Annotated in this window: 164 protein-coding genes, 1 other RNA gene and 48 pseudogenes (2 of these 213 running past the window's edge); 93 read left to right on the top strand and 120 right to left on the bottom strand. The window is 56.7% G+C overall.

The window, feature by feature from the left end; translation table 11 throughout:
* The 3 genes and pseudogenes from JFV26_RS13760 to JFV26_RS13750 all read right to left on the bottom strand — a co-directional run.
* A pseudogene (locus tag JFV26_RS13760) lies at positions 1–325 on the bottom strand (IS110 family transposase); its annotated part reaches 79 nt to the left of the window's first position; the annotation flags it as partial.
* A gap of 359 nt (positions 326–684) precedes the next feature.
* Positions 685–1,434, bottom strand: a complete 750-nt coding sequence (locus JFV26_RS13755) for a 3-oxoacyl-ACP reductase family protein (RefSeq protein ID WP_201193128.1) — start codon at positions 1,432–1,434, stop codon at positions 685–687.
* 147 nt (positions 1,435–1,581) lie between these two features.
* Positions 1,582–2,502, bottom strand: a complete 921-nt coding sequence (locus JFV26_RS13750) for a LysR family transcriptional regulator (protein WP_201193126.1) — start codon at positions 2,500–2,502, stop codon at positions 1,582–1,584.
* Positions 2,503–2,698: 196 nt separating this feature from the next.
* On the opposite strand from JFV26_RS13750, the gene JFV26_RS13745 reads away from it, so the two are divergent.
* Together JFV26_RS13745 and JFV26_RS13740 are read left to right on the top strand one after the other, a co-directional pair.
* Positions 2,699–3,448, top strand: coding sequence for a 3-oxoacyl-ACP reductase family protein (locus JFV26_RS13745; protein WP_201193124.1), 750 nt, complete (start codon positions 2,699–2,701; stop codon positions 3,446–3,448).
* A gap of 92 nt (positions 3,449–3,540) precedes the next feature.
* On the top strand, positions 3,541–4,380 hold the full coding sequence (locus tag JFV26_RS13740) for an alpha/beta fold hydrolase (protein ID WP_274610345.1): 840 nt from the start codon (positions 3,541–3,543) through the stop codon (positions 4,378–4,380).
* Positions 4,381–5,019: 639 nt separating this feature from the next.
* Here the strand turns inward: JFV26_RS13740 and JFV26_RS13735 are convergent.
* The gene (locus tag JFV26_RS13735; RefSeq protein WP_008071379.1) at positions 5,020–6,558 is read right to left on the bottom strand and encodes an IS3 family transposase; all 1,539 of its coding nucleotides are present in this window, start codon (positions 6,556–6,558) and stop codon (positions 5,020–5,022) included.
* A gap of 280 nt (positions 6,559–6,838) precedes the next feature.
* On the opposite strand from JFV26_RS13735, the gene JFV26_RS13730 reads away from it, so the two are divergent.
* A protein-coding gene (locus JFV26_RS13730; protein WP_201191726.1) for an IS3 family transposase occupies positions 6,839–8,001 on the top strand; the annotation gives its coding sequence in 2 pieces (ribosomal slippage) (positions 6,839–7,094 and positions 7,094–8,001; 1,164 coding nt in all).
* On the opposite strand, the pseudogene JFV26_RS13725 reads toward JFV26_RS13730, so the two are convergent.
* Positions 7,929–8,638: pseudogene (locus JFV26_RS13725) on the bottom strand (IS630 family transposase); the annotation flags it as partial. The gene JFV26_RS13730 and the pseudogene JFV26_RS13725 overlap by 73 nt on opposite strands.
* Positions 8,639–8,762: 124 nt before the next feature.
* Positions 8,763–8,914: pseudogene (locus tag JFV26_RS13720) on the bottom strand (transposase domain-containing protein); the annotation flags it as partial.
* 176 nt (positions 8,915–9,090) lie between these two features.
* Here JFV26_RS13720 and JFV26_RS13715 point away from each other — a divergent pair.
* Positions 9,091–9,195 carry a winged helix-turn-helix domain-containing protein gene (locus JFV26_RS13715; RefSeq protein ID WP_446739922.1) on the top strand — a complete coding sequence of 35 codons (105 nt, stop codon included), beginning with the start codon at positions 9,091–9,093 and terminating at the stop codon, positions 9,193–9,195.
* A 106-nt stretch (positions 9,196–9,301) separates the two neighbouring features.
* On the opposite strand, the gene JFV26_RS13710 is transcribed toward JFV26_RS13715, so the two are convergent.
* The 3 genes from JFV26_RS13710 to dsbD form a co-directional block, all read right to left on the bottom strand.
* On the bottom strand, positions 9,302–10,624 hold the full coding sequence (locus JFV26_RS13710; RefSeq protein WP_201193122.1) for a TerC family protein: 1,323 nt from the start codon (positions 10,622–10,624) through the stop codon (positions 9,302–9,304).
* A 91-nt stretch (positions 10,625–10,715) separates the two neighbouring features.
* A complete protein-coding gene (locus tag JFV26_RS13705) occupies positions 10,716–11,522 on the bottom strand; it encodes a TlpA disulfide reductase family protein (RefSeq protein ID WP_201193120.1) in 807 nt (268 codons plus the stop codon).
* Positions 11,522–13,258 carry a protein-disulfide reductase DsbD gene (gene dsbD, locus JFV26_RS13700; protein ID WP_201193118.1) on the bottom strand — a complete coding sequence of 579 codons (1,737 nt, stop codon included), beginning with the start codon at positions 13,256–13,258 and terminating at the stop codon, positions 11,522–11,524. Before dsbD ends, JFV26_RS13705 begins: the two co-directional genes overlap by 1 nt.
* Before the next feature lie 510 nt (positions 13,259–13,768).
* Here dsbD and JFV26_RS13695 point away from each other — a divergent pair.
* The 4 genes and pseudogenes from JFV26_RS13695 (at position 13,769) to JFV26_RS13680 (ending at position 19,446) form a co-directional block, all read left to right on the top strand.
* Positions 13,769–15,073: an IS4 family transposase gene (locus JFV26_RS13695; RefSeq protein WP_201193116.1), complete on the top strand. Its 1,305-nt coding sequence runs from the start codon at positions 13,769–13,771 to the stop codon at positions 15,071–15,073.
* Between the two features lie 50 nt (positions 15,074–15,123).
* Positions 15,124–15,574, top strand: a pseudogene (locus JFV26_RS13690) (transposase); the annotation flags it as partial.
* A 253-nt stretch (positions 15,575–15,827) separates the two neighbouring features.
* Positions 15,828–18,398, top strand: coding sequence for a transporter substrate-binding domain-containing protein (locus JFV26_RS13685; RefSeq protein ID WP_201193114.1), 2,571 nt, complete (start codon positions 15,828–15,830; stop codon positions 18,396–18,398).
* On the top strand, positions 18,301–19,446 hold the full coding sequence (locus tag JFV26_RS13680) for an ATP-binding protein (RefSeq protein ID WP_201193112.1): 1,146 nt from the start codon (positions 18,301–18,303) through the stop codon (positions 19,444–19,446). Before JFV26_RS13685 ends, JFV26_RS13680 begins: the two co-directional genes overlap by 98 nt.
* Before the next feature lie 14 nt (positions 19,447–19,460).
* On the opposite strand, the pseudogene JFV26_RS13675 reads toward JFV26_RS13680, so the two are convergent.
* Together JFV26_RS13675 and JFV26_RS13670 are read right to left on the bottom strand one after the other, a co-directional pair.
* A pseudogene (locus JFV26_RS13675) lies at positions 19,461–20,278 on the bottom strand (IS3 family transposase); the annotation flags it as partial.
* A 170-nt stretch (positions 20,279–20,448) separates the two neighbouring features.
* Positions 20,449–20,709 (bottom strand): annotated as a pseudogene (locus JFV26_RS13670) (transposase); the annotation flags it as partial.
* A 119-nt stretch (positions 20,710–20,828) separates the two neighbouring features.
* Between JFV26_RS13670 and JFV26_RS13665 the strand changes: the two are divergent.
* From JFV26_RS13665 to JFV26_RS13650, 4 genes are all read left to right on the top strand, one after another.
* Positions 20,829–21,872 (top strand): IS110 family transposase, encoded by a 1,044-nt coding sequence (locus JFV26_RS13665; RefSeq protein WP_201193110.1) that lies wholly within the window; start codon positions 20,829–20,831, stop codon positions 21,870–21,872.
* Positions 21,873–22,517: 645 nt separating this feature from the next.
* On the top strand, positions 22,518–23,282 hold the full coding sequence (locus JFV26_RS13660; protein WP_201193108.1) for a hypothetical protein: 765 nt from the start codon (positions 22,518–22,520) through the stop codon (positions 23,280–23,282).
* 16 nt (positions 23,283–23,298) lie between these two features.
* A complete protein-coding gene (locus tag JFV26_RS13655) occupies positions 23,299–25,029 on the top strand; it encodes a hypothetical protein (protein ID WP_201193106.1) in 1,731 nt (576 codons plus the stop codon).
* A gap of 217 nt (positions 25,030–25,246) precedes the next feature.
* Positions 25,247–27,205: a ParB N-terminal domain-containing protein gene (locus JFV26_RS13650; RefSeq protein WP_201193104.1), complete on the top strand. Its 1,959-nt coding sequence runs from the start codon at positions 25,247–25,249 to the stop codon at positions 27,203–27,205.
* Here JFV26_RS13650 and JFV26_RS33515 read toward each other — a convergent pair.
* The 11 genes and pseudogenes from JFV26_RS33515 to JFV26_RS13595 all read right to left on the bottom strand — a co-directional run.
* A pseudogene (locus JFV26_RS33515) lies at positions 27,198–28,088 on the bottom strand (IS3 family transposase); the annotation flags it as partial. The gene JFV26_RS13650 and the pseudogene JFV26_RS33515 overlap by 8 nt on opposite strands.
* 83 nt (positions 28,089–28,171) lie before the next feature.
* Positions 28,172–29,224, bottom strand: a complete 1,053-nt coding sequence (locus JFV26_RS13635) for an EscU/YscU/HrcU family type III secretion system export apparatus switch protein (RefSeq protein ID WP_201193098.1) — start codon at positions 29,222–29,224, stop codon at positions 28,172–28,174.
* Complete coding sequence (gene sctT, locus JFV26_RS13630; RefSeq protein ID WP_201193096.1) at positions 29,221–30,009, bottom strand: type III secretion system export apparatus subunit SctT; 789 nt, start codon at positions 30,007–30,009, stop codon at positions 29,221–29,223. Before sctT ends, JFV26_RS13635 begins: the two co-directional genes overlap by 4 nt.
* A 2-nt stretch (positions 30,010–30,011) precedes the next feature.
* The gene (sctS, locus tag JFV26_RS13625) at positions 30,012–30,281 is read right to left on the bottom strand and encodes a type III secretion system export apparatus subunit SctS (protein WP_201193094.1); all 270 of its coding nucleotides are present in this window, start codon (positions 30,279–30,281) and stop codon (positions 30,012–30,014) included.
* Positions 30,282–30,292: 11 nt separating this feature from the next.
* Positions 30,293–30,943: a type III secretion system export apparatus subunit SctR gene (gene sctR, locus JFV26_RS13620; RefSeq protein WP_201193092.1), complete on the bottom strand. Its 651-nt coding sequence runs from the start codon at positions 30,941–30,943 to the stop codon at positions 30,293–30,295.
* An 85-nt stretch (positions 30,944–31,028) separates the two neighbouring features.
* Positions 31,029–31,988 (bottom strand): type III secretion system cytoplasmic ring protein SctQ, encoded by a 960-nt coding sequence (gene sctQ / locus JFV26_RS13615; protein ID WP_201193090.1) that lies wholly within the window; start codon positions 31,986–31,988, stop codon positions 31,029–31,031.
* Positions 31,989–32,435: 447 nt separating this feature from the next.
* Complete coding sequence (locus JFV26_RS13610; protein ID WP_201193088.1) at positions 32,436–32,819, bottom strand: hypothetical protein; 384 nt, start codon at positions 32,817–32,819, stop codon at positions 32,436–32,438.
* Positions 32,798–32,983 (bottom strand): hypothetical protein, encoded by a 186-nt coding sequence (locus JFV26_RS34150; RefSeq protein ID WP_274610348.1) that lies wholly within the window; start codon positions 32,981–32,983, stop codon positions 32,798–32,800. Before JFV26_RS34150 ends, JFV26_RS13610 begins: the two co-directional genes overlap by 22 nt.
* A 123-nt stretch (positions 32,984–33,106) precedes the next feature.
* A pseudogene (locus JFV26_RS13605) lies at positions 33,107–34,137 on the bottom strand (FliI/YscN family ATPase); the annotation flags it as partial.
* Position 34,138: 1 nt separating this feature from the next.
* Positions 34,139–36,060: pseudogene (sctV, locus tag JFV26_RS13600) on the bottom strand (type III secretion system export apparatus subunit SctV).
* A 116-nt stretch (positions 36,061–36,176) separates the two neighbouring features.
* A complete protein-coding gene (locus tag JFV26_RS13595) occupies positions 36,177–36,467 on the bottom strand; it encodes a hypothetical protein (RefSeq protein WP_201193086.1) in 291 nt (96 codons plus the stop codon).
* Between the two features lie 242 nt (positions 36,468–36,709).
* Between JFV26_RS13595 and JFV26_RS13590 the strand changes: the two genes are divergently transcribed.
* A complete protein-coding gene (locus tag JFV26_RS13590; protein ID WP_201193084.1) occupies positions 36,710–39,463 on the top strand; it encodes an ATP-binding protein in 2,754 nt (917 codons plus the stop codon).
* Between the two features lie 16 nt (positions 39,464–39,479).
* Here the strand turns inward: JFV26_RS13590 and JFV26_RS13585 are convergent, their stop codons facing one another.
* Positions 39,480–40,088 carry a two component system response regulator gene (locus JFV26_RS13585; RefSeq protein ID WP_207203937.1) on the bottom strand — a complete coding sequence of 203 codons (609 nt, stop codon included), beginning with the start codon at positions 40,086–40,088 and terminating at the stop codon, positions 39,480–39,482.
* A 162-nt stretch (positions 40,089–40,250) separates the two neighbouring features.
* On the opposite strand from JFV26_RS13585, the gene JFV26_RS13580 reads away from it, so the two are divergent.
* Genes JFV26_RS13580 through JFV26_RS13565 form a run of 4 tightly spaced genes read left to right on the top strand, consistent with a single transcriptional unit; the run spans position 40,251 to position 43,603 of the window.
* On the top strand, positions 40,251–40,646 hold the full coding sequence (locus tag JFV26_RS13580; RefSeq protein WP_201193080.1) for a hypothetical protein: 396 nt from the start codon (positions 40,251–40,253) through the stop codon (positions 40,644–40,646).
* Positions 40,647–40,666: 20 nt separating this feature from the next.
* Positions 40,667–42,133: an EscC/YscC/HrcC family type III secretion system outer membrane ring protein gene (locus JFV26_RS13575; RefSeq protein WP_201193078.1), complete on the top strand. Its 1,467-nt coding sequence runs from the start codon at positions 40,667–40,669 to the stop codon at positions 42,131–42,133.
* Complete coding sequence (sctD, locus tag JFV26_RS13570) at positions 42,133–43,356, top strand: type III secretion system inner membrane ring subunit SctD (protein ID WP_201193076.1); 1,224 nt, start codon at positions 42,133–42,135, stop codon at positions 43,354–43,356. The genes JFV26_RS13575 and sctD overlap by 1 nt, the downstream gene beginning before the upstream one ends.
* 10 nt (positions 43,357–43,366) lie before the next feature.
* Complete coding sequence (locus tag JFV26_RS13565; RefSeq protein WP_201193074.1) at positions 43,367–43,603, top strand: EscE/YscE/SsaE family type III secretion system needle protein co-chaperone; 237 nt, start codon at positions 43,367–43,369, stop codon at positions 43,601–43,603.
* A 184-nt stretch (positions 43,604–43,787) separates the two neighbouring features.
* Here JFV26_RS13565 and tnpC (JFV26_RS13560) read toward each other — a convergent pair.
* Positions 43,788–45,353: pseudogene (gene tnpC, locus JFV26_RS13560) on the bottom strand (IS66 family transposase).
* Positions 45,354–45,371: 18 nt separating this feature from the next.
* Positions 45,372–45,731 carry an IS66 family insertion sequence element accessory protein TnpB gene (gene tnpB / locus JFV26_RS13555; protein WP_242487816.1) on the bottom strand — a complete coding sequence of 120 codons (360 nt, stop codon included), beginning with the start codon at positions 45,729–45,731 and terminating at the stop codon, positions 45,372–45,374.
* Between the two features lie 227 nt (positions 45,732–45,958).
* On the opposite strand from tnpB (JFV26_RS13555), the pseudogene JFV26_RS13550 reads away from it, so the two are divergent.
* A pseudogene (locus JFV26_RS13550) lies at positions 45,959–46,873 on the top strand (IS110 family transposase); the annotation flags it as partial.
* 335 nt (positions 46,874–47,208) lie between these two features.
* Here JFV26_RS13550 and sctW read toward each other — a convergent pair.
* From sctW to JFV26_RS13515, 7 genes are read right to left on the bottom strand one after another with little or no spacing between them, the layout of a single operon-like run.
* The gene (sctW, locus tag JFV26_RS13545; RefSeq protein WP_201193072.1) at positions 47,209–48,963 is read right to left on the bottom strand and encodes a type III secretion system gatekeeper subunit SctW; all 1,755 of its coding nucleotides are present in this window, start codon (positions 48,961–48,963) and stop codon (positions 47,209–47,211) included.
* Positions 48,960–49,550 (bottom strand): type III secretion system domain-containing protein, encoded by a 591-nt coding sequence (locus JFV26_RS13540; RefSeq protein ID WP_274610344.1) that lies wholly within the window; start codon positions 49,548–49,550, stop codon positions 48,960–48,962. Before JFV26_RS13540 ends, sctW begins: the two co-directional genes overlap by 4 nt.
* On the bottom strand, positions 49,550–50,278 hold the full coding sequence (gene sctJ / locus JFV26_RS13535) for a type III secretion system inner membrane ring lipoprotein SctJ (protein WP_201193068.1): 729 nt from the start codon (positions 50,276–50,278) through the stop codon (positions 49,550–49,552). Before sctJ ends, JFV26_RS13540 begins: the two co-directional genes overlap by 1 nt.
* Positions 50,275–50,607, bottom strand: coding sequence for a type III secretion system inner rod subunit SctI (gene sctI / locus JFV26_RS13530; RefSeq protein ID WP_201193066.1), 333 nt, complete (start codon positions 50,605–50,607; stop codon positions 50,275–50,277). The genes sctJ and sctI overlap by 4 nt, the downstream gene beginning before the upstream one ends.
* Positions 50,608–50,615: 8 nt before the next feature.
* On the bottom strand, positions 50,616–50,927 hold the full coding sequence (locus tag JFV26_RS13525) for an EscG/YscG/SsaH family type III secretion system needle protein co-chaperone (RefSeq protein WP_201193064.1): 312 nt from the start codon (positions 50,925–50,927) through the stop codon (positions 50,616–50,618).
* Complete coding sequence (gene sctF / locus JFV26_RS13520; RefSeq protein ID WP_201193062.1) at positions 50,924–51,139, bottom strand: type III secretion system needle filament subunit SctF; 216 nt, start codon at positions 51,137–51,139, stop codon at positions 50,924–50,926. The genes JFV26_RS13525 and sctF overlap by 4 nt, the downstream gene beginning before the upstream one ends.
* A gap of 6 nt (positions 51,140–51,145) precedes the next feature.
* Positions 51,146–51,868: a helix-turn-helix transcriptional regulator gene (locus JFV26_RS13515; protein WP_201193060.1), complete on the bottom strand. Its 723-nt coding sequence runs from the start codon at positions 51,866–51,868 to the stop codon at positions 51,146–51,148.
* A 633-nt stretch (positions 51,869–52,501) separates the two neighbouring features.
* Here JFV26_RS13515 and JFV26_RS13510 point away from each other — a divergent pair.
* From JFV26_RS13510 to JFV26_RS13480, 7 genes are all read left to right on the top strand, one after another.
* Positions 52,502–52,858 (top strand): hypothetical protein, encoded by a 357-nt coding sequence (locus JFV26_RS13510; protein WP_201193058.1) that lies wholly within the window; start codon positions 52,502–52,504, stop codon positions 52,856–52,858.
* A gap of 19 nt (positions 52,859–52,877) precedes the next feature.
* Entirely contained in the window at positions 52,878–53,432 is a 555-nt protein-coding gene (locus JFV26_RS13505) for a hypothetical protein (protein WP_201193056.1), read from the top strand.
* 130 nt (positions 53,433–53,562) lie between these two features.
* The gene (locus JFV26_RS13500) at positions 53,563–54,048 is read left to right on the top strand and encodes a SycD/LcrH family type III secretion system chaperone (protein ID WP_201193054.1); all 486 of its coding nucleotides are present in this window, start codon (positions 53,563–53,565) and stop codon (positions 54,046–54,048) included.
* Positions 54,045–55,511, top strand: coding sequence for a type III secretion system translocon subunit SctE (sctE, locus tag JFV26_RS13495; RefSeq protein WP_201193052.1), 1,467 nt, complete (start codon positions 54,045–54,047; stop codon positions 55,509–55,511). Before JFV26_RS13500 ends, sctE begins: the two co-directional genes overlap by 4 nt.
* 149 nt (positions 55,512–55,660) lie before the next feature.
* Positions 55,661–55,927, top strand: a complete 267-nt coding sequence (locus JFV26_RS13490) for a hypothetical protein (RefSeq protein WP_201193050.1) — start codon at positions 55,661–55,663, stop codon at positions 55,925–55,927.
* Entirely contained in the window at positions 55,911–56,114 is a 204-nt protein-coding gene (locus JFV26_RS34850) for a hypothetical protein (RefSeq protein ID WP_446739921.1), read from the top strand. The genes JFV26_RS13490 and JFV26_RS34850 overlap by 17 nt, the downstream gene beginning before the upstream one ends.
* A 1-nt stretch (position 56,115) precedes the next feature.
* The gene (locus JFV26_RS13480; protein WP_201193048.1) at positions 56,116–56,544 is read left to right on the top strand and encodes a hypothetical protein; all 429 of its coding nucleotides are present in this window, start codon (positions 56,116–56,118) and stop codon (positions 56,542–56,544) included.
* Between the two features lie 129 nt (positions 56,545–56,673).
* Here JFV26_RS13480 and JFV26_RS13475 read toward each other — a convergent pair.
* Positions 56,674–57,012, bottom strand: a pseudogene (locus JFV26_RS13475) (transposase); the annotation flags it as partial.
* 554 nt (positions 57,013–57,566) lie between these two features.
* Here JFV26_RS13475 and JFV26_RS13470 point away from each other — a divergent pair.
* Complete coding sequence (locus tag JFV26_RS13470) at positions 57,567–61,004, top strand: lipopolysaccharide kinase InaA family protein (protein ID WP_201193046.1); 3,438 nt, start codon at positions 57,567–57,569, stop codon at positions 61,002–61,004.
* Between the two features lie 466 nt (positions 61,005–61,470).
* Here the strand turns inward: JFV26_RS13470 and JFV26_RS13465 are convergent, their stop codons facing one another.
* Positions 61,471–63,378 carry a restriction endonuclease gene (locus JFV26_RS13465; protein ID WP_201193044.1) on the bottom strand — a complete coding sequence of 636 codons (1,908 nt, stop codon included), beginning with the start codon at positions 63,376–63,378 and terminating at the stop codon, positions 61,471–61,473.
* Positions 63,379–63,861: 483 nt separating this feature from the next.
* The gene (locus JFV26_RS13460; RefSeq protein ID WP_201193042.1) at positions 63,862–64,080 is read right to left on the bottom strand and encodes a Tn3 family transposase; all 219 of its coding nucleotides are present in this window, start codon (positions 64,078–64,080) and stop codon (positions 63,862–63,864) included.
* 7 nt (positions 64,081–64,087) lie between these two features.
* Here JFV26_RS13460 and JFV26_RS13455 point away from each other — a divergent pair.
* Positions 64,088–64,237: pseudogene (locus JFV26_RS13455) on the top strand (Tn3 family transposase); the annotation flags it as partial.
* Here JFV26_RS13455 and JFV26_RS13450 read toward each other — a convergent pair.
* The 5 genes and pseudogenes from JFV26_RS13450 to JFV26_RS13425 form a co-directional block, all read right to left on the bottom strand.
* A complete protein-coding gene (locus tag JFV26_RS13450; protein WP_201193161.1) occupies positions 64,192–64,374 on the bottom strand; it encodes a Tn3 family transposase in 183 nt (60 codons plus the stop codon). The pseudogene JFV26_RS13455 and the gene JFV26_RS13450 sit on opposite strands and share 46 nt — an antisense overlap.
* Positions 64,366–64,779 (bottom strand): annotated as a pseudogene (locus JFV26_RS13445) (IS5 family transposase); the annotation flags it as partial. The gene JFV26_RS13450 and the pseudogene JFV26_RS13445, both read right to left, overlap by 9 nt.
* A 677-nt stretch (positions 64,780–65,456) precedes the next feature.
* A pseudogene (locus JFV26_RS34845) lies at positions 65,457–65,912 on the bottom strand (transposase).
* 37 nt (positions 65,913–65,949) lie between these two features.
* Positions 65,950–66,144 (bottom strand): annotated as a pseudogene (locus tag JFV26_RS13430) (transposase domain-containing protein); the annotation flags it as partial.
* 111 nt (positions 66,145–66,255) lie between these two features.
* Positions 66,256–66,906, bottom strand: a complete 651-nt coding sequence (locus tag JFV26_RS13425) for a tyrosine-type recombinase/integrase (protein WP_242487820.1) — start codon at positions 66,904–66,906, stop codon at positions 66,256–66,258.
* A gap of 6 nt (positions 66,907–66,912) precedes the next feature.
* Here JFV26_RS13425 and JFV26_RS13420 point away from each other — a divergent pair.
* Positions 66,913–67,410 (top strand): annotated as a pseudogene (locus JFV26_RS13420) (integrase core domain-containing protein); the annotation flags it as partial.
* Positions 67,411–67,766: 356 nt separating this feature from the next.
* Here the strand turns inward: JFV26_RS13420 and JFV26_RS13415 are convergent.
* On the bottom strand, positions 67,767–68,891 hold the full coding sequence (locus JFV26_RS13415) for an MFS transporter (protein WP_201193034.1): 1,125 nt from the start codon (positions 68,889–68,891) through the stop codon (positions 67,767–67,769).
* A gap of 99 nt (positions 68,892–68,990) precedes the next feature.
* On the opposite strand from JFV26_RS13415, the gene JFV26_RS13410 reads away from it, so the two are divergent.
* Entirely contained in the window at positions 68,991–69,755 is a 765-nt protein-coding gene (locus JFV26_RS13410) for an AraC family transcriptional regulator (protein WP_201193032.1), read from the top strand.
* Between the two features lie 425 nt (positions 69,756–70,180).
* On the opposite strand, the pseudogene JFV26_RS13405 reads toward JFV26_RS13410, so the two are convergent.
* A pseudogene (locus JFV26_RS13405) lies at positions 70,181–70,513 on the bottom strand (IS3 family transposase); the annotation flags it as partial.
* Between the two features lie 281 nt (positions 70,514–70,794).
* Here JFV26_RS13405 and JFV26_RS13400 point away from each other — a divergent pair.
* Both JFV26_RS13400 and JFV26_RS34145 read left to right on the top strand, forming a co-directional pair.
* Positions 70,795–71,016 (top strand): annotated as a pseudogene (locus tag JFV26_RS13400) (TcpQ domain-containing protein); the annotation flags it as partial.
* A 364-nt stretch (positions 71,017–71,380) separates the two neighbouring features.
* Entirely contained in the window at positions 71,381–71,509 is a 129-nt protein-coding gene (locus JFV26_RS34145) for a hypothetical protein (RefSeq protein ID WP_274610343.1), read from the top strand.
* 828 nt (positions 71,510–72,337) lie between these two features.
* Here the strand turns inward: JFV26_RS34145 and JFV26_RS13390 are convergent.
* From JFV26_RS13390 to JFV26_RS13380, 3 genes and pseudogenes are all read right to left on the bottom strand, one after another.
* A complete protein-coding gene (locus tag JFV26_RS13390; RefSeq protein ID WP_201193030.1) occupies positions 72,338–72,853 on the bottom strand; it encodes a hypothetical protein in 516 nt (171 codons plus the stop codon).
* A gap of 954 nt (positions 72,854–73,807) precedes the next feature.
* Positions 73,808–74,996, bottom strand: a pseudogene (locus JFV26_RS13385) (tyrosine-type recombinase/integrase).
* Positions 74,993–75,283 carry a hypothetical protein gene (locus JFV26_RS13380; RefSeq protein WP_201193028.1) on the bottom strand — a complete coding sequence of 97 codons (291 nt, stop codon included), beginning with the start codon at positions 75,281–75,283 and terminating at the stop codon, positions 74,993–74,995. The pseudogene JFV26_RS13385 and the gene JFV26_RS13380 overlap by 4 nt, the downstream one beginning before the upstream one ends.
* A 100-nt stretch (positions 75,284–75,383) precedes the next feature.
* On the opposite strand from JFV26_RS13380, the pseudogene JFV26_RS13375 reads away from it, so the two are divergent.
* Positions 75,384–76,141 (top strand): annotated as a pseudogene (locus JFV26_RS13375) (reverse transcriptase domain-containing protein); the annotation flags it as partial.
* 110 nt (positions 76,142–76,251) lie between these two features.
* On the opposite strand, the gene ompR reads toward JFV26_RS13375, so the two are convergent.
* Positions 76,252–76,992 (bottom strand): osmolarity response regulator transcription factor OmpR, encoded by a 741-nt coding sequence (ompR, locus tag JFV26_RS13370; protein WP_201193026.1) that lies wholly within the window; start codon positions 76,990–76,992, stop codon positions 76,252–76,254.
* Between the two features lie 195 nt (positions 76,993–77,187).
* On the opposite strand from ompR, the pseudogene JFV26_RS13365 reads away from it, so the two are divergent.
* Both JFV26_RS13365 and JFV26_RS13360 read left to right on the top strand, forming a co-directional pair.
* Positions 77,188–77,682 (top strand): annotated as a pseudogene (locus tag JFV26_RS13365) (IS110 family transposase); the annotation flags it as partial.
* A 125-nt stretch (positions 77,683–77,807) separates the two neighbouring features.
* Positions 77,808–78,743: pseudogene (locus JFV26_RS13360) on the top strand (IS256 family transposase).
* A gap of 31 nt (positions 78,744–78,774) precedes the next feature.
* Here the strand turns inward: JFV26_RS13360 and JFV26_RS13355 are convergent.
* The 8 genes and pseudogenes from JFV26_RS13355 to JFV26_RS13320 all read right to left on the bottom strand — a co-directional run bounded on the left by JFV26_RS13355 (position 78,775) and on the right by JFV26_RS13320 (position 83,405).
* Positions 78,775–78,948, bottom strand: a complete 174-nt coding sequence (locus JFV26_RS13355; protein WP_201193018.1) for a helix-turn-helix domain-containing protein — start codon at positions 78,946–78,948, stop codon at positions 78,775–78,777.
* A gap of 9 nt (positions 78,949–78,957) precedes the next feature.
* Positions 78,958–79,515, bottom strand: coding sequence for a DUF2975 domain-containing protein (locus JFV26_RS13350; RefSeq protein ID WP_201193016.1), 558 nt, complete (start codon positions 79,513–79,515; stop codon positions 78,958–78,960).
* Positions 79,516–79,942: 427 nt separating this feature from the next.
* A pseudogene (locus JFV26_RS13345) lies at positions 79,943–80,518 on the bottom strand (IS3 family transposase); the annotation flags it as partial.
* A gap of 389 nt (positions 80,519–80,907) precedes the next feature.
* On the bottom strand, positions 80,908–81,543 hold the full coding sequence (locus JFV26_RS13340) for a hypothetical protein (RefSeq protein ID WP_201193014.1): 636 nt from the start codon (positions 81,541–81,543) through the stop codon (positions 80,908–80,910).
* Positions 81,462–82,013 (bottom strand): anthrax toxin-like adenylyl cyclase domain-containing protein, encoded by a 552-nt coding sequence (locus JFV26_RS34840; protein WP_446739924.1) that lies wholly within the window; start codon positions 82,011–82,013, stop codon positions 81,462–81,464. Before JFV26_RS34840 ends, JFV26_RS13340 begins: the two co-directional genes overlap by 82 nt.
* 287 nt (positions 82,014–82,300) lie before the next feature.
* Positions 82,301–82,546, bottom strand: a pseudogene (locus tag JFV26_RS13330) (Tn3 family transposase); the annotation flags it as partial.
* Positions 82,547–82,609: 63 nt separating this feature from the next.
* The gene (locus tag JFV26_RS13325) at positions 82,610–82,837 is read right to left on the bottom strand and encodes a helix-turn-helix domain-containing protein (protein ID WP_201193010.1); all 228 of its coding nucleotides are present in this window, start codon (positions 82,835–82,837) and stop codon (positions 82,610–82,612) included.
* Positions 82,838–82,844: 7 nt separating this feature from the next.
* A complete protein-coding gene (locus JFV26_RS13320) occupies positions 82,845–83,405 on the bottom strand; it encodes a DUF2975 domain-containing protein (protein ID WP_201193008.1) in 561 nt (186 codons plus the stop codon).
* Between the two features lie 670 nt (positions 83,406–84,075).
* On the opposite strand from JFV26_RS13320, the gene JFV26_RS13315 reads away from it, so the two are divergent.
* From JFV26_RS13315 to JFV26_RS13305, 3 genes and pseudogenes are all read left to right on the top strand, one after another.
* Positions 84,076–84,486 (top strand): hypothetical protein, encoded by a 411-nt coding sequence (locus tag JFV26_RS13315; RefSeq protein ID WP_201193006.1) that lies wholly within the window; start codon positions 84,076–84,078, stop codon positions 84,484–84,486.
* A gap of 913 nt (positions 84,487–85,399) precedes the next feature.
* Positions 85,400–86,212 carry a hypothetical protein gene (locus tag JFV26_RS13310; RefSeq protein ID WP_201193004.1) on the top strand — a complete coding sequence of 271 codons (813 nt, stop codon included), beginning with the start codon at positions 85,400–85,402 and terminating at the stop codon, positions 86,210–86,212.
* A 180-nt stretch (positions 86,213–86,392) separates the two neighbouring features.
* Positions 86,393–86,566, top strand: a pseudogene (locus tag JFV26_RS13305) (transposase); the annotation flags it as partial.
* 549 nt (positions 86,567–87,115) lie between these two features.
* On the opposite strand, the pseudogene JFV26_RS13300 reads toward JFV26_RS13305, so the two are convergent.
* The 4 genes and pseudogenes from JFV26_RS13300 to JFV26_RS13285 form a co-directional block, all read right to left on the bottom strand.
* Positions 87,116–87,793, bottom strand: a pseudogene (locus JFV26_RS13300) (IS5 family transposase); the annotation flags it as partial.
* Between the two features lie 45 nt (positions 87,794–87,838).
* Positions 87,839–89,392, bottom strand: a pseudogene (gene tnpC, locus JFV26_RS13295) (IS66 family transposase).
* Between the two features lie 106 nt (positions 89,393–89,498).
* A complete protein-coding gene (tnpB, locus tag JFV26_RS13290) occupies positions 89,499–89,768 on the bottom strand; it encodes an IS66 family insertion sequence element accessory protein TnpB (RefSeq protein WP_242487814.1) in 270 nt (89 codons plus the stop codon).
* Positions 89,769–89,852: 84 nt separating this feature from the next.
* Positions 89,853–89,988 (bottom strand): annotated as a pseudogene (locus JFV26_RS13285) (transposase); the annotation flags it as partial.
* An 801-nt stretch (positions 89,989–90,789) separates the two neighbouring features.
* Between JFV26_RS13285 and JFV26_RS13280 the strand changes: the two are divergent.
* Positions 90,790–91,767: pseudogene (locus tag JFV26_RS13280) on the top strand (IS5 family transposase).
* 167 nt (positions 91,768–91,934) lie between these two features.
* On the opposite strand, the gene JFV26_RS13275 reads toward JFV26_RS13280, so the two are convergent.
* Together JFV26_RS13275 and JFV26_RS13270 are read right to left on the bottom strand one after the other, a co-directional pair.
* Positions 91,935–92,474 carry a DUF1523 family protein gene (locus JFV26_RS13275; protein ID WP_201193002.1) on the bottom strand — a complete coding sequence of 180 codons (540 nt, stop codon included), beginning with the start codon at positions 92,472–92,474 and terminating at the stop codon, positions 91,935–91,937.
* A gap of 1,058 nt (positions 92,475–93,532) precedes the next feature.
* Positions 93,533–94,069 (bottom strand): DUF1523 family protein, encoded by a 537-nt coding sequence (locus tag JFV26_RS13270; protein WP_201193000.1) that lies wholly within the window; start codon positions 94,067–94,069, stop codon positions 93,533–93,535.
* 174 nt (positions 94,070–94,243) lie between these two features.
* On the opposite strand from JFV26_RS13270, the gene JFV26_RS13265 reads away from it, so the two are divergent.
* The 6 genes and pseudogenes from JFV26_RS13265 (at position 94,244) to JFV26_RS34835 (ending at position 100,053) form a co-directional block, all read left to right on the top strand.
* Positions 94,244–95,371 (top strand): phosphoribosyltransferase domain-containing protein, encoded by a 1,128-nt coding sequence (locus JFV26_RS13265; protein WP_201192998.1) that lies wholly within the window; start codon positions 94,244–94,246, stop codon positions 95,369–95,371.
* Positions 95,361–96,117 (top strand): annotated as a pseudogene (locus tag JFV26_RS13260) (trehalose phosphatase). The gene JFV26_RS13265 and the pseudogene JFV26_RS13260 overlap by 11 nt, the downstream one beginning before the upstream one ends.
* Complete coding sequence (locus tag JFV26_RS13255; protein ID WP_201192996.1) at positions 96,110–97,204, top strand: cysteine protease StiP domain-containing protein; 1,095 nt, start codon at positions 96,110–96,112, stop codon at positions 97,202–97,204. The pseudogene JFV26_RS13260 and the gene JFV26_RS13255 overlap by 8 nt, the downstream one beginning before the upstream one ends.
* Entirely contained in the window at positions 97,204–98,136 is a 933-nt protein-coding gene (locus tag JFV26_RS13250) for an HpcH/HpaI aldolase/citrate lyase family protein (protein ID WP_201192994.1), read from the top strand. The genes JFV26_RS13255 and JFV26_RS13250 overlap by 1 nt, the downstream gene beginning before the upstream one ends.
* Positions 98,137–99,048: 912 nt before the next feature.
* Positions 99,049–99,414, top strand: coding sequence for a hypothetical protein (locus JFV26_RS13245; RefSeq protein WP_242487813.1), 366 nt, complete (start codon positions 99,049–99,051; stop codon positions 99,412–99,414).
* Between the two features lie 366 nt (positions 99,415–99,780).
* Entirely contained in the window at positions 99,781–100,053 is a 273-nt protein-coding gene (locus JFV26_RS34835) for an Hpt domain-containing protein (protein ID WP_201192992.1), read from the top strand.
* A 103-nt stretch (positions 100,054–100,156) separates the two neighbouring features.
* On the opposite strand, the gene JFV26_RS13235 is transcribed toward JFV26_RS34835, so the two are convergent.
* From JFV26_RS13235 to JFV26_RS13210, 6 genes and pseudogenes are all read right to left on the bottom strand, one after another.
* A complete protein-coding gene (locus JFV26_RS13235; protein WP_201192989.1) occupies positions 100,157–100,735 on the bottom strand; it encodes a TerD family protein in 579 nt (192 codons plus the stop codon).
* Positions 100,736–100,833: 98 nt separating this feature from the next.
* Positions 100,834–101,409 (bottom strand): TerD family protein, encoded by a 576-nt coding sequence (locus JFV26_RS13230; protein ID WP_201192978.1) that lies wholly within the window; start codon positions 101,407–101,409, stop codon positions 100,834–100,836.
* Between the two features lie 31 nt (positions 101,410–101,440).
* On the bottom strand, positions 101,441–102,475 hold the full coding sequence (locus JFV26_RS13225; RefSeq protein WP_201192976.1) for a TerC/Alx family metal homeostasis membrane protein: 1,035 nt from the start codon (positions 102,473–102,475) through the stop codon (positions 101,441–101,443).
* A gap of 11 nt (positions 102,476–102,486) precedes the next feature.
* Positions 102,487–102,936, bottom strand: a complete 450-nt coding sequence (locus JFV26_RS13220) for a tellurite resistance TerB family protein (protein WP_201192974.1) — start codon at positions 102,934–102,936, stop codon at positions 102,487–102,489.
* Positions 102,937–102,982: 46 nt separating this feature from the next.
* Positions 102,983–104,157, bottom strand: a pseudogene (locus tag JFV26_RS13215) (TerD family protein).
* Positions 104,157–104,741 carry a TerD family protein gene (locus JFV26_RS13210; RefSeq protein ID WP_201192972.1) on the bottom strand — a complete coding sequence of 195 codons (585 nt, stop codon included), beginning with the start codon at positions 104,739–104,741 and terminating at the stop codon, positions 104,157–104,159. The pseudogene JFV26_RS13215 and the gene JFV26_RS13210 overlap by 1 nt, the downstream one beginning before the upstream one ends.
* 280 nt (positions 104,742–105,021) lie before the next feature.
* On the opposite strand from JFV26_RS13210, the gene JFV26_RS13205 reads away from it, so the two are divergent.
* The gene (locus JFV26_RS13205; protein ID WP_342215450.1) at positions 105,022–105,585 is read left to right on the top strand and encodes a response regulator; all 564 of its coding nucleotides are present in this window, start codon (positions 105,022–105,024) and stop codon (positions 105,583–105,585) included.
* 198 nt (positions 105,586–105,783) lie between these two features.
* Here JFV26_RS13205 and JFV26_RS13200 read toward each other — a convergent pair whose 3' ends face one another.
* The 3 genes from JFV26_RS13200 to JFV26_RS13190 all read right to left on the bottom strand — a co-directional run bounded on the left by JFV26_RS13200 (position 105,784) and on the right by JFV26_RS13190 (position 109,181).
* Positions 105,784–106,335 (bottom strand): response regulator transcription factor, encoded by a 552-nt coding sequence (locus tag JFV26_RS13200; RefSeq protein WP_201193158.1) that lies wholly within the window; start codon positions 106,333–106,335, stop codon positions 105,784–105,786.
* Between the two features lie 795 nt (positions 106,336–107,130).
* Positions 107,131–108,339 carry a sodium/glutamate symporter gene (gltS, locus tag JFV26_RS13195; RefSeq protein ID WP_201192970.1) on the bottom strand — a complete coding sequence of 403 codons (1,209 nt, stop codon included), beginning with the start codon at positions 108,337–108,339 and terminating at the stop codon, positions 107,131–107,133.
* 257 nt (positions 108,340–108,596) lie between these two features.
* Positions 108,597–109,181 (bottom strand): SDR family NAD(P)-dependent oxidoreductase, encoded by a 585-nt coding sequence (locus JFV26_RS13190; protein ID WP_201192968.1) that lies wholly within the window; start codon positions 109,179–109,181, stop codon positions 108,597–108,599.
* A gap of 395 nt (positions 109,182–109,576) precedes the next feature.
* Here JFV26_RS13190 and JFV26_RS13185 point away from each other — a divergent pair, with 395 nt between their 5' ends.
* The 3 genes and pseudogenes from JFV26_RS13185 to JFV26_RS13175 form a co-directional block, all read left to right on the top strand.
* A complete protein-coding gene (locus tag JFV26_RS13185) occupies positions 109,577–110,848 on the top strand; it encodes an OmpP1/FadL family transporter (protein ID WP_201192967.1) in 1,272 nt (423 codons plus the stop codon).
* Positions 110,841–111,336, top strand: a pseudogene (locus JFV26_RS13180) (efflux RND transporter permease subunit); the annotation flags it as partial. The gene JFV26_RS13185 and the pseudogene JFV26_RS13180, both read left to right, overlap by 8 nt.
* A gap of 656 nt (positions 111,337–111,992) precedes the next feature.
* Positions 111,993–112,160, top strand: a pseudogene (locus JFV26_RS13175) (helix-turn-helix domain-containing protein); the annotation flags it as partial.
* Between the two features lie 621 nt (positions 112,161–112,781).
* On the opposite strand, the pseudogene JFV26_RS13170 reads toward JFV26_RS13175, so the two are convergent.
* Positions 112,782–113,321 (bottom strand): annotated as a pseudogene (locus JFV26_RS13170) (IS66 family transposase); the annotation flags it as partial.
* Positions 113,322–113,390: 69 nt separating this feature from the next.
* On the opposite strand from JFV26_RS13170, the gene JFV26_RS13165 reads away from it, so the two are divergent.
* Positions 113,391–114,928, top strand: a protein-coding gene (locus tag JFV26_RS13165) for an IS3 family transposase (protein WP_201192965.1) whose coding sequence is annotated in 2 segments (ribosomal slippage) — positions 113,391–114,027 and positions 114,027–114,928 — 1,539 coding nt in all. Because the reading frame shifts where the segments join, the coding sequence is not laid out codon by codon here.
* 57 nt (positions 114,929–114,985) lie between these two features.
* Here JFV26_RS13165 and tnpC (JFV26_RS13160) read toward each other — a convergent pair.
* A pseudogene (gene tnpC / locus JFV26_RS13160) lies at positions 114,986–115,962 on the bottom strand (IS66 family transposase); the annotation flags it as partial.
* Between the two features lie 18 nt (positions 115,963–115,980).
* On the bottom strand, positions 115,981–116,340 hold the full coding sequence (gene tnpB / locus JFV26_RS13155) for an IS66 family insertion sequence element accessory protein TnpB (RefSeq protein WP_024264917.1): 360 nt from the start codon (positions 116,338–116,340) through the stop codon (positions 115,981–115,983).
* A 178-nt stretch (positions 116,341–116,518) separates the two neighbouring features.
* Between tnpB (JFV26_RS13155) and JFV26_RS13150 the strand changes: the two are divergent.
* Positions 116,519–116,727, top strand: a pseudogene (locus JFV26_RS13150) (integrase core domain-containing protein); the annotation flags it as partial.
* A 444-nt stretch (positions 116,728–117,171) separates the two neighbouring features.
* Here the strand turns inward: JFV26_RS13150 and JFV26_RS13145 are convergent.
* The 5 genes from JFV26_RS13145 to JFV26_RS33485 all read right to left on the bottom strand — a co-directional run bounded on the left by JFV26_RS13145 (position 117,172) and on the right by JFV26_RS33485 (position 123,543).
* Positions 117,172–118,590: a tyrosine-type recombinase/integrase gene (locus JFV26_RS13145; protein ID WP_201192963.1), complete on the bottom strand. Its 1,419-nt coding sequence runs from the start codon at positions 118,588–118,590 to the stop codon at positions 117,172–117,174.
* 369 nt (positions 118,591–118,959) lie between these two features.
* On the bottom strand, positions 118,960–119,184 hold the full coding sequence (locus tag JFV26_RS33495; protein ID WP_242487812.1) for a hypothetical protein: 225 nt from the start codon (positions 119,182–119,184) through the stop codon (positions 118,960–118,962).
* Between the two features lie 7 nt (positions 119,185–119,191).
* The gene (locus JFV26_RS13135) at positions 119,192–121,258 is read right to left on the bottom strand and encodes an integrase (protein ID WP_201192961.1); all 2,067 of its coding nucleotides are present in this window, start codon (positions 121,256–121,258) and stop codon (positions 119,192–119,194) included.
* A complete protein-coding gene (locus JFV26_RS33490) occupies positions 121,236–122,588 on the bottom strand; it encodes a hypothetical protein (protein ID WP_242487811.1) in 1,353 nt (450 codons plus the stop codon). The genes JFV26_RS13135 and JFV26_RS33490 overlap by 23 nt, the downstream gene beginning before the upstream one ends.
* Complete coding sequence (locus tag JFV26_RS33485) at positions 122,560–123,543, bottom strand: hypothetical protein (protein ID WP_242487810.1); 984 nt, start codon at positions 123,541–123,543, stop codon at positions 122,560–122,562. Before JFV26_RS33485 ends, JFV26_RS33490 begins: the two co-directional genes overlap by 29 nt.
* 91 nt (positions 123,544–123,634) lie before the next feature.
* Between JFV26_RS33485 and JFV26_RS13125 the strand changes: the two genes are divergently transcribed.
* Positions 123,635–123,919, top strand: a complete 285-nt coding sequence (locus JFV26_RS13125; RefSeq protein ID WP_201193156.1) for a 50S ribosome-binding protein YggL — start codon at positions 123,635–123,637, stop codon at positions 123,917–123,919.
* A 166-nt stretch (positions 123,920–124,085) separates the two neighbouring features.
* Here the strand turns inward: JFV26_RS13125 and JFV26_RS13120 are convergent, their stop codons facing one another.
* Entirely contained in the window at positions 124,086–125,276 is a 1,191-nt protein-coding gene (locus JFV26_RS13120) for a benzoate/H(+) symporter BenE family transporter (protein ID WP_201192959.1), read from the bottom strand.
* Positions 125,277–125,628: 352 nt separating this feature from the next.
* Here JFV26_RS13120 and JFV26_RS13115 point away from each other — a divergent pair.
* A pseudogene (locus tag JFV26_RS13115) lies at positions 125,629–126,392 on the top strand (GntR family transcriptional regulator).
* A gap of 198 nt (positions 126,393–126,590) precedes the next feature.
* Here JFV26_RS13115 and guaD read toward each other — a convergent pair.
* The 4 genes and pseudogenes from guaD to xdhA all read right to left on the bottom strand — a co-directional run bounded on the left by guaD (position 126,591) and on the right by xdhA (position 132,715).
* Positions 126,591–127,895, bottom strand: a complete 1,305-nt coding sequence (guaD, locus tag JFV26_RS13110) for a guanine deaminase (RefSeq protein ID WP_201192958.1) — start codon at positions 127,893–127,895, stop codon at positions 126,591–126,593.
* 8 nt (positions 127,896–127,903) lie between these two features.
* Positions 127,904–128,749, bottom strand: coding sequence for a xanthine dehydrogenase accessory protein XdhC (gene xdhC / locus JFV26_RS13105; protein ID WP_201192956.1), 846 nt, complete (start codon positions 128,747–128,749; stop codon positions 127,904–127,906).
* Between the two features lie 117 nt (positions 128,750–128,866).
* Entirely contained in the window at positions 128,867–131,269 is a 2,403-nt protein-coding gene (gene xdhB, locus JFV26_RS13100; protein ID WP_201192954.1) for a xanthine dehydrogenase molybdopterin binding subunit, read from the bottom strand.
* Positions 131,262–132,715, bottom strand: a pseudogene (xdhA, locus tag JFV26_RS13095) (xanthine dehydrogenase small subunit). The gene xdhB and the pseudogene xdhA overlap by 8 nt, the downstream one beginning before the upstream one ends.
* Positions 132,716–132,984: 269 nt before the next feature.
* Between xdhA and JFV26_RS13090 the strand changes: the two are divergent.
* From JFV26_RS13090 to JFV26_RS13070, 5 genes and pseudogenes are all read left to right on the top strand, one after another.
* Positions 132,985–133,644 carry a GntR family transcriptional regulator gene (locus tag JFV26_RS13090; RefSeq protein ID WP_201192952.1) on the top strand — a complete coding sequence of 220 codons (660 nt, stop codon included), beginning with the start codon at positions 132,985–132,987 and terminating at the stop codon, positions 133,642–133,644.
* Between the two features lie 2 nt (positions 133,645–133,646).
* Positions 133,647–137,135, top strand: a complete 3,489-nt coding sequence (gene smc, locus JFV26_RS13085) for a chromosome segregation protein SMC (protein WP_201192949.1) — start codon at positions 133,647–133,649, stop codon at positions 137,133–137,135.
* A gap of 258 nt (positions 137,136–137,393) precedes the next feature.
* Positions 137,394–138,247, top strand: a pseudogene (gene zipA / locus JFV26_RS13080) (cell division protein ZipA).
* A gap of 152 nt (positions 138,248–138,399) precedes the next feature.
* Entirely contained in the window at positions 138,400–140,757 is a 2,358-nt protein-coding gene (gene ligA / locus JFV26_RS13075) for an NAD-dependent DNA ligase LigA (RefSeq protein WP_201192948.1), read from the top strand.
* A gap of 220 nt (positions 140,758–140,977) precedes the next feature.
* Positions 140,978–142,140: pseudogene (locus JFV26_RS13070) on the top strand (zinc-binding metallopeptidase family protein).
* Here the strand turns inward: JFV26_RS13070 and JFV26_RS13065 are convergent.
* On the bottom strand, positions 142,057–142,251 hold the full coding sequence (locus JFV26_RS13065) for a hypothetical protein (protein ID WP_201193171.1): 195 nt from the start codon (positions 142,249–142,251) through the stop codon (positions 142,057–142,059). The pseudogene JFV26_RS13070 and the gene JFV26_RS13065 sit on opposite strands and share 84 nt — an antisense overlap.
* A 90-nt stretch (positions 142,252–142,341) precedes the next feature.
* Between JFV26_RS13065 and ffs the strand changes: the two genes are divergently transcribed.
* Positions 142,342–142,438: signal recognition particle sRNA small type (gene ffs, locus JFV26_RS13060), an RNA gene on the top strand.
* A 184-nt stretch (positions 142,439–142,622) separates the two neighbouring features.
* Here ffs and JFV26_RS13055 read toward each other — a convergent pair.
* Both JFV26_RS13055 and JFV26_RS13050 read right to left on the bottom strand, forming a co-directional pair.
* The gene (locus JFV26_RS13055) at positions 142,623–143,531 is read right to left on the bottom strand and encodes a DUF2167 domain-containing protein (RefSeq protein WP_201192947.1); all 909 of its coding nucleotides are present in this window, start codon (positions 143,529–143,531) and stop codon (positions 142,623–142,625) included.
* A gap of 162 nt (positions 143,532–143,693) precedes the next feature.
* On the bottom strand, positions 143,694–144,008 hold the full coding sequence (locus JFV26_RS13050) for a helix-turn-helix domain-containing protein (protein ID WP_201192946.1): 315 nt from the start codon (positions 144,006–144,008) through the stop codon (positions 143,694–143,696).
* Positions 144,009–144,424: 416 nt separating this feature from the next.
* Here JFV26_RS13050 and JFV26_RS13045 point away from each other — a divergent pair, with 416 nt between their 5' ends.
* On the top strand, positions 144,425–146,125 hold the full coding sequence (locus tag JFV26_RS13045) for a putative bifunctional diguanylate cyclase/phosphodiesterase (RefSeq protein WP_201192945.1): 1,701 nt from the start codon (positions 144,425–144,427) through the stop codon (positions 146,123–146,125).
* 141 nt (positions 146,126–146,266) lie between these two features.
* Here JFV26_RS13045 and JFV26_RS13040 read toward each other — a convergent pair whose 3' ends face one another.
* Positions 146,267–147,016: a substrate-binding periplasmic protein gene (locus JFV26_RS13040; RefSeq protein ID WP_201192943.1), complete on the bottom strand. Its 750-nt coding sequence runs from the start codon at positions 147,014–147,016 to the stop codon at positions 146,267–146,269.
* 145 nt (positions 147,017–147,161) lie between these two features.
* Between JFV26_RS13040 and dnaX the strand changes: the two genes are divergently transcribed.
* The 5 genes from dnaX to JFV26_RS13015 all read left to right on the top strand — a co-directional run bounded on the left by dnaX (position 147,162) and on the right by JFV26_RS13015 (position 152,925).
* A complete protein-coding gene (gene dnaX / locus JFV26_RS13035) occupies positions 147,162–149,252 on the top strand; it encodes a DNA polymerase III subunit gamma/tau (RefSeq protein ID WP_201192941.1) in 2,091 nt (696 codons plus the stop codon).
* 66 nt (positions 149,253–149,318) lie between these two features.
* Entirely contained in the window at positions 149,319–149,657 is a 339-nt protein-coding gene (locus tag JFV26_RS13030; protein WP_123403312.1) for a YbaB/EbfC family nucleoid-associated protein, read from the top strand.
* A gap of 262 nt (positions 149,658–149,919) precedes the next feature.
* Positions 149,920–150,954, top strand: a complete 1,035-nt coding sequence (locus JFV26_RS13025) for an NADP-dependent oxidoreductase (protein ID WP_201192936.1) — start codon at positions 149,920–149,922, stop codon at positions 150,952–150,954.
* Between the two features lie 65 nt (positions 150,955–151,019).
* Complete coding sequence (recR, locus tag JFV26_RS13020) at positions 151,020–151,622, top strand: recombination mediator RecR (protein ID WP_201192932.1); 603 nt, start codon at positions 151,020–151,022, stop codon at positions 151,620–151,622.
* A 154-nt stretch (positions 151,623–151,776) separates the two neighbouring features.
* Positions 151,777–152,925, top strand: a complete 1,149-nt coding sequence (locus JFV26_RS13015; protein WP_201192929.1) for an acyl-CoA dehydrogenase family protein — start codon at positions 151,777–151,779, stop codon at positions 152,923–152,925.
* Positions 152,926–153,024: 99 nt separating this feature from the next.
* Here JFV26_RS13015 and JFV26_RS13010 read toward each other — a convergent pair whose 3' ends face one another.
* Both JFV26_RS13010 and fnr read right to left on the bottom strand, forming a co-directional pair.
* The gene (locus tag JFV26_RS13010; protein ID WP_201192927.1) at positions 153,025–153,573 is read right to left on the bottom strand and encodes an adenine phosphoribosyltransferase; all 549 of its coding nucleotides are present in this window, start codon (positions 153,571–153,573) and stop codon (positions 153,025–153,027) included.
* 79 nt (positions 153,574–153,652) lie between these two features.
* Positions 153,653–154,383 (bottom strand): annotated as a pseudogene (gene fnr / locus JFV26_RS13005) (fumarate/nitrate reduction transcriptional regulator Fnr).
* 155 nt (positions 154,384–154,538) lie between these two features.
* Here fnr and JFV26_RS13000 point away from each other — a divergent pair.
* Positions 154,539–155,021, top strand: coding sequence for a hypothetical protein (locus JFV26_RS13000; RefSeq protein WP_201192924.1), 483 nt, complete (start codon positions 154,539–154,541; stop codon positions 155,019–155,021).
* Here the strand turns inward: JFV26_RS13000 and hemN are convergent.
* From hemN to ccoN (JFV26_RS12930), 14 genes and pseudogenes are all read right to left on the bottom strand, one after another.
* Positions 155,018–156,400 (bottom strand): oxygen-independent coproporphyrinogen III oxidase, encoded by a 1,383-nt coding sequence (gene hemN / locus JFV26_RS12995; protein ID WP_201192921.1) that lies wholly within the window; start codon positions 156,398–156,400, stop codon positions 155,018–155,020. The genes JFV26_RS13000 and hemN overlap by 4 nt on opposite strands.
* A gap of 655 nt (positions 156,401–157,055) precedes the next feature.
* A complete protein-coding gene (locus tag JFV26_RS12990) occupies positions 157,056–157,739 on the bottom strand; it encodes a sulfite exporter TauE/SafE family protein (RefSeq protein WP_201192916.1) in 684 nt (227 codons plus the stop codon).
* Complete coding sequence (ccoS, locus tag JFV26_RS12985) at positions 157,732–157,950, bottom strand: cbb3-type cytochrome oxidase assembly protein CcoS (protein ID WP_201192913.1); 219 nt, start codon at positions 157,948–157,950, stop codon at positions 157,732–157,734. Before ccoS ends, JFV26_RS12990 begins: the two co-directional genes overlap by 8 nt.
* A 24-nt stretch (positions 157,951–157,974) precedes the next feature.
* Positions 157,975–160,425, bottom strand: a complete 2,451-nt coding sequence (locus tag JFV26_RS12980) for a heavy metal translocating P-type ATPase (protein ID WP_201192910.1) — start codon at positions 160,423–160,425, stop codon at positions 157,975–157,977.
* Between the two features lie 166 nt (positions 160,426–160,591).
* Complete coding sequence (locus JFV26_RS12975; RefSeq protein WP_201192908.1) at positions 160,592–161,125, bottom strand: FixH family protein; 534 nt, start codon at positions 161,123–161,125, stop codon at positions 160,592–160,594.
* Between the two features lie 11 nt (positions 161,126–161,136).
* Positions 161,137–162,550 (bottom strand): annotated as a pseudogene (gene ccoG, locus JFV26_RS12970) (cytochrome c oxidase accessory protein CcoG).
* A gap of 435 nt (positions 162,551–162,985) precedes the next feature.
* Positions 162,986–163,963, bottom strand: coding sequence for a cytochrome-c oxidase, cbb3-type subunit III (ccoP, locus tag JFV26_RS12965; RefSeq protein WP_201192904.1), 978 nt, complete (start codon positions 163,961–163,963; stop codon positions 162,986–162,988).
* Complete coding sequence (locus JFV26_RS12960; RefSeq protein WP_003175465.1) at positions 163,960–164,145, bottom strand: CcoQ/FixQ family Cbb3-type cytochrome c oxidase assembly chaperone; 186 nt, start codon at positions 164,143–164,145, stop codon at positions 163,960–163,962. Before JFV26_RS12960 ends, ccoP (JFV26_RS12965) begins: the two co-directional genes overlap by 4 nt.
* A 5-nt stretch (positions 164,146–164,150) precedes the next feature.
* Positions 164,151–164,759: a cytochrome-c oxidase, cbb3-type subunit II gene (gene ccoO / locus JFV26_RS12955; protein ID WP_054593209.1), complete on the bottom strand. Its 609-nt coding sequence runs from the start codon at positions 164,757–164,759 to the stop codon at positions 164,151–164,153.
* Positions 164,759–166,201, bottom strand: a complete 1,443-nt coding sequence (gene ccoN / locus JFV26_RS12950) for a cytochrome-c oxidase, cbb3-type subunit I (RefSeq protein WP_201192899.1) — start codon at positions 166,199–166,201, stop codon at positions 164,759–164,761. Before ccoN (JFV26_RS12950) ends, ccoO (JFV26_RS12955) begins: the two co-directional genes overlap by 1 nt.
* Before the next feature lie 482 nt (positions 166,202–166,683).
* On the bottom strand, positions 166,684–167,637 hold the full coding sequence (gene ccoP / locus JFV26_RS12945) for a cytochrome-c oxidase, cbb3-type subunit III (protein ID WP_201192896.1): 954 nt from the start codon (positions 167,635–167,637) through the stop codon (positions 166,684–166,686).
* A complete protein-coding gene (locus tag JFV26_RS12940; protein ID WP_201192892.1) occupies positions 167,634–167,837 on the bottom strand; it encodes a cbb3-type cytochrome oxidase subunit 3 in 204 nt (67 codons plus the stop codon). Before JFV26_RS12940 ends, ccoP (JFV26_RS12945) begins: the two co-directional genes overlap by 4 nt.
* Positions 167,838–167,840: 3 nt before the next feature.
* Positions 167,841–168,449, bottom strand: a complete 609-nt coding sequence (gene ccoO, locus JFV26_RS12935; RefSeq protein WP_201192889.1) for a cytochrome-c oxidase, cbb3-type subunit II — start codon at positions 168,447–168,449, stop codon at positions 167,841–167,843.
* Between the two features lie 10 nt (positions 168,450–168,459).
* Positions 168,460–169,884 carry a cytochrome-c oxidase, cbb3-type subunit I gene (gene ccoN / locus JFV26_RS12930; protein ID WP_201192887.1) on the bottom strand — a complete coding sequence of 475 codons (1,425 nt, stop codon included), beginning with the start codon at positions 169,882–169,884 and terminating at the stop codon, positions 168,460–168,462.
* Between the two features lie 111 nt (positions 169,885–169,995).
* Between ccoN (JFV26_RS12930) and JFV26_RS12925 the strand changes: the two genes are divergently transcribed.
* Positions 169,996–170,673, top strand: a complete 678-nt coding sequence (locus JFV26_RS12925) for an alpha/beta family hydrolase (RefSeq protein WP_201192884.1) — start codon at positions 169,996–169,998, stop codon at positions 170,671–170,673.
* 3 nt (positions 170,674–170,676) lie between these two features.
* On the opposite strand, the gene JFV26_RS12920 is transcribed toward JFV26_RS12925, so the two are convergent.
* On the bottom strand, positions 170,677–171,819 hold the full coding sequence (locus tag JFV26_RS12920) for a hypothetical protein (protein WP_201192881.1): 1,143 nt from the start codon (positions 171,817–171,819) through the stop codon (positions 170,677–170,679).
* Between the two features lie 332 nt (positions 171,820–172,151).
* Entirely contained in the window at positions 172,152–173,828 is a 1,677-nt protein-coding gene (locus JFV26_RS12915) for an NEL-type E3 ubiquitin ligase domain-containing protein (protein WP_201192878.1), read from the bottom strand.
* Positions 173,829–174,387: 559 nt separating this feature from the next.
* Here JFV26_RS12915 and JFV26_RS12910 point away from each other — a divergent pair.
* The 5 genes and pseudogenes from JFV26_RS12910 (at position 174,388) to JFV26_RS33475 (ending at position 180,531) form a co-directional block, all read left to right on the top strand.
* Positions 174,388–176,099, top strand: a pseudogene (locus JFV26_RS12910) (ShlB/FhaC/HecB family hemolysin secretion/activation protein).
* Between the two features lie 161 nt (positions 176,100–176,260).
* Positions 176,261–178,408 (top strand): annotated as a pseudogene (locus JFV26_RS33480) (DUF637 domain-containing protein); the annotation flags it as partial.
* An 18-nt stretch (positions 178,409–178,426) separates the two neighbouring features.
* Positions 178,427–178,858 carry a hypothetical protein gene (locus tag JFV26_RS12895; protein ID WP_201192877.1) on the top strand — a complete coding sequence of 144 codons (432 nt, stop codon included), beginning with the start codon at positions 178,427–178,429 and terminating at the stop codon, positions 178,856–178,858.
* 890 nt (positions 178,859–179,748) lie between these two features.
* Positions 179,749–180,141 carry a DUF2846 domain-containing protein gene (locus JFV26_RS12890; RefSeq protein WP_201193152.1) on the top strand — a complete coding sequence of 131 codons (393 nt, stop codon included), beginning with the start codon at positions 179,749–179,751 and terminating at the stop codon, positions 180,139–180,141.
* Positions 180,142–180,339: 198 nt separating this feature from the next.
* Positions 180,340–180,531, top strand: a complete 192-nt coding sequence (locus JFV26_RS33475; RefSeq protein WP_342215449.1) for an AAA family ATPase — start codon at positions 180,340–180,342, stop codon at positions 180,529–180,531.
* A gap of 128 nt (positions 180,532–180,659) precedes the next feature.
* On the opposite strand, the gene JFV26_RS12880 is transcribed toward JFV26_RS33475, so the two are convergent.
* The 4 genes from JFV26_RS12880 to acnA all read right to left on the bottom strand — a co-directional run bounded on the left by JFV26_RS12880 (position 180,660) and on the right by acnA (position 187,034).
* Positions 180,660–180,995: a hypothetical protein gene (locus tag JFV26_RS12880; RefSeq protein WP_201192873.1), complete on the bottom strand. Its 336-nt coding sequence runs from the start codon at positions 180,993–180,995 to the stop codon at positions 180,660–180,662.
* A gap of 601 nt (positions 180,996–181,596) precedes the next feature.
* Positions 181,597–183,162, bottom strand: a complete 1,566-nt coding sequence (locus tag JFV26_RS12875) for a methyl-accepting chemotaxis protein (RefSeq protein WP_201192869.1) — start codon at positions 183,160–183,162, stop codon at positions 181,597–181,599.
* 104 nt (positions 183,163–183,266) lie between these two features.
* Positions 183,267–184,058 (bottom strand): CPBP family intramembrane glutamic endopeptidase, encoded by a 792-nt coding sequence (locus tag JFV26_RS12870; RefSeq protein ID WP_201192866.1) that lies wholly within the window; start codon positions 184,056–184,058, stop codon positions 183,267–183,269.
* Positions 184,059–184,292: 234 nt separating this feature from the next.
* A complete protein-coding gene (acnA, locus tag JFV26_RS12865) occupies positions 184,293–187,034 on the bottom strand; it encodes an aconitate hydratase AcnA (protein WP_201192863.1) in 2,742 nt (913 codons plus the stop codon).
* A gap of 488 nt (positions 187,035–187,522) precedes the next feature.
* Between acnA and rlmM the strand changes: the two genes are divergently transcribed.
* Together rlmM and tusA are read left to right on the top strand one after the other, a co-directional pair.
* Positions 187,523–188,596 carry a 23S rRNA (cytidine(2498)-2'-O)-methyltransferase RlmM gene (gene rlmM / locus JFV26_RS12860; protein WP_201192860.1) on the top strand — a complete coding sequence of 358 codons (1,074 nt, stop codon included), beginning with the start codon at positions 187,523–187,525 and terminating at the stop codon, positions 188,594–188,596.
* 133 nt (positions 188,597–188,729) lie between these two features.
* Positions 188,730–188,981 carry a sulfurtransferase TusA gene (tusA, locus tag JFV26_RS12855; RefSeq protein ID WP_054054315.1) on the top strand — a complete coding sequence of 84 codons (252 nt, stop codon included), beginning with the start codon at positions 188,730–188,732 and terminating at the stop codon, positions 188,979–188,981.
* Here tusA and JFV26_RS12850 read toward each other — a convergent pair.
* Entirely contained in the window at positions 188,978–190,387 is a 1,410-nt protein-coding gene (locus JFV26_RS12850) for an MATE family efflux transporter (RefSeq protein ID WP_201192856.1), read from the bottom strand. The two genes, tusA and JFV26_RS12850, sit on opposite strands and share 4 nt — an antisense overlap.
* A 286-nt stretch (positions 190,388–190,673) precedes the next feature.
* Between JFV26_RS12850 and pdxB the strand changes: the two genes are divergently transcribed.
* On the top strand, positions 190,674–191,816 hold the full coding sequence (gene pdxB / locus JFV26_RS12845) for a 4-phosphoerythronate dehydrogenase PdxB (protein WP_201192852.1): 1,143 nt from the start codon (positions 190,674–190,676) through the stop codon (positions 191,814–191,816).
* A gap of 189 nt (positions 191,817–192,005) precedes the next feature.
* On the opposite strand, the gene JFV26_RS12840 is transcribed toward pdxB, so the two are convergent.
* The gene (locus JFV26_RS12840) at positions 192,006–192,185 is read right to left on the bottom strand and encodes a PA1571 family protein (protein ID WP_201192849.1); all 180 of its coding nucleotides are present in this window, start codon (positions 192,183–192,185) and stop codon (positions 192,006–192,008) included.
* 255 nt (positions 192,186–192,440) lie between these two features.
* Between JFV26_RS12840 and JFV26_RS12835 the strand changes: the two genes are divergently transcribed.
* A complete protein-coding gene (locus JFV26_RS12835) occupies positions 192,441–194,228 on the top strand; it encodes an ABC transporter transmembrane domain-containing protein (protein WP_201192846.1) in 1,788 nt (595 codons plus the stop codon).
* A gap of 141 nt (positions 194,229–194,369) precedes the next feature.
* On the top strand, positions 194,370–195,392 hold the full coding sequence (locus JFV26_RS12830; RefSeq protein ID WP_201192844.1) for a Fic family protein: 1,023 nt from the start codon (positions 194,370–194,372) through the stop codon (positions 195,390–195,392).
* A gap of 184 nt (positions 195,393–195,576) precedes the next feature.
* On the opposite strand, the gene JFV26_RS12825 is transcribed toward JFV26_RS12830, so the two are convergent.
* Positions 195,577–197,505, bottom strand: coding sequence for a transglycosylase SLT domain-containing protein (locus tag JFV26_RS12825; protein WP_201192841.1), 1,929 nt, complete (start codon positions 197,503–197,505; stop codon positions 195,577–195,579).
* 212 nt (positions 197,506–197,717) lie between these two features.
* On the opposite strand from JFV26_RS12825, the gene JFV26_RS12820 reads away from it, so the two are divergent.
* Positions 197,718–199,634, top strand: a complete 1,917-nt coding sequence (locus JFV26_RS12820) for an ATP-binding cassette domain-containing protein (protein WP_201192838.1) — start codon at positions 197,718–197,720, stop codon at positions 199,632–199,634.
* 113 nt (positions 199,635–199,747) lie between these two features.
* Here the strand turns inward: JFV26_RS12820 and JFV26_RS12815 are convergent, their stop codons facing one another.
* Positions 199,748–200,185 carry a universal stress protein gene (locus tag JFV26_RS12815; RefSeq protein ID WP_077748224.1) on the bottom strand — a complete coding sequence of 146 codons (438 nt, stop codon included), beginning with the start codon at positions 200,183–200,185 and terminating at the stop codon, positions 199,748–199,750.
* A gap of 104 nt (positions 200,186–200,289) precedes the next feature.
* Here JFV26_RS12815 and JFV26_RS12810 point away from each other — a divergent pair, with 104 nt between their 5' ends.
* The 7 genes from JFV26_RS12810 (at position 200,290) to JFV26_RS12780 (ending at position 208,828) form a co-directional block, all read left to right on the top strand.
* Positions 200,290–200,727: a hypothetical protein gene (locus JFV26_RS12810; protein WP_201192835.1), complete on the top strand. Its 438-nt coding sequence runs from the start codon at positions 200,290–200,292 to the stop codon at positions 200,725–200,727.
* Between the two features lie 616 nt (positions 200,728–201,343).
* The gene (gene fadB / locus JFV26_RS12805) at positions 201,344–203,491 is read left to right on the top strand and encodes a fatty acid oxidation complex subunit alpha FadB (protein WP_201192832.1); all 2,148 of its coding nucleotides are present in this window, start codon (positions 201,344–201,346) and stop codon (positions 203,489–203,491) included.
* A gap of 32 nt (positions 203,492–203,523) precedes the next feature.
* A complete protein-coding gene (gene fadA / locus JFV26_RS12800) occupies positions 203,524–204,699 on the top strand; it encodes an acetyl-CoA C-acyltransferase FadA (RefSeq protein ID WP_201192830.1) in 1,176 nt (391 codons plus the stop codon).
* Positions 204,700–204,798: 99 nt separating this feature from the next.
* Positions 204,799–205,035, top strand: a complete 237-nt coding sequence (locus JFV26_RS12795) for a DUF1653 domain-containing protein (RefSeq protein WP_046047845.1) — start codon at positions 204,799–204,801, stop codon at positions 205,033–205,035.
* 114 nt (positions 205,036–205,149) lie between these two features.
* A complete protein-coding gene (gene topA, locus JFV26_RS12790; RefSeq protein WP_123512252.1) occupies positions 205,150–207,777 on the top strand; it encodes a type I DNA topoisomerase in 2,628 nt (875 codons plus the stop codon).
* Between the two features lie 140 nt (positions 207,778–207,917).
* Positions 207,918–208,442, top strand: coding sequence for a DUF6586 family protein (locus JFV26_RS12785; protein ID WP_201192827.1), 525 nt, complete (start codon positions 207,918–207,920; stop codon positions 208,440–208,442).
* Positions 208,443–208,594: 152 nt separating this feature from the next.
* Complete coding sequence (locus JFV26_RS12780; protein ID WP_123403749.1) at positions 208,595–208,828, top strand: hypothetical protein; 234 nt, start codon at positions 208,595–208,597, stop codon at positions 208,826–208,828.
* Positions 208,829–208,921: 93 nt separating this feature from the next.
* On the opposite strand, the gene sulA is transcribed toward JFV26_RS12780, so the two are convergent.
* Both sulA and lexA read right to left on the bottom strand, forming a co-directional pair.
* A complete protein-coding gene (gene sulA, locus JFV26_RS12775) occupies positions 208,922–209,395 on the bottom strand; it encodes an SOS-induced cell division inhibitor SulA (RefSeq protein ID WP_201192824.1) in 474 nt (157 codons plus the stop codon).
* Between the two features lie 10 nt (positions 209,396–209,405).
* On the bottom strand, positions 209,406–210,014 hold the full coding sequence (lexA, locus tag JFV26_RS12770) for a transcriptional repressor LexA (protein WP_201192821.1): 609 nt from the start codon (positions 210,012–210,014) through the stop codon (positions 209,406–209,408).
* A gap of 229 nt (positions 210,015–210,243) precedes the next feature.
* Here lexA and JFV26_RS12765 point away from each other — a divergent pair, with 229 nt between their 5' ends.
* The 3 genes from JFV26_RS12765 to JFV26_RS12755 all read left to right on the top strand — a co-directional run bounded on the left by JFV26_RS12765 (position 210,244) and on the right by JFV26_RS12755 (position 212,870).
* A complete protein-coding gene (locus JFV26_RS12765; protein ID WP_201192818.1) occupies positions 210,244–210,951 on the top strand; it encodes a TetR/AcrR family transcriptional regulator in 708 nt (235 codons plus the stop codon).
* Between the two features lie 170 nt (positions 210,952–211,121).
* Positions 211,122–212,120: a beta-N-acetylhexosaminidase gene (gene nagZ, locus JFV26_RS12760; protein ID WP_201193150.1), complete on the top strand. Its 999-nt coding sequence runs from the start codon at positions 211,122–211,124 to the stop codon at positions 212,118–212,120.
* A 12-nt stretch (positions 212,121–212,132) separates the two neighbouring features.
* Positions 212,133–212,870: an S-methyl-5'-thioinosine phosphorylase gene (locus tag JFV26_RS12755; protein WP_201192815.1), complete on the top strand. Its 738-nt coding sequence runs from the start codon at positions 212,133–212,135 to the stop codon at positions 212,868–212,870.
* Positions 212,871–213,010: 140 nt separating this feature from the next.
* On the opposite strand, the gene JFV26_RS12750 is transcribed toward JFV26_RS12755, so the two are convergent.
* The 3 genes and pseudogenes from JFV26_RS12750 to mfd form a co-directional block, all read right to left on the bottom strand.
* Positions 213,011–215,704 carry a DEAD/DEAH box helicase gene (locus JFV26_RS12750; RefSeq protein ID WP_201192812.1) on the bottom strand — a complete coding sequence of 898 codons (2,694 nt, stop codon included), beginning with the start codon at positions 215,702–215,704 and terminating at the stop codon, positions 213,011–213,013.
* A gap of 11 nt (positions 215,705–215,715) precedes the next feature.
* Positions 215,716–216,293, bottom strand: a pseudogene (locus tag JFV26_RS12745) (CsiV family protein).
* Positions 216,294–216,303: 10 nt separating this feature from the next.
* Complete coding sequence (mfd, locus tag JFV26_RS12740; RefSeq protein ID WP_201192809.1) at positions 216,304–219,753, bottom strand: transcription-repair coupling factor; 3,450 nt, start codon at positions 219,751–219,753, stop codon at positions 216,304–216,306.
* A 363-nt stretch (positions 219,754–220,116) separates the two neighbouring features.
* Between mfd and JFV26_RS12735 the strand changes: the two genes are divergently transcribed.
* Positions 220,117–221,580: a glyceraldehyde-3-phosphate dehydrogenase gene (locus JFV26_RS12735; protein WP_201192806.1), complete on the top strand. Its 1,464-nt coding sequence runs from the start codon at positions 220,117–220,119 to the stop codon at positions 221,578–221,580.
* A 204-nt stretch (positions 221,581–221,784) separates the two neighbouring features.
* Here the strand turns inward: JFV26_RS12735 and tcuC are convergent, their stop codons facing one another.
* Positions 221,785–223,086 (bottom strand): MFS transporter, encoded by a 1,302-nt coding sequence (tcuC, locus tag JFV26_RS12730; protein ID WP_201192803.1) that lies wholly within the window; start codon positions 223,084–223,086, stop codon positions 221,785–221,787.
* A gap of 445 nt (positions 223,087–223,531) precedes the next feature.
* Here tcuC and JFV26_RS12725 point away from each other — a divergent pair.
* Both JFV26_RS12725 and sthA read left to right on the top strand, forming a co-directional pair.
* Positions 223,532–224,475: pseudogene (locus JFV26_RS12725) on the top strand (FAD:protein FMN transferase).
* Positions 224,476–224,682: 207 nt separating this feature from the next.
* Positions 224,683–226,098: a Si-specific NAD(P)(+) transhydrogenase gene (gene sthA / locus JFV26_RS12720; protein WP_201192801.1), complete on the top strand. Its 1,416-nt coding sequence runs from the start codon at positions 224,683–224,685 to the stop codon at positions 226,096–226,098.
* Between the two features lie 20 nt (positions 226,099–226,118).
* Here sthA and JFV26_RS12715 read toward each other — a convergent pair.
* Positions 226,119–226,840: pseudogene (locus tag JFV26_RS12715) on the bottom strand (glycerophosphodiester phosphodiesterase).
* A gap of 13 nt (positions 226,841–226,853) precedes the next feature.
* Positions 226,854–227,435, bottom strand: a complete 582-nt coding sequence (locus JFV26_RS12710) for a PilZ domain-containing protein (RefSeq protein ID WP_201192798.1) — start codon at positions 227,433–227,435, stop codon at positions 226,854–226,856.
* 94 nt (positions 227,436–227,529) lie between these two features.
* Between JFV26_RS12710 and JFV26_RS12705 the strand changes: the two genes are divergently transcribed.
* From JFV26_RS12705 to JFV26_RS12695, 3 genes are all read left to right on the top strand, one after another.
* Complete coding sequence (locus JFV26_RS12705; protein WP_201192795.1) at positions 227,530–228,780, top strand: lipoprotein-releasing ABC transporter permease subunit; 1,251 nt, start codon at positions 227,530–227,532, stop codon at positions 228,778–228,780.
* Between the two features lie 7 nt (positions 228,781–228,787).
* A complete protein-coding gene (gene lolD / locus JFV26_RS12700) occupies positions 228,788–229,471 on the top strand; it encodes a lipoprotein-releasing ABC transporter ATP-binding protein LolD (RefSeq protein ID WP_201192792.1) in 684 nt (227 codons plus the stop codon).
* 63 nt (positions 229,472–229,534) lie between these two features.
* Positions 229,535–230,686: the 5' portion of a lipoprotein-releasing ABC transporter permease subunit gene (locus JFV26_RS12695; RefSeq protein WP_201192789.1), read on the top strand. Its footprint extends 93 nt past the window's final position; 1,152 of the gene's 1,245 nt are visible here — the first part of the coding sequence; it begins with the start codon at positions 229,535–229,537; its stop codon lies off the right edge, out of view.

The following is a 230,686-nucleotide window of genomic DNA, read 5'->3' as shown; positions in this document are numbered from 1 at the left end:
GGGCGTGAGGCGGCTTCACAGATCGCCTCGGCGTCAACGAAATCATTTTTGTTACTTTTAACGAAAGGCCGAACAAACTGCGGGGATATCAGTTTGGCTACATGTCCCATGGTCGCCAGTTCGCGGGCAACGAAATGAGAACCAGCGCAGGCTTCCATCACGACAGTACAAGTGGGGCAGTTGCCGAAAAAACGCATCATCTGCACGCGCAAGAGCTTCTTGCGAAACATCTCTCGACCCGATACGTCCTGGCCGTGCAAGTGGAAAGTGGAAAGTGGAAAGTGTGTTTGCCGAGATCGATACCGACCAGTGCCAATTCGCTCATGATGATGGCCTCCAAAATAAAACACCCTGCGAAAGCGTAGCCCTCGTAGGGTGTGGGGGTGACCATGTCATTACCGGACACCCATTTAGGCGAGAATGCTCGCCAGATCGAGGTGTCAGATGACCAAACAACGCCGTACCTTTTCTACTGAATTCAAACGCGAGGTCGCCCCAGACAGGATAGTGCCTAAAGCATGTAATCCAGCCGTCTGTTCGGCAGGTCGTCTTTGAAGCGGTCGGGTTATCTTGTCGGGAAATTCGGGTCTGATTCAGACCATCTAAAAGTTTCTAATCCTCATACCTTGAGGGAAGATTTTGCGATAGCACAACTGGGTGTTGGCGCTCAGATGTATGCCCGGCTCAAGCTGAAAAACCACCGTCAATGGTCAAACTTGCTCCGGTAATGTACCCAGCTTCCGGCCCTGCAAGGTAAGCCACAAAGGCCGCGACTTCATCAGCTTTACCGTATCGATCAAGCGCCATCAGTGCTTTCAACTGATCGGCAAATTCGCCCTCAGCTGGGTTCATTTCGGTGTCGATAGGACCTGGTTGAACATTGTTGACCGTAATACAGCGTGGGCCGAGATCGCGGGCCATGCCTTTGACTAATCCAACCAACGCCGATTTGCTCATGGCGTACACCGCTCCGCCGGCAACAGGAACACGCTCTGCGTTGGTGCTGCCAATGTTGATGATGCGACCTCCATCATTCATATGGCGCGCTGCTTCCTGGGCAGCGACAAAGACGCCGCGAATATTGATTGCAAAGGTTCGCTCCAACTCATCCAGAGGAAATTCCTCGGTGGGTGCCCAGCTCAGCACGCCAGCATTGTTTACCAGGATATCTAGCGTGCCGAAATGCTCTGCTGCTTGGCGGACCGCCTGCTGCAGCGCAGCGACATCGGCGCTATCAGCGCAAATGGCAAGGGACTTACCACCGATTGCCGTAACTTCCGCAACCAGTGCATCAGCTCGAGCTGCAGATGAAGCGTATGTAAAGGCTACCGCTGCACCTTCATGGGCCAAGCGCCTGACAATGGCTGCGCCGATGCCACGGGAGCCGCCTTGTACAATTGCAACTTTTCCTTCAAGGCTCTTTACGAACGACATAGAGTTATCCTTACTTTTCATTATGGGATCGCCGCAGCGAAGAAGAATGTTTACTGACAAACCAAACTACATGGCCAGAAGTCTTATAGGCGCAGCGCGCCTGAGTATCAATGTGCAGATTGTCAATTTATCGGATAAATTTTTGAGCTAATCGGCTCGAAATCGACTGTCTGGTGTCTGCGCCAAAAGGAGTAACGCTTCAATGATCACGCGCATCTTCGGCTGAATGTAGGGGGTCTTGATCCAAATGGCGTGAATCGGCATATCGCCTCCTGCTTGATCGTCGAGCACAGAAACGAGCGTACCTGATCGCAGGTGTTCCTCCACCAGCCATGTAGGTACCTGGGCCAAACCGCAACCCGCCAGAGTTGCAGCCAGAATGGCTTCGCAATCCCCTATCTCATGGCGTACGGGGATGTCATACGCTTCAGTCATTCCCGCCTCGTTTTTGAGTAGCCAGGTGGGCCGTTGGCCTAAAGGCCATCCTAGGACACAGTCGTGTTGTGAGAGGTCCTTGGCTACCTGTGGCGTACCACGGCGCGCGAGATAAGATGGGGAGCCGCAGATAACTCGGCGCTGCTCGCCCAGTCGACGAGCGACTAAATCCACATTGTTATCCAGCGGCCCCACACGCACCGCCAAGTCAATCCCATCACCCATTAAATCAACGGGCCGATCATTGAAGGTTACCGACAGCTCCAGCTGTTCGTACCGCGTCGACAGTTCTATCAGGGTGGGTAAGATGTACCTGCGCCCAAATGCTGTGGGCAAGTCAATGCGTACCCGACCGGCAGGTAACTGCTGCTCACTGCCTAAGCGGTTTTCGGCTTCGTCTAGGATGGCCATGGCGTTCTGGCAATCGGTGAGGTAGGAATCACCATCATTGGTCAAGCTCACTCGCCTGGTGGTCCTGTTCAACAGTTTGGTTCCCAAGCGTGTCTCCAGTCGCATAATGCTTTTGCTCAACGCCGAACCGGTCATTCCCAAGGCCTGGGCAGCCGAGGTGAAGCTGCCTGCCTGGGCAACGGTGACGAAATTCCGAATCTCAACAAATTGGTTCTTAACCATGCCAATTGATTCCGCGCAGGACCTAGAGAAATGAATTTTAGGGACTTAATCGTATCCTGTGAATAGCATAGACTCATTCAACTGTATGGAGATGTGCTTTAAACATCGTTGAGTTGCGCTGAGCTTTTGCATTCTGAATTATTAAAAGCTGCTATGCGTAAGTTTATCTTGTAAACTTTACTGAGAATAAGCATAAATGAATAACGCGAAAAATTTCCAAGGAAAAGTTGCATTTGTACAAGGTGGTTCCCGAGGAATTGGGGCTGCGATTGTTAAACGTCTGGCTCGCGAAGGAGCAGCTGTTGCATTCACTTATCGTTCCTCGCCAGACGAAGCTAAAACACTAGTAAACGAGATCACCATCGCCGGAGGCAATGTTGTTGCCATCCGTGCTGACAGTGCTGATTCTGAAGCATTACAGAAAGCTGTACGCCAAGCAGTAGAGCATTTTGGCAGCCTGGATATCCTGATAAACAATGCAGGTGTACTTCCATGGGGTGCACTGGAAGACCTGACTTTGGCGGAAATTGACCTTGCATTGGCTGTCAACGTAAGAGGTGTGATTCTTGCCAGTCAAGAAGCTGTGCGTCACATGAGTATGGGTGGCCGGATTATTAATATTGGCAGTATCAATGCCGACCGAATTCCAATTGCCGGCGGTGCCGTGTATGCAATGACTAAAGCGTCGCTCGTTGGTTTTACCAAAGGTCTGGCGCGAGACTTGGGGCCACGTTCCATTACGGTCAACAACGTTCAGCCAGGACCGGTCGATACCGATATGAATCCAGCTGACGGTGAGGTCGCCAGCCAACTGAAACAGTTAATGGCGCTCGGCCGATACGGAAAAGATGAAGAAATTGCCAGCTTCGTTGCATACCTTGCTGGGCCGGAAGCCGGATTTATTACTGGCGCTAGCCTGAGCATTGATGGTGGGTTTGCCGCTTGACCGTCGAAAAGACTAAAGCCGCTAGACATTTATAAGTAGAGACGTGGAGAGCAAATCGTCCGTCTCTTTTGTATTTCGTAAAGGTGGGACTTATGAATAAATTTATAAAGAGTATTGTGATTGCAGCCTGTGGTGTGATGTGTTCTTTCACCGTGCTGGCGACTGAGGAGTTTCCTGTTCCTGCAGGATTCGAAAGAGGCTTTGAAGAAGTCAATGGCCTGAAAATGCACTATGTTGCGGGTGGGAACGGGCCTTTAATGCTGATGGTGCACGGCTTCGGTCAGTCATGGTATGAGTGGCATCAGCTCATGCCTGAATTGGCGAAAAAATACAGAGTCATCGCTGTGGATCTTCCTGGCCTGGGGTTGTCCGAGCCACTCAAGACCTCGTATTCCGGGCAAGAAGTGTCTCCTTATATATACGCTTTTGCCAAACGCTTTAGTCCTGATGCGCCGTTTAATTTAGTGGCGCACGATATTGGTGGTTGGGCAACGTATCCGATGCTGGTACAGCATCAAAAAGATATTGCCAAGGTCGCCTATCTTGAGACGGTCATTCCGGACGAACTGATATACACCTTTCCAGCGTTTACCCCGCAAGGTGAGTCAACCGCTTGGCACTTTAGCTTCTTTTCAGCAGATGGAGCATTACCCGAAACGTTAATTGCGGGAAAAGAAAAGGTCTTTTTCTCTCATTTCATCAAAAAACATGCTGAGAAGCAGGAGGTGTTTACTGAAGAATTGCTTGGACTTTACGCTAAATCGTATTCGAAGCCTCACACCCTGCATGCTGCATTCGAATACTATCGTGCGCTTCCGCAATCTGTGCTGCAGAACCAAGCACTGTTGGTTCAAAGCAAACTGACTATGCCGCTACTGGCGGTGGCGGGCGACGGGCGACGGGCGAGGCAGTCTTGGTCAGACTCAAATTGATCAGATGAATAAGTACGCGACGAACGTACAAGGTCATGTACTGCCTGGCTGTGGTCATTGGTTGATGGAGGAGTGCCCTACATTGGTCAAGCCACTACTCGTTGATTTCTTCGACGGTAAATGATCAGGGAGTTGTTTTACTGCACGCCGAATAAAGTTATTGACTTTTCTGGGTGTTTCAAGCTAAAGACTGTGCGTTAAAATTCCTAGTTATTAATCACGCTTGGTGGATTGGCCCCTATTAGAGCGGACGCCTATACTCCGTTAAATTGATGCCGCCGCCAAGCGCCTAAACTTCCGTGCTGATCGGTATTTCAGCGCGCTGTGCAGATGCTCCTTGTTATAATGCCGGCTTAGCTTTCGTTGCGGAACCATCAAAGCCTTCTATGCTGCAGCTTAACTTGGGGCCAGCGAGTCCAAAAATAAATGTGCGTAGACACGTAGACGACACCCCCGGACCTTTTTTCACGGCTAACAGGCGTAGAGGGGGGCGGTATCGTTGACGGGAAAGCCTGGAGAGGCGTCTGTACGGTTTTCGATCAATCACTGGAAAGCTTGCTTGAAACCAAATGTCGAGGGTTACTGTCAGTACCGAAGCAAAACTGACCCAGTGGGGATGCGGACAAAAACTTGGACTGGTTATGCCGCGAAGCCCAGGCTTTCACGATACTCAATGGGACTGAGCGCGCCGAGGGAAATCTTGATTCGTTTTTCGTTGTACCAGCGAATGTATGAATCCAAGGCCTGAATGAACTGCTCGATGCTCGTTGACTGCCAGTTGCGAGGATAGAACAGCTCCGTTTTCAGTCGGCCGAAGAAACCTTCACAAGCCGCGTTGTCAGGTGAGCAGCCTTTGCGCGACATCGAACGAATCAGCTTCGCATCAGCGATGCGCGATAGCCAGCCGGGCCAGCGGTAGTGAGCGCCACGATCGGAGTGAACAACAGGCCGTTTATCGTTGCTGGCCACCGTTTCGACAGCGGCATCCAGCATCGTGTTCACAAGCTCGGCGTCGGGACGCGTGCCGATCGACCAACTGATTACCTTCCCATCGAAGCAGTCGATCATGGGGGACAGGTACACCTTGCCGGCCGGGATCTGGAACTCCGAGATGTCGGTCAGCCATTTCTCATTCGGAGCTAGGGCCGTGAAGTCGCGGTTGAGGAGGTTTTCCGGCGCCGGACTGATCTCCCCGAGGTAGGAACCGTATCGACGCCGTTTCGGCTTGGCGACGACTAGGCACTCCTGCTTCATCAAGCGCTGCACCACCTTCTCTGAAAGGCGCACACGCTGCCTGCTCAACGAAGCTCGCATCCGACGGTAGCCATAGCAACGATGATTGCGCTCGAATATGTCCGCCATGGCACGACGCGCTTCGGTGTACTTTTCCGCGACCTGCATTCGGGCTCGATGATAGAAATAGGAGCTTCGGGCCAAGCCCAACGCGTCAAGCAGCTCTAGCAAGGAGTACCTCTGCCTTAGGGCATCAGCCAGCAATGTCTTCTCCCGATTGGTCAGGACTTGCCGGTTGATGCCCGTCTCTTTTTTTATGAGTTCATTCGCCCTCATCAACAGGTCATGTTCAAGCTGCAAACGGCGAACATCGAGCTGGAGAGATTCGAGTTGCCGCTGCAACTCCTCTCGTTCCGGTGACGATGAGGGTTCAAGCCGACACTTCATGGATGGGGATACCTCTGGGCCGAGTAGCTGGTTTTTCCAGTTGTACAAGGTCGGCCTGCACACGCCCAGTTTTTGAGCCAGGGCTTTCGCACTTTCTTTTCGCGTGCACAGCGCGATGACCGCTGCCTGCTTCACCGCTGGCGGCCGGGCTAACCCGTCTGATCGACCGACAATACGCGTATGCAACTCGGGGTGCATTTCGTAAATCCAGGCACGCAACGAATCCCGCGCGGGGTAGCCCAACGCCTTGATGGTAGCGGCGATGTTGCGACCGTATTCGAGATAGTGCCCGACAGCCTTTTCCCTTTGGGCCAGTGAGTACTTCGACTTCGAGTTCTCGTAGCCACGCGGCAGGTCGAGGCATCGCTCATACTCTGCGTGCCAGCTCTTCAAAGAGTTCTTCGTCGGGTAGCCCAACTGACGAATAGTTGCCCCGGTTCGCTTGCCCAGTTTGATGTAGAGCTTGACCGCTCGGATACGGTCTTCGTATGAGTACATGAACTACCTCCAGGTAGTCCAAGATTTCCGCCGCATCCCCAGTGGGGGGCGGACGGTGGGTCAGTTTTCAACCGGTGTTGACAGGTTACTCCATCGTTAGCCCCTCCAGTTAATTCGTCCGTCCTTTATTGGCTAGTGTCCTGAGCGGTTAATTCAATAACTTATTTTTTATCGCCCCCCCAGCTTTGCTTTATTTACAGAGCTGATAATTGATTCTGTAGTGGTCTAATGAAACCGGACACCCATTTAGGCGAGAATACTCGCCAGATCGAGGTGTCAGATGACCAAACAACGCCGCTCCTTTACTGCTGAATTCAAACGCGAGGCTGCTGACCTCGTGCTCAAGCAAAACTACAGCTACATCGAAGCCAGCCGCTCACTCGGCATTGGTGAGTCAGCGCTGCGCCGCTGGGTTGACCAGGTTCAGAAAGAGCACCAAGGCGTCACTCCGCAGAGCAAGGCGCTGACCCCAGAGCAGCAGAAAATTCAGGAACTGGAAGCCCGGATCGCTCGGCTTGAGCGAGAAAAATCCATACTAAAAAAGGCTACCGCGCTCTTGATGTCGGAAGATCACGAGCGTTTGCGCTGATTGATCAGTTGAGTGCCCATGAGCCGGTTGATTGGCTGTGTAAGGTGTTTGAAGTCACCCGCTCGTGCTACTACGCCCAGCGCCTGCGGCGCCGCACTCCCGATGTTGAACGGCTTCGGTTGCGTAGCCGGGTCAGTGAGCTGTTCTCGCAAAGTCGCAGCGCTGCGGGCAGTCGCAGCATCCTGTCACTGATGCGTGAAGATGGTGAGCAACTCGGTCGATTCAAAGTGCGCAGTTTGATGCGTGAGCTTGATTTAGTCAGTAAACAACCCGGCTCACATGCCTATAAACGAGCGACAGTAGAAAGACTTGATATCCCGAATACCTTGAACCGTGAGTTTGATGTGCCAGCCCCCAATCAGGTCTGGTGCGGTGACATCACCTATATTTGGGCACAAGGAAAGTGGCATTACTTGGCTGTCGTTCTGGATCTCTGCACGCGCCGGATAGTGGGCTGGGCACTGTCGGAAAACCCGGACGCCGAACTCGTGATCCGAGCCCTGGATATGGCCTACGAGCAGCGTGGCAGGCCTTCGGATCTGCTGTTCCACTCGGATCAAGGGTCCCAATATGCAAGCCGGTTGTTTCGCCAGCGGTTGTGGCGATACCGCATACGCCAGAGCATGAGTCGCCGGGGAAATTGCTGGGACAATGCACCGATGGAGCGAGTGTTCCGGAGTTTGAAAACTGAATGGATACCGACCTTAGGCTACAGAACTGCGCAGGAAGCACAGCGCGACATCAGCCATTTTTTGATGCATCGGTACAACCGGATTCGGCCTCACCAATTCAACGGTGGGCTGGCGCCAGCTCGGGCCGAGGAAAAACTTAACGTCGTGTCCGGGATTAGTTGACCACTACATTCAGCCGTCTTGTTCCACCGGAAGGGCTTCACCGAAGGTCATTGTGGGTCTCAATAAATTGACGAATAGCCGCTTTCAGTTCGGCCACGCTGGTGAAGACTCCACGATACAGCGCCCGCCTTTCCAACTGCGCGAACCAACCTTCCACAGAATTCAGCCACGAAGCACTGGTCTGCTTGAAGTGCAGCTTGAAACGCGGTTGTTTCTACAGCCATTGCTTGATGGTCGGGGTTTTGTGAGTCGAGCTGTTGTCCAGGATGACATGCAGGTCAAGCTCTGTGGGCGTAGCGCGGTCGATTTGTTGCAGAAAGAAGAAGCTTTTTAGTCTGGTGCGCTGGATTATCCGCCCGATGACCTTTCCCGTCAGAATGTCAAAAGCAGCATACAAACTGGCGATGCCATGGCGTTTGTAATCATGCGTACATCGCTCAATCTGACCGGAGCGTAGCGGCAATATCGGTTGTGTGCGATCCAAGGCCTGGATCTAGGTTTTCTTATCCACCGACAGAACGATGGCATTATCCGGCGGATTCAGATAAAGCCCGACGACATCGACGACCTTGTCGGCAAACTACGGATCATTACTGATCTTGAAGGTCTTCAAACGATGGAATTTAAGGTCGGAAGCCGGTACATGCTGAGACTTAATAGTTTCGGTGCCTTGCTAACTATTACTAATAATATTTAAAAGCAAATTCAGTCACTTAGTGTAAGTAACTATTGCATGCATCCGGGTATCCCGTCTTGCGCAACTAAGTCGGTTGCCACCTTTGCGGCAGCAGCTCCGCGATATCACTCGCCCGTTGCGTCGGCAGACGCGTGAGCACGTCCTTCAAATAAGCATACGGATCATGCCCGTTGAGGCTCATGCCGCTGTCCGTTTGCCGCTGCGTAGCGATCCAGCAAGTCGAGTCAGGCGAAGGGAATTTCACCCCTCAACTGCTTACAGAACTGTACGTGACAGTCTTGACCTGGCGCCGGTTGATTTGCGCCTGTTCAAGATCCTGAGCGACGCCCCAGGAGGGTACTTTCACGGGGTACAAACCGTACTTCGATCTCCCGATTGTCACCGGCCGCATCGTGGACAGCCACATCCGCAACCTGCGACGTAAACTGGACGATGCCAGCCCCAGTGATGATCCGATTCGCTCGATCTACGGCGTGGGCTACAAGCTGGAGCTGTGATGCGGATCATGTCTGGCGGTTATGAAAAAGGGCCCTTCTATCCAAGCAAGAACCCTTTTTGGGGCGTTTCTTTGTGGTGCGTCAAACGAGCGTAGCCAAGCGACGTTTACGCCAGTGCTACGGAAGCGGTCTCCAGCTCGCTGGCATCAGGCAGATCACCGGCGATGGACTCGAGAATGTCGGTCACGGTCAATAGCCCGACAAGCCCGTCACGCTCATTGACCACGAACGCAATGTGCGTGGACTCCCTGCGCATCTGCTCAAGTGCATTGAGGATCGTCAGGCTGCCAGCCAACCGGACTGCAGGGCGGATAAACTCTTCGAACTGCGGGGTCTGTCCGGCAAGCAGCGCTTTGAGCACATCCTTTTTATGAACGAAACCATCAGCCTCGCTCAGCCGGCCATTGCGGATCACAGGAAGCCGGGAATGAGGAGAGTTCATCAGGGCACTCTCCAGTTCCGCCTGAGACTGGCGCAAGTCGAAGCGATCAATTTCATCGCTTGGCGTCATGATGGTGCGAATAGTACGTTCTGCCAGCCTCAGCACTCCGCTGATCATGACGCGCTCGCGCCGGTCAAAAACAGGCGCCTGGCCATCGCTCCCGACCAGGTCAACGATTTCTTCACCCACTTCGTCCTGTTCCAGTTGCTTGCCGCCCAGCAAACGCAAAACGGCATGCGCTGTTCTGACTCGCATCGAGCGCTGGCCCTGCAAGGACTTCTTGCGCCGTGCGCGGGCAATCTGGTTGAACAGCTCGATGAGGATTGAGAAGCCAATGGCTGCGTAGAGGTAGCCCTTGGGAATGTGGAAGCCAAGCCCTTCAGCCGTAAGGCTGAACCCAATCATCATCAAAAACCCCAGACACAGCATGATGACAGTAGGGTGTGAATTGACGAAGTGGGTCAACGGTTTGCTGGCGACAATCATGATACCGATGGAGAAGATAACGGCGATCATCATGATCGAGAGCTCATCAACCATCCCCACCGCCGTGATCACGGCATCCAGCGAGAAGACGGCGTCCAGCACCACAATCTGCAGGACAATCGGCCAGAAAAGCGCGTAGCTGACGTTGCCCGAGCGTTGCGCCACATGCCCTTCGAGACGTTCATGCAGTTCCATCGTCGCTTTGAACAGCAGGAACACACCACCAAACAGCAGGATCAGGTCCCGGCCGGAGAATGCATGCTCAAAAACTGTGACCAGCGGTTTGGTCAGCGTCACCATCCACGAAATGCCCGCGAGCAAGCCCAGTCGCATGATGAGCGCAAGCGAGAGCCCGATGACGCGTGCCCGGTCCCGTTGCTCAGGTGGCAATTTGTCGGCAAGAATTGCGATAAAAACGAGATTGTCTATTCCGAGGACCAGTTCCAACACGATCAGTGTCAGCAATCCAAGCCACGCGGTGGGGTCCGCAATCCATTCCATAAGTAGTCACTTAACCTCAAGGTTGTTCAGATTTTTTTGTGAGTTATTAACGAGGCAATACAGAGAGGAAGTTTGCTCCGGGTGAGCAAATTCAGCGCCCTTCGAATTGTTCAAGCGCTCGAGCCAGACTAGCATCTGATAGCTCACCTAGATGACTACTGATTAATCTGCCGTCCGCGCTGTAGAAAAGGGTCGTTGGCAGCGCCATCGAACCCACGACCTGGCCAAGTCGCCCGCCGCCATCATACAAAATATTGTTCAGGCTGAGGTTTTGGCTGGAGAGGAACGTGTTGACGATGTCCGAGCCTTCGCCCTGGTTCACGAAAAGAAAGTTTACGTCCGGGTGCGCGGCCTGAGCTTTCTGGAGCACGGGCATTTCACGCCGGCAGGGTGGGCACCAGGTGGCCCACAGGTTGATCACCAATGGGCGCCCTTGATAGTGCGTGAGTTGCACGGTCTCTCCAGTGCTCGTGCGCACAGGAATATCCGGCAGACGCGTCCCCTGCTCGTAAACGCTTAACGACAATGTCCCAAGGCCCCACAGGAGCAAGCCGCTGACCACTGAGGCCGCCAGTGGTCGACGCAGTGTAGCGATTTTCCAACCCAGGATCAGCGCCCCGAACACCCCCGCGATGATTCCCGGCAACACGAGAAAGCCGCCATCACGCACATCGATCATGCGCCACAGGTCAGTTCCGTAGTGTTCCCTGTAGACCAGAACGAAGCCTGCTCTCGCCACCAGAAGCCCCAAAATCAACAGCCAGAACAGCACTGAGTCCAGGCGCCCCTTGCCCTCTTTGGCCACACGACGTCCGATCAGGGTAGCGACCAGTAATGCGCCGATCAGCAACAGATGGCTCAGCGAAATGACAAAGCTGCCAATATTGAAAGTAAGCATCAACGACCTTCCTTGGTTATGTTCCAGCGTTGAAGAAACGCCTCGGCATTAACTTGCCCGGTAATACGCTGACTACGACGCTCCTCGGCGTCCGGCCCGATCCATAAAAAGCTCGGAGGCCCCGGGACCTTGTAGCGGCTCAACAACTCACGGCTATCAGCGTTGTCCGTTGTGACGTCCAGGCGCAGCAGGCGCACCTCTTTCAAAGCGTCCATGACGTGAGACTTGCCGAACACTTCCTTTTCCATCACTCGACAGGACACGCACCAATCGGCGTAATAATCCAACAGCACCCATTGACCACTTTCCTTCGCCGAATCCAGTGCGTTTTGCAGTTCAGTCGGCGTCTTGATGGTAGAGAACGCATCATGCCCCGACGGCTGCGATGCCGCATTGGTGGCGGGGGCGCTATAGACTTTCAAAGGTCGCCACAGATCATCCGAGCCCCCAGCGGCGCCGACCACAAGCAAGCTCCCCCAGACACCGAACACGACAGTAGCAATGCCGAACACATGAGTCGTGCGTCCCGCTGGTTGGCGTTGATGCCACACGGCATAAGCCAGGATCAGCGACAACGTTCCCCACAGGCCGATCCAAAAGGCCTCATCCAGTACTGGTCTGAGCATGTAGATCGCAGTGCCCAGAAACAGGAAACCAAAGGCGCCTTTGAGCAAGTTCATCCAGGCCCCGGGTTTGGGCAGGAAGCGATTGCCGACAGTGACGAGCAACAACAAGGGCAGACCAATGCCCAGGCCCATGGCAAACAGAACAAGACCGCCGTGCACTCCGTTACCGCTTTGTGCGATGTACAGCAGCGCGCCAGCGAGGGGAGCAGTCATGCAGGGGCCTACCAAAAGTCCCGACAATGCACCCATGACGCCGGCCCCTACCAGGCTGCCACCGTTGCGTTGACGACTGGCATTCTCCAGGCGATCGCGCAGGAAGGGGGGCAACTGAAACTCGAAAAAGCCAAACATCGGCAATGACAACAAGATAAAGACCGCGGCGAAACTACCCAGCACCCACGGCTGCTGCAGCAAGGCCTGCAAATTGGCACCCAGCATGGCAGCGAGCACACCCATGGCGGCGTAGACCAACGCCATGCAAAACACATAGCTGCCCGCCAGGGCAAAACCACGCCGCGAGCTTGCGCCGCTGCCGACGACCAGCCCTGCAAGAATCGGCAACATGGGAAGCGAGCAAGGGGCAAACGCCAGCAACAAGCCCAGGCCGAAGAAGATCAGCAGGCTCCAGCCGAGTGATCGTTGCTGAAGGCCGCTGGCAAGTGCCTGATCAGGTGCTTCACCAGGATTGACTACCGACGGGCTCCCGCCCAGATCAACGGCCAATGACTGCGGTGGATAGCACAAACCCGCATCGGCGCAGCCCTGCCAACCTACTTTGATTTTGCCGGTAGCCTCTGCTGGAAGCTTCAGTTCCAGCCCCTGCCGGTAGACTTGCTGGGTACCGAAAAACTCATCGCTGTGAACTTCACCGTCAGGAAAGGGCGGAAGATGTTCTTGGGCTAAACCGTCGAATGTTAGACGTTGCTGATACAGGTAATACCCTTCGGCGACTTGCCAATAGAGCTGAGTTTCACCCGAAGGAAGTCGCTGAGAACTGAACGTAAATGCTTTTTCTGCCGGAAGAAACTCTGGCTTAACATCAAATAGGCTGCCTCCCGCATGGATAAACCCTGAGAATAACATCAATAGCAAAGTGAAAAAACGGTGCATAAGAGAAGACTCTAATTATTGTAAATGCAAAAAGATAGTACAAGTTGATTAAAATAGCATTAACAAAGAAACTTTATCAATCTGTACTTCCGTACTGTGACATCACTCTAAAAATTTTATTAGTGCACAGCAGTGAAATCCATGCCTGGACGAGCCCCTTGAAAGACAGGACACCGTTTCCTCCTTAACATAAGGGGTAAGCAACGACGTACCGCAACCATTCCAATCGATCGTCATGTCAAAATACGCGGCAAGGCGAATCCGTTTGATCCTGCGTGGATGTCTTGCTTCGCTCGCCGTCGTACCGCGACCGTTTCGGATTGATGCCCTGTGTCAAAACATGGTGCTGGCAAGTGGCTTGAGCCGGATGAGGGGTGACTCTCACGTCCGGCTCCTAGGGGCAGCCCTTTCAAGGTCTTCGTTTAAAATCCCCCAAAACTCCAGTCAGGGTGATGAAAGCGATGTGGGCAGAAGTTTTAGCGCGGTTTGAAAAAAGGCACCGCCAGTGTCATGGTCAAGTTGGCACTGGAGCACGCCATTCCTGCAGAGTGGGTTGATCAGGTGTTCGAAGAGCATCGTCAACGCCAGTACCCGCGTGAACTTTTGTTTTCGACCATTGTTGAGCTGATGTCCCTTGTTTCATTGGGTTTACGGCCTTCCTTACATGCCGCTGCACGCCAGATGGATGATCTATCGGTTACCTTGGCGGCGCTCTATGACAAGGTCAGCCGCACAGAGCCCGCGTTGCTGCGGGCCTTGGTCACCGGTAGCGCAGAACGCTTGGCTCCGACGATAGAAAAGTTGGGCTGTTCAACCATTTTGCCCGGCTGGCAACTGCGTATCGTTGACGGCAACCACTTGCCTTCTTCCGAAAAACGTTTGGGGGCTTTGCGGCGTGAACGAGGCGCGGCTCGGCCGGGGTTTTCAGTCGTGGTTTACGATCCTGACCTGGACCAGATCGTTGACTTGCAGTCTTGCGAGGATGCCTACGCGAGTGGGCGCGTCGGCGTGCTGCCGTTGTTGGCTCGTGCCAATGAGGGGCAGCTGTGGATGGCCGATCGGCTTTATTGCACGTTGCCCGTCATGCAGGCCTGCGAGGAAGCGAGCGCTTCGTTCATTATCCGCCAGCCAAGCAAACATCCAAGGCTGATTCAGGAAAGCGACTGGCAAGAACCCGTGCCTGTCGAAGCCGGAACAGTGCGCGAACAAAGCATCGAGCTCAAAGGTGGCTACCGCTGGCGCCGAATTGAACTGAACCTGCAAAAACCTACCGAATCAGGCGACTCAGTGATGTGGTTCTGGAGCAACTTGCCCGACACCATCAGTGCCGAGCAGATCGCCGATTTATACCGTCGCCGCTGGAGTATCGAAGGGATGTTCCAGCGTCTCGAATCGGTGCTGGACAGTGAAATCGAAAGCCTCGGTTCTCCGCGGGCGGCCTTGCTGGGCTTTGCCTCGGCGGTGTTGGCCTACAACGTTTTGGCTGTTCTCAAACGTAGTGTGGAGCAGGCCCATCGCGAGACGCAGCCTGAAGGCTGGGAAGCTTCGACCTTCCATCTGGCCGTGCAAGTGCGGAGCGGTTATGAGGGCATGCAGATCGCGTTGCCCTCGGATTATCCATCACTTCAAACGACCTCAGAAACTCTGGCAGAGCGCCTGTTGGCGCTGGCCAGGAACATCAAACCCAAGCAGGTCGCAAAAAGCATACGCGGTCCAAAAATCGCCAAGCCCAAGGAATGGCTGGAGGGAAAGGCTGCGAATGCGCATGTATCGACCGATCGGGTGCTTAAGGCTCATAAAGGGAAAACACCTTGAAAGGGCTGGCTCTTAGGGGGCGGCGCAGCAATGCGCTGCTGCTGCCCGAGATCGGCGCCAATGTGGAGTCAGGGCTGGTTCACCACGTCCACGGGACAGCCGCGAATGTGGCCGATATCACCCAGGCTGCTGAACTGTTGCATGGCGAAGAAAACGCGGTCTATGCAGATGCTGGTCACACCGGTGTTGAGAAGCGTGATGAACACGGAAATCGTGAAGTGATTTGGCAGATCGCGGCGCGACGTAGCACTTATTCACGACTGAATAAACGCAGCCGGCTCTATAAGGCCAAGCACAAAATCGAGTACTGCAAAGCCCAGACGAGGTGAGGAGGAGTCCATCCCATTGTTTCGGGTGATCAAGCGCCAGTTCGGTTATGTGAAGACGCGCTTCCGTGGCTTGGCCAAGAACACGGCACAGCTGGTGACGCTGTTTGCGCTGTCGAATCTGTGGATGGCCCGCGGACATTTACTGAGCAATGCAGGAGAGGTGCGCCTGTAATGTGGGGAATAGCCGCCGCGAGGTGCTCGCAGCGGCTAAAAAGATAGGAATGAGTGAGTGATCTGAGCGTTTTGGATCGATTCGCCACTGTCAAAATCGGCGGAGGCCGAAGTCAGCCAGAAACGCATGGCTACTTCAGACCATCCTTAGAGGTTTTAACTCGGTCCGTGGCGAATCGATATAAGCTACCGAATCCTCCTGTGCCGCACGCTCCAGGGGCGAACTCCATCGTTCTCAACGGATAAAGAACACCTTGAAGATACTACCTGTTAGCCGTTGTATTATTTCCATTTGCCTACTGTGGCTGTCAGCTGTTTCCCAGCTAGCTCTTGGCGAAAGTGAAGTAAAACTCCAAGTGCACACCCCGTTAACTGCTCCTCATGTGACGTTCGACGCCAAGACTCAGTCTTGGCTCGATCGCTGGCCATCTGTCCGTGTTGCTTTTTGGGGGGGGGCGCGCCCTCCATTGCATATTGGTTTCGAGCCGAACAGTTTTGAAGGGGTTACCGCGGACTTGCTGGGGCTGTTGCAGGATACCTTGGGGGTGCCTGTGCAAATGCTGCGTTTTGAAGACCGGACCCAAGCACTGCAAGCTATGGCAAGAGGCGAGATCGATATGCTGGCCCTGAACGATGTCACGGACGCTGACAACCCTGTCTTTAAGGCCAGCAAGCCCTATCTGCTGAATCATAAGGTGATCATTCGCCGCATCAACGACAACTTCAAACCTGATATGGGTGTTGAACGTCTGGCGTATATCGGCACGACCGATTCACACATCAAGCGCATACAAGATCAGTATCCGAAAAGCACACTGATCCCTTATGTCAATCATCTGAATGCCCTCGCGGCTTTGGCTTATGACCAGGTTGATGCCTTTCGCACCAATGCGGTAACGGCGGAATTCCTTCTTTCGAGCTTCTATCGCAATGATCTGTATATCACCGCCGATACCGGGGCTAGCGGCGTGGCTGACATCAACTTCGCTGTCAGTACGCGGCTTCCATTGTTGCTGGAGGCCGTCAATCAGTCACTGGCGGCGATTCCGGTGGCCGATATGCTGCGGATCACTTCAAATTGGGCGCTCAGCAACAACTTCGTGATTGCCCGCAAGTCGTTGGACCTGACTCCTGAGCAAATGGCTTGGATCGCCGAGCACCCAAAACTTAAAGTAGTAGTGGCTGATGCCTATGCACCGTTGACTTTCTTCGATGATAAGAATCGGCTAAACGGGCTCAGTGCCGACATGCTGAAATTGATCGAGCGATTGACGGGACTAGAGTTCGAAGTTGTTCGTAGCGACAGCGTCAGCGATATGGTCAAGAAGCTGCAAGACCGCAAAGTGGATTTGATCGCAGCTTTGAGCGTTGGCGACTTTCGCCTGGAGCCCAATCAATACACGCGCCCTTACATGATCAGCCCATTTGTAGTGGTGACCCGGCGTAACGAAGCTGGTATTCGAAGTCTGGATGAGCTGAACGGCTTGCGCCTAGCCTTGCCCTGGGGGAGTCCGCTGTCTTTCACGATCCAGAAGCAGTTCCCTAATATCATTCAAGTTACGGCGCAGAATGCTACCCAAGGCCTTGAAATGCTGGCTGCCGGAGAGGTGGATGGCACGGTACACACTCAGTTCGGTGCCGACTATTTCATCAATCACCATTTCCAGGCTGATTTACATATTGCCTCGGTTATAGGACCCCGTCCGGCAAGAGTCGCCATGGCAGTGGGGCCCAATCACCAGATACTCAAAGACATTGTCAACGCCGCACTCCTCGAAATCAGGCCGGATGAGTTCAAGGCGATGACCGACCGGTGGCGGGTTCACGAGCCTCCTGCAGTGGCCAGCTCCTGGAGTACCTATAAAGACGTGGTTTATACCGTAATTGTGGCGGCGATCCTGTTCGTTCTGGTATTTGTGCTCTGGAATTACTATTTGCGAATCCAGGTCCAGAAACGTCAAAAAGCTGAGCAGGCCCTTGAAGACCAACTGCAATTCACCCGAACGCTGATCGATGGCGCGCCTCTGGCACTTTATGTGCGGGACAGTGAAGGCCGATTGGCGGACTGCAATCGCGCCTATCTGGACTTTTTCAACATCTCCCGAGAGGCGGTAATCGGTAGAACTCTGTTGGAGAGCGACGTTGCCGGCGTTGAAGTGAGCGCTCGTTACCATCAGACCTATCTGGATGCACTAGAGCATGGTCAAGCGACATTTGCCGACATGGATGTTGAGCTTCAGGGACAGCATTATCGGGTTTACCACTGGATACTGCCGTTCCTGAACAGCGCTGGCCAATACATTGGTGTGATTGGTGGCTGGCTCGACATTACCGAGCGCTCGCAACTGATAGAACAGTTACGCCTGGCCAAGGAAGCGGCCACTGACGCCAATCGCTCCAAGTCGGTATTCCTGGCCAGTATGAGTCATGAGATTCGTACTCCCATCAGTGCTTTGATCGGCCTGATCGAACTGCTGCGCATGCGAGGTGGTACTGCTGCCGAGGTCGAGGAAAGCCTTGAGGTGGCCCATCAGTCGGCACAGTCATTGCTGTCGTTGATCGGGGATATTCTGGACCTGTCCAAAATCGAGGCTGGCGCGATGACGCCCTTGCCGCGACCGACTCATCTAACTGAAATGACTCAGTCTATTTACCGATTGTTCGAGACCAATGCGCGTAAAAAATCTGGATTTCCGTCTGGTCACCGAGGTTCAACACAATGGCGTCATGATCGATGCGTTGATGCTCAACCAGGTGGTATCGAACCTTATAAGCAATGCCATCAAGTTCACCGAGCAGGGCAGCGTTCAGTTGCTCTTGCGTGAACTCCCAGGGGCGCCGGTCGAAGGGCGAGCACGTTTCGCAATCCAGGTCAGTGATACAGGCAAAGGCCTTAGCGAAACACAGCGCCAGGAAATATTCGAACCCTTCGTTCAGGCAGATCCGCAAGCCCATCGTGCTGTTGGTACGGGCCTGGGATTAAGTATTTGCGCCTGTCTGGCCAACCTTTTGGGGGCGCAACTCAGCGTCGATAGCCAACTTGGTCTTGGCTCACGTTTCACACTGGTGCTCGACGCTCAGTTAGTCGACATCGATCATTCTAACGAAACGCGTGATGTAGCACCGCAGTCGGGGCATAAACTCAGGATTCTGGTGGTTGAGGATCATGCGCCAAACCGCCTGTTGCTGTGTCGGCAACTGGAGTATCTGGGGCACGAGGCCGTGCCCTGTGATGATGGTGAAGCTGCTTTGGCTCAGTGGATGCGGGCGGAGCCTGCGTTTGACCTGACTATCACGGACTGCAGCATGCCTCATATGGATGGCTATGAGCTGACTCGTCATATGCGAGAGACCGAGCAGCAAAAGGCCGTGCGTATGCATCCAATTTTTGGCCTGACGGCCAATGCGCAATCAGAAATCGCCGAGCGATGCCTGGACGCAGGTATGACTCGCTGTCTGTTCAAGCCCGTTGGTATCGATATGCTTGCTGCGCTGGTCGATGAGGTGGCTCAGACCGTCGAACGGCGCGTACTAGCGGCCATGACCACAAGAGGAGGCGACCTTGAACGAATCAGGCTGCTGAGCCCGGAGTCCTATGCGCCCTTGGTCGACGAGATTGTACGAACCCATCGTGAGGACGCTGTCAACCTTAATCGACTGAGTCAGGAGAACGATTGGGAAGGGCTAGTCAAGATCGCTCATAAAATCCGTGGCGGTGCGCAAATGACTGGAAACCAAGAATTGATTGATGCGTGTGTCGAACTTGAACGTATTGCGGTTGGTGGAGTTGAAGTGCCCTGTCGAAATCAAGTCGAGCAGGTTCTTGGCTATCTACATGCGCTGGAGCTTCGCTTGGTGCAAGGCACGGTGTAGCTTGTAGTGGTCAACTAATCCCGAGCTGGCGCCAGTCTACCGTTGAATTGATGGGGTCGAATCCAGTTGTATCGATGCATCAAGAAATGGCTGATATCGCGCCGGGCTCTTGGGTCGGTATCCCTTCAGTTTTCAAGCTGCGGAACACGCGCTCCATCGGCGCGTTGTCCCATAAGCACCTCGATCAAAGGTGTTGCGACGACCGGTTGAACCCGCCCTGCGACCCTTGATCCGAGTGAAACAGCAGGCCCTTAGGCCTTCCACGTTGTTCGTAGGCCATATCCAGCGCCTTGATAACCAGCTCGGCGTCCGGCTTTTCCGACAACGCCCAGCCCACCATCCGACGCGCGCAAAGTCCCAGCACGACCGCCAGATAGTGCCATTTCCCCTGGGCCCAAATGTAGGTGATATCGCCGCACCACACCTGATTGGGTGCTGGGACATCGAACTCCCGATTCAAGACGTTCGGGATATCCGGCCGTTCAATCGTGGCTCGTTTATAGGCATGAGAACCTGGTTGTTTGCTCACGAGGTCAAGCTCACGCATCAAGCTGCGCACTTTGAACTGACCGAGTTGCTCACCATCGTCACGCATCAACGAGGGAATGCTACGACTGCCGGCAACACTGCGACTTTGTGAAAACAACTCGCTCACCCAACTGCGCAACCGAAGCCGTTCAACATCAGGAGTCCGACGTCTGAGGCGGTGGGCGTAGTAACTTGAGCGGTTGATTTCAAACACGTTGCACAGCCAATCAATCGGCTCATGGGCGCTTAGCTGATTGATCTGCGCGTACGCTCATGATCTTCCGATATCAAGAGCGCGGTAGCCTAATGAGATGGTCACCCCCTTTTCAGGATCGTCAGGCGCGACTCTCATCATGGCGCGGGTGACTCACCCAATAGACGCCGGATAGATTTAAGCAAGCCAAGCACTTCGCCCACTAATCAGCATTGCAAAAACGGGGGTGACCATAGAAAAAACGGGGGCGACCATAGATTTTTTAATATCGATTTTTCCCGCTCAATGCGGGCGATCCGGGCTTCCAGTTCCTGGATTTTCTGCTGCTCCGGGGTCAGCGCCTTGCTCTGCGGAGTGATGCCTTGGTGCTCTTTCTGAACCTGGTCAACCCAGCGGTGCAGCGCTGACTCACCAATGCCGAGTGAACGGCTGGCTTCGATGTAGCTGTAGTTTTGCTTGAGCACGAGGTCGGCAGCCTCGCGTTTGAATTCAGCAGTAAAGGAGCGGCATTGTTTGGTCATCTGACACCTCGATCTGGCGAGCATTCTCGCCTAAATGGGTGTCCGGTAATGAGATGGTCACCCCCACACCCTACGAGGGCTACGCTTTCGCAGGGTGTTTTATTTTGGAGGCCATCATCATGAGCGAATTGGCACTGGTCGGTATCGATCTCGGCAAACACACTTTCCACTTTCCACTTTCCACTTTCCACTTGCACGGCCAGGACGTATCGGGTCGAGAGATGTTTCGCAAGAAGCTCTCGGGCGTGCAGATGATGCGTTTTTTCGGCAACTGCCCCACTTGTACTGTCGTGATGGAAGCCTGCGCTGGTTCTCATTTCGTTGCCCGCGAACTGGCGACCATGGGACATGTAACCAAACTGATATCCCCGCAGTTTGTTCGGCCTTTCGTTAAAAGTAACAAAAATGATTTCGTTGACGCCGAGGCGATCTGTGAAGCCGCCTCACGCCCTTCGATGCGATTTGTCTCGCCTAAAACTGAGGCCCAGCAAACGCTCTCAGTACTGCATCGCATGCGTGAGTCGCTGGTGCGTGACCGCACCAAAACAATCAATCAACTCCATGGCTTCCTGCTGGAGTTCGGCATCAGCCTGCCTCTTGGGCGGACGGTCATAAAACGTCTGCCTAGCGTTCTGGCCGAGCATGAGTTACCGATACGGCTCCGCACATTGTTGCAGCGGTTGCACGCACACTTCGGCTACCTGGATGAGCAAATCACGCAGATTGATATTCAGATGGCTGGCCAACTGGCTGACGATGATCTGGGCAGTCGTTTGCTGAGTATGCCCGTCGGCCCGATCACCGCCAGCCTGCTGGCTGTCGAAATGGGAGACGGCAAGCAATTCGGATGCAGTCGTGACTTCGCCGCGTCCATAGGGTTGGTTCCCAGACAGTACAGCACGGGAGGCAGGTCTAACTTGAAGGGGATCAGCACGCGAGGAGACAAGAGCCTCAGATGTCTGTTGGTACAGTGCGCCAGGGTTTATATGCAAAGGCTCGATAGTCAAAAAGGGGCACTGGCTGATTGGGTGCGCTCATGGCTTCAGCGACGACACTCCAATGTCGTGGCGTGCGCTCTGGCCAATAAACTGGCGCGAATTGCCTGGGCACTATCTGCTCACCACACAGTGTTTGAAGCAGGGTCAGACGCCATGGCGGCCTGACCCTACTGTTGTTGCAGTACCACGAGGCACCTTCAGGTTTGCGATAGCTGAAAAATGGATGACGTGAACGGCACACCGGCCTGGCGAAGAACCTGACTTATGAAACGGCTTTAGAAGCCGTTCCGGTTTTCAGGATTGCCAGGCGCGACTCTCATCATGGCGCGGGGCATGCCTCATACAGACGCCGGATAGATATAAGCAAGCCAACCACTTCACCTGTTAATCAGCATTGTAAAAATGGGGGTGACTATAGATTCATTAGACCACTACATAGGTGTGATTATGCGGGCGAACTCGCCGCCTAATTTTCCTTCACGCTGCCTAATACATCCTGAGCTCAACAACCTGACAATGCCGTTATCACAATGGATGCGCTGACCGACGCCATTCAGAGATCAGCCAAAAAAGGAAAACGATTCAGTTTCCATAAGATCCATGGGCTTTTCATGCATCAACGCCTGGCAGCGGCGTAAATTCCCAAGGGAAAGGGCCATTGCGCGTCAGTATTCTCGCATGCAGCAACGCCCCTCTTCGGCCTACGGGTCATTGACACGGAATTTAATCATGCTCCCACCGCAGCTCAGATCAGGCGTTTCCCTCCCGTTATCGGCCAGTGCTCAGGCCGCACCTGTAGAGGCGCCGCGCGTGGGGCCCTCCAGTGCGCTGGCCCGTACTTTTGCCGCGTGCCAGGAGCTGCATAAGTGCACCGAGGGGATGGTCAGGGAGGCTTACGCGCTTATCCAGGCTAGCGCCACGGCCGTCGTGGAACATGGCGCCGAACCCACCGAGCTTTGTCTGCAGGCTGTCGCCCTCGGCGCGCCCATCGCCACGGCTTTGGCCGTGCAGCAGGATAGCGATGCCCTGCTGCATCAGGTTGAAGGTCTGTTGAGACGTGCGGAGCAGGGCGGGCCAAACCTGTCACGCTACGAAAAGAAACTGTTCGGTGATCGGTTGGAGGAGTACGAACAAAACGCCAGGCCGGTGTCTGAGGCGCTTGAACAGCACATCGAGTCGTTGCGGCAGACGCTGAAGCATTTGGCGCCCGAGGTACTCAATGGTCACCAGGAGGAACAGGAAGGGGTCGACTGGGGCACGGGCAGCCGTGCCGAAGCAGCAGCCTGGCGATCGACAGCACTGGGCCCGGATCTGCGTCCGGGCCCAGCAGAAACCCCTGGCGGAGCGCTTTTTGCGCCGTTGCGGCATAACACCCTGGCCCAGCGGCTGGCAGTGGCGTTATACACGATGTCGGCGTTTCCCTTTCCTGCGGAAGTCGAAAAACCGCCGAAGCTTCCCGCGCAGCCGCCCGTTCAGGCCGGGCGCGGCACTGGCGGAGCAGAGCCCCCGTTGCGTCTGATAGGGGCCTACCGTCGGGGTCCAATCCCCCCAGGCCGCCAGCGAGGGCCTGCCTGATACGGTCCGGCAAGCCTTGAATGTCCTCCAGGTGCGCGCCGGTGGCCTGACAGACGATGCTCCCGGAATCCCAACGCAGCACCTCACCGCCGGCTTCAGGCTGCCAGGGGTGGCGGCTGATGATGCGGAATCTCCTTACGACCCGAATCTCAGTATGGAGCTGGAAAGCACACCATTTATTGCGCAGGTCCGGGCCGCTGGGGCGGCGGTTATAGACGCGGCAGTGGGCGCGGCAGTAGTCGAAGGGCGCATACGACCTATCCCGCCCCTGTTAGTGGCGGGGGCAGTTGCGGGCGGCGTTGCCTATGCCGGCTACCAAGGCGCGCAAGCGCTTTATCAGCACTTATTCCCCGCCGAGCCCCTTGCGGCGCAGCCGCTCACTGGCCGCGAGCAGGCCATCCTCAGCACTCTGGCCCAGACGGTCCACGCGCAGGTCGACGGGTCCTGGGGCTCCACCCTGGACGCCCTCACCGCCGTGGTCGCTAAGGGCGGCGAGGCCATGATGGAGGAAGCTCAAGCCCTGTTACAGCAGGACCTGGGGAGCACAGGGGTGAAAGAGGGCGCTGTGGCCGGGGCGCGCGCCAAACGCAGCGCGACGCCTGGCAGCGACACCATTATCCCCGACCTGGGGCCGGTGTCGGTCCGGGAGGTGGTCGCCGCCGTGGAGCACGTCCAGCAGCGGGCGCAGCCCTCCAAGGAGGAGCTGTTGTTTGATGCCCTCCAACCACTCTGGAGCGCCGACCCCACTATGACGTGGGTCGAGAGACTACCGCAAAGCGAACAGAAACTATGGGCGACTTATGTCTACGACTCGCGCGCCGCCGACCAAGCGTTTAGCAAGGCCCTGACCAGCCCCCAGAGGCTGTGGCTTGACCGTGCGCAGTCCTACTGGGCTGAACAGCAGCTGCCTGGTCATCCTTATCAATATGACGTGAGCCTCAACAGCAGCGTGTCACTGGGGTCGCTGCGGGTGCCCATCACGACGAATTTTCCCCTGCCGCAGGCCAGCATGGTCGCGGCCGTGCCGGGGCTTGATCTCAACACGGCCACGGTCAGTCTGAATGACCCGATTACCCAACAGCAGAGCCTGACGGGGGCGCAGCAACAGTCCGTGCTGAGCTTCCTGCATGGCTCGGGTGCTTGGCCGCAGCTTGACGAGGTGGTGACGGACCGGACCACGCAACACGAGCCGCTCAAGACACTCTACGCTCAGAGTCTGAATTTGGAGTTGCACAAAGACCTTCTGGAGGCTAAGGCCAAGGGCTATCTGTCGGGTCAGGGCGCTCCTCTCAACGGCGCGAGTATTGTGCTGGACGCCCTGCGTAACGATCCCTCCGTACAGTCGGGGGTGCTCCGCCTGTCCACGGGTTCCCGCCCCCAGGATGTCACGGTGGATCTAACAAACTGGTGGGTGTTCGAGCGTAACGAGACTCAGGGGGCGAACAATGGCGTGGTGCTGTACTTGCCCGAAACTCAAAGCATGGGCTGGTTCAATACCCGGCAAGAACTTTTTCAGCATCTGGATCAAACTCGCCTACGCCAGAATCTGAAGGCCTCCGAAACGGGCTCCTTGTTTCAGGAGCAAGCCCTGATGCTGGCGCCCCCAATGAGCGTCCCGCCTTGGTCAGGTATTTTCAAGCGATTAAAGACAAGCCTGGACTTTTTACCGCTGCCAATCTGGTATTCAAGCCCCACGCCAGCAGCAACTTTCATGAGCATCTCGAACAATGGGCCAGTGACCGACTGACGGTCAGCGCTCGGCAACTGCGCGAGCAAAGCCCGGGTTCGACCCAACTGTTGCAAGCTCAAACAAGCGCCATCGCGTCGCAGCTGGAAGCCTTTACGGATAAACACCTGCCCCCTTTGCGCGAGTTCACGCGGCGCCAGGAGAGCGACAAGCTCACGCGCTTCGCGCTTTCCCAGTCAGGTGGCATCTCCCAGGGCAAAGGGTGGACGCCGATAGTGTGTTTATCGACTTCAATGGCCGCAACCTGACCTGGACCGACTGGGTACTCGAAGGCTATCGCCGCCATGGCGACAAGCCCTTTGAATTCGACCGCACCAGAAACAGCTCCACCACCAATAATTTCCAACGAGATGCCCGGCTGACCGCCTCTAACCCTGCGCTGCAGCGTCAGCTCAACACCCCCGAGTTCAAGCAAGAGGTAGAAGGCAACCTACGGGGTACTTACACAGGCGATGCGTACATCGCGCATGTAAAAACACTGTTGGATCCGAAAAACGAGCAGCATGCCGCGTTCCAGAAGCTTCGCGTGGCCACACAGATCATGGGCTTGCGCGTAGCGGTGCAAACCGCAGTTGACAATAGAGACGTGAGATTCGATGAGGGGCTGTGGCTGAACCGTTTGGTCAGCAACCTACCCGGTTCCACGAGACACATGAATACAGAGCTCAGCGAACTTGCAATTGGCGGGAGGCGGATCCCAGGTGTGTGGGTACTCTCACAACGCTATGCGCAGACGCCGGACAGGACGGCTTCGGTTCAGAGACAGAGCTTCGTCTACATGCCCGGGGCCCCAGAGGGTAAATCACTCTATCGTCTCGATGAAAAATTCAAGGCCTTGCTGGGTACTGAGTCGTTTCGCACCGACGTGGAGCACCGTGTGCGGGCCGCCGACCGCACGATCGTGGGTAACGCGCTCAATGGCCTGAGTGCCAGCGGTTTTCGCGCTTCGCTCATCCCGGTTAGTAATTTTACCGCGGCCTGCGATCAGCAGCTTCGGGACATCATTGATAACACCGCGGAGGAGACCACCAGCAAAGCCGAGGTCATCGAGGGTGAGATCATCAAGAGCGCGAGGTACCTTGTTGCTGTGGCGTGCACCGTCGCCACCAGCGGGGTAGGGGTCGCACCGTGTGCAGTGGGCACAGGCGCGTTGATGCTGAACGATGCGGCCAACGTAAAACAGCTCTTGGAGCGTGGAAAGAGCACCGAGGCGCTGATGGAGACCGCGTTCCTGGCGCTTGACGAGCTCGATGTGCTTGATCTAACGAAAGCGGTGTCGCGGGGGGTGAAGACGTTGGCTAAGGCCGACCTGCCCGCCGGCCAGTTCGGCAAGGCGGCCAGCCCGCCTGCCGTCGCGGACGCTTTGGAACGCTTACGCAGCCACACTAAGGGCCTGACGCCGGACGGGCGGCTCAACGAACTGTTTTCGCGCCACGACGTGTCTCCCGCAGACCTGACAAAGGCCAGCCCTCCCCGCACGGGGCTCGCCGGCCAGTTTTATACGAGGGCGAACGACGAGGGTTTGTACATTATTGAGCGCGCGCGGGTGTATGAGGTGTATACCGATGGTGGCTGGGGCTCGGTACGCGTCCGTGATCCGGAGCTTCCAGCCACTCAGGGCATGGACGTCGTCTGGCGCGATGGGTACTGGCAGGCCAAGATGAATTCGGGCGACATCTTAGCGGGTGGCGCCCCTCTCTCAAATCCACCCAAAAAATTAGATTCTGAGGAATGGGCTGCCATACCGGACAAGCAAGGAAAGTTCGGCAAGGACGGGGAGAACTTATATGAGGATTTTGATGGTGAAATATACGTGCATACAGATGCAGGCGGAGAAAAAACCTATCTATTCAAGGAAGATAGGCTCTTTTACGGCCTTGCAACCAATGATCCCTGGCAGCCGAGAATGTATAATGTTGACGAGATAAAAACATGGCGCACGGGTTTGCCAGATCAAACATATGCGAAGCTCGAACGTTTTCAAGCGGGTCGCACTGACCTGAAGGAGGATCGTCTTCAGAGTATTAGAGAAGCATTTAAAGGTGGATATGAGTTGCCTCCTATCAAAGTTAGAATAAACAGAGATAATACTTTGAGTGTTCAAGATGGGAATCATCGATTGGCGGTTGCCAGGGAGATGATGCTGGCCGAAGCACCCTATGTAGTGGTCAACTAATTCCGGACACCTCAATAGGTGGTTTCGACGCCATTGTCCGTTCGTAAACGGTCGGTGGCAGATATCCCAGTTTTGAGTGCAGCCGCTCGTTGTTGTAAAACCCAACGATGTATTCATTGATGTCACGTATCGCTTCGGCGTGGTTGGCGTAATCGCGCCGCCATACCCGCTCCATTTTCAAGCTCAGGAAGAAGCGCTCCATCACTGAGTTGTCCCAACAGTTACCTTTACGGCTCATACTTTGCTGCATGTTATTTCTTGTCAGCAGCGCCCTGTAGCTCGCGCTAGCGTACTGGCTACCGCGATCCGAGTGAGCGATCAGACCAGGTGGCGGTTGACGCTGAGCAACTGCCAGTTGCATTGCACTGCACACCAGCTCGGCAGGCATGTTCGGAGCCATGGACCAACCCACGATCTTGCGTGAGAACAAGTCCAGTACCACGGCCAGGTACAGCTAGCCGCTACGGGTCCGGATATAGGTAATGTCCGCCACCCAGGCCTTGTTCACCGCCTCGGGTTCGAATTGGCGATTCAACACATTTTCAGCAATCGGCAGGTCGTGGTTGCTATCGGTCGTGTGCACAAACTTGCGCTTCCAGGCCGAACGCAGACCGTTGGCGCGCATCAAGCGACGAATTTTATAAACGCCTATTTCCATGCCCTTGGCGCGCAACGCTTTACGCAACGGGCGACTGCCATAGCAGCCGCCACTCGCAACAAACGACGCCTTGAGTTGCACCGTAACGGGACAAATCGATGCTGGCGCTTCAGCACGCTTGTTGGCCTCGTAGAAACCGGATCGGCTGATACCCAGCAGCCGACAGGCATACGCCACCGAATAAGCCTTCTGTTGCAGCTGCCGAACCAAGCGATACGTTACTTCAGCTCGCGGGCAAAGAAGGCGGTTCTTTGAGTGAGCATGCTGAACTCCGTATCCAGGATGATCGGTAGAGATCATCAGTCACGTCAGGGTGTTTCAGGCTCATAATCCAATTTCATCGCGATCCGCAAAATGTGCGCCACCGGCTCAAATAATTCGGCGGGGATGTACTGTCCCACGTCGCACTGGGCGGCTAGGGCGCGGGCGGTGGGGATGCTCTCAACCACCGGGATGCCCGCCTTCTCGGCGAGGGCGACGATGTTCAGGGCGACGTGGTCGTGACCGATTTCGATCACTTTGGGCAAGGGGGTCTCACCGGGCTTGAAATACAGGCACACCGCAATATGGGTCGGGTTGCGCACCACGGCTGTGGATTTCGCGACGTTCGTCGCCAAGCTGCCGCTTTGTACCTCGCGGTGGATTTCCTTACGCTTATGTTTCATTTGTGGATCGCCTTCGGCGTTCTTGTATTCCTGCTTGATATCCTCAAGCGACATCATCAATTGTTTGTTGGTGTTGTACTGCTGGAAGGCTGCATCGGCGATGCCCACGATCACATAAAACCCGATCAGCACGGCCCACATCCAGTACAGCAGGAGCGTGCTGACCTCCAGGCCACAAGATACGCTGCTGAGGGGCAGGAACTGAATGGACGGCGCGTATTGTCGGATCAGGTAGAAAAATATCAGCGATAACACCCCCACTTTGGCCAGCGACTTTCCAAATTCGAATAGGCTGTGAAGGGAAAACATCTGCTTGGCGTTGGTCAGTGGGCTGAGCCTTTCGAGGGACGGCTTGATCGCCTCGGGGGCCAGCAAGGGCCCGATCTGAACCACGACAGCCGCAAGGGTCATCACGATAATGATGACGGCGATGCTGCCCATTATTCGCACGAAGATGCCGACAAACAGTTCGCTCAGTTGCTTGGTCGCCGACGCCAGGTCTTGGTTGATGGTGTTGAGTGTGGTGTCGATCAAGAGGGTGAAACTGTCGAAAAGAAAGTCGCCTTCAAAGATGAAGTAGCCGAGCATCACGGCCAGTTGCATGCCGCTGGTGACCTCCATGCTTTTGGCGACTTGCCCTTTGGCGCGTGCATCGCGAATTTTTTTTGGCGTGGGTTGCTCGGTTTTTTCGCTCATCGCAAGTGGTCCATTAAGGTGAGCACGTGTTGCACCCAGTGCTGGCTCTGTTCAAGAGGCGCGTTAAACGCGAACTCCAGGCTCATGGCCAGCATCAGCAGGGCGAAGGCGCTTTTGATCGGCATTGACAAAAAGAACACATTCAGTTGTTGGGCCGAACGGTTGACCAGTCCCAGGGCCATATCGACCAGAAGAATGGCGACAATCGCCGGCATCGCGAAGCGCAAGCATAATTCATAGGTCAGTTGCCACTGCCGGGACAGGAACTCGAGAAAACCGGGACCGAAATGAAAGACTTCCCCGGGAGGCAGGACGGTGTAGGAGTGATAGATACCTGCGATCAGTTGGTTGAACCCTCCGGAAACCAGAAACAACACGCCGAATATTTGGGTAAATAGAATGCCAAATAGCGACGACTCTTGGCCCAGCAGGGGGTTGATAATGCTGGCGATTGACGCGCCACGCAGGGTGTCGATCAGAAAGCCGGCCATGTCCATGGCCCAGAACGGAATGGCCGCACAAAAGCCCATCAGCAGGCCGATGCTCAGCTCGCCAGCGATCAGGACTAGGTAGTGCCCGGCCGTGGCGTTATGACGGGCGGCTTCCAGGCTCGGCCAAGTGTCATGCAGCGGGATCAATGGCAGGGCAATCATCAACACTAGGCTATTGCGCACCAAGGTACCGCCCAGGGCGGCCTGACTGAACAACGGCACCATCAGCATCACCCCCAGGGGGCGCAGCATGTAGAGGCCAATCACGGGCAGCCATTCGGTCAGGGCTTCCACGTTCAGGCCCTCATTTGGTTGATCAGGTCGAACGAGCGGTTGGTGTAGCTGAGCAGGACGTCACCCATCCAATTGAACGTGATCGCCAGGGTAATGGCGACTGCCACCAGCTTGATCAGGAACTGGATGGTTTGGTCCTGCACCTGAGTGAGGGCCTGCACCAGGCTGACCAGCACCCCGACCACGGAGGCCACCACGACGACGGGTAACGAGAGCAATAGGACCAGCCACATCATCTGCATGGCTAGTGAGGTGATCAGGGCTTCACTCATGCTATTTTCCCTCAGTTAAACGACAGCATGAGTTGGCCCAGTAGCTTTTCCCAGCCATTCATCAACACGAACACCAGCAGTTTCAGGGGCATCGAGATGGTCATGGGGGAGACCATCATCATGCCCATCGCGAGCAGGATGTTGGAGACGATCAGGTCAATGGCGATAAACGGCAGATACAACAGCAGGCCGATCTTGAACGCTTCGATCAATTGGCTGACGGTGAACGCAGGCATCAGCACTAGCAAGGATGTCTCGGGGACGCGATCGTGGTACTTCTCCGGCCAGATGTCGCGTCCGATACTCGAGAAAAACAGCTTCTGATCCGGCGCCGTATTGCGTTCGAGAAAGACCCGGTAGGGGGCCAGCATACCGTTGTCGATTTGGTTGATGAAATCATCGGATTCGATTTGAATGGGGTTGATGGCCAGGTTGTCCTGAATCTCAAAGCCGATGGGGGCCATGATGAACAGGGTCAGGATTAGCGCTAGACCGTACATCGCGATATTGGGCGGGATTTGTTGGATACCCAGGGCATTGCGCAGGAGCGAGAAGACCACCACCAGTTTGAGGAAGGATGTCCCCAGCACCAGCAGCAACGGCAATATTGAAACGGCGGACAGCATCAGGATCAGATGCAGGGGCTGGTCCAGCAAGTTCATCGATGTGCTCCAGTGGCTGGCCTTCCATTGTCGGATAGGCCAGGTCTAGTGCACATCGGGCGCACACCTGAGTTTTGCTTCGGCGTCAGAAAAGACGATCAATGCGTACGGCGAGCCGTCCATCGATCTCCAGTAACAGGCCTTGAGCAATAGATTTACCCGCCACCGTCAGCGTCACGACATGATCGATATGGGTTGGCCCTTCCAGTACATCGCCGACTTGCAGATGCGCCAGTTGATGCAGGGGGGCTTCGAACGAGGCCACTTGAGCGACGACAGTCAGCAGCAGATGGCGTCCTTGCAGCGTGTCAGGTTCGCCAGGGGGAGGGGAGGTGTCCAGCCAGTCGTTGAGCTCGTCCATAACAGCCTCCAGGGTAAGGGTCGTAGTACCGTGAGTCGAAAGCGTGGCCAGTGGTCGGGTCAGGAACAATCCCAATTGGCCATCGGTGATTCGGTAGGCGTGCTGTAACAGCAAGCCGTCACCTGGCTGCAGGTGTTCCAGGGTGTCTTGATCGAGCTGGCTCCAGCCGGCGATCAGGGCAACCGGGAGCTTGGGATTGCCAGTGTGGTGATTGATCTCGACCGGTGGGAGCAGTTCACTGAGGCTATTGATCCAGTGCACGGGCGCTTCCAGTACCCAGGCTTCCAACCTCCGATCTTCGTGTTCGAAGCACAGGCACCAGTAGGGAGCGGTCTTGACCGTTGCAGCTTCCAGCGCTGTGGCCGTGGGCCAGGCAATCGTACTGTCTGCCAGTGCGTTACCTGCCGCGGCGAGGGTCCAACTCGCTAAAACCTCATGCAGTTGAGGTGGGACGGCCAACCAATTGGGCGCTTCGAGCATGGGGCTGATCCAGCGGCACCAGGCATCCGGCGCGAACCAGAAGCGAACCGGTTGATCCAGTACCTGAGCATGCACGATGAGCCCATCGCCTGCGCCGATACCATAGGTGAGGGTCATGGCCCCGTCGTAGTGTTCCAGCCGTCGTCCTGGACCGATATGGCGCAGCAGTTCGCCTTCCTCTTGACTCAGTTTTGGCAATTTCACCAAGAGGCTCCGTTTGGCTGCTTTAGCTCCAGTGTCACCGGGCGATTGAATAGGGTGACCAGTTCGCTTTCGAGTGCCGCGCGAGTACCGATAATACGTTCAAACGTGCCGAGGTCGCCGACCGTGATGCTCAGGTACAGCAGGCTGGCCTGGGCACTGGCACGGATCTCCAGCCCCGTCAGGGGGCCGTTGGTCAGGCGCAGGTCGAGGGTGCTGGGACATGTCCGGCCAAGGGTACGCAGGCGTTTAAGGTCGGAGGTGAAGGCTTGCGCCAGGATTGTTCGTACATGCTGCTGCCTTGCGTCATCGAGGGGGGCAGCGACATGGGTTGGGGGAGTCGATTCAATAAAGCCTCGAAGTCGTGTTGATGTTCAGGGTGAGAGTCGTCGGCATTGGAGGGCGTATAACGTCTCAAGAGAGGGGTGAGGGGTTTCAAGCCAGGCATAGTCACTCCAGTAGCCAATTCAATTTTTCTTGAGCTACCAGCAGTTGGCGCAACTGTCGCTGGCCTTCTGATTGTTCACGATGCACGCGGTGCTGTTCGGTGTGCAGGGTTTCGAGCTGGTCGGCGATGAGATGGGTTTGGTGGTGGTACTGGGCAAGCTCGATCTTCAGTTCCTGCAATGCGAGGTGGTCGAGGACTTGTGAGGTGGCACTGCATTCACGCCATTGGTTCCAGAGTTGGTAGCGTTGCTCCGTCAATTGGGTAATGCGATCTTGCAGTTCGATCTCCTGCTGCGCCAGAACGCTCAGAGCGGTGCGCTGGCGTTGTTCGCGCTGCTGCTTGAGTGACCGCAGGCGGCTGAGGGTCAGGCGGTCAGTGTTTGGCATAGGTGCTGGACCGTTTCCTGGAAGGTGTTCTTTTGCGTGGTGGATTGGCACAGCAATCCTTGGATCGCTGCACGGCGGGCCAGTGCTTCATCGGCTTCGCTGTCTTGGCCGGCCTGGTATTCACCCACCCTGACCAGCAACTCGATGTCGTTGTAGGCCGCCATCAGGCGCCGTACTTTTCCGGCCATTTGCCGGTGTTCGGCATCGACGATCTGGCTCATCACGCGGCTGATGCTCGCGCCGACGTCAATGGCGGGGTAGTGATTGGCTTCGGCAAGTTTGCGCGACAGCACTATATGGCCGTCGAGAATCGAGCGCACTTCGTCAGCCACCGGTTCGTTCATGTTGTCGCCTTCGACCAGAACGGTGTAGATCCCCGTGATGCTACCGACGGCGGCCGGTCCTGCGCGTTCTAGCAGGCCGGGCAGGCGGGCGAAAAAGCTGGGTGGATAACCGCTTGTGCCGCATGGCTCCCCGGCGGCCAAGCCAATCTCCCGGCGGCGCGGGCAAATCGGGTTAATGAGTCCATCATCAGCAGCACGCTCTTGCCTTGATCGCGAAAGTGCTCGGCGATGGTCGTCGCTGTGTAGGCGGCTTTCAATCGTTCAAGGGCCGGACGGTCAGAGGTTGATACCACCACAATAGTGCGCTCGCGGGCGGCTGGGGAGAGCGAATGCTCAAGAAATTCACGCACCTCGCGGCCCCGCTCTCCGATGAGGGCAAGCACGATCACGTCGGCCAGGTTGCCATCACAGACCATCGACAGGAGCGTGCTTTTGCCGCCTCCGGCGGCGGCGAAAATGCCGACTCTTTGGCCGACGCCGCACGTCAGCAGGGCGTCGATGGCGCGGACCCCCAATGGCAGGGGAGTGTCGATCAGTGGGCGGGTGAGGGCATTGGGGGCATTCCGTTCGACACCGCGCCATAGGCAATCGAAGGGGACGTGACGGCCGTCCAGCGGCCGGCCCAGTCCATCGACGACGCTGCCAAACAGAAAGTCCCCTAACGCGATTTCATGAGGCTTCCCCAGTGCGTGTACATTACTGCCTGCGGTCACGCCAAGAGGGGTGCTGAAGGGCGATAACAGGGCATACTCGCCGTCGATGGCCACGACTTCGGCTTCGATATTCGATGGCTCCAGGCGGCACCGTTCACCGAGCCCGACACCCGGCAGGGACGCCCGCAAAAGGGTGGGGCCGACTTCAGTGATTCGACCGTTGAAGCGTTCACCGACTTCGGTCGTTGTGGCCTGGGCCAGTACCAAGGACGGTTGTTGATCGAGCAAGGCTTGCAGGGTCGAGCATTCAGGTAGGCGCATATCAGGTCTGCCCGATGAGGTCGATATTTCCAATGACACGCAATTCGACTTCATCGCCCAGCTCCTGAAACGACAGGACGTGCAAGCCCGCGTATTCACGCTCAACAATCTTGCGCACAAACCGTCGTACATCAATGGCGGTGATCAGCACGGCGCGCCGTGGGTCGCCGTCGCCGACGTGCTGGCGGATGCCTTGGATGATGGCCTGATTCTGCGTAGCCTCCAGTGTCGAGTAAGACCCTGCGGCTGTCTGGCGGATCGATTCGCGGATCATTTCCTCGATACGGTCACCGATCATCCAGCCACTGATCCACTGCTCATTGCCGCGGTAGCGTGTGGTGATGTGGCGACGCAAGGCTACCCGTGCGTATTCAGTGAGCATGATGGGATCTTTTTCCCGTGGCGACCATTCCGTCAGGGCTTCAAGAATGCTGCGCAGATCGCGGATAGAAATACCTTCGCCGACCAAGCGCTGTAGCACATCGGCAATGCGCCCGACGGGCATTTGTCGTTGAACTTCCTTGACCAGTTCGGCATGGCTGCTTTCCATGGAGTCCATGAGGAAGCGCGTTTCTTGCACGCCGATAAATTCGGCCGCGTATCGGTCCACGACCAGCGACAGACAATGGGTGATACGGGCCTGATCTCGATGTAACACGACGCCCAGGGCGGTCAGGGTTTCATGGTGTTCGGGGTCGAGCCATTGCAGGGTGTGGCCGCCAAAGGGCAATCTGTCGTTGTGTAGTGTTTGGGCTAGGGGCATGGTGTGCGCATCGGCCAGCAACAAGCCATCTGGTACGGTCAGGGTCAGCACCGGCTCCTGGTACAGCAGGACACGCAGGGTGCTAGGCTCGAGCGAGGCATCGAGTTGCAGGTGGATAGTGGGCAGGGGGATGCCTAGGTATTCGAATTTTTGTTGGCGCAGTTGGCGGAAAGCGTCGTCGAGTGCTTTTGAGCGCCCGATGTCGCTGGCCATGCGCACCATCAGCGGAATCGCTCCGGGTGTCATCGTTGCTTGCGCCTCTTCGCCGCTCAAGCCCGGCGATCCGTCGGGCAACGTGCCGTTGGCATGGGGTTGACGCCTTTTGATCCACCAGGCGCCGCCGTAGACCGCTGCGGCCAGGCCGACAAAATAGATGGCCGGGAAGCCGGGGATCAGGGCGAACACCAACAGCACCCCAGCGGCGAGGCTCAAGGCCTGGGGTTGCCGGCTGATTTGTTCGCTCAGGTCATTGGCCAGGTTTTGACGCAGTTCCCCCGGAACGCGGGTAACGATAATACCTGCGGCGATGGAAATCAGCAGGGCTGGAATCTGGCTGATCAGGCCATCGCCGATTGACAGAATGGAGTAGGTAGACATGGCGGTGCTCGCGCTCATGTCATGCATGAACACGCCTACGGCGGTGCCCCCAAAATGTTGACCAGAATAATGATGATGCCGGCAATGGCATCGCCCTTGACGAATTTCATCGCCCCATCCATCGCGCCGTACAATTGGCTTTCCTTTTGTACCAGGTTGCGCTGGCGGCGGGCTTCATTGGCGTCGATGATCCCGGCGCGCATATCGCCATCGATACTCATCTGCTTGCCCGGCATGGCATCCAGAGAAAAGCGCGCGCCGACTTCGGCGACACGTTCGGAACCTTTGGTGATCACGATGAACTGCACAATGGTGATGATGATGAACACGATCAGGCCGACACCCAGGTTGCCCCCGACGGCGAAGTTACCGAAGGTGTAGATGATTTCCCCGGCGTCTGCTTGCAGTAGGATCAGTCGGGTGGTGCTGATGGTCAGTGCCAGGCGAAACAGGGTGGTGATCAGCAAGACCGCTGGAAAGGTCGAGAACTCCAGCGGCTCGCGGATGTACAGGGCCATCATCAGCAAGACAATGGAGATGGTCAGGTTGATAGTGATCAGCATGTCCACAAGCCCGGTGGGCAGGGGGACAATCATCATGAACACGGCCAGCAGCAGGAGTACGGCGAGCACAATGTCCTGACGACCGGCCGCCATCGCGAGCCAGCGGTTGATGCGTTTCATTGACTGTCCCTGGGATGACGCTCAAGTCGCTGGCGTAGGGCGCGCAAGCAGGCGAGCCATTGATTGACATCACTGCCCGGTGCCAGGGTGGCACTGAGCATTTGCTGCTCACCCACGAGGTATGCGCGCAACACCATACCTTGGGTCGACGCGGGGTGACAGCGTCCCAGGAGGGTCCGAAGGGTGCTGATGCGTCGGCAGGCTTCGACCGGGCGTGCCAACGACAGCAGCATGCGTCCCTGCGCGTATTCGATGTATAACCGAAAGGGGGGCAGGATAAATTCCATTCGACGCTCAATACGGCAAGGGCCAAGATCAGACAGACGCAGAAACCCTTCAAGACAACGTTGCGTTTGTAGGTCCATCCGCATCCTTATTTCTTTCACAAGGGATTACTGATTATTCATTGTCATGATCCAGAGTGGGCGGGTGTTTGAGCTATACGGTCTTTACCTGAGTTATTAGCTGCGTTGCGTGTTGTATCGTTTGTACACGTTGGCTGGCGCTGTCTGTTGAGACCTTTATCCGTATGTTGCACAAATTTTGGCAAGCCTCACTGACTCGTCGTATTGGTGTCACCCTGACCAGTGTCATGGTCGTCTTCTGGTTACTGTCCGAGATCATCAATTTTTATTACCGCTACAGCAAAGCCGAGATGGAGGTCAGGGAAGACTTGGCTCAGGCATTGGATGAGGTGGCGGAAGAACGAAGTCGCCATCATGAGTTGGCTCAGGTCAGGGTCAACAGTCTGCTGCGCCTGTGGCGTGAGTTGCACACCAGTGAGCGTTTGCTGGGGGCTCAGGGGGCGGAACTGAAACACACTGTTTTTGTTCCCTTCGAAAGGGGCCGCGTGGACTCGGGGCGCATTGCCGTGGCGGGGCGGGTGATCGAAATTTTCGGTAACTTTGACCCGGATCATCGGGCCGAAACCTTTCTGTTGGTGCCAGGCCTAGGGGTGTTTTTTTATCGCCCCGCCGGTCGCTCAGTCGTTGAGATGAGCCTCAGGATGCAGGGGCTACAGTCACGCCAATACAACTCGCTCACCAGTGACAATCGCTGGGGAGCTACGTTCGATGATGGGAATGGTCACCTGCGCAGCGCCGTGACGGCGGTCGACCTGCGCTCGGGGATTACGGTGGGGCAATTGCTGCCGATTGATGAGTTTCGTGTGCGCAAAGATGCATACTCATACATTTTGCGAGATATCAGTGGTAAGCATTTGTGGAGTGACATCGAAGCGAGTGGCATGTCCAAGGAGGTGGTAAACGACCTGCCAGAGTGTGATCGCGGTACGATGCGCGTCGTGGACTCGATTGTGGAGTGTACGCTGCTCAAGGGGCCGCCTTGGCAGTTGCTCGCGATTGTGTGCAGTGATGTCGTGATGAGTCGGGTGTTGTCGCAGTTGGGGGCGACAGCGCCCTGGACATTGCTGGCCCTGTTGCTACTGTTGGTGGTGTTTACCCTAGTCCTGCAGCGTCAGTTGGGGCGACCGCTGCAACGCATCGTTGAGTTTATTCAGTCCCCAAGACAACTCACCGACGTGAACGCGTTGCTGCCAGAGGGGCGCACGGATGAGTTGGGGTGCATCGCCGTTGGCTACAACACGCTGCTCAAAACCCTTAACGCCCAGCACCACGTGGTGGCAGACACTGTCAGGCGTCGGACCCGCGAACTGGAAATGGCCAAGTGCATCGCCGTACGGGCGAGCCATCGAAAGAGCGAGCACCTGACGAGTATCAGTCATGAGATACGCACGCCGCTCAACGGTATTGTTGGCGCCCTCCGCCTGTTGGAGTGCGGCACGTTGTCCGAACAGCAGCGGGACTTGATTGGCACTGCGCGTCAATCTTCCGATCTTCTGTTGAGTATTATCAGCGAAGTGCTGGATTTCTCCCGGATCGAAGCCGGGCGGCTGGAGTTGTCCGCTGAGCGCGCGGCCATCTTACCGATGTTGGATCAGGCACTGCTGACGATCCATTTACTGGCACAGGAAAAGCGCTTGGCGTTGCGTACGTTGGTGGCGGCCAATGTGCCGCAGTCGATGGTATTCGATAGGGTGCGGGTACAACAGATTCTGATCAACCTCTTGGCCAATGCGGTGAAGTTCACTGCGCAGGGGGAGGTGTGCGTGGGTGTGGAACGGCGGGCAGACATGCTGGCCATCTCAGTACGGGACACGGGTAAAGGCATACCGGAAAACAAACGAAGGGCAATATTTACGCCGTTTATTCAGGTGTGGGCCCATGACAATGGCAGTGGGTTGGGGTTAGCGATTGCGTCGCGGCTCGCTCACCTGATGGGTGGAGAGATCCTGCTCTCCAGCGAGGTCGGGGTAGGATCGACCTTTACCCTGTTGCTACCGATACGCGAGCCTGATGGGCTGCCCTTGGTCTTTTCGGCCAAGTTGCCTGTGCCCCTGTTCTTGCAGCAGCAGCTGTCCATTTGGGGGGTCGAGGTTCAGTTAGGTGATTCGCCGTTGCTCGAGATGCCAGAGTTGGTCTATTTGCCTGGCAGGTTATCGCAGAAGGTTCGTGCCATTTTATTCGAGGAAAAGTTGACGGGCGCAGGGAGGGTCCCGCTTGCCCCTTGCCCTTGGGCGCTTAAGGTCTTGGTTGTCGATGATATGCAAATTAATCGCGAGATTATCTGCAAGATGCTCCAGGCGCTTGGGCATGAGGCATTTTCAGTTTCCTCAGGGGAAGAGGCTTTGTACTGTGGGCGAGCGCGGGTGTTCGACTGGGTGCTGATGGATATCCGTATGCCGGACATGGGCGGCATGCAAGTTGCCCGACTCTGGCGCGATAGGACCAGCGGGATCCTTGACCCGGAGACACCTATCATGGCGCTCACGGCGAATGCATTCCCTATCAATGGGGGCAGCGCCCGCTCAGGCATGAACGGACATCTGGCCAAGCCCTTGAGTCTGGAGCAATTGGCGGACGCGGGCGCGCAGGTTGTTTCGCTGCAACTGGCACGCGGAATCGACTTGTCGCCGAATTTTCAGTTGCAGCAGCCGCTCTTGGACTTGGCTGATGTCGTCTTGTGTACTCGGCTTTACGAGACGCTTGAGCAGCTTTATCGGGAGATTGAAGTCGTGTGGCGCACTCAGGAAAGTGCGTGCCTGTTGAGGTTGCTGCACACCCTTAAGGGGTGCGCGGGGCAGAGTGGCTTGAGCCCGTTGCACGAGTGGGTGCAGGATCAGGAGGTGCTGATCAGTCAGGGAGGGTGGCCGGGCGAAGAAGAGATTAGTCACTTGGGGGGGATGATTCGACGGCATGCCTAAGGCCCATCACCTGCTTTCAGTGGATGCCCAGGCGACAAGCCCAGTTGACCAGTTCCGCAATGTTATGGGCATTGAGTTTGCGCATGAGGTTCAGGCGATGTGTTTCGACGGTCTTGATGGTAATCGACAGCTTTTCGGAGATATCGCGGTTACGGTTACCTTCGGCAATCAGTTTGAGTATTTGTCGTTCGCGGGTAGTCAGAGCGCTCAAACCATCGACATTCGGGGTGTTGATCACGTGGCTTCGATTGAGCGCAGGGTCGAGGAAAATTTTACCGGCGATGGCGGTTTGCAGGCCGGCCAATAATACCTGTCGGGAACTCTTTTTTAATACATAGCCGAGCGCGCCTGCGGCCAGTGCATCTCGGGCACGGTGTTCGGATGCGTCTGCAGTGATCACCACGATGATCAATTTTGGCGTGCGTCGTTTCAGTTGGCGGATGATATCGATACCGTCCATGCCGGGCAGGCCCAAGTCTAACAGCACAACGTCAGGGTTGAGTTTCTGGCAGGCCGCATAGACATTCAACCCGTCAACAACCTCTCCGATGACCTCATAGTTGGGCACCGTCAACATCAGGCTTTTGAGACCGTAGCGGAGCAAGTAGTGATCTTCGACGATCAATATTCGTTGTGAGCGGGGTAGGAGTTTTAAATGCGGTAGCATGATCAAAAGCCTGAATGTGTATTTTAGGGATAGAGGAAGGTTATAGGGTTCAGGTTATTACCGGATTCAGACTTGGCTCAAAGCTGACAAAATTGCGAGAATCCTTCCTTTGATAACGCTATGAAACTTTCCTCTTCTCTGGCAGGCCTTGAAACGATCCGTATCCTTGAACGGGCAGGGCAACGTTGGCATATGACCCTGTCCGGCGTCCCTGGCTGGTACTGGGAGTATCCGTTGGGGCTGTGTATTGCCTTGGCGATTGAGCGTGCGTCCATTGATGATGAATGGCTGGTGAGCGCCAGTTTGTGGCTGGCATCAATACCGGAGAGTCTGGACGACAGTCTGTTACTGGAGGGAGAACGGATTTTTCTGGTGCGCCGCTATGAATGCCAGTGTTCGCCCAAGGAGCTGGAGGCGCGCGTTCAACAACAAGTGGCTATTGCGTGTTGGTTCGCGACCCAAGGCGACTCGCACGACGTGTCCACCGAGACGAGTACCCTGGGGCGATTAGTATGAGCTGGTTGAGGAGCGGCCTGATGGGGCTTGCCGTGTTAGGTATTGCCCTGACTGCACAGGGCGCGATTGCGCCAAAGGGGGCGGCAGCCTTCTTTTTGAACACCCGTGGCGCCAAGTTGGCCGACGTTTTACGGGACCTGGGGGCCAATTATGGGGTTCCCGTGATTGTCAGCCCTCAGATAGGCGAGTCTTTTATTGGGAGGTTGGATGGTCAAACACCCGAGCAAGTGCTTGAGCACCTGGCGCAGCTCTATCAGCTTGCCTGGTATTACGACGGACAAACGATTCATGTCTACAAAGCACAGGAGGTGGGCAGCCAATTGCTGACACCTGCATACCTGACGGTGCCGATCCTGATTACCCAGCTACAGTCCACCGGCGTGCTGGATGTGCGGTACTGCCGTGTCCGCAGTGTGCCGAGCTCCAATGCGTTGGAAGTGCAGGGGGTTCCCGCATGCATGGAGCGGGTATCACGCCTAGCAGAGGGGCTTGACCAACAGAAATTCAACCGCGAGCGCAACCAGGAAGCCATTGAGCTGTTTACGTTGAAGTATGCTGCTGCTGACGATATCCAATACACCTATCGTAACCAGCAAGTGGTGGTGCCAGGGGTGGTATCGGTGCTCCGGGACATGGCGCAGGGCCGTACCTTGCCGCTTAATGAGAATCAGGGCGAACCCTTATCGGATGACCGAAGCTTGCCCATGTTCTCTGCCGATCCGCGACAGAATGCGGTACTGGTACGCGATCGCAAGCTCAACCTGCCGCTGTATGCTGACCTCATCTTGCGCCTGGATCACAAGCCATCGCTGGTTGAGATCTCGGTGGCGATCATCGATGTCAATTCCCAGGACCTGGGGGCTTTGGGGATCGACTGGTCGGGGTCTGCGAGTATCGGTGGGGTGGAGGTCGGCTTCAATAGTTCTGGCGGCGAGGAATCCGATAGTTTATCTACGGTGATCTCCAACACCGGAAACTTTATGCTCCGTGTCAACGCCCTTGAGCAAAAAGCCAAGGCGCGCGTCTTGTCGCGTCCCTCGGTGCTCACGCTGAGCAACATGCAAGCCGTGCTTGATCGAAATACCACTTTCTACACCAAGCTGGTGTCGGAAAACGTCGCCAAGCTTGAGTCTATTTCGGCCGGCTCACTGATGCGGGTGACGCCACGCGTGATCGGCGAAGGGGGCAAGCAGGAGGTCATGTTGACGTTGATTGTCCAGGATGGCCGGCAAATCGGACCGATCAGCGAGAGTGAGCCTTTGCCCCAGACGCTGAATTCGGAAATTTCTACCCATGCGTTGCTTAAGGCCGGGCAAGCCCTATTACTGGGCGGATTTGTCCAGGATGAGGAAAGTGAAGGGGTGCGCAAGATTCCACTGCTAGGGGATATTCCCTACATCGGCAGGTTGTTTAGATCGACTCAGAAGGTGAGCCGCCAAACCGTTCGTTTGTTTCTGATCAAAGCCGATCCTTGGCATCAACTGTGATGGACTGGACTTATAAACTCAAGTGGCTGAACGGACCGTTATCCGGTCGCGAATTGGCATTGCCGGTGGGTGAACTGGAGATAGGGGGCAGCGATTCGGACATTGCTCTGTGCCTTGAGTTGGAGGCGCAAGCGACGTTGTCGATGACAGAGGAGGTCATTCGGCTGGTGTCCGTGACGCCTGTCTGGGTTGACGGTCAGCCTTGGGATCTGGAGCAGGCTCTGCCTTTGGGGCGTGTGATCGACCTTGCCGGGCAAGCCTTTGTGCTGGGGCTGTCTGCTGATGAGCTGTCGATGCGGGCGGTGCCGACACGCGAGAAAGCGGGTATCACGACAGCGCGGTCGAGGTGGCCATGGTGGGCAGGTTCGTTGGGCGGCGCAATGGTCGTGTTAGTCGTGGGGCTGATGGTCTGGCTACCGGTCGCGATGCTGCCGACCCTTGACCTGGATGACTGGCTGGCGACGCAATTGCAAGACCCTCAGCTCTCTGGTTTGAGCGCCCAACGCGATAGGCACGGCACCTTGGTTCTCAAGGGCGTGTGTCACTCTTCACTCAGTGTCGAAGGGTTGCGCTTGAAACTGCGTGAAATGGGCGTGTTGTTACACGACGAAAGCGTCTGTGCCGATACCTTGCTGGAGAGTGTTCGATCGGTCCTGAGCTTGAGCGGCTATCAGAATGTCGAGGTCAAGAACGAGGTGCCGCTAAATCGGGTGGTGATTTTCGGCAATATCGTTGCCGATGCGACCTGGCAGCGCGCCAGTGCTCAACTGCGAACGATTCAGGCATTGGAGAGCTGGAGGGTCGTCAACGATCAGGCGCTTCTATTCGATGACTTGCTCAATCGTCTTGAATCCCGCCAGGCGCTGGAGGGGCTGAGTATCAGGGTTTCCGACAGTACCTTTTGGGTCAGTGGTCAAGTGGGTCATGAAGGCTTGGTCGCCGTGACCGAAGTGCTCGATGCCTTTAATCTCCAAGGCCCGCCGCGTTTACCGGCGGTCTTTCAAAGCATACCGGGCATGGCCTCGGCCGATCGGTATTTACCCTCACCCATCGTCGGTATTGCTGGCAATGTGGATTCACCGTATGTCGAGTTGGCGAATGGTATGCGCTTGCAGCCGGGCAGCGTCTTGCCGAGTGGCTATCGGGTGTACGAGCTTAATCGTTGGTCGATGGCCTTGCTCAAGGGCCAGGACCTCATCTCGTTGCCATTGGATCATCAGTAGGGGAAGTTGAATGGCCCGTCTCACTTACTTGGAAGACTCCTTATACGCTGACTCAACAGGTGTATTGCGTCAGCACTTGCTGGACGCGCTTCGACAGGCTGAACACGGCGCGCGTGGACAGTTGCGTCAGCCACAACCTGCGGCGAGGTTTCAGGCCCTGGAGCAATCCGTCAACGCCTGCTCCAGTGCGGCGCAGGTGATCGAGATACTGTGGGCGCGGTATCACGCCGATACTGCACCCCGTTAAACCCTGTTGCGGGGGATAAGGTTTTCGCGCAATCTCCATTTATTGTATGTAGTTGAAAGGCTGCGCCAATATCTCGCACCTCAAAATTCTCAAGAAGTTTCTGGTAGCTCGGGTCGCGCGCCATGAGTGCTAACTTAAAATCAGCGTGCATAGTGGACTGAGCGGTTAATTCATTGTAAGCGCCTCATAAAACCCACATACCAAACGATGGGCTTATTGGTTGCCGTGGCATCTCTGGCGAGCAGTTCCACGGCAGCAAGGCTTCGAAGTCTTCTACCGAGCTGGCCTGCGGTAGCCGCTCAAGTACGTGGCGCAGCCACGTATAGGGCTCTTGGCCGTTGGCTTTGGCAGTTTCGACCAGGCTATAGATCTGCGCACTGGCAGTGGCGCCCTTGGACGTGTCGCTGAACATCCAATTTTTACGACCGATAACAAAGGGTTTTACTGCTCGCTCTGCCCTGTTGTTATCGATGGGCAGGAAGCCGGCCTCGGTGTAACGCTCAAGCTTGCTCCAGTTGCTGGCCAGATAACCGACCGCCTTGCCCAAGGCACTTTCCGTCGTCACCTGGGGGTGGGTTTTCTCCAGCCAGCTTTTCAGTTTTGCGAGTACCGGCAGGCCTTTTTCCTGTCGAGCACTAAAGCGCTGGTCATCGCTGGCCTCTTTGAACTCGCGCTCGATGCCGTACAGCTTGTTGGTCAGGTTCAACGCGATATCGGCACGGCCCGTCTTGCCTTTTGGCTGCACTTTTTGCGCATCGACGAACTTGCGTCGAGCATGTGCCCAGCAACCCAAACGCTCGACACCCGGCTGCGCGCCCAAGGCGTTATAGCTGGCGTAATTATTAGTCATCAGGTAGCCGCGATAATCGGCGAGCAGGCGCAGCGCCACCTCCTGCGCTCGGCTGGTAGTGTCGTCAAAAAGGACAACTGGGCGCTCAGGCGGGCCGCTGGCTTGGACCCACATCCAGGACTGGCTGCTCGGATCTCGATCCGGTTCTTTCAGCACTTGTACCCGCGTTTCATCACAGTGGATAACCGGGCTTTCCAGCAACCGGTCGCGCATCAAATTCAGCAGCGATTGCAGGTGTTCGCCGCACTGAATCACCCAGCGCGCCAAGGTTTGGTGGAGGATATCGACGCCGTGTCGGCCAAGTACTTTTTCGAACCGATACAGTGGCAAACCGTCGACGTATTTGGTGGTCAGCAGCATCGCGAGGACACTGGGACTGGCCATGCTCTTTTCGATCAGTTGTGCAGGTTTGTCAGCAGTGACCGGCGCCGCTTCACAGCCATGACAGGTGTAAACCTTGCGGATGTGTTTGATCACGCGGATTTGCATCGGCACGATTTCCAGCTGTTTGCTGGTTTCTTCGCCGATGACGTGTTTACGACAGCCGCACGCGTAGCTCAGTTCGTGTTCGGGCAGTTCGTGGACGACTTCCATACGTGGTAGATCGGCTGACAGCGGCTTGCGTTTGCCCCAGCGTTGGGTCGGGCCAACGACTTCTTCGTCAGACTCATCGGTGACCGGAACTGCGAGGCTTTCGGGCTCATTAAAGAGTGCGAGCTACGGCGCCTGCGGATCGACTGTTTGTAGATTTGCACCCGAACAAACGTTGACGCAATAGCTTGATCTGTTCTTTCAGGTCAACAATCTGGCCCTTGTCCACCTGACGCTCACTGAGCATCTGCACAAGCATTTTCTTGAACAGAACCAGATCATCAGGGACTTGTCGGGCTTGGAAATCATGGCCCGGATTATATCCGATCAGGCGACAAATCTTGGTGTTAAAACTTGATGCGGACGGTTCCGCCATAGGTCAAAACCATCCAGCAGCCAATTCAATTCTTGAACCGTCAGCACAATGGCTTCGTCGGTGACATCAGGCGATGTTTTGAAGCGATCGGACTCCAGGCGCTTGAGCCAAAGGCAAAAGCCGTTGCGCTCCCAATACAAGATCTTCACTCGGTTGCGGGGCTTGTTGAGAAAAACGAAAAGCACAGGGTCGAACACCGCCCCTTTGATATCCAGTTCGACGAGGGCCGACAGGCCGTCGATAGATTTTCGAAAGTCCACGGGCTTGGGGTAGAGGTACACTTTTTCAACTTTGGCTTCGGGACGCATCATGGCTGCTGGCTCCTGAAAGAGATCGGGAGCACAGCATCAAGCTTCTGTGGGCAGCTTTGAATGTGTAGGCGATGGATCGCTTACAAAGGAACGGCGTTGTTTGGTCATTTGACACCTCGATTTGGCGAGCATTCTCGCCTAAATGGGTGTCCGGTAATGAGATGGTCACCCCCACACCCTACGAGGGCTACGCTTTCGCAGGGTGTTTTATTTTGGAGGCCATCATCATGAGCGAATTGGCACTGGTCGGTATCGATCTCGGCAAACACACTTTCCACTTTCCACTTTCCACTTTCCACTTTCCACTTTCCACTTTCCACTTGCACGGCCAGGACGTATCGGGTCGAGAGATGTTTCGCAAGAAGCTCTCGGGCGTGCAGATGATGCGTTTTTTCGGCAACTGCCCCACTTGTACTGTCGTGATGGAAGCCTGCGCTGGTTCTCATTTCGTTGCCCGCGAACTGGCGACCATGGGACATGTAACCAAACTGATATCCCCGCAGTTTGTTCGGCCTTTCGTTAAAAGTAACAAAAATGATTTCGTTGACGCCGAGGCGATCTGTGAAGCCGCCTCACGCCCTTCGATGCGATTTGTCTCGCCTAAAACTGAGGCCCAGCAAACGCTCTCAGTACTGCATCGCATGCGTGAGTCGCTGGTGCGTGACCGCACCAAAACAATCAATCAACTCCATGGCTTCCTGCTGGAGTTCGGCATCAGCCTGCCTCTTGGGCGGACGGTCATAAAACGTCTGCCTAGCGTTCTGGCCGAGCATGAGTTACCGATACGGCTCCGCACATTGTTGCAGCGGTTGCACGCACACTTCGGCTACCTGGATGAGCAAATCACGCAGATTGATATTCAGATGGCTGGCCAACTGGCTGACGATGATCTGGGCAGTCGTTTGCTGAGTATGCCCGTCGGCCCGATCACCGCCAGCCTGCTGGCTGTCGAAATGGGAGACGGCAAGCAATTCGGATGCAGTCGTGACTTCGCCGCGTCCATAGGGTTGGTTCCCAGACAGTACAGCACGGGAGGCAGGTCTAACTTGAAGGGGATCAGCACGCGAGGAGACAAGAGCCTCAGATGTCTGTTGGTACAGTGCGCCAGGGTTTATATGCAAAGGCTCGATAGTCAAAAAGGGGCATGCCTCATACAGACGCCGGATAGATTTAAGCAAGCCAACCACTTTACCTGTTAATCAGCATTGTAAAAATGGGGGTGACCATAGATTTCATTAGACCACTACATACTTCCTGTAAGACCGGGCGCCCCCCAGCGAATGGAATAGAGGCGTCTGGGGAGTCACAGGCGAAGAAGACCGTAGAATTGAAGCGCCGTGGGCTTCTGGGCGCCCCGGCAGTGGGAGTCAGTCACTAAGTGGTTGATAATAATCGCGTCCGCCACCACCGGGGCATGTAATCGATTGAACACCGTTGCACCGACCCTGTGAGTTTTCCTGGGCGTCTGGGACCATGATCACTGCTCTGCTTCCGACAACTGCTCCCGGTACTCGGCAAACGCGTCGCTGATCATCTTGCGCTGATCGTCATCTTCGAAGCAGTCATCGGTCATTAACTTCACCAACTCGCCCATCTGCTGCACATAGGCGTACTGCAAACGCGTGTCGGGTACCCTGCGTGACGTCTGTTGTGCCAGCCAGTCCGCTTGCATCCAGGATTGCTGAACAATCTCCAGTAGCGCAGTGAGGACCCCGTCACCGTCCAGGTCGTCGATTCCCAGTGTGCGTGCGGCGCGGTGGCAGTGATCCTCCATGCCCATGAACATCATGATGCGTTTGAGGTCGGTAATTACCGCGCCCAACTGGATGTCGGTGGCGGCTCCCTCCACCGACAGTTCAAAAGCCAAGGTGCGGATCAGTGTTTTCAACTTTCGTTTGCGGTCGTGCAGTTGGCGGAATTCTTCGAACCATTGCACTAGGCGAGTGTGGCGTGAGGTAGCGCGTTGGTAGAGGTGTTTGAGGGCGAGGAAATCGTTTTTGCCGACAGCGCCGAACTCCAGGCGGTTGAAAAGTTTCAGCGCCCATTCATCATCGTCCATCACCGCGCAAAGGGCGGCCTCCAGGCGTTTTCGGTGCGCGTAGGTGAGGTGCTTGCGTGCCAGCGCAGCGCTGAGAAGCAACGCTATCTCACCGGCATCGAGTCCTTTTTCGGCCATGCTGCCGAGTACATTAGATGCTTCATCAAGGGTTGAGGTGTGTTGATGCAGGTCGTCCAGATGCGCCGCGGCCGTCTCGGTGAGTTGCTTGATCAGTTGCTGGAGCATGGCGCGTGCCCGTGGTCGTTCAGGCTTGCCGTCGTTTGTCCCGCGGCCAGCGGCGTGTCTTTGCGAGCTTAGGGTGAACCCCATATTTTCCAGGGTTTCGGAAACGGCACTCGCTGACCCGTCGATGGAGGGGAAGTCAAGGCCCGTGGCTTGCCTCTGGAGTTCGGCACGCGCCAGCTCAAGAGCCGATTGCGCCGGAAAGACTTGGGTGGCGCCGGGCAGGGGGTGAGGGGGGTGTTTTGAATCGCGGAGGTGGGAAGGGGGCTGGCTGAATCGATCTTGGTAATCATCGGTGAGGGCCTCGTGCGGGAGCTGTCTCAGGCGCGACAGAAGTGATTCGAGGTGGGCGTCCAGGTCAATGTGCAAGGTGAACAGGTGGGTTTCCAGAAGGGCTTGGGCGCTCGTCAGGGAAGGGGTACTGATCACCTGCACATGGGGAAAGTCAGCGAAGGCGAGTTGGGCTTGATGCTCGCAGGTGGGGGATACGCGGACGGTAAGTGCCCCTGTGGACAGAAAGGTCAACAGTCGCTGCTGTACTCGCCGAACGATCAGCTCGGCCCCATCCTGTTCACCGATGTACTCTTCCAGCACCTGGGCGATCAGTGTGCGTAGCCGCGTGTCGAGGTGCTGGGCGAGGGTGACTTCCAGCGCCGTCTCGGCCACATGCCAGTCCAGGGTTTCCTCAATGAGGGTTTGGCGTAAGGCGGTTTGTTCGTCTGCTGCCTCGGCAAGGCCTTGATCCCGGGCTTGAAGGCGGATCTCCTGTGCTTCCTGCTCGGCCTGGGCCAAGTGTTCACGGGCTTGTTGTTGTATCACTTGCGCTTCTGCGTGCGCGTGGGCAAGCACCGAAGATGCGTTGAAATACTCCGCCAGTTCCGTGGCGGGAATGAGCAGCGCGTGGAATGTGCTGCCGGGTAAGGATATACAGGGGACGAGGGGGGCGTTCATAAAAAGCGTCCGATTTTGGTTAACCATTGATGGGCGTTTTCCTCAACGTGCAGAGGCGTGTCGATAACCGGTGGCAAGCGCAGGGTGAGCAGATCGCGCAGCGGGGTCTGTTCGATGTCGCGCAACCACCAGCGGGTGCCGGTGTGCAGGGCAGTGAGGCGCAAGGTTTCAGAGGGCAGAGCTTGCGCGGTCAGGCTCCAGCCGCGGTGCAGCGCCAGCAATTTATCGCAACACAGGTCATCCAGGTGTGGCCTTAGTGCAAGACGCCGGTCTTTTAACAGCAGGTGGTCGGGGCAGTTCAAGGCAACGATCCCCAGGGCCATGATGAGTTGCGGCAAGCGTGGTTCCAGTGCAAACAAGGCCTGCTGTTGGGGGCCGAGGCTGCCGGGCAGTGATGTCCAGGTGATACCATGGCGTTGCAGGATCAAGTGGTCGATACGCGAGCGGCAGGCCGGGAATTGCCAGTAGGCGTCTTGCCAGGCTCTGAGCCCGAGGTGTGACCACCAGTCTTCATTCATCCAGGTTCCTGGCTGCCATCCCCACTGATGCAAGTGTTGGATGGTTTGATCGAGGGTGGGCAGGTTCATCACTTTTTAGACCTGCGCCAATGGATGATAAAGGTGGCGATGCTCAACACTGAGATCGCCATCAGGAAGAGCATGATGGGGAGACGATAGTGATCGAGCCAGGGGCGCTTTACGTCGGTTGAGGTGGGCGGCGAGGACGCGGCTTGATAGCGGTAGTCGGCGGCCTGCAGGACGATGCTGGTGTTCTCGGCCAATAAATTGGGCACGCTGTTGATTATCAGGCTTTTAATCGCGGGTTCGCGGTTGAGCATGTTGCGTTCGGGGCTGTATTTGATGAACACAGAGGCCGAAGGCGTTGGGGTATCGCGGGCACTTTGCCTTAGGACCTCGCCAATAGACACTTGAGCGATGATCACACCGTCCATGGCCTGCAACATTTTCCCCAGTTGCTGCTCCTTCAAGTAGAGGATTTTTGCATGCTCCTGAACGGGTGAGGTCACCAGCTGGCCGGAGGGAAATAGGTCTTCCAGGGTGGTGACTTTTGGGCGTGGAAGACCTTCTTGGCGTAACAGTTCGACCGCATTGATGAACTGCTCCTTATCGACCTTGATCGTCACCAGACCGTCTTTGACGATTTCCTTGCTGGCGTCGATATTGCGCAGCAATAACAAGGCCAGCATCTGGTTGGCTTCGGCTTCGGACAGCGCACTGTACAGCTCGACTTTACACCCGCTGAGTGTCAGTACCAGCACGCCGATACAGCCCAGGCGTAACCAGCTGCTGGTCATTGCATGCTCACCAGTTTGTTCACGCCTTGGGAAATACCCCCGGCGGTTTTGGCGATTAGGTCCACTTCAACCATTGCGTGTAACATTTTTGACTGCGCAGCCATCATTTGCAGCGGGCTATCAAGCACATTGTCACGGGCTTCATCAAAGGTGCTGTTCACCTCGCGGGATTTGCTCTGCAATTGAGTAATGGCCGACATCTCGGGTGGAGGGCTGGCATGGCCGAACAACGCCTGGTTGAACGCGGCGATCTCGCTAGGTGCAACGACGGGGAGGATGGGGTCGGTCGGCGCGGTGTGGGTGGGCATACGAACGGCTTCGATTTCCATAAGGGCTCTCAGGCTAGTTGAGGATGGGTGACGGACGGTTGTTGCGCAACTGTCCGGGGAGTATGGGTGCTGCTTTCGATTAGGCATCTGAGGGTGTTGGCTTCGTCCGAAGCGTCGGCGACCAACAGTTTCATGGCCTGGTGTGTTTGGCCCAGGCCGATCAGCAACGTGGCTTCCAGAATCCGACGATCAGTCAGTGCTTCGACCAGGTGGGGCAGGGCGTTGCGAATCGTCTCGGCCTGCGCGAAAAAACCGTGATTGGCCGCGGCCAGGCCAACCTCGCAGACGATGCGGCAAATATCACGCTCAAGGACGTTCATATCTTTTGAATGATCCCCGCCAGCATGTCCTTGACCGCCTTCATCACCGCACTGTGATACGAGACGAAGGTTGAGTATTTCTGAATGGCAAACTGTGCCTGGAGCATGCGGGTCGGGTCGTTCATATCGCCTGAGTTCATCGTTGACTCGACGTCATTGCCGGCTTTTTCGATCATCTGTGAGAGCTGGTTATTGACGCTTTCGATGTCCATGACGTGTTATCCCGTGCAGCCGATGGCAGGAGTGGTGTGCGTGCGCAGGCGGTACTGACTGGGGGAGCAGTGGTAGCGCTTGCGGAAACTTTCGGTGAAATGCCCGTGGTTGGAAAAACCGCATTCAAAGGCGATGTCCAGCACCCGCATGGTGGACGAGAGCAACAGTTCCCGGGCGTGTGTCAGGCGACGTTCCAACAGCCAGCGTTTTGCGGAGAGGCCGTACTTTTCCTGAAACAACAGGTTGAATTTGCGCAGTGGCATGTCGAGTTCCAGTGCATAGCGGGTCACTGTCCATTGATTGAGCGCACGGGCCTCAATAAACTCAAAGAACGGCTCATCGCCCGTCATGATGTGTTGTAACAGCGCGGAGAAGTAGTGTCGGTCTACCCCCAGACAATAAATATAGGCAAAACGCAAGAGCGTTGCGGACGGCCCCTTGGCCAGCAGCTGCAGTACGATTATCACGTCGTCATGGGCTTTCACCCGCCTGACGGGGTCACGCCAGAACAGGCTGCCGTGAGTGGTGCCCAACAAGTCCACGACATCCGCGTACAGATGCTGGAAATCCGCAGGGTAGAAGTCGAAATGCTGAAGGTCATTGTTCCCGCCGCAAGGTGCCGCATTGCAGGTGGCCATAACGACAGAGTTTGGCGGGATCAGTTGTGTCTCGCCGTTGACTTGTACCTTGCCGCCGTACTTTCCGAATAGAAGCCGCATTGCCTGCATCGGTCCTCCTAGCTTGGATCACTGGCTGCGAGAGGGGCATGGTTACGCGAGTGCCGGGTATTTAGCATCGGGTGATCACCTGAAAGACAGGGGGCGATCCATTCCGCCTCATCGGGATCATCAACAGTGGACACGTTTCGGGTCGTTCACGCGGCCCTTGAGTCAGTACGCGCTGGAGTGGTGGGGGCTAATGTTCATTGCGAGGTTGCGAATACATAGGCCGATGATTCGCTAAAAAGAATATTTGAGGGATTTTCAGAGGAGTGGGCAGTACGCCAGCAGGACGAGAAAAAACTTAACGTCGTGTCCGGGATTAGTTGACCACTACATCAGTGCGTGGGTGACCTTCAATGGACGATGGGGTTAGGGGGCTTGTGTAAAAGATAGTGGACGGTTTGCAAGGTCAAACACGCAAGAGATTGGCACGGCAATAGAAAGGAAACGTTAAGGCGAGTTCGGAAGTGCGAGTTTCAGTGCCCTGTCTGTTTGGAGGTAGTGCGACAGTAGTCAGGGAATTCTGGCGCTCTAGCATCAGGCTGGTCAGTAAAGCGAAAAAAGTAAAGTGGCATCGACTTTTGTAAGTCTCAGCATGGGGCCCGAGGTAGTCTGGTGGCGTTGTCATGGGGGTATGCAATGGATGATTTAGAAAAGCTAAAAGCCATGCTGGTTGAGTTGGGTAAGAGTCAAGCGCTATGGGCTCGTAAAATTCAGGAGTTTGAAACGCTGCAGTCGCAGATTTCCAAGCTTCAACGCAGTGCGGGCTCTGACCCTGTCGCCAGGCGGAAATTAAGTAAGCTCAATGATTATATGAACCGTGAAGGTAATGACGTGCAACGTCAAGTTGTCGAGAGAATGACGACAGCGGACAAGAATTTGAAAAAAGTAGCAGAGCAACTGCGAGAGCTGGCAATAGCTCAAGCAGGAGGGGGGGGCGAAGTGTCTGTCCCCCTGAACAAGGCAGTAAAAAACAACAGTCGCAACTTTGCTTGAGCATTTTGGAGAGAAGGTCATGAGCTATAACGTAGATAATGTTCGTTCGGGTAATACTGTCGCCCCCTGGGCCCCCCCTTCAGCGTCGTCTTGGGAAGGTGAGTCGGTGTTTAGTCCAATCATGGCGGCCTCGATGGTTAGCATGCTGTTTCATGCTCAGACGAGCCAAGGCTTGGTTAATAAAATGCAAGAACGGATGAAAGTTGCCCGTGAGTCCACTGAAATGGCCCATCTAGTGGATGCAGCGATAGCCAAGATGGATGATCCTAAGGCAGGGGGGACTCTGCCGGAGAGCGTCATCAGCTATATGAAAGAAAACAACATTCGGGTGGGTGGCAAGACCATTGATGAGTTTATAGCGTCCGCTGAGGGAGGGGTTCTCGATGCGGGGGACATGAAGGCGATCCACGGTTCGCTGGATACAACCTCGAGAGCGGCCTCCGACTCCAACCAACTAGATCAGTTGAGGCTTCAAGATTTATTGACGAAGTTCAACAGCGATACCCAAAGGATATCATCCACGATAAGCATGCAAGGAAAGCTAAACTCGGAACTGGCCCAGAATATCCGTTGATCGGGTAGCGGGATGTTCGCTCGCTTGGTTTTGGCCATAGATAGGCGGTGTGCCTTGCGTCCATCTATGGCCGAAAGCCGGGCAGGAGTGGCTGCGGTAGATTAACCAACGGTTATTGCAAGGAGTCATTATGACGCAACCTCTTTTTGGCGCGGGTCAGGACGACCACGAAGTGCTTCAGTATTTCTTCGCGCGGGGTGGTTCGATTCGTATGTTGGCGGATATCCAGCAAGCTGATATCGACAGGTTATATGCCTATGCGACGCAGCTATTCAGTTCTGACGACATTCCAGCGGCCCGCAATATTTACATCGTGCTGGTGCGCATCGACCACTGGAATTTTGATTGCTGGTTGGCGTTGGGGCTGTGTAATCAGCGGTTAGGGTTGCACGCCGAGGCCATCAGCAGTTTTGGTCGTGCGGGCATGATTACGGTGGGCGATCCCCGCTCGGCCTATTTGGCTGGCATCAGCCATAGCCTGCTGGGGCAGGTCGTGTGTGCCCGGAAGGCCTTTAATGCCGCTATCAAATGGTGTAACCAACAACCCGAACACGAGGCTATTCAACACAGTGCGGCGCTGATGCTGGCACGTTGTGCAGTGGTGCCATCAACATGAATATCACCTTAAACCTGCGCCCGCCGGAGTTGACGCCAACCGAGCCGCTGCTCGTGCCCGACCCTGTGGACGGGCAGGGCAAGGTACGCTTGGGGGCTAATGACACCGGCAGTGCGCCAAGCCCCTTCAGCGATATCCGCCAGCAGCATTTACCCGTTATTACCCCCCCAGCAGCCAAGTTCCAGGTGACTCAAGCTGAGGCCATGAAAGCCGCGGAGCGGATCTTTGCGCATGTCCCCGTCAAAGGCGAGCGCGCTAAGCCAATGACCTTGCAGGGGCTCGAAAGTATCCCGATGGGATCGATCATGTTGTTCGCGACCATGCTGTGCAGTGAGATGCTGGGCAATATTGTGCAGGCTAAGTCAAAATCCTTGACGATCATGTCGCAAGCGCAAGAACGAGTACGCCAGCAAGAAATGGACAGAGCCGTTGAACAACTGGATAAGGTCCAGAAGTCAGGGGCCTTTAGCGTGGTCTTCGACTGGATTATCGCCGCAGTTGAAATTGTCACAGGGGCGGCAAAAATCGTCGGTGGGGTGGTGACGGGTAATCCCATGATGATTGCCGGCGGAGCGATGGACTTCGCGGCGGGGATCTCCGGTGTGGTCAAGGCCGCAGCCAACACCATGGCCCTGATCGATCCGGGTAACGCTAAAACGTACAAAGCGATTGCCGATGTGGCCGGTCACGTCCAACTGGCTTTTGAAATAGCCGGGGCCGCGGTCGATATCACCAGCGCAGTGCGCAATATGTTGGTGACCAAGGTGATTCCTAAAGTAGCCGGTGCGGTGCTCAAGGAGGGGGCCGATCTGGCCCTGCTGGAAGGAATCAAGACCGGGAGCAAAACCGCAGTTAACAACGCGGCGGATGAGGTGGGCAAGAAAGTAGCGTCGCAGGTGGCCACTCAAATTATGCAGGGCCTGGGCAAGGGTGCGATGGAGGTGTCCACGCGTGCCGCTCAGGGGCTGGTCGAGAAGTTCGTGCAGAAAATCGGTGTGCAGCGGATGCTGGAGAAATTTTCTCAGGAGGGCATTGAGCAGCTGGTCAGCAAGGCGGTGAAGAAAGTCGGGCACGGCGCGATCGACAATGGTGTGGAAATGACGGTCAAGGAAGTCACCAAGGCGGTCACTAAAGAGATCAGCCGTGACGTTATGAAAGCAACGTTCAAGGCGTCAATGTATCCGGCCATTCATGCCACTCGGGAAGTTGTCGCCGGTGCGGGTCGCTTCTACTCCGGTGCTGTAGCCCATGACCGCGCCAGTGTGCAAAAAGAGATCAACCAGTTGATCCTTGATCGGCAGTGGCTGCAGTCAATTTTCGATTTTTACAAAGAAGAAAAAGAGACGGTTGTGAAACACATTAGTGAATTGTTCGACGGGCAGTCCCAAGTCCTTCAGGACGGCAGCCACTCAATCGCACAGACCGGTGCGGTACAGGTTCAAATTGCCTCGGCAATGGTTTGATATCAGGAGCATAAAATGACTACTACGATCACTACTCAACAGCCTGTTGTTACTTCGCTCGTGCAAGGTGACGCTCCCGACACCGGGGGTTCCACCCTGGGGAGGGCGCGAGCATAAGCATCAGCCAGATCACGATGCTAATGAGAAAGATGAACACCGACATGCGCGATACCCAGCGCGAATTCCACGATAGCATGCAAAAAACGGTGTTTGACAAACTCGTCACGGCGTTCGATACAAAGCAAAGCGCCATTGAATCCACCTACAAGTCTGCGATGGCTGGCGCAATCAGTCAGATGGTCTCTGGCGTTGTGAGCGTGGGGGGCGCCGCGATGGGGGGCAGGCGACGATGCTGGCCACCGGGGGGCGGGAAAAATCACGGACTCGATTGGTGGTGCTGTGGCCGCGAGTGGTAATCGTGAGGCACAACAAGCTCAATTATTGGGAGAGTTCCAGACCGGTGTCGCGGAAAAGCTTGCGAAAACGGTGGCTACGGCCTCTGAGCTTGCCGCCGAAGCCTCTCGACAATTACGCGATACAATCCGTGAATTGAACTCCCAATATGAACGCATGATGAATTCCGTGCAGATTGGAGGGCGGTGAGATGCCGGCGCTCCCGTCAATTGACCCCGTCACACGTTTTTTCAAATCTCAAGGGCTGCAGCCTGAGGTTGCCTATTTTGGAAAAAGTGATTTTGTTGTTGGATGGCGAGTGCGGTTGAGCAGCTTCGAAGTGGTGTATCGGTGTGAGAACACGATGTTGACGGTATGCAGTTTTATCGCCAACCAAGGAGATAACGGAGCGGGTGGAGCGGTTTCCCAGTTCATTGTTCTGGTTCATCAAATAGAGTGCAACATCAAGCAGCTCAATTCAGTACGTGGGTGTTTTGTCGAAAGTTTTGCCGACCCGGAAATTAGCCGGGACCGCAGGCGACTGGCGAGCATACTGCTGGCGAAAGGGGCGGCCTGGCAAAAGATCGATGGTGAGTCTTGGTTGGTTTATCCTCTCGGTTCAAAGGGTGCGCGGTCGTAATGGCATTAGATTCTGTACGAAATCCCTTGAAATGCTTGGATGTGTAAAATCGCCGCCATCAACGGCAGGAGCCCCTGATGGCAAAGCGATATGAACTCAGCGACTCATTTTGGGAAATGATCAAGGACCTTAGGCTCTGTACGAAAAGTATTGTCGCAAACACCCCATGGCACAGGCCAATGAGACCATTGCCGCAAATCCTTTTGCGAGCTTGTCGAAGCGGGCCACGATGTGGCGGTTCTCCTTCAGCCATCCGAACATCCGCTCGATGATGTTGAGCTGTCGGTATTTGGGGTGATCAAAGAGCCTAGGCAAACCCGGTCGAGGCTTGCGCTTCATGCTTCGCAACGGGATCACTGGCTGCATCCGATAACGGTCGCAGTAACGGCGCAAGGCTTCAGCGTCATAGCCCTTGTCGGCCAGCAGCCATCGACAGCGTTTGCGGGGACGGCCGCGCGGGCTTGGGATGTAAGCCTCGTCCTCGGGCAAGTTGTAATTCCGAAAGCCCTCTCTTTAAATTGCCTACGTAAATGCTCTGATGCTCCCACCGAGTATGGTCTGCCCATCGGGCGTAATCATCCAGAAGGACTTACAGAAAATCAGTGGAGAGAGTCAGCCAAACTACTTTCCGCAGACAAGTTATTTCAAGGAATGCGCCCATACAGGTGAAAATGAACTCAGCATCATTTTCATTGCCTCTGTCGCTACCACCGGCCGTAGCTGCCTAACGGTTTATCCGAGCAGGCATCCATTTATAAAGTGTCGAAGACCGTTCAGACCACCGGAGCCCCCGCTCAAAGCGAGATGACTTTAGTATGAAACCTATCGCCCCGCGCCCACTGCCCCCAGCAGTTCTTCAGCCCCAACCTGCGCCGCCTTCAGCCGCTGCGCAATCCAGGCCTGCGTCCCCTGAGGCTCCCACCTTATGGTCCGTTCTGCCTGGCAGCCGCAAACAGGTTTCGTGGGACGTCCCTCGGGGACATTCCCAACTGTCGCCGGCGTTGAAAGTTTGTCAGGAGTTGATGCAGCGCACGGCACATATGGCCAGATTAGGCCGCGGTTTACTGAGCGTAACCGCCTTTTTGACTCCCCCTTCAGGGTGGTCCAAAGAGGCAAAAAATGCAGAAGAGGAAGAAAAGAAAGATCTCATCGTCCTCCATTACCGCCTCGCGACCCTTGAGGCAGACAACTCAGACTTTAAAACGCTGATCAGGCAGGTAGCTCAGGACTTGAAGTGTGTCAGTGGAAGTGGCCAGCAGCCCACGCCCCGTGAAAGCCAAATTCTGATGGCGGAAATGGATAAGCACTACACGGAGGCCGGCAAACGTTACCTGGAGCTTCATGAGCTGACCTGGACCGTTCGTGAGCAACAGCAAACTAACCAGGTCTGGCTCTCCCTGGGGGAGTTTGTGGATGTATTTAATGCGCCTGAGCAATGGGCCAATTTGAAAGAACTTTACCACGAAGTAAAATCCGCCCTGACTCACCTGTCCCAGGAGCTGGACCAATCCGTTCATGATCGCAAGGCACCGTGGGAGGTGGATGAACGGAATCTGCCGGTAGTACCTGCACTCTATCGCACTGAAACGGTGATGCAGAAGCTGGTCTTGGCCTTGTATGCCCAGGGCAGCTTGGGGGTGACCTGCAATAACGGCGTCTATGCCAGCAGTTCATCCTTCGTGGACACTCGAGGCGCCCTGGCGCGCTATGAGCAAGCGGATAAGGCCCAGGATCAACACCAAGAGAGTGAATGGTCCGATCGGATGGAGAGGGCACGTAGGTTCCATAAAGCGCCCGAATCGGGCGCACAGGCATTGACCGGCGCTGTTGATGCTCACGCAACATGGACGGAGCAGGTACTGGCCCTTGCTTCACTGCCATTTGGGCTTACTACAACCACCCCGGCGGGTGTTGACGTCAAGCTTCCTGAAACTCAGCTAGAAATTATCGCTGAAGATGGCACTGTCTTTGCCGACACCGCATCAGTTGAAACGGTGAGAGAATACCCTGGTAAGGTGATGATGCCCCCCACGGACGTATCATCCTTCCCGCTCCCTGAGCCTGGGAACTCCGGAGCGCTGACCGATAAGGGCACCAGCAGCGTCTCTGGTATGAGTAGCGTGGAGTCGGCGGATGGGTTGATGGCGCGGATGGATGCCATTGTCAACAAACTAGTGACGCCTTGGGGCTCTGTCGGCGCGGATGATGTTGTTCCGCCCTTTCGGCAAAATATAACGATGGCGCCATCAATAAGTATAGATGATCAGCGGTCGGTAATTAGGGAAGTTGTTAAGCTGGCAAATAAATTAAAGAACATGTATCAGCCGATAATGGATCCTGCTGACTTTATTAAGAAATTTATTGATGTGGGCATAAAAAAATTCGAAGGCAGTACAAAAACATCAACCAATTTAAATTCGGAAAGCAAAATAAAAGTCACATTTGGTCATAACTCAAGACTATTGATGGCTGTCCCTGAGAACAGAGACAAGGTACTGGAATATTCGCTGATCGAAATTGTTTCTGGCGTATATTTGCACGAAGCCCGCAGAGTACTAGGTCCGGGCTATACTGATTACTTTCTGGAGCACTCCAAACTAATAAATGAACTAAAAAAAACCGACTTGCAAAAGCTGATGCAAGATACCCTGACAGAATACAAAAAAAGCCACGAAACTGGTAGCCAGCTAAAGCAGTATTATGCTGACATTATTAATTTGCGCTGCTTGGAGTATTTAAATCGCCCTCATGCGAAGCCTGAGCATATACAAGCAGTGGAGAAGTTTCAAAGTGGAGAATTACAGGCGCAAGAGGTTGAATTCCACGGCGCTAAACTTAATGGTGTATTTTTTATACCCTCAGGTGGCTCGTCCGGATTATTGTTCAGCGTGGATGATCCCAAACACTTCCACATAGGTAGTCATAGTCACACCTTCCGTGAAATGGGGAAGTCAAAAGCCGAGGTGGTGCCAATTTTTCCGGAATCCACTGAATTTAAAAACTGGGTGCTCGCAAAAATACCATACGTTTATAACTTAAAGCACGCCAATGAAACAGATGCATTTGAATATAAGTTAACGCCGCCAGGTGCGGGCATTGGATTTGGATGGCTCAATCAAGATAAGATAATCACGAGGCCCTTTTCTTTTAAGTCTATTGGTAGTCAAGGTGATCTACCCGATAAACTATTTGATGGTTTTATGGGTAGACTGGAGTCGGATATAGACACGCTGGTGTTTTCGCACGCCGAGAAAATAACAGAGCAAATGTTGAACGCGGTTAAAGGCGTATTGAATCTTCTCGTCAGCGGCTCCGCCATTGCTATCCCCGGGACAGGTACGATACTGGGTAGACTTTCCGTCGTTGGAACTTCGCTGCTCGCGGGTGGAGGTTCTGCTGGTGTAAGTGGACTACAGGCACATTTGTCCCAGCGGCTTGAGCGCACCGAATATCTCATGAATGAGGCGATTGTCGGGGGGCTTCTGACCGGACTGTTTGGTTTTCCTATTGGAACTGCGACAGGAAAGGCCGTATTGAAAGAAGTGTATTCATTAAAGAACATCAGGCAGGTGCTTGACCTCTATCGACATGTTAAAAATACTGTATTCCATCTACGGCCTAGGTTGGCCGGGATAATAGCCAGCGGAGGGGCGAAAGTACTACCCAATCCAACGATAGCGAAGGTCGTCGATCAGCCGGTCCCCAGCTTGATGGGTTCGCAAAATGCCCAATCAGGTGCTCCCAAGCCTATACAAGGCGCGACGAGGAAGGATGTTGTTGCGCACAAAATACGGCATCAGTCAAATTTGTGGCATCAGAAAAAAGTAAGGACCGATGGAAATGTTGGGCGGGGTAGTGGTAGTGGATTAATCCGGATGAATGCTGATAGCCGTCCGCCGGAGCAAGTTGAAAAAAGTTGGACGCTGATTGCTGGCGGAACAGCCGGTGAGGTTTATAATATGCACGATGGTAACGTCATGAAGGTTTATAAGGGGCTAATTACTCCTGATAAAAGCGGGGTAAAAGTGTATGCTTTAAACCAGGTAGACGGAATGAAGCGACTGTATGGTGATGAGGCTGCATCTTTAATAACTTATCCTGCTCTTGATAATCCGAGCAACTCATATGTATCCGTGAAGATGACGCTACTGCCAGGCCGAACGCTGGGTAGCATAAAAAAAGACAAGGATTTTCCGCTAGTAGAACATATTATGAACAAGTTGAGGCAATCCAATAATAATCCTGTCGATGAACTGACAGAAATGCTGGCTAAAAATGGAATAGTTCACGATGATATTAATATGGAAAATATTCTATATGACAATGGTAAGGATAAGTTTTTTGTGATTGATTTTGATAGGGCCAGACTTAAGGATAAAGGAGTAAGGGTGAATCTAGGGCAAGAAAATGACATGAGGAAGAAGTTTGCTCAGCAATTTTCGGCTCTGGGGAGAAGTTAGCGAACAGCGCGTAGTCACTGTAAAGATCAGGTGTTCACGTGGTTTTCGCCAGTTTCCAAGCCCGCCTCAGTGGTGTACCGCAGTACCAAGTCGGGACACCGCCACGTGTATGGGAGCAATAAGTTCTATTCCTGAAGGTCGGCAAAGGCGCCGCAGCGATCTACGGGCAATTCGTCCGGCAAGGCCGACGTCACGTGTACGTTGGTTGCGCTGCGACACTTTATCAGACAAACTCACTCCCCGGCATTCCTGCTAGTCTAATCTTGAATGTCTTCAAACGATGGGGTTTGGGGTTTGGGGAGCACCGGAACAGAAAGTGCACTTAAGCTCAGTCGTTGCTCAGCAAACTCCACGTTGCCGTCGTTACTGGCGTAGATTCGGCGGTTGTGCGGTGAGGGATCAAACACCGCACATCGAAAAAATAGGCATCCGAACAAGGCCTAATATTCGCAATTCGCCTCTGGAACTATTTTTCGGGCAACCAGCGCTGACTTAACGGCGTATCATCGCGCGCTCCAGAATTCAATGCTTGCAAGCGCGCCTCATAAGCAGTCCTGACCGACTCCGGGACACCTAGCACCGGGGGCTGCAATGAGACCAATGGTTGGACTCCTTTGTCCATCATTTCGCCTGCTACTTTGTCAATAAATCGCTGACGATCAAGGTGACGCAAACCAACTACTTCATCGATAAACCCACTGGCTTCAGCGTTACCTATATTCGGGTATCTATCTGCAATGCCGGCGCGGAGCATGGTGCGATTGTCGGTGGTAAAGTTATTTTCTCCATTGGCCACATAAGCTGGCATCAGTCCCGACAATGCTGCAGCCGAGGCCTTGATCGTGCCTAACTGTGGCGACACGATGACAGATGCCACCTCGGTCAAGGTTTGATTTTCCACCTCTGCTGCGACCCCGCGCAGGTTGCCCTTTTTTTCGTTAGTTTGTTGCTGAAAGTAGTCTCGGGCCGCCAAATAATCCTCTACTTGATTTTGCAATACCTGCTTATCGGGCGATTGAACGTTATCCAATCGCCAAGTTTGCATATGTGCCTGGATCTGTTTTGATGTCGCCCCCTCTAACAACATTTGCGACAACTCTTCTGCCTGTTTTCCGGGGTACTTGGTCATTTCCTCAAATATGCGGTCTACAGCGTGATCCTTATAGCTATGCTGAACATTGGTAGCCAGCTGAGCAACTGCCGCCCCGACAATAATCAAACCGTTATCACTATTGGAACCGCGACTTTGCAAACCTATTACTGTCTTGAAAGGTTGGTCGCTATAGACTTGATCGTAGTCATATACAGGCTCCAGGTGATCAAGAAGACTGCCTAGCATGGCTCCAGCACTACCCGGCTTATGAATATCCTGACCCAAGGCATAAACGTAGTAATCCGCCTCCAAGGAAGTGCGCGCGTCTTTGATGTCTTGTTCTGGCGAAGTGTAGTCCAGTCGTAATGCCGAACCGTACTCTTGTTTCGTTGGATAGATATCAAGTGAATCCACTTTGCGCAAAGCACTTTTAGCCAACGCAGGTGCAAACTTCAGATGGTTGCCATCCAATAACAGCGGATTGGTACTGCGGGTAAACCAAACCACATTTGCCCCAAGCTCCCCGGCGCGTTCAACTGCATCAATGCCTGCGTTTGGTCCATGTACCACCACTGTTTTCCCCGCGAACTGCTGGGGAGCAGCGTCAGTGACGCGCATAAACTCATCCAGGTCCAACACCTTGCCGCGCAAAGCCTCCTGCTCATGCAGCTTGATGTTGTCCAGTCGTTTTTCTGCTTGAGTGTGTGGCGTAGAGCTGTTCCAGATACTGGTATGAGGTCCGGCACCAGCCCCCAATACAACCTGCCGACTGTCCAGAGCCTGACCATTGTGCAAGCGGATTCGGAAGCAACCGTCATCCAGCCGCTTAATACTCGTTGCCAGCGCCTCCAGATGCTCTGCGCCCAACCCCACTGCTTGTGTCAACTGTTGTTGGTTACCCGCAGAAAATTCGCCACGATCAGCATAATCGGGGTCATATACTGGCACCTGCTGCCCCCATTGACTGACGAGTTCGGCTGGCTGATTGAGATAGCCTTGGCCGCGAACATTCGCCGACCAAGAGTCCTCCTTACCGACAATACTGACCTTTCCTGAAAATGGTGACGTTACTCCGTCTTCGGCAAAGCGACCATTAAGTTCATTAAGCAGATAGGCCACACTACTGCCTACTCCAATAAACGTCAGTTCGCGTACTCGATGCGGATCCAGCGGCGTATTGGTGTTGCTGATAGTCTGGCTGGTTGCGGCCTGGGTCTGTTCTGTAGTGCCAGAACCCGTCACAGTGGGTTGCATATGATGCAAGTTGTGCCCAATAAGCATTGTGGTGACCCTCTCTGAAAAATATCCCGGAAGCTCCCGGAGTCCAACATACGTTTGCGATACCTGCTCTTGTTTACGCTACTATAGAATTTCCCGGGTCAAATTTTCCTGTGCATTGGCCGCGACTCGTGGCGAGATGTATGAACACGCCATGCTTATTGTTTGCTGCATGAAAACATTGTGCAGCGTGGCAGGGTGATCCGGTGTCTGCACGTCCGCCTTGAAGTGAGGTACTGGTTCGCTGCATATTTGCAACCTCAAACTATTAGGATGTTTGATGTGCGTGACTCAGCTCCCTGGAAAGCACCGCTGGTGAGGCTGCTTCAGCCTAAACAACCCCCAATGGCCATGTCTTTCAAGAAACGCGCAAATATTGTCAAAACGGAAAACCTGGATTAGGCGCGCTGAAGGGAGGGAGTATAAGTGTGCATAGTTATATGTCCCGCTGACTAAAGCGCCGATAGGGTGTCGGAGCGGATCAGGTCAAGCCCTGAAGGATGCGACCTTTTTGCCGGAGGGGTCACTGATCGTCCTCTGGATTGCGCAGTGGCCGCAGCTCACCTCGGGGACCTCTTCCGGTACTGCGAAGGTGTACCGTCCTAACATATTGATGTGCTCGCAGATCAGCGGCGACAGCCGAGCCAGATCCTCGTCCAGCACTGGATAGCCGTGCTGCCTTAGCCGTTCTACGGCGACCGTCATGTAGAGGGTGTTCCAGCTGAATCGCGGCGAAGGCCGGTACCGCCTCGTCCGTGCCGTGTTCCATGGCAAACGCGGCGAGCTTCGCCAGCGCTACCGCGAAGGTCAGGAGGATCAACTCGGGGCTTTGGGCCTAGTGGTGAACATCTTTGTGCGCTGGGTCAGGGTGGCGCGGCGCTTGGACTCATCATCGATGTAGGTCAGCGTTTGCAGGGTTTTCTCGATCTGTCCGAACTCAGCCGAGGCTACCGCCATGGCGGCCGAGACCCTATAGCTGGCGCAGGAAGCGCACAGCATGTGAATCTTGGTCGTCAGGCTACCCCGGTTGCGTCCGAGCGAGTGGTCTTGCGGTTCTTCAGGCCCCCTTTTTTTCCGGCGCCTGACGAGGTTCGGGTTGCGCGCACAGCAGTGGAATCGATCATCCAGGTTTCCAGATCAATCAAGCCTTGCTCGTTCAATCGGATACGAAGTCGTTTGAGCATCTGCTCGAAAATTCCGCGATTGCGCTAGTCACGAAACCGTTGATCAAGGGCCGAAGCGCTCTGGCATGTCTCTCCAGGCCGCGCCTGAGCAGAGCAGCCAGAGCACGCCGTTGAGCATCAGGCGATCATCGGCACGCGGGCGTCCGCTGCGTCGGGTTTCAGTGAAGATATCTGCAATCAAATCCCAGGCTGCGTCGGGGAGTTCATACCGCTTTGCCATCGTGGCCTCCTGGCTTTAATGGCAGCGGATTCTACAGAAATAGATATTTCAAGGGATTCCGTACAAAGCCTAGCTAGCACCTCTCCGCCTTGATGCTGGCAGATTGGGTCTTGCCTCGCGGTTCGACCTACCGTGAATATCGGAGGCTACATTGTCCCCAGCGCTTCAGACCCAGCTGTTACGGGCTGGGTATTCGACTAAGGTTTTCCGACCTGTCGTAGCGGCCTGAACTTCCCGTCTTCCAGCTTGCGGCTCTGCCGCCAGACGTAATCGCCGGTCAGGTTTATGTGCTCTCTCAGCCCAACGGCGACAGGTATTGATACAGATCAGTATTTACCGGCTTCCCCTGCGCCACCTGATCCCCCTTGTAGGACATGGCGGTTACGAAAATTGGGGATTTCTGACGAAATTAGATCTGCCGGAGTGGCCAAAGTGCACCAGTAAGCCAGTACGGTCAGGAACCTTTCCACGCCGCCGCCCACCAATAATCAACCTTTTTTACCATTTCTGTTATTGACAAGGAATTTAACCATGATACCGCCACAGCTGAGAATCCAGTTGTACCGATGACTGATGTCGCGCTGGGCCTCTTGGGTCGTTCGGTAGCCCGTGGTCGGTATCCATTCGGTTTTCAAATTCCGGAATACACGTTCCATCGGCGCATTGACGCCCCTATGTCAACAAGATCGAGCCAAGTCGGCTAGATCCGCGAGGATCAAAGGGTATAGCTCCCTGACGATATAGCGCTTTAAACAGCGCTGAATTTCTTTGGAAGACAAACCTTGCGCACCACGCCGGGCGACATAGCTTTGGGTTTTGGGATCACTGCGCATGCGTACCATCGCAATGGTCCATAGGGCGTTGTTCGCAGGCCGATTCCCACCTCGGTTTAAACGATGTCGCACCGTTTTACCCGAGGATGCGGGTCAAGGACTGACCCCACAGAGGGCGGCGAGAGCTGTTTCACTTTTTAAGCGCTCCGGGTTGTCGCCTGCTATCGAAAGCAGCACGGCCGCCGTTTGAGGGCCAACGCCGAATTGTTCGCGTAAACGGCGAGCATGTTGGCGAGTCAGGTTGTCCAGAATTGCGTCAAGCTTATCAAATTCATCGGCGCGCTCAACCGGTCGGCGCAACAAGACGTTGCAACGTAAGCCTCCAACCCAGCCACCTTTACTCGGCGACCGTTGCTCTCAACGGCAGTAACTCATCCAGCCGGCTATTGGGCCGGGTTGGCAGCTTTTCCAGCGTATCTTTCAGCCATGCACTCGGCTCGATACCGTTCAACTTGGCCGTCGCCAGCAAACTCTGAATCGCCGCCGCTCGGCGTCCGGCGCGCTCTGAGCCGGTAAACAACCAGTTTTTGCGTTTATGCCAAGCTTGGCATAAAAGTAATTATCCGCAGTCGGAAATTATGTCGGGTATGCGGCGGCGGTGGCAGTACGCCTGGCTGCACACCGCTGCCGACGTTGCATAATTTCAGAGACTTTCCAGAAACTTCAGCAGGGCGTCAGTCGGACGATAACGCGTGCGCTTGATTTCGGGTGGGCCGATGGTGGCAAGCGCATGTTCCTTCATGGCCAGATCGGCTTCGACATAACCGTGAGTGGTGACCGGGCTTTCGTGGCCCAACCATAGAGTGATGACGGTGATATCCACCCCGGCCTGCAAAAGGTGCATGGCTGTCGAATGACGCAACGTGTGTGGTGATACCTTGCGTTGCTGCAACTGGGGGCACGTCTTTATCGCCGCAGTGACAGCCAAGGAAATCCGCTCAGTCAAACTCGAGAGCGTCATCGGCAGTCCGCGTCGGCTGGGTACGAGGGGCTGCTCCGCCCGTAAACCAACGTACTGCATCCAGTGGCGAATCTCGACGGCCGTTTCCTTCCACAGCGGCACGGTTCGCTGCTTACACCCTTTGCCGTGCAGGCACACCGAGGGCGTGGCTTCCAGCGTCACATCAGCCACGCGGATGCCGATCAACTCGGAGACTCGGGCCCGCGTGTTGTAAAGTAGCGCGATCAGGATATGATCGCGCCGGCCACACCATGTATTGGCATCGGGCGCAGCGAGTAGTGCCTGAACCTCGTCGTGGGAGAGGAACCCGAGCAGTGGTTTGTCGAAGCGCATCATCGGGATGGCCAAGATTTTCTGGGCCAGCTGCAGAGCTGGCGGCCATTGCAAGGCCACGTAATCTTCGTCTTGGACTGCTGCGACCGCGAAGCCATCGGCTGGGTGGCCAGCCCTACAGGTTATAGCGGTGACGATATCCGCGACCTGATGCTGGAGGCGGTTGAAAAGCGCTTCGGTGAGCAACTCCCCGCCACACCGGTGCAATGGCTCAGCGATAATGGCTCGGCCTACATCGCTGAGCAGACGCGACTGTTTGCCCGACAGATCGGCTTGCAGCCAGTGACCACACCTGTGCGCAGCCCGCAGAGTAATGGTATGGCTGAAAGCTTCGCTAATACGATCAAACGCGACTACGTCGCGCACATGCCTAAACCTGACCGGGAAACGGCACTACGTAACCTGGCGATTGCCTTCGAGTACTACAACGAGGAGCATCCGCACAGCGCGCTGAAATACCTCTCCCCATGGAAGTTTAGGCGCTTGGCAGCGGCATCAATTTAACGGGGTATAGGTGTCCGGTTTAAAAGGGGCCAATCCACACTGGTTGAAAATCTATGGTCACCCCATTTTTTGCAATACTGATTAACGGATGAAGTGGTTGGCTTGCTTAAATCTATCCGGCGTCCAATTGGGGCTTGCCCCGCGCCACGATGAGAGTCGCGCCTGGCGATCCATAAAACTGACGCGGCTTCAAAAGCCGATTCTCGTGTCAGGATCTTCGTCAGACCGGTTGGCCGTTCACGTCATCTGTTGTTCAGCTATCGCAAGTGGGTCAGTTTTCGGTCAGCGCCAACACGACTGTGTCCATGCAGGGGAATGAGGCACTGTATTTTTCACAACATGAGAGACACGAAAAATCATCGCCGCCCTGACCAACATAGCAACATGACCACTGCTCCACATACCACTAGCGTCTCGCCCAGGTTCTGGCTTGAGGCTGCCAACATCAGGCCAGTGCCGATCATCAGGTAGTAGAACAATCCAAACAACGCGCCAGCCGTACCTAAGCAATCGCCATAGTTCGTCAGCGCTGCGCCCAGGATGTTCGGGATGGCCATACCAAACGCCAGCACCACCAGCAGCATCGGCAGGACGAACCAGCCGCGGCCTTGTAACAGCCACACACTGACGCCACCGACCAACATCACTACTGCCGCCAGGGCCACCAACTCTTTGCCACCAAGACCTCGCTTCAGCAGCCCCTTGTTCAACCAAGCGCCGAGGCCGGAGCCCAGCGCTAGAATTACACCGCTGTAACCGAACAGTTCCGCGCCTAGACCTAATCGCTGAAAGAGGAATGGCCCAAGGCTGTAGTAGCTGAACAGTGCCACATTGAACATCGCCACCAACAAAGCTGCGCGCCAGATCGAAACATCCTGCAGCATTCGCCGCAATGTATCGAACAGCGGTGGTACCGTGATGTTCTGAGGTCGGGTTTCCGGCAAAATCAATGCGCTCCAGAGCAGTAACGTCAGCGACAGGATCAGCAAGCCGGCCAACACACCCCGATAACCAAAGCCCTGGACTAGGCTGCCTCCGAAGAACAACCCGATGGCCGGGCTGGCCGCGAGGGCGATACCTACGACCGAAAACACCTGTGCTAACTCCAGCCCTTGGTAGCGATCACGCAGAAGGGTCTGGGTCACCACCGACCCGACCGCCGCCCCAAACGCTGCCAGTGCCTGGGTCATTAACAGACCGCGCATGCTGCTGACGCTCAACGCAAAACCCGATGCCAGAACATAGAGTGTCAGTCCGGCCAGTATCGATGGACGTCGGCCAATGCGATCACAGACCCTCCCCCACACCACGACACCACAGGCGAACGCTAAAAAATATACCGACATTGTTTGTGCGGCCATTTGCGGGCTGACGGCAAACACGTGACCGATATCGGATAGCGCCGGGCTATAAAGGGTTTGGGCCATCTGTGGAAACATCAGCAAGGCGACTGCCAGCATCAACAGTTTGTTTGAATTCATCACGGCGTTACTCAATGGGCGAGAACTCCGGGAGCTTAAAGAACATTATCTGGCGTATTATCCAAGCCACGCCAATAAACATCTGAAATGGGACAACCTATGGCATGGCTTGATGCCCACGTTCAGTTTGACCCGGATAGTTACGCGGCACAGGTGATCGGCATCGCCGCCACCCTGGGTGACCACGACTCCGGGCAACACCAGCATGAACGCGGCCAGCTGTTGTACACGCGGCAAGGGTGCACACGTATCACCCTGGCCAACCAGTTATGCCTGTTGCCTCCGTCTCGCGCGGCTTGGATTCCACCCAACGTCATGCATCGTGCAGTGATGCGCCACAACGTGGATTACCGCTCAATCTACCTGTCGCCGCACCTGTCCAGCGAATTGCCAAAACAAGTCAGAGTGATAGTAGTCAGCCCGCTGTTACGAGCGATACTGGAACCCATGGCTCTGGCCGAATTCGACGCTGACTGGAGCCAGGGCAAATACACTCATCTTTTAGGGCTGTGCCTGATTGAAGTGTGTGAAGCGGCGCAACAACCCATGTTGCTGCCATTGCCTCACGACAAGCGCTTGGCTGCATTGAGCTCCCTGCCCGAACAATTGCCACCAGAGTTACAGGTGCTGGTGACCCAAGTCGCCGCCAGCAGCAAAACTATAGGGAGGATTTTCCGGCGTGAAACCGGCATGAGTTATCAACAATGGCGTCAGCAGTGGCGCTTGATGCGGGCCATTGAGCTACTCGCCACTGGCCGTAGCATCGCCTATAGCGCATTCGAATTGGGTTTTTCAAGCGACAGCGTATTCATTGCATTCTTCAAAAACATGACCGGTACGACGCCTGGGGCCTACTTCAATTGAATGCGGCTGACCGATGACAGAAGCGACTATTCGCGGGGAGGAGTGGTCGTAAAGGACTACCGGCGTGCATCGCAACTGCGCAAATGGGGCTGGGAGAAGATCATGAGCGGCCGATGTGAAGCATTTCCACCGACCGAAGTCCTCCTGCAAGCTTGTCACTCGGGCAATGTGGGCGACTTCCTTCTACTGTCCGATGTTCTTCCGCTCAGGCTTCTGAAAGGGATACAGGTGCTGGCGCAGAATGCCGCCAGGCAATCGTTTGCCAGACTTAATGTATAGTCAGCCCGGTTCGAAAAACCCTGTAAGTCTAGGCTCAACGAGTTTCTCGAACCAGGCTGACCATCTCATTCCAGATAGACTCGTGGTTCATTTGAGCATCCATTCTCGCCCTGAACTCCGGGCACACTGTCGGTGATGTCTCCTCACCATACTTGGTTGGGTACCGGGACAGAGTACTCCCGATTCAATGTGTTCGGGATATCCAACCGTTCAACCGTCGCTCGTTTATAGGCATGAGAACCTGATTGTTTGCTGATGAGGTCAAGCTCACGCATCAAGCTGCGCACTTTGAACCGACCGAGTTGCTCACCATCGTCACGCATCAACGATAGAACGCTACGGCTGCAGGCAGAACTGCGGCTTTGCGAAAACAATTCACTCACCCGGCTGCGCAACCGAAGCCGTTCAAAATCAGGAGTCTGGCGCCTGAGACGGTGGACGTAGTAACTTGAACGGTTGATTTCAAACACCTTGCATAATCAATCAACCGGCTCATGGACGTTACAGCTATGCTCCCTGTTCAGCCTCTGTTTGCCGAAAACTCCGACCTACGCAGGATGCCAGACAGCCCTTGACTGATGATTGCGTATTTCGCTCATCGTGACTGGTTGTCACGATATACCGAAGCGGGGGGCATGAAGCTTTCTTGAAATCACTGCATACCGTATAAATACCTCAAGACGCAGTTTTCTATTTCATACTGCGCAATAGCAAGCAGCCATGCCAACATGGGCCCCATCATTAAAGGGGGCCTCGGCACATGATCAGGCACGTCCCCACACTCTCCCTGCTCGCGCTCGTCGCCAGTTGCACAACCCAAACGGCGCCGGCGCCTAAGCCTGTATCCGACAGCAGCCGTAACCCGGACATGCTTGCGCCGGATCTATACCCAGGCGGCGCCGTTGCGGAGAAAGAACCGGTCGTTCGCTATGGGCGTACACCCTTGGTCAGCACCTTGCCTGACTCCGGCCAGAGCCGCCTAGGGCTGCTGTCCATAGTGCTTCTTGGTCACCTTGTGCTGCGCAGCGACCTGCGCAAAGACAACATGGAGGAAATCGGCGCCCGTACCGACATGCTCTCGTTGGACGACATTATTGGAGCGCAGCGTGAGTACATCGAATGGCTGCTACGTACCTGCACTGGAAATGAAGATGCCTGCGCGTCGATCCTGACGGACGACGCCATGGACCTGCTCGCGAGCAAGCTGCGGACGCCGCTGCAAGTACAGCTGCACCTAACGTTGGCTTAGAACCGGTGAGCGCCCCGTCTCAGTCTATGTCGTCGAGTCGGCACTATCACGTCACATCGACGACCTGGAACCTACGTTGACGCGCAATGGCTATCGCATGAAAGACCTCGTGGAACAGTTCAACGCCAAAGCACACGAATTCAAGGTGTTGTTCAACAACACGCTGGACCCCGAGCGGGCGAGCGAGTTACGCGACAAGATGCTCGCGGCCGGCATTCCTCTGTGATCCTCAACCGCCCTCGATCATTTGCAGATAGCGTGAGCCCGTCGCAATGAAATGCGAGCCCGCGCCGTCGAATGCAAGCTCATTTGCAATTAATGTGAGCCAGAAATACGGTGTAATTCTGTTCCAGTGTCACAGGGGCTGATTCCATAAGAGTTTCAGAGGGGTACTGTTTCAGTCTGTACCAATTTTGTACCAATCCAGCTGTTTTCGAGCTTCCGAGTTCACCCCAGTCGGTGCTGGCGTTTATCCATCGGGCGTAGGTCGATAGCAGCCTCTGAACGCTATGATCGAGCTGAGTGGCAATAAATGCAGGGTTCATACCCGCCATGAGGCACATGGTAGCGTATGTGTGTCGGCAGTTGTATTGCCGACGGGCGCGAAGCTTCAAATGGGTGAAGGAGAAACAGCCTTTCGATGCCAAGCGCTGTTTCGCCTGACGGGCGAGTTAAGGTGATGACCGCCCAGCCAAAAGGGGGCTGGTGTGAGGGCCGGCTGTCACCGCCTGAGTGTCAAGGTTTCTCTGGGGCAGTTGACTGCCAGGGCGGTACAGGTTTTCTCACTACCGCTTGATCCACATGGATGTCAGGCACGATTCGGTCGTAGCCAATGAAGAGGAAACGGGTTCTACAGGTTCAACCGATCAGGTTGAGTTAAAGGGCAACCCCTGCAGTTGAACACTGCTGGCGCGGTGGCTTTTAACCTTGACTTAAGACCGGCGAATGGGCTTCAAACCTTTTCGGTCCGTCCAGCACGTCGATTTGGCAAAACATCGCAGCGGCGGGGACGACCGCGGGGACCGGAACTCTGGGCCCCGCGGTGGCAGATCAGCTAGCCAACACTGATAATCGGCCCGTCAGTTGCATCCGTAGTTGAGGTAGATTTGAAGGTGAGCAAGACATCGCTCACGGTAAAGGTTTCATTGTTGCGCCCGTTGTTCGCCATGGTGGCCCACCGGATTCGAGAGTATCCAGAAGTGGCGGCGGTACCTGTGCCCTCGCTCTGGTTAAGAATCTGTCCACAAGTGAATACCATGGACTCTTTCCCATCTGCCAGATTGTCGTTCCACCACCGCACATTCGCGATCGTGTTGCGGTCCTTTACGTCATTGAGTTGGATAGTGAACGTCGCCGATTTGAGGTCAAGGCCCGATTTGTTGTGCAAAACTGGAGCGAGTTTTGGGGATAGGTCCGTGAGGAGGGGGTAAAATTCCTGCTGGTTCAGGCTGAGCGTCACTGGGCTGGGCAGATCCAAGGTGATCCGGATACCACTCTGGTTGAAGAGGAGGTAGGTTTGAACTTGCCCTAGGTTGGCGTTCGAGACTTTTTCCTTGAGTGCTTCAGACATTTTAATTTCCTTTTTTTATATGCGCTGAAATTCTAGAAAAGAATTTCTCCCTGTTGCGCGATCCCAACCTTGGAAACGCGCTTGGCAATTCTTGATGGGCGGATTCACTCTGTCAATGTTTGAAGGCCTAATTCGTCAATTTTTTATTTATTACTAAAAGGAGGATGATTTGAATGGCGCTTTCTTGGATTCTAAGTTTCTGAACTGAAAGCTAAAAATGAAGAAGTTCTGGTCTTCGCCAATGGTGATAGTTACCTATAAATACAAAAAACGAGGATATGGCTTCGCATGAAGATTAGAAGTAAAACTCTATGGCATCAACGGTAGCGTATTTACCTTCACATTGGAGCCACGGGCAGAAAACGAAGGCCTCAGGCCTGTCCGCTGCCGGCCAAGCCAGGCCGGTCAGCAAGGGTAGATTTCAGAAGCTATAGGTATCCGAAATATATTAAATAAGTGTTATTTATTTCTATCGGCTATAAGCGGCTTGATTCTAAAGTGTGCGGTAGATTTGGATGCTGAGAGCTGGGTGCGAGCAGGAATGCATAAGCAATCAATGGTTTGACTTCAGCAGAGGGCGCGTCAAGAAGCACAATTAAAGCCATGGGTGATTTTTGATTTGGCAGTGAGTTGGGCGTTAAGAGGTTCTGAAGAAAGCGTGGGAAAATCGCTCGGTAGTAGTGTGACTGCTTCGGCCGATTTAATTTGCGCGAGGTGGGGGGCGACTGCTAAATAAAACTTCAGTGGAGTGTTGCTCATCTGGAGGAGTTGTTTCTTTCCAGGTTGTTCCGGTATCGTCACGCTTGTCGAGAGTCTGGCCACCTTTATGTCTAGATCGAAGCTCCCTGCTCTAAGTATATAGCCTCCAGCTTACTGCCCCGGGACACTTAGAAAACCGCTCTTATAACGTAGCGGTGTGGTTCCAGTGTCACAGAGGCTGATTCCATAAGGGTTTCAGAGGGGTACTGTTTCAGGCTGTACCAATTTTTTACCAATCCAGCTGTTTTCGAGCTTCCCGAGCTCACCCCATTCGGTGCTGGAGTTGATCCATCGGGCGTAGGTCGATAGCAACATCTGAACGCTATGACCGAGTTGAGTGGCAATAAACGCAGGGTTCATACCCGCCATGAGGCACATGGTTGCGTAAGTGTGTCAGCAGTTGTATTGCCGGCAAGCGCGAATCTCCAATTCGGTCAGCGCAGCTTGGAAATGTTTGTCGGTCACACTCGACTGCTGGATGAACTCGAAGTTCTTGGTCGGCGGGAACACAAACGGCGGCTCCGATGCGTGCGTTGCTTGGCCATGAGCTCGGCTTGTTCTATAGCGTGCAAAGCGCGACTGTTGAGCATGACCTGTCGGATATTGCGGGTTTTGGTGCGTTCCTCAATCTTGTAGTCTGCGACGATCCGACACACGTTGACTAGGCGCTTCTCCTTGTCGACCTCCCCCAGCACAGCGCCGCCATTTCACTCGGGCGCATGCCGGTATAGAAGGCGAACTCGAAGTACGCCGCGTAGATCCGCATCGAGTGGGTCAGGGTCTCGTACAGGTGATCGATGATCTTATTGGCCTCATCCACCGTGAAGGGGTCAATCGGCTTCTTGGCTTTCGCCGGCAGTTCGATGGACTCGACTGGGTTGCGGTTGATCAACCCGTCTTTCACCGCGGTGCCGAACACTGTGGTCAGGCGCTGGATCGCTGAGCGCTTCACGTCCGGCGATGGCCATTCGGTGTTCGCTACCACCTTGCGTAGCATCACTGACGTGATGCCGTCGATGGGCAGCATCGCCAGATAGGGCATCCAGTACAAATTGAGGTAGCCGAGGCAGTTCTTGCGCGTCCCCGCCACTATCTCTCGGCTGTTGAGCCACTCCTGGGCGTACTCTCCGAAACGGGGAGTCGCCGAGTAGTTGGCGTAAGTGGAGTTGGGGAACAGTTCGGCATAGCGCTGATCATCCAGCACGCCATGCTTGATCAGGCTGGTTAAGTGAGCGTGTAGGTCGGCGGTAGCCTTAATCCCCTTCGGCGTTTGGGGATAGGGGAGGGTCTCGCAACGGCGTTGCCCGTTCCAGGTGAAGCGAATGCGGACGGACTGTCCAGCAAATTCAACTCCGGTGGGCAATCCCATTGGCTTTCGAGCTATGCCTCGTATCTCTTGATGCTGTAATAAATGCGGTTATCGATGGTGTTCCAGACGCCTTTGGGAATGACTCCCCTGGCGCGCTTGCCTTGCAATGCTCGGCGGGTCGTGCCGACCAGTTCGGCCATCTTGTCTTCTGGAACCTTGTCGACTTGGTAGGTCGGGGGCAGTGGTTCCGCTGCGGGGTCGAAGTACGCATATCCCATGAGAGGCTGCACGAGCGGGCGAATCTGACAAGCATAAGCAGAAAGGTCGCGCGAATTACCCTGGGAGATCTGCCCGTTTGCCACTGTGCTACCGAGCGTCGTGAGGCGCCGGGATGAACGATCAGAAGTCAGCCGAGGCCGTAGTAAGTGGCAAGCGACCAGGCCACCAAGGGCCGAACAGGTTATGCCGCCAGTAGGCGTCAGCGTCTCGTCGAATGTCGAAAAGCAGAAATTTCTCCGAGGGGGAACCGTGCCCCCTAGTTCCGGACAGAATCCGCGGGCGACGGCTGGAGGTGCGCAGGCATCGGCGGCGTCTGTGGCGTGGACGAACGCGGAGCCGGACACGCTGATGGCGCGGGTGCTTGCACCGGCCAATCTCAAGCGTGCGTATCACCGCGTGGTCAGCAACAAGGGCGCGCCGGGTGCCGATGGCATGACGGTCGACGAATTGGCGGGCCACATGAAACAGTATTGGCCAATCCTCAAGGCCAGGCTGCTGGCCGGCGAGTATCACCCGCAAGGTGTACGCGCCGTCGATATCCCCAAGCCCAAAGGCGGCACCCGGCAGTTGGGTATCCCCAGCGTCGTGGATCGCCTGATCCAACAGGCTCTGCTGCAACAGCTCACACCGATCTTCGATCCCCTGTTCTCGGACAACAGCTACGGCTTCCGTCCAAACAGAAGCGCCCACCAAGCCATCGAAACAGCCCGTGCCCATGTGGCGGCGGGTCATCGCTGGTGTGTGGAACTCGCTCTTGAGAAGTTCTTTGATCGGGTCAACCACGATGTATTGATGGCCCATGTGCAGCGTCAAGTCGAAGACAAGCGGGTGCTCAGGTTAATCCGTCGCTATCTCGAGGCCGGAGTGATGTCGGCGGGATCGCCAGCCGACGGCAGGAAGGGACGCCGCAAGGCGGTCCGCTCTGGCCGTTGCTGTCGAATAACCGCTACACACTTGCAGGATCGAGCGATGCTCGCACATTGCGGATCGCGAGTCTGCGGGCAAGGTCGATTGACCTGTTGCCCGCACACTCGCTCCTACAAATCGCCGATCACTTGGTGGCGGCGCCGTCCGGAACGAACACGTAGCCCACGCCCCAGACCGTCTGGATGTAGCGTGGCTTGGATGAATCGGGTTCGATCATCCGGCGCAGACGGGAGATCTGCACGTCGATGGAACGCTCAAGGGCATCCCACTCGCGGCCACGGGCCAGGTTCATCAGTTTGTCGCGAGTCAGTGGCTGACGGGCGTTCATGACCAGGGCCTTGAGTACTGCGAACTCACCGGTAGTGAGCATGTGCACTTCATCACCGCGCTTGAGTTCGCGGGTGGCCAGGGACAACTCGTAGTCACCGAAGGTCACGCTTTCGTCTTCGCTGCCCGGTGCGCCAGGTACAGGCGCAGCCTGACGACGCAGGACCGCTTTGACCCGGGCCATCAGCTCGTCCGGGTTGAACGGCTTGGCCAGGTAATCGTCGGCGCCCAGTTCCAGGCCCTTGATGCGGCTCAGCTCATCGCCCTTGGCGGTCAGCATGATGATCGGGATCTGATTGTTCGCGCCGCGCAGACGGCGGCAGGCGGAAAGACCGTCTTCGCCGGGCAGCATCAGGTCGAGTACGACCAGATTGAACGCTTCACGGGCCAGCAAGCGGTCCATCTGTTCGGTGTTCGGTACAGCACGGGCACGGTAGCCCTTACTGACGAAAAAGCGTTCCAGCAGGCTGCTCAGCCCTGGATCGTCGTCAACAATAAGAATTTTTTCGCCTTCAGCATTGTTTGCAGTGCTGCTCATTAGATGCTCCTTTTAGCTCGGCGAGCATTATGGCGTAGCTGCCTTCTGGGCCCTAGGGAAACTTATATGGACGCCTCCCCCGACAGCGGGCCGGCCGAAGCACCTCTACATCGACAGAGAATCCTCGCTGCCCCGGCATCAAGGTGCCAAATTGGAGAGTGGATAACAAACACCACTTGAACAGGAGGATCCACCATGAAACATAGCGTAATTGGCATGGACATCGCCAAGAAGGTTTTCCAGTTGCATACCGTGATCAGTGCACTGGGAGGATCGAGCGTATATAAGCTGCGCCGTGATGAAGTGCTGGTGTTCTTTGCAAATTATCCGACCAGACTGGTGGCAATCGAGGCCTGTGGCAGTGCCCACTGGTGGGCACGTCAGCTTCAACAGCAGGTGCATGAGGTATGACTACTCGCCCCTCGTTCGGTACGCCCCTTTGTGCTGCGAAACAAAACCGATGCGGCTGACGCTCAAGCCATCTGGACAGCGGTGCAGCAGCCCGGCGCTTGCCTAGTGGCAATCAGCAGCCGATCCTCTCTCTACACCGTATCCGCTCCCAGTTGCTGAAGTTTCGCATCATGCTGAGTACAGGCTTACGTGGGCTGCTTTACGAATTCGGAGTCGTGCTGCCAGAAGGGTTATACCCAGCTGAGTAAGGCCGTTTCGGAGGCCTTCGCTGATGCTGAGATCGTGTCCCAGGAGGCGGTGTAACGAAACCAGCCGAAGGCGCCTTGCGGCGAAAGAGGTGGGTCACCATGGTTCTTGGCTAAGGTTGAGTTTGCAAAGACCTAACCGGAACCGGGAGAGCCACGATGACCGAACCTACTATCGCACTGAGCGAGCTACTTGAGAAAGGTGCTGACGTCGATTTACTCAGGCAAATGATTCAGTTTGTCGCTCAGCGCATCATGGAACTCGATGTCGAAGGCATGGGCATGACCGGGATTTCCAAAAGCCAGGTTTCTCGACTCGCGAGCGAAATCGATGAGTGTGTTCATGCCTTCTTGGATCGCCCCATCGAAGGGGATTGGCCCTATCTCTGGATCGATGCGACGTACGGGAGGCCGGACGGATCGTCTCGGTCGCCGTCATAATCGCCGTAGCCGTCAACACTGACGGGGGTCGTGAAGTGCTGGGCATGCGCGTGGGGCCATCGGAGGCCGAACCGTTCTGGACGGATTTTTTGCGTAGCCTGATGCGGCGCGGGCTGCGGGGCATAAAACTGGTGATTTCCGATGCTCATGAAGGTCTGAAGGCAGCGATCTTCAAGGTGCTCAACGCAACCTGGCAACGTTGCCGGGTTCACTTCATGCGCAATGCCATGGCCCATGTGGGCAAAGACCAGCGCACCATGGGCACTGCTGCGCACGGTATTTGCCCAGGACAACGAGGCGCAGTCACGCCGGCAATGGCGTGTGGTCGCGGATCAACTGCGTGAGCGTTATCCGAAGATCAGCCAGCTGACGGACGGCTGCGAGGACGAGGTCCTGGCGCACATGACGTTTCCCAAGGCGCACCGCCAACAGATCCACAGCACCAATCCATTGGAACGCTTGAACGCCGAGGTCAAGCGTCGAACCGACGTGGTGGGCATCTTCCCGAACGACGCCGCCATCGTACGTCTGGTCGGTGCCATGCTGCTGGAGCAGAACGACGATTGGAGCCTGCAAAAGCGCTATATGCAACTTGAGGGGTTCCAGGCAGTGAGTGACAATCCCAAGGTCAAGTTGTCAGCCATTATTGATTAGGAGTCAGACTCAACAGCTAAGAGCACGGGAGTTACGCCACCTCCTGGGACACGATCGCATCCAAGGTCGCCAGTCCGGCCCCTTTTACTTTGCCTTGCTTAAGCAACGACAGGTTCTGCTCTGTGATCCCGATGGCATTGGCCAAGTCTTTGGACTTGACTTTGCGTAGAGCGAGCATCACATCGAGTCTGATTTCAATTGTCATTATCTGGCCTCAGATAAATTGCTGATTTTCACGGGCCAAAGCGCTTGCTTTTTGATGGATACGGGCAATGACCATGACCGATGCAGCAAGAAAGAGACTAACCAAATGCGATGAATCAAAGGCGATCGTCAGCAGTCCCTCGCCCGGAGGTTGTCGCATAGTGACCCAGACGCTGATCGCTGGCGTCAGCACGAAACTCAAAAGCACCCACATGATCACGCCGAAACCTACCTTGCCAAGCAACGCTGACGATCCCTCTGAGAAATGGTGCCCTTCGCTGTAAAGCTGGAACAAACGCCGTAAGGCATTCAGCCCACGCGCCAACATCAATAAGGGGATACTGGACAGGATTACTCCGCCTGCGACTTGCCACCAAGGCATACTGCTGATGTCGACATTAAGATCCCCCGTCACGCCTATGGCCGTCAGGTTGAAGCCCAGACCGTACTTTATGGCAATGGACGGAAAAAACCAGCAGGCGGCATTCAACACAAGCATGCCCACTATCAGCGCCTGAGTCAGTGTTGCCATCAAGCGACTGTGGTGAGCCAAACGATCAGTTGTCATCGGAAACGTCCTTTTCGATTCAGATTTAGACCTTCTCCACCTTCCAGGTTGGATGCTCGGCCGATGGCTGAGATAAAGATGATTGGAAGGCAATAAAATGGCTGCATTGCAGCTATTTATTATTGTAATTCGATAATAATAAAAGTCAAATCTTTCACGCATCGCTTCTTTGAGACCGGTATCAGGGGCGCGGCACGAAGCGTTCTTCGGCCTGCGCCGCAAGATCGAATACACTAGGGACGCTCTGGAAAAAGTACTTTCGAAGCTGCTTTCGCGGGCCAAGGGGGCAGATCGAGAGGATGACATCAAGCTGCTGATCTATCACGCCTCCAAAGGGTTACAGGTCTTAAGAACCACGGTGACCCACCTCTTTCGTCGCAAGGCGCCTTCGGCTGGTTTCAGTTACACCACTTCCTGGGACACGATCCTGCTCAATGGTTGTAGCCTGCCAGTCCCGAGGGTAGAACAATTCCGTTTTCAGCCGTCCGAAGAAGCCTTCACAGGCCGCATTATCTGGCGAGCACCCTTTGCGCGACATCGAGCGAATCCGAGTGAGCCACCCAGGCCAGCGATAGTGAGCACCGCGATCAGAGTGGACGGTGGGCCGGTCATTGCTGTTAGCCACCGTCTCGATGGCAACATTCAACATGGTGTTCACAAAATCGGCGTCTGGACGCGTACCGATTGTCCAACTGATGACCGGCCCATCGAAGCGGTCGATCATGGGCGATAGATACACCTTGCCAGCCGGGATCTGGAACTCTGTGATGTCGGTGAGTCACTTCTCATTCGGGGTTGCGGTCTGGAAATCGCGGTTGATGAGATTCTCTGGCGCAGGGCTGATTTCTCCCTGGTAGGAGCCGTACCGACGCCGCTTCGGAGCGGAAACGACCAGGCATTCTTGCCTCATCAAACGCTGCACGACTTTCTCCGAGATGAAGACGTGCTGCCTGCCCAGTGCCGCCCGTATCCGACGATATCCGTAGCAACGGTGATTGAGCTCGTCTGAATACTTCGGCCTCGAACGCACATAACACATTGGCAAATCATGACCTTGTTCGTATTTCTGATGCCAGCTCTTGAGGGCTTTCTTTATCGAGTAACCCAACTGCCGAATGGTCGCGGCAGTGCGCTTCCCGAGTCTGATGTAGAGCCGAACTGCTCGAATGCGGTCTTCGTACGAGTACATGAACTACTTCCAAGTAGTCCAGGATTCCGTCCGCCCCCCTCTGGTGCTGGAGTACCTGCTTCGGCTTGCTTGAGGATGGCGATGATTTGGCTGTCTGAAAAACACGTTGTCTTCACGCAAGATTTCCTTGATCCGGTTAGGAGAAAACTCTACTTTTGACGAGCACTTATTTCAGGGGGGGATTACCGATCAGCCCGGGCCTGTTATCTAGTGCGATTGAGCAACCTCTGAAAGTTTGTGAAGTCTGAGCGTCTGACGCTGGTCACTTCTGGCTCCCATAACGGGTTTAACGGTATGTAGTATCCGCTGTTTTTCGCTTGCTGGATCAGTTCGGTCATTTGCTGACGGTTCTCGATCACACAGATTTCATCAAATTCCCCCAGCCTGGCCGGCAAGAAGAACGTGGCCGGATAGTTGGCAGCGGCTTCGCTGGCCGGGCTACCCGAGTCCGCGCTGTGGTGAACCACCCGTTCCCCCCCGCCGACCAAGGCCGCATTGATCACAGGAATCATCGCGGCGATACGGCTCGTGGCATTGCCAATATCAGGGTCTTCCTTGCGGTAAAAGCTGCCGGCGCTTGCATAGTCTTGGCGCAGTTCCGGCGCCAGGTTCCTGGGGCGCGAGTCCGTTGCCCGGTCGCTGTATCCGTTGATGCGAGCTTTGAACACATCGTGCGCGACATCCGGGACCAGCAGATTGTCTTGCGGTCCCAGGTCGCTGATATGAGGTCCGATTAGATGCAAGTCATAGTCGGCCGTCAGCGCCTTGCCCTCCGGCGTTTTCGCCAGGACTTCCAGCGGCTGTCCCTGCTGGCTGATTCGGTACAGGCCTTCGACCACACCGGGTGTGGGGGTGGCTTCGAACTTGTAGAATCCTCCGCCGGGCGCTTTCGCGCTGAACCTAATGCCCCCTCGGCGTCCGCAAGATGCATGTCCGTGATGAGATCACCGGCCAGCAGCGTGCGCATGCGTTCTCTGGAAATTACCAGTGGAACGGCAACGGCATGACCGTCTTCGATGCATTGCCGAGTCTGCCCGTTGAATTTCTCGATACGCGCCGGGTCCGACGCCAGGCAGCCCTCCAGCTTGCTGAAAGCCTGATCGACACAGATCATCCCTGCCTGGGGCCCCCAGTTGGCGCTCTTGCCTTTGATATGGAAGTCTTTGGTGGGGTGGCCCTCTTCAATCAGCCCGGTCGCCACGGTTTCAACCGGGCGGATACCAATAATGCAGTTGTGCTCTTTCGCTACGTTCTGAAAGGACACAATGTGACTGGCCACAATGCCTGTCCGATGCTGAACCTTTTCCATGACCTGCAACCGCTCTGGTACGGTGCTTTTAGCGGCGCCTGGAGCCATTTGGCCCTCTATTGCCTTGTTCTGCGATTCAAGGCTGGCGCCATTGGGTTGAATATGACAGAGCGAAAAACTGTTCATTCCTATGCTCCTAAAATTGAAAAAACACCAACGTAAGTGTTCTTCAGGGCTCTTTGTTCACGACAGAAAAAAGTGCCCGTCGGCCCGATTCAAACAACCGCAAATCCCCCGCCGAGTGAACTGACACCATCTTTTCGATTTTTTGAGCCTCAAGTTTGAGGTCACTGATTGTCCTCAGGGTTACGCAGTGGCCGCAGTTCTCCTCGGGCGACCTCTTCCGGTATTGCGAAGGAGTACCGCCCTAGCATATTGATGTGTTCGTAGATCAGTGGCGACAGCCGAGCCAGGTCCTCGTCCAGCACCGGGTAGCCGTGCTGCTTTAACAGCTCCACGGCGGCCGTTATGTAGAGGGTGTTCCACAGCACGATGATGTTAACCACCAAGTCCAAGGCACCTAGGGTCTGCTCCAGTTTCACGCTAACTATTTGATATTTAAGATAAAACTAGTATCGTTGTACGATGCCGGCAGGTCAGGATGGCAGCGTCTCTTGCTCCGTAGGGTGATATACCAGCAGATCACCTGGCCGGCAGTTCAAGTATTGGCATATTGCATCCAGTGTGGCCAGGCGTATGCCTTTAACCTTGCCCTGCTTCAGCAACGATAAGTTTTGTTCGGTGATGCCAATCGCCGCAGCAAGGTCTTTGGATTTGACCTTTCTGCGGGCGAGCATCACGTCCAACTCAATAATGATTGACATAGTGCCCTCACACAAAAGTACTGTTTTTAGAATCGATTACACTTACCAGCAGTAAAACGCGTGCAATCACCGAGATACAGGCGGCAAGAAAGAGGGCTACGAAGTCGGCTGTTGTGAAGCTGATCGTTAAAAAACGCTCGCCAGGCGGAGCAAACATTGTGACCCACGCGCTGAGCCGCGGCGTACATACAAAGCTGGCGCCTACCCATAGCACGACATCACGTCCGACCTTGCCCAGGTGCATAGCGGCCGTGCTGGAAAAATACTCACCACGAGCGTAGCCCTGAAACAGACGTCGAAGGTGGTTCAGGCCGCTCGCCAAGGCGAGCAGCGGTATACATGATAAAAGAATTGCGCCTAGCGTCTGCCACCAGGGAAACATTTCGATTGTTATGGTGTATAGGGAAATCATCACCTCGCTCAGGGCGAATGCGATACCCAGGCCATCGTCGGCGCCCAACCCAGGATAAAACCAGAGTATTGCATTGAGCAAAAGCATGCCGACGATAAGCAGCAGCGTGAAAACGGTCATGTGTTGGCTGAGAGTAGCTAGGCGAGATGAAGTCATTCGGAGCTTCGTTTTTTAGTACGCTGAGTATCTTTTTTATAAATTATCGTAATTCAATACTAAATGCTGTTTTTTTACTGATTTTTTAGGGATTGAGCTTATCTTGCAGCCGGAAATCCGATACTACCCTGCGTCTCAAGCGCGTGAGCTTTGAAGGCGTTACCGCAAAAAGATCCCTATGCCCTAGCGACGCTCAGCATGGCGAGTGTCAGGTTCTGGCCGAGCTGAAATATAGGGTTCGTTGCTCGGTTGCGAATAACGAGAGGGGGATTGCGGAAAAAAGAATATTTGAGTGGATTTCAGAAGCGTGTCCGGCAGTGGGGTGTACCCTGTTAGGGAAATTTTGAAAAAGTCTTCTAGTGTCAGGTCTCGCAAAAAATATCAGTCTTTGTGATACGGGACACTAGTACGGCGAAACAATTGCTTCACCTAAGCTGAACGGCTGATAGCTCTGAAACACAGTGGTTAGAGAGTCGAGCAATGAGTTAGTAACGGGAAGCGTTATTTCTCTATTGACTTGTAGTTTTGAACTTCAAACCACGAGATATTAATAGTCTGTGCTGTTTTAGCGCTGGTTTTGGGCTTAAGTGGGTGGTGGTGTGGTTGCTCGTAAAGTAAGGCAGTATCAATTATTGAATGATTATCTCAATTGTGCGTTTTGGAGAAGTATATGCGGATATCAGGTGGATCTGGCTTAGCGGATTTTGGGTATGCAACAAATAATGAAAGTGTAGCAAAAAAAGCCGCAGCCGCCTCCGGAGGGGATATGGATGTCGGGCCGTCGATTATGCGGATGGAAGGGGTCGCTCAAACGTCCGAAAGTGCGTCTGAAGAAAGTGGTGAGAAAGGAGGTCTTGACTTTTTCAAAACTGCGTTTAATGCGTTGAGTGGTGGGGTGCGTGCGGTAGGCGATTTTTTTAAGGGGCTCTTCGCACCTAATTCGGGCGGCTCTGATCAAACAGCTGCAGGTGCGGCAGGAGAAAATATCGGGAAAGGTATTGTTGATTTTTTAAAAACTGCTGTTAGTGCATTGGGGACTGGGCTGGGGATGGCGGTTGATCTTTTAAAGAAAGTGATATAGCGGTAAACATCCCGCCAGTGGGATTAACCAAGGATGAGTGTCTGTGAGGTGATAGCAATCGGTCGCGCTCACAGACGAGTCTATCCGCACCATCTCTGGTCTAGTCATGGCTCTCGTCAAATAAGTTTTTGGCGAGTTCAATTACTTAGTGATGATGTTTTCCGATAATGCTGATGCTCCTGTTTACGCAGGCCTTGAACAGCACATCGTTGTGCATCCTGTGTAGCGTTACAGCCGGCACCGAACCGGGCATGGCCAGTTGTACTACGAGTAGCACGGAGTAAAAGGGGGGGCACACCCGTTCTCATATAGGGAGTGAAGCTCAAACTTCAGGTTTTAGTTAGAGATTGGGCGCCTGTCCTCAGAAAATAACCTCACTCGAAACCTTGTCCTTCATTGTTCTATTTACCTCGATGAGTTTCCCTCCTGTGTAAAAGAGGGAATGCCCGCTGCGGGCTCACATGTGTGTTTTTTTGCGGGTGCTGAGCATCCGAAGAATATTCGGCATTGGGGGGGCTGTTGTGGAGACGCTGAAAAAGATTTTTCGATGTGTCGAGAGAATCGCCTCATACAAACCGAGCACTTGATGACGCGGAGTTTTAAATCAGAAGATAAAGCCATGAGACAATAGCGCGAGGACCAGCTTTTCGACCGGCTATGTTTTTTGAGTTTCATGCTGGATATAAAAGTCATGGTGTTTCAGGCTGCGACGAAACAAAATTTTATAGTGGTGGGGGCTAACTAAGGCGGCACTAATTAATAAATACTTATCTAAATGTTGCGTTCTGGGGGATGTATGCGGATATCAGGCGGGCCTTGTTCAATTGATTTTGGGTGCACGACAAATAATGAAATAGCTGAAAACAACCCCGCGGCAGCGTTTGGGAAAAGTATGCAGGCAGGACCTTCAATTATGCACTTTGGTACGGATTTTAATGCCTCCGAAAGTACGGCTTCAGAAAATGGAGGGGAAGGCATTTTTGAATTTTTTAGAACTGCTTTTAATTCGCTGAGTAGTATATTTGGCGAGGTCGTTGAGTTTTTTAAGAGGTTATTCTCGCCTAATTCAAGTGACAACTCTCCCATTAAACCAGCGCCGTTTACCCCTTCACCAGTCTATCCTGCTCCTGCCGATGTGCTCCCATACTCTCCAAGTACTACCTCGGGGAAGAGGCCAGACGATATATGGGGAGGGTTTCGGCAAGGCCCCGACGGTAACTGTGTCACAGTTGCCTCGATCAAGGCGGCCATGATGAAATTTGGCCAGAAACCTACCGATGTATTCACCGAGGTGAAGAAAGTATCTAATGGTTATGAAGTGGTGATGAGGGACGGGTTTAAGCTTCAACTAAGAGACTCAGAGCTGCAGCAGGCATCCCGTGGAGCGCAGTTTCAAGGGCATAATCAAGAAATGATAAGCGATGCCAACTTTCTGTTTGCCGTGAGTGCCAAACGAGCACAAATGGAAAATAATGATGGCATTGCGGGGCGAAGCTTTAGTCATGCGATAAAGTCTCTCAATGATGGTGAGCACTCTCGCGAAGGCTTGTTGCGGCTTGGCTTGAAAGACCATATCAGGCCAGTTTCATTGGATGCACTGAAAAATGGCATGATCGGTACCGTAGAGCGACGCGGTCATTCCGTGGCAGTAATAGGTGGCATCGAAGAAAATTATGGTCAGCGTGGACGCACGCCCCAGTACGGGATTGCTACGGGTTTGGTTTAAACTGAGTGAGTCGGGCGAAATCCCTTTGTATGCCCGGCACGGGGATGTGTTCGGCGAAGGTAAACGGGTTCGGGAGACCGACTCAAAAGCCCAAGGCAATACTGGGCCTTAGGCTCTGTACGAAATCCCTTGAAATGCTTGGATGTGTAAAATCGCTGCCATCAACGGCAGGAGCCCCTGATGGCAAAGCGATACGAACTCAGCGATTCATCCTGGGAATTGATCGGTGATCTAATCACCCAGGATCAGAAACGAAACGACGAACGACTGATGCTCAACGGCATCTTATGGGTGTTGTATTCAGGCACCGCAAGGCGCGATATGCCTGAACGATTCGACCCCTGGTCGACCGTAATCTTGCATCCCTCAGTTTCCCTTGAGCGATGATTAAAACTCAACGGGTCGAAGGGTATTGTTATATGGGTTAGGAGTTTCATATTTTCGGGACGAATTCTAAATGCAAAATAATTTTTTTGAGAGCCGGGGCTTATGGTTGTAACTTTTCTATTGGTCGCTTTTATGCTCGCCTATTGACATAGGCTCTGCATAAACTAAAGTTATAAGCTGTTTTTACATGGTGACTTGGCTATTGATTGAGTATGATGGGCGCAGGGCGGTTTTACTGATGCCTTAGTGGTGTTGGAAGAAGAGTTGTAGTAAATTATTCAGCCAGGCTGCTGGCATATTAATGTCTGCTTGCAGTGTGCGATCATTAGGCGCGTTTTTTTAGTGGGGAGTTTCACCACTTAAGCTGGTTTTTATCGCTTGAAACTATGTTTATGAACTTTTCCGCGTTAAATGATGGGCTAGTTATGGACGGTTCTTACTCTCCGGTTCTTCATCGCCAAGAAGAGCCAATTGACCACGCTCCAGTTTAAGGAGGAGGACCTGTGTAGTAGTCAACTAGGCTCTGTACGAAAAGTACTGTCGCAAACACCACATGGCACAAGACAGTGAGACCATCACCGCATAACTTTTCGCGAGCTTGTCGAAGCGCGTAACGATGCTACGGTTCTCCTTCAGCCAGCCGAACATACGTTCGATGATGTTGCGCAGACGGTACTTGGGGCGATCAAACAGTCTCGGCAAACCCGGCTTGGGCTTTCGCTTCATGCTGCGCAACCGAATTACCGGCTGCATCCGATAACGGTCGCAGTAGCGACGCAACGCCTCGGCGTCATAGCCCTTGTCAGCCAGCACCCATCGGCAGCGTTTGCGCGTAGGCGATGTCGCTGGCTTGCCCGCCTGACAGTAGAAAGTTCAGCGGTACGCCATTGGCATCACACAGCATGTGGATCTTCGTCGTCAGGCCGCTCTGGCTACGTCCGAGTGCATGGTCTTGCGGTTCTTCAGGCCACCTTTTTTCCCTGCACCAGGAGAAGCTCGGGTGGCGCGTACCGCTGTGGAGTCAATCATCCAGGTATCCAGATCGATTAACCCTTGCTCGTTCATCCTGATGTGAAGCCGCTTAAGCATCTGATCGAATGTCCCGCGATTGCGCCAGTCACGAAAGCGCTGATACACCGTTGACCATGGGCCGAAGCTCTCCGGCATGTCGCGCCAGGCGGCCCCAGAGCAAAGGTATCCGTTCCATGAACTACACCTACCACCAGACTACCGCCTCGTTTACCGTGGAATCTCTGGCGAGCAGTTCCATGGCAACAGCGCTTCGTAGTCGGCCACCGACTGCGCATACGGCAATCGTTCCAGTACGTGGCGCAGCCACGTATAGGGCTCCTGGCCGTTGACCTTGGCGGTCTCGACCAAGCTGTAGATCTGCGCACTGGCGGTAGCGCCATTGGGCGTGTCGCTGAACAGCCAAGCCTTTCGACCAATTACAAACGGTTTTATTGCACGCTCTGCCGGGTTGTTGTCGATGGGTAAAAACCCAGCCTCCACATAGCGCTCCAGCCGGCTCCAGTTGCTGGCCAGATAATTAACGGCCTTACCCAAAACACTTTGCGGTGTCACCTGCGACTGCGTTTTATCCAGCCAGCTTTTCAACTGCGCCAGGATCGGCAGGCTCTTTTCCTGACGATTCATAAAGCGCTGTTCATCGCTGACGTCTTTGAGTTCACGCTCGATGCCATACAGCTTGTTGATCATCGTCAGCGCGATATCGGCACGTCCCGTCTTGCCCTTGGGCTGCACTTTTTGCGCGTCCACGAACTTGCGTCGCGCATGGGCCATGCACGCCAGACGCTCGACACCTGGCTGCAACGCCAATGCGTTGTAACCCGCGTAGTCGTCGGTCATCACGTAGCCGTGATAACTTTCCAGCAGACGCAGCGGTACTTCCTGCGCACGGCTGGAGGTGTAGTCGAACAGCACGACTTTTCGATCCGGTGGCCCACTGGCCTGTACCCACATCTAGGATTGGCTGGTCGGGTCGCGATCCGGCTCTTTAAGCACCTGCACGCGGGTTTCATCGCAGTGGATGACCGGGCTTTCCAGCAACCGGTCGCGCATCAAATTCAGCAACGGTTGCAAGTGCTCGCCGCACTGGATAATCCAGCGTGCCAAGGTCTGACGCGGGATATCGATACCGTGTCGACTCAACACCGTCTCGAAACGATGCAGCGGCAAGCCATCAACATATTTGGTGGTCAATAGCATCGCCAACACGCTCGGACTGGCCATGCTTTTTTCAATCAACTGAGCTGGTTTGTCAGCGGTGACCGGAGCCGCTTCACAATCGCGATAGCCGTAGACTTTGCGGATGTGTTTGATCACCCGAATTTGCATCGGCACGATGTCCAACTGCTCGCTGGTTTCTTCACTGATCACATGCTTGCGGCAACCGCAGGCACAGGTTAGTTCGTGTTCGGGCAGTTCGTGGATGACTTCAATGCGGGGCAGATCGGCAGACAGTGGTTTGCGCTTGCCACGGCGTAGGGTCGGTGCAACGACTTCTTCCTCGGCGTTATCGACGAGAGGCATCGGTTCGCTTTCGGGCTCGTTGAACAGCGCCAATTGCGGTGTGTTGGGCTCGACCGTTTGTTCGGACTTACGGCCAAATATACGGTTACGCAGCAACTTGATCTGCTCTTTCAGATCAACGATATGGGTCTGGTAAGCTTCTTTGACTTCCTGATCACGTGCACGCGCTTCGTACGTCTCAAGCAGCATCTGCTTGAGAAACACTGGGTCATCAGGAAGGTTGTCAGGCATGGAAATCATGCCGCGGATTATAACCTTTAGGCGACAAATCTTGGAGTCAAAACCTGATGGGGACGGTTACGCCACAGATCAAAACCGTCGAGTAACCAGTTCAATTCCTGGACGCTTAACACGATGGCCTCGTCGGTGGCTCGGGCGATGTTTTGAAACGTACCGACTCCAGGCGCTTGAGCCAAAGGCAAAAGCCGTTGCGCTCCCAATAAAGTATTTTCACTCGGTTACGGTGGCGATTCAGAAAGACAAAAAGCACGGGGTCGAACACGGCGACTTTAATATCAAGTTCGACCAAGGCGGCCCGGCCATCAATGGATTTTCGGAAGTCCACAGGCTTGGGGTAGAGGTAGACTTTTTCGACTTTGGCGTCGGGTCGCATCATGACGTGCTGGCTCCTGAGAGAGTTCGGGAGCACAGCATCGGAGATCAGATGACGGCTCTGATTGTGGGGTTCATGGATCCCTTACGAGCAAAGCACCCAGAGCACGTCGTTAAGCATCAAACGATCATCTGCCCGTGGGCGTCCGTTACGGCGGGGTTCACATGAAGATGTCTGCAACCAAATCCCAGGCTGCATCGGGGAGTTCGCACCGTTTGGCCATCGTGGGCTCCTGCCTTTGATGGACGCTGACTTTACTGAGTCCCGACGTTTGCTGGGTTCAAATAAGTTTCAGCTGATTTCGTACAGAGCCTAGCAACCTGTGACTCCTCCTGCTCTATCCCATGCAGTTGAGTCTTTGATGGCGAACACTTCTCCCGCCAATGGGTGATCTGCTGGTCGTAGATCAGCATCGATTCCTTGGTTCCCGATTCCCCCGCAATACATGATTGATTGTCCCTGCATTCATTGAGACTGGATGTTCTCTGACCTCCAAGAGTGCTTTGTGCTGATCTGTGAGTTTAGTCAACTGTCCGCCGATCACGTCTGCAAAGACCGTGATCATGGTAAGTGGCTGAAAATTCGGTCGACGTTGAGTATTCACGGTAACTCCCCTCTACTGTCGGTTTTCCGAAAAGTCACGAAACCGCAACAATCTGGATGAGCTGGTGACTGTCAAGGCAGACGCAACATCACTTGGTAGACCTGATTGCAACGATCGCCGCTGAAAAGAATTCGCGGTACATGATGATGCACATCGAGCCGCTGAGAATATTCCAGTTAGTGGCCCTATGCCCAATCGCACTTGATTCATCAGTCATGTGATGCAGGGAAGGGGCCATTCATGAACGATTTTTTCGTTATAGAGCGTTCACTCAAATGAATGGGGCGGGCCACTTAACCACTAGTCAAGTCGAATGCAATTGGGTGGTCAGTGCGAATGTAAATAACTGGTCAGTGGCAGTGCAACTCGGTGGTCAGTGCCGATGCAATTGACTGGTCAAGTCCATGCAATTACGCACCGATGAAACAAATGACTTTCGCCGATGCCGAGTACGCCGGTAAACGCAAGCAAACCCGTAAAGAGTTGTTCCTGATCGAGATGGATAGGGGGGCGTGGAAGGGTTTGATTGCTCTGATCGAGCGGCACTACCCGAAGGGTGATGGTGGTCGTCCGGCCTATCCGTTGATGGCGATGCTACGTGTCCTTCTGATGCAAAACTGGTTCGACTGCAGCGATCCAACGATGGAAGAGACACTGTACGAGACTACTATTCTGCGCCAGTTTGCTGGGCTGAGCCTGGAGCACATTCCCGACGAAACCACCATCCTCAACTTCCGTCGCCTGCTGGAAAAGCACGAGCTGGCGGCAGGGATTCAGGGCGTGATCAATGGCTACTTGGGTGATCGTGGCCTGTCGCTGCGCCAGGGCACCATCGTCAATGCCACGCTGATTCATGCGCCGAGTTCGACCAAGAACCAAGACGGCAAGCGCGACCCGGAAATGCACCAGGCCAAGAAAGGCAATTAATGGTACTTCGGTATGAAGGCCCATATCGGTATGGATGACGAGTCGGGCCTGGTGCATAGCGTGGTGGGCGCGGGGACCAATGTGGCGGATGTCACGCAGGTCGATAAGCTGCTGCACGGTGACGAAAACGTGGTCTGTGCCGATGCCGGTGATACCGGCGTGGAGAAACACCCCGAGCATGAAGGTCGCCAGGTCATCTGGCAGATTGCCGCCCGGCGTAGCACCTACCAGAAACTGGGCAAGCGCAGCGTCCTGTACAAAGCCAAGCGTAAGATCGAAAAAGCCAAGGCGCAGGTAAGGGTGAACGTCGAGCACCCGTTCCGGGTGATCAAGCGCCAGTTCGGTTATGTGAAGACGCGCTTCCGTGGCTTGGCCAAGAACACGGCACAGCTGGTGACGCTGTTTGCGCTGTCGAATCTGTGGATGGCCCGCGGACATTTACTGAGCAATGCAGGAGAGGTGCGCCTGTAATGTGGGGAATAGCCGCCGCGAGGTGCTCGCAGCGGCTAAAAAGATAGGAATGAGTGAGTGATCTGAGCGTTTTGGATCGATTCGCCACTGTCAAAATCGGCGGAGGCCGAAGTCAGCCAGAAACGCATGGCTACTTCAGACCATCCCTAGGTCGGGATCCCAAGTGATCAACTCACCACAACGTTGCCACGTTGTTTCAAGGAGCGCCGTACGATAATGGCAACAATCAACACCAACACTGTGGTCACAGCGAAGAATATTGTGTTGAACCACGGGAACGGTTGTTCACGGCTGGTTGTTGCTTCTATGTGCGTAATGTTGGGGAACACCGACAGAATCTGAATGCGCCAGCCGTAATAGCGGATGAGCGCCAGTTGTTGAGCATCACGTGAGTAACCTTGGGCCTTCGCCTGCTCATCGGCCGAGTCAAACTTCAAGTACCAAGGGAAGCTCCAGCCGGTATCTTCGTTGCGATAGACAACAACCTTTTTGGTGTCTGGATCTTCGGTATTAATAAAGTAGACATCCCGTGTCGGGCCGTCCGCGGGGTTTTCGGCATTGATGACTCCGTCGTCGTCGATACGTTTAACTTCAACGCCAGTAATCAGCACCACCTCATGTTGCGGTAGCACGTAGTAAAGCCCTAGCACGGTAGCACCAACCACTAGGAAGAGAGCACCCAGTACCAAGCTCTTTAGATACTTCATGTTCACACTCCGTTTTTGAATTAACGGAAGTCTGCCCTAATTTTGACGATCAAGTGCAAGTGTTTGGTTCTTAACTGGCTAAATATCAGGCCATGGAAACCTGTTGAAATGTTTCTCTCACTGGCAGGGGCGGGAGCACTCGGATATCGACCTTGCGCCACTACAGGAATGATGTTCATGGGGCGTGAAGCAGCTACAACGATGCTTGGCGCGTAACTGATTCACCTGCCCGTCGAACCGGATGTTCGGCAAATGATGTTAAATGCCGGTCCGCTGGTGCTGGTCGAAGACGAAGCCTCCACCGGCAAGGCTGCGTGATCAACTCCCAAACGTTGCAAAAACGGTAGTTGCACAGTGCCTTTCAGAGCAGTTGCCCATCGTCGCAGCACGGATTGTCCAAGAGTCATGACCTGCTTGCGAGCAACTCAGCACGCATAAACTGGCGGTGCTTAAACTCATTGTACGAGGTTGTTCAAATCAGGAAATCAGTTTTCGGAGTCTGCTCGATACCGCAGCCAAGCCACATCCGCGAACCTTCCACCGTCAGTCGTTTGTAATGCAACTGCGCAATCATCGCTTATTGAAGCGCAGATCGGATTTGTACATCAAACTCAATTCCTGATTCGGCTGTTTTGAGACAGGTCTTGTGTCTTAGTCCTCCAGGTTCAATGTAAGATTTTTAATGTCATCGATGGGCTGCTTTCGTTGTAATGCAGCTCTCGATTTAAATAGAATCAAGGCATGCATTTAGTTGCGTTCAGTGGGTAAATAAAAATTGAAGGACTCTGCGAATTGATACATACCATAATCGCAGTGCAGGCGGGCGAAGAATATTTTCCATTTCTATCTGCTGGGTATCGCTGACGCACTACTTTGGCACTTCGGATGGTGACTGTGTGCATCAGCGGCTATTGCCGATCAGTTAAGAAAATTGTAGGGGCAAGCTCGCTCCGACAGGGGCTGAACTGACAGAAATTAGCATCCGCGGCAGCTTTTGTTTTAGCAAAACCTATTTGAGCGGCCCCTAGGTCTGGATCTTTTGACCCCGACCCAAGTGATCAACTCACTACAACGTTGCCACGTTGTTTCAAGGAAAGCCGTACGATAATGGCAACAATCAACACCAACACTGTCGTCACAGTGAAGAATATTGTGTTGAACCACGGGAACGGCTGTTCACGGCTGGTTGTTGCTTCTATGTGCGTAATGTTGGGGAATACCGATAGAATCTGAATGCGCCAGCCGTAATAGCGGATGAGCGCCAGTTGTTGAGCATCACGTGAGTAGCCTTGGGCCTTAGCCTGCTCATCGGCCGAGTCAAACTTCAAATACCAAGGGAGCTCCAGCCGGTATCTTCGTTGCGATAGACAACAACCTTCTTCGTGTCTGGGGCCTTCGGTATTAATAAAGTAGACATCCCGTGTCGGGCCGTCCACGGGATTCTCGGCATTGATGACTCCGTCGTCGATGCGTTTAACTTCGACGCCAATAATCAGTACTACCTCATGTTGCGGTAGCGCGTAGTAAAGCCCTAACGCGGCAGCACCGACCACCAGGAAGAGAGCACCCAGTACCAAGCTCTTTAGATACTTCATGTACACACTACGTTTTTAATTGACGGAAGTCTGCCCCGATCCTGTCGATCAAGTGCAAGTGTTCGGTTCTGACGGGCTAGATATCAGGGATGGAAACCTGTTGGAACGTTTCTCTCTCCGGCAGGGGCCGGAGCACTTGGATATCGACATTGCGCCACTACAGGAATGATGTATATGGAACGTGAAGCAGGTACAAAAACGTTTGGCGCGCAACTGATGCGAGGGCGACTCGACGTGCACGTCGATGATTGTGTAATCGCCCCTCATACCCTGTTCGGATTTGCCGAGCGCTGTAACCCGAAGCGGGCGTTCCTGTTCGTGTCCAAAGTGTTGGGACGTCACATCCCGGTGCGACCGTCGGTAATGGACGCAAGCTTTGAAAGCCTGGCGGCGGAAATTCCCGTTGATTTGCCAGGCCCTGTGCTCATGATTGGCATGGCTGAAACTGCAGTCGGCCTCGGCGCCGGTGTTCATCGCGCGTTCAGCGCCACCCGCGCTGATGCGGTGTACATGGTCAGCACGCGTCACCCGATGGGTACCGAACTGTTCGCTCGATTTGAAGAAGAGCACAGTCACGCCAGTGCGCACCTGATTCACCTGCCCGTCGACCCGGATGTTCGGCAAATGATGTTGAACGCCCGTTCGCTGGTACTGGTCGACGACGAAGCATCCACCGGTGAGACTTTTATCAATCTGCACCATGCTCTCGTCGATGCCGGCCTGACCAAGGTCGAGCGTGTGGTGACGTGCGTTCTAACGGATTGGTCTTGCTGTGCAGTTCGCAACGCCATCGGCGAATCGGTACATCAGGTTTCGCTGTTGCAGGGCTCGTACCGCTTCATCGAAGACGCCGACGCGCCCTTACCGCACATGCCGTATGTAGGCACGATTGCCGCAGGCGAATGGCCGCTGTCCGTGCGCAACGATTGGGGCCGTCTAGGCGTCCGTCACGTCGAAGACACGCTGGCGCCCGAGCTGCATGTCAACGCTGGCGAGCGAATTCTGGTGGTTGGCACGTGTGAGTTCGTCTGGCGTCCATTTCTGCTCGCCGAGCGGCTGGAACGTGCCGGCGCCGATGTGCGTTTCAGCTCCACCAGCCGCTCGCCCATCGCGCTTGGTCATGCCATCGAACACGCGCTGTCGTTTTCGGACAACTATGGTCTGGGCATCCCCAACTTTCTCTACAACGTTAGGCCCGGTCAATTTGACCGCGTACTGGTCTGCTCGGAAACCCCGGCCCAGGCCGTCCCCGCCGAACTAATTGTAGCGCTGAACGCGGAGGTAATCGTCGATGAGCAGTAATCACCCTCTGGTGTTGCTTGATCTGGATGACACGCTGTTTCAAACCGCTCGCAAAATGCCCGAAGGTGCGCTGCGCCACCCTGCCACCCTCGGTGTGGATGGGCAACCCAACGGTTACATGAGTAGCGTTCAGAAGTCGTTTGCCGAATGGTTGTTGGCGAGCGCCGACGTGGTGCCGGTCACTGCTCGCAGTGTCGAAGCCTACAGCCGCGTGCAGCTGCCCTTTAGCCATGGGGCCATATGTTCACACGGGGGTGATTTGTGGCCCGGATGGCAAGCTCGACCAGTACTGGCAAACGCACATGCGAAAAATGCTCGACGGCTTCCAGAATCGCCTGCCGGCCCTCAGCCAAGCCACACTGGCAATCGGCAAGGAACTTGGCATTTCTCTGCGCGGGTGGGTTGTCGCAGAGCAAGGTTTGCGCAACTACGTGGTGACCAAACACAACGAAGCCAATGACGATGTGCTGAGCACCGTACTGGCTGAAGTCCAGGCGCGGGGGCTGTTGGATGGAATGCATATTCACCGCAACAGCAACAATCTGGCGTTCCTGCCGGCAGGTTTGTCGAAGCGCCTGGCTGTACAGGAATGGCTGCGCCGTGATCGCGAGGTCAATGGCGAACGTCCGGTGCTGGGCTTTGGCGACAGCATTACCGACCTGGGTTTCATGGATAAGTGCCACCTTTGGGCAACCCCGGCGCGTAGCCAGCTGGCGAGGCTAGTGGGGAGCGTAATCAATGATTAATTCTGTTGGCGAGATGAAAACCGTGGGCAGTGGTAGCTATGCACCTGACGACGTTCACTTCCTGCTCCAGCCAGTGCAGATGCAAGTCACGGATGTCGAAGTGAAAGAGCGTCTGATTCAAACGCAGCAGAAGCACTACTCTGAGATGATCAGCCTGGAGAGCGTTCCGACTGACATCCACAAGGCGCTGTACCAGCAGGCACTTACGCAAAATGGCACTCGGATGGCCACCGACGTTCAGGCGTTGGCTCTGGCGTTGAATGAAGCCTGCACCGGCGCTTGCATTGTGCTGGCATCCTTCGTTCGTGCCGGTCTGCCGCTGGGTGTACTGCTGCGCCGCGCGCTCATCGACATGGGCCGAAATGTCTACCACTATGGCATCAGCATCGTCCGCGACCGCGGGATCGACACGCTTGCGCTGGAGGCGATCATCCAGGCGCATGGTGCCGAGAACATCGTGTTTGTGGACGGTTGGACCGGCAAAGGTACGATCTCTGGTGAGATCAAACGCAGTCTGAACGGCGATTCGCGCTTCCCGACAGAGACACGATTAGTGGTGCTGGCCGACCCTTGCGGCCGAGCCTGGCTATCCGCTTCGGCGCAGGACTGGGTCATTCCATCCGGAGTGTTGGGTGCCACAGTTTCCGGCCTCGTCTCGCGCTCGATCTGGCCAGCCGACGGCGGGTTGCATGGCTGCGTGGTTTACGGTCACTTGCGCGAACACGATGTGAGCGGTGATTTCATCGAGCAGATTGAGGCAAAGCGCCAGAGCCTGGGGCCGGTAACCAAGGCATCGCCGTGGACAGACAGTCAACGACTGGCTCTTCAGGCCGCCGCCTCAGAGATGGTCGCCTCGTTGGCCACACGTTTTGCCATCACGAATTTGAACCGGGTGAAACCGGGGATCGCCGAGGCTACCCGCGCCGTGCTGCGCCGCGTACCTGATCAGGTTCTGGTACGCGACCGCAGCGACAGTGACGTTCAGTTGCTGCTGTACCTCACTGAGAGGGCGGGCGTTGCGGTGGAGGTGGTCGGTTCCGATCTGGGGCCTTACAGGGCAGTGACTGTTGTTCGGAGCTTGAGCTGATGAATAGACTTTCTCCATACGCCCTTGGGGCCACGCTCTACATGCCGGCCACTCGGGCGGATTTGCTTGACGTGGTTTTTCGTACAAAGCTGCCGGAGTTGCGTTCGTTGGTGGTTTGCCTGGAAGACGCGGTGGCGGACATTGACGTCGACACTGCGCTGCGCAATCTGCATCTCATGCTGACGGTGATAGCCCAACGTGGGCGCGCGGCCCAGGGGCCACTGCTGTTCGTCCGCCCGCGGGATTCACAAATGGCGGCCGTGCTGAATGAATGGCCGCTGATGCGGCATGTTGACGGATTCGTCGTCCCAAAGCTGACGCTTCGTAACCTGTGCGCGTGGGAGCAGGCGGTCACCAACCCTGACCTGTACCTGATGCCGACGCTGGAAACTCATGACGTATTCAATCCGGGTGCGATGGTTGAATTGGGCCAGGCGCTCAAGGCAAACCTGGACCAGAGAGTCATTGCCTTGCGCATTGGCGGCAATGATTTGATGGGGTGCCTGGGTCTGCGGCGCAATCCGGCCACAACGCTGTACCAGACGCCGATGAGCTTCGTCATTCCGATGCTGGCCGGAATCATGGGCTCGCAAGGCTTTGCCCTGACCGCCCCGGCGTTTGAGCAGCTCGCTACACCGAGCTTGCTGAAAGAAGAGTTGGCGCTGGATATTGCGCATGGCTTGGTAGGCAAGACAGCGATTCATCCAAGCCAGATCGGCATCATCCAGGACACGCTGCGCGTTAGCCTCGAAGACCTGAACAGCGCGAAGTTGATCATCAGTGACGTTGCCCCGGCGGTGTTCAAACACAATGATGTGATGTGTGAGCCTGCGACGCATTACAAGTGGGCGGTCAGGATTCTTGAACGTGCGCAGTGGCACGGCGTGAAGCAAGCGGAGGAGGGCTGTGCGGCGTTTACTTCGACGGTGTAGAAACCCGCTCAGCGAGATCAATAACCGCTTTGATGGTTATCAACCATACTGCGCCAACACTCCAGTGCCGGCGTTCTTGCGCAGTTACGCGTACGCAGTGTTCCCTTCGCGCTCTGGATTTAAACACCTTGAAAAAATTCCGGTTATCCGTTGGTTCTATTCTGTCTGCCTGCTGTGTGTTTTGGCACTGGGTCAATCGACCTTCGCCGCGAGCTAAGCACAGCTTGTTGTTCGTACTCCCGAATTGGCGCCGACTGTCACATTCGACGCTAGGACGCAGGCGTGGCTCAGTGATACAGCCTCGATCAGGGTTGCGTTCTGGGAGCAAGTAATTCCTCCCTTGTACATGGGGTTCGAACCTAATGCATTTGAAGGGGTGACAGCCGACGTGCTGGGTTTGTTACAGGCATCCCAACGGTCTCTGATCGGGTAGCCCAAGGCGCAGTGAAAAGATATGTGGAGGCTGTGATCGATCCGATTTTCCATCCTGACTCGTATGGGTACAGACCCGGAAGATCGGCCCACGATGCTTTGCGTCAATGTCCATTCGGTGCTGTCGTAAGAACTGAGTACTGGAAGTGGACATCAGCGCGTTCTTCGACCACTTTGGGCACGACCTGATCATCAAGGCTCTGGAACACACCAGATGCCGAACTGGGTGATCTTATACTGCCGACGCTGGCTGTGAGACGGGGTTGCTTCAGGAGCGGGGACGAGGGACACCTCAAGGGGGTGTGATATCGCCATTGCTGGCGAATATCTATCTTCACTACGTGTTGGATCTGTGGGCAAAGCAATGGCACTAGCGGCATGCCCGTGGCGATGTAATTATCGTGTGTTACGCGGACGACAGCGAGGTGGGTTTCAGGACGAAAGTGCAGGCTCAGCAGTTTCTGGTGCAGTTGCGAACGGTTGGCCAAGTTCGGTTTATCCCTCAATGCCTCGAAAATACGACTGATTGAGTTCGGTCGTTTTGCTGCGAGAAATCGTAGGAAGCGAGGTTTAGGTAAACCGCAGGCCTTCGACTTCCTGGGCTTCACACACTGTTGTAGTACCAACAGAAACGGTGGCTTTCAAATACTGCGACTGACGGTCAAGAAGCGAATGCGTGCGACGCTGCTGGCCATTCGGGATGAACTGAAACGTCGACGTTATGAACCCATCCGGGTTCAAGGGCAATGGCTCACTCTGGTGGTGAGTGGTTACTTCAATTACCACGCAGTGCCGGGAAACCTGATATGTCTGGGTGGTTTTCGTTCGGCGGTCTGCCGTCTATGACGGCAAGCCCTCAAACGTCGTAGCCAGCGTAATCGGCTTCAATGGTCACACTATGGACGCCTTGCTGACCTCTACATACCTAGACCCAGAAACGCAAATCCTTACCCTGAGGATCGCTTCGCGTCACATACCCGAGGCAGGAGCCGTATGCGGTAGTTTCGCACGTACGGATCTGTGCGGGGGGCGGCAGGTAACTGCCGTCCCTGCCGCGACCGATGTTTGTTCAAACCTGTCGGCATAGAAACCCTAGCGTTGGTCATTGCTGAAGTTGGATAAGCCAGCAAACGGCGGGCGCTGGCAGCGGCTGACACAGGAAGTGAACTCGATAAAATCAGACTTTTGAGCCCTCAGTCTTATGCACCTCTGGTGAAGGAGGTTGTATTTACCCATCGCGAAGACGCGCGCGAACTTGAGCGTTTGGTGAGTGAATACAACAGAGACGTTTTGGTCGGAGTCGCCCACAAAATTCGAGGCGGAGCACAGTTGGCCGGCGATAGTGCATTGGCCGACGCATGTCGTATGCTGGAACAGCTGGTTGATGAAGAGGATGGATCACTTGTATATCGTCCTCAGGTCGAGCTTGTCCTGGCTTGTCTTCAGGCTCTTGAAGTGCGGTTGCTACAGGAATTACCTTCGTAAATTCGCCGCAGGAATGGCCGTTACCTGAATCGCTCGTGGCAGTCTGCTAAAAAACACCCTGCGAAAGCGTAATCCTCGCAGGGTGTCGGCCGCTAACCTTGGTTTAGCCGATGCTCACACCGTAGGATTCAGCCAGCGGCTTCAGGCCACCGGCGAAACCTTGGCCGATCGCCTTGAATTTGAACTCTTCACCACTGCGATACAGCTCGCCAAAGACCATGGCAGTCTCTGTCGAGGAGTCCTCACTCAGGTCATAGCGAGCCAGCTCTTTGCCGTCAGTCTTGTTCACAACACGGATGTAGGCGTTGGAAACCTGACCGAAGCTCTGCTTACGTTCTACCGAGTCGTGGATAGACACCAAGAAGACAAGTTTTTTCACAGCAGCAGCCAGGCAATTCAGCTTGATGGTGGCTTGTTCATCGTCGCCTTCGCCTTCGCCCGACTGGTTGTCGCCCATATGTTCAACTGAACCGTCGGAGGACTTTTTATTGTTGTAGAAGATAAAGCCTTTTTCATCGAGAACTTTGCCGTCCTCGCCAACGATGAAAATCGAAGCGTCGAGGTCGAACTTGTCCCCATCGGTAACCCGAGGGTCCCAACCCAGCCCTACGATGACCTCGGTCAGGCCCGGGGCCTCCTTCGACAGCGAGACGTTGCCGCCTTTAGATAGACTTAGAGCCATTTTCAGATTCCTTGTTCGGTGGGTTCGATCAAGCTTTCATGCCGGTAATTCGCCAGCGACTTTTGGTCACCAGCGAAGTCTTGTCCATCGGCAAAGATTTAGAAACTCATGCCATACGAGTTCGCAAGCGCCTTGAAGCCGCCAGCGAAGCCTTGACCAACGGCGCGGAATTTCCACTCACCGTTGTTGCGGTAAAGTTCTGCAAAGATCATCGCTGTTTCGGTAGAAGCATCTTCGGCCAGGTCGTAGCGAACGACTTCCGCACCGGTCACTTGGTTGGCGATGCGAATGAACGAGCCACTCACTTGGCCGAAGTTCTGCTTGCGACTTTCTGCATTGTGGATTGTGACGACGAATGCGATCTTGTCGACGTCCAGAGGGACTTGGCTCAAGTCGACCTTCACCACTTCGTCGTCACCATCGCCAGCGCCAGTACGGTTATCGCCGGCATGCTCAACCGAGCCGTCCTGGCTTTTCAACTGGTTGTAGAAAACGAAGTCAGCTTCGCTGCGTACCTGCCCGTTTGCACTCAGCAGGAAAGCGCTGGCATCTAGGTCAAACTCGGCGCCATCAGTGGCGCGCGGATCCCAACCCAGACCGATCAGCAGCTTGGACAAGCTCGCGTCGGTTTTCGTGAGAGACAGGTTACCGCCTTTTTGAAGTGTCAGTGCCATGGGTAGAATTCCTTATGGTAAATGCAATTAGTCATTTGCTTTCGGATTGTGTTTCTGCGTTTCCAGGGAAGATCACGCTCGCGACGATGCCGATTACCAGAACCACCATTACGATCAATAAGCTGGTGTTCGCATCGATGTTGTAGCCGTGGTCAAACATGTGGTTGGTCGCATTCAAGCCGAGCTTGACCGCGATGAAGAACAGCAGTGCGATGACCGCTTTTTCTAGGTGCACCAGGTAGCGTTTTGACGCTTCGAGAACGAAGTACAACGTACGCAAGCCCAGAATGGCGAACAGCATGGCCGAGTAGACAATCAGGGGTTCACGGCTGACCGCGATAACCGCCGGAACAGAGTCGAATGCGAAGAGCACGTCAGTGACTTCAACAACCACCAGGCAAAGGAATAGCGGGGTAGCGAAGACCGTGCCTTTTGCCGCCAGTGTCATGCCTTTGTTTTCTGGCTTCTCCAGCTCTCCTTGCAGGACCTTGCGGGTCACGAAAAAGTTATTACCGTGAAGTTTTGGCCATACCGGGAACAACTTCTGTGCGAAGCGATACGCCATGTGCTTGGAGTAGTCTTCCTCCTTCTCATCATCACCGCCGGCGCGCAACATCATGATGGCAGTCCACGCAACGATCAGCGCAAATGCGATCTCGACCCAGGGACCGAATGCCAGGAGCCCTGTACCGATCGCAACGAAAATGCCGCGGAACACGATCGCGCCGATGATGCCCCAGTACAGAACACGATGGCGCAGGGCATCCGGTACTTTGAACCAAGTGAAGATCGCCATGAATACGAACAGATTGTCCACGCTCAGGACTTTTTCCAGGGCGTAGCCGGTGACGAAAAGACTGGCGACTTCTTCACCATGCTGGACGTACAGGAAACCTGCAAACGCCATTGAGATGGCGATCCAGAACACCGACCATATTGAAGCATTGACCAGTGTTATTGGCTTGTCGCCACGGTGCGTGACCATATCGAGCAGAAGCGCGCCAAGCGCGATCCCGATGAACACGGCCATAGTCAACGGAGGGAATCCGATTTGAGTTGCTTCCACGGTTCGGTTCCTTAGAGTTCGAAATCAGCCGGGTTGAGACCCAGCTCAAGACAGATCTGGCGGCAGGCCGCTTTTTCGTTGTCGTCGAAGTTGCCATCGGATGCGCCGACGGAACATACGACCCGGACCAGCAGGCGAGCAGCGCCATCGTTGCCTTTGAGCTTGCCGACCACCTTCAACGCTTCAGCCCGACCGATCTGCAGGTCGAACTCGAGTTTTGTGCAGTGGTCGTTGAATGAGTTGATCACCTCCTTGATGTCGAACACTTTCAGTTCAGGTGAGTTGGTGATAAACCCGACCATCTTCGATTTCTCAGCCGCAGAGATGTCGTCATCAGCCGCAGCCACCATTGCGCAACCCGCGGTGGTGGCATCCATGAACTTCTGGTTCTTGAGTTTCGCCACCTCGGTGGTTAACGCGGCACGGGCTTTCGTAGCGTTCGTTTTAAGCCATGCAAGCATTGGAATTCTCCTAAAAGGACAGGGTCGGAGGACCCCGCCAGGATTGTTATTTCGAACCAACGGACCAGCGCATGCCCCAACCATATGCTTGGTCCATGGCACCTTGCCCTCGGTGGAAGTCCACCCGTCGAGAGACCTTGACGGCGCCGTTGACGTTTTCGAGCAAAGCGATAGCGCACGTACCTTCACGTCCACCCTCTTCATTGAGCCGGATTTCGATACCGGATTGGCCGGGGATGTAGAGGGTTACGAGTCCATCAGTGTCTTTCCAGTCGGGTGCGCCTTCGTAAATGAAGGCGTAAATCAAGATGCGACGGACCTCACTCCACTGCGTTCCGTTAATGTGGAGCCATTCCCCGCCAGCAATAGAGCCGGTGCGGTCATCGTCCATCAGCTGGATGTAGGGTTCGCTATTCAAACTACCGAACGCTCTGCCCAAAGCTTGCACCACACCCTTGCGGCCGTCCTGAAGTTCATAGAGACAGCCGAGGTCGAGGTCGATGGATGTGCTCCGGTTCAAGAAACCGCCACCGCTGCCTTTGTTCCAGTCCAGGTTCACTTTGATTTCGCCGAAACCAGCAGCGGTTTTCTCGAGGCTGATCGAGGAGCGAGTCTTGTCCAGGGTAATCTTGTTCAGGCTGATCGAAGACATCGACGCGGCCTGCGGAGTTGGAGCAGCCTGGAGACTGGTTTGAGCGGGCGCAGGCGTCGGAGTCGAGGCAGCATCTGCTACACCAAAATGTTTGGACAAGGGTTCCAGCCCCCGGCAAAGCCTTGGGCCACGCAGCGGAACTTCCACTCGCCCTGGCGGCGATAGAACTCGCCGAGGATGAGTGCAGTTTCTTTCATGCCAGCGGTTGGAAGCTGAGCTTCAATCCCGCCCGAGACCGTTACCGAGAGTCGAGAGACTTGTTCGAAGCTGGCCTTGTTGTCGTGGATCGTAGCCGCCAAAGCCACTTTTTCGACAGCAAGTCCCAGACGGCTCGGATCAAGGGTAAACACTGTGCGGCCGGCAGACGAATCAGTCATTTGCAATACGCCGCCCAGCACACTGGGTTGGCCGTAGAAACACATGTCGTCGTCATCGCGGACCTTGCCGGCAGCGTCCAGCACGAAGGCTGAGACATCAATTTCAGCTCCGGGAACTGGCGAGTAATTGACATCGACGCGAATCTGGCCGGGAGCAACCGGCGCGTTGCCGCCCGGTTTGAGAGTCGTCATTAACGCACCGCCTGAACAGCAAGGCTCACCAGATCTTCAGCCGTGCGGCCGTTGGTAATCTTGCCGATTGCCTTGAACTCCCAATCACCGCTGTCGCGTGCCAGGCTCGCCATGACAATGCCGGTATGACCGCCACGCTCAGATAGATTGAAACGCGCCAGCTCCGAATTGTTGCCAGCGTTGACGATGCGACAGTAGGCATTTTCTACTTTCTCGAATGTCTGCCCGGTGAAGCTGTTGACGGTGAACACCAGATATTTAACCGATGCAGGCAGTCGTTGCAGGTCAACATGAATGGTTTCGTCGTCACCATTACCGTCCCCCGTGCGGTTATCACCCGAGTGTTTGATCGAACCGTCCCGGGACTCAAGTTGACGGAACCAGACCAAGTCAACAGGTTTCAGTTCGCTGTCCAGGAGGATGCAAGAAGCGTCAAGATCGATTTCGCCACCGTTGCCCATCAGCTTGCCAAGGAAACCGGCTTTCACCGGATCCCAGCCGAGGCCGAGACTGATACTTGTCAGTCCGCCACCGGCCGTTTTTTCCAGGGAGATGGATTGGTTTTTGCTCAGGGAAAGTGCCATCTTTACGCTCCATGTTGATCTGCAGTAGTTACGAGCTGATCAAGCCTGTACTCGTGATGAAGCTAATTGTGACAAGCGAGTCAAGCCGCGAGAACAAGACTTGTCTCAAACTTCGTCGGACTTTCAACCCTCAGCAAGTAGGCGTAATAAGGGGCTTGCTCAAGAAAAAAGCATGAGCTTCAGTGACTTCTTTAGGGCCAAAACTAAGATAATGTGGATCGGATTATTTTTGGAATGACGTAAGGTCTTTCCTACCCCCAGCCTGAATAGGAACGTGGCGATGAGATGGTCCGTAATTTCACCGCTGCGAATTGCCCTGCTCGATGATCACGCATTGATTCGTGAGGCATTAAAAATTCGGCTTTCTCTGGAGACCGACTTCAAAGTAACAGGGGTGTACACAACTAGCCGTAGCCTGATAGAGGGATTGCGCACCCACGAAACGGACTTGCTGATACTCGACTATCAATTGGCCGATGGCGAACTTGATGGCATCCGGTTGATACACTCAGTCCGCAGAAGTCATCCAAATTTGCGGATTGTAATTTTCTCGTCGTCGGAAAGGGCCGCAACGATCAACATTTGTATTCGAGCGGGCGTGAATGGGTTTGTGGGTAAATCACAGGAAACCGACGAACTCTTGAGGGCCGTTCGGATGGCCACCCTTGACCGAATTTACCTGGCGCCGGCGATTGCAGCGGAATTGGAAAAGCTGCCCGTGCCGCAATTGACAGAGAATGATCATACTTTTGATGGTGATCGAGCCCTCGTTGAATACCCCGAGCTTTCTCCCAAAGAGCGTGAAGTGTTGCGCTGTTGCCTGGAAGGGTTGTCGGTGTCCTAAGTTACGATCAAGTTCTCCCGTAGCCGTAAAGCAATCAGTGGGCAAAAACAAGCGGCTTTCAGAAAGCTGGGAATTCGCACCGACACAGAGCTATTTAAACTGCAAGCTCATTTCAAAAGTATTTAAATAATAAAGGCGTTGGATCAATTCGAACCGTTGCACTAAGCCAGTGCATATAAGTCCACCAAAGTTTCCACGTTAAGCTTGGGCAGTGACGGTTTTGCTGCTTAACTTCATGTGGTCAGCGATTGCTTTATTGCTCATGCCATGCAGAAGTTGTTGCATGACCCTGAGCTCACAAGTTGTTAAACGCTGCAAAAGTTCGCTCTCCTGGCCAAGATTTTCTCTGTGGCGTGGAAAAGAGGGCAGATTAGGAAAATAGTCTTCATTGGTTCGAACGGCCCTTACAGCAAGCACCAACTCGTAAAGCTCATTTTGTTTACTGACGAATCCATGAGCACCTAACTTCCTGTAGTGCTCGGCTAAAGGGCTCGACGGCAACCCTGTCAGCACAGCTATTTTATCCAATTTGTATTTGGTGGTGATTTTACTGATGACCGTTAACCATCGATGGCGGGGATTCCAATGTCCAGAATTAATATCGATGGGCAAAGCCCATTTTACCAACTCGATTGCATCTGCGCCATTGTTCGTTTCCGCTACAACATTAAACCCTTCGCTCGCCAGCAGAAATTGGATGGTCATTCGAATAGCAGGATGATCGTCTGCAACAAGGATTCGATTGTTCATTTATAGTTGTTATTCCAATTCGAACCGTTTCGAAGAGTTTAGTCTCTATTAAAAATATTGGTTCCCTTCAGGAATCTTTGACGCGCTTTCATTTCTGCTTGGCTTTTTTTGCTAAAACTTGAACGAATTATAAATCGAAATAAAATGTCAACCTTTAGAAGATGCCGATGGCTATTGCGCTTGTAGTTGTTTTTGAGGGATCAAGGAGATGAAATCCACGAGCGCTTCGTAGCTGAACGTATTGACCAGCCGTACCTGCTGATATGGCTGATCAGATAAAATCTTGGTGCCTCCCCTTGCTCACGATTCGTGTCATAGATTAATACGTGCTTGAAACGGGGGTTGTTCACAAAAAAAGCCAGAACGTTGAGCCCTTCGGTTGACACCAATTTGGCGTTGACAATCAATAGATCAAAACGGTCGTAGATACTCGGGCTGTAATGAGAAAGCGCTATGAGATCGTAGAAAGACGCCACAGGGCAAATTCTGAAGTACCCTAATAGACCGAGGGACCTTTCTATCACAATGCGTTGCTCAAACTGATGCTCGGCAATTAATACCCTCATGAAATTACTGGTACGAGATAAACAACTCATTATTGACACTCACTCATTTGTATATTTTTTGCAGCGTAGCCTCGCGTGACTGACGATAATGTAAGACATGTCTCATTTTTTATTAGGTGGGATTAATAATCCACTGGCAAAAAAGCTGACGAAACGGATGCCGTCAGCCATTTGTCGAGCACGTGCAATTTGTCCGTCAGAGATCACAAAAGGCCAGAGAGCTTGAGCTTCAACCTGCAGCGCCGAGGAACGGCAGCGCTAGGAACAACTTGATCACAATCACATTAATGATGTCGATGAAGAACGCCCCCACCATTGGCACTACTAGAAATGCTATCTTCGAAGGCCCGTAGCGCTGTGTCACAGCTTGCATGTTGGCGATGGCAGTGGGTGTGGCGCCCAGTCCAAAACCACAGTGCCCTGCTGCCAGTACTGCCGCATCGTAGTTGCTGCCCATGACCCTGAACGTCACGAATATGGCAAACAGCGCCATGACCAACGTTTGCGCCGCCAGGATGATGAAGAATGGCAACGCCAGCGCCGCCAGATCCCACAGCTTGAGCGACATCAGAGCAATCGCCAGAAACAGCGACAAACTGACGTTCCCCAGCACGGAGACTTCACGCTCAAATACCTGATACAGGCCAAGTGCTGACAGACCATTGCGTAGAACTACACCCACGAACAAGACACATACGAACGTTGGCAGTTCAAATGCGGTTCCGTGGAGCAGGCCGTTCAGGAGTGAGCCTGCCAGTAAGCTGACGGCGATCAGAGCGAGCGTTTCGATAAACGAAAATGGCGTGATCGAGCGTTCCTTGTTCGGCTGCTCAAAGCCCTTTGGAAAGTGCGGTTCTTCTTGTGTGAGACCGGGTGTCTTTACACGTTTAATGAGCAGGCGTGCAACCGGACCGCCAATCAAGCCGCCCAGCACTAGGCCAAATGTCGCAGATGCCATCGCAAGTTCAGATGCGGAAGCGAGACCAAACTGCTCACTGAACGTCGATCCCCAGGCAGCGCCGGTGCCATGGCCGCCCGACAACGTAATTGAACCTGTCAGCAAGCCCATCAAAGGATCAAGCCTCAACACTTTTGCGAGGGTGATGCCCATTGCATTTTGGACCACTAGGAATCCCGTGACTGCGAGTAGGAATATCCCCACCACGCGTCCGCCTTTCTTAAGGCTGGCGAAGTCTGCACTTAAGCCAATGGTGGCAAAGAAGGCCAACATTAAGGGGTTTTGAAGTGAAGTATCAAACCGGACTTCAATATCAAAAAACCGCAAAGACAATAGAAGCAGGGCGACCAGCAAACCACCTGCAACTGGCTCCGGGATGTTGTAGGCACGTAAAAACCCGACACGTGCGACAAGTCCGCGACCTAGTAGAAGTACTAAAGAGGCGGCCACAAGTGTTCCGTAAAAATCTAGCTGAACCATTGGGTATTCCTGAGTATTCATTCAGAGGCGAGTGTGTTTCGCCAGCCGAATACAATTAAATAATGAGCGGTGGAGGCGCTGGAGTGGATGTGCGAGATTATTTCAATAAACGGGTTGTTTATGCACAGACTGAAGTGCCTCAAGATCCATAAGCTTGCAATGAATTTCAAGTTTTGGTGTGGCGGATGTCCTACTCAGTGCTAGTATGAGTTTTATGGCTGAAGCGATATCGAGGATCTGTATTTCTTCTTCATTATTTATCCGTCATCATTGGTCATGTCTGTGTTTGCACTGCCTGGGCACAGGCAGGTAGCATTAACACCGTATGGCAGAAGTTTGCTGTAGAGCGCTTGGTTATAACTGATCAAACCGGCCTTCGATGAAGCGTGCGCGGCCGACGCGCTCTTATTTTCCAATCCTGCGATTGAGGAGGGGGTGAATATATGGCCAGCTCTGCGCAATTTAATTTTCGCGGCCAATTTGTTTGAAATGACGAGTGTGGATATCAAGTTTATCGTTAGCAGCTCAAGTAGTTGCGCTACCGGCATTTCTGATGCGCCGAATCTCAGAATTCCTTCGGAGTTTATAAATATTGAAATGGGTGGATAATGCTCAATGATCGCGTCTAGCTGATTTTCGATTTTTCTTACGCTGTTCATGTCGATGAGGGCAGTGCTCACTTCACATTTTGGATGTGCTGCGATAATTGACTGCTTAGCCTGGCGAAGCCTTTCTGGATCCTGTGGCAGCAATATCAGGTCGATCTCTTGCGAGGCTAAATATTCAGTGATTGCGTAGCCAATGCCACGACTCACGCCGGTTACCAAGGCTGATGTTCTCATGTTGCTCACCATAATTTTTAGTATGCCGCACGGTTCTGTCGGAAACACGTGCCGGTGATTTATGTCAGTGATTTTCTTCCGGGATTGATGAGCAGCGCTATGAGATATGTCTGAAATTCAGTGAATTTTTGCGCGTGGGGCTGGGCCAGGAAGGTGCGGGATAAACGTTTTTCAAGACAAGTCTCATAACTACCTGTTTTATTCTGATTTATATTATTCCTCTCTACAGAACCTTTCACCAAGACCCCGTTTTGCTGGGTGTATTTATGCGTTGAATGGAAATTGGGACTCGGCACGTAGTCATTTTAGTCTGTTGAAGTGATTGCCGCTGGTTTCTGGTGAACTCTAACTTTAAGCGTTGATGGTCTTTCTCTTCTATTATCTGGTATTTGACTATGAAAAGAATAATGCTCGGAAGCACTCTGAGTCTCGCCTTTACCTGCGTCTCGACCCAAGCCCTCGCAGCGGGGTTTGCCCTCAACGAACAAAGCATAAGTGGAATGGGGGTCGGTTTTGCTGGACGCTCATCGGCTGCCGACGATGCCAGTACCGTGTTCGGTAACCCTGCCGGCATGTCGCGCCTCAAGCGTGAGCAAGTTACCGGCGGTGTCACCTTCCTCAACGCATACTCTGATATCAGCCATGTCAGTTCCAGCCCGAACGGGGGGACCAGCCAAGGTGATATGGTTCCCTTCGTTACCGTTCCGATGGGTTTCTACGTCAAACCTATCAATGAACAATGGGCTATCGGTGTTGGCGTTTACGCGCCGTTTGGCTTGGTTGCCGATTACGAAAACGGTTTTGCCGGTAAATATTTCGGCAGCAAGAGCGAAGTTCAAGTTATCTCGCTGCAGCCTACTGTCAGCTACTCCTTCAACGATTATATTTCCATCGGTTTTGGCCCGACTTTTAACCATATCGAAGGAACCCTCGAGTCAGATTTGTCGCTCACTCAAGCAGCGCCTGATGGAGAGGTGCATATCAAAGGCACCGACACGGCATTGGGCTACAACATCGGGATACTCGCTCAGTTGACCAACAGCACGCGTGCTGGCCTGACCTATCACTCGAAAGTGGATTACACACTGGAGGGCGACACCCACGTCAACTACGGCCTGCTGTCGGCGGCAGGTCTGAGCCCGAATCAGAAGTACGATGCTTCATTGGATGTCACCACGCCTGAGTCGGTGGACTTCTCGGTGACTCACGAACTGAATGATCAGTGGACGTTGTACGCAGGCAGTACCTGGACTCGTTGGAGCCGTCTGAAAGAAATCAGCGTGCAGAACGACGGCGTGCCTGGCGCGCTGGTCACGCAGTTTGGCGAAATTACTGAAGATCAGAACTGGCACGACACCTGGGCTCACGCCATCGGTGTGTCGTACCAGTTGAACAAGCAATGGGTACTGCGTACTGGTCTTTCAATTGACCAATCGCCGACCAACAATGTCGATCGATCCCCGCGTATCCCTACTGGTGATCGCCAGATTTTTAGTCTGGGTGCTGGCTGGAGCCCAACCGACGATCTGACGATCGACCTCGCTTATTCCTACCTCAAGGAAGAAGCGGTCACGGTTAACAACCGCAACGAACTTGGCCAAACCTATAATGCCGAGTATGAAAACTGGGCGAACGGTTTTGGTATTGGCGCCACTTACCGCTTCTGATTCATCGCACGGACTATCAAGAGGCTCACAGGTTATCAAGGCCCTAGGCCTGATAGGTGATCCAGCACCGGGCGTCAGCTCGTGCGAGGCCGTGGCCGAGGTGAAAGCGCTCATCAAGCAATTGCCCGAAGGCATCGGTCACGAGTGGAGCGGGCAGTCCTTTCAGGAGCGCCAGTCGGGTTCCCAGGCACCGCTGCTTTATGCAGTGTCCATCATATTTGTATTCTTGAGCCTCGCGGCGCTGTATGAAAGTTGGTCAGTACCGTTCTTTGTGATGTTGGTGGTGCCAGTGGGGGGGATCGGTACGGTGCTGGCGTTCATGTTCGGCGTGCTGCCGTTGGCCTTGAGCAGTGGTGCCGGTTCGGCGGGGCGGCAGGCCATCGGTATGGGCGTGCTGGCGGAATGTTCAGTGCGACGCTACTGGGGTGTTTTTTGTACCGCTGTTTTTTGTACTGATTCGTGGGCGGTTTACCAGGAAGAAATATTAGCGAAAATTGCCAGGCCACAGATACCGTTCCGTAATTCACGAGGTGAAAAATATTTAGTGAGGTGTCTGCGTAGATATAAAATATGCGGTCTCCTTTCCGCTAGCCTATTAAGCAGGTAGATATTTATTTATTGCTCGATGAGTATGAAGGGATTTTTTTAAAGTGAGAGTGGGTAATTTTATTTTTGGATGAAAAAATATTGATGAGTAAGGTCTATTGCAGTCAAGCTCTGAAAATGACAAAAAGTGAGCTAAAAAAGCGAAATGCAAGACAGCGTGCTTATGAACGCATGTCAATATCTCAGCAAACACACGAAGATCGTTGCTGGGAGCAGTCGACAAGAACTCCGAAGTCATTCGGAAACAGTTAAATGTCTAACGGCATAAGACGAGCCTGCCGTCCTGCTCTGTAGTTCCGTGCAGTGTAAAGATCATGCTCTTGATCATGGGCCTACATGCGGGATGAATACCCCCAGTTGTGCCCTCTTTTGGCGTATCCGCTCCATGAACCCCACATTCCAAGCGGATAGCTGACGGCTGATGCTGTGCTCCCGATTTCCATCAGGAGCCCATCACGCATGATGCGTCCCAATGCCAGCGTTGAAAAAGTGTACCTCTACCCGAAGCCTGTAGATTTTCGAAAGTCCATCGACGGCCTGGGTGCATTGCTCTTCTAGACCGCTGGATACTCACATTTATCGCCTTCGCAATAAGCTCGGGCTGACGGCTGACGGCTGACGGCTGACGGCTGATTGGGGTTGGCAGTTATTGACGATTTATGGGTATGGGTATCGGTTGGAGAGTGTTGTGTTCGTCACCGAGTAAAGATCTTTTGATTTTCTAAAAGCGATAAAAAAAGGCCAACGCATGTGCGTTGGCCTTTTTGTTTGGCGCTGCCGCTGGTGTAGGGTCTCAAAATAGATGATTCATACCCACCCGGAAACACAGGAAAAAATTCATTTTTTCTGCGACTCCCGAAAAAAGAAATCACAAAAAAGATGATAAAAACCTATCGAGTTCACACAATAAATGCCCTTCAGTAAAAGCCTTCGAACGCCATCCTACTGTTCGAGGACGCCAGTCTCGCCGAAAAGCTTCTGGGTAGAAGGACAGAGTTCATGGGCTCTGTCACCCCGAGCCACTTCCGGCACGACCTCCGCTCCGACAGCGGGCGCGTCACGCCAAAGCACGATTTCAGGTGATTCAGGTAAATCGAAATCACACTGCTGTATTAGATCAACCAACTTGTATCGCTTGTGACCAACCGAAGAACTAGCGGAGGTTACCTGCTCTGAGTGCTGATCGTGATTTTGATGGTGCCGAGCCATTCGCTACCCCCATTGCTGAGTGGGGAGCGTATCACCTGTTCAGGTAGCTTCCTGCTCCACTCATCCAATGCAGGGTATGCGATCCATAAACCCCACATTTTAAAGGTGGGGCGTATAGCTATCTTGGTATTTGCGGCGTGCAGTTCCACGGCAGCAAGGCTTCGAAGTCTTCTACTGCGGCGGCTTGCGGCAACCGTTCAAGTGCATGGCGCAGCCACGCATAGGGCTCTTGGTCGTTGGCTTTAGCCGTCTCGACCAAACTGTAAAGTTGAGCGCTGGCCCTCGCGCCTTTGGGCGTGTCGCTGAACAGCCAGTTCTTGCGCCCGATCACAAAGGGCCTGATCGTACGCTCTGCCGCGTTGTTGTCGATCGGCAAAAAACCGGCTTCGGTGTAGCGCACTAACTTGTCCCAGTTGTTGGCCAGATAACTGATGGCTTTGCCCAGCGCGTTTTGCGCCGTCACCTGAGACTGCGTTTTCTCCAGCCAGGCACGTAACTGCGCCAGGACAGGCAGGCTGTTTTGCTGTCGACCTTCATGGCGATGTTCATCGCCGACTTCTTTTAAATCTCGCTCGATACCGTACAGCTTGTTGATCAGATTCAGGGCTATATCGGCACGCCCGGTTTTGCCCTTGGGTTGCACTTTTTGCGCCTCGACTGTTGGCGCTGATTGAAAACTGACCCACCGGGGATGCGGCGGAAATCTTGGACTACCTGGAGGTAGTTCATGTACTCATACGAAGACCGTATCCGAGCGGTCAAGCTCTACATCAAACTGGGCAAGCGAACCGGGGCAACTATTCGTCAGTTGGGCTACCCGACGAAGAACTCTTTGAAGAGCTGGCACGCAGAGTATGAGCGATGCCTCGACCTGCCGCGTGGCTACGAGAACTCGAAGTCGAAGTACTCACTGGCCCAAAGGGAAAAGGCTGTCGGGCACTATCTCGAATACGGTCGCAACATCGCCGCTACCATCAAGGCGTTGGGCTACCCCGCGCGGGATTCGTTGCGTGCCTGGATTTACGAAATGCACCCCGAGTTGCATACGCGTATTGTCGGTCGATCAGACGGGTTAGCCCGGCCGCCAGCGGTGAAGCAGGCAGCGGTCATCGCGCTGTGCACGCGAAAAGAAAGTGCGAAAGCCCTGGCTCAAAAACTGGGCGTGTGCAGGCCGACCTTGTACAACTGGAAAAACCAGCTACTCGGCCCAGAGGTATCCCCATCCATGAAGTGTCGGCTTGAACCCTCATCGTCACCGGAACGAGAGGAGTTGCAGCGGCAACTCGAATCTCTCCAGCTCGATGTTCGCCGTTTGCAGCTTGAACATGACCTGTTGATGAGGGCGAATGAACTCATAAAAAAGAGACGGGCATCAACCGGCAAGTCCTGACCAATCGGGAGAAGACATTGCTGGCTGATGCCCTAAGGCAGAGGTACTCCTTGCTAGAGCTGCTTGACGCGTTGGGCTTGGCCCGAAGCTCCTATTTCTATCATCGAGCCCGAATGCAGGTCGCGGAAAAGTACACCGAAGCGCGTCGTGCCATGGCGGACATATTCGAGCGCAATCATCGTTGCTATGGCTACCGTCGGATGCGAGCTTCGTTGAGCAGGCAGCGTGTGCGCCTTTCAGAGAAGGTGGTGCAGCGCTTGATGAAGCAGGAGTGCCTAGTCGTCGCCAAGCCGAAACGGCGTCGATACGGTTCCTACCTCGGGGAGATCAGTCCGGCGCCGGAAAACCTCCTCAACCGCGACTTCACGGCCCTAGCTCCGAATGAGAAATGGCTGACCGACATCTCGGAGTTCCAGATCCCGGCCGGCAAGGTGTACCTGTCCCCCATGATCGACTGCTTCGATGGGAAGGTAATCAGTTGGTCGATCGGCACGCGTCCCGACGCCGAGCTTGTGAACACGATGCTGGATGCCGCTGTCGAAACGGTGGCCAGCAACGATAAACGGCCTGTTGTTCACTCCGATCGTGGCGCTCACTACCGCTGGCCCGGCTGGCTATCGCGCATCGCTGATGCGAAGCTGATTCGTTCGATGTCGCGCAAAGGCTGCTCACCTGACAACGCGGCTTGTGAAGGTTTCTTCGGCCGACTGAAAACGGAGCTGTTCTATCCTCGCAACTGGCAGTCAACGAGCATCGAGCAGTTCATTCAGGCCTTGGATTCATACATTCGCTGGTACAACGAAAAACGAATCAAGATTTCCCTCGGCGCGCTCAGTCCCATTGAGTATCGTGAAAGCCTGGGCTTCGCGGCATAACCAGTCCAAGTTTTTGTCCGCATCCCCACTGGGTCAGTTTTCGGTCAGCGGCAACACCTCGACAAACTTGCGTCGCGCATGTGCCCAGCAGCCTAAACGTTCGACTCCAGCCTGCGCGCCCAAGGCGTTATAAGCGGCGTAATCGTCGGTCATCAGATAGCCGCGATAACCTTCGAGCAGGCGCGACGGCACCTCTTGCGCTCGGCTGGTCGAGTAATCAAAAAGGATCACTGGCTGATTCGGCGGTCCGCCGGTTTGTACCCACATCCAGGATTGGCTAGTCGGCTCTCGATCAGGCTCTTTCATCACCTGGACACGCGTTTCGTCGCAGTGGATTACGCGACTTTCCAGCAGCCGGTCACGCATCAAGTTGAGCAGCGGTTGCAGGTGTTCGCCGCACTGGATGACCCAGCGTGCCAAGGTTCGTCGTGGAATATCGACGCCGTGGCGACCGAGTACTTTTTCGAAGCGATGCAGCGGCAGACCGTCGACGTATTTGGTGGTCAGCAACATCGCCAACACGCTGGGACTGGCCATGCTCTTTTCAATCAATTGCGCTGACTTGTCAGCGGTGACCGGCGCGGTTTCACAGCCACGGCAAGCGTAGACCTTGCGGATGTGTTTGATCACGCGGATCTGCATCGGCACGATTTCCAGCTGCTCGCTGGTTTCTTCGCCGATGGCGTGCTTGCGGCAGCCGCAAGCACAAGTCAGCTCGTGCTCGGGCAGTTCGTGGATGACTTCGATACGGGGCGAGTCGGCGGGCAGAGGTTTGCGTTTGCCACGGCGTTTGGTCGGAGCGACGACTTCTTCCTCCCCTCTTCGGCGGCAGGTTCAGCGACACTTTCGGCTTCATTAAAAAGAGCCAATTGCGGGGTCGCTGGATCGACTGTTTGTTCGGATTTACGCCCGAAGAGACGCTGACGGAGCAGCGCATTTTCTTCTTCGAGATGAACAACCTTGGACTGCATCTGAGCAAGTAATTGCTTGAGCGCAGTCAGGTCATCGGGAAGGTCGTCGGGCATGGAAATCATGCCGTGGATTATACCGAATCAGGCGACAAATCGAGGTGTCAAAACCTGATGTGGACGGTTGCGCCACAGATCAAAACCATCGAGCAGCCAGTTCAGCTCCTGGACCGTCAGCACGATGGCTTCGTCGGTGTGATCGGGCGATGTTTTGAAGCGTTCGGATTCAAGGCGTTTGAGCCAAAGGCAAAAGCCGTTGCGTTCCCAATACAAAATCTTCACCCGATTGCGGGGTTTGTTGAGAAAGACGAAAAGCACCGGATCGAACACCGCCACTTTGATATCCAACTCCACCAGTGCGGCTAGGCCGTCGATGGATTTTCGAAAGTCTACGGGTTTAGGGTAGAGGTACACTTTTTCAACTTTGGCATCGGGACGCATCATGGCCGCTGGCTTCTGAAAGAGATCGGGAGCACAGCATCAGGCATCAAATCGCGGCTTTGAATGTGGGGTTCGTGGAGCGGTTACCTTTAAAATGTGGGGTTTATGGATCGCATACGTTGCAACAGCGTCACAAAGCGGATTCAATCGGCCGTCGCAACACCTTTGATCGAGGTGTTTATGGGGCAACGCGCCGATGGAGCGTGTGTTCCGGAGTTTGAAAACTGAATGGATACCGACCGTGGGCTACATGACGGTCCAAGAAGCCCATCAGGACATCAGTCACTATCTGATGCATCGGTACAACTGGATTCGGCCGCACCAATTTAACGGTGGACTGCCATCAGCTCAGGCTGAGAAAAACTTAACGTCGTGTCCGGGATTAGTTGATTACTACATTTGTGCTTATTTATCTGTCCAGATAATGAAGATTTTTTACATAAGGAATTGTCATAAATGGGTGATACTCCTATCTAATGTCAGTAAGCCCTTGCCCATCACGCCCGCCTGATTAAACGGGTGCCCACCTATGCGGCAACAGCTCTGTAATCTCAACCAGTTTTCCGCTTGGTACCTTGTAGATTACAGCAGCGTCTGATTTTATCGAATCCACAGTTGAGCAGGAGTACATAAAATTCTTGAGTAGGGTTTATCTGCTTCTGAGGTCAATATTAAACTTCGGGCATTTGAGGCTAATGCTATATTCCTACAGTTCAACTAGTGGCACTCATCGCATTCGTAAAGGTCTTCCATTTTCGAAAGGTCATCTGAAACCCTATTGCTGGTTGTTTTAAACTGAGCATTCTAGTCGGGGGTATATCGTGTAGTGAGGCATTACGCTGCCAAGAGGTCACGATCCATAGCAGCTGTCAGGGCCTCTTCGCGTTCAATGTATTGCTCCTTGCTGATCTTTCCATTTTTTAAGTCTTGAAGCAGGCGCTTTCTCCGTCGCTCGTATCGTTCATAACAATTGGCGACTTCGACATTATGGATGACCTGTTCAAATTTGGATTTTATTCGGAAAGCGGCGTCTACGTAATCGAGTAGGCTTTCCAGAGTTGCGTGTCCGCTCCTGGACATAGCATGCTCGGCCAACATTTTGTTGGTCATCAGCGTTTGTCTGAAAGAGTCGGGGCTGAGAGCTTTTGTCTCAGCAATGAGGTCGGCGACGATATTGGTGCAATACGCATGCCTGAATAGATGTGCGCAGGCTTGTTCTTCGATGCCTGCCGCATTTCGGATCAATGAAAATTCGGTTGTGAAGGTGTCTGCCTTGAGCGCGCGTCCGCCCCGCTCGGTGACAAAGAGAAAACCATGGTCAGGAACGCCCTTGAATCTCCTCATGATGTCACGTCTATCAACCCGGATGTAAGTTAAAAGATCATCAACCAATGGGGGGCTGAGCCTCAGCTCGCGCGTCAGACCTGTTCCCCCTCGCTTTAGGGTAGTGACCAAAATTGTTGGTTTTTTCATTGTACTGGCAGCCAACACTTGGGCAACCTTTATAGACTGAATCTCTCCTCGTCGGGCGCCCAGCTCCTCAAACAAGGAAATCATTAATTGTCGGCGATTGCACAAAAATTCTGATGTCGAAATCTCATTAACCCCTTCGCGCAACTTCGCGATAGTCGCTTCCGCAATAGGCCTGCGAGTTTTTTTGGCACTGGCCGTTCTGAACGACCTGTGGTGAATGCTGGAACGCGTGAATGCTTTTCCATTTCGGTAGCCAATCGAACTGACCATTTCAATTGAGATGGTTCCGCAAATGCCCACAAAATTTTTGATCTGATTCATTTCGCCAATATATGTCAGAAAATTCAAGCACCGTCTTCCTATGCTGGTGAGTGTCCGCTCATTTCTTTTAAGTTGCTGGGGGTTGTTTGGCTTGGATTCGGCGCGTAAACCATCCATGAACTCACAGAAGTCATCGTCTGACAGGGATATGAAGTTAAGTTTATTGTAATAACAGAATCTGATCAGATGACTGATCTTGCCGGCATAATCTCCAAATGTGCCGCCTTTACTGCCAAATCTCGATGGGCCATTCCCGCCACGACCGGGCTGCATGCGCACTTTGATAATGTAGGCGTTTGCCTGCAGGCAAGGAGAGCCATCAGGCCAAGTCATAAACGGAAGGTTGCTTCCATCAAGCGTCTTGAGGTTATCCTGAGTTAAATAATCATATAGCTTTAGGCTCGGAATAGGCGTAAAAAGTTGGGATGATTCAGGATAGTTAACGATTCGCTTTTTCATGGGGTACCAATTTTAAATGGTTGTTCATGGACAAAATGGCGACGTCATCAAATGGGGCGGGATTCAATCCTAATATTTTAATAATTCGTTTTATTGCATCATTGATTCTTTTTTGCCGCAGTCCTGTGTTTGGGGTATCGCCGATCGTTATCAGATCTCTCCGATTAACCTCCAAGGCCTGTACAAGAACCATGTTTACAGCATGAAGTGTGGTAATAGTGGTCGTGAGCTCTTCGATTTTGTCCGTCAGGTCAGATTTTGTTCTTTTTTTAGGGGCGCTGAGTTCTTCACTAAAGCTTTTTATTGCCTTCTGTGCGTACGCCCGAAGCTTGTCTAGGTGCTGGAAGTCTCTATCTAGTCCACTCTCGGCTAACCTTTTTTGAGGGTATTGAGACTCATCGGACGGATGGTGAGCTGCTCATCGCTTATTGCGAACTCTATATCCAAAGAACAAAGGCTGCTCTGGCTCTTCAACGCTGTCACAATATGCTCAGCATCGACATAACTATCTGGAGAGCTCGCTGCGTCAATAAGTAATCTAAAAATATTATTAATAGATTGATCAATTATCTCGCGCTTGGACGTTGTGTTCATTTTTTTCTCAACTGATAATGAACAGAATTTTCATGGTGTTGCCATCCTCACCCTTGAAAAAATGCGGCTCAATCCGTGCTTTGCCTTCTTCCAGCATTCCCGCAAGAAAGCTCTCAATGCGGTTTTCATCGACTAGGGAAAACCTGTAAGTGCCGAACTCCGCAAATAGCAACTCCTGCAGGTTTTGGTAGTTTTCAAGACGCTCGCTTTTCGCAAGATCGGTAAAATAGCGACTGCTCGCCATACGGATGTCTTTTGGTTCTAGGCATTCTGAAAGGTACCGCCACACGTGCTCCACGTCACGTTGGCCGAGCATCCAGCGTAAAGTGTCCAGTTCGCCGAAGTTATTCGTATAGAAAAACATGATGGCAAAGAAACGCCGCAGTTGGTGCTGACGGACGTAGTAACGCTCTCCTGCTGCAGTGATATCACTCTCGAAGTAGTCGCAGGCAAAGTCCAAGTTGCGGTTGTAGAGATAGAGCGAGCAGTCGAGCAGCCCATTGTGGCCGAGGGATGATGGAGTCGAGAACAAATCAGTCAGCTTGTCGATAACACCCAGACGCTTGAGCAGCTTCTGAAAACGAAGCAGTTCCTCGATCATTTCCACGGCAATTGCATCGATTGGCCGTGATTCGCGCTGCCTTAATCCCAGAGCTCTGCGAGTGGATTTAGCTAGGCTGAAAACAAGCCATGATTTGGTTTTGTCCAGGCACTTTTCGGATTTCAAAGTGAGAAGTTCATCCTGGCGGCGCGCCATAATCACTCCAACGACTAGCTGAACACAACCCTGGTAAACGTATACAAGTTCAAGCAGCCCATGGTTGGCTCGCAAGTGTCGGAAGTACACTTCTCGGGTGCCTTTTCGAGGCGTTCTGGTTTTGGTTCTTCGATGGCTCGAAAGACCTAATTTCTTGACGCCGAGGCTTGTAAGCTCTGGACCGATAATTCTCAAAAACTCCGAATCGGAAAGCTGGGACATCCGAAGATTTTGCGCGTGGCAGTAAGCTGCCACCCTGACGAAGCCGTTCAGAATCTTCCTGCCTTGCTCGACATGAAAATCCAGGCTGCTTTTGAATAGCTTTAGAAGGTTACCCGAAGGTACGCTCCTGAATCTGGAGGATTCAGTGACTTTCGGAACGTAATCCGCGATGGTGTCAGTATCTGCGGGTGCGGGAAGCCCTAACGTCGCAAGTGCGGCGCTGGCAACGAGCACGTAGCGATAACTGAAGTAAAACGTATCTTGGAGAGTTTCCGACTCTCCAGTGGTAATCTTGACTCGTGGTAATTCACGCGTGTAGTACCCCTCAGTAGGGTAAAAACTCAGCACTTCCAGAGCCGATTTCGGGGTCTGCCACCCGCGTAATGCATCTGTATAAATACGTTCCGACATTTTTTTGGTGCTGATTCTATACCCACGATTGGCGTACCCGTAATACATGCCTGCCTTCATTAGCGCAGCACGAGCTCTTGGAATGTCGGCAATCGTAATCTGTAGTTTGAGGTCCTCAAATTGATCGTCGCTGACGACTTCCATGGACGGATGCTTGGCAAAAATCTCTTGGACCTCGCTATCGCTAAGACTGTTTAGCAGGTTATTGCAGTAAGCCGATGCGCGCTCATGCCATGCATAAATGGAGTCTTGAGCCGAAGGAGAAGAGGCAAGTTGGTTGAGCATGCCTTTGAGGTCATCCGCATCCATGGCCGCGAGACCGAACTCTACGAGATTGAGCTTGGAAGCATTGATCAGCAGGTAGTCGATCACCCGCAGAGTACCTGTCAGACGCATATTCTGAGAAACAGGAGCAAGGGTGACGAATTCTTCGTTAACCCCATTAGTGCCAATGATGAGTAGATGCTTCAATGACCTGAGCAGTGTCTCATTTACACTGTCGGTCAATATACTTCCGTTCCAAAGATGTACACCCCAATTGAGTTCGTTTGATTTTTTTTGGTGGGTCTGAGTTTTCCACCGGTTTTGATTGAAATCGCTGTGCAGCCAAGATGCTGAAGTGAATGCGGACTTGTCTGATAGCCCGAAGGTGTCAAGAAATTCATACCCAGTGAGCAGGGACATAGATCAAGTCCTCCATCTTTGTTGCGTCCACCAACTTCATTGCTGCATCCAAATGTTTTTTTAGTATCCGGTTATAGCCATTGTTGATTTCTGATTTTATTTTGTCTGCAAATGTCGACCAGTACTCGGCTTTTCCGCAAACGCGGTCTCGATCAGATGAAGCCTTTACCGCGGCTTCAAGTGAGAGCAGGGAGGCAAGGAAGGGAACGCCGATAGACAATACGGCTTCACTGCCAGCTACGGTTTTGCGCTCATCGGAGCGCTCAGGGTCCGCCGCCTCGGCGGGGATTTCCTTGATGCGGTGGTTCTCCAAGAACATATTCAATTCTTCCATGTCGTTGAATCGGGTCACTCTCAGAAGATACGGGCTGTCCTTCATGACTTCACAGACCATTGCCTTTTGGAAGATGCGAATCCAGCGCGCTTTGATGAAGGCCATGATCGAGTCTGGGAGGTAGTGACTCAGTAAATCAGGGTAGTAATGCTCATGACCTAGGGCCTTGGACATAGCCTCTGAGCTTTTGCTCTGGATGAATATCTCTACGGCCCTTGATGCGCGAATTCTGGTCAGGCGGATGCGTTTAATGAACTCAACCAGTTCTCCTTCCGCCAGATCGCTATGGGAGGAGAACTGAGTGATCAGTTCGCCACGCAGACCTGAATTATTTTTGAACAAACCTTCATTCCAGACGGTTACTCTTGCTTGCAGGAAAGGAGCGATTCCTCTGCCCGATGTCAAGAAGAGGTAGCGGTAACTGTCACTGCCTTGGGTGCGTAGTTTGTTTCTACCGAAACGAGTGATTTCGATGATGTCCTGGACGATGTTGAACGAGGTATCGTTCAGCTCAATGATCTGCTGCCTGACGTCGGATTGTTTCCGGTCTTTGAAACCAATAAGTAGCCGCTTATCTTCATCGAATCCTGACATCTGTCCGTTTATGTCGTAAAGCTCAAATCCCTTCAGAAATTCAGTGGTGATTTCAGGATGCTCTACTACAAGCGCGCACTGGTGCGGAAACAGGCTACCGGTAACGGGGTAGCCATACACGTTCGCTAACTTGGGGGATTTGCAAGGTTCCCCAGTGACGTGCCTGTAGATCTTGCATAGAAAACTGACAGGTACTTTAGAATCAACGGACTCCAATGTTGCGCAGACGTCGGCTAAGCTGTATCGCTTAGCAACGTTATACCCTTGATATTCAATGATCGGAGTGCCTAGAGCGGCCAGCGCCATACGATGATCGTGACGTTTTTTCAGATCTGCTGTTTGATGTGTCGACCATTTCCGAACAGTGGAAAGGTCATTCTTGATGTGAAAAAAGTAGATCAATTGCCTCCGAGTCGGTGACATGCAAAGGAATGGATGTCAGCAGTTTTTCCTGAACAAGAATGCCATCCTCGCGCTTATGGACCTTGGTTTCCGACCCGTGTTTGGTAGAGGGAAGCGGTCTTCTGATCGAGGAACCTAATTTTGCCCAGATTTCCCCTATGCACAGGCAGCCCTCAACTGCATTCAAGAATTTGTTCCAGTTCTTGATTTGAGATTTAGCGTCTTTCTCCATCTCTTTCGAACGGGTGAAATAAGAAAGGGTGAATGCGTGCATGAAATGTTTTACACCGGCTTCTGTGGAGAATGTGCTCTTTGGCCAAGCAGTGTCGTTTGCACTCAGGTAGTCGAACATATAGTTCCATTCAGCGCGAAAAGCCCTGGCTCTGTTGCGATAATGCATCTCTAAGGCACGATAGATTTTTTCAACAAAATCTTGCCCGTAAGGCTTGACGAGTTGTGCCAGTCGAAGGTGAATGCCGGGATGCCTCTGCCACTGAATCGTCCACCCCTTCCAATACCATCGGTGAAAGTCGCTAGCTGCCGCCATCCTGGTGCATTCGGTCGCACTTGGAGCGAACATTAAGGATTCCCACGCAACGGAGTGGGCGCCGGGCAGGTGGGTCTGAGCCATAGTAAGTGCCTGGAAAAGGTGTCTGCAGTACACCTTAGAAAGGTCGCCTTTCAGCTCCACAAATTCCTTCCCAGCCATCGCAGCTGTAAAGCCGCGGAGGATTTTCTCGATGGCAGGACTCTTGAGCGTGGCCATGCTGATCCTCTGGCCGGTGATATCGCAATAGGCTTCAAGTATCTGCAGTGGGGGGCGGATGGCATAGTTCGCCACGCCGCTGGCGAGCTGATGTTCCGCGGCGCCTTTAATGACCAGATCCGCCACGTTTTCGTCGATCGCAGTGAGCGGATGGTGACGTATAGAGTAAGTGTTTTTGATAATTGTCATTTCTTATTATTCTTGCCATTGGATTTAGATGGCTGAAATAGAGCTATGCAAGCGATAGTGACAGCTATCGCTAAATAGTCAAACGAAGGAGCTGGGTTTCGAGCTGAACCTGGATTTCAAAGAAGATTTGGCTGATGAAGCCATTGATGCTTTCCTCGATGCGTTCCTGAAAGAAGCCATGGAAGCCAACGGTCTGGGTTATGTTGGCGGCGACGACTTCGGTCTGGTTTGCCTGATCAAGCGTGGCTCGGTGTCCGAAGAGCAGCGCGCCGCTGTTGAAGCCTGGCTTAAAGGCCGTAGCGAACTGACTGAAGCAACCGTCAGCCCGCTGCTGGACGTCTGGTACCCGGAAAAGCCGATCAATCCGGTAGCTTGATGTCATAGAAAACGGCGACCTTTGGGTCGCCGTTTTTTTTTAAGATCAAAAGATCGCAGCCTCGTTGCACTCGACAGCTCCTACACAGCTCCTACAGGGCAACGTATTCCAATGTAGGAGCTGTGTAGGAGCTGTCGAGTGCAACGAGGCTGCGATCTTTTGCTTTTTAGGCTTTACGCCAATTCAAAATCAGCAACGTCAGAACCCCCGCCACAATCCCCCAGAACGCCGACCCGATGGAAAACAGCGTCAGCCCCGATGCCGTGACCATAAAGGTCACCAGCGCCGCTTCGCGTTCCTTCACTTCGCTCATGGCAATGCTCAAGCCATTGATGATCGAGCCAAACAGCGCCAGCGCGGCAATCGACAGCACCAACTCTTTCGGCAGCGCGGCAAACAACGCCGCCAGCGTTGCGCCGAACACTCCGGCAATCCCGTAGAAAATCCCGCACCAGACTGCGGCGGTGTAACGCTTGTTGCGATCTTCATGGGCGTGCGGCCCGGTGCAAATCGCCGCGCTGATCGCCGCCAGGTTGATGCCGTGGGAACCGAACGGTGCCAACAGCAACGAGGCGATGCCGGTGGTGGTGATCAACGGCGAGGCCGGCACGTTGTAACCGTCGGCGCGCAACACGGCGATGCCTGGCATGTTCTGCGAGGTCATCGCCACCACGAACAGCGGGATGCCGATGCTGATGGTCGCCGCCAGAGAGAAGTGTGGTGTGGTCCAGACCGGTGTCGCCAATTCCAGGTGGAAACCGCTGAAATCCAGCAGCCCCATGAACCCCGACAGCGCCGTGCCGATCAGCAGCGCGGCGAGCACCGCGTAACGCGGCGACAGGCGCTTGACCACCAGGTAGGTGAAAAACATCCCCAGCACCAGCGCGGTGCGATGTTGGGCAGCGACGAAAATCTCGCTGCCGATCTTGAACAGAATCCCCGCCAGCAGCGCCGCGGCCAGCGAGGCCGGGATCTTCTTCATCAGCCGTTCGAAGCTGCCGGTCAAGCCGCAAATCGTCACCAGCACCGCGCAGGTGACGTAGGCGCCAATGGCTTCACCGTAAGTCACACCGCCGAGGCTGGTGATCAGCAACGCCGCGCCCGGGGTCGACCAGGCGATGGTGATGGGCGTGCGATAACGCAGGGACAGGCCAATCGAACACACCGCCATGCCAATCGAGATCGCCCAGATCCACGAGGAAATCTGCCCACTGCTCAGGCCTGCCGCTTGCCCGGCCTGGAACATCAGGACCAGGGAACTGGTGTAGCCGGTCATCATCGCGATGAACCCGGCGACGATGGCCGAGGGTGACGTGTCGGCCCAGGGGCGCAACTGAGTGTGCGTGGCGTCGTTCATGACAGCGGTGTTCCTTATACGTATGAAGATGTCCGCAGCGCTGCCGCCCAATGTAGGAGCTGCCGAAGGCTGCGATCTTTGATCCTGATTTTTTAAGATCAAAAGATCGCAGCCTTCGGCAGCTCCTACACAAACAAGGGATCGCATGCGAGCGGCGGATTCCGCGTTCAAGCCTAAACTCAAATGTAACGCACCGTTGCAATACAGCCGAGGCCACAAACAGCCATACAGTCGTGTTGCCACCATCCATTGTGTACAATCGCGGTGTTTTTTACGCGATACTTGCCAGCGACCTACTGTGCCGTATTACAGTCACGGTCTATTCGCCGCAGTTCTCCCGACTCGAGTGCCCATGAACGAACAGTTGCAGCCCCTCAAGAAACAACCGCGAGCAGGCAAAGCCGGCCGCAGCGGTACCCAGGACGATATTGTCTACGCGCATATCTTCGAGGCCATCCTCGAACAGCGCCTGGCGCCCGGCACCAAGTTGAGCGAAGAAGCGCTGGGGAAATTTTCGGGGTCAGCCGCACCATCATTCGCCGCGCGCTCTCGCGCCTGGCCCATGAAGGCGTGGTCTTGCTGCGACCAAACCGTGGCGCGGTCGTTGCCAGCCCAAGCGTCGAAGAGGCCCGTCAGGTGTTCCTCGCACGCCGCCTGGTGGAACGGGCGATCACTGAACTGGCGGTGCAGCACGCGACCGTCGAGCAGATTGCCGAGTTGCGGCAGATGGTCAACGACGAGCGCGACAGCTTCTCCCGTGGCGATCGCGGTGCCGGTATCCGTCTGTCGGGCGAATTCCACCTGAAACTGGCCGAAGCAGCGAAGAATGCACCGCTGATCAGCTTCCAGCGCAGCCTGGTGTCCCAGACCTCGTTGATCATTGCCCAGTACGAAAGCGGCAACCGCTCGCACTGTTCTTATGATGAACACACCCAACTGATCGATGCGATTGAAGCGCGCAACGGTGAGCTGGCGGTGGACCTGATGATGCACCATATGGACCACATCGACAGCAAACTCAACCTCGACGAAGAAAGCGCGTCGGATGATTTGCATGCAGTGTTCTCGCATTTGTTGCAGACCAAGAAGCCGGGTCGTTCTAGCGCAAAACTCTGATTGTCGAGTGCAGCTGAAAAGATCGCAGCCTCGTTTCACTCGACAGCTCCTACATTGGAATGCGTAATCCTGTAGGAGCTGGTAGGAGCTGGTAGGAGCTGTCGAGTGAAACGAGGCTGCGATCTTTTGATCTTACCGACAGACAAAAAATCCCCAGGGGCTGTAAAGCTACGGGGGATTTTTTATGCCCGGAAAACCTTAGCGCTGATGCACCAGATTCCCTGCCGCATAAGTCTGCTGAACAGTCCGGTCATCCCCCAGCGTCATCAACACAAACAATGTCTCGGCAATGTTATTGGCCTGCTTCAAGCGATAGCCCAGCAGCGGCGTGGCGTTGTAATCCAGCACCAGGAAGTCCGCGTCAGTGCCCGGGTGCAACGTACCGATCTTGTCCTCCAGGCGCAGCGCCCGCGCGCCGCCGAGGGTCGCCAGGTACAGCGATTTGAAAGGGCTCAGCCGCGCACCTTGCAACTGCATGACCTTGTACGCTTCGTTCAACGTTTGCAGCAGCGAGAAACTGGTGCCGCCGCCGACGTCAGTGCCGAGGCCGACGTTCAGTTTGTGCTTCTCGGCCATCGGCAGGTTGAACAGGCCGCTGCCGAGGAAGAAGTTCGAAGTCGGGCAGAAGGCGATGGCCGAGCCGGTTTGCGCCAGTCGCGCGCACTCGTCGTCACACAGGTGCACGCCGTGGGCGAATACCGAGCGTTCGCCCAGCAGTTGGTAGTGATCGTAGACGTCCAGGTAGCCCTTGCGCTCGGGGAACAGTTCCTTGACCCACTCGACTTCCTTCAGGTTTTCGCTGATGTGAGTCTGCATGTACAAATCAGGGTATTCACCGAGCAACTGGCCGGCGAGGGTCAGTTGTTCCGGGGTGCTGGTCGGGGCGAAGCGCGGGGTGACGGCGTAGTGCAAGCGACCCTTGCCGTGCCAGCGCTCGATCAACGCCTTGCTTTCGACGTAACTGGATTCTGCGGTGTCGGTCAGGTAGTCCGGCGCGTTGCGGTCCATCATCACCTTGCCGGCGATCATCCGCAGGTCCAGTTGCTGCGCCGCTTCGAAGAACGAGTTCACTGATTGCGGGTGCACGCTGCCAAATACCAGCGCGGTGGTGGTGCCGTTGCGCAGCAGTTCCTTGATGAAAATGTCCGCCACTTCATCGGCGTGGGCCTTGTCGGCGAACTGGCTTTCGCACGGGAAGGTGTAGGTGTTGAGCCAGTCCAGCAGTTGCTCGCCGTAAGCGCCGACCATGCCGGTTTGCGGCAAGTGGATGTGGGTGTCGATCAGGCCTGGGGTGATCAGCGCATCCTGGTAATGGATGATCTCGATGTCGGCCGGCAGGGTTGCCAGCAATTCAGTGGCGTGACCGACGGCGCTGATCTTGCCGTTTTCGACCACCAGCAGGCCGTCTTCGAAATACGCGTACGAGGCTTCGATCCCTACTTCGGCGGGGTCGGCGATGCTGTGCAGGATGGCGGCGCGGTAGGCTTTGCGAGTCAAAGGCATGGTGGCTCTCAGTTTATGGCTTGGCTGCGGCGTGAAGCAGGCAGCAGTTTGGCAATCGATGATCCGGCGCTGGCAGTCTGCTGGCCGAAATTCGCGTTATAGGTGGCGATGATTTCGCCGGCGATGGAGATGGCGATTTCCACAGGCAACTTGCCTTTGACTTCGCCGATGCCCATCGGGCAGCGCATGCGTTGCAGCACCGCGCTGTCGAAACCGCGGTCACGCAAGCGGTGTTCGAACTTCACCCGTTTGGTTTTCGAACCGATCAGGCCGAAGTAGGCGAAGTCGTTGCGCTTGAGGATCGCGGCAGTGAGTTCGAGGTCGAGCTGGTGATTATGGGTCATGACGATGCAGTAGCTGCCGGCGGGCAGGTCGTCGATTTCATCCACAGGCTCTTCGGCGACGATTTTGCGCACGCCGTGGGGGATCTGCTCCGGGAATTCCGCGTCCCGCGAGTCGATCCAGCGCACCCGGCAGGGCAGGCTGGCGAGCAGCGGCACCAGCGCCCGGCCGACATGGCCAGCGCCGAACACGGCGATTTGTGCCTGGACCTGGCCCATCGGTTCGAACAGTAATACGGTCACACCGCCGCAGCACTGGCCGAGGCTGGCGCCAAGGCTGAAACGCTCCAGATGCGTGTCTTGCTTACCGCTGGCGAGCATCTCGCGACCGATCTGCATGGCCTTGTATTCCAGATGCCCGCCACCGATGGTGTCGAAGGTCTGGGTGGCGCTGATGACCATCTTCGAGCCGGCGTTACGCGGCGTCGAGCCGAGCTCTTCGATGATGGTCACCAGCACGCAGGGTTCGGCCTGGGATTGCAGGTCGGCGAGGGCATCGATCCAGTTGTACATGTTTCACCTCGACATCTGTGTTGTCTTTCAGTCCGCCATCGCGAGCAGGATCGCTCCCACATTGGATCGCATTCCCCTGTGGGAGCGAGCCTGCTCGCGATTGGCCGCGCCTCGGTCTTAGAGCGAAGCCAACTCCGCCGGCTCAGCCTCGACCGCCTTCGCCACCTTCAACTTGCGCATCTGCTCACAGCCCCACAACACCCGCTCCGGGGTCGCCGGTGCGTCGATGTTCGGTTGATGTTTGTAGTCACCCAGGCTGGCCACGGCGTCCTTGATCGCACACCACGAGGCGATGCCGAGCATGAACGGCGGCTCGCCGACAGCCTTGGAGTGAAACACCGTGTCTTCCGGGTTCTTGCGGTTTTCCACCAGCTTCACCCGCAGGTCCAGCGGCATGTCCGCCACGGCCGGGATTTTGTAGCTCGCCGGGCCGTTGGTCATCAGCTTGCCCTTGTTGTTCCACACCAGTTCTTCCATGGTCAGCCAACCCATGCCCTGGATGAAACCGCCCTCGACCTGACCGATGTCGATCGCCGGGTTCAGCGAGGCGCCGACGTCATGAAGAATATCGGTGCGCAGCATTTTGTATTCGCCGGTCAGGGTGTCGACGATCACCTCGCAGCACGCCGCACCGAAGGCAAAGTAGTAGAACGGGCGACCACGGGCCTGACTGCGGTCGTAGAAGATTTTCGGGGTCTTGTAGAACCCGGTGCTCGACAACGAGACCTGAGCGAAATACGCCTGCTGGATCAGCGTTTCGAAGGTCAGGATGTGATCGCGAACCCGCACATGACCGTTGTGGAATTCCACGTCTTCTTCGCTGACCTTGTAGTGCCGCGAGGCAAATTCCACCAAGCGTTTCTTGATAATTTCCGCTGCGTTCTGCGCGGCTTTACCGTTCAGGTCCGCGCCGCTGGAAGCGGCGGTCGGCGAGGTGTTTGGCACCTTGTCGGTGTTGGTCGCAGTGATCTGCACGCGGTCCATTTCCACCTGGAATACCTCGGCCACGACCTGCGCGACTTTGGTGTTCAGGCCCTGGCCCATTTCGGTGCCGCCGTGGTTCAGGTGAATGCTGCCGTCAGTGTAGATGTGGATCAGCGCACCGGCCTGGTTGAGGAAGCTGGCGGTGAACGAGATGCCGAATTTCACCGGGGTCAGCGCCAGGCCTTTTTTCAGGATCGGGCTGTTCGCGTTGTAGCGACGGATCGCTTCACGGCGCTCGGCGTACTGGCTGCTTTCTTCCAGTTCGGCGGTCATCTCCTCGAGCATGTTGTGCTCGACGGTCTGGTAGTAATGGGTGACGTTGCGTTCGGTCTTGCCGTAGTAGTTGGCCTTGCGCACGGCCAGCGGATCGAGGGCCAGATGCCTGGCGATGGCGTCCATCACTTCTTCGATGGCGACCATGCCTTGCGGCCCGCCGAAGCCACGGTAAGCGGTGTTCGACGCGGTGTTGGTCTTGCAGCGGTGACCGTTGATGGTCGCGTCGCCCAGGTAATACGAGTTGTCGGCGTGGAACATCGCACGGTCGACAATCGATGCCGACAGGTCCGGCGAGCAGCCGCAGTTACCGGCCAGTTCCAGAGCGATGCCGTGCAGGCGACCGGTGCTGTCGAAACCCACGTCGTACTCGACGTAGAACGGGTGACGCTTGCCGGTCATCAGCATGTCTTCGACCCGCGGCAGGCGCATCTTGGTCGGCTGGCCGGTGAGGTGCGCGATGACGGCGCAGAGGCATGCCGGGCTCGCGGCCTGGGTTTCCTTGCCGCCGAAACCTCCGCCCATACGGCGCATGTCGACGACGATCTTGTTCATCGACACGTCGAGAACTTCGGCCACCAGCTTCTGTACTTCGGTCGGGTTTTGCGTGGAGCAGTAGACGATCATCCCGCCGTCTTCGGTCGGCATCACCGAAGAGATCTGGGTTTCGAGGTAGAAGTGCTCCTGGCCGCCAATGTGCAGCGTGCCCTGGATGCGGTGCTCTGCGGTAGAGAGTGCAGTTGCCGAATCGCCACGCTGATGTGTATGGCTGTCGAGCACGAAGTGGCGCTTGCGCAACGCTTCAACCACGTCCAGCACCGGTTCCAGGTCTTCGTATTCGATGATTGCGGCCATCGCGGCTTTGCGTGCGGTTTCCAGATCCTTCGCGGCAACGGCAAGCACCGGCTGACCGACAAATTGCACATCATCAATCGCCAGCAGCGGATCGCCCGGCAGCAACGGGCCGATGTCTTTCAGGCCCGGCACGTCTTCGTGGGTGATGGCGATGCGCACGCCTTCGAAGGCGTAGCAGGGCTTGGTATCGATGCTGATGATTTTCGCGTGGGCGCGGTCCGACAGGCGTGCATACACGTGCAACTGGTTCGGGAATTCCAAGCGGTCGTCGATGTACTGCGCTTCACCGGACACGTGCTTGGCGGCGCTGTCGTGCTTGACGCTGCGGCCGACACCGGTGGTCAAGTCCTTGGCGAACAGTTCAGCCAGTTCGGCTTGGGTCTTCTCTACAGCGTGATGATTAGACATAAGCGGTCACCCGAGTCTCGATGTGCGGTGTTTGCAGTTCGATGAAATATTTGCGCAGCAGGTTTTGCGCGCTGAGCAGGCGGTATTCCTTGCTGGCGCGGAAGTCCGAGAGCGGTGTGAAATCTTCGGCCAGGGCTGCGCAGGCACGTTCGACGGTGGCGTTGTTCCATGGCGCGCCGAGCAATATGGCTTCGCAGCTTTTCGCGCGTTTTGGCGTGGCGGCCATGCCACCGAAGGCGACGCGGGCGTCGGCAATCACGCCGTTTTCGATGCGCAGGTTGAACGCGGCGCAGACGGCGGAAATGTCATCGTCCAGACGCTTGGAAACTTTGTAGGCACGGAACAGTTGTTCAGCACTGGCGCGGGGCACGATGATCTTTTCGATGAACTCGCTTTCCTGGCGCGCGGTGACCCGGTAGTCGATGAAGTAATCTTCGATGGCCAGGGTGCGGCGGGTTTCGCCCTTGCACAGGACGATCTGCGCGCCCAGGGCAATCAGCAGCGGCGGCGAGTCACCAATCGGTGAGGCGTTGCCGATGTTGCCGCCCAGGGTGCCCTGGTTACGAATCTGCAGCGACGCGAAGCGTTGCAGCAATTCGCCGAAGTCCGGGTATTCGGTTTTCAGCGCGTCGTAGCAATCGGAGAGGGCGGTTGCGGCGCCGATTTCCAGCCGATCGTCGAAGCGTTCGATGCGCTTCATTTCTGCGACGTTGCCGACGTAGATCATCACCGGCAAGGTGCGGTGGAACTGCGTGACTTCCAGCGCCAGATCCGTACCGCCGGCCAGCAGCCGGGCCTGTGGATAAGCGTCGTAGAGGTCGGCCAGATCAGCAACGGTCAGCGGCACCAGGCAGCGCTTGTCACCACTGTTGAGTTCACCGATGTCGGTGGGGGCGATGGACTTGAGGCGAGCGATGGTCTCGGCTTCACGGGCGTCGAACTGATCGGGCTGCTTGGCGCAGCAGGACTGCTCGGCGGCCTGGAGGATCGGTCGATAACCGGTGCAGCGGCAAAGATTGCCGGCCAGCGCTTCGTGAGCTTTATGAGCGTCGGCCTCGTCGCTGTTTTTTGCAGCGCGAACAGCGACATCACGAAGCCGGGGGTACAGAAGCCGCATTGCGAACCGTGGCACTCGACCATGGCTTTTTGCACGCTGTGCAGTTCGCCCTTGTGCTTGAGGTCTTCGACGCTGATCAATTGTTTGCCGTGCAGCGACGAAACGAACGTCAGGCACGAGTTGAGGCTGCGATAGCGAATGTGTTCGCGGCCGTCGTCATCCGTTTGCAACTCGCCGACCACCACGGTGCAGGCGCCGCAGTCACCGCTGGCGCAGCCTTCTTTGGTGCCGGGTTTGCCCACATGGTCGCGCAAGTAATTGAGCACGGTCAGGTTCGGGTCCAGGACGTGCTCGCTACGGAGTTCCTGGTTTAGTAAAAACTGGATCACGGAAGGCCTCGCAGACTCATTATTATTTGTGTAATCGACGTAGGATGAATCTATCAGATCTGATTGCACGGTCAATAATTTTCTGACTTTAGGGTCAGGAAATTTCACGTTTTGTTGATCAACGGCTTGTTTGGCCGTTATCGCATTCAGGGGTTGGTGTACTACAAGCGTGATTCATGCCAAAAACTGCTGAGTGGGCACTCCGCCATGTGCCCTCATCTGCGCTACACTGCGCCGCCTGTGCAGATCGAAGAGTTTGAAGGACAACCATGACGTTCAAGGCGCCGGATAGCCTCGCCGAGCAAATTGCTCACCACCTCGCCGAACGTATCATTCGCGGCGAAATGAAGCCGGGAGAGCGCATTCAGGAACAGAAGGTCACGCTGGCCCTCAATGTCAGCCGCGGTTCGGTCCGTGAGGCCTTGCTGATTCTTGAGCGCCGCCACCTGATCGCAATCCTGCCGCGACGTGGCGCCCATGTTACTGAACTCACCGCGCACAAGGTCCAAAGCCTGTGCACGCTGATGAGCGAGCTCTATATCTTGCTCGGTAACGCCGTGGCCACCGGCTGGCAAGTCCAGGCCGACCTGGCGCCGTTCGTGCAGATCCAGCAGCGCCTGGTTTCCAGCTACGAGCGTCAGGACATCCGCACGTTCGTCGACGACAGCTTCAGTGTGATGCGCGCCGCGTATCCGTTCGCCGACAATCCGTACCTGCAGGAAACCGTCGAGAATCTGCAGCCAGCCATGAGCCGCGCGTATTTCCTCGCCCTGGAACAACGTAAAGCCGAGATGAGCGAGTTTCTGGAGTTGTTCGAACGCTTGCTCGCCGCGGTGATCGCCCGTGACTTTCCGCAGATTCGCGAAGTGCTGACGGCGTATGCCCAGCGCAGTAGCGATCTGGTGGTTTCTGCCCTGACGGACGCTTAAGCGTGCGGCTCAAGTGCATCAAGCTGGCGGGGTTCAAATCCTTCGTCGACCCGACCACGGTGAACTTCCCCAGTAACATGGCGGCGGTGGTCGGGCCCAATGGTTGCGGCAAGTCGAACATCATCGACGCCGTGCGTTGGGTGATGGGCGAGAGCTCGGCCAAGAACCTGCGCGGCGAGTCGATGACTGACGTCATCTTCAACGGCTCCACCAGCCGTAAACCGGTGAGCCAGGCGAGCATCGAACTGGTCTTCGACAACTCTGACGGCACCCTGCTCGGCGAATACGCCGCCTATGCGGAAATTTCCATTCGCCGCAAAGTGACCCGCGACAGCCAGACCACTTACTACCTCAACGGTACCAAATGCCGTCGGCGCGATATCACCGACATCTTTCTTGGGACCGGCCTGGGCCCGCGCAGCTACTCGATCATCGAGCAGGGGATGATCTCCAAGCTGATCGAGTCCAAGCCCGAAGACCTGCGCAACTTTATTGAAGAAGCGGCGGGGATCTCCAAGTACAAGGAGCGCCGGCGCGAGACTGAAAACCGTATTCGCCGCACCCATGAAAACCTCGCCCGCCTGTCTGACTTGCGTGAGGAGCTTGAGCGTCAGCTCGAACGCTTGCACCGCCAGGCCGAGTCCGCCAGGAAGTATCAGGAATACAAGGGCGAAGAGCGTCAGCTCAAGGCCCAGCTGTCGGCCCTGCGCTGGCAGGCGTTGAACGAGCAGGTCGGTGAGCGCGAAGCGATTATCGGCACTCAGGAAATCACTTTCGAAGCCCTGGTCGCCGAGCAGCGCAACGCCGATGCGGCGATTGAACGCCTGCGTGACGGTCACCACGACCTCTCAGAGCGCTTCAATCTGGTGCAAGGGCGCTTCTATTCGGTCGGCGGCGACATCGCCCGGGTCGAGCAAAGCATCCAGCACGGTCAGCAGCGTTTGCGCCAGTTACAGGATGATCTGAAAGAGGCCGAACGCGCGCGACTGGAAACCGAATCGCACTTGGGTCACGACCGCACCTTGCTGCTGACCCTCGGCGAAGAGCTGGACCTGCTCACGCCGGAGCAGGAAATCACCAGCGCCGCCGCCGAAGAAGCCGCCGCTGCGCTGGAAGAATCCGAAACCACCATGCACGGCTGGCAGGAGCAGTGGGACACGTTCAACCTCACGGCCGCCGAGCCGCGTCGTCAGTCTGAAGTGCAGCAATCGCGAATCCAGCAGCTGGAAACCAGCATGGAACGTTTGGCTGATCGTCAGAAGCGTCTTGGCGAGGAGCGCACGTTGCTCTCGGCGGACCCGGAAGATGCGGCGATCATGGAACTCAGTGAACAACTTGCAGCGTCTGAGGCAACCCTCGAAGACTTGCAGGCCAGCGAAGAAGCCCAGGTCGAACGCCTTGAGCAACTGCGTCAGGAATTACAGCACGCATTGACCGCGCAGCAACAGGCCCAAGGCGATTTGCAGCGCCTCAACGGTCGTCTCGCGTCCCTTGAAGCCTTGCAGCAAGCCGCGCTCGATCCAGGCACCGGCACGGCTGAATGGTTGCGTGAACAGCATCTGGCAGACCGTCCGCGCCTGGCTGAAGGCTTGAAGGTTGAAGCCGGCTGGGAAATGGCGGTGGAAACCGTGCTCGGCGCCGACCTGCAAGCGGTGCTGGTGGATGACTTCGGCGATTTCGATCTGGCCGGGTTTGCCCAAGGTGATTTGCGTTTGCTCAGCCCTGCCAGCGATGGCGTGCGCGTGGCCGGCAGTTTGCTCGACAAGGTCGAAGCGCCAATCGATCTATCGCCGTGGCTGGGGCAGGTCAAACCGGTGGATAGCCTTGAACAGGCCTTGGCGTTACGCGCTCGATTGGCGCCCGGCGAAAGCTTGATCAGTCGTGACGGTTACTGGGTCGGCCGGCACTTTTTACGCGTGCGCCGGGCCAGCGAAGCCGAAAGCGGCGTGCTCGCCCGTGGCCAGGAAATCCAGCGCCTGGGCCTTGAACGCGAAGAGCGCGAAGCCTCGGTCGAAACCCTGGAAACCCAACTTCAAACTCTCAGGGCGCAACAGCGTCAGCAGGAAAACGGTCGCGAACATTTGCGCCGTTTGCTGCAAGACGAAGCCCGTCAACAAGGTGAATTGAAAGCCCAGTTGTCCGCCGGTAAAGCCAAGGCTGAACAACTGACCCTGCGCCGTACTCGTCTCGACGAAGAGCTCACCGAACTGAGCGAGCAGCGGGCGCTGGAACACGAAAACATCGGCGAAGCGCGCCTGCAATTGCAGGACGCCCTCGACAGCATGGCGCTGGACACCGAGCAGCGCGAGTTGCTGCTGGCCCAGCGCGACAGCTTGCGCGAGCGCCTCGACCGGGCGCGTCAGGAAGCCCGGCAGCATAAGGATCACGCGCATCAACTGGCGGTGCGTCTGGGCTCGCTCAAGGCGCAACACGACTCGACGCGTCAGGCACTGGAGCGGCTGGAGATGCAGTCCGAGCGCCTGACCGAGAAGCGCGAGCAACTGAGTCTGAATCTGGAGGAGGGCGAGGCGCCGCTGGAAGAGTTGCGCCTGAAGCTCGAAGAGTTGCTCGACAAGCGCATGACTGTCGACGAAGAACTCAAGACCGCGCAAATGGCCATGGAAGACGCCGACCGCGAGCTACGTGATGCCGAGAAGCGCCGCAATCAGGCCGAGCAGCAATCGCAGTTGATCCGCGGTCAACTTGAACACCAGCGTATGGAATGGCAAGCCCTGACCGTGCGCCGCAAGACCCTCGAGGATCAGTTGCTGGAAGACGGCTACGACCTCCACGGCGTGATCGCGACCCTGGTGGCCGAAGCCAACGAAAAAGAGGCTGAGGAAGAGTTGGAGCGCATCGCCGCACGCATTGCGCGTCTGGGTGCGATCAACTTGGCGGCCATTGACGAATACACGCAACAGTCCGAACGTAAACGTTATCTGGATGCCCAGAACGACGATCTGGTGGAAGCGCTGGATACGCTGGAAAACGTCATTCGCAAGATCGACAAGGAAACCCGCAACCGCTTCAAAGATACCTTTGATCAGATCAATGCCGGTATTCAGGCACTTTTCCCAAAAGTTTTCGGTGGAGGCCGCGCGTATTTGGAACTGACGGGCGAAGATCTACTCGATACAGGGGTAACGATCATGGCGCAGCCGCCAGGGAAGAAGAACAGCACCATCCATTTGCTCTCCGGTGGCGAAAAAGCCCTGACGGCTCTGGCTCTGGTTTTTGCGATCTTCAAGTTGAACCCGGCGCCGTTCTGCATGCTCGATGAAGTTGATGCGCCATTGGATGACGCTAACGTTGGACGCTATGCAAGACTGGTCAAAGAGATGTCGCAGACGGTGCAGTTCATCTATATCACCCACAACAAGATCGCCATGGAAATGGCCGATCAACTGATGGGGGTGACAATGCACGAGCCGGGTTGCTCACGCTTGGTAGCAGTGGATGTCGAGGAGGCGATGGCGATGGTGGATGCCTGAGTCGCTGGCGGTAGGGCAAGTATTCAAGCGTTGCAGGCTTATTTACTTTCTCTTTACTTGCTGGCCAATCGACATATTCGCTGAAGCCATGGTGACAGACGGTGTAAAGTTGCCTTTGGTCGTGCTAGTTTAATGTCAATTTTTCGTATACGTGGGCAAAACGCCTGTCAGAACATAGAGTTGGCGCCACGTTTTAAAGCGGTTTGCACGTTGTAAGCCCCTTATTTTTCAGCATTTTTTATAGAGGCACGGGATTACATGGAAATCGGTCTGCGCGAGTGGCTGATCGTCATCGGCATTATTGTCATTGCCGGTATTCTTTTCGATGGCTGGCGTCGCATGCGCGGCGGCAAGGGAAAACTTAAATTCCGTCTTGATCGAAGTCTGTCCAACCTGCCGGACGAGGACACCAGCGCCGAGCTGTTGGGCCCGCCACGGGTGCTGGATACCCATAAAGAGCCGCAACTGGATGAGCATGACCTGCCGTCCGTGAGCATGCCGGCCGGGAGCCCCGCGAGTCGGGTTCCAAGCGCGGCAAGCGTGGCCATGGCGAGCCTTCCCAGGGCGACATGAACCTCAGCCTCGATCTGGACGGCGGCCCGAGCTTCAGCAGTCGTGACGACGATTTCCCGGATGACGCCAAGTCTGCACCTGCGGTCAGCGAAAAAGAGCAGCCACAAGCCGAAGAAGTGCTGGTGATCAGCGTGATCTGCCGCGACGCTGCCGGCTTCAAAGGCCCGGCGCTGTTGCAGAATATTCTGGAAAGCGGCCTGCGTTTCGGCGAGATGGATATTTTCCATCGCCACGAAAGCATGGCGGGTAACGGCGAAGTGCTGTTCTCCATGGCCAATGCGGTCAAGCCGGGCATCTTTGATCTGGACGACATCGATCACTTCAGCACGCCGGCGGTGAGCTTCTTCCTCGGCCTGCCAGGCCCGCGTCATCCGAAGCAAGCCTTCGATGTGATGGTGGCTGCAGCACGCAAGCTGTCCCAGGAGCTGAACGGCGAATTGAAAGACGATCAGCGCAGCGTGCTGACCGCCCAGACGATCGAACACTACCGTCAGCGCATCGTTGAATTCGAACGTCGTGCATTGACCCAGAAACGCTAAAGTCAAAAGATCGCAGCCTCGTTTCACTCGACAGCTCCTACAGGTATCTCGAAATTACTGTAGGAGCTGTCGAGTGAAACGAGGCTGCGATCTCTTGATCTTGATGAGATTGAGCAGCCTCGGCTGCTCTTTTGCTTTATGAGAGAACACCCATGACCGCCGCCAAAAACCGCATTCTAGAGCTGCGCGCTGAGCTGGATCAGCACAACTATCGCTATCACGTGATGGACGAGCCGAGCATTCCGGACGCCGAGTACGACCGGTTGTTCCATGAGCTCAAAGCCCTCGAAGCGGCCAACCCTGAACTGATCACCAGCGACTCGCCGACTCAGCGCGTCGGCAGCGCGGCGCTGTCGGCGTTCACCCAGGTGCGCCACGAAGTGCCGATGCTCAGCCTCGGCAACGCCTTCGAAGAAACCGACATGCGCGAATTTGATCGTCGGGTGACCGAAGGCCTCGACCTGCCGGCCGGCGACCTGTTCGGTGGCGGCGCGGCGGTGGAATACAGCTGTGAACCGAAACTCGATGGCCTGGCGGTCAGCCTGTTGTATCAGGACGGCGTGCTGGTACGCGGCGCCACGCGCGGCGACGGCACCACCGGCGAAGACATCAGCGTCAACGTGCGCACCGTGCGCAACATTCCGCTCAAGCTGCACGGCACTGGCTGGCCGGCGACGCTTGAAGTGCGCGGCGAAGTGTTCATGTCCAAGGCCGGTTTCGAACGGCTCAACGCCACGCAACTGGAAGTCGGCGGCAAGACCTTCGCCAATCCGCGTAATGCGGCGGCCGGCAGCTTGCGGCAGCTGGATTCGAAGATCACCGCCAACCGGCCACTGGAATTCTGCTGCTACGGCATCGGCCAGATGTCGGCCGACATTGCCGACACGCACATCGGCAATCTCAAGCAGTTGCAGGTCTGGGGCATGCCGATCAGCCATGAGCTGAAACTGGCCCATGGCATCGATGAATGCCTGGATTATTACCGTGACATTGGCGAGCGCCGCAACGGTCTGGCCTACGAAATCGATGGCGTGGTGTTCAAGGTCAACAGCATTGCCTCGCAGCGTGAGCTGGGTTTTCGCGCGCGCGAACCGCGTTGGGCGATTGCGCACAAATTCCCGGCGATGGAAGAACTCACCGAGTTGCTCGACGTGGAATTCCAGGTCGGTCGCACTGGCGCGGTGACGCCGGTCGCTCGCTTGAAACCGGTCAAGGTCGCTGGCGTGACCGTGGCCAACGCGACGCTGCACAACATGGACGAAGTGGCGCGCCTGGGGTTGATGATCGGCGACACGGTGATCATCCGCCGCGCTGGCGATGTGATCCCGCAAGTGGTGCAAGTTGTCCTTGAGCGTCGTCCAGAAGACGCGCGGCCGGTGCAGATTCCCGAGCGATGCCCGGTGTGCGGGTCCCATGTCGAGCGCACGCAACTGGTCAAACGCAGCAAAGGTCGCGAGACCGTCAGCGAAGGCGCGGTGTATCGCTGCGTCGGTCGTCTGGCCTGTGGCGCGCAGTTGAAGCAGGCGATCATCCACTTCGTCTCCCGTCGCGCCATGGACATCGAAGGCCTGGGCGACAAGAGCGTCGAGCAACTGGTGGATGAAGGCCTGGTGAGTTCGCCGGCCGATCTGTATGCGCTGAAGTTCGAAGACATTGTCGACCTGGAAGGCTTTGCCGAGCTGTCGAGCAAGAAGCTGCTCGGCGCCATCGAGGACAGCAAAAAGCCGAGCCTGGCACGCTTCATCTACGCCCTCGGTATTCCCGATGTCGGCGAAGAGACGGCCAAGGTGCTGGCACGCTCTCTGGGTTCGCTGGAGCGGGTTCAGCAGGCGTTGCCGCAAGTGTTGACGTACTTGCCGGATGTTGGCCTGGAAGTGGCTTATGAGATTCACCGTTTCTTTGAAGATGCACATAACCAGCAAGTGATTGCCGAGTTGCTCAAGCACGGTTTGCAGATTCAGGATCAAGGCGAATTGGGCGCGGAGTTTTCCGCCAGCACCACCCTTGGTGGTTTCCTCGACAAGTTGCACATCCCCTCGGTGGGGCCGGGCGGGGCGCAGAAACTGGCGGACAAGTTCGGCTCGCTGGAGGGCGTGTTCGGCGCTGACTGGCTGGACATGCGTCAGGCATTGCCGGAGAAGCAGGCGAATTCGGTTCGCGAATTTTTCGCTGTCGAAGAAAATCGCCAGATCGCTGAGGCGGCCGAGAAGCAATTGCGTGATTTCGGCATGCACTGGCAGAGCGAGAAGAAAGTCGTCGAAGGCTTGCCACTGGCCGGGCAGACCTGGGTATTGACCGGTTCGCTCGAATTGATGAGCCGTGATGTGGCCAAAGAGAAGCTTGAGGGGCTTGGCGCCAAAGTGGCGGGTTCGGTGTCGGCCAAGACTCATTGTGTGGTGGCCGGGCCGGGGGCAGGCTCCAAATTGGCCAAGGCCAATGAGCTGGGGCTGAAGGTGCTGGATGAAGAGGCGTTTGTGGTGTTCTTGAAGGAGCACGGCATTTCGGTCTGACGGCGGCGGATTCAAAACTGGCAAGATCGCAGCCTTCGGCAGCTCCTACGTTGACGGCGGGTATCGACATTTTCGGGTGAACCTCCGATTCTGCGGATGGACGTCAATCCCGTAGGAGCTGCCGAAGGCTGCGATCTTTTGATTTTCCCCCTCATAAAATGCGGGAACGATCTCTGCGCCAGAATGATCTAGTCTTGGCACCCCTCAGGGAGAGTTCGCCATGTACCGTTTCTTCGAACAGCTCAGTTCCCGTATCGCCGCGCCTTTCATCGGCGAGAGTTCGCGCAACAGCAGGGTCTGGCATTGCCGCTGCGGGCAGTCGCTGTTCTTTCGCAACAGCCAGTGCCTGGCCTGTTCGGCGGCGCTGGGCTATCAGCCGGAGCAGAGTCGCTTGTCGTCGCTGCAACCCGGCCCGCAAACGGACACCTGGCTGCTCGACGCCGATCCCGAGGCCGGCGTATTCCGCCGCTGCGCCAATCTCGATTCCCCGGCCGCGTGTAACTGGCTGCTCCCCGCCAACGACCACGATGCGCTGTGCATCGCCTGTAGCCTGAATCACACCATCCCTGATCTATCGATTGCCGAAAACCCTGAGCGCTGGTGCAAGGTCGAAACGGCCAAGCGCCGACTGATCGCGCAACTGTTCAGCTTGGGCTTGCAGGTCATCCCGAAAACCGTGAATGAAGAAACGGGCCTGGCCTTCGACTTCATCGGCATCGACCTTGAAGGCAAGTTGCCGACCACGGGGCACGCCAATGGCCTGATCACCCTTGATGTCAAAGAAGCCGATGATGCCCACCGCGAACAGGTGCGGGTACAGATGCACGAACCGTATCGCACGTTGCTCGGGCACTTTCGTCATGAGGTCGGTCATTACTACTGGGATCGACTGATCGCCAACAGTCAGTGGCTGGAGCCGTTTCGTGGTCTATTCGGCGACGAGCGCGCCAGTTACGCGCAATCCCTTGAGCGGCACTATCAGCAAGGCGCGCCACCGGACTGGCAACAACATTACGTCAGCGCCTATGCGACGATGCACCCGTGGGAAGACTGGGCCGAAACCTGGGCGCACTACCTGCACATGATGGACGCCGTGGACACCGCCCTGGGCTTTGGCATGAGTGCCCGGAAATGGACTTCGATTACCAGCCATTTCCATCCAGCACGCTCTACGACCCGCAGCATCCTGGCGGCACGGCGTTCCTGTCGTTCGTCAATGCGTGGATCGAGTTGGCCGGCATGCTCAACGAGTTGTCTCGGAGCATGGGGCAGCCGGATTTCTATCCATTCGTGCTGCCATCATCGGTGATCGCCAAGCTGCACTTCATCCACCTGGTGATCCAGCAGGAGGGTGGCAGGGCAGATGAGGCGTTGGCGCAATAGGATCAAAAGATTGCAGCCTTTGGCAGCTCCTGCATGGATCGGCGTACACCCGTAGGAGTTGCCGAAGGCTGCGATCTTTTTGGGTCGCTGCATGTCCTTGACGCCACTCATATTTTTTAATCCGCCCGAACGGTTGTAACTTCGTATCAGATAGGTACAATGGCGCCGTTCGCCGTGAGGTGAGCGTCGTTATGGTGACCCCATCGGTCCCCCCGCAACGATTACCCGTGAACCTGGTCAGATCCGGAAGGAAGCAGCCACAGCGGGAACATTGTGTGCCGGGGTGTGGCTGATGGGGTTGCCTCCATAACGCCAAGTCTTCTGAATCGAGGCTTGAGCGCGCAACACCTTCCGATACAGCTCGTTCTAAAAACCTGATTTGTTGTTTGTCTGCTGCGCTGTCATGTAGCGGATTTTTCGTGCCTGGCGTTTGCTTCTCCTGCGCTGCCCGCGTCACCCGGCAGCGCAGAAGGCCCATCGTCTTAAGAAGACTTGCGGCTGAACAGCTTGCGCACAAAGCCTGCAATCACGACCAGTCCCACGACCAGGAACTTCTTCGCTGCCAGCAGGAAGATGCCGATCTTGGCAAACAGTCCGGCCTTCGCTGCCAGGCCGCCGCCCACCAGTGCCGCCAGGCCATAAGACGCCAGTTTATCGGTGCCAGGGCTGTAGTCGGTGTAGAGGTTGCCGTCGGTGAAGTTAGTGAAGGCGATGACTTTAGGCAGTTCTTGCTTGATGGTCGGCAAGTCCGCCATGGCGGCGACGGCATTCAATTCCAGGACACCTTTGCGGCCCAGTACGCGAATACTGTAGTTCAGGGTGCTGCCCTCGGCGTCATCGGATTTCAGTTCCCGGGCCCAGTACATTTTGTGGCTGGTTTCGTCGTAGTGCGGTTGCTCGGCCCAGCCCAGCAGGTGCAGGCCGGCATAGCCTTCCTTCTGGCGCGCCTTGTTGTCTTCTTCGTCCTCTTCCTGCATTTGCTTGAGCAGGTCGGCGTAGTCGATTTTTGCCGCATCTTCATCGGAAATATGCCCGTCGTCCTTGTAGCTGACGATCACACCCCAGCCGCTGGCGGTCAGTGGGTTCACGGCTTTTGGAATGATCATGCCCAGGGTCTTGTTGCCGGGCGGATTGCCCCAGCCCTCGGTCAGCAGGCGTTCGGTGTCTTGCGGGTCCAGGTAGTAAAACTCATCGTTGAGTTTCAGCGTTGCGATGCCGGAGGGCAGGGTGATGGTGCCGTGCTGTTGCTTCAGGGTGGCGAGAAACTGTTCCGGCGTTTGCTGCACCTCGGCCGCTTCGGTGGGGGCTGGCGGGGTGTTGCTGGCCGCTTGCGCGGGGTTGTGCAGTGCGCACAACAGCGCTGCCATGAGGATTGGGCGGAGGTATCTCATCGTATTCCCTTACATTTTGAATTAATTTCGCGCGCAGAATATCGGATGGCCACTATCGATGCACGTTCTTCAAAGCTCAAGGCCGGCGGTTTTTCAGGCGCCAGGAAGCGCAAAAGGCAGATTTATCGATATCCGATAAATCTGCCTTTTTCATTACTGGCACTAAGGCTTGGACAAGGCCTGGTCAACCGCAGCGATCAGCTTTCCCAGTTCCTTTGAGGTGGCTTTGTGTATGACGCTGAACAGGTACGCCCGCTGTTCGTCTTCATCGCCCAAATCTGCGAAAAACGCTTTCAGCTTCACGCCCAGCACATCGGCAAGCAGAAACAATGCTTCCACGCTGGGGGTATAGGTGCCGGTTTCGAAGCGGCTGATGGTTTTGGGGTCAAAACCGGTTTTTTCGCCGAGTTCAGCCTGAGTAAGCCCCGCGACCTTGCGATAGCGTCGGATGGCCGGACCCAAACTTGAAATTTGCATCGCTCAATTCCCATTTAGAATCAAGAACTTAACGATAGATTTTTGCATTAGACAACTGCATGATCCATCACCTTGCTTTGCAAAATGTGATGTATTTCGTAGAATCTCCGCTCAAAGGGGGCATTTGGTGACCTGCTTTCAGAAGTTGAGGCGATATGAAACAGCCAGCATTGCGTTCCATTGCCGGGTGTGCGGAGCGCGCCATGAGCGGCTCATTGCTTTGCAACATGTGAGCTGGGTCTCTGATTCCACTTTCGCCGAGGCCTTTGAGCCTAGTTGATCTTCGGCTGTCCCGGGGCCATCAAAGCTGTTCATGGAGTGATCTCGTGTCTCTGCGCAGTCCGTTTCAAAACATCTCTTCCGGGCATTGTGTGCTGGTCGAGCGGTACCACCGCTAGCGACAGTGAGCCTGACTCATGGAAGAGAATTACCGCAGGGCCGTGGATGCCGCCGCCATATTTTCCGAGACTGACCTGAGCGGCCGGATCACTTACGTCAATGAGCAGTTCTGCGCCATCTCCGGCTATAGCCGCGAGGAACTGATTGGGCAGAACCATCGCCTGCTCAATTCCGGCCTGCACCCTGCCGAATTCTTCGCCACCCTGTGGCGCACCATCGCCCTGGGCAATGTCTGGAAGGGCGAGATCTGTAATCGCGCCAAGGATGGCAGCCTGTACTGGGTCGACAGCACCATGGTGCCGGTGCTCGATGACGCCACCGGGCGGGTTCATCGTTATTTGTCGATTCGTTTCGATATCAGCGAAAAACGCCAACTGTTGCATTCACTGCAATGGCGGGTCGGGCATGACGTGCTGACGGGCTTGCCCAATCGCGCGTTTCTTTCGGACCTGCTGGATCAGGCGCTGGAGTTCTCCCGCAAGGAAAACATCCCGCTGGCGGTGTGCATGCTCGACCTCGATGGCTTCAAAGCCGTCAACGATGGCTACGGTCATGCCAGTGGCGATTTGTTGCTGGTGGAAGTGGCCAAGCGTTTGCGGGCAATCGTGCGGGGCGAAGATGTGGTGGCACGCCTGGCCGGCGATGAGTTCGTGCTGGTGCTGCGTTACGTGCGTGATCTACCGGAACTGCGCGCGGCGCTGAATCGGGTGCTGGGAACGATTTCGGCACCCTATTCGCTGCACGCCAAGGACATCAATGTGTTCGCCAGCATTGGCGTGACCCTGTTCCCCGACGACAACGAAGACGCCGAAACCCTGTTGCGCCACGCCGATCAGGCCATGTACGTGGCCAAGCAGCGCGGGCGCAATCGCTTTCACTTGTTCGATGTCTCCCGGGACCAGGAAGTCAAAGCCACCCATCAGACGGTCGAGCGGGTGCGCCAGGCCCTGGCCGCTGGCGAGTTGCGCCTGCATTTTCAGCCTAAGGTGAACATGCGCCGTGGCGAGGTCGTTGGTTTCGAGGCTTTGCTGCGCTGGGAGCATCCGCAAAACGGCCTGGTGCTGCCGCGAGAATTCTTGCCCCTGGTGGAGGAGACCGACCTGATCATCGACATTGGTGAGTGGGTGATGGATCAGGTCCTGGTGCAATTGCACCGCTGGCAGCAGGCGGGGCAGGGCTGGCCGGTCAGCATTAATATTGCGGCGCGACATTTTCAGCGGGCGGATTTCGTCGAACGCCTCAGGCTGGTGCTGGCACGGCATGCCCAGGTCTCACCGCAACTGCTGGACCTGGAAATCGTCGAGTCGGTAGCGGTCGAGAACATCCAGCATGTCAGCGCTTGCTTGCAGGCCTGTCAGGCGCTCGGGGTGCAGTTTTCATTGGGGGATTTCGGCACCGGTTACTCGTCCCTGAGCTACCTCAAGCGCCTGCACACGCAAACCATCAAGATAGATAAATCCTTTGTGCGCGACATTCTTCACGATCATGACGACCTGGCGCTGACCACCGCGGTGATCGGCCTTGCCCGGGCGTTTGGCCGGCAGGTGATCGCCGAGGGACTGGAAAGTATCGAGCACGGTCAATTGTTGCTGCGGCTGGGCTGCGAGGTGGCGCAAGGCTATTTCATCGCCCGGCCGATGCCGCCCGCCGAAGTGCCAGGCTGGGTTGCCGGGTTTGTTGCGCCGGCGCAGTGGCAGGTGCTGGATCAGGTTGGCTGAAGTCTTGTATTCACCACTAATCCCCTGTGGGAGCGGGCTTGCTCGCGAAAGCGTCAGTACATTCAACATGAGTGTGACTGACAAACCGCTTTCGCGAGCAAGCCCGCTCCACATTGATCCGGTGTTGATCAGAGAGATTGCTTAGGGTGTCGTCGGCTCCGCCCCAATATAAAGCCCGATTATGTCGTCAATCTCCCCCGACATTTTCATCCGCAGCAACGTACGCAAAATGCGCTGTACCGGCACGTTCGGGTCATTGCGCACATAGCAGCCGACCTTCTGCTCCTGCAGCACCGCCACGGCTTGCAACTGCTGGTCGGGCAGCAGGCGCTGGTTGAACCAGTCCAGGGTCCATTGATTGCTGACGGCGTAGCGATAGCGTCCGGACAGGAGTTTATCCAGCACTTGTTCCTGATTGCGCGCGTCTTCGCGTTGCAACTGGCCTGCATCGAACAGCGGTTGCAGTGTCGGATAGATGTAGCCAAGCACGGTGCCGATGGCCTCGTGCTGCAAGTCTGCGGGAAGCACTGACGAGGGTGGGCCTTTTCGGCTGACCAGCAGGTCGCGCTGCAGAAACAGCGGGATGCTCCAGATGTAATCCCCGGACTGATTCGGCAGCCACGATTGTGCGGCATAGCAGCGCACATCGACTTCGCCGTGTTCCATGGCGTTTTGCACCCGCGCCCGAGGCAACACATGAAACTCGGCCGGCACGCCGACCTGGGTCGCGAGGCTGAGCAGGATGTCGTAAAGGATGCCCTGGGTCGGCCGACCCTGCTCCAGTTGCACCATCGGCATGGCCCAACTGTCGGCCATGACGAAGCGCACCGGCGTGTCGGCGGCTGCGACGTTCAGGCAAAAGAACAACAAAGCCCCCAAGGCCAACCGCATAAACGCTCCGGTACTGATGAACCTTGAGCCGATAAATAGCCCCCTAAAATGCAGCTTAGCCAGATTAGACGAGCACACCGGATGCAATTTCAGGCCTGCTCCGCTAGCATTAGCCGCTTCTGTTCCTTCGTTGCGACGGTTTTCGATGAGTTATCAGGTTCTTGCACGTAAATGGCGTCCGCGCTCGTTCCGCGAAATGGTCGGCCAGACCCATGTGCTCAAGGCTCTGATCAATGCCTTGGACAGCCAGCGGCTGCACCACGCCTACCTGTTTACCGGGACGCGTGGTGTCGGCAAGACCACCATTGCACGAATCATTGCCAAATGCCTGAACTGTGAAACAGGCATCACTTCGACGCCGTGCGGCGAGTGCTCGGTGTGCCGCGAGATCGATGAAGGTCGCTTCGTCGACCTGATCGAAATCGACGCCGCGAGCCGGACCAAGGTCGAGGACACCCGCGAACTGCTCGACAACGTGCAATACGCCCCGAGCCGTGGGCGCTTCAAGGTCTACCTGATCGACGAAGTGCACATGCTCTCCAGCCATTCCTTCAATGCGCTGTTGAAAACCCTCGAAGAGCCGCCGCCCTACGTCAAGTTCATCCTGGCGACCACCGATCCGCAGAAACTTCCGGCAACGATTCTTTCGCGTTGCTTGCAGTTTTCCCTGAAGAACATGACGCCTGAGCGGGTGGTCGAGCATTTGACCCACGTACTGGGCGTCGAGCAGGTGCCGTTCGAAGACGATGCGCTGTGGTTGCTGGGTCGTGCCGCTGACGGTTCGATGCGTGACGCCATGAGCCTGACCGACCAGGCCATCGCCTTCGGTGAAGGCAAGGTCATGGCCGCCGACGTACGGGCGATGCTCGGTACGCTCGATCATGGTCAGGTGTTTGATGTCCTGCATTCGCTGATCGAAGGCGACGCCAAGGCATTGCTCGAAGCCGTTCGTCATCTGGCCGAGCAAGGCCCGGACTGGAACGGCGTGCTCTCGGAAATTCTTAACGTGCTGCACCGGGTTGCCATCGCCCAGGCCTTGCCTGAAGGGGTCGACAACGGCCACGGCGACCGTGACCGGGTGCTCGCACTGGCTCAGGCGTTGCCGGCCGAAGACGTACAGTTTTATTACCAGATGGGCTTGATCGGGCGCCGCGATTTGCCGCTGGCACCGGACCCGCGTGGCGGCTTTGAAATGGTCCTGCTGCGCATGCTGGCGTTCAGGCCGGCGGATACGGCGGACGCCCCCAGGCTTGCGCTAAAGCCAGTGGGGATCAGCCAGGCCACAGTTGATTCCGCAAACTCCGTGGCTGCCGTGCCTGTCATTGCGCCGGTAGTCGCTGCGGCAGTTACACCGGTTGTGGCGGCGCCAGTGGCGGCCGTTGTCGAGCCTGCTCCTGTGCCAGCGCCGGAACCCGAACCTGTTACGCCAGTGATCGTGGCCGAGCCTGTCGTTGAAGCGGTGGTGGTCAAGGAGGTCGTCGACCTGCCGTGGAATGACCCGGTAGAACCCGAAGTCATCCAGCAGCCGGCCGTCGAGCCCATGCTGGAAACCGCCAGCGAACAACCCGATTTGCCGCCGATGCCAATGCCTACGCCTGACAGCGTGGTGCCGGATGCGCCGGAATGGGCCGCCGCGCCCATCCCGGAACCGTCGGTGGCCGACGTCGATGCCGCCACGCCGGGCATCGACCTGGATGACGAGCCGCCGCTGGACGAGGACTACATCGAGCCGGACATCGACTCGGCCTACAGCTATCTCGACGAACTGGCCAGCGAACACACCGCCGAGCCGACGCCGGAACCCGAGCCAGAACCGGCGGCGATGCCGGCCACTGGTTTGGCGCTGCAATGGCTGGAGCTGTTCCCGAAACTGCCGATCTCCGGCATGACCGGCAGCATTGCCGCCAACTGCACGCTGATCGCCGTCGATGGCGACAACTGGCTGTTGCACCTGGACCCGGCCCACAGCGCCTTGTTCAACGCGACTCAACAGCGCCGCTTGAACGATGCCTTGAACCAGTTTCACGGCCGCACGCTGACCCTGACCATGGAGCTGATCAAGCCCGAGCAGGAAACCCCGGCCCAGGCCGCGTCCCGGCGCCGTGTGAACCGTCAGCGCGAGGCTGAGGAGTCGATTCACGGTGACCCGTTCATCCAGCAAATGATGCAGCAGTTCGGTGCGGTGGTCCGTAACGATACTATTGAGCCTGTCGACGCCCTGGTCAGTCAGGGCTAATAACTGAAGGTGTTCGGCTATATTTACCGGGCGCCGTTTTTATCCAAGTACTTTGAGGTGATTACCATGATGAAAGGTGGCATGGCCGGCCTGATGAAGCAGGCGCAGCAGATGCAGGAAAAAATGGCCAAGATGCAGGAAGAACTGGCCAACGCCGAAGTCACCGGTAAGGCCGGTGGCGATATGGTCACCGTGGTGATGACCGGTCGTCACGACGTCAAGCGCGTGACCATCGACCCGAGCCTGGTAGAAGGCCTGAGCGAAGACGACAAAGAGATGCTGGAGGCCGTGTTTGCCGCCGCTGTCAACGATGCCGTGCGCAAGATCGAAGCCAACAGCCAGGACAAAATGGGCAGCGTGACCGCTGGCATGCAACTGCCGCCGGGTATGAAACTGCCATTCTGATTCGCCAAGGTGCGTTGGATGGGCTACAAAAAAATGCCAGGCAGCGCGCCTGGCATTTTTGTTTCTGGCGGGTGGTTTGTGTTGTCTGTCGGATCGCTATCGCGGGCAAGCCTTGCTCCTACAGGTCACGCGGTGCTCTTGTAGGAGCAAGGCTTGCCCGCGATGAATCCACCTCGGTCTCACTGAATAAACATCGAACGCCCCTGCGCCACAACGGTCTGCACCCTATACCGCAAAATTCATCGATCAAGGAGACGCTCACATGCCACAAGCATTGACCCTCAACCAACGTATCGTCCTGGTGTCCCGCCCGGTGGGCGCGCCGACCCCGGAGAATTTTCGTCTGGAGCGTGTCGCGCTGCCGGGCCTGGCGGACGGCCAGGTGTTGCTCAAGACCCTCTATCTGTCCCTCGACCCCTACATGCGTGGTCGCATGAGTGACGCGCCGTCCTACGCCGCGCCGGTGGAAATCGGCGAAGTCATGACCGGTGGTGCCGTCAGCCGCGTCGAGCGCTCGCTGAATCCGAAGTTCCAGGAAGGTGATCTGGTGGTTGGCTCCACGGGCTGGCAGAGCCACGGCATCAGCGATGGTCGCAACATCATTGCGATTCCGTCCGGGCTGCAGAGCCCGTCGATGGCGTTGGGTGTACTGGGCATGCCAGGCATGACGGCGTACATGGGCCTGATGGACATCGGTCAGCCCAAGGCCGGCGAAACCCTGGTGGTGGCTGCGGCTTCCGGTGCGGTGGGCTCGGTGGTCGGCCAAGTGGCGAAGCTCAAAGGCCTGCGGGTGGTGGGTGTGGCCGGTGGTGCCGACAAGTGCCGCTACGTGGTCGAGGAACTGGGCTTCGACGCCTGCATCGACCACAAGAGCCCGGATTTTGCCAATGACCTGGCGCTGGCGTGCCCCAAGGGCATCGACATCTATTACGAGAACGTCGGCGGCAAGGTCTTCGACGCGATCATGCCGTTGCTCAATACCAAGGCGCGGATTCCGCTTTGTGGCCTGATTGCCGGTTACAACGCCCATGAAGCCCCGAGCGGGCCGGATCGTCTGCCGCAATTTCAGCGAACCCTGCTGACCAAGCGTGTACGCATGCAGGGCTTTATCGTGTTCGATGACTACGCTGATCGACAGCAGGAATTCGTCAGTGCCATGGTGCCGTGGGTGCGTGAGGGCAAGGTGAAGTTCCGCGAGGACATCGTCGAGGGCCTGGAGCAGGCGCCCGAGGCGTTCATTGGCCTGCTGGAAGGGCGCAACTTCGGCAAACTGGTGGTGCGGGTCGCCCGGGACTGAGTATTTGACGCTGGCCAGAGGCGCGGGTATAAACCGCGTCTCGTTGTTTTGTCGGACTTTTCCCCATGAGCTTCAGCCCTCTGATTCGCCAACTGATCGATGCCCTGCGAACGTTGCCGGGCGTGGGTCAGAAAACCGCCCAACGCATGGCGTTGCAACTGCTTGAGCGCGATCGCAGTGGTGGCTCGCGCCTGGCGCTGGCCCTGAGCCAAGCCATGGAAGGGGTCGGTCACTGCCGCTTGTGCCGCACGCTGACCGAAGACGACCTGTGCCCGCAGTGCGCCGATAACCGACGTGACGACACCTTGCTGTGCGTGGTGGAAGGGCCGATGGACGTTTACGCGGTGGAGCAGACCGGGTTCCGTGGTCGCTACTTCGTGCTCAAGGGCCATCTGTCGCCGCTCGACGGGCTCGGGCCAGAGGCCATCGGCATTCCGCAGTTGCTGGCGCGGATTGAAGAGGCGGGCACCTTTGCCGAAGTTATCCTGGCCACCAACCCGACGGTGGAAGGTGAAGCTACGGCGCATTACATCGCCCAGTTGCTCAGCAACAAAGGCCTGATCGCCTCGCGTATCGCCCATGGCGTGCCGTTGGGCGGCGAGCTGGAATTGGTGGATGGCGGGACGTTGGCGCATTCGTTTGCGGGGCGTAAGCCGATAGTCTTGTAACCGCTAAAAGCAAAGATCGCAGCCTTCGGCAGCTCCTACATTTGGATGGCGTACACCCTGTAGGAGCTGCCGAAGGCTGCGATCTTTTGATTTGCTGTTGAAAACCAAGCAAGCGCTCGGTTAACGTCGCTGGACCCTTCAGTGGAGTTCGCCGATGCCTGCCTTTCAGGAATACTTCGATCCCAGCCACCAATTGGTCCGCGACAGCGTCAGGCGTTTCGTCGAGCGCGAGATCCTGCCGGACATCGATCAGTGGGAAGAAGCCGAAAGCTTTCCCCGTGAACTCTACCTCAAGGCCGGTGCCGCCGGCATTCTCGGCATCGGTTATCCCGAAGCCCTCGGCGGCAGCCATGAAGGTGATCTGTTCGCCAAGGTTGCGGCCAGCGAAGAGCTGATGCGTTGCGGCTCTGGCGGGTTGGTGGCAGGCCTCGGTTCGCTGGACATCGGCCTGCCGCCGATCCTCAAGTGGGCGCGACCCGAGGTCCGCGATCGGGTGGTGCCGCAAGTGCTGTCCGGCGAAAAAATCAGCGCCCTGGCCATCACCGAACCCAGCGGCGGCTCCGATGTCGCCAACCTGCAAACCCGCGCCGTGCGTGACGGCGACGTCTATCGGGTCAGCGGCAGTAAAACCTTTATCACCAGCGGCATTCGTGCGGACTTCTACACCGTCGCGGTGCGCACCGGCGAGCCGGGTTTCGGTGGCATCAGCCTGTTGTTGATCGAGAAGGGCACGCCCGGTTTCACCGTCGGCCGGCAGTTGAAGAAAATGGGTTGGTGGGCGTCGGACACCGCCGAGTTGTTCTTCGACGATTGCCGGGTGCCTGTCGGTAATCTGATCGGCGCCGAAAACAGGGGCTTTGCCTGCATCATGGGTAACTTCCAGAGCGAACGTCTGGCCCTGGCGCTGATGGCCAATATGACCGCGCAGCTTGCGCTGGAGGAAAGCCTGAAATGGGCGCGTCAGCGTGAGGCCTTTGGCAAACCGATCGGCAAGTTTCAGGTGCTCAAGCATCGCCTCGCGCAAATGGCCACGGCGCTGGAAGTGTCACGGGAGTTCACCTACCGCCAGGCGGCGAAAATGGCGGCGGGGCGGAGCGTGATCAAGGAGATTTCCATGGCCAAGAATTTCGCGACCGACACGGCGGATCGCATCACCACCGATGCGGTGCAGATTCTGGGTGGTATGGGTTATATGCGCGAGAGTCTGGTGGAGCGGTTGTATCGGGATAACCGGATACTGTCGATTGGCGGCGGGACGCGGGAAGTGATGAACGAGATCATCAGCAAGCAGATGGGGCTGTAAATGCAAAAGATCGTCCGAACGCGGCCCGAGCCTTCGGCAGCTCCTACATTGGAATGCGTACACCTGTAGGAGCTGCCGAAGGCTGCGATCTTTTGATCGTTACTTATCGCTCAACGCAAACTGCGTCAGGCAAAACGTCGGAATGCCCATATCTTCCAAGCGCTGAGACCCTCCCAGCTCCGGCAAATCAATAATCGCCGCCGCTTCATGCACCCGGGCGCCCATGCGTCGAATCAGGTTCGCCGCCGCAATCAAGGTACCGCCGGTCGCAATCAAATCATCGAACATCACCACCGAATCACCCTCGCACAGGCTGTCGGCGTGTACTTCCAGGAACGCTTCGCCGTACTCGGTCGCGTAACCCTCGGCCAGCACCTGCGCCGGCAGTTTGCCTTGCTTGCGAAACAGCACCAGCGGCTTGTTCAACTGGTAGGCCAGCACCGAGCCGATCAGGAAGCCACGGGCATCCATCGCGCCGATATGGGTGAAGTCGGCCTCGACGTAACGATGCGCGAAGCTGTCCATCACTAGGCGCAGGGCCGTGGGCGATTGAAACAACGGGGTGATGTCGCGAAAGATCACGCCTGGCTTGGGGAAGTCGATCACGGGGCGGATCAGGGATTTGATGTCGAAGGAGTCGAAGACCATCGTCGAAATGTCCTGGCAGGCTGCAAACGACGCAGTATAACGGCGGCTGAACCGTTTCGCTCAGCCGCAATCACGTCAATCAGTCCAGAGAGCCGCCGGCCAGGGCGCACAGCTGGATCGGGTCGAGAATATGGATTTCCTTACCCTCGGCGGCGATCAGTTCGTTTTGCTGGAAGCGGGTGAACACCCGGGACACGGTTTCCACCGCCAGGCCCAGGTAGTTGCCGATTTCGTTGCGCGACATGCTCAGGCGGAACTGGTTGGCCGAAAAGCCGCGTGCGCGAAAGCGGGCGGACAGGTTGACCAGGAACGTGGCAATGCGCTCGTCGGCGGTTTTCTTCGACAGCAGCAACATCATTTGCTGATCGTCGCGAATTTCGCGGCTCATCACTCGCATCAACTGGCGACGCAGTTGCGGCAGTTGCAGGGCCAGTTCGTCGAGACGCTCGAACGGGATTTCGCAGACCGAAGTCGTCTCCAGCGCTTGGGCCGACACCGGGTGCTTTTCAGTGTCCATGCCCGACAGACCGACCAGTTCGCTCGGCAGATGGAAGCCGGTGAGCTGTTCTTCACCGCCATCGCTGAGGCTGAAGGTCTTCAGGGCGCCGGAGCGAACTGCATAAACGGAATCGAACGTGTCGCCCTGGCGGAATAGAAACTCGCCTTTTTTCAGAGGGCGACCACGTTTAACGATCTCGTCCAGCGCATCCATGTCTTCCAGATTCAGAGAAAGTGGCAAGCAGAGGGGGCCAGGCTGCAATCCTTGCAATGGGCCTGGCTGTGAGCGCGCAGTTTAACTGGCTCGGACATTTCTTTAATCCTTGTGGGAAAACACACATAAGCCGTAAGGGTAACTCACGGGAGGACATTCAGGCCAGCATACGGCGATTTTGCCGCAGGCGCGTAAAGCCAGCGGCCGGACGGCCGATAACCTGTCTACTGGTCGCTTGCAAGGAGCTGCATTCATGTCCGCCATTGGCACGTTGAATCCCGGTAATAGCGGTTTATCGTCGTTGATCGATATCTCGAAAACACCGACGGTCGATGACTCGGGCATCACCTTGCCAGGCGCCGTTACCCCGGACATGGTCCAGGGCATCAACGTGTCGCTGTCCGGTGCCGGCATCGAGAAAGCCGCCGCGGCCAGGGGTGAAAACAGCGACATCGAAGAAAGCGGTTTGCCGGAAAACATTCAGCAAGTCCTGAAAATGATTCGCAAGTTGCGGCAGCAGATCGCCGAAAAAATGGCCGAAATGCAGGCGGTGATGAGAGATAAACGTCTCAGTCCGGAAGAAATAAAGGCCAAACTCGGCGCCTTGCAAGCGTTTATCAACAACCTCAACGGTGGCCTGATCACCGCCAATACCGCGCTCAGTAAAGCCATGAAGCAGGCGGGCCTGACGCCGGAGCAAATCCTCAAGGCGGCGTCGCTGCTCATGAAGTCCTAAATCACCCGGGAAAACCGCTGGCGATTTTGCTGTTCCAAATAGGCATCGAACACCATGCACACCGAGCGCACCAACAGGCGTCCGGCGGGGAGTACGGTGATCCGGTCGCTGTCCAGTTCGATCAAGCCGTCATTGGCCATCGCCTCCAGCTGCGGCCAGAGTTCGCTGAAGTAGCCTCGGAAATCAATGTTGAATGCCTGCTCGATTCCGGCGAAATCCAAGGTGAAACTGCAGATCAGTTGCTGAATCACCGCCCGTCGCAAGCGGTCGTCGGCGTTGCACAGCAGGCCACGGTTGGTGGCCAGTTGCGCCGAGGCCAGGGTGTTTTGATACAGGCTCAGGTCGCTGGTGTTCTGGCAGTACAGGTCGCCGATCTGGCTGATGGCCGAGACCCCGAGGCCGATCAAGTCGCAGTGACCGTGGGTGGTGTAGCCCTGGAAGTTGCGTTGCAGGGTCGATTCTTCCTGGGCGATGGCCAATTCATCATCCGGCAGGGCGAAGTGGTCCATTCCGATGTAGCGATAGCCGGCCTTGGTCAATTGTTCGATGGTGCCCTGGAGCATTTCCAGTTTCTGCGCCGGCGTCGGCAGTTCATTGCTGTTGATCCGCCGTTGCGGCAAGAAGCGTTCCGGCAGGTGCGCGTAGTTGAACACCGAGAGCCGGTCCGGTTGCAGGGCGATGACCTCGTCAACGGTGCGGGCGAAGTTTTCCGGCGTCTGGCGCGGCAAACCGTAGATCAGATCGATGTTGATCGAGCGAAACTGCAAGGTTCGCGCGGCGTCGATCACGGCGCGGGTTTCTTCCAGGCTTTGCAGGCGATTGACCGCGCGTTGCACCGCCGGGTCCAGGTCCTGGAGGCCGATGCTGACCCGATTGAAGCCCAGCTCACGCAGCAGGCCCATGGTCGACCAGTCAGCTTCGCGGGGATCGATTTCAATGCCGTAGTCACCGGAGTCGTCATCCAGCAAGTTGAAGTGCTTGCGTAACTGCGCCATCAACTGGCGCAGTTCGTCGTGGCTGAGAAAGGTCGGGGTGCCGCCGCCGAAATGCAATTGCTCGACTTTCTGTGCCGGGTCCAGGTGACAGGCGATCAATTGGATCTCCTGCTCCAGGCGCTGCAAGTAGGGGAGTGCGCGGCCGCGATCCTTGGTGATGACTTTGTTGCAGGCGCAGTAGTAGCAGATGTTCGCGCAGAACGGCACGTGCACATATAACGAGAGTGGGCGCAGCGCTTTACGGCTGTCGCGCAGGGCATGAAACAGGTCGAACGTGCCGACCTGGCTGTTGAATTGAACGGCGGTCGGGTACGAGGTGTAGCGCGGCCCCGACAGGTCGTAACGGCGAATCAGATCGGTGTCCCAACGAATGGCGTCGAGCATGCGGGCATTCCCCCGGATAGGCTTGCAGTGTGAGCGAGTCTATGGGGTGCGGCGTTGGGGCATCTTGATTTGCATCAACAGGGATTCGATGGGCACCGCCGACCTGTAGCAGCTGCCGAAGGCTGCGTTCGAGGACTTCGTCCTCGAACGCAGCCTTCGGCAGCTGCTACAAGGCTGCGTTCGGCGGCGAAGCCGTCGTAAACCATTCCCCTCGGTATTACAGGTAGATCGGGGGCGCTGGATTTGCGAGGACTTCGTCCTCGAACGCAGCCTTCGGCAGCTGCTACAAGGCTGCGTTCGGCGGCGAAGCCGTCGTAAACCATCCCCCTCGGTATTACAGGTAGATCGGGGGCGCTGGATTTGCGAGGACTTCGTCCTCGAACGCAGCCTTCGGCAGCTGCTACAAGGCTGCGTTCGGCGGCGAAGCCGTCGTAAACCATCCTCCTCGGTATTACAGGTAGATCGGGGGCGCTGGATTTGCGAGGACTTCGTCCTCGAACGCAGCCTTCGGCAGCTGCTACAAGGCTGCGTTCGGCGGCGAAGCCGTCGTAAACCATCCCCCTCGGTATTACAGGTAGATCGGGGGCGCTGGATTTGCGAGGACTTCGTCCTCGAACGCAGCCTTCGGCAGCTGCTACAAGGCTGCGTCGTTGATCTAATGCCCCATCAACCAATGCTGATGCGGCCCCGGCAACGTCCAGATCCCGAACAGGATCACCAGCACCCCGCCGCTCATCCGCACACTGCGCTTGCGCAACAACGCGGTGACCCGTTCGGCCGCCAGTCCTGTGGCCAATAAAACCGGCCATGTCCCCAGCCCGAACGCCAGCATCAACAACGCACTGTCCAGCGCATTACCCTGGCTCGCCGCCCACAGCAACGTACTGTAAACCAGCCCGCACGGCAGCCAGCCCCAGAGCGCGCCCAGCAGTAACGCGCGCGGCAGGCTCGACACCGGCAGCAGTTTGTTGGCAACCGGCTGGATATGCCGCCACAGGCCGCGACCGAGGCTTTCGATGCGGGTCAGGCCGCTCCACCAGCCGGCCAGGTACAGGCCCATGCTGATCAACAGCAACCCGGCAATGATCCGCATGAACATTGCCGCCGGGCTGTTGGCCACCGCCCAGCCAGCCAGACCGATCAGCAGGCCGGCCGTGGCGTAGCTGAGAATTCGCCCAAGGTTGTAAGCCAGCAGCAAGCGCAAGCGACGGCTGCGTTGCTCCCTGGGAATCGCCAGCGTCAGCGCGCCCATCAAACCGCCGCACATCCCCAGGCAATGGCCGCCGCCCAGCAGGCCGAGGATCAGCGCAGACACCAGCAATGGCGCCAGCTCAAGCATGGGGTGGCGCCTTGTCATCCGGTTTGATCGAATGACCGGCAGCCTCCTCGACCGCCGCTTTGTGAGCCGGGTCCTGGTCGTCGAACAGAATGCTGTGGGCCGGGCCGTCGAGGTCGTCGTACTGCCCGCTGTCGACCGCCCAGAAGAAGATGTAGACGGCGATGGCCACGATCAGCAGCGCGGCCGGGATCATCACGTAAAGAGCTGGCATTGGAAGGCTCCATGCCCGCGCGGCTCAGGCCGGCAGCGGACGGGTTTCTGGCATGGTGCGGGCCTTTGGCGTGCTCGGCATGCGAGTCAGGCGCAGGGCATTGAGTACCACGGTCAACGAACTGATCGACATGCCAATCGCGGCCCACACCGGAGTGATCCAGCCGAGGGCGGCGAACGGCAACATGAGGCCATTGTACAGCCCGGCCCACAGCAGGTTCTCGATGATTACCCGGCGGGTGCGCCGCGCGAGGCTGAAGGCTTGCACCAAGGCGTCGAGGCGATTGGACAGCAACACCGCGTCGGCGCTGGTTTTCGCCAGGTCGGTGGCCGAGCCCATGGCCACGCTGATGTCGGCGGCGGCCAGCACCGGCACGTCGTTGACCCCGTCGCCGAGCATCAACACCTTGCGACCTTCCCTGTGCAGTTGTTGCAGCACTTGTAACTTGTCGTCGGGCCGCAAGCCGCCACGGGCTTCGTCGATGCCCAGTTCAGCGGCGACGCTGGCGACCATTGGCGAGCTGTCGCCCGACAACAACAGCGTGCGCCAGCCGCGAGCCTTGCACGCGGCGAGCAGCGCCGGGGCATCGGCGCGTAATCGGTCGTCGAGGACAAACCACGCCAGCGGCCCGAAGCTGTCACCGAGTAGCAGCCATTGGCCGGCTTCATCCGGCATCAGCGGCACGGTGGTGCCACTGAGTTCACAGACAAAACCGGGTTGGCCGATGCGCAAGCGTTGATCACCGACCAAGCCTTCAAGGCCCAGCCCCGGCGTGCTGAGGACTTCTTCAGCGGCCAGTGGCGCACGACCAAAAGCGCGGGCGATCGGGTGTTCGGAGCGGTTTTCCAGGGCCGCCGCGAGGCTCAGGCATTGATCACTGTTGAGCGAACCGAGCGGGCGAATCGAGCGCAGCGCCAGCCGGCCTTCCGTCAGCGTGCCGGTCTTGTCGAAAATCACCGTGTCGATCTGGTTCAGGCCCTCCAGGACATGGCCGCGTGTCAGCAACAGGCCAAGTTTGTGCAGCGTGCCGGTGGCGGCGGTCAGGGCGGTCGGCGTGGCCAGGGACAAGGCGCACGGGCAGGTCGCGACGAGCATCGCCAGTACGATCCAGAACGCTCGCGACGAATCCAGCTCCCACCACAACAGGCCGATGGCGGCGGCGGCAATCAATGACAGCAGCAGGAACCATTGGGCGGCGCGGTCGGCAATTTCCGCCAGGCGCGGTTTTTCCGCCTGGGCGCGTTCGAGCAGGCGGACGATGGCGGACAGTCGTGTGTCGTGACCCAGCGCCAGCACCTCCACGGTCAACGCGCCTTCGACGTTCAAGGTGCCGGCCGTGACCGCATCGCCAAGCGTGCGCGGTTGAGGCAGGTATTCACCGGTGAGCAGGGATTCGTCGATGCTCGACTGGCCATCGAGAACCTTGCCGTCGGCCGGGAGTATGGCGCCGGGATGCACCAGCACCTGATCGCCGACGCGCAATTCACTGAGCAGGATTCGCTCGCTCTGGCCGTCGGCGCTCAAGCGCAGGCACGATGCGGGCAATAAATTCACCAGCTGGGCAGTGGCGGCGGCGGTGCGCTCCCGGGCGCGCCGCTCCAGGTAACGCCCGGCCAGCAGGAACAGCGCGAACATCCCGACCGCATCGAAATACAGTTCGCCGACGCCAGTGATCGAGGTCCAGATCCCGGCGAGGTAAGCACTGCCAATCGCCAGCGAGACCGAAACATCCATGGTCAGGTGCCGAGTGCGCAGGTCGCGCATGGCGCCCTTGAAGAAGGGCGCGCAGCTGTAAAACACAATCGGCGTGGTCAGGAACAGCGCGACCCAGCGCAGGATGGTGTGCAATTCGGGGCTGAGGTCGATGTTGAATTCGGGCCAGGTGGCCATGGTCGCCATCATCGCCTGGAACCACAGCAATCCGGCCACGCCGAGTTGGCGCAGGGCCAGGCGGTTTTCGCTGGCCAGTTGTTCGCTGGCGCGGTCGGCTTGATAAGGGTGCGCGGCGTAACCGATGTGGCGCAATTCGCTGAGCAGTTGGCTGAGCGGCAGTTGGGCGTCGGCCCAGCGCACGAATAGGCGGTGGTTGGACAGGTTCAGTCGCGCTTCGGCCACGGCCGGCAAGCCACGCAGGTGTTTCTCGATCAGCCAGCCGCAAGCGGCGCAACTGATGCCTTCCATCAGCAGTGTGGTTTCGGCGAGTTCGCCTTCGTGACGGACGAAGGGTTGCTGGACGTCGGCGCGGTCGTACAGCGCCAGTTCGTCAACCAATTGCACCGGCAGGTTTTGCGGGTTGGCCGAGGCTTCGCTGCGGTGCTGGTAATAGCTTTCCAGGCCACCGGCCACAATGGCTTCAGCCACGGCCTGGCAACCCGGGCAGCAGAGCTCGCGGGTTTCACCGAGGACGACGGCGGTGAAGCGGCCGCCGGCCGGGACGGGCAGGGCGCAGTGGTAGCAAGGGGTTGGGGTGGTCATGGGGTTTTCGCTAATGCCGCTGAATCAAGGCCGGACCTCATCACTGTAGGAGCTGTCGAGTGAAACGAGGCTGCGATCTTTTGATCTTGCTCTTCAAAAACAACATCAAAAGATCGCAGCCTCGTTTCACTCGACAGCTCCTACAGGCTCCAGAGGCCCTCAGGTTTTACTTGTCTTCAGCACCTTGCAGCGGTTCATCGCCCAGCAGCAGGTTCTTGTCGGGGCTGATCTGTTCTTCCTCGAACATGCGCCAGGTCTTGTCGTCCTGCACGCCCAACAGTTCAACGAACCGGCGGCCGTCGACCTTGTCGCTCATCTGGCCGATGTAGCGACCCTGTTCGGTTTCGCTGCGGGTCAGGGTGATCTTGCGATCCTTCTCCGGCTGGGTCGGCGAGATCAGGTTCAGTTCAAGGGTCTTGGGCTGGCTGTTGCCGGTCAGGCGCAGGTCGACTTCACCGGTCACCTCATCCAGGTGGACGTTGGCGTGCATTTTCAGGGTCTGCGCCAGCAACTCACGGTCCAGGGAACGGTTGATGCCTTTGCCGGCCTCGTAGTAGTTGTCGTTGACCAGGTTGTCCGGGTTTTTGACCGCAATGGTCACCATGGACAGGGTCAGGGTCACCGAACAGGTCAGAATCGCGATGATGATCCACGGCCAAAGATGCTTGTACCAAGGGCTTGCGGCATTTGCTGCGGGCATGTTCAGTTCTCTCAACGAATTTGTGGGCCGATGAATCGGCTCTTGGCTTCAACGTGGACGCTGTCGTCATCGGCATCCTTGAGGGTGAATTTCACCTCATTGGTGCTCGATGGCAATTGCTCCGGTGCGCTGGACAGCTCCACCGGCTGGCTGAATATTTCCCCGGCGGCGACTTTGATCTCACGTTTGCCTTGCAGCTTGAGGTCCGGCAGGCCGCTGGCTTCGAGCAGGTAGGTGTGGTCGCGCTGGTCTTTGTTCATGATCTTCAGGCTGTAGACGTTTTCGATCCGGCCTTCGGCGTTCTCGCGGTACAGCACACGGTCCTTGCTGACGTCGAAACCGACCAGCGAACGCATGAAGAACGCGGTGACCAGCAAGCCGATCATGGTCAGCAGCACCACGGCATAGCCAATCAGCCGTGGGCGCAGTTTATGGGTGACCTGTCCGGACAGGTTGTGCTCGGTGGTGTAGCTGATCAGGCCGCGCGGGTAGTCCATCTTGTCCATGATGCTGTCGCAGGCATCGATGCAGGCGGCGCAGCCGATGCACTCGATTTGCAGGCCATCGCGGATGTCGATGCCGGTCGGGCAGACCTGCACGCACATGGTGCAGTCGATGCAGTCGCCCAGGCCTTGGGCCTTGTAGTCCACGCCTTTCTTGCGCGGGCCGCGGGACTCACCACGACGCGGGTCGTAGGAAACGATCAGGGTGTCCTTGTCGAACATCACGCTCTGGAAGCGCGCATACGGGCACATGTAGATGCACACCTGCTCGCGCAACCAGCCGGCATTGCCGTAAGTGGCGAGGGTGAAGAAACCGACCCAGAAGTACGACCAGCCATCGGCCTCGCCGGTGAAGAAGTCGATGGTCAGCTCGCGAATGGGCGAAAAGTAACCGACGAAGGTCATGCCGGTGACGAGGCCGATCAACAGCCACAGGCTGTGCTTGCTGAGTTTGCGCAGGAATTTGTTGCCACTCATCGGCGCTTTGTCGAGCTTGATGCGCTGGTTGCGGTCGCCTTCGGTGACCTTCTCGCACCACATGAAAATCCAGGTCCAGACGCTTTGCGGGCAGGTATAGCCGCACCAGACGCGCCCGGCGTACACGGTAATGAAGAACAGGCCGAAGGCGCTGATGATCAGCAGGCCCGAGAGCAGGATGAAATCCTGGGGCCAGAAGGTCGCGCCAAAAATGAAGAATTTACGTTCCGGCAGGTTCCACCAGACGGCTTGATGACCCCCAGTTCAACCACACCGTACCGAAATACAGCAGGAACAAACCGGCCCCGCCCATCATTCGCAGGTTGCGGAACAGGCCTGTGAAGGCGCGGGTGTAGATCTTTTCTCGAGAGGCGTAGAGGTCGACGCTGTTGTTCGCGTTCTTGGCAGGCGGGGTAACGTCGTGTACCGGAATCTGATTGCTCATCATTGCATCCCACGGCAGTGGAAAAATGCCTCGGTCAGTACATGCCGACCGCGGTCAAAAAGAGGTATTGCAGTGGCGCAATGATACGCCTGTCGCTCTAGCTCAAGGGTGCGACCTTTGGTCACGTTTGCGGAATTCATTTGACGGTGTAATGACTTGAATCAATTGACTTGTGAATTATGGATGAGATTTCAGGCTGGGACGGGTGATCCTGTTTCCTTCCGTTTCCTCGATGTACCGAATGATCCCGATTTACCACGTAGGAGCTGCCGAAGGCTGCGATCTTTTGATCTTGCCGTTTAAGGGCGAAGATCAAAAGATCGCAGCCTTCGGCAGCTCCTACGGATCGAATGTAGGTCGAGCATAGGCCATAAACAAAACGGCCCCGCCAATTCACATGGGCGGGGCCGTTTTTTGTTGCGTCAAGCGTTTGCCTTACTGGGCGTCCGCTGCCTTCTCACCGTGAGACAGGCTGTAGACGTAAGCGGCCAGCAGGTGAACCTTGTCGTTGCCTTGCAGCTGTTCCTGCGCAGGCATCTGGCCCTGACGGCCGTAACGGATGGTCTGCTGCAGTTGAGCAAAGCTCGAACCGTAGATGAATGCCGCCGGGTGGGTCAGGTTAGGTGCGCCCATTGCTGGCGTACCTTTGCCTTCCGGACCGTGGCAAACCACGCAGTTGGCCGCGAATAGTTTCTGGCCGGCAACCGGATCAGCCTTGGTGCCTTCCGGCATCTTGCGGCCGTCGAGGTTGGTCAGCACAAACGAGGCAACATCTGCAACGCCTTGCTCGCCGATCACTTCAGCCCAGGCTGGCATCACCGCATGACGGCCGCCCATGATGGTGGTCTTGATGGTTTCCGGTTCGCCGCCCCAGCGCCAGTCGGCGTCGGTCAGGTTAGGGAAGCCATAAGCACCCTTGGCGTCGGAACCGTGGCAGACCGAGCAGTTGGAGGCGAACAAACGGCCACCCATCTTCAGGGCTTGCGGGTCCTTGGCCACTTCTTCGATGGGCATGGAGGCGAACTTGGCGAAGATCGGGCCGAACTTGGCGTCCGACTTGGCCATTTCCTTTTCCCACTCGTGAACGCCGGTCCAGCCGGTCTGGCCGTTGGCGAACGCGGTCTGCTTGTCGTTATCGAGGTAGTTGTAACCCGGCAGCAGGCCTTTCCAGTTACCCAGGCCCGGGTACAGAACCAGGTAGCCCAAGGCGAAAATGATAGTGCCCACGAACAGCATGAACCACCATTTCGGCAGTGGGTTGTCGTACTCCTCGATCCCGTCGAAGGAGTGCCCCACCGTTTCTTCCGTCTGCTCGCTGCGCTGGCCCTTGCGGGTCGACAGCAGCAGCCAGGTCAGGGCGAAAATGGTGCCCAGACTGAGGACCGTGACGTACAGACTCCAGAATGTAGTCATTCTTTGTTACTCCTAGAAGCTTGCTCGACGTGCTTGATGGCTTCGGGATCATCCGCGAAAGGCAGCAAGGTCGCGTCTTCAAACTCCGACTTGCGCTTGGGGCTGAACACCCACAACGCCAGACCGATAAAGGCCACCATCACGACAACGGTGCCCAGGCCACGAATCATCCCGATATCCATCTAAATCACCGTTTGCTTTTGATGATGGTGCCCAGGCCTTGCAGATAGGCCACCAGCGCGTCCATTTCGGTTTTGCCCTTCACAGCATCCTTGGCGCCGGCGATGTCTTCGTCGGTGTAAGGGACGCCGAGCGTGCGCAAGACTTCCATTTTCTTGGCGGTGTCTTTGCCGTCGAGCTTGTTTTCCACGAGGAACGGGTAGGCCGGCATTTTCGACTCAGGCACGACGTTGCGCGGGTTGTACAAGTGCGCACGCTGCCAGTCATCGGAGTAACGACCGCCGACGCGGGCCAGGTCCGGACCGGTACGCTTGGAACCCCACAGGAACGGGTGGTCCCAGACGCTTTCACCGGCTACCGAATAGTGGCCGTAACGTTCGGTTTCAGCGCGGAACGGGCGGATCATCTGCGAGTGGCAGCCGACACAACCGTTGGCGATGAAGATGTCACGCCCTTCAAGTTCCAGCGCCGGGCGAGGCTTCATGCCTTCAACCGGCTTGTTGGTGACGTCCTGGAAAAACAGCGGAACGATCTGGGTCAGGCCGCCGATGCTGACGGCGATAACCATGAAGAAGGCCAGCAGGCCAATGTTCTTCTCGACTGCTTCATGCTTCATCAGTGAGCTCCAACTACAGCAATCTGAGCGGCGGCTTCGGCTTCAGCCGGGTTCGAGGCACGTACGGTACGGAATACGTTGTAGGCCATGAACAGCATGCCGCTGGCAAAGAACGCACCGCCCAAGGCGCGAACGATGTAACCAGGGTGGCTGGCTTGCAGCGCTTCAACGAACGAGTAGGTGAGGGTGCCGTCGTCGTTGATTGCACGCCACATCAGACCCTGGGTGATGCCGTTGACCCACATCGAGGCGATGTACAGAACGGTACCGATGGTCGCGAGCCAGAAGTGCGTATTGATCAGGCCGATGCTGTGCATCTGCGTGCGACCGAACAGTTTCGGGATCATGTGGTAGATCGCGCCGATCGAGATCATCGCTACCCAGCCAAGCGCGCCGGCGTGTACGTGGCCGATGGTCCAGTCGGTGTAGTGCGACAGCGAGTTGACGGTCTTGATGGCCATCATCGGGCCTTCGAAGGTCGACATGCCGTAGAACGCGAGGGACACGACCAAAAAGCGCAGGATCGGGTCGGTGCGCAGCTTATGCCAGGCGCCCGACAGGGTCATCATGCCGTTGATCATGCCGCCCCAGCTGGGTGCCAGCAGGATGATCGACATTGCCATGCCCAGGGACTGCGCCCAGTCCGGCAGAGCGGTGTAGTGCAAGTGGTGCGGACCGGCCCAGATGTACAGGGTGATCAGCGCCCAGAAGTGCACGATGGACAGGCGATAGGAGTAGATCGGACGCTCGGCCTGCTTCGGAACGAAGTAGTACATCATCCCCAGGAAGCCGGTGGTCAGGAAGAAACCTACTGCGTTGTGGCCATACCACCATTGGATCATGGCGTCAGTCGCACCGGCGTAGGCCGAGTAGGACTTGAAGAAACTGACCGGCAGGGAGGCGTGGTTGACGATGTGCAGCATCGCGGTCACGACGATGAAGGCACCGTAGAACCAGTTGCCGACATAGATGTGCTTGGTCTTGCGCTTGACGATGGTGCCGAAAAACACCAGTGCGTAGACGATCCAGACAATGGCCAGCAGGATAGCCAGGGGCCATTCCAGTTCGGCGTATTCCTTGGTGGTGGTGTAACCCAGCGGCAAGGTCACGATCGCGCCGATGATCACCGCTTGCCATCCCCAGAAGTGGAAGGCCGCGAGGCTATCGGAAATCAGTCGCGTTTGGCAGGTTCGCTGCACGACGTAATAAGAAGTGGCAAACAGTGCACATCCACCGAAGGCGAAAATCACCAGGTTGGTGTGCAGCGGGCGTAAGCGTCCAAAAGTCGTCCACGGCAGACCGAAGTTCAATTCCGGCCATACAAGCTGTGAGGCGATGAAGACACCAAGCCCCATGCCAAGGATCCCCCAGACCACCGTCATGATGGCGAACTGGCGGACTACCTTATAGTTATAAGCAGTCGGACTGATTGCTGTGCTCATTCTAAGGTTCCACGGTTTGGGTGTTTTATTAGGAGTAAAAATCGGCCGCAAGTATGTAGAAAGCAGGGGGTCATTGCAACGCGCCATGACCTGGGTCAATGCTTTCAGACGCTGATTCTGCGGCCTTTCCATGCGCTGCGTAAGGACAAAATTGGCCCCGGACAAAATGTCGCAGCGGATGAAAAAGGCAAGGGGGTCAGGTCAGTTGTAACGGGGTGTGTTGAAACGCAACGATAAGGTGACCGATGGCAATTGGCACGACAGCCGGTATCTACCAGCCTTTGCGGCCTGTCATCGAGCAGATTCGTCGAACACATCGGCTAGGGTCGACCTGGAACCGGTACTTTGCCAGTCCGCATCGAGCAAGCGTAGACCCGATTCCGGGGAACCGAAAGGGAGACTGATTGAGGGTGCGACAATGGGTCGCAAAGAAGCAGGGAACTGCCGCATCCGAGAGAATGCGGCAGCAGAGCGGTCAGGAATTATTCGTTTTTGCCTTCAGCCTGCAAGCGCTCGGTACTGGCACCTTGCGATAAGCTGTAAACGTAAGCGGCCAGCAGTTGCACCTTATCGTTGCCGAGCAGTTCGCTCTGCGCCGGCATATGGCCCTGGCGGCCATGACGTACGGTTTGTTGCAGTTGCACCAGGCTTGAACCGTAGATAAAGCCGGCCGGGTGCGTCAGATTTGGCGCGCCCATGGCTTCAGTGCCCTGGCCGTTTGCCCCGTGACAGGCTACGCAAGTGGTGCTGAAGACTTGCTGTCCGGCGTTGATGTCGGCGCTGTTGTCAGCCGGCAATGGCAGGCCGGCCAGTTCGTGACGCACATACGCGGCGACGTTTTTTACGCCAGCCTCACCGAGGATTTCACCCCAGGCCGGCATCGCCGCCATGCGACCGCCCATGATCGTGGTCTTGATGGTGTCGGCAGCGCCGCCCCAGCGCCAATCGCTGTCGGCCAGGTTCGGGAAGCCGAAGGCACCCTTGGCGTCCGAGCCGTGGCACACCGAGCAATTGGAGGCAAACAGGCGACCGCCCATTTTCAGCGCTTGCGGGTCTTTGGCGACTTCTTCCACTGGCATCGCTGCGAACTTGGCGAAGATCGGCCCGAACCTGGCGTCGGCCTTGTCCATTTCCTTTTCCCATTCGTGAACGCCGGTCCAGCCGTCCTCGTAGCCGGGCAGGATGCCTTTCCAGTTGCCCAGGCCCGGATACAGAATCAAGTAACCCACGGCAAACACCAGCGTGCCGGCGAACAGCATGAACCACCACTGCGGCAGCGGGTTGTCATACTCCTCGATGCCGTCGAAGCTGTGGCCCATGGTCTGGTCGACACTGCCCTTGGTTTCGCCCTTGCGGGTGCCGATCAGCAGCCAGGTCAGGCCGATCAGGCTGCCGATGGTCAGTACGCAGATCCACGTACTCCAGAAGGTGGTCATGGCCGGGTACTCCTTGTTTCAGGTTCTTGGGTGTTGGCGTCGTCGGGTAACGGCTCATCGGCGAACGGCAGCAAACGCGCCTCGGCGAATTCCGGGCTGCGCTTGCCGTTGAACACCCACAACGCCAGGCCGACGAAGGCCACAAACACCACGACCGTGCCCAGGCCGCGGATCATTCCACTGCTCATCTCAAAGACCATGACTCACCTCTTGCTCTTGATGGCAGTGCCGAGCACTTGCAGGTAGGCGACGAGCGCGTCCATTTCGGTCTTGCCCTTGAGCGAAGCGACAGCGCCGGTAATGTCGTCATCGGTGTACGGCACGCCGAGGGTGCGCATGGCGCGGATCTTGGTTTCGGTGTGGCTGCTGTCGAGCTGGTTGGACACCAGCCACGGGTAGCCAGGCATTTTCGATTCCGGCACGACGTTGCGCGGGTTGTACAAGTGCGCGCGATGCCAGTCTTCGGAGTAGCGACCACCGACCCGCGCCAGGTCCGGCCCGGTGCGCTTGGAGCCCCACAGGAACGGGTGATCCCAGACGCTTTCACCGGCCACCGAGTAGTGCCCGTAGCGTTCGGTCTCGGCGCGAAACGGCCGGATCATCTGCGAGTGGCAACCGACGCAGCCTTCGCGGATGTAGATGTCGCGACCTTCCAGTTGCAGCGCGGTGTAGGGCTTCATGCCTTCCACCGGTTTATTGGTTACGTCCTGGAAGAACAGCGGGACGATCTGGGTCAGACCGCCGATGCTCACGGCCAGGACCATCAGCAACAGCAACAGGCCGACGTTTTTCTCGATTGTTTCGTGTTTCATGGCGGACTCCTCAGGCCATCTGCGCGGCAGCGGCGGCTTCGGCAGGCTGCGAGGCCCGCACGGTGCGCCAGGTGTTGTAGGCCATCAGCAACATGCCACTGAAGAAGATCGCACCGCCCACCAACCGCACGACGAAACCTGGGTGGCTGGCCACCAGGGTTTCGACGAAGGAGTAGGTCAGCGTGCCGTCTTCGTTGACAGCGCGCCACATGAGGCCCTGGGCGATGCCGTTGACCCACATCGAAGCGATGTAGAGCACGGTGCCGATGGTCGCGAGCCAGAAGTGCGCGTTGATCAGGCCGAGGCTGTGCATCTGTGGGCGGCCGAAGATTTTCGGGATCATGTGGTACAGCGCGCCGATGGAAATCATCGCCACCCAACCGAGTGCCCCGGCGTGTACGTGGCCGATGGTCCAGTCGGTGTAGTGGGAGAGGGCGTTGACCGTCTTGATCGCCATCATCGGCCCTTCGAAGGTCGACATGCCGTAGAACGCCAGCGAGACCACCAGGAAGCGCAGGATCGGGTCGCTGCGCAACTTATGCCAGGCGCCCGAGAGCGTCATCATCCCGTTGATCATCCCGCCCCAGCTTGGCGCCAGCAGGATCAGCGACATCACCATGCCCAGCGACTGTGCCCAGTCCGGCAGCGCGGTGTAGTGCAAGTGGTGCGGACCGGCCCAGATGTACAGGGTGATCAGGGCCCAGAAATGCACGATCGACAAACGATAGGAGTACACCGGGCGCTCGGCCTGTTTCGGCACGAAGTAATACATCATCCCCAGGAAGCCGGCGGTCAGGAAGAACCCCACCGCGTTGTGGCCGTACCACCACTGAACCATGGCATCCGTCGCCCCGCCGTACACCGAGTAGGACTTGTTCCAGCTGACCGGGATTTCCAGGTTGTTGACGATGTGCAGAATCGCCACGGTGATGATAAACGCACCGAAGAACCAGTTACCGACGTAGATGTGCTTGGTCGTACGCTTGGCCAGGGTCCCGAAGAACACGATGGCGTAGGCGACCCAGACGATGGTGATCAGGATGTCGATCGGCCATTCCAGCTCGGCGTATTCCTTGGAACTGGTGTAACCCAGTGGCAGGCTGATGGCCGCCAGCACGATCACCAGTTGCCAGCCCCAGAAGCAGAACTGAGCGATTTTTGGCGCAAACAGTCGGGTCTGGCAGGTGCGTTGCACCGAATAGAACGAACTGGCGAACAGGGCGCAACCGCCGAAGGCGAAGATCACCGCGTTGGTGTGCAACGGGCGCAGGCGGCCGAAGCTGGTCCACGGCAAATTGAAGTTGAGTTCGGGCCAGACCAATTGAGCCGCGAGAAAAACCCCGAGCCCCATGCCGACGATGCCCCACACCACCGTCATAATGGCGAATTGGCGGACCACCTTGTAGTTGTAGGCGGTACTGATAGAAGTGTTCATGGTTCCCCATCCACGGTTCAGCCGAAGTGAAGGCCCGTCTTTGCGAGTAAGCCGCGCAAGGCAGACGCTTCCTTCGCCTGGAGTTATAGGCAGACTAAAAGCGAGGCAAGCATGAACAAAGAGCACAAGGCCAGTATTGACGGGGATCAATGGGGGCGGTGCGTGGCTGAACATGGCTGGCTATGGGACGCGGCATCGACGCCGTCATCGACCACCCTGATCCTGGCTCACGGCGCCGGCGCGCCGATGGACAGCGCCTGGATGAGCGACATGGCTGCGCGCCTTGCTGAACTTGGGGTCAACGTGCTGCGCTTCGAGTTTGCGTACATGGCCCAGCGGCGCCTCGACGGCGGTAAACGCCCACCGAACCCAGCGCCGAAACTGCTGGAATGCTGGCGTGAGGTCTATGCCGTGGTGCGACGCCATGTCACTGGGCGCCTGGCCATTGGCGGCAAGTCCATGGGCGGGCGGATGGCCAGTTTGCTGGCGGATGAATTGGGCGCGGATGCGCTGGTGTGTCTGGGGTATCCGTTCTATGCCGTGGGCAAGCCGCACAAGCCTCGGGTCGAGCACCTGGCCGGGTTAAAAACGCGGACGCTGATTGTCCAGGGTGAGCGGGATGCGCTGGGCAATCGCGAAGCGGTCGAGGGGTATGTGCTATCGCCGGGCATCGAGGTGATGTGGCTGGCGGCGGGGGACCATGATTTGAAGCCGTTGAAGGTTTCCGGGTTTACCCATGGGCAGCATTTGGCGGCTGCGGCGAGCAAGGTGGCGCTCTTTCTCCGGTAGGTTTCACGACGGCGCTCTGGGCGTCTTCGCGAGCAGGCTCGCTTGCACATCTGGAACGCACTCCCCTGCGGGAGATTCTTCTATGGGGCGATGGCTATCCGATAAAGGTATGGATGTTCCGCGACCGGTCGCGCCCTGTTCCGAAACATGAAGGCTTCCCTCCTGGGCATTGATCCAGATTTCAGCGCAATCGATGATGCCGGCGTCCTTGCAGGCCTTTGTCAAATGCCCTGCCAGCGCGAGGTAATCTTTACCCTGGAGATCTTTGAAGGTGCTTAATTCATTAGCGAGCGCCTCAAATACCTGAGGTGCCGGATACCCTGCACTCGCCCATTGGCGGATATCGGTGCGCAGGTTTTTAATGGCCTTTGGCGTTGGCTGGAACGGCCACTCCTGGCGTGCGCTCTGTATATGAATGTTCTTGCTCTCCACCAAGGTTGAAGGATCCCACCCTAAACCCTCGCGGATCATTGGATACAGCGTTGCCTTGACCTCGGATGGCGAACTTTGCGCCGCGAAATCCAGCGATTTAACCGTGCCCCAAGCATCAAGCAGGCGCACTTTTTGGGCGTGTTTGGTGAGGTAGTAGACAAAAGTATCGAGATCCATGCCGGGTTGGCTGATCGTCAAGGGTGCTTTGCGACGGGGTTCAACGAATGGCTTCAACAATTCAGGTGCATCGACGGCGGGGACATCGGCATAGATGACCAGTACATGAGTGCGGCCCGGTTTGCTTTTATCCTGAATTCTCAACAACAACGCTTGCTCGCCAAGCCCGTGTCGCGACAATCCATCGAGGACCAGTTCAGCATGTTCGTGGCAGAACGCTTCCTGTCCTGGATGCCTGGCATAGTAATGCGCGGTGAAACGGGCGGCGTGACGTTGATAATGGCCCACCGAAGAGAGTGTCGGCAGGGGTGGATCAAGCAGTACTCGGGTGAGGATATTTAAATGATCGCGGACCGCATGGATACTTCCATCAGATACGGCAGACCAGTCGGAGCGGTTGCCGGGACACAGCTTTAATGCACTGATTGAGTTGAATAGTTCATGCATCACGTGTTGGCAGGGATCGAGCAGTGCAGGCGAGGATATCGCATGGGCATCGTTGGCTGGGTTGGCGCTACGTGCAGCGTCCGTTTTCATATCGGTAACGAGTCCAGTTCCTGGCCGAGCGTGTGATGCAGTGGAGGAGGGCGTGGGGGTAATTGGCACGACTGACACCCTGAGGGAAAAAGGCTCAAGGCCGTAATATCGGTACTGATATCAAATAATGCTGTCATAAAACGCCTGGAACGGACTATTGCTGAGCGCCATAAAGCGGTTTTTCGGGAAACGCCAGCTTCCAGTCAGTCAATCGCGGCGGCTCTACTGACGTTTGCCGGCATACTCGGCTCGGATACGGCCCGCAGCCTGGCGGAGTCAGACGCAGGCTTCGCAGCGCCCCCAAGGGTGGCATTACCCTTGGTCTTGGGGGATCAGAGCGGCCATCGTGGGTCAAGCAGGAACCCCAGCTGCCTGTCGTTCAGGAGCTGCGTGACAACCGGCAGCGCCTCCATGACCGTTCTACCGATCTCGGCCCGGGCATCAAGCTCATCGTCGAGTCCCTGGGCTATTGCCTGGGCCTCGACCCGTACCCCGAAAGTCCCTTCGATCGCTTCATGCCGTGCCCGGGTGGCGCGACCATAAGCTTCAGGTTCGAGACGTTGCAGCACGCTGTGGCAGGGTGCCCACTGTGCCAACCAGTCGATGAATTGATGGTTTTCTGCCGTCTTGACCTTCATCTCGGCGACGTCCAACTCATGCTGCGTGACAGGGGAGACCTCGAGGTCAGGCAGGTGCATGGTGCCCGATCTTAATTCCAGCGCGTCGTGCAGCAGGCTCTGGAGCGCCAGGTAAACCTCAAATTCATCGCCAAGGTGCAAAGTGTCTGCTTTATCTTGGGCAACCTGTTCAAGCAGTTCCCTGCGAAACATTTCGCGCCCCGCGTAGACCAGCTCCGGCAGTGCGTTGTCATATTTTGCGCTTTTGACATCATGGGTCAACGCGGCGTTTTGCATGGCGTTGTAAGTGTGCGCGAGGCTGTTCTCGCCGCTTGTCCTGGCGCGCTGGGCGACGGCAAATGACGATTGTCGCAGTGACGGTGAAACAGATAGGACGGTGAGCCTTTGAGCAACCTCTTGCTGAAACGCCCGATTGTTTTTGCCGCTGGCGGTGTCTGCCAGCTCACTGACAAAAACGCTGAACGCCTCGGCATTGTCCTCGGTCGATATCACGAACCAGCGATCTGCCTGTAACTCATGGTGCTCAGGCGAATACCACCCGGCAACCGCTTCATGCAGAGGAAGCTTGGGGGCGTTTGCGGGGGACCATCGCGGCATCGAGAAGTGAATTCGCGGGCCATGGTACCGGGGGGCGTTATTGAGATTCTGCAGTGACTGTAAGGTCCGATCTGAAAGCGGATTATCGCTCACATCGATCAACGCATGGTCAGGCAGATGTGTGATGGACTCTGGCAAGTGGGTCAGTTGATTATTGTTGACTTTTAAGTTCGTCAACGCTGTGGGTAATATGCCTGGGAGTCGCCGTAGTGCATTGTCATAGGCCATCAGGTGCTTAAGTTGTTGCGGCAGTCGTGGCAATTGCTGCAGGCGGTTGTTCCACACCTCGAGACAGTTCAAGGTGTCGGGTAATTCAGGTAGTACTCTTATATGGTTGTCGTGAGCATCCAGCGTTTCAAGAGATGGCGGTAAATCAGGCAAGGCGGAAAGCCGATTGTTCGACATCTTAAGTGTTAGCAAGGGTTCGGGTAGCGCAGGAAGTTCGCGCAGTTGATTATCTTCAATAAACAGATGCTTGATGCACAAGGGTAACTCAGGAAGGGTACTTAAATTCAGGCTGCTCAATTGAAGATCAACCGCTTGCCGCTCCAGGCAATACTTCAATTGCGCCACGGCGACATCTCTGAGTTCGCCGATACCCTCGGTCGTGTTGTTTTGCCATTCGGCCCAGCGCTTATGGAAGTAGTCGGTGCCCTTGAGGGTATCCGGGGCGCAGTGATGACTCGATTGGGCAGCATCGATACCTTCGACTGCCAGCGTGTCGGGCCTTGAAGTAAAACCCGGATGAGGGCGGCTGTTAATCGGCAACATCATTATCTGGTCCGTGGTTGAGTTGTTGGTCAGAAGATTTTATTAAATCATCGGGCTGGCAAAAAACGAACTATTTATCGACTGGTTCAGGTTGGCTGTCAGTTCATCTAGCCCGTGCGCCGGGTTGTGCAGTGTTATCCGATTAATGCACATAATGGCAGAAAATACGCATGCCTATGTGATGGTTGGATGGCGTGTAGGTGTATTTTGTAAGAATTGTGAGTGGTTGTTGTAGGGCTATTCTTGTTGTTCTCTCCGGGCATTTTTTTCAGGGTGCCGGACGGTAATGTAAATGCTATTTTTTCTCCCCTGTTTTTAAAGGGTGCAGCTATTAACGCGCTGTTTTTGATGTGGATGAATTCAATGGCGAATACTCAATCAGAAAAACGCCTTAGTTAGTTTCGGGATCGTCCTGAATCTATTGCTCCAGCAACATTCAATACTGGCGGCCATCCTTGCAGCCTAACCGAACACTGGCACTGGATCGCCAGCCTCAGGCGCGCGATGTCTTTTTCCGAACAGCCCGTACCGGTTTTATTATCACCATCCCGATGGATCGAACATGCCTTTCTCGTTCAAATGGCCGCGTATGTGTTTGTGCCTTTCGCTGTTGGGCCTCAGTGTTCAAATCAGTGTGTGGGCCGCACCCTCCCGGGTGAAACCGACCTGATCCGCGAGCGCCAGAATCGTCTGCTGCAAGAGCAGCGTCGGCGCCTTGATGAACTCAAGGAGTTGCCGGGCAAGCCCGTCGAGCCTGCGCTGCCGACGGCGCCCACCGATACGCGCTGCTTCCCCGTCAAGGGCATCGACATCAAAGGTGCCGAGCATTTGCCCACGAGCGAGCGTGAGTCTTTGCTCAAGCCGTATGTGGGCCAGTGCGTGGGCATCACCCAGCTTGATGAACTGCTCAACGTCATTACCCACCGTTATATCGACAAAGGCCTGGTCACCAGCCGTGCCTACTTGCCGCAGCAGGACCTGTCCGGCGGGCAGTTGTCGGTGCTGGTGGTGGAGGGGCGCCTGGAACAGCTTCAAGTCGTACCCGACAGCGGGCTGTCGGCGCGGGAGGTGGCCATGAGTTTCCCGGGGCGTGAAGGGCAGTTGCTGAACCTGCGCGAGGTCGAACAGATGGTCGATCAACTCAATCGCCTGCCGTCCAACCAGGCGCAGATGGAACTGACACCCGGGCAAACATTGGGTGGCAGTGACGTGGTGGTAAAAAATACCCTGAACAAACCCTGGCGTGCTTCGTTGAGCCGCAGCAATGACGGCCAGAAAAGCACCGGCGAGCAACAGTGGGGCGCGTCACTGGACTGGGACAGCCCCTTGGGCCTGGCCGATCAGTTGCTGCTGCGCGGCGGTCTCGATGCCGTCAGCGATCACCATCGCAGCGCCAACAATGTGTTTGCCAACTACAACCTGCCGTGGGGCTGGTGGAATTTCACCTACAGCTACAGCCAGAGCGAATACCGTTCACAGGCTCAGGGCAACGGTTTTGATTTCAAGCAGACCGGCGATAGCCAGAACCATCAACTGCGCGCCGAGCGAGTGATTCATCGCGATGCGCTGAGCAAGACCTCGCTCAATGCCGGCCTGTCGCACCTGCGCACCAACAACTTCATTAACGACAGCAAGCTGCAGCAGAGCAGCAACCGGATCAGCGAAGCGCAGTTGGGTTTCAACCACGGCCGACGTATCGGTAACGTCTTCGTCAACCTTGATCTTGGTGTGCAAAACGGCATCGGCGCGTTCGATGCCCAGGGCGAGCATGGGCCCGGCCCTGGCCAACCCACGGCCCGATATCGCAAGTACACCGCGACACTGAGCTATCTGCAGCCGTTCAGCCTGTGGGGCGAGTCCTTGAGCTTGAGCAGCCTGGCCACCGGTCAGCGCAGCGAAGACGTGCTGTTCAGTTCGCAGCGCATGAGCCTGGGTGGTCTGGGGTCGGTGCGCGGTTTCAAGGACCAGTCGCTGTCCGGTGACAGCGGCGCTTACTGGCGCAATGACCTGCGCTGGAGCCGCCCGGTGATTTGGCCCTGGTTGCGCCCGGCGTTGGCCGAGTACGGCGCCAGCCTGGGTTACGACCTTGGGGTCATCCGTAGCGATCGCTACAACGGCGATCAGCATGGGCGTGTCTCCAGCAGCGCCGTCGAACTCTTCGCCAGAGGTACCTGCCTGGCCACCAGCGTGACCTTCGCCCACTCGCTCGAGCGCCCGGATGCGCTGGCTGAGCGCGAAGCCCCGATCTATTTCAGCCTGAGTTTCTTCCTGTAGCCATCGACGGCTACCGGCCGCATTTTAGAGAGTTTTGACATGGACGCCCGTCAGTTTGCCTTCCCGGTTCGCCAACCTTCTGCCGCACTGTTGAACCGTCAGCCGTTTTGCGGTGTGCCCAGGCGCGCAATCGCGTTCCTGCTGGCCAACGTCATGAAGCCCAGGAAGACCACGTCAGCCAGGTCGGCACCAGCCTCAACGCCGGCGGCAACGTCAGCCTCGGCGCCGGCCAGGACCTGACACTGATCGCCAGCACCGTCACCGCCGGCCAGGAAGCCTACCTGGTCGCCGGCGGCAACCTGCAACTGCTCGCCGCCCAAGACAGCGACTACTCGCTGTACGACAAGGAGAAAAAGGGCGGTTGGGGCAGCAAGGAAACCCGGCGTGACGAAGTCACCGACATCAAGAATATCGGCAGCCAAATCAACACCGGTGGCGACCTGACGCTGGTCAGCGGTGGAGACCAACTGTACCAGGGCGCCAAGCTCGACGGCGGCAACGACCTGACCCTGCAAAGTGGCGGCAGCATCACCTTCGAAGCCGTCAAGGACCTGCACCAGGAGAGCCACGAAAAGAGCAAGGGCGACCTGGCCTGGAACTCCGCCTCGGGTAAAGGCAACACCGATGAAACGCTGCGCCAGAGCCAGTTGGTGGCCCAGGGGCAGATGGCGATCAATGCCGCGAACGGGTTGAACATCGACCTCAAGGCCATCGACCAGAAATCGGTGGGCGAGACCATTGAGGCGATGGTGCAGGCTGATCCGAACCTGGCTTGGCTCAAAGATGCCGATCAGCGTGGGGATGTGGATTGGCACAAGGTCCAGGAAGCCCACGACAGCTTCAAGTACAGCCACTCGGGCCTCGGCCAGGGGGCGATGCTGGCGATCATCATCATTGTGACCGCGTTAACTGCCGGCGCCGCAAGTGCCGCAGTGGGCACTGCTGCCGGCGCAACCGCCGGTTCCGGAACCGCCATGGCGGCCTCGGCAACAATCGCGGGAACCACCACGGCGGCTGGCTGGGGCAACGTCATGGCGACCGCGATGTTGACCTCGGCTGCCAGCGGCGCGGCAGTGAGTACGATCAACAATAAGGGCAATCTTGGCGCCGTCATAAAAGATGTCACCTCCAGCAATGCACTGAAAGGCTACGTCGTCTCCGGCGCCACCGCGGGCCTGACCGCTGGCTACTTCGATGACTGGACCAGCACCGCTACTGACCCCTTCACCGGCAAGGTCACCACCAGCCTGAATACGTGGAAGGGTATCGGTCAATTCGCCGCCAATCAGGGCCTGCAAAACGGTACCTCGGTGGCGCTGAACAAGATCATGGGGCAGGGCGGTGATCTGGGCAGCGCTTTGCAGAGCACGTTGTTTAACACCTTGGCGGCGGCCAGCTTTCATGCGGTGGGTGATTACACCCCGTGGGCCGATGGCAGTCTGCAAAAGGTCATGGTTCACGCCATGGTGGGTGGTCTGCTGGCCCAGGTCAGCGGCGGTGACTTCAAGACTGGCGCGCTGGCAGCCGGGGCTAATGAGGCTGTGGTAACAGAACTCAATAAACTGGTGCAAGGCAATCCGAATCTACTGAGCATGAGCTCGCAGCTGGTCGGATTGCTTGCCGCGTCCACACAAAATAATGCGGACGGTGACAGCCTGAAAACCGGGGCCTGGGTGGCGCAGAACGGTACCCAGTATAATTTCGGCGATCACCTGCCTCCGGGTTTAACCGAATATGGGCAAGCGGCCACGACCCTTGTGGAGTACATGCAAAACCAAGGGGCTTCAGCTGAAGAGGTTGATCAGGTCGCACGGGCACTCGCGCAAGGTCAAGGGTTTGAGGGCGTCCAGCCAGCGAACGAGTTCGTCAAGGCGTGGGGCGAATTCATGGCCGGAGAACTCTCAGGCTTAGGGTTGGCATCTGCACTGGGAAAGGCCGGTTCTTGGTTTTCCAAAGGATCTGAAGGTGCAAAAGGCATTCAGAAGGTTCTAGGATTTGGAGAGGTAAATGACTTCTTTGCATCACAATCGACTAACCTCAATAAAAAGCTGGGAGCAAAAATTGGTGAGGGTCGCTTACCCTATGAAGCAAGCAGGACTGGTGTAGAGCAGGCTAAGGTAACGGTTAAAGAAACTTTAGAGAACGCTACATCTGTGAGCCCAGTAATCCCGAGCTCAACAGTTCGAGGTAATTACGATCTCATTCACGTGTACAGCTCCAAGACTAATAGTACCGTGAGCTTAAGAGTATTGCCTGATGGGAAGTATGAGTTTGATACATTGATTCCACAGAAGTCATCGAAGTTTTAATGTGGAGGATGAGAGTCCATGCTGAGTAATGATTTTTTACGTGATATCAGATTTCGTTCGTTTTTTATGAATGGAGATTTGGTTTGTGAATTTTTGGTGTTGTTTTTTAGAATGTCTATCGCCGGATGGGTATCGCTAACGGTTAGCGATGGCGCATCAAGATTTACAGTGCTAGATTCAGAGCCGGGCTTGCTGAAGTTGTCTGAGATAAGTGATGATTTTGCGTACCCGATTAAGTCGCTAAATGGTCTAGATGGTTTTTTAGGATTAGAGATTTTGGCTGTGTATGAGTACAGAGTTAAGAGTGTCGACGATGGCTGTGTTGGAGTGTATTTGGATTTTGGTGGTAGGGGTCTTAGTGTTATTGAGTCTGATGAGTGTCTGTCGGTTGTAGAGGGGATGATGGAATATTTGGATGGCGAGATTTCTCTGTATAAAATAGAAGTTTAGTTAGTGCAAAAGGCATTCTTGCACCTAAAAACGTTCCAGAGATGGCTGGCAAAATCAGTCAAAAACTGCTTCGGCATATCACGGGAAGGCATGAGTTAGGGCTGCTGGCGCGAAAATGATCAGTGATGTTGGTACTGTGATGGGCGGTGGTTCGGTATTTGCTGTAGGTGGGAAGTTGGTATATTGTCTAATGGCTCAGAACTTGCGTCCGTTTTATCGGGTTGTTTAAAGGCTGGCACGCCTAAAATATTGGTGAGTTGTGCATTGAGGGTTGTGTCTCTAGTTAATTATTTGTTGCGCTTCTTTGGCGATTAGAAACCATTTGTCAGTGTGCTAATGATTCAGCTTTGGTTTGGACAGTCCGTTTTTGCATACTGTGAGAGGAGGGTGGGTATCTATAGGTCAGGAGGATTTGGTAAAGACGCAAGCCCGGTTGGGCGCGCATGCTTGGCTGCCGTATCGTTGTTCGTATACAGCTTGGGCTTTATGTTGGATTTTTGACATCGCGCAGTTGCTCCTGTGCTTCAATTTGTTATGTGCATCCTGCGATGTGAAGAGCACTCCAGAATGCATTGGCAAGCTCCCAATATTCCAACGGTCACCGAAGTTAGAGGGGGTGCGCACGAAGATAGGTAACACTCCGTGCCTGCAATTATAGTTGTGATTTCGCGTAGTTTGAGTATTCGCGGTATCCCGGTACATGGGCGCGCATATTCCGTTGGCCGAAATTGAGTTATTTGTAACCGGTACCTGAATTGCTCAGATGAGCCTTTCAATTTAATGTTTAACTAAAAAGGACGATTCACATGATCAAATTACTCTCAAAGACTACAGCTGTTGTCTCGATTGCACTGCTCTACGGCTGTGCCTCTGTCCCATCAATGGAGGCCATGCAAGCGGAGGTAGCACAGTACTCTTTACCCAAAGCACCTGTTGCGGACAAGGGCTTGGTCTATGTAGTCCGGCCAAGCAATGCCGGGATGATGGTCCGCTTCAATGTCTTCCTTGATGACCAAGAGGCAGATTCGGAAATGGGTTACAACCGAGGTAACCAGTACATTTACTTTTATGTAACGCCAGGGCCACACGTGATCAGCTCCAAAGCTGAAAACTGGGCGAAAGTTACGGTAACTGCCAAAGCTGGTGAAGTCATTTATCTGAAGCAGGAAGTGGAGGTGGGTGTGGTGATGGCACGAAACAGCCTGAAAGTATTGAACGATGTTGAAGGTCGTTATCTGGTGAAGGATGCTGCGCTCGGCACTCTAGCTAAAGAGAGTAAATAACCGTTTGAGATTGGTGAAAAAGGTGCAGCCATTCCCCTGAAGTGATGAACTTTAATCCAAGTGTCAAAAAACACCTGAGTGGTTTGAGGGGTTAACCCCACCAGTAGATATATCTCACCAATTTCACAATTACTTACGCCAATGAAGGACACAGCCTCGCAAATACGCTAAGCCGTTCGTGTCGCTACTGAAGGTTTGGTGGGGCGCGAGCAGTTGGCTGAGCTGATAGTGCTGGCTGCCGTTGCCCAGGAGCACGTCCTGGTGATCGGTCCGCCGGGCACTGCCAAAAGCGCAGTGGTGCGTCGGGTTGCGCAAGCCATGTCCGAGTACCTGCTGGGCCGGAGCGAGCGTCCTCGCGATGGACTTAAGAGCGGCGCGTTTAGCAAGTAACCACGCGTTATCGTTAACGACCATCGCGAGCGAGCTCGCTCCTACAAGTGTCGGCTTTCGCCTAATTGATCGGCATTAAGGCTTGCCCGCGAAGGCGCCAGTCGAGACGCCTCAACTACCCGGGTTAATCACGCCACCAAAACACCTTCAGGCCGCGGTCGCAATCGACGCTCAACTACCTCCAGCACATCACAGCCATCGCGCAACGAAATGGCGCAGAGCAGGGCGAAGTCACTGAGGATGAACGACTCGCACTCGATCGTGCCGCGCATGGCCAGGTTTTCGAACACCTGGGTGAGGGCCTCGATTCGGTACTTGGCAGCGCCGATCAATGCATCGAGTGGGGCTTGGGTGTCGACGAACAATGTAGGCATGTCGTCGCAGTTGCTGGTGAGCGGCTTGAAGCGGTTTTCGGGGTAGGGGGTTGGTTTTTTGTAGGGTGGATCCGGAGTCAGTATTTTCATTTGTTCAATCTCATGAGCATGAATATGAACTGCCAACAGCCTTCCTACGGGCTAGGGTGGCAGCCGTGCGCAGGATGTAGGAAACCGAGTGCTCATGAAACCTCGGTCACGCCGAAGCGTTTCCCACGCACAGCCGCCGCGAACGATCTTACGGACACTGTTTAAGTGCCGCAATCAAACGACAGCGCTAATGCGTCATGAGCATGTAAGGGTTCCTACGCCCTGCCACTGCATCTACAGTGGCCGCGAAAGAATATTCCAGTAGCCCACTTCGCACCAGTTCATGAACGCCGACACGACTCGAAGGACTCTCCGAAGACCTTGTACGAATATTCCAGATCAACGCCCAGCAGCGCGGGCGACTGTGAGAGAGACGGGTCAGGAAAGACATCAGAAAAGGACGAGTTACCGATTGGAGGGGTCGCTGACCAGCGACGGTGTAGCGATGAGCGAGCAATGACTCACGATAATTCCATGCACGCAGAACCAAAGTGGGAGCGAGCCTGCTCGCGAAGGCGGTCTACCCTGCAGCGTCACTTTCCGGTCGGCCACAAAATACCCGGAAGTTTTCACTGTCCGGGTTTTGTCATTCCAGTGCCTGTCAGCGGTTGAAGCGCTCCACCAGCGAATACTGGGTATTGGCCGTCTTGGTCAGTTCTTCACTCAGCAACGCCGAGTGTTGTGCCTGGTCCGAGGTCTGGTCCGCCAGTTGCGAGATGTTGCTGATGTTGCGGCTGATTTCTTCGGCCACCGAGCTTTGCTCTTCGGTTGCCGCCGCAATCTGCGTGGTCATATCGGTGATGTGAGCCACCGCTTCGCTGATGCCGATCAGTGCCTTGTCCGCTTCCAGTACCCGCGCCACACCTTCTTCAGCCTGGCGATGGCCGGCGTCCATGGTCTGCACGGCCGTGTTGGCGGTCTGTTGCAGCTTGGCGATCAGTGCATGGATCTGCCCGGTGGACTCGCTGGTGCGTTGCGCCAGTTGTCGCACTTCGTCCGCCACAACCGCAAAACCACGGCCCATTTCACCGGCGCGAGCCGCTTCGATGGCAGCGTTCAGCGCCAGCAGGTTGGTCTGGTCGGCGATGCCTTTGATCACATCAACCACGCCACCGATTTCGTCGCTGTCCTTGGCCAGTTGAGTGACGGTCAGGCCGGTTTCACCGACCACCACCGACAGCCGCTGGATGGCTTCGCGGGTTTCCCCGGCGATATCACGACCACGACCGGTCAGGCGATTGGCTTCCTGGGTCGCGTCAGCCGTGCGTTGCACGTGGCTGGCGACTTCCTGGGTGGTGGCGGCCATCTGATTGACGGCGGTGGCCACTTGCTCGGTTTCGACGCGCTGGCGTTCCAGGCCGCTGGAGCTCTTGTGGGCCAGGGTGTCGGATTGCTTCGCTTGCTCGGTCAGGTGCTCGGCGGTGTCCTGCAGACGGGTCAGGCAGGTTTTCAGGCGAGCTTCCTGGCTGAGGATCGACATCTCCAGTCGCGCCTGGGCGCCACGGCTGTCGGTGTACATCTGCGCGATCAGCGGGTCGGAGGTGGTTTGCCCGGCCAGGACCAGCAGGCGCTTGAGGCCCCGCTGTTGCCAGCTCAAGCCCATCAGGCCCAGGGGTACCGACAGGCCGGCGGCCAGGGCAAACCCCCAGTGGGAGTTCAGCGACGCGCCGATCATGAAGCTCAGTTGGCTGACCAGAATAAACGGCACCCAGTCCTGAAGGACCGGCAGCCACTTGTCAGTCGAAGGGATCGCCGACTTGCCCTGGTTGATGCGTTGGTAAAGCGCTTCGGCACGGCGGATCTGTTCGGCGGTGGGTTTGATCCGCACCGACTCGTAGCCGATCACCTGATTGCCTTCGAAAACCGGCGTGACATAGGCGTTAACCCAATAGTGGTCACCGGTCTTGCAACGATTCTTGACAATGCCCATCCATGGCAAGCCTTGTTTCAAAGTACCCCACATGTGCGCGAATACCGCTGCCGGGACGTCAGGGTGACGGACCAGGTTGTGCGGCGCACGGATCAACTCTTCACGAGAAAACCCGCTGATTTCGACGAAAGCGTCGTTGCAGTAGGTGATCACGCCTTTGGCGTCGGTTGTGGAAATCAACCGTTGCTGAGCCGGGAAGGTCCGTTCGCGTTGTGTAGTGGGTTGGTTATTACGCATGGCTTTTTTCAATCCGTGAGGCTTTGACAGGGTGTCGGCAAGGTCGGGAATTTATTGAAGGTATTTTTCAATAATCAGTGGTTCGTCGCAAAACGACCGTTGCGTCACCCTGCGAGCATCGGATAGGTGAACAAGCCGAAATGCAGCAGGTTCAGGCCGAAATGGGTAGCGATGGCCGCACCCAACCCGCCAAATCGGTAGGCCAGACCATAGCCGACACCCGCCAGGCTCGCCAGCAGCACCCATTGCCAGCCTGCGCCCAGATGCGCCAGGCCGAACACCAGCGAGGCGAGCAGCAGTGCAAGGTTTTCGCCGTAGGGCAGGTGTTTGAAGTGCCGGCTCAGGCCGCCCTGGATGTAGCCGCGAAACAGCGCTTCCTCAACCAGCGTCACCAGCAGCAGGTTGTTCGCCACCCACAGCCAGGCCTGGTCCGGCCATTTCGGCGCCCAGCTGATCATGCCCAGCAACACGGCACCGCCGAGGGCGAGCACGACACTCAGGATCAGGGCGAGGGCGGTGGCGTAAATCGACAGGCGCAGAGAACGCCGGCCGGCAATCCACGGGCAGACCAGCAACAGCCAGAAGCCGATCAGCGGCTTGTCCTGGTTCAGGTACATGGAAAACGGCACGGCGTCGTCGCTGAAACGCTGCGGGTTGATGCCGCGACCGTTGTAAAAGCCCGGCAGCCAATGCATGGCCAGCGCCAACGCCAGGAAGATGAACAAGCCGTGACCGAGGTAGCGGCCGACAGGCACCGCTCGCTGGTACACGGCGAAACCGGCGATCAGCAACAGTGCGACGGAAATCGCTGCCAGCCAGTTGAGGTGGCCGAAGACCAGGGCCAGTGCATAGCCAAGGGAGAGGAGTGCCAGGTGCAGCCATGGCAGAGCGAGCATGTGAAATCCTTGTGTCCGAAATTTTGTGAGACGCCATGGCCCCATGTGGGAGCGAGCCTGCTCGCGAATGCGGTGCATCAGTCGATGATGATTTTGAATGTTATGGCCCCTTCGCGAGCAGGCTCGCTCCTACAAGTGCTTTGTGCAGGGCCTATAAATGCGAGGCGATTATAGAGACGTCAGTGACACAAACAAAAACACCGCCCGAAGGCGGCGTTTCTGTCAGCAGCAGGTTTATGACGCAATCAACTGCCGCAACACATAATGCAAAATCCCCCCTGCCTTGAAGTACTCCACTTCGTTCAACGTGTCGATCCGGCACAACACCTCGATCTTCTCGCTGCTGCCGTCTTCACGGGTGATCAGCAGCGTCAGGTTCATGCGCGGCGTCACTTCAGCCCCGGTCAGCCCGAGAATGTCCACGGTTTCCTTACCCGTCAGGTTCAGTCTCTTGCGGTTCTGGTCCAGCTTGAACTGCAACGGCAATACGCCCATGCCGACCAGGTTGGAGCGGTGAATCCGCTCGAAGCTTTCAGCGATGACCGCTTTTACCCCCAGCAGATTGGTGCCCTTGGCCGCCCAGTCACGGCTCGACCCGGTGCCGTATTCTTGCCCGGCGATCACCACCAGCGGCGTGCCCGAGGCTTGATAGCGCATGGCCGCGTCGTAGATCGGCAGTTTCTCGCCGGTCGGAATGTAGATCGTGTTGCCACCTTCTTCACCTGCGAGCATTTCGTTGCGGATGCGGATGTTGGCGAAGGTGCCGCGCATCATCACTTCATGATTGCCGCGACGGGAGCCATAGGAGTTGAAGTCCCGTGGCTCCACGCCTTTCTCGCGCAGGTAATGGCCGGCCGGGCTGTCGGCCTTGATGTTGCCGGCGGGGGAGATGTGGTCGGTGGTCACCGAATCGCCGAGTAGTGCCAGTACATTGGCTTTCTTCACATCCTGGATCACCGGCAGCGGCCCGCCGATGTCATCGAAGAACGGCGGATGCTGGATGTACGTCGAATCCTCCTGCCAGACATAGGTCGCGGCTTGCGGCACTTCGATCGCCTGCCACTGCTCGTCGCCGGCAAACACTTCGGCGTATTCCTTGTGGAACATCGCGGTGTTGACCTGACTCACCGCGTCGGCGATTTCCTTGGTGCTCGGCCAGATGTCTCGCAGATAAACCGGGTTGCCGTTCTTGTCATCGCCAAGGGATTCGCTGCTGATATCGATCCGCACCGTGCCGGCTAACGCATAAGCGACGACCAGCGGCGGGGAGGCCAGCCAGTTGGTTTTCACCAGCGGATGCACCCGGCCTTCGAAGTTGCGGTTACCGGACAGCACCGAAGCCACGGCCAGATCGGCTTTCTGGATGGCCTTCTCGATGGGCTCCGGCAACGGCCCGGAGTTGCCGATGCAGGTGGTGCAGCCGTAGCCGACCAGGGCAAAGCCCAGTTCATCGAGGTATTGGGTCAGGCCGGCCGCCTTGTAGTAGTCGGTGACCACTTTCGAGCCGGGCGCCAGGGAGCTCTTGACCCACGGTTTGCGTTTCAGGCCTTTCTCCACGGCTTTTTTCGCCACCAGCCCGGCCGCCATCATCACGCTCGGGTTGGAGGTGTTGGTGCAGGAGGTGATTGCAGCGATCACCACTGCGCCGTTTTTCAGTCGATAGGTATGGCCTTCAGACTCGTAGTCGGCTTCGCCGATCAGGTCGGCATTGCCCACTGCGACACCGCCGCCGCCCTCACTTTCCAGGCGGCCTTCTTCTTTGCTGGTCGGTTTGAGTTGCAGGCCGAGGAAGTCGCTGAAGGCTTGGGCGACATTCGGCAGTGAAACGCGGTCCTGCGGGCGTTTCGGCCCGGCAAGGCTGGCTTCGACGCTGCCCATGTCCAACTCCAGGCTGTCGGTAAAGATCGGCTCCTTGCCTGGCAGGCGCCACAGGCCCTGGGCCTTGGTGTAGGCCTCGACCAGTTTGACCACTTCGGGCGGGCGGCCGGACAGGCGCAGGTATTCCAGCGTCACGTCATCCACCGGGAAGAAACCGCAGGTGGCGCCGTATTCCGGGGCCATGTTGGCGATGGTCGCGCGGTCGGCCAGCGGCAGGTCAGCCAAGCCGTCGCCGTAGAACTCGACAAATTTCCCGACCACGCCTTTTTTGCGCAGCATCTGGGTGACCGTCAGCACCAGGTCGGTGGCGGTGATGCCTTCCTTGAGCTTGCCGCTGAGTTTGAAGCCGATCACTTCCGGAATCAGCATCGACACCGGTTGGCCGAGCATCGCCGCTTCCGCTTCGATCCCGCCGACGCCCCAGCCGAGAACGCCGAGGCCGTTGATCATGGTGGTGTGGGAGTCGGTGCCGACCAACGTGTCGGGGAAGGCGTACGTGCGGCCGTCCTCGTCCTTGGTCCAGACCGTGCGGCCGAGGTATTCCAGGTTCACCTGGTGGCAGATCCCGGTGCCCGGCGGCACCACGCTGAAGTTGTCGAAGGCACTCTGGCCCCAGCGCAGGAACGCGTACCGCTCACCGTTGCGCTGCATCTCGATGTCGACGTTCTGTTCGAAGGCGCTGGAACTGGCGAATTTGTCGACCATCACCGAGTGGTCGATCACCAAATCCACCGGCGACAGCGGGTTGATGCGTTGCGGGTCGCCGCCGGCCTTGGCCATGGCGGCGCGCATGGCGGCCAGGTCGACCACGGCGGGCACACCGGTGAAGTCTTGCATCAAGACGCGGGCAGGGCGGTACTGGATTTCGCGATCGGAACGGCGCTCCTTGAGCCACGCGGCAATTGCCTTGAGGTCGGCGCCAGTGACGGTTTTTTCGTCTTCCCAGCGCAGCAGGTTTTCCAGCAGGACTTTCAACGACATCGGCAACTTGTCGAGATCACCGAGGCTCCTGGCAGCGTCGGGCAGACTGAAATAGTGGTAAGTCTTGTCGTCGATTTGTAAGGTCTTAAGGGTTTTCAGGCTATCGAGGGACGGCATTTGAAATGACTCCTTAGGGTCCGCACGGCTACGGACTGAGGGAACGAACTGAGGTTTAAACCTAGTCCTCTTTGATGCTTAAGGCTAATTACTGGACTCTATGGACAAGTCCAGGGTCTGTTGATGCTTGCTGGCGAACCGCGTTGCGATGCTAACGTGTGCGAGGCAAGGCGCGGGATGCCGCCAATGGTTGTTCCCTTGGCAAATCCCGCAACGCAGCCTCGCACACGTTAGCGCGCAACCCGAAGGGACGCGACCCATTTGGCGCTGGGCTGCGTTGCTCGGAACTTATTTGGAACAACCAAACTGCGTTCCTCGCGCCTTGCCCAGCGCCAAATGGGTCTGCGTCGCGGTCGTCAGCAAGCATCAACAGACCCTGGGTTCCGAACTCGGCTATCATGCGGCGTTTTTCGTGACAGGCTTTGCTTCAACGCAAGCCTGGGCATCGTGCAGTGGTTGAATTTCTCGCCATCTGCCCAGGAGTAAGAATGAACACCCTCTTTATGCATTGCCGGCCGGGCTTCGAAGGCGAAGTCTGTTCCGAGATTTCCGAACACGCCGCACGGTTGAACGTGGCCGGTTATGCCAAGGCCAAGACCGCCAGCGCCTGCGCCGAATTTATTTGCACCGAGGAAGACGGCGCCGAGCGCCTGATGCGGGGCCAGCGTTTTGCCGAATTGATCTTCCCGCGCCAATGGGCTCGCGGGATCTTCATCGATCTGCCGGAAACCGACCGCATCAGCGTGATCCTGGCGCACATTGTCGACTTCCCGGTTTGCGGCAGCCTATGGCTGGAAATGGTCGACACCAACGATGGCAAGGAACTGTCGAACTTCTGCAAGAAGTTCGAAGGTCACCTGCGCAAAGCGCTGATGGCAGCCGGCAAACTGGTGGAAGACGCCAGCAAGCCGCGTCTGTTGCTGACCTTCAAAAGCGGCCGTGAAGTATTCGTCGGTCTGGCCGAGTCGAACAACTCGGCGATGTGGCCGATGGGCATTCCACGGCTGAAGTTCCCGCGTGACGCGCCAAGTCGTTCGACCCTGAAGCTGGAGGAGGCCTGGCACCATTTCATCCCGCGCGACCAGTGGGACGAGCGTTTGCACAGCGACATGACCGGCGTTGACCTGGGCGCTGCGCCCGGCGGCTGGACCTGGCAACTGGTCAACCGTGGCATGCTGGTGACCGCCATCGACAACGGCCCGATGGCCGAAAGCCTGATGGACACCGGCCTGGTGCAGCACTTGATGGCCGACGGTTTTACCTTCAAGCCTCGGCAGCCAGTGGACTGGATGGTGTGCGACATCGTCGAGAAACCGGCGCGTAACGCTGCGATGCTGGAAGAGTGGATTGGCGAAGGGCATTGCCGCGAAGCGGTGGTCAACCTCAAGCTGCCGATGAAACAGCGTTACGCGGAAGTGAAGCGCTTGCTCGAACGCATCGCCGATGGCTTCAAGGAGCGCGGCATCAAGGTCGAGATCGGTTGCAAGCAGCTGTACCACGACCGCGAAGAAGTGACCTGCCATTTGCGCCGGATTGATGTGAAGAAACCCAAGTCCCGTTGATCATCGCTTACAACGGCGGGCCAGGATGTACGCCATCCCTGTAGGAGCTGCCGAAGGCTCGGGCCGTGTTATGACACAGATGACCGAACACCCGGCAATGCGCGACAATGCCGGCCAGTTTCAGGAGTGAATCATGAGTGAAATGCTTGATACGCCGGTAGACGGCACCCTCGACGCCACCGGCCTCAACTGTCCGGAGCCGGTGATGATGTTGCACCAGCACATTCGTGACCTGGCGCCCGGCGGCTTGCTCAAGGTGATCGCCACCGACCCGTCGACCCGTCGCGATATCCCCAAGTTTTGCGTGTTCCTCGACCACGAACTGGTTGCGCAGCATGAAGAGGCCGGTACCTACCTCTACTGGATCCGCAAGAAACTCGCTTAACCCGCCGACTGGCTGAGGCGGATCCGCTTGCGTGCACTGCGCGTCAGGCGGATCGACAGCATCAGCGCCGCGCAACTCAAGCCCACGATCAAACCCTGCCACAGCCCGCTCGGGCCACTCGGCGCGCCGAACCAATCGGTCAGGCCCAGGGCATAACCCACCGGCAAGCCAATCCCCCAATACGCGAACAGTGTCAGGATCATCGTCACCCGCGTGTCCTGATAGCCGCGCAGTGCGCCGGCTGCCGTGACCTGGAGCGCATCGGAAAACTGAAACAGCGCCGAGTACACGATCAGCATCGCCGCCACATGGATCACCGTCGGGTCGGCGGTGTAGATCGTTGCGATGTGTTCGCGCAGCAACAACATCATGCTTGCGGAGAGACAGGCATAAGCCAGCGCGCTGCCCATGCCGACGCCCGCGGCGAAGCGGGCTTCACGCGGTTCATTGCGGCCCAATGCCTGGCCGACGCGCACGGTGACGGCCATCCCCAGCGAGTAAGGGATCATGAAGACCAGCGAGCTGACGTTCAGCGCGATCTGGTGGCCGGCCACGACGGTTGCGCCGAGGCTGCCGATCAGCAGGGCAATCACGGCGAAGATGCTCGATTCGGCGAATACCGCAATGCCGATCGGCAGGCCGATGCCCAGCAGGCGTTTGATCACTGACCATTGTGGCCAGTCGAAGCGGCTGAACAGCTCGCTTTTCCGGTAGGCGGGCGCCCAGCGTGTATAGGCTGCCATGCCGAGGGCCATGAACCACATCACAATCCCCGTCGCCCAGCCACAGCCGGCGCCGCCCATGGCGGGTACGCCCAAGTGGCCATAAATGAAGATGTAGTTCAGCGGGATGTTCAGCGCCAGGGCGCACAAGCCGAGGTTCATCGCCGGACGAGTGCGGCCCATGCCGTCACTGAAGCAGCGCAGCACATGATAGAACGCGACCGCTGGTAAACCGCTGGCAATGCCATGCAGGTATTGCATGCACGGGCCGATCAGCTCGGGGTCGACCTTCATGATGTGCAGGATCGGTTCGGCAGCGATGAGCATGGCGGTCGCCATCAAACCCACCACCAGCGCCAGCCATAGCGCCTGACGCACGATCGGGCCGATCTCGCTGTGAGTGCCGGCGCCGAAGTGCTGGGCGACTTTCGGCGTGGTCGCCAGCAACGTACCGGTCATCAGCAGGAACACCGGCACCCAGATTGAGTTGCCCAGCGCCACGGCGGCGAGATCTCGTGGCCCGACCCGGCCGGCCATCACCGCATCGACGAAGCCCATGGCGGTGGTCGCCAGTTGCGCGATCATGATCGGCAGCGCCAGGGCGAACAGGTTTTTCAGCTCCAGGCGAACCCGGGCCGGGCGGGTGAGGGTGGTTGCAGCGGGGCGGTCAGTTACGGAATTCAAGGGCGAAGCGTCCAGGGAGATTTGATGCGTAAGGCGACGCATTCTACCCGTTGACGCAGTGGTCAGGAAAAGAGCTGTGTTAGGGATTTGTAATCTTCTTTTGCGCGCACAGACACCCGCGTAGGAGCTGCCGAGTGAAACGAGGCTGCGATCTTTTGATCTTGTTTCAAAGGTCAAGGTCAAAAGATCGCAGCCTCGTTTCACTCGGCAGCTCCTACGCGGGATGTGTGCTAGGCGGGACACGGCATCTACGCCTAAACTGCCGATCCGCCAAAGGAGCTTCGCCATGCTGATTGTTGCCGATGAAAATATCCCGCTACTTGATGCATTCTTCGAAGGTTTCGGCGAAATCCGCCGGGTGCCGGGGCGTTCCATCGATCGTGCCACCGTCGAACAGGCCGATGTGTTGCTGGTACGCTCGGTAACCAACGTCAACCGCGCATTGCTCGAAGGCAGCAACGTGAAGTTTGTCGGCACCTGCACCATCGGTACCGATCACTTGGATCTGGATTACTTTCAGCAGGCCGGCATTACCTGGTCCAGCGCGCCCGGCTGCAATGCCCGGGGCGTGGTCGACTATGTGCTTGGCAGTCTGCTGACCCTGGCCGAAATCGAAGGCGCCGACCTGACGCAGCGCACCTATGGTGTGGTCGGTGCGGGGGAGGTAGGGGGGCGGCTGGTCAACGTGCTGAAAGGTCTGGGCTGGAACGTGCTGGTTTGCGATCCACCACGGCAAGCGGTTGAGGGCGGCGATTACGTCAGCCTTGAACAGATCATCGAGCAGTGCGACGTCATCAGCCTGCACACCCCTTTAAAGAAGCATGGCGCTCAAACGACCTGGCATCTGTTCGACAAACCCCGTTTGAATCGACTCAAGCCCGGCACCTGGTTGATCAATGCCAGTCGTGGTCCGGTAGTGGACAACGCCGCCTTGCGTCAGGTGTTGCTGCAGCGTGAAGACCTGCAAGCGGTGCTGGACGTCTGGGAGGGCGAACCTGAGGTCGATGTGGCACTGGCCGAACTCTGCGTGCTGGCGACCCCGCATATCGCCGGTTACAGCCTCGACGGCAAACAACGCGGCACGGCGCAGATCTATCAGGCGTATTGCGACTTTCTCGGTCAGCCGGCCCAGGTCAGCCTGAGCGATTTGCTGCCGGCGCCCTGGTTATCACACGTGACCTTGAACGCTGACAGCGACCCGGCCTGGGCGCTGGCGATGGTGTGCCGCGGCGTGTACGACCCGCGTCGCGACGATGCAGATTTTCGCCGCAGCCTTGTCGGTCATGTCAGCGAGCAGCGTGCGGCGTTCGATGCGCTGCGCAAGCATTATCCGTTGCGGCGCGAGATTGACGGGTTGCAGGTGCGCATTGAGGGGAATTCGCCGGTATTGCGCCAGATCATCGCGGCACTGGGCGCAACATCAATCTAAAGGATCCTGATCGGGTCTCTGTAGGAGCTGCCGCAGGCTGCGATCTTTTGATCTTGTTTTTAGAGATCAAAGTCAAAAGATCGTCCGAACGCGGCCCGAGCCTTCGGCAGCGCCTACAAAAGCCAGACAAAACAAACACCCATAAAAAACCCGGCCAAGCAGGGCCGGGTCAAGAAGACGGTGGCTATATCACTTTTGTTCGGCAGGCTTGACCAATCGCTTCTCCAGTTCGCGGCAAGCGTCCTGGATCATGTCTTCGGTGATCGGTACTTCGCGCCCATTCTCATCAATAATCGAGCAACCCAGAGACTGGTGCGGCTGCGTGCGAATCACTTCAATTTTGTCATCGCTGCTGTTTTGCAAGGACATGGCCTGTCTCCTCATCAGGTTGTGTGCCTACTCTAAAACCGCCAGGTGACCGGGCTGTGACAACTCCCTGCGATCTTCCAGGTCGGCAATACCAGTCCACCAGAAATACTTCGGCGTTGCCACCCGGACTTTAGACCAATAGCGTCTAGGCGCTAGTCTTGGCGGTCATAATTAACCTGACTCATTGTGATTTACAGCGTTCCACCCCATTGAGTGTGTAGGCTGGTCCCATCAACGCTTGTGTTGCGAACCTGGATGATCCCGATGCTCTCTTCCCGTCACCGTCGTGCCATTCGCCTGGCCAGTGGTTTTATTGCGCCTTATCGCTGGCACGCCTTAGGTGCCTTGCTGGCGCTGATTGTCACTGCGGGCATCACCTTGTCCATGGGGCAGGGGATTCGCCTGTTGGTGGATCAAGGTTTCATGACCCAGTCACCGCATTTGCTCAATCAGTCCATCGGTTTGTTCATGGTGTTGGTGGTTGGACTGGCCGTCGGTACCTTTGCACGCTTCTATCTGGTGTCGTGGATCGGCGAGCGCGTTGTCGCGGACATCCGTCGTCAGGTGTTCAATCATCTGGTTTACCTGCATCCGGGTTTCTATGAAGACAACCGCAGTTCCGAGATCCAGTCGCGGTTGACCGCTGACACCACCCTGCTGCAATCGGTGATCGGCTCGTCGCTATCGCTGTTCCTGCGTAACTTGCTGATGGTGATCGGCGGGATCGTGTTGCTGTTTATCACCAACCCCAAACTCACCAGCATCGTGGTGATCGCTTTGCCATTGGTGGTCGCGCCGATCCTGATCTTCGGCCGTCGGGTGCGCAGCCTGTCGCGCGAGAGCCAGGACCGGATTGCCGATGTCGGCAGCTACGTCTCCGAAACCCTCGGCCAGATCAAAACCGTGCAGGCCTACAACCACCAGGTCCAGGACGAGCAACGCTTTGCCGTTACCGTGGAAGAGGCGTTCGAAACGGCGCGCAAACGCATCGTCCAGCGTTCGTGGTTGATCACGCTGGTGATCGTGCTGGTGCTGGGGGCGGTTGGCGTCATGCTCTGGGTCGGCGGCATGGATGTGATCGCCGGGCGGATTTCCGGGGGTGAACTGGCGGCGTTTGTTTTCTACAGCCTGATCGTCGGCAGCGCCTTCGGCACGTTGAGCGAAGTGATTGGCGAATTGCAACGGGCGGCCGGTGCCGCTGAACGGATTGCCGAATTGCTGCGTTCGGAAAATATCATCCAGCCACCGAGTACTGGCCTGGTGACCTTGCCGGAACGGGTCAAGGGCAATCTGGAGCTTCAGGATGTGCGCTTTTCCTACCCGTCGCGTCCTGAAAGCTTCGCTGTCGACGGCTTGAACCTGACGATCAACGCGGGCGAAACCCTGGCGCTGGTTGGGCCGTCCGGTGCGGGCAAGTCCACGGTGTACGACTTGCTGCTGCGTTTTTACGATCCCGCCGAAGGACGCATCCTGCTGGAAGGCGTGCCGCTGACTCAGCTTGATCCACTGGACCTGCGCCGCTGCTTCGCGCTGGTCTCGCAAAACCCGGCACTGTTCTTCGGCAGCATCGAAGAGAACATCCGCTACGGCAATCCGGGTGCGACCCTGGCCCAGGTCCAGGAAGCGGCAAAAATCGCCTACGCCCACGACTTCATCGAGCAAATGCCCAACGGCTACCAGACCCACCTCGGCGACGGCGGCCTCGGCTTGTCCGGCGGCCAGCGCCAACGCCTGGCCATCGCCCGGGCGCTGCTGGTGGACGCACCGATCCTGCTGCTGGACGAAGCCACCAGTGCCCTCGACGCTCAAAGCGAACACCTGGTCCAGCAAGCCCTGCCCAGCCTGATGAAAAACCGCACCACCCTGGTCATTGCCCATCGCTTGGCCACGGTGAAAAACGCTGACCGGATTGCGGTGATGGATCAAGGGAAACTGGTCGCCGTGGGCACGCATCAGGAACTGGTGGCGAGCAATGCGTTGTATGCGCGGCTAGCGGCGCTGCAGTTCAACGACGGCAAGGCCGAGCTCGATCTGCACCTGTAGGCGCTGTTTAGGACCTTTGTGCGGGCTGTGTAGGAGCTGTCGAGTGAAACGAGGCTGCGATCTTCTGATCTTGAATGAAGGCTGCCGCCCCTCGCTTGTTCGGGCATCATGTTGCCTTGATCGAGATGCTTGGATGAGGATATGAGTCGCTACCAACCACCGTTGACCTTGACCACAAGAATACTGGCGTTCATCGCTGAGATCAGTGAGCAGATTGGTCAGCTTACGGCTGTCGGCGATAGTCGGCAGACGCCTCAACTGCGCCGTGGCAATCGTATTCGTACCATTCAGGCTTCGTTGGCGATCGAGAACAACACACTCAGCATTGAGCAGGTGACGGCGGTTCTGGCTGGCCAGCGAGTGCTGGGCTTGCCGCGGGAAATACAGGAAGTACGCAACGCCTTCGCCGCGTATGAAACCTTGCCGGACTGGCAGCCGCGCAGCCGAGCCGATTTACTCCGAGCTCACGAATTGCTGATGCATGGGTTGATTGACGATTGCGGCCGGTTTCGTCAGTCAGGTGTCGGCATCTACCGTGGTGAAAAACTGGTCCACATGGCTCCGCCACCGAGTCGAGTCGCGCACTTGATGGATGACTTGCTGGCATGGCTGGCAGCTTCTGACTGGCATCCGCTGATTATCAGTTGTGTTTTCCACTACGAATTTGAGTTCATTCACCCCTTCGCCGACGGAAATGGACGGATGGGGCGTCTATGGCAGACCTTGATACTCAGTCAGTGGCGTCCGGTGTTGGCCTATTTGCCGGTCGAAGCGGTGATTCGCGAGCAGCAGGATGAATATTACGCGGCGTTGTCGGCTGCCGATCAGTTGGCCGAGTCGACCCCTTTTGTTGAGTTTATGCTCCAGGCATTGAGTGTCGCGCTGGCGGAGGCGGTTCGGAGTGAACCCATGACCGACCAAGTAACCGACCAAGTAACCGACCATGTAGCGAAGCTGCTCCGCATGCTTCCGGACGACACTTCGCTCAAGGTCAATGAATTGATGGCAAAGGTCGGCTTGGCTCATAAGGCGACCTTCCGGGCGAATTATCTCAAGCCAGCATTGGCGGCCGGTCTGATCGAGATGACTGACCCTGACTCGCCTAAAAGCCCAGTTCAACGATATCGATTGACCAAAATCGGCAAGGCGTCGAGACCGGTGTAGGAGCTGCCGAAGGCTCGGGCCGCGTTCGGACGATCTTTTGATCTTCGCTTCTAATGCACCATAAAAAATGCCCGCATCAATCGATGCGGGCATTTTTGTTTGTGGTTCAAGGCAGGATCAAAAGATCGCAGCCTCGTTTCACTCGACAGCTCCTACGCAGCTCCTACGTAACCGGTATTACCGGTCATTGATCATCAAAATATCGCTCATGCCAATCCACCAGCGGCTGCGGCGAGTTGAGCTTCTGGCCGTAGATCACCGAGTACGACAGCACGTTCTGCACGTACTGGCGGGTTTCGTCGAACGGGATGCTTTCCACCCACACGTCGAAGCTCAGGTGATCAGCGCCGCGCAGCCATTGGCGAACGCGGCCGGGACCGGCGTTGTAGGCGGCGGAGGCGAGGACGCGGTTGCCGTTGAACTGGCTGTGGACCTGGCTCAGGTAAGCGGCGCCGAGCTGGATGTTCTTGTCCGGGTCGAGCACTTGCTGTGGCGAGGCGAGGGGAATGCTGAACTTGCGCGCGGTTTCCTTGGCGGTGCCGGGCATCAGTTGCATCAGGCCGCTGGCGCCGACGCCGGAGCGGGCGTCGTCCATAAAGGCGCTTTCCTGGCGGGTGATGGCGAACACCCAGCTCGAATGCAAGCCACGCACCTTGGCTTCGCGCACCAGGGTGTCGCGATGGGCCATCGGGAAGCGGATGTCCAGGTCGTCCCAGTACTGCGCCTGACTGATGGTGCGGATCGCCGGGAAATACCACTTCAGGTCGTAGGCCAGTTTCGCCTGGGCGACCATCTCGTCACGGTTGAAGTGGCGGCTGACGTAGTACCACTCGCGGCGCCCATCGACGACTTGTCCACGGGCGTGGAACTCCAGGGCGCGACGTATACCCGGCGTGTTGCGCACCTTGTTGATGGTGGCCTGGCTGAGTACCAACGGTTTGTTGACCAGCGAGTAGGGCAACTGCGAACGGTCGGCCGCAAGGAAGCCATAGAAATCACGTTCGCGGGCGAGGCTCTTGTACAGCGTCTGCGCTTGCGGGTTCTGCGGCTGTGCCAGTTCGAGGCTGCGGGCCTGCCAGTAGCGCCAGCGGTTGGTGGTGGCCAGGTCTTGCGGCAAGCGGCGGGTCAACTGATAGGCATCGTCCCAGCGAGCAAGGCGAAGCAGCAGGCGCAGACGCCATTCGGACACGGTGTTGTCCCGCAGATCCGGGTCGTACTTGGTCATGACATCAAGTGCGCGAGGGTCATAACGTCGTGCCAGGGTCAGGCCGATTTCCCGGGCGATCGCCACTTTTTCATCGCGGGAGAAATGCATGCTGCTGGCATAACCGTCGAGCAGGTCCATGGCCTTGTCCGGGTCCTGCTTGGCGAGGCGGCGCAGGCCGAGGCTGACGATGTCGGACATCGGTTCATCGGCCGGGATAAACCGCGACGGCTGATTGAGCAGCTCGGGTTTCTGCGCCACATCCACCAACAAGCGACCGCGAGGGGCGAGGGTGGTCAGACCGTTCACCAGGCTGTTGGCCAGTGGATAATTGCGCGCCTGGGCCGCGAGTTTGGTGCGTTCCCAGCGTTTCTGTTCGGTCAGTTGACCTTCGGCGGCCCAGACCCCGAACAAGCCATCGCAGGCCGCCGGTTGGGACTTGCCGGTCAGCCAGAGTTTTTCGGCGTTGGCGTAGCCTGCGGCTTTCTGGTTGCTCCCGATTTGATACTGCGCGTTCAGGCAGTCCAGTTCGGTGAAATTGAGCTTGGGATCGTAGTACTTGACGAAGGTCGCCCAGTCACCGCGATCGGCCAGCCAGCGCAACCAGCGCAGTTTCATCCAGTTGGCCTGGGGCAGGTCGCCGTGTTCGGCAAGGAATTTCTCGATTTCGGGGTTGCCCGCGGTTTTCAGGCGCGCGGTCAGCTCGTCATAGGCGAGGTACGGTTCCAGCGGATAATCACTGAGGGCCTGGCTGTAGCGAAAATAGGGGCCGGAGTCGCCGTTGGCCAAGGCTCGCTTGGCTTCATCGTAATACTGGCGTTGGGTGGACAGGTCCACCGCCTGGACTGATTGAGCGGCAGTGGCAGAGAGAAGCAAACACGATAAAAGACTGAAAAGGCGACTGCGCATGAGACATCCGGGCAGAAAAATCATGACAAGTGCTGACACCATCAGCACTGATTGCTTGTAGCTTAGCCTTTTGCCAGCAACGGGCGAAAGCTTTGCCGGCCTGTCGGTGCAAGATCGCAACATTTGTCATGCAGAGTGCTACACAGGTGAAATTGCCGGCCTTCTGAAGCCTCAAGTCAGGTAGAATACGCGCCCGGTTTTTGGAGAAGCTCATGACCCTGCTCAAATTCAGCGATGTGTCCCTTGCCTTCGGCTCTACGCCGTTGTTGGACAAGGTGTCCTGGCAGATCGCCCGTGGTGAGCGGGTGTGCATCATCGGCCGCAATGGCACTGGTAAGTCCAGCATGATGAAGCTCGTCAAGGGCGACCAGAAGCCCGACGACGGCTCCGTTTGGCGCGCACCCGGCCTCAAGATTGGCGAATTGCCGCAAGAACTGCCAGTAGCCGACGGGCGGACCGTGTTCGACGTAGTGGCTGAAGGCCTGGACGGTGTGGGCGAGTTGCTTGCGCAGTATCACCACCTGAGCCAGAACATCGTCACCGACGCCGACCTGGACAAGCTGATGCACGTCCAGCACGACCTCGAAGCTCGCGATGGCTGGCGTTTGCAGCAACTGGTAGACAGCACCTTGAGCCGTCTGCAGTTGCCGGCCGACAAGACCCTCGCCGAATTGTCCGGCGGCTGGCGTCGCCGCGTCCTGCTGGCCCAGGCCCTGGTTTCCGAGCCTGACCTGCTGCTGCTCGACGAACCGACCAACCACCTGGACATCGGTGCCATCGCCTGGCTCGAAGAAGCGCTGAAGGATTTTCAGGGCGCCGTGCTGTTCATCACGCACGACCGTTCCTTCCTGCAGAACCTCGCCACTCGCATCCTCGAACTGGATCGCGGCGGTCTGATCGACTGGAACGGCGACTACGCCAGTTTCCTGGTGCACAAAGAAGCGTCGCTGGCGGCTGAAGATACCGCCAACGCGCTGTTCGACAAAAAGCTGGCGCAGGAAGAAGTCTGGATCCGCCAGGGCATCAAGGCTCGCCGCACCCGTAACGAAGGCCGCGTCCGCGCCCTCAAAGCCCTGCGCAACGAGCGTAGCGAGCGTCGTGAGCGCACCGGCAAGGCCAACATTCAGCTGGATACCGCTGACAAGTCCGGCAAGCAGGTGATGGTCCTCGAGAACGTGAGCTTTGCTCATCCGGGCGGCCCGTTCCTGATCAAGGACTTCTCGATGGTCCTGCAGCGCGGCGACCGTATCGGTCTGCTGGGCGCCAACGGTACCGGCAAGACCACCTTGCTGAAACTGATGCTCAACGGTTTGCAGCCAACCAGCGGCACAGTGGAAGAGGGGACGCGCATCGACGTGGCTTACTTCGACCAGTTGCGCCATCAACTGGACCTGGAAAAGACCGTGATCGACAACGTGGCCGAAGGTCGCGACTTCATCGATATCGATGGTCAGAGCCGTCACGTGCTGAGCTACCTCGGCGACTTCCTGTTCAGCCCGCAGCGTGCCCGCACGCCGGTCAAGGCGCTGTCCGGTGGTGAGCGTGCCCGCCTGTTGCTGGCCAAGTTGTTCAGCAAGCCGGCGAACCTGCTGGTACTCGATGAGCCGACTAACGACCTCGACGTCGAAACCCTCGAGTTGCTGGAAGAGGTCTTGCTGACCTTCAACGGCACCGTGCTGATGGTCAGTCACGACCGGGCATTCCTCGACAACGTTGTGACCAGCACCCTGGTCTTCGAAGGTGAAGGCAAGGTTCGCGAATACGTCGGTGGTTATCAGGACTGGCTGCGTCAGGGCGGCTCGCCGCGCCTGCTGGGCGTGACCGAGAGCAAGTCCGGCAAAGCCGACTTGACCTCCGCTGTGGTAACGGCCGAAGCGGCGCCAGTGGCTGCGGTAGAAGCGCCAGCGGCGAAGAAAAAGCTCAGCTACAAGTTGCAGCGCGAGCTGGAAATGTTGCCGGCTCAGATCGAGGCCATGGAAACGCAGATCGCTGCGGTTGAAGCGCAGATGGCGGATTCCGCTTTCTACCAGCGCCCGGCTGCCGAGACTGCTGCCGTGATTGCTCAGCTTGAGCAGTTGCAGGCTGAACTCGAGGTCATGGTCGAGCGTTGGGCCGAGCTGGATGCCTGATTGATTCAGTTGCAATAAAAAAGCCCGACCTCGGTTACTCGAGTGTCGGGCTTTTCGTAGGAGCTGCCGAAGGCTCGGGCCGCGTTCGGCAGCTCCTACGGGGGCAATGTGTTTCAGCTTTTGATCAGACGCACCGCAAGCACATCGCAGGGCGCACCGTGCAGCACGTCGTTGGCGGTGGAGCCCAGCAACAGCGCCAGGCCATGTCGGCCATGGCTGCCGACCACGATCAGGTCGCAGGTCTGTTCCTTGGCCAGGTGGTGAATCTCCTGGCGCGGCTGGCCGTAAGTCAGGTGGCTGTACTCCTTGGAGAGTTCCGGATACTTCAGGATCAGCCGGTCAAGGCGCTCCTTGGCTTGATCGAACTGTTGCTGCTGCAACTGGGACAGGTCCATCGGCACGTCGCCGCCAAAGGCCATGGCCATCGGCTCGACAATATGCACCAGGGACAGCTTCGCGCCGTTGCTCACCGACAGTTCGCGAGCGCGGTGGATAACAGGGTCGCACTCTTCGGTTAGATCTACAGCGACCAGAATGTGGTGGTAGGGCATGAAGTGCTCCTCCTGAGGATTGCAATATTGGTAAGTATGGCTGGTTTCAAGCGCATTGGTTCCAAAGTGACTCAATGGGCTCATCAAGAATCGGGAGTACAGATATGACGGTCTGGATAGTGGTGTCAATCCTGCTGGTGGTACTGAGTCCGCTGGCATGGTTGCGACCGTCCCGCCACCAGAACGGCCGCATGGCCTTGCGCATGGAGGCGCGGCGCATCGGGTTGGCCATGCAACTGGCGCCTCAGGAGTGGCCGCACTGGTTGAGCCACGAGCCGCCGAGCCCGTGCGCGCAGTACCACCGGCCGCGTCGGGGCAATCACCCCAAGTGCTGGAGTTATTGGCAGAAGTCGCCGGGTGTATGGGTCAATCAGTGGCAGGAGGTCTGCGAGGATCCGGCGTTGCTGATTCATTTCGAAAAGTTGCCGGATAACGTTTACAAAATCGAAGCGGACAAGCAGATGATCACGTTGTACTGGGGCGAGAAGGGCGAGGCCGAGGTTTTGCAGCGCATCGACGCCACCCTAAAAGCACTCGCCTGAAACGCAATCCTCCTCGTAGGAGCTGCCGCAGGCTGCGATCTTTTGCCTTTCATAACGGCAAGATCAAAAGATCGCAGCCTGCGGCAGCTCCTACAAAAGCCAGCGGCAGCGTCTGACAGACAGGCAATAAAAAGCCCGACATCATCATCGGGCTGGAGTTGGCCAGGCAGGCCGGAAATTCTTTGTGGCGCTGATCTTACGCTGGGCATTCGCCAAAAGCGTTCAAATTTTTTCCTCAATGCCCCGCTAGCGTAGCTGCTTAAACGCAGGTTGCCGGGAATTAGGGCGACTTTTCTAACTATTGATTCTATGAATGGCCTCACATGCATCCGCGTGTTGCAGGTCTTCGTGGTACGGAAGTGACCGGAAAGTCGCGTTTAAACCCGCATTTTGGGCGATTGACAATTGTCGGAAATTCCGTGAAGGTGACGTACCCAAATCAAACGGGCGTATGAATTGAGCGTTTGCATTGCAGGCAGCTCCTACAGAATCCCGACTATCGCGTTGGCGGGTGTGCCGGGTGGATTGGCGTTAGCATCGACGAACAGCGTCCTGCCGAGCCATTCGCCTGCGTCCGACGTGTACTGTTCAGCTTCCATATCGTGGAGATCAGTTGATGATTTACGAAGGTAAAGCCATCACGGTTAAGGCTCTTGAAAGTGGCATCGTCGAACTGAAGTTCGATCTCAAGGGTGAGTCCGTCAACAAGTTCAACCGTCTAACCCTGAACGAATTGCGTCAGGCTGTAGACACCATTAAGGCAGATGCTTCGATCAAGGGTGTGATCGTCAGCAGTGGCAAGGACGTGTTCATCGTCGGCGCCGACATCACCGAATTTGTCGAGAACTTCAAGCTGCCTGATGCAGAGCTTGTCGCTGGCAACCTCGAAGCCAACAAGATTTTCAGCGATTTCGAAGACCTCAACGTCCCGACTGTCGCCGCGATCAACGGTATCGCCCTGGGTGGCGGCCTGGAGATGTGCCTGGCGGCGGACTACCGCGTCATGTCCACCAAGGCCAAGATCGGCCTGCCAGAAGTCAAGCTGGGCATCTACCCAGGCTTCGGCGGCACCGTGCGCCTGCCGCGCATCATCGGTGCCGACAACGCCATCGAATGGATTGCCTCTGGCAAGGAAAACCGTCCTGAAGACGCACTGAAAGTCAGCGCCGTCGATGCGGTGGTTGCCCCTGAGAAACTGCAGGAAGCTGCCCTGGAGCTGATCAAGCGCGCCATCAGCGGCGAGTTCGACTTCAAGGCCAAGCGTCAGCCCAAGCTTGAGAAACTCAAGCTGAACGCCATTGAACAAATGATGGCTTTCGAAACCGCCAAAGGTTTTGTTGCCGGTCAGGCTGGCCCGAACTACCCGGCGCCGGTCGAAGCGATCAAGACCATCCAGAAAGCCGCGAACTTCGGTCGCGACAAGGCACTGGAAATCGAAGCCACCGGTTTCGTCAAGCTGGCCAAGACCTCTGCCGCGCAGAGCTTGATCGGTCTGTTCCTGAACGATCAGGAACTGAAGAAAAAGGCCAAGGCCTACGACGAAATCGCCAAAGACGTGAAGCAGGCTGCCGTATTGGGCGCCGGCATCATGGGGGGCGGGATCGCTTATCAGTCGGCCTCCAAAGGTACGCCGATCCTGATGAAGGACATCAACGAGCACGGTATCGAGCAAGGTCTGGCTGAAGCCGCCAAGCTGCTGGTCGGTCGCGTTGAGAAAGGTCGCATGACGCCAGCGAAAATGGCTGAAGTGCTCAATGCCATTCGTCCAACCCTGTCCTACGGTGATTTCGGTCACGTTGACCTGGTTGTCGAAGCAGTCGTCGAGAACCCCAAGGTCAAGCAAGCGGTACTGGCCGAAGTCGAAGACAACGTCAAAGAGGACACCATCCTCGCGTCCAACACCTCGACCATTTCCATCACCTTGCTGGCCAAAGCCCTCAAGCGTCCGGAAAACTTCGTCGGCATGCACTTCTTCAACCCGGTGCACATGATGCCGCTGGTTGAAGTGATCCGTGGCGAGAAGTCCAGCGAGCTGGCCGTTGCCACCACCGTTGCCTACGCCAAGAAAATGGGCAAGAACCCGATCGTCGTGAACGACTGCCCGGGTTTCCTGGTCAACCGCGTCCTGTTCCCGTACTTCGGCGGTTTCGCCAAACTGGTCAGCGCGGGTGTGGACTTCGTCCGTATCGACAAGATCATGGAAAAATTCGGCTGGCCAATGGGCCCGGCATACCTGATGGACGTGGTCGGTATCGACACCGGTCACCACGGTCGTGACGTGATGGCTGAAGGGTTCCCGGACCGTATGAAAGACGACCGTCGTTCGGCCATCGATGTGCTCTACGAAGCCAAACGCCTGGGCCAGAAGAATGGCAAGGGTTTCTACGCTTATGAGACCGACAAGCGCGGCAAGCAGAAGAAAGTCGCCGACCCGTCGGTGCTGGAAGTGCTCAAGCCGATCGTATACGAGCAGCGCGAAGTCACTGACGAAGACATCATCAACTGGATGATGATCCCGCTGTGCCTGGAAACCGTGCGTTGCCTGGAAGACGGCATCGTCGAAACCGCCGCCGAAGCCGACATGGGTCTGGTCTACGGTATTGGTTTCCCTCCATTCCGTGGCGGCGCGCTGCGCTACATCGATTCGATCGGTGTTGCAGAGTTCGTTGCCCTGGCTGACCAGTACGCTGATTTGGGCGCGCTGTACCACCCGACCGCAAAACTGCGTGAAATGGCCAAAACCGGCCAACGGTTCTTCGGTTAAGCGTCCAAACACTTGAGCGAGAGTGAAATTTTATGAGCTTGAATCCAAGAGACGTCGTGATTGTCGACTTCGGTCGTACTCCGATGGGCCGCTCCAAGGGCGGCATGCACCGCAACACCCGCGCCGAAGACATGTCGGCGCACCTGATCAGCAAGCTGCTGGAACGCAACGTCAAGGTTGACCCGAACGAAGTCGAAGACGTGATCTGGGGCTGCGTAAACCAGACCCTGGAGCAGGGCTGGAACATCGCGCGCATGGCCTCCCTGATGACTCAGATCCCCCACACTGCTGCCGGCCAGACCGTCAGCCGCCTGTGTGGTTCGTCGATGAGCGCGCTGCACACCGCTGCGCAAGCGATCATGACCGGCAACGGTGACGTGTTCGTGGTTGGCGGCGTCGAGCATATGGGTCACGTGAGCATGATGCACGGTGTCGATCCGAACCCGCACATGTCCCTGTACGCGGCGAAAGCCTCGGGCATGATGGGCCTGACCGCTGAAATGCTGGGCAAAATGCACGGCATCACTCGTGAACAACAGGACGCTTTCGGCGTGCGCTCCCACCAGTTGGCCTACAAGGCGACCCTGGAAGGCAAGTTCAAAGACGAAATCATCCCGATGCAGGGCTACGACGAGAACGGTTTCCTGAAACTGTTCGACTACGACGAAACCATTCGTCCGGAGACTACCCTGGAAAGCCTGGCGGCTCTGAAGCCTGCTTTCAATCCAAAGGGCGGCACCGTGACAGCCGGTACGTCGTCGCAAATCACTGATGGTGCTTCGTGCATGATCGTGATGTCGGCGCAGCGTGCACAGGACCTGGGTATCCAGCCTATGGCGGTGATTCGTTCGATGGCTGTGGCAGGTGTGGACCCGGCGATCATGGGCTATGGTCCAGTACCAGCCACCCAGAAAGCACTGAAGCGTGCGGGCCTGGGGATCAACGATATCGACTTCTTTGAGCTCAACGAAGCTTTCGCCGCACAGGCCCTGCCAGTGCTGAAAGATTTGAAAGTACTCGACAAGATGAACGAGAAGGTTAACCTGCACGGCGGCGCGATCGCCTTGGGTCACCCGTTCGGTTGTTCCGGTGCACGTATCTCCGGCACTTTGCTGAACGTGATGAAGCAAAATGGCGGCACCTTCGGGGTAGCCACCATGTGCATTGGTCTCGGCCAAGGCATCTCCACCGTCTTCGAACGCGTTTAAGCGTCTCGTTGATGGAAGCCGGGGCCCAGTGCCCCGGTTTTTGTTTTTCTGAATTTATTTTTATTTTTATTTTGAAAAGATTTGAGTGAGGGCCAAAGCATGCCGATACAACCTGGGCTCTACCAACATTACAAAGGTCCGCAGTACCGCGTATTCAGCATTGCGCGGCATTCCGAGACCGAAGAGGAAGTGGTCTTCTACCAAGCCCTGTATGGCGATTACGGCTTTTGGGTACGTCCCTTGAGCATGTTCCTGGAGTCGGTCGAGGTTGACGGCGAACAGGTCCCGCGCTTTGCTTTGGTGCAAGCCGAACCGAGCCTTTTTTCCAAGCCATAAGCTGAGTGCGCGCAAAACCCTGCGCTTGACCTCACCTTGTAGCCACTATATATAGCGGTGCCGCGTCAGGCGCCAACCGCCTTTCACTTCTAGAATTCAGGAATTTTCTGATCCATGGGCAAATCGCTGGTCATTGTGGAATCCCCGGCTAAGGCCAAGACCATCAACAAGTATCTGGGTAACCAATACGTGGTGAAGTCGAGTATCGGCCATATCCGAGACCTGCCCACCAGCGGTTCGGCTAGCGCCAGCAAAGAGCCAGCCGCCAAGCGCGGCAAGGCCGCCGCGGGTGAAGGTCCGGTGCTCACGCCGAAAGAGAAGGCGCGCAAGCAGCTCGTCTCGCGCATGGGTGTCGATCCCGATCATGGCTGGAAAGCCAAGTACGAGATCCTCCCGGGCAAAGAGAAGGTCATCGAAGAGCTGCGCCGGCTCGCCAAGGATGCTGACACCATCTATCTCGCAACCGACTTGGATCGCGAGGGGGAAGCCATTGCCTGGCACCTGCGCGAAGCCATCGGTGGTGACGACAGCCGCTACAAGCGCGTGGTGTTCAACGAAATCACCAAGAAGGCGATTCAGGAAGCCTTCTCCAAGCCAGGCGAGCTGGACATCGACCGTGTAAACGCCCAACAGGCGCGCCGGTTCCTTGATCGCGTGGTCGGGTACATGGTTTCGCCGCTGCTGTGGGCCAAGGTCGCTCGCGGCCTGTCCGCCGGTCGCGTGCAGTCGGTTGCGGTAAAACTGGTCGTTGAGCGTGAGCGAGAAATCCGCGCGTTCAACCCGGAAGAGTACTGGGAAGTTCACGCTGACCTCGGCACCGCCAAGGGCGCCACCGTGCGCTTTGACGTGGCTCGCGAGAAAGGCGAAGCCTTCAAGCCGCTCAACGAAACCCAGGCCATGGCCGCGCTGGAGAAGCTCAAGTCTTCCAGCTACAGCATCGTCAAGCGTGAAGACAAACCGACCAGCAGCAAGCCGTCGGCACCGTTCATCACCTCCACCCTGCAGCAGGCTGCGAGTAACCGCCTGGGCTTCGGTGTGAAGAAAACCATGATGATGGCCCAGCGTTTGTACGAAGCGGGCTACATCACGTATATGCGTACCGACTCCACCAACCTCTCGGTTGATGCGGTGGCGATGGCGCGTACTTATATTGAGGGCGAGTTCGGTAAGAAGTACCTGCCGGAAAACCCGAACGTCTACAGCAGCAAGGAAGGCGCACAAGAGGCTCACGAAGCGATTCGTCCCTCCGACGCCAATACCGAGCCAAGCAAACTGTCGGGCATGGAGCGTGACGCTGAGCGGCTCTACGAGCTGATCTGGCGCCAGTTCCTCGCTTGCCAGATGCTGCCGGCACAATACCTGTCGACCACCGTGACCGTCGGTGCCGGTGATTTCGAGTTGCGTGCCAAGGGTCGCATCCTGAAGTTCGACGGCTACACCCGCGTCATGCCGCAAATCGCCAAGCCAGGCGATGACGACGTGCTGCCGGACATGGCCCAGGGCGACGCGATGAAGCTGATCAAGCTTGATCCTACCCAGCACTTCACCAAGCCGCCGGCCCGTTACTCGGAGGCGAGCCTGGTAAAAGAAATGGAAAAACGCGGCATTGGTCGTCCTTCGACCTACGCAGCGATCATTTCGACCATCCAGGATCGCGGCTACGTCGCGCTGCACAACCGTCGTTTCTACTCGGAAAAGATGGGCGACATCGTCACCGAGCGTCTGGCCGAGAGCTTCTCCAATCTCATGGACTACGGCTTCACCGCCGGCATGGAAGAGAACCTCGATGACGTGGCCCAGGGCGAACGCGACTGGAAAAACGTGCTGGACGAGTTCTACGGCGACTTCAAGAAAAAACTCGAAGTAGCCGAAAGCGCTGAAGGCGGCATGCGTGCCAACCAGCCAGTGATGACTGACATTCCGTGCGTGGTGTGCGGTCGTCCGATGCAGATTCGTACGGCCTCGACCGGCGTGTTCCTTGGTTGTTCGGGCTACAGCCTGCCGCCGAAAGAACGCTGCAAGGCCACCGTCAACCTGGTGCCGGGCGACGAAATCGCCGCGGACGACGAAGGTGAGTCGGAATCCCTGGTCCTGCGTGGCAAGCACCGCTGCCCGATCTGCAGCACAGCGATGGACGCTTACCTGCTGGATGAGAAGCGCAAGCTGCACATCTGTGGTAACAACCCCGATTGCGATGGCTACGAAATCGAAGAAGGCAGCTACCGCATCAAGGGCTACGAAGGTCCGAGCCTGGAATGCGACAAGTGCGGCAGCGAGATGCAGCTCAAGACCGGCCGTTTCGGCAAGTTCTTCGGGTGCACCAACGCAACGTGCAAGAACACCCGCAAACTGCTGAAAAGCGGTGATGCGGCACCGCCGAAGATGGACCCGGTGAAGATGCCTGAGCTGAAATGCGAAAAGGTCAACGACACCTACATCCTGCGCGACGGTGCCTCCGGCCTGTTCCTGGCGGCGAGCCAGTTCCCGAAAAACCGCGAGACTCGTGCTCCGCTGGTGATCGAGATCGTACCGCACAAGGATGAGATCGATCCGAAGTACCACTTCCTCTGTGAAGCGCCGAAGAAAGATCCGGATGGCCTGCCTTCCGTGATCCGTTACAGCCGCAAGACCAAAGAGCAGTACGTGCAGACAGAAGTCGACGGTAAGCCGACTGGCTGGAAAGCGTACTACGATGGCGGCAAGTGGACGGTTGAAGACAAGCGTCCGGCGGCTAAAGCTTAAAAGACGCTGTACACAAAAGGCCGCATGAGCATCCTCGGATGTTCATGCGGCCTTTTGTTTTGGACTTGCGGTCAGCTTGGGTGATCCACGACACTGTCGGGTCTGTGTGAAGTAACTATTTCGCTGTGGAGGCTGCCGTCATGGCCCACGAACTCTATACCCGTACCAACCAGAAAATTTATTTCGCCGGCCTGTCGCTCGAAGCACTCGCCAGAGCTGAAGAGGGGCGGGCAATGAATTCCCTGGCGCTGATTCAGGCCGGGCGCGAATCGGCGCTGTTCCATCTTTATGGTGCGTTGCTGGGGCTGTGCCATGAAATCGCCGGTTTCTATCGCTTGCCTCAGGCGAATGCGCCACGCGCGGAAATGTTGCTGACACGTGAAGTGCTGGAAGCCATCGCCATTCCGGAAATGGCTGAGCTGGTCGAGCTGGCCAATAATTCGGAAACCTGGCTGGCCAAGTTGTTGGCAGCCCACGCTGCACTGTTTCAGCCGCCACGGGTGCCGCACAAGCCGAAGGGTGACGTGACACAGCCATTGATCATGGCGGTTAACCTGGATGAGGAGGAGGCGCCTCAGGAGCTGAGTCGGGAGGAATTGGAGAGCTGGCGTCAGAACCTGAAAGGGTTGGCGATTCGCTTTCGTGAGGGGTTGAACGAGTGCTGACGGATTGATCGATGTCACGGATGGCCGGTTGGGGGTGTCCGTTCAGGGATGAGTGTTAACGGATATCCTTCGCAATGACTTCTGGTCAAGATCTCGAGCGAAGCCTGGCCGATGCCTATATAATCCCCGCCTTTCGTGGAGAACAGACCTTTATGCCAACGTCCTTTCTAGAAATTGTCGAGTTACCAGACGGCCGAATCGAGCTGCGCAGGGCTGAGGACGAGGGTTCTCTGGTTACTTTGGATTTCTCCGAGGATGCCAAAGCGTTCCTTCAAGGCAATCACGTGGAAGTCGCCAAGGCGATGCTAAGCGTTGGTGTGCAGATGGCGGGGCGCCTGGTTGAAGGCGAATTCAATAAAGATGAAGAGCCGCGGATCCTGCATTGATCCCGTCCGTCGGTTTCTACTGATACCGCTACAGATCGGCTTCTCTATCCCTGGAGAAGCCTGGCGCTGTTCAAGGCGCACATTGTTTGTCCGTTAACCCAGTCGAATATTCAGGCTTTGAGCGTCCCCGGTGCGAGCGGCGCTGATCAGCTGTTGCCGTGCACTGGCGTTCAGTGGGTTGAGCCAGCTAACGACCGTGTGGCTACGTCCCAATCGCAAGGCTTCGCAAGTCAGCTGTTGAGCGCTCTGGGCGCCGCGCGGTTGCAGCAGCAGGATGCGTTCGCGGTTCAGGCCTGCGTCCCGCAGCCAGGCCTGGGTCAGGCTGGCAGGCGGGGCGATCAGCGTCAGCCAGCGTGCGTCCTGGTCCTGACTCAGTTCCCGGAGAATGGGGGCCAGAAGGTTCAGGCAGTTTCCTGCTGCCCCACGCAGTGACAGCTCGCTGAAGACTTCGGGTTCCGCGCTCCAGGGCGACTCGACCACGTTCTTCAGGATCGGCGCGAGCGGTTGCGCCATGAATGCCTCGAACAACGGCAGTTGGGCTTGCTGTGGTGTGTGGGGGAACTGCATAAAGCCTCCTTTAGCGGCGAATGACGCCGACACTCAAGCCTTCGATCACCAGTTCCTGATCTTTCAGGTTGACTTCGATGGGGGCGAACTCAGGGTTTTCGGCAATCAGCCAGACCTTGCTGCCATCGCGCTTGAAACGCTTGACGGTCACTTCATCGCCGATCCGCGCCACCACGATCTGGCCATTGCGGGCTTCACGGGTGGTGTGAACGGCCAGCAGGTCGCCGTCGAAGATGCCCACATCCTTCATGCTCATGCCATGCACCCGCAGCAGATAGTCGGCACGCGGATGGAAGAAGGTCGGGTTGATGTTGCAGGACTCTTCGATGTGTTGCTGAGCCAGAATGGGCGCACCGGCAGCCACACGACCGATGATTGGCAGTGTGGATTCGTCGGCCTTGGCTTCGAAACCGGGGATGCGGATGCCGCGAGAAGCGCCTGGGGTCATCTCGATCGCGCCCTTGCGGGCCAGCGCCTTGAGGTGTTCTTCAGCGGCGTTCGGCGACTTGAACCCCAGTTCCTGAGCGATTTCCGCACGGGTCGGCGGGTAACCGTTGTCGTCGAGGCAGCGTTTGATGAAGGCCAGAATCTCTGCTTGGCGTGGCGTCAGTTTTATCATAGTGATCGCTCTGTCTTTTTATACAGTGACTGGGATTATATACAGTGAACTGCGCTTGGCAATGCCCCTTTTTTTGCCTGCCGCTGGACGGTCTGTCCCTCGGCTGGTTAACGCGTTGCTGTTGTATGGTTAAATAGATGACTGACCATTCCCAAAACGAACCGCCAGGCTTGACAACGCCTGGTCTGAAACGTATGTTTCAAACAAGTGTTTGTCAGGCGGAGTAGCCATGGCCCAGTCGGAAACCGTTGAACGCATTCTCGATGCTGCCGAGCAGTTGTTCGCGGAAAAAGGTTTCGCCGAAACCTCATTGCGTCTGATCACCAGCAAGGCGGGTGTGAATCTGGCGGCGGTGAACTATCATTTCGGCTCGAAAAAGGCGCTGATTCAGGCCGTCTTCTCGCGTTTTCTCGGGCCGTTCTGCCTCAGCCTCGATAAAGAGCTGGAGCGACGTCAAGCCAAGCCGGAAAACAAGCCGACGCTTGAAGAGCTGCTGGAAATCCTCGTCGAGCAAGCCCTGGTGGTGCAGCCACGCAGCGGCAATGACCTTTCCATTTTTATGCGGTTGCTGGGCCTGGCCTTCAGTCAGAGCCAGGGACACCTGCGTCGTTATCTCGAAGACATGTACGGCAAGGTTTTCCGTCGCTACATGATGCTGGTCAACGAAGCCGCGCCGCGTATCCCGCCGATCGAACTGTTCTGGCGCGTGCACTTCATGCTCGGCGCTGCGGCGTTCAGCATGTCGGGGATCAAGGCCTTGCGCGCAATCGCCGAAACCGATTTCGGCGTCAACACCTCCATTGAGCAAGTGATGCGCCTGATGGTGCCGTTCCTGGCCGCCGGCATGCGTGCCGAAACTGGCGTCACCGATACGACCATGGCCACCGCGCAGTTGCGTCCGCGCAGTAAGTCGGCCCCGGCTGCCGCCAAGGTTTAACCGCACACGGGTGGGCGCGGCAGCTGACATCCGCTAAGCTAGCCGCCCATGCCGACTCTCGTTTTGAACCCGCTTCCCATTGATATCGCCGACCTGCCGGGCACAGCCCTCGGCGGCGAATCCGTGCGAGGCGGGTTTATCGTTTTCAAGGAATCTCTATGACTGCTGGCCTGCAAGGCTCGTTGATGGTGGACGTCGCCGGTACCTGGCTGACGGCCGAAGATCGCCAATTGTTGCGCCAGCCCGAGGTGGGCGGCCTGATCATTTTCGCCCGCAACATCGAGCACCCGCGTCAGGTGCGCGAGCTGAGCGCCGCGATCCGCGCCATTCGTCCTGATCTGCTGCTGGCGGTGGACCAGGAGGGCGGGCGGGTTCAGCGTCTTCGCCAAGGCTTCGTGCGACTGCCGGCCATGCGCGCCATCGCCGACAACCCGAATGCCGAATACCTGGCCGAGCAGTGCGGTTGGATCATGGCGACAGAAGTCCTTGCCGTCGGCCTCGATCTGAGCTTCGCCCCGGTGCTGGACCTGGATTACCAGCGCAGCGCTGTAGTCGGCACCCGCTCGTTCGAAGGCGATCCCGAGCGCGCAGCACTGCTCGCCGGCGCCTTCATCCGCGGTATGAACAGTGCCGGTATGGCGGCCACTGGCAAGCATTTTCCGGGTCACGGTTGGGCTGAGGCGGATTCGCACGTCGCCATTCCCAAAGACGAGCGCAGCCTCGACGAGATCCGCGCCAAAGACCTGGTGCCGTTCGCTCGCCTGAGCAAGCAACTGGCCGCCGTCATGCCGGCCCACGTCATTTATCCACAGGTTGACTCCCAACCGGCCGGTTTCTCTCGGCGCTGGTTGCAGGAGATCCTGCGCGGCGAGTTGCAGTTTGATGGCGTGATCTTCAGTGATGACCTGTCCATGGCCGGTGCCCATGTAGTCGGTGATGCCGCCAGCCGTATCGAAGCCGCACTGACCGCCGGCTGCGACATGGGTCTGGTATGCAACGACCGTGCGGCCGCTGAACTGGCCCTGAGCGCCGCCCAGCGGATGAAGGTTAAGCCGTCGCCGCGTATCGCGCGGATGCGCGGGCAGTCCTTCGCCGGCACTGAATACCGCCAAGACCCGCGCTGGCTGACTGCTGTCGGCGCGCTCAAAGAAGCTCAACTGATTGATTAAGGACGTTTCGTTATGACGATTTACGCGATTATCGGCGGTACCGGCCTGACTCAACTCGAAGGCCTGAGCATTCGTCAGTCACTGGCAGTAGATACGCCCTACGGCCCACCTTCGGCCGAAGTGCACATTGGTGAGTACGCCGGCAAGGAAGTGCTGTTCCTGGCCCGCCACGGTCACCCGCATCGTTTTCCGCCGCATCAGGTGAACTACCGCGCCAACCTCTGGGCGCTGAAACAGGCCGGCGCCGAAGCGATTCTCGCGGTCAACGCCGTGGGTGGGATTCATGCCGCGATGGGCACCGGACATTTTTGCGTGCCCCATCAACTGATCGATTACACCAGCGGTCGCGAACACACCTATTTCGCCGATGACCTTGAACACGTCACGCACATCGATTTCAGCTACCCCTACAGCGAGCCACTGCGTCAGCAGTTGATTGCCGCGTTGGCGGCTGAAGGCGTTGGCTACAGCAGTCATGGTGTGTACGCCTGCACCCAGGGGCCACGTCTGGAAACTGTCGCTGAAATCGCAAGACTGGAGCGTGACGGCTGCGACATCGTCGGCATGACCGGCATGCCGGAAGCCGCGCTGGCCCGTGAGCTGGAACTGGATTACGCCTGCCTGGCGCTGGTGGTGAACCCGGCGGCGGGCAAGTCCACGGCGGTGATCACCATGGCCGAAATCGAGCAGGCGTTGCATGACGGGATGGGCAAGGTGAAGTCGACGCTGGCGCGGGTGCTCAAGGGCTAAACAAGTCTCTATGTCGAGTTGACCCTTCGCGGGCAACCCTTGCGCCTACAGGTTTTGAGTTGATCACTAATACGCGAACGACTCAAACCCTGTAGGAGCAAGGCTTGCCCGCGATGGCGATCTATCAGGCACCCCCAATCTCAACGTTTCTCGAGCTTGTCCGGCAACGGCGCAAACAACGCCTCGATATCATCGCTCTGCAACTTCCAGTCCCCGGTCGAGCGTCCATCCAGTACGCCCGCCGCCAGGTCGGACTTTTCCTTCTGTAGATGCTGAATTTTCTCTTCGACGGTGCCCCGGGCAATCAACTTATAGACGAACACCGGTTTCTCCTGGCCGATGCGATAAGCCCGGTCGGTCGCCTGGTTTTCCGTCGCCGGGTTCCACCACGGGTCATAGTGAATCACCGTATCGGCTTCGGTCAGGTTCAAGCCCACACCGCCAGCCTTCAGGCTGATCAGGAAAATCTGACGTTTGCCACTCTGGAAGTCCTTGACCGGCGCGCGGCGGTCACGGGTTTGCCCGGTCAATATGACGTATTCAACGCCGCGCTTCTTCAGTTCCTCCTCGATCAGCGCCAGCATCGATGTGAACTGCGAGAACAGCAAAATCCGCCGACCTTCCTCGAACAGCTCTTCGAGCATTTCCATCAAGCTGTCGAGCTTGCCGGACGTACTGCCGCGAGTGGGCAGGACGGCATCGTTGACCAGGCGAAGATCGCAACACACCTGTCGCAACTTCAGCAGCGCCTCAAGAATGATGATCTGACTGCGGGCCACGCCTTTGCGGGTGATCTCGTCGCGGACTTTCTTGTCCATGGCCAGGCGCATGGTCTCGTACACGTCGCGCTGCGCTTCGTTGAGCTCGACCCAATGGATAATCTCGGTTTTCGGCGGCAGTTCTGTCGCGACCTGTTCTTTGGTCCTGCGCAGAAGAAACGGTTTGATCCGACCGTTGAGGTGCTGAAGTCGTACTTCGCTGCCGCGCTTTTCAATCGGCACGCGGTAGTCGCGGTTGAAGCTTTTTACATCGCCAAGCCAACCGGGCAGCAGGAAGTGAAACAGCGACCACAGCTCGCCCAAGTGGTTTTCCAGTGGTGTGCCGCTCAGGCACAGGCGCTGGCGAGCATTCAGTTCACGAGCTGCCTGGGCGGCCTTGCTGTTGGGGTTCTTGATGTACTGCGCTTCATCCAGGACCAGCACGTGTAATGGCACCGCCTCGAGGATTTCAACGTCCTTGGGCAGCAGCGCGTAGGTGGTCAGGATCAGGTCGTAATCGGCCAGGCTTTCGAAGTGCTTTTTGCGACTGGCGCCGTACAGCGCCAGCACTTTGAGCTGAGGCGTGAAGTGCGCCGCTTCGTCGAGCCAGTTGGGGATCAGGCTGGTGGGCATCACCACCATGCATGGCCGATCCAGGCGCCCGGCGATTTTCTCGCTGAGAATGTGCGCCAGGGTTTGCAGGGTTTTACCCAAACCCATGTCATCCGCGAGAATCCCGCCGACTTCCAGTTGCCGCAACGACTGCATCCAGCTCAGGCCTTCGAGCTGATACGGCCGCAACGTGGCGTTCAAACCTTCCGGTGCGGTCGAGGTGAAGTCCTTGATGTCTCGCAGGCGCTGGGCAAATGTACGAATTTGCTCGCCGCCTTCCCACAGCAGCGGCATGTCTTCCAGGGGGTTCAGCCGGATGGCGTCGGCCTTGCTCAGGCGCAGCGTGGTTTCGCCGGGCCCTTGCAGGTAGAACTCGCCAAGGGTGGCCAGCACCGGTTTCAAGCGGCCGAAGGGCAGGGCGACTTGCAGTGGGCCGTACTCGGAGTTCGGGCGATTCGGGATGTTCACCAGGATCAATTCGTCGTCGCGACGTCGGGCCAGGCGTTCCGGGTTGAGGATTTCGGTGTGCGAGCGCATCAGGTTCAACAGGATCGGCAGCAGGCTCAGTCGCTCGCCGTTGACGATGATCCCCAGCTCCAGATCAAACCAGTCACGTTCCGGCACTTGTTCGACGGTGGCGTACCAGTCGTCGACGGCGGTCAGGTCGAAGCCGAAATCCTCATCGATCTGCAATTCCCAGCCTTGGGTGCGCAGCTTCGGGAGTTCGTTGAGGGTGAGGGTCAGCCAGGCGCTGTCGTTGACCATCTCGAACAATTCGCCGGCACTTTCCGGCAAGGCCTTGCTTTGTCGGGTGGCGATCTTGAAACCGAGGATTCGTAGCTGTTCCCTGTAGGCCTGTTCGACTTCCGGGTGACGTTTTATCTGTAAAGTCTGTGTCTCCTGGCGAATCAGGATGTCGGCATTTTTTTGCCCGCAAACGTATTCATCCAGATAGCTGAAGGACAGCGCCGCACGATGCTGGATGTAGCGCTGCATCTTGCCGTTGCGCGGCTCAAAGGCGCTGAACTCGATGCTCGCCAGCCACAGGCGCGGCACTGGCTGCACGTTATCCACCAGCACTTGCGGCAACGCCTTCGGTCTGCGGTTTTCCAATACGGCCTGGAGTTTTTCCAGCAGTTCGGCGTCTTGCGCGGCGGCGGGGTAGGCCAGGGTTTCCTGGACTTTGAGCAGTACCGCTGCGCAATGTTTGCAGTTGCTGTGGACCGGGCAGGTGCACGTGGCGTCGATCATCAGCAACGTGCCTTTGGCCGACTCGCGCAGGCGAATGGTCTGACGGTAAACGTTGCCGCCAGAGCCTTCGCACGCGGCGATGATCGTTGCGTCGCCGGCCTCGACGATCCTGACACGATTCTCTATTGCGTAGCGACGGCCACGCTCCAGGCTCTGTTCCTTGAATCGGCTGACCCAGGAAGGTGCGAGGGGTTTGCTCAGGGTCGGAGGCATAAGGACGTCGATCAGTCCGGAATTTCTTCAGGGGCTGGCCGAGGCGCAGGGGCGGTCAACGAAGTGATCTTGATCAACAGGCCCAAGTGGCCGTTATCGAGAAAATTCAGCTGGCCGTTTTTGGTGTGGCTTTCCTGCTTCAGCCGTTCGCTGGCGGTGACCATGCCGTTGGCGTCGATCTGGTTGACCCAGAAGTCGGCGTCGACGTCGGTGAAACGCCCCAGTTTCAGGTTCAACGTGCCCTCGATAGGGAATTGGCCGTACTGTTCCTTGCCATCGCTGATCGCGATTTTGCTGGCTTCTTCCCCAGGTTCTGCTGCCAGGCCTTGTGCAGCAGCACCGTGTAGTCGGCGCTGGCGGTGAGTTTTTCCACTTCGCCATTAAGGCTCGGCGTGCGCAGGCTGTCCGGGGTGATGCGTTGTGCACCGGCTGCCCAATCTTCCGGCGCGGCACGACTGACGATTGCCGGCACGGCATTTTGCCGGACCAGGATCATTTCAACCTGATACTTATCATCGGCAAACGCCGTTGAGGCGAACGACGTCATCAACAACGTTATCAACAAGGTCGGTGAGCGAAACAGGCGCATGCGGCGTCCTTCAAGCAGTTTTCGGGAGGAGGCGTTCAAACAGTGCCTCTACAGTATTAAAGCGTTCTTCCGCACGCTCCATCGGTACCATGAACTTGAACATCGTGGCGCCTTCGAATTTGTAGCGTTTGGGTTGGCTCTGGATCAGTTTGATCAGCGTCAACGGGTCGACCGGAGTCTGCGCCGCGAACTCGATTCGGCCGCCTTGCGGGCCGCCGTCGACTTTCTTGATGCCCAGTTGTTCGGCCTGCAACTTCAGGAGGGTGATCCGTACCAGGTTCTTGGTCGGCTCCGGCAACAGGCCAAAACGGTCGATCATTTCCACTTGCAGGTCCTTGAGACCTTCCTCGTCCGTGGCCGAGGCGATGCGTTTGTAGAGAATCAATCGCGCATGAACGTCCGGCAAGTAGTCCTCGGGAATCAACGCCGGTACCCGCAAATTGACTTCCGGACCACCGCCCAGTGGCTGGTCGAGGTTCGGTTGTTCGCCCTTGCGGATCGACTTCACCGCGCGCTCAAGCATTTCCATGTACAGCGTAAAGCCGACGGCCTGGATCTGCCCGCTCTGGCCGTCACCGAGCAGTTCGCCGGCGCCACGGATTTCCAGGTCGTTGGTCGCGAGCACGAAGCCTGCGCCGAGGTCCTGGGTGTTGGCGATCGCTTCCAGGCGCTTTTCCGCATCCGGGGTGATTTGCTGGCGCGGCGGCGTCAGCAGGTACGCGTAAGCCTGGTGGTGGCTACGACCGACCCGGCCGCGCAACTGGTGCAACTGGGCCAGGCCGAACTTGTCGGCACGCTCGATGATGATGGTGTTGGCGCTCGGCACGTCGATGCCGGTCTCGATGATGGTCGAGGCGATCAGCACGTTGAAGCGCTTGTGGTAGAAGTCGCTCATCACCTGTTCAAGATCGCGTTCGCGCATCTGCCCGTGGCCGATGCCGATCCGTGCTTCCGGCACCAGTTCGGCGAGGTCGGCGGCGCATTTCTCGATGGTCTTCACGTCGTTGTGCAGGTAGTAGACCTGGCCGCCACGCAGCAACTCGCGCAGCAGGGCTTCCTTTACCGTGCTTTTGTTCTGCTCCATGACGAAGGTCCGTACCGACAGGCGGCGGGCCGGCGGCGTGGCGATGATCGACAGGTCGCGCATGCCCGACACGGCCATGTTCAGCGTGCGCGGAATCGGCGTGGCGGTCAGCGTGAGGATGTCGACTTCACTGCGTAGGGCCTTGAGCTGTTCTTTCTGACGGACACCGAAGCGGTGCTCTTCGTCGATGATCACCAGCCCGAGGTTTTTGATCTTCACATCGTCGGACAGCAGTTTGTGGGTGCCGATGACGATGTCGATCTTGCCTTCGGCCAGGTCAGCGATGGCGGCATTCACTTCCTTGGTCGACTTGAAGCGGCTCATCACTTCCACGCTCACAGGCCAATCGGCGAAGCGGTCGCGGAAGCTGTTGTAGTGTTGCTGGGCGAGCAGGGTGGTCGGTACCAGAATCGCCACCTGGCGCCCGCCGTGCACGGCGATGAACGCGGCGCGCATCGCCACTTCGGTCTTGCCGAAACCGACGTCGCCGCAGACCAGTCGATCCATCGGTTTCGGTGCGAGCATGTCGGCACGTACCGCGTCGATGGTGGTCTGCTGGTCCGGGGTTTCTTCGAACGGGAAGCCGGCGCTGAACGTCGCGTAATCGGCTTTCGGGTCGGCGAAGGCATGACCTTCGCGGGCGGCGCGGCGCGCATAGATATCGAGCAGTTCGGCGGCCACGTCGCGTACTTGTTCGGCGGCTTTACGCTTGGCTTTCTGCCAGGTCTCGGAGCCGAGGCGGTGCAGCGGGGCCAGCGCATCGTCGCTGCCGGTGTAACGGGCGATCAAGTGCAGGTTGGCAACCGGCACGTACAACTTGGCGCCTTCGGCGTATTGCAGGGTCAGAAACTCGGCAGCCTGGTCATCGATCTCCAGAGTCGCCAGACCCAGATAACGGCCGACACCGTGGTCGATGTGCACCACCGGCGCGCCTTCGCGCAGCTCGGTGAGGTTCTTGATCACTGCATCGTTGTTGCCGTCGGCGCGTTTCTCGCGACGCCGACGCTGCATCACCCGTTGACCGAACAACGGGCTTTCGGCGATCAACGCCAGAGCCGGGTCGTCCAGCAGCAAGCCTTCGTCCAGCGGCGCAATGGTGATCGCCAGGCGATCCTTGCTCGCGACAAAGTCCGGCCAGCTGTCGACGGTTTTCGGTCGCAGCTTCAGGCGTTCGAGCAATTCCAGCAGCACTTCACGACGGCCCGCGGACTCGGCGGTAAACAGCACGCGACCGGGGAACTCGTCGAGGAAACCCGCCAACGCCGCCAATGGCTGGGTGGCCTTGGCTTCGATGGCCAGGTTCGGCAACACCTGCGCCGGGAAGCGTTCGCGGCCGACGCCGGTTTCCACATCCTGTTGACTGGCCACCACGCGCGGCCAGTTTTTCAGGCGGGCGAAGCAGTCTTCCACCGGCAGGAACAGCTCGGCCGGTGGCAATAAAGGACGGGAAGGATCGACGCGGCGCTCTTCATAGCGATTGCGCACGTCGTTCCAGAAGTTCTCCGCCGCCTGTTCGATGCCCGGCAGGGAAAACACCTGGGTGTCTTGCGGCAGGTAATCGAACAGCGTCGAAGTTTCATCGAAGAACAGCGGCAGGTAGTACTCGATACCGGCCGGGGTAATCCCGCTGCTCAAATCCTGGAAGATCGGGCAGCGACGGAAGTCGACGTCGAACCGCTCGCGGAACCGCGCCTTGAAGCGGGTAACCGCGTCCTTTTGCAGCGGGAACTCACGTGCCGGCAGCAGGCGTACGGTGTCGACCTTGTCGATGGAACGCTGGTTGTCCGGATCGAAGGTGCGCAGGGTCTCGATTTCGTCGTCGAACAGATCGATCCGGAACGGCAGCTTGCTGCCCATCGGGAACAGGTCGATCAGCGAGCCGCGGACAGTGAATTCGCCGTGTTCGTACACCGTGTCGACGTAGCGATAGCCGCTGGCCTCAAGCCGGGTGCGCATTTGCTCGACGTCAAGCTTCTGGCCGACGTCCAGCACCAGGCTGCTGCCGAGCAGGAACTTGGTCGGCGCCAGGCGATGCAGGGCCGTGGTGATCGGCACGACCAGCACGCCATGGGTCAGCTCCGGCAACCTGTATAAGGCTGCGATGCGCTGGGAGATGATGTCCTGGTGCGGCGAAAACAGGTCGTAGGGCAGCGTTTCCCAGTCGGGGAAATGCAGCACCGGCAAATCCGGGGCGAAGAAACTCAGCTCCTGTTCCAGCCGTTCGGCACTCTGGCTGTCGGCGGTCAGTAGCAGGGTAAAGCGCTTGGCAGCGCTGGCGGCCTCGGCAATGGCCAGGCTCAGGGCGGCACCGGGCAGATTGCCCCAGTGCTGTTTACCTGCCGCGGCAGGGAGAAGCGGTAGACGCAGAACGGGCACGGAAGGTTGAGCTCCAAGCGTTGCGACAAAGTCGGTAATTGTAGCGGCCTCTGGTGCCGGCTGTCAGTTGCAGATGTGTCTATTACACGGCTTGGGCGAAATGTAGTGGTAAAGACAAAATCGAGCGGTTTTTTAGTGAATTTTGCCGATTATGTAGTGGCAAAACGAGCTGCTGTTTCGGATGGTTACGGACAAGGCAGCGCTGTCCCCAAAAAATTGACGATGCTGGAGGCCCCGGTTTTATTGGGCTTCAGCGCGACGTATTTTTTTGAACGGGATTTTGTTACGGCTCGCACGACAGGCGCGCATTGCTACGGGAGGCACTCGGCGGCATAATGTAGCCCCTTTTTTCTGCCCCTACATATGTGGAAGGTTCCCGTGACTCAGAAGCCCGACCAGTGTCTTGGTGAATGGATCGACCGTGAAGCACTCGCAGAAGCGATGATTCCGCTTATCGGTCAGCTCTACCGCAATAACAACGTGGTGAGCTCGATCTATGGCCGCAGCCTGATCAATCGTTCAGTCATCGCGATTCTCAAAGCGCACCGCTTTGCTCGCCATCGCCAGTCCGACGACAGCGAACTGTCCGTCCACGAAACATTCCCGCTGCTCAAAGCCATGAGCGAGCTCAAACTCGGCGCCGCTTCGGTCGACCTGGGCAAGCTGGCTGTCAAATTCAAGGCTGAAGGCAACGGCCGTACTGCCGAGCAGTTCGTCCGTGAAGAACTGGCTGACGTGGTTGGCCAGCAGAACGTTGCCGCGCGCAAAGGCACCGACGTTGTCCTCTACGGCTTCGGTCGTATCGGCCGTCTGCTGGCGCGCATCCTGATCGAGAAAACCGGTGGTGGCGACGGCCTGCGTCTGCGCGCCATCGTCGTGCGCAAGGGCGCCGAGAACGACTTGGTCAAACGTGCCAGCCTGCTGCGTCGCGACTCGGTTCATGGTCCGTTCGATGGCACCATCACCATTGATGAAGCCAACAACACCATCACCGCCAACGGCAACCTGATCCAGGTTATCTACGCGAAAAACCCGACTGAGGTGGATTACACCCAGTACGGCATCAAAGACGCGCTGCTGGTGGACAACACCGGTGTATGGCGTGATGCCGAGGGCCTGGGCCAGCACCTGGCTTGCCCGGGTATCGACCGCGTTGTGCTGACCGCGCCTGGCAAAGGCAAGCTGAAGAACATCGTTCACGGCATCAACCACGGCGAAATCACCGCTGATGACAAGATCATTTCCGCGGCGTCCTGCACCACCAACGCCATCGTGCCGGTGCTGAAGGCTGTCAACGACAAGTTCGGCATCATCAACGGTCACGTTGAAACGGTTCACTCGTACACCAACGACCAGAACCTGATCGACAACTTCCACAAGGGCGATCGCCGTGGCCGTAGCGCCGCGCTGAACATGGTGATCACCGAGACCGGTGCTGCCACCGCTGCTGCCAAGGCCCTGCCTGAGCTGGCCGGCAAGCTGACCGGTAACGCGATCCGCGTTCCGACGCCTAACGTGTCGATGGCCATTCTCAACCTGAACCTTGAGAAAGCCGCGACCCGCGAAGAGATGAACGAGTACCTGCGCTACATGGCGCTGCACTCCGATCTGCATAAGCAAATCGACTACGTCAATTCGCAGGAAGTGGTTTCCACCGACTTCGTTGGCTCGCGCCACGCAGGCGTTGTGGACGCTGAAGCAACCATCACCCAAGACAACCGCGTTGTTCTGTACGTTTGGTACGACAACGAATTCGGTTACAGCTGCCAGGTGGTTCGCGTGATGGAAGACATGGCCGGGGTTAACCCGCCTGCGTTCCCGCGTTAAGCATTAGCTGCACATAAAGAGCCCCGACTTTGGTCGGGGCTTTTTTGTGGGTGGGATTTGTCTGTTGCGGGTAGGTTGGCTTGGCTGGCCTCATCGTCGGATCGCCGCCCGGAGCAGGCTCGCTCCCACATTGGATGTGCAGAGTGATCACAAGGGTGTGATCGCTGCAAATCCTGTGGGAGCGAGCCTGCTCGCGAAGACGATTTACCGGGTGCCGCCGACTACAGCAGCCTGCGCAGTGCGCAGTTCATGCCGGTTGCCACGGAACAGCACCAGCGTCGCGATCAACCCCATCACTGCTGCACCGCTGAGCCAGATACCCGGCGCAGCCTTGTTGTCCAGTATGTGGATCAGGTAGGTGCATGCCGCCGGCGTAAAGCCGCCGAAGGTTGCGGTCGCCAGGCTGTAGGCCAGGGAGAAACCGGTGGTACGAACTTCTACCGGCATGATCTCGGTCAGGGCCACCACCATGGCGCCGTTGTACGAGCCATACAGGAACGACAGCCACAACTCGACGATCAGCAGATGGCTGAAGCTCGGGTTGGCCACCAGCCACGACAGGGCAGGGTAGGCCGTGAGGATCGCCAGAATGGTCGCGGCCAACAGCAGGGGTTTACGTCCGATCTTGTCGGAAAGCGCACCCATCACTGGCAGCCAGAAGAAGTTCGACAGGCCGATGCACACGGTGACCAGCAGCGCATCGAAATCCGACAGGTGCAGTTCGGCTTTACCGAAGGTCGGGGTGTAGGCGGTGATCAGGTAGAACGACACGGTGGTCATGACCACCAGCGCCATGCCGGCGAAGACGATGCCGAAGTTCTGACCGATCGAACGGACGATTTCCTGCAGGGTAGGGCGGTGTTTGCGCGCCTGGAATTCCGGGGTTTCTTCCAGTGAGCGACGGATCACGAAGATCACCGGCACGATCATGCAGCCGATCAGGAACGGCACGCGCCAGCCCCAGTCACCCATTTGTTCCGGGCTGAGCCAGTGGTTCAGGCCCACACCCAGCAAACCGGCGAAAACCACCGCGGCTTGTTGGCTGGCGGACTGCCAGCTGACGAAGAAGCCCTTGCGGCCCGGGGTGGCAATCTCGGCCAGGTAGACCGACACACCACCCAGTTCCACGCCCGCCGAGAAGCCTTGCAACAGGCGGCCGAACAGCACGATCAGCGGTGCGGCCACGCCCAATGTGGCGTAACCCGGTACGCAGGCAATCAGTACCGTACCGGCAGCCATCAAGGCGAGGGTGATGATCAGCCCTTTGCGACGGCCATGACGGTCGATGTAGGCGCCGAGAAAAATCGCACCCAGTGGACGCATCAGGAAGCCTGCGCCGAATGTTGCCAGCGACAGCATCAGGGACGCGAAGGCGCTGTCGGCCGGGAAGAAGGTCTTGGCAATGGCCGTGGCGTAAAAGCCATAAACCATAAAGTCGAACATCTCGAGAAAGTTACCGCTGACAACACGAAAGATCGCCTTGCCTTTGCCCGTATTCGAGGACATTTGTACGCACTCACTTTGGCTGTCTTATTGGAAATCCCTGGTCTTGACGCTTCCTCGCTGTCGGCCTCAAGCACGCAGGCACGCACCGAACAGTTTTGTAACGATATGTGTATGAGTTGGCGTAGGCAACAATTAGTTAGCCTGCTGCTTAAACGTTATAGCCATTAGCCAGACTGAATAGCAGACTTGAGCGAATTAACAGCCAGGTGCAACGCAGATCAAATGTGGGAGCGGGCTTGCTCGCGAAGAGGGAGTGTCAGTCGCTATCGATGTGACTGACACACCGCTTTCGCGAGCAAGCCCGCTCCCACTGTTGTGTCGCATAATGGCCAGCATTGACGTTGTGTCAGGGATTTCTCTTGAGGGGCAGGATTTGTCGAGTTGGCGGTTAGGCAGTTTCGTTGTGTTAATCAGCGCCTTATCCGGCTGCGGCAACGGCGATTCCATGGAAAGCTTCGGCGGCCCGACCATGGGCAGCACCTATTCGATCAAGTACGTACGAACCAAGGGATTGCCCGACCCGAAAGAGGTGCAGGTCGAAGTCGAGAACATCCTCGCCGACGTCGACCGGCAAATGTCGACCTACCGCAGCGACTCGGAGATCGAGCGTTTCAACGATCTGCCTGCTAATCGCTGTCAGACAATGCCCGCGCCGATCCTCGAATTGGTCCGCGTTGGCGAACAGCTGTCGCTACAAAGCGAAGGCTCCTACGACTTGACCGTTGAACCGCTGATGAACCTCTGGGGTTTCGGTCCGCAGGGCCGAGAAGAAAAAGTCCCGAGCGCCGAAGCGTTGGCCGGGGTAATGACGCGCGTGGGGCAAACGCACCTGCGCATCGACGGCGATCAACTCTGCAAGGACGCCGCCGTCGAGGTTGACTTCAACAGCATCGCTGCCGGCTACACGGTGGACACCATTGCCGCCAGACTCGAAGCGCTGGGCATCCACAACTACCTCGCCGAAGCCACTGGCGAACTCAAGGCTGCCGGTAAAAAGCTCGACGGCTCTGCGTGGAAGATTGCCCTGGAAGAACCCTGGAGGATCAGCAAGTGGCTCAGCGCATCATCAATGTCGACGGCTATGGCGTGTCCACTTCAGGCGACTACCGTAATTATTTCGAGCAGGGCGGCCAGCGCTACTCCCACACCTTCGATGCCCGGACCGGTGCGCCGATTACCCACAACCTTGCCTCAGTCACGGTGATTGATCCTTCAACCCTGATGGCCGATGGCTTATCGACGCTGTTGCTGATTCTCGGCCCCGAACGGGGCTGGGACTACGCGCAAAAACACGACATTGGTGCATTCTTTGTGATTCGTGCCGATACAGGTTTCGTCACACGGACCAATCAGGCTTTTGAACGCCTCAGTGGCGGCAAAACCGAATGATTACGGCGATTCGAGCATTGAAGGCTGGCGTTGTAGCGCAGGCAAAAGTAGCCTACGACGCGACCAAGGGTTAATGTGCGCGGCGTTGACGCTTCTATAGACTGTGTCCGGGTTCTGAATTGACCCAAAATTGTTCCTTCACGCCGCAGATCGGCGTGATTTAGCCGCCGGTGCCGAGGGCGCCGCGGCCTGTTCTGAGGAGTATGCATGGCTGTCTACAACTACGACGTGGTGGTATTGGGTTCCGGCCCGGCGGGAGAAGGGGCGGCAATGAACGCCGCCAAGGCAGGGCGCAAAGTGGCAATGGTCGACAGCCGTCGCCAGGTCGGCGGCAACTGCACCCACCTGGGTACCATCCCGTCCAAGGCACTGCGTCACTCGGTCCGGCAGATCATGCAGTTCAACACCAACCCGATGTTCCGGGCCATTGGTGAGCCGCGTTGGTTCTCGTTCCCGGACGTACTGAAAAGCGCCGAAAAAGTCATCTCCAAGCAAGTCGCTTCGCGCACCGGCTACTACGCCCGTAACCGCGTCGACGTGTTCTTCGGCACCGGCAGCTTCGCCGACGAGCAAACCATCGAAGTGGTTTGCGCCAACGGTGTGGTCGAGAAGCTGGTCGCCAAGCACATCATCATCGCCACCGGTTCGCGTCCTTATCGCCCGGCGGACATCGATTTCCATCACCCGCGTATCTACGATAGCGACACTATCCTCAGCCTCGGCCACACCCCGCGCAAACTCATCGTTTACGGCGCTGGCGTGATCGGTTGCGAATACGCGTCGATCTTCAGTGGCCTGGGGGTACTGGTTGAGCTGGTGGACAACCGCGGTCAGTTGCTGAGCTTCCTGGACTCGGAAATTTCCCAGGCCCTGAGCTATCACTTCAGCAACAACAACATCACGGTTCGCCACAACGAAGACTACGACCGCGTCGAAGGCGTGGACAACGGTGTGATCCTGCACCTCAAGTCCGGCAAGAAGATCAAGGCCGACGCCTTGCTCTGGTGCAACGGCCGTACCGGCAACACCGACGCACTGGGTCTGGAAAACATCGGCGTGAAGGTCAACAGCCGTGGCCAGATCGAAGTCGACGAAGCCTACCGCACCTGCGTGCCGAACATTTACGGTGCCGGTGACGTGATCGGCTGGCCAAGCCTGGCCAGTGCCGCGCACGATCAGGGCCGTTCGGCAGCTGGCAGCATTGTTGATAACAACAGCTGGCGCTTCGTGAATGACGTGCCGACCGGCATCTACACCATTCCGGAGATCAGCTCGATCGGCAAGAACGAGCAAGAGCTGACTCAGGCCAAGGTGCCGTACGAAGTGGGCAAGGCGTTCTTCAAGAGCATGGCGCGTGCACAGATCGCCGGCGAGCCTCAGGGCATGCTGAAGATCCTGTTCCACCGCGAAACCCTGGAAGTGCTGGGCGTTCACTGCTTCGGCTATCAGGCGTCGGAGATTGTTCACATCGGCCAGGCGATCATGAGCCAGCCGGGCGAACTGAACACCCTTAAGTACTTCGTCAACACGACGTTCAACTACCCGACCATGGCCGAAGCCTATCGGGTAGCGGCGTACGATGGTCTCAACCGGCTTTTTGAGCGGCTCCGGCCGGTGGCCTGAGCCGGCCGGGGAGACCGATTTCAGCAATTCTCGAGCGTGGCAGTGGCCAAACCGGGAAAGTCTGTAATCAGGCTGTCAACGCCGAAGTCGGCGAGTCTGCGCATCAGCGCGGGCTCGTTGACTGTCCATACCGATACATGCAACCCCTGACGCTGCGCCTTCTGCAGGCGTTCCGGCGTACACAGGGTCCAGTTCAGCGCCAGAATCTCACAGCCATAGCTTTGCGCGACCTTCAACGGGTCGAGCCAGGCATACTCGGCCACCAATCCGCGGGACACGTCCGGCACCAGGTCCAGCGCGGCTTTGAGCACTTCGCGCGAACTTGAGGTGATCGTGACCTTGTCGAGCAGGCCGAAACGTTGAGCCATTTCACGAATCGCCAGCACAGTGGTCGCGGCGCGAGTGCGTGAAGCGCTTTTGACTTCCAGTTGCCAGTGCTCGAAATCACACTTCTCGAACAGTTCTTCCAGCGTTGGAATCGGGCACGCCTTGATCCAGCCGGGCCGCCCTTGCGGGCGTCGTAGGTCACCAGATCTTTTGCCGAATGCTCGACCACTTTGCCGCGACGGTCGGTGGTGCGCTTGAGCGTCGGGTCGTGGATGACCATCAACTCGCCGTCCATGGACAGGTGCAGATCCAGTTCGCAACGGCGAACGCCGTGCTTGAGGCATTCCTGGAAACTGGTGAGGGTGTTTTCCGGTGCTTCGCCCTTGGCGCCGCGATGGCCGTAGATGAGGGTCACGGTTCTTCCTTAATTAAATGCCTGATTCGTTTTGTTCGCGGGCCAGGCGTCGCTCCTGGGCCTGCTTCTGCAAGATATAGCGGGCGAGCAGCTGGCGTTGGGCATCGGTCGGGTACTCGAACTCGGTGCCGACGTCGTAGCCGTCGCCCTTGCGGTCGCAGTGGGTGACCTTGGCCCGCAGCAGCAGCCCCAGCGCTTGCGGCATCAGCACCATTTTGACTGACAGGTGCGCGCCGACGGCAATCGGCGTCGGGTGCTGAAAGTCGATGCCGCCTTCAGAGATGATCACCGATTGCGGTTCACCGATTTGCCCGAGCACGGTCAGGGCAATCACCTGGCTGAGCAGGTCGATGCGTTTGTTCTGGGATTTCAGGAAGGCGGCGATGCTGCGGTCGCGCTCACTGATCTGGCGCAACAGGTGCTGCGACTCGAATTCGCTCAGGTGCAGTTCGCTGAGCAGGTTGAACAGTGGGGAAGCATCCTGCAACACTTCCTGGCCTGCGGCTTCGGGAGCGGACAGGGGCCGAATTTCCAGTGCGATCGCGTCCTCGATACGGTAGTATTCGCGGCGATCTTCTTCATCTAATGTCGACATGGCGAACCCATGGTAGCGGCGGTGGTCTGAGTGTAAAGCTGGTTATCGACCCCCGCCACAAGGACGTTCCTTTTCCCTCCGAACAAGCCCCGACATGTTCAGACCTCTCTTCGTATTTATTGGCACGCGTTATACCCGTGCAAAGCGTCGCAATCATTTTGTGTCGTTCATTTCCCTGACTTCGATGATCGGGCTCGCCCTTGGCGTGGTCGTGATGATCGTCGTGCTTTCGGTGATGAACGGCTTCGATCATGAGATGCGCACCCGCGTGCTGGGCATGGTGCCCCACGCGACCATCGAGTCTGGTGAGCCGATCAGCGACTGGCAAAGCCTGGCCGCCAAGGTCAGGCAGAACCCGCAGGTGACGGCCGTTGCGCCGTTCACCCAGATGCAGGGCCTGCTGACCAACAACGGCAAGGTGTCCAAGGTGCTGCTCAATGCCGTCGACCCTGCGCTGGAACGGCAGGTCTCGATCATTGATAACTTCATGCAGCAGGGCAAGCTCGACGACCTGACCCCCGGCAGCTTCGGCATCGTCATTGGCGACAAGGCCGCGGCCAAGCTCGGTGCGTCCATCGGCGACAAGCTGACGTTCGTGGCGCCGGAAGTCACCGTGACCCCGGCCGGGATGTTCCCGCGCATGAAACGCTTTACCGTGGTCGGCATCTTCCATGTCGGCGCCGGTGAGCTGGATGGCTACCTGGGCGTGACCAACCTGCAGGATCTGGCCAGGTTGCACCGCTGGAAACCGGATCAGGTCCAGGGCCTGCGCCTGAAGTTCGACGACCTGTTCCAGGCGCCGCGCACGGCATGGAACATCGCCCAGCAACTCGGCGAAGACCATTACTACGCCCGCGACTGGACCCGTACCCACGGCAACCTGTATCAGGCGATCCGCATGGAAAAAGCCATGATCGGCCTGCTGTTGCTGCTGATCGTTGCCGTCGCGGCCTTCAACATCATCTCCACGCTGGTGATGGTGGTGAACGACAAGAAGGGCGACATCGCGATCCTGCGTACCCTCGGTTCCACGCCGGGGCAGATCATGGCGATCTTCATGGTCCAGGGCACGGTCATTGGTGTGATCGGTACGCTGATCGGCGCTGTGGTCGGGATCTTCGCCGCGCTGAACGTCAGCGCCGCGATCTCGGCCCTCGAAGGTCTGATCGGGCATAAATTCCTGAACGCCGACGTGTATTTCATTGATTACCTGCCGTCGCAAGTGCAGAGCCAGGACGTGTTGATGGTCTGCGCCGCCGCGTTGGTTCTGAGTTTCCTCGCCACCCTGTATCCAGCCTGGCGTGCCGCGCGCACCCAGCCTGCGGAGGCGCTACGTTATGAGTGAGTCAGGCATGAGTGATAAAGCAATCTTGAGCTGCCGCAACCTGGGCAAATCCTATGAGGAAGGCCCGGAATCTGTAGAAGTTTTGGCCGGTCTGCAACTGGAGCTGCATCCGGGTGAGCGCGTGGCGATTGTCGGCACTTCGGGTTCGGGCAAAAGTACCTTGCTCAACCTGTTGGGCGGCCTCGACACGCCGACCAAGGGCAGCGTCTGGCTCGACGGCGAAGAGCTGTCGGCACTGAGCGAGAAGAAGCGTGGCCTGCTGCGTAACCGTTCCCTGGGGTTCGTGTACCAGTTCCACCACTTGCTGCCGGAATTCACCGCGCTGGAAAACGTCTGCATGCCGTTGCTGATCGGCAAGACTGCGATCCCGGAGGCGCGTCAGCGTGCCACCGCGTTGCTGGAGCGGGTTGGGTTGGGCCATCGTCTGGAACACAAGCCGTCCGAGCTCTCCGGTGGCGAACGCCAGCGTGTGGCCATCGCCCGCGCCCTGGTGAATAACCCTGGCCTGGTGATGCTCGACGAGCCGACCGGCAATCTCGACTCCCACACTGCCCAGGGCATTCAGGATTTGATGCTGGAACTCAGCACCTCGATGCGCACGGCGTTCCTGGTGGTGACTCACGACATGAACCTGGCCCGCCAGATGGACCGTGTCCTGCATTTGCAGGAAGGTCGCCTGACAGCCATCTGATCGGCCCAAACCCGAGGTTTGAAAAGGCGTCGGGTCTTTTATTTTCATACGGTGCCCCAGCGAATGTTCAGACCGTTATCGATCTTTATCGGCGCGCGCTATACCCGCGCCAAGCGCCGCAATCGCTTTGTATCCTTTATCTCGATGACCTCGATGATCGGCCTCGCCTTGGGCGTATTGGCAATGATCGTGGTGTTGTCGGTGATGAACGGCTTCCAGCGCGAAATGAGCTCGCGCATCCTCGGCATGGTGCCCCACGCGACCATCGTCGGCGTGAGCCCGATCGACGATTGGCAGCCAGTGGCCGCCGCTGCGATGAAAAATCCGGAAGTGACCGCCGCCGTGCCGTTCACCGAGATGGAAGGCATGCTGTCCTACAAAGGCTCGATGCAGCCGATCCAGGTCAGCGGCATCGATCCGGCGCAGGAAGGCAAGGTCTCGATCGTCGCCCAGCACATCGTGCAAGGTCGCCTCGATGACCTGAAACCCGGCGAGTTCGGCGTGGTGGTCGGTGAAATCACCGCGCGGCGCTTTCGCTTGAACGTCGGCGACAAGATCACCCTGATCGTGCCCGAAGTCAGCACCGCACCGGGCGGTATCACCCCGCGCATGCAGCGGCTGAACGTGGTCGGCGTGTTCAAGGTCGGCGCCGAGCTGGACGGCTCGATGGCGCTGATCCACATGGCCGATGCCGCGCAAATGCAGCACTGGCAACCGAATCAGGTGCAGAGCGTGCGCCTGGCGGTGAAGGACTTGTACGCGGCGCCTAAAGTGTCGAACGACATCGCCACTGCCCTCGGCGCGGGTTACAAGGCTGACGACTGGACCCACACCCAGGGCAGCCTGTTCAGCGCGATGAAAATGGAAAAAACCATGATCGGCCTGCTGTTGCTGATGATCGTCGCGGTGGCGGCGTTCAACATCATCGCCACCTTGATCATGGTGGTGAACGACAAGGGCGCGGACATCGCGATCCTGCGGACCATCGGCGCGACGCCACGTCAGATCATGGCGATCTTCATGGTGCAGGGCACGGTGATCGGGGTTGTCGGCACGTTGATCGGCGGCATTCTGGGGGTGATTGCGGCGTTGAACGTCAGTGAGCTGGTGGGTTGGCTGGAACGCGTCAGCGGGCAGCATATCTTCAGTTCGGACGTGTATTTCGTCAGCAACTTGCCGTCCGAGTTGCAGGGCGGGGATGTGTTACTGATCTGT

Source organism: Pseudomonas sp. TH31 (genome assembly GCF_016650815.1).
In the GTDB taxonomy this organism is placed as follows: domain Bacteria; phylum Pseudomonadota; class Gammaproteobacteria; order Pseudomonadales; family Pseudomonadaceae; genus Aquipseudomonas.
This window is presented reverse-complemented; position numbering and strand designations above follow the sequence as displayed.

Excerpts from the sequence above, each read along its gene's own strand:
- JFV26_RS13755 (WP_201193128.1), bottom strand. The coding sequence starts at position 1,434 with ATGTCGTTCGTAAAGAGCCTTGAAGGAAAAGTTGCAATTGTACAAGGC.
- JFV26_RS13750 (WP_201193126.1), bottom strand. The coding sequence starts at position 2,502 with ATGGTTAAGAACCAATTTGTTGAGATTCGGAATTTCGTCACCGTTGCC.
- JFV26_RS13745 (WP_201193124.1), top strand. The coding sequence starts at position 2,699 with ATGAATAACGCGAAAAATTTCCAAGGAAAAGTTGCATTTGTACAAGGT.
- JFV26_RS13740 (WP_274610345.1), top strand. The coding sequence starts at position 3,541 with ATGAATAAATTTATAAAGAGTATTGTGATTGCAGCCTGTGGTGTGATG.
- JFV26_RS13735 (WP_008071379.1), bottom strand. The coding sequence starts at position 6,558 with ATGTACTCATACGAAGACCGTATCCGAGCGGTCAAGCTCTACATCAAA.
- JFV26_RS13710 (WP_201193122.1), bottom strand. The coding sequence starts at position 10,624 with ATGGAATGGATTGCGGACCCCACCGCGTGGCTTGGATTGCTGACACTG.
- JFV26_RS13705 (WP_201193120.1), bottom strand. The coding sequence starts at position 11,522 with ATGCTTACTTTCAATATTGGCAGCTTTGTCATTTCGCTGAGCCATCTG.
- dsbD (WP_201193118.1), bottom strand. The coding sequence starts at position 13,258 with ATGCACCGTTTTTTCACTTTGCTATTGATGTTATTCTCAGGGTTTATC.
- JFV26_RS13695 (WP_201193116.1), top strand. The coding sequence starts at position 13,769 with ATGGTCAAGTTGGCACTGGAGCACGCCATTCCTGCAGAGTGGGTTGAT.
- JFV26_RS13680 (WP_201193112.1), top strand. The coding sequence starts at position 18,301 with ATGATCGATGCGTTGATGCTCAACCAGGTGGTATCGAACCTTATAAGC.
- JFV26_RS13665 (WP_201193110.1), top strand. The coding sequence starts at position 20,829 with ATGAGCGAATTGGCACTGGTCGGTATCGATCTCGGCAAACACACTTTC.
- JFV26_RS13635 (WP_201193098.1), bottom strand. The coding sequence starts at position 29,224 with ATGAGCGAAAAAACCGAGCAACCCACGCCAAAAAAAATTCGCGATGCA.
- sctS (WP_201193094.1), bottom strand. The coding sequence starts at position 30,281 with ATGAGTGAAGCCCTGATCACCTCACTAGCCATGCAGATGATGTGGCTG.
- sctR (WP_201193092.1), bottom strand. The coding sequence starts at position 30,943 with ATGAACTTGCTGGACCAGCCCCTGCATCTGATCCTGATGCTGTCCGCC.
- JFV26_RS13610 (WP_201193088.1), bottom strand. The coding sequence starts at position 32,819 with ATGCCAAACACTGACCGCCTGACCCTCAGCCGCCTGCGGTCACTCAAG.
- JFV26_RS34150 (WP_274610348.1), bottom strand. The coding sequence starts at position 32,983 with ATGGCGGCCTACAACGACATCGAGTTGCTGGTCAGGGTGGGTGAATAC.
- JFV26_RS13595 (WP_201193086.1), bottom strand. The coding sequence starts at position 36,467 with ATGGAATTTATCCTGCCCCCCTTTCGGTTATACATCGAATACGCGCAG.
- JFV26_RS13590 (WP_201193084.1), top strand. The coding sequence starts at position 36,710 with ATGTTGCACAAATTTTGGCAAGCCTCACTGACTCGTCGTATTGGTGTC.
- JFV26_RS13580 (WP_201193080.1), top strand. The coding sequence starts at position 40,251 with ATGAAACTTTCCTCTTCTCTGGCAGGCCTTGAAACGATCCGTATCCTT.
- JFV26_RS13575 (WP_201193078.1), top strand. The coding sequence starts at position 40,667 with ATGGGGCTTGCCGTGTTAGGTATTGCCCTGACTGCACAGGGCGCGATT.
- sctD (WP_201193076.1), top strand. The coding sequence starts at position 42,133 with ATGGACTGGACTTATAAACTCAAGTGGCTGAACGGACCGTTATCCGGT.
- JFV26_RS13565 (WP_201193074.1), top strand. The coding sequence starts at position 43,367 with ATGGCCCGTCTCACTTACTTGGAAGACTCCTTATACGCTGACTCAACA.
- tnpB (WP_242487816.1), bottom strand. The coding sequence starts at position 45,731 with ATGATGCGTCCCGAAGCCAAAGTTGAAAAAGTGTACCTCTACCCCAAG.
- sctW (WP_201193072.1), bottom strand. The coding sequence starts at position 48,963 with ATGAACGCCCCCCTCGTCCCCTGTATATCCTTACCCGGCAGCACATTC.
- JFV26_RS13540 (WP_274610344.1), bottom strand. The coding sequence starts at position 49,550 with ATGAACCTGCCCACCCTCGATCAAACCATCCAACACTTGCATCAGTGG.
- sctJ (WP_201193068.1), bottom strand. The coding sequence starts at position 50,278 with ATGACCAGCAGCTGGTTACGCCTGGGCTGTATCGGCGTGCTGGTACTG.
- sctI (WP_201193066.1), bottom strand. The coding sequence starts at position 50,607 with ATGGAAATCGAAGCCGTTCGTATGCCCACCCACACCGCGCCGACCGAC.
- JFV26_RS13525 (WP_201193064.1), bottom strand. The coding sequence starts at position 50,927 with ATGAACGTCCTTGAGCGTGATATTTGCCGCATCGTCTGCGAGGTTGGC.
- sctF (WP_201193062.1), bottom strand. The coding sequence starts at position 51,139 with ATGGACATCGAAAGCGTCAATAACCAGCTCTCACAGATGATCGAAAAA.
- JFV26_RS13515 (WP_201193060.1), bottom strand. The coding sequence starts at position 51,868 with ATGCAGGCAATGCGGCTTCTATTCGGAAAGTACGGCGGCAAGGTACAA.
- JFV26_RS13510 (WP_201193058.1), top strand. The coding sequence starts at position 52,502 with ATGGATGATTTAGAAAAGCTAAAAGCCATGCTGGTTGAGTTGGGTAAG.
- JFV26_RS13505 (WP_201193056.1), top strand. The coding sequence starts at position 52,878 with ATGAGCTATAACGTAGATAATGTTCGTTCGGGTAATACTGTCGCCCCC.
- JFV26_RS13500 (WP_201193054.1), top strand. The coding sequence starts at position 53,563 with ATGACGCAACCTCTTTTTGGCGCGGGTCAGGACGACCACGAAGTGCTT.
- sctE (WP_201193052.1), top strand. The coding sequence starts at position 54,045 with ATGAATATCACCTTAAACCTGCGCCCGCCGGAGTTGACGCCAACCGAG.
- JFV26_RS13490 (WP_201193050.1), top strand. The coding sequence starts at position 55,661 with ATGAACACCGACATGCGCGATACCCAGCGCGAATTCCACGATAGCATG.
- JFV26_RS13480 (WP_201193048.1), top strand. The coding sequence starts at position 56,116 with ATGCCGGCGCTCCCGTCAATTGACCCCGTCACACGTTTTTTCAAATCT.
- JFV26_RS13470 (WP_201193046.1), top strand. The coding sequence starts at position 57,567 with ATGCAGCGCACGGCACATATGGCCAGATTAGGCCGCGGTTTACTGAGC.
- JFV26_RS13465 (WP_201193044.1), bottom strand. The coding sequence starts at position 63,378 with ATGCTTATTGGGCACAACTTGCATCATATGCAACCCACTGTGACGGGT.
- JFV26_RS13460 (WP_201193042.1), bottom strand. The coding sequence starts at position 64,080 with ATGACGGTCGCCGTAGAACGGCTAAGGCAGCACGGCTATCCAGTGCTG.
- JFV26_RS13450 (WP_201193161.1), bottom strand. The coding sequence starts at position 64,374 with ATGCTGTGCGCTTCCTGCGCCAGCTATAGGGTCTCGGCCGCCATGGCG.
- JFV26_RS13425 (WP_242487820.1), bottom strand. The coding sequence starts at position 66,906 with ATGCGCTTCGACAAACCACTGCTCGGGTTCCTCTCCCACGACGAGGTT.
- JFV26_RS13415 (WP_201193034.1), bottom strand. The coding sequence starts at position 68,891 with ATGAATTCAAACAAACTGTTGATGCTGGCAGTCGCCTTGCTGATGTTT.
- JFV26_RS13410 (WP_201193032.1), top strand. The coding sequence starts at position 68,991 with ATGGCATGGCTTGATGCCCACGTTCAGTTTGACCCGGATAGTTACGCG.
- JFV26_RS34145 (WP_274610343.1), top strand. The coding sequence starts at position 71,381 with ATGAAAGACCTCGTGGAACAGTTCAACGCCAAAGCACACGAATTCAAG.
- JFV26_RS13390 (WP_201193030.1), bottom strand. The coding sequence starts at position 72,853 with ATGTCTGAAGCACTCAAGGAAAAAGTCTCGAACGCCAACCTAGGGCAA.
- ompR (WP_201193026.1), bottom strand. The coding sequence starts at position 76,992 with ATGAGCAGCACTGCAAACAATGCTGAAGGCGAAAAAATTCTTATTGTT.
- JFV26_RS13355 (WP_201193018.1), bottom strand. The coding sequence starts at position 78,948 with ATGACAATTGAAATCAGACTCGATGTGATGCTCGCTCTACGCAAAGTC.
- JFV26_RS13350 (WP_201193016.1), bottom strand. The coding sequence starts at position 79,515 with ATGACAACTGATCGTTTGGCTCACCACAGTCGCTTGATGGCAACACTG.
- JFV26_RS34840 (WP_446739924.1), bottom strand. The coding sequence starts at position 82,013 with ATGGAAAAGGTTCAGCATCGGACAGGCATTGTGGCCAGTCACATTGTG.
- JFV26_RS13325 (WP_201193010.1), bottom strand. The coding sequence starts at position 82,837 with ATGTCAATCATTATTGAGTTGGACGTGATGCTCGCCCGCAGAAAGGTC.
- JFV26_RS13320 (WP_201193008.1), bottom strand. The coding sequence starts at position 83,405 with ATGACTTCATCTCGCCTAGCTACTCTCAGCCAACACATGACCGTTTTC.
- JFV26_RS13315 (WP_201193006.1), top strand. The coding sequence starts at position 84,076 with ATGCGGATATCAGGTGGATCTGGCTTAGCGGATTTTGGGTATGCAACA.
- JFV26_RS13310 (WP_201193004.1), top strand. The coding sequence starts at position 85,400 with ATGCACTTTGGTACGGATTTTAATGCCTCCGAAAGTACGGCTTCAGAA.
- tnpB (WP_242487814.1), bottom strand. The coding sequence starts at position 89,768 with ATGATGCGACCCGACGCCAAAGTCGAAAAAGTCTACCTCTACCCCAAG.
- JFV26_RS13275 (WP_201193002.1), bottom strand. The coding sequence starts at position 92,474 with ATGAAGTATCTAAAGAGCTTGGTACTGGGTGCTCTCTTCCTAGTGGTT.
- JFV26_RS13270 (WP_201193000.1), bottom strand. The coding sequence starts at position 94,069 with ATGAAGTATCTAAAGAGCTTGGTACTGGGTGCTCTCTTCCTGGTGGTC.
- JFV26_RS13265 (WP_201192998.1), top strand. The coding sequence starts at position 94,244 with ATGGAACGTGAAGCAGGTACAAAAACGTTTGGCGCGCAACTGATGCGA.
- JFV26_RS13255 (WP_201192996.1), top strand. The coding sequence starts at position 96,110 with ATGATTAATTCTGTTGGCGAGATGAAAACCGTGGGCAGTGGTAGCTAT.
- JFV26_RS13250 (WP_201192994.1), top strand. The coding sequence starts at position 97,204 with ATGAATAGACTTTCTCCATACGCCCTTGGGGCCACGCTCTACATGCCG.
- JFV26_RS13235 (WP_201192989.1), bottom strand. The coding sequence starts at position 100,735 with ATGGCTCTAAGTCTATCTAAAGGCGGCAACGTCTCGCTGTCGAAGGAG.
- JFV26_RS13230 (WP_201192978.1), bottom strand. The coding sequence starts at position 101,409 with ATGGCACTGACACTTCAAAAAGGCGGTAACCTGTCTCTCACGAAAACC.
- JFV26_RS13220 (WP_201192974.1), bottom strand. The coding sequence starts at position 102,936 with ATGCTTGCATGGCTTAAAACGAACGCTACGAAAGCCCGTGCCGCGTTA.
- JFV26_RS13210 (WP_201192972.1), bottom strand. The coding sequence starts at position 104,741 with ATGGCACTTTCCCTGAGCAAAAACCAATCCATCTCCCTGGAAAAAACG.
- JFV26_RS13205 (WP_342215450.1), top strand. The coding sequence starts at position 105,022 with ATGAGATGGTCCGTAATTTCACCGCTGCGAATTGCCCTGCTCGATGAT.
- JFV26_RS13200 (WP_201193158.1), bottom strand. The coding sequence starts at position 106,335 with ATGAACAATCGAATCCTTGTTGCAGACGATCATCCTGCTATTCGAATG.
- gltS (WP_201192970.1), bottom strand. The coding sequence starts at position 108,339 with ATGGTTCAGCTAGATTTTTACGGAACACTTGTGGCCGCCTCTTTAGTA.
- JFV26_RS13190 (WP_201192968.1), bottom strand. The coding sequence starts at position 109,181 with ATGAGAACATCAGCCTTGGTAACCGGCGTGAGTCGTGGCATTGGCTAC.
- JFV26_RS13185 (WP_201192967.1), top strand. The coding sequence starts at position 109,577 with ATGAAAAGAATAATGCTCGGAAGCACTCTGAGTCTCGCCTTTACCTGC.
- tnpB (WP_024264917.1), bottom strand. The coding sequence starts at position 116,340 with ATGATGCGTCCCGATGCCAAAGTTGAAAAAGTGTACCTCTACCCTAAA.
- JFV26_RS13145 (WP_201192963.1), bottom strand. The coding sequence starts at position 118,590 with ATGAAAAAGCGAATCGTTAACTATCCTGAATCATCCCAACTTTTTACG.
- JFV26_RS33495 (WP_242487812.1), bottom strand. The coding sequence starts at position 119,184 with ATGAACACAACGTCCAAGCGCGAGATAATTGATCAATCTATTAATAAT.
- JFV26_RS13135 (WP_201192961.1), bottom strand. The coding sequence starts at position 121,258 with ATGTCCCTGCTCACTGGGTATGAATTTCTTGACACCTTCGGGCTATCA.
- JFV26_RS33485 (WP_242487810.1), bottom strand. The coding sequence starts at position 123,543 with ATGACAATTATCAAAAACACTTACTCTATACGTCACCATCCGCTCACT.
- JFV26_RS13120 (WP_201192959.1), bottom strand. The coding sequence starts at position 125,276 with ATGAACGACGCCACGCACACTCAGTTGCGCCCCTGGGCCGACACGTCA.
- guaD (WP_201192958.1), bottom strand. The coding sequence starts at position 127,895 with ATGCCTTTGACTCGCAAAGCCTACCGCGCCGCCATCCTGCACAGCATC.
- xdhC (WP_201192956.1), bottom strand. The coding sequence starts at position 128,749 with ATGTACAACTGGATCGATGCCCTCGCCGACCTGCAATCCCAGGCCGAA.
- xdhB (WP_201192954.1), bottom strand. The coding sequence starts at position 131,269 with ATGTCTAATCATCACGCTGTAGAGAAGACCCAAGCCGAACTGGCTGAA.
- JFV26_RS13090 (WP_201192952.1), top strand. The coding sequence starts at position 132,985 with ATGACGTTCAAGGCGCCGGATAGCCTCGCCGAGCAAATTGCTCACCAC.
- ligA (WP_201192948.1), top strand. The coding sequence starts at position 138,400 with ATGACCGCCGCCAAAAACCGCATTCTAGAGCTGCGCGCTGAGCTGGAT.
- JFV26_RS13065 (WP_201193171.1), bottom strand. The coding sequence starts at position 142,251 with ATGAGTGGCGTCAAGGACATGCAGCGACCCAAAAAGATCGCAGCCTTC.
- JFV26_RS13055 (WP_201192947.1), bottom strand. The coding sequence starts at position 143,531 with ATGAGATACCTCCGCCCAATCCTCATGGCAGCGCTGTTGTGCGCACTG.
- JFV26_RS13050 (WP_201192946.1), bottom strand. The coding sequence starts at position 144,008 with ATGCAAATTTCAAGTTTGGGTCCGGCCATCCGACGCTATCGCAAGGTC.
- JFV26_RS13045 (WP_201192945.1), top strand. The coding sequence starts at position 144,425 with ATGGAAGAGAATTACCGCAGGGCCGTGGATGCCGCCGCCATATTTTCC.
- JFV26_RS13040 (WP_201192943.1), bottom strand. The coding sequence starts at position 147,016 with ATGCGGTTGGCCTTGGGGGCTTTGTTGTTCTTTTGCCTGAACGTCGCA.
- dnaX (WP_201192941.1), top strand. The coding sequence starts at position 147,162 with ATGAGTTATCAGGTTCTTGCACGTAAATGGCGTCCGCGCTCGTTCCGC.
- JFV26_RS13030 (WP_123403312.1), top strand. The coding sequence starts at position 149,319 with ATGATGAAAGGTGGCATGGCCGGCCTGATGAAGCAGGCGCAGCAGATG.
- JFV26_RS13025 (WP_201192936.1), top strand. The coding sequence starts at position 149,920 with ATGCCACAAGCATTGACCCTCAACCAACGTATCGTCCTGGTGTCCCGC.
- recR (WP_201192932.1), top strand. The coding sequence starts at position 151,020 with ATGAGCTTCAGCCCTCTGATTCGCCAACTGATCGATGCCCTGCGAACG.
- JFV26_RS13015 (WP_201192929.1), top strand. The coding sequence starts at position 151,777 with ATGCCTGCCTTTCAGGAATACTTCGATCCCAGCCACCAATTGGTCCGC.
- JFV26_RS13010 (WP_201192927.1), bottom strand. The coding sequence starts at position 153,573 with ATGGTCTTCGACTCCTTCGACATCAAATCCCTGATCCGCCCCGTGATC.
- JFV26_RS13000 (WP_201192924.1), top strand. The coding sequence starts at position 154,539 with ATGTCCGCCATTGGCACGTTGAATCCCGGTAATAGCGGTTTATCGTCG.
- hemN (WP_201192921.1), bottom strand. The coding sequence starts at position 156,400 with ATGCTCGACGCCATTCGTTGGGACACCGATCTGATTCGCCGTTACGAC.
- JFV26_RS12990 (WP_201192916.1), bottom strand. The coding sequence starts at position 157,739 with ATGCTTGAGCTGGCGCCATTGCTGGTGTCTGCGCTGATCCTCGGCCTG.
- ccoS (WP_201192913.1), bottom strand. The coding sequence starts at position 157,950 with ATGCCAGCTCTTTACGTGATGATCCCGGCCGCGCTGCTGATCGTGGCC.
- JFV26_RS12980 (WP_201192910.1), bottom strand. The coding sequence starts at position 160,425 with ATGACCACCCCAACCCCTTGCTACCACTGCGCCCTGCCCGTCCCGGCC.
- JFV26_RS12975 (WP_201192908.1), bottom strand. The coding sequence starts at position 161,125 with ATGCCCGCAGCAAATGCCGCAAGCCCTTGGTACAAGCATCTTTGGCCG.
- ccoP (WP_201192904.1), bottom strand. The coding sequence starts at position 163,963 with ATGACTACATTCTGGAGTCTGTACGTCACGGTCCTCAGTCTGGGCACC.
- JFV26_RS12960 (WP_003175465.1), bottom strand. The coding sequence starts at position 164,145 with ATGGATATCGGGATGATTCGTGGCCTGGGCACCGTTGTCGTGATGGTG.
- ccoO (WP_054593209.1), bottom strand. The coding sequence starts at position 164,759 with ATGAAGCATGAAGCAGTCGAGAAGAACATTGGCCTGCTGGCCTTCTTC.
- ccoN (WP_201192899.1), bottom strand. The coding sequence starts at position 166,201 with ATGAGCACAGCAATCAGTCCGACTGCTTATAACTATAAGGTAGTCCGC.
- ccoP (WP_201192896.1), bottom strand. The coding sequence starts at position 167,637 with ATGACCACCTTCTGGAGTACGTGGATCTGCGTACTGACCATCGGCAGC.
- JFV26_RS12940 (WP_201192892.1), bottom strand. The coding sequence starts at position 167,837 with ATGGTCTTTGAGATGAGCAGTGGAATGATCCGCGGCCTGGGCACGGTC.
- ccoO (WP_201192889.1), bottom strand. The coding sequence starts at position 168,449 with ATGAAACACGAAACAATCGAGAAAAACGTCGGCCTGTTGCTGTTGCTG.
- ccoN (WP_201192887.1), bottom strand. The coding sequence starts at position 169,884 with ATGAACACTTCTATCAGTACCGCCTACAACTACAAGGTGGTCCGCCAA.
- JFV26_RS12925 (WP_201192884.1), top strand. The coding sequence starts at position 169,996 with ATGAACAAAGAGCACAAGGCCAGTATTGACGGGGATCAATGGGGGCGG.
- JFV26_RS12920 (WP_201192881.1), bottom strand. The coding sequence starts at position 171,819 with ATGAAAACGGACGCTGCACGTAGCGCCAACCCAGCCAACGATGCCCAT.
- JFV26_RS12915 (WP_201192878.1), bottom strand. The coding sequence starts at position 173,828 with ATGATGTTGCCGATTAACAGCCGCCCTCATCCGGGTTTTACTTCAAGG.
- JFV26_RS12895 (WP_201192877.1), top strand. The coding sequence starts at position 178,427 with ATGCTGAGTAATGATTTTTTACGTGATATCAGATTTCGTTCGTTTTTT.
- JFV26_RS12890 (WP_201193152.1), top strand. The coding sequence starts at position 179,749 with ATGCAAGCGGAGGTAGCACAGTACTCTTTACCCAAAGCACCTGTTGCG.
- JFV26_RS12880 (WP_201192873.1), bottom strand. The coding sequence starts at position 180,995 with ATGAAAATACTGACTCCGGATCCACCCTACAAAAAACCAACCCCCTAC.
- JFV26_RS12875 (WP_201192869.1), bottom strand. The coding sequence starts at position 183,162 with ATGCGTAATAACCAACCCACTACACAACGCGAACGGACCTTCCCGGCT.
- JFV26_RS12870 (WP_201192866.1), bottom strand. The coding sequence starts at position 184,058 with ATGCTCGCTCTGCCATGGCTGCACCTGGCACTCCTCTCCCTTGGCTAT.
- acnA (WP_201192863.1), bottom strand. The coding sequence starts at position 187,034 with ATGCCGTCCCTCGATAGCCTGAAAACCCTTAAGACCTTACAAATCGAC.
- rlmM (WP_201192860.1), top strand. The coding sequence starts at position 187,523 with ATGAACACCCTCTTTATGCATTGCCGGCCGGGCTTCGAAGGCGAAGTC.
- tusA (WP_054054315.1), top strand. The coding sequence starts at position 188,730 with ATGAGTGAAATGCTTGATACGCCGGTAGACGGCACCCTCGACGCCACC.
- pdxB (WP_201192852.1), top strand. The coding sequence starts at position 190,674 with ATGCTGATTGTTGCCGATGAAAATATCCCGCTACTTGATGCATTCTTC.
- JFV26_RS12840 (WP_201192849.1), bottom strand. The coding sequence starts at position 192,185 with ATGTCCTTGCAAAACAGCAGCGATGACAAAATTGAAGTGATTCGCACG.
- JFV26_RS12835 (WP_201192846.1), top strand. The coding sequence starts at position 192,441 with ATGATCCCGATGCTCTCTTCCCGTCACCGTCGTGCCATTCGCCTGGCC.
- JFV26_RS12830 (WP_201192844.1), top strand. The coding sequence starts at position 194,370 with ATGAGTCGCTACCAACCACCGTTGACCTTGACCACAAGAATACTGGCG.
- JFV26_RS12825 (WP_201192841.1), bottom strand. The coding sequence starts at position 197,505 with ATGCGCAGTCGCCTTTTCAGTCTTTTATCGTGTTTGCTTCTCTCTGCC.
- JFV26_RS12820 (WP_201192838.1), top strand. The coding sequence starts at position 197,718 with ATGACCCTGCTCAAATTCAGCGATGTGTCCCTTGCCTTCGGCTCTACG.
- JFV26_RS12815 (WP_077748224.1), bottom strand. The coding sequence starts at position 200,185 with ATGCCCTACCACCACATTCTGGTCGCTGTAGATCTAACCGAAGAGTGC.
- JFV26_RS12810 (WP_201192835.1), top strand. The coding sequence starts at position 200,290 with ATGACGGTCTGGATAGTGGTGTCAATCCTGCTGGTGGTACTGAGTCCG.
- fadB (WP_201192832.1), top strand. The coding sequence starts at position 201,344 with ATGATTTACGAAGGTAAAGCCATCACGGTTAAGGCTCTTGAAAGTGGC.
- fadA (WP_201192830.1), top strand. The coding sequence starts at position 203,524 with ATGAGCTTGAATCCAAGAGACGTCGTGATTGTCGACTTCGGTCGTACT.
- JFV26_RS12795 (WP_046047845.1), top strand. The coding sequence starts at position 204,799 with ATGCCGATACAACCTGGGCTCTACCAACATTACAAAGGTCCGCAGTAC.
- topA (WP_123512252.1), top strand. The coding sequence starts at position 205,150 with ATGGGCAAATCGCTGGTCATTGTGGAATCCCCGGCTAAGGCCAAGACC.
- JFV26_RS12785 (WP_201192827.1), top strand. The coding sequence starts at position 207,918 with ATGGCCCACGAACTCTATACCCGTACCAACCAGAAAATTTATTTCGCC.
- JFV26_RS12780 (WP_123403749.1), top strand. The coding sequence starts at position 208,595 with ATGCCAACGTCCTTTCTAGAAATTGTCGAGTTACCAGACGGCCGAATC.
- sulA (WP_201192824.1), bottom strand. The coding sequence starts at position 209,395 with ATGCAGTTCCCCCACACACCACAGCAAGCCCAACTGCCGTTGTTCGAG.
- lexA (WP_201192821.1), bottom strand. The coding sequence starts at position 210,014 with ATGATAAAACTGACGCCACGCCAAGCAGAGATTCTGGCCTTCATCAAA.
- JFV26_RS12765 (WP_201192818.1), top strand. The coding sequence starts at position 210,244 with ATGGCCCAGTCGGAAACCGTTGAACGCATTCTCGATGCTGCCGAGCAG.
- JFV26_RS12755 (WP_201192815.1), top strand. The coding sequence starts at position 212,133 with ATGACGATTTACGCGATTATCGGCGGTACCGGCCTGACTCAACTCGAA.
- JFV26_RS12750 (WP_201192812.1), bottom strand. The coding sequence starts at position 215,704 with ATGCCTCCGACCCTGAGCAAACCCCTCGCACCTTCCTGGGTCAGCCGA.
- JFV26_RS12735 (WP_201192806.1), top strand. The coding sequence starts at position 220,117 with ATGTGGAAGGTTCCCGTGACTCAGAAGCCCGACCAGTGTCTTGGTGAA.
- tcuC (WP_201192803.1), bottom strand. The coding sequence starts at position 223,086 with ATGTCCTCGAATACGGGCAAAGGCAAGGCGATCTTTCGTGTTGTCAGC.
- sthA (WP_201192801.1), top strand. The coding sequence starts at position 224,683 with ATGGCTGTCTACAACTACGACGTGGTGGTATTGGGTTCCGGCCCGGCG.
- JFV26_RS12710 (WP_201192798.1), bottom strand. The coding sequence starts at position 227,435 with ATGTCGACATTAGATGAAGAAGATCGCCGCGAATACTACCGTATCGAG.
- JFV26_RS12705 (WP_201192795.1), top strand. The coding sequence starts at position 227,530 with ATGTTCAGACCTCTCTTCGTATTTATTGGCACGCGTTATACCCGTGCA.
- lolD (WP_201192792.1), top strand. The coding sequence starts at position 228,788 with ATGAGTGATAAAGCAATCTTGAGCTGCCGCAACCTGGGCAAATCCTAT.